We start from the raw sequence: 229327 nt of genomic DNA, 5'->3' as shown, positions 1-229327 counted from the left end.
CCTGGAGGACCGGCACCGGGCGAACGGACTACTGCGGGACGTGCGCGACCCGGCGACGGAGCTCGGGGCCGCCGCGTCCGCCGAGGACCGGCGGTGGGCCTCGCTGTTCCTGCTGACGCATACCCTGCCGTTCCAGGAGATGCTGGACGGGCTCGCGCCGGAGCCGGACGTCACCGCCATCTTCGACTTGATGACGCGGCAGGGGCCGGAGGGCATTGCCGCCTTCACCGCCGAGATCGGGGAGCTGCTGGACGAGGCTGTGGAGCTGCCGCTGCCGCCGGAACTCCTCGGTGATCTGCGGCGGATGCGTGACCTCCGTGCCACTCCCTCGCCCGAGGGGTTCGCCGACATGCTCAACGGCTTCCTACCCGACGACGGCCATCCGGCCACGGAGCACGTGCGGCAGATGGTGAACCGGATGATGACCGGAATGTCCGGGGGCCGGGACGGGGAAGCGGACGGTGGGGGCGGGCGCGGGGCGCACGGAACCGGTACCACGAGCACGCCCGGGGCAGAGTCCACCGGAGATGACTCCGTCAGCGCCACCGTCCCGCCAGGACCGCCAGGACCGCCCGGCCCGGAGGAGGTCCGCCGGCTCCTCGCGGCGATGCAGGCCGTCAACACGACGTCCGTGGACTTCGTGGACCACGTGGGCGGCGGCGACCCGGCCGCCCTCAACCAGCAGCTCGGACGGCTGCGCAGCGCGCTGGACGAGCTGCCGGCTGACATGAGGGGCCGGGACGCGCTCGAGGGGCTGATGGGCCTGCTGCTCGCGGTGAGCGACGGCGCCGGCGGCACTCTCCAGGACCAGGCCGTCGGCTTCGAGCAGACCCACGCGATCACCGACTACCTGCGGCGCAAGGCGGGCAGCGACTCGATCCCGTTCGCCGACGCCTTCCCCGTGGCCGCCGACGCGCTCGCCCTGATGACCGACATCCGCGTCGCAGGCCAGAACCACGACGCGGACCGGCTCGGGAAGCTGGTGGCCCGCGCCGAGGCCCTCGTCGACGGCGTTCCCGACGACCACGACCTCCGCTCGTTCGCCCTGCTGTGCCGCGGCATGGCCGGCGCCGCGCTCGGCCGGTTCACCCTGGACGAGGAGCTGCTCCTGCGCAGCCTCACGGACATCGAGGAGGCCAAGGAGGCCGCGCAGCACAGCAGGATCCCGTTCCCGTTCGCGGAGCCGGACGACATGTTCCCGGACATCTCGACGCTCCGAAGCTACCTGACTGATGACACGACGGGCCTCCCGGAGCGGGAGGTACCACCACCGGACGCGCCTGCCGACCGGCTGCACACCGCCGCCAACCACCTCGGAATGCGCTTCGGCCTCACCCGCGACCCGGAGGACCTCGCAGCCGCCATCACCACGCTGGAACGGCTCCGCGAGCACATCCGGCAGGGCAGGGCGCCGCGCGTCGCCGCCGAGTCCCTGTGGTCGCTCTCCGAGCTCTACCGGGCTCGCTGGCGCCTGGGGCCGAACGAGGCGGATGCCGAGGCCTCCGTCGAGACGGCGACCGAGGCGCTGACCACCCTCGCCGCCGACGTCCTCCTCCAGCAGGGTGCCGAGCACCGACTGACGACCGCGCGCAACGGCGCCTCCCTCGGAGTGCGGGCCGCGCTGTGGGCAGCCATGCAGGGGCGGCCCGACCACGCGGTCGCCGCACTGGAGCTGGGCCGGGCTCTTGTCCTCCAGACGGCCGCCACCTCCCGGGCGGTACCCGACCTCTTGGAGGAGCGCGGGCACCCCGAACTCGCCGCTGCCTGGCGGGAGTCCGTCGTCGACGCCGACGGCGGACCGCCCCGCGAACTCCCGAGCATGCTCCGCCGGCAAGCCCTGGAGGCACTCGGCTACCGCAAGCGGGGCGGCCTGCTCGGCACCCCCGATCCGCGGGAGCTGGCGGAGGGGGTGGGCGCGGCGGGCGCGGACGCCCTCGTCTACCTGGTTCCCGGCCCCGGCGGCGACGCCCCCGGCATGGTGCTGGCGGTGGGGCCCGAGATCGGCATCCGCATGGGCGCGCTGCCGACCCTCGCCGAGGAGAGCAGCGGCCCGCTGGAGCGGTACCTGGACGCCGTCAGGGCCCGGTCGGCGGCGCCCCGGGACGCCGCGGTGGCGAAGGACTGGGAGGAGGCCCTCTCCGACCTGTGCGACTGGGCGTACGAGACCATCGCCCACGTCCTCGCCGGGCTGGCGGACCACCTCCCCGGGGACCCGGCCGAACGCCGTACCCCCCGGATCGTCCTGGTTCCCTGCGGCCGTCTCGGGATCGTCCCCTGGCACGCGGCGCGCTTCCCCGCCGGCTCCCCGCACGCCTACGTCTGCGAGGAGCTGGTGATCAGTTACGCCGCCTCCGGGAGCCAATTGCTGCGGGCCGCTAGGCGCGCGCCGCGCGACCCGGTCTCGGCTCCCGCCATGGTGGCCGACCCGACGTTCGATCTGACCTACGCCGAGCTGGAGATCCTGGAGCTGCGCGAGGCCTTCTACCCGGGGGCGAGGCTGTACGGCGGTTTCGCCGACCTGCCGGTCCGCTCGGTGCCCACGGGCACCCCAGCGCAGTTGCTGTCCCTCCTCGCACAGGACCACTCGGTGGTTCATCTCGCCACGCACGGCATGGCGGCCGTCCGGCCGACGGAGTCCGCGCTGTATCTGGCTCATCCCGAGATCGAGGGCGAGAGTGAACCGCTTTCCGTGATCCAGCTCCTCGACCGGCCGCAGCCCGCCGGGCAGGAGCCGTCGGACGGGCCGCTGATCGTGCTGAGTGCCTGCGAGACCGACCTGAGCACCCGCGACCACGACGAGGCGCTGACCCTCACCACCGCGTTCGTCTCGGGCGGCGCCCGGGATGTCGTGGGGTCGCGCTGGACCACCCAGGACAGCGCCTCGATGCTGCTCATGGTGGTCTTCCACTATCACCTGCGGGCCGGGCTCGCTCCCGTGGACGCGTTGCGGGCCGCCCAGTTGTGGATGCTCGATCCGGACCGACAGGACCCGGGCTGTCTGAGCGACCGGCTGCGGCGGGATGTCCGGCGCGCCGACCTCGGCCAGCCCGCCGCCTGGGCCGCGTTCATCCACCAGGGCCACCCCGGCCGAGGGAAGGAGACCGTATGACACCCGACGAGGACGACGGGACCAGGGTGCTCGCCCTGATCGAGGAGCACCACGACAGCCTGCGCGCCCTGCTGACCGAGGAGCAGTACGAGCTCCTGCTGGTGCGGCTGCGGGCGCTCGCCGAGACCCCGGCGGAGATTTCCGTGGAGGTCCGCCGGGCCTTCCAGCTGGTCCGGCGCTGCTTGGTGGACCTGCCGTACGACCATCCGGTCCGGCAGGCGGTGGACTCCGTCCGGCTCGTCGCGACGGCGACCGATGTGCAGCCGATGGTGCTGCGCACGGCCGACCTCCTGGCCCGGCTCGCGGCCGGCCCGCCGCTCTCCGCACGGGAGCCGGAACCCGGTGCGGTACCCGGTGCCGCCGCCGGACTCCCCGCGCCGCGCGAGCAGGAGCCCTCCGCCCCACCGGTGTGTCTGCTCACCACCGAGCAGATCATCGCCGCCGCCGAGCGCCGACTGCTCGGCGCGCCCACGCTGTCGGCCGGCGAGGTCCGGACCCGGTACGGCGGTTCCGCGCCACCGCCCGAGCTGATCCGGCTGGCGGATCCCGACCGCGGCGACCGCTACCCGGAGTTCCAGTTCCGCCCCGGTGACGGGGCGCCGTACGACGTCGTCCTGGAGGTCAACCGCGTGTTGCTCGCGCACGAGGACCCGTGGGGGGCCGCCGACTGGTGGCTCAGTGGCAACACCTGGCTGGGGGGTGGTCCGCCCGCGGGCCTGCTCGGCGTCCGGCCGGACCGCGACCTCGTGGGTGCCGCCATCGCCCTGGTGGAGGGGGAGTGATGCACGAGATCACCGTGTCGCCCTCCGCGTACCGCTTCCAGCCGCACTGGGAGGTGCTGCCCGCCGGCACCCAGCTGTGGCGGGCGCATCCGTCCCGGTTCGCCGCCGTCCAGTTCCGGCCCTACGACCAGGAGGACCGGGCGCCCGGCCGCTTCCACAGCACGGCGGAGGATCCGTACCCCTGTCTCTACGCCGCGGACGGCCCGGAGACCGCACTCGCCGAGACGCTGCTGCGGTCGATCGCCTTCGACCGGACGACCGGAACGCGGTTCGTGCCCAAGAGGGCCGTGACGGGCAGGTCGTTGACGGTGCTCCAGACCCGGCACGAGCTGCGGCTGGTCTCGTTGCGCACGGGAGCGGCGCTCGCCGCCGTCTGCCAGGACAACCGCCTGCTGGAGAACGAGGGGCCCGAGCACTATCGGGGCACCCGCGACTGGGCCCGCGAGATCCGGACACAGGTCCCCGGGGCCCAGGGCATGATCTGGGACTCCAAGCGCAACCCCTCCGGGCGCGTCCTCGTGCTCTTCGGCGACCGGCTCGCGGGCGGCCCCGCCGACCCGTACGGCCGGGACGAATCGGATGGCTCGGACGGGTCGGACGGCCCGGGGGGATCGCTGGAACACCTGGCGTACCGCGGCATTCCCGATCTCGGTTCCGAGGCCGGGGTCAAGGAGGTCAACCAGCTGCTACGGCCTCTGCGTTCGGCCATCGACGACCGGATCCGCCGCTGACCCGCCCCGCCTTCCCGCCGCCGCTTGCCACCGGGTGAAACGTGCTGCCATCGTGTCCGCATGGCAGCACCACCACCCCTTGACCATGCGTCACTTCTGGGGGACTTACAGGCGGTTCGGCGGGCGGGACTTCTCCGGCTGCGCGACCGCGACCTGCCCGCCCTGGAGACGGCGGCCTCGCTCCTCGACTCGGCCCGCAACCGCGAGGGCGCCGTCGAGGCCCTGCTCCGGCGCGCGGTGGCACGGCTCGACGCGGGCACGCTGCGGACGGCCGCCGAATACACCCTGGGCCTGGCCCAGGGCACCCGGGACTGGCCCGCGTCCTCCCGCCGGTCCCGGTCCGCCGAGGTGTACCGGGTGAGCGAGGAACGTTTCCGCAAGCACCACGAGGTCATGGTGCTGGGGCAGGTGGCCGAGCACATCCTCGCGCTGGTCGAATCGGGAGGCGAGGGGGCGCCGGACGACGCGCCGGAGGACGACTGGACCAGCGCGAGCCACCGGTCCGTGGACGTCCGGGCGGGCGGGCGGCCGGTCCGTCTCACCCTCCACGTCCACCCGGTCGACCTGCTGCGGAACGTGGACGTGGTGGTATCCCCCGCCAACACCTACTTCGCGTTGCCGGAGCCCTACAAGTCGTCCGTCTCCGCGTCGCTGCGCCGGACCGCCTCCGTGCGCGGAGTGACCGGCGACCTGCTGGACGACCCTGTCCACGACGAACTGCGCGACTGGGCGCTGAAGAACGGGACTGCGGGCCGCCCGGTGCTGCCCGGCACGATCGCGGCCACCGGACCGGGCGCCCTCGCGGAGCAGGGCGTACGGAGGATCTACCACGCGGCGGCCGCCGTCCCCCGGGCCGGCACCAACGACTACGACGTCCTGCCCGCCGACCTCACCCGGGCCGCCTCGCGCGTCTTCGCACTGTTGGCGGAGGAGTGCGAGCGGTTCGCCCCGCCGCTGCGGTCGGTCTGCTTCCCGCTGATCGGCTCGGGTCGCGGCGGACTTCCGTACCGGGCGAGCGCGGCCGCCCTGTGGGCCGCCGTGGAGGCCGAGTTGGCCCGCGGGGCGGACTGGGACGTGCACTTCGTGGTCCGGTCCGCGGCGGCGGCCCGGACGCTGGAACGGCTCACGGCCGGATCCCGCCCGGCACGCGACCGATCGGCGCCCGGCCGAGCTGTTTGACTGGAGGAGCGGACCCGGCCTCGAAGGCCGCGGGGGCGCCCTCGGGGAGCGAACCGCCGTTCAAAACAGCCATCTTGACGATGTGACCATTCCGACGATACGGGGAAACGCAGGTGCCGAGATCACATAACGTGGTCACATGACCGCGAGGATGATCGAGTGGGGGGACGGCCGCACGGGTCGCACGGTGACCTGGCCCACCCCGGACACGTACGTGCTGGTGGACGGAGTCCTGCTGCGCACCGAGGCCGAGCCACCGGGACTGCCGCCGGGCACCGCCGTCACGGTGCGCCACGTCCCCGGACGGCGGCTGCCGGTGTCCCGGCCCGACGACGATGTGGAGCGGGCCTCGTGAGCGTCCACGGCATGGAGTTCGGAACCGGTTACGAGGAGCGGCAGCCAGTCCTCCTGCTCCTCGACACCTCGGCGTCCATGGGGCGCCCGGAGGGGAACCCTCGCATCGACCAGCTGAACGAGGCGCTGGAGCGCTGGTTCGACGGGGTGCGTGCGCAGGAACGGCTGCGCACCCGGGTGGAGATCTGTCTCATCGCCTTCGACTCGGCGGTGCGCGTCCACGACCCCGACCGGGGCCGCCTGGTACCGGTCGAGGAGGCCGACCGGGCGCGGCTCTTCGTCCCGGTCGACGGCGTGAACCCGCCACGGCTGACCGCGCAGGGCCTGACCCGGCTGACCGATGCCGTGGAGATGGCGCTCGACCTCGCGAGTGCCCGCTACCGCGCCCTCCAGGCGGAGCGGATCCCGGTCCGGCGCCCGTTCCTGTGGGTCCTGACGGACGGCGCGCCGAGCGACACGGAGGGCCGTCCGCTGGACTCGGCGGCGCTGGCCGCCACCGCGGGACGGGTGCGCCGGGGCGAGGCGGCGGGCGAGTGGGTCTTCCAGGTCATCGGCGTGCACGGCGCCGATCTGCCCATGCTCCGGGTACTGGCGCCGAAGGCCACGTCCCCGCTGGAGAACCTCGACTTCGGACGGATCCTCGACCTCCTCTTCCAGAGCACCGACGACAGCAGCCCCGACCAGGACGCGGACCTCATCCACCAGCAGGTCGAGGACCGGGCGGCCCGACTGGCCCGGATGGACCGGCTGGAAAGGGGACTCCAGTGATCATCGCGGGCGCCTCCGTCCAGGGCACCGCCCATCTGGCCGCCGCGCAGGGCTGCCAGGACGCCTTCAAGGCAGCCGACCTGGGCAGCGTGGCGGTCCTGGCGGTCTCCGACGGAGCGGGCAGCCGCGACCGCAGTGCCCTTGGCGCCCACATGGCCGTCGACGCTGCCTGCCGGCTGCTCGCCGAGGACGTCCCAGCGGTGGACGCGGCCCCGGAGGAGTGGACCCGGTGGACCGGCGCGCGCGGGCGGCAGATCGCCGAGGAGTACCTGCGGATGGTATCGGGGGTGCTGGGCCAGGACGCCGCGGGAGACTCCGGCGCCCTGGCGGCCACGCTCACCGCGGCGGTCGTCGCACCGCCCTGGACGGCGTTCGTCTCGACGGGAGACGGCTTCGGCGCCCTCCTCACCCGCGACGGCCGCTGCCACCTGGTGCTGCCGCCAGCCGCGCCCGGCCGCTTTCTCTCCTCCCCCGGAGCCGCCCTCGGCGTCCGCACCTTCACCGTCTGGGAGCCCGAGCTCGGCGGCGTGGTCCTGTCCACCGACGGCTGCGCCACCCTGAGCCTGGACCACCCCTCGGTGCACGGCCTTCCGGCGGAGGCGGGCCCCCTTCCGGCCGAAGGCTTCTTCCTCGGCCTGGCCTCCGTCCTCCGGGAGAACCGCGGGGACGCCGAGCCGATCCGGCGGCTCCTCTCCGGGCCGGAGGCCGGCCGTACCGGTGACGACCTGACCATCCTCTGCGCCTTGGTCGAAGGCGGGTGGCCGTGGGTCTGAGGGTGGTGTCCGGCAGCGGGCACACATGGCAGCTCGCCGAACAGATCGGCAGCGGCTCGGAGGGGTTCGTGTACGGCGTCGAGGACGCCCGCCCCCTGGTGGCGAAGCTGGTCCCGGATCCGCCCGACCCCGAGGCGTACCGGCGACGCGTGGCCCGTCTGGTGCGGCAGCGCCGCGAACCGCGCACGGTCGGCCTGCTCTCCGGCACGCCCGTCCGGCTGGCCTGGCCGCTGGTCCCGGTCCGCACGGCGGGCGGCTCCCCCGCCGAACGGGTCGACGGCTATCTGATGTCCGACATGCGCCACGGCTACCAGCCGCTCGGCCATCTGCTCACCGCCTCGGCCCGCCGTGCCCTGCTGCCCCGGGCGACCTGGGCGACCGCGCTGCGCGCGGCCGCCTCGCTCGCCGGGCTGCTGGCCGAACTGCACACCGAGGGCTATGTGGTGGGCGATCTCAAGCCCGACAACCTGTGGGTCGACACGACCGGCCGGGTGGGCATGGCGGACATCGACTCCCTGCAGTTCACCGACGGCCGCGAGGTGTTCCCCAGCCGCATGCGTACCCCCGGCTACACGGCACCCGAGCGGATGGGCGTCCCCGCCGGCACCGCGCCGGACACCAGCTCCGACGAATTCGCCCTGGCGGTCCTGGTCCACCAGCTCCTCATGTCGGGCCTGCACCCCTTCGCCGGTCACCCGGCGGACGGGTCCGACTACCTGTCGTACGACGACAACGTCTTGCACGGCCGCTGCCGGCTCGTCGACCGCGGATCAGTGCTGCTGCCCCGTTCCGTGCCTCCCGCCGACCTGCTGCCACGACGGCTCACGGAGCTGTCGCGCGCGGCGTTCGCACCCGTCGGCCCACGGCCGACGACGGGCGCGTGGGCCGCGGCGCTCGCCGCCGAGCTGGCGCCCGGCCGGCTGCGGACCTGCCGGGTGAACGCCCGTCACGTCCACACCGTGGAACGGCCGTGGTGCCCGTGGTGCGACCAGGGCGGCCAGGGTGCCGACAGCTATCCCCCGCACCAGGAGGAGGAGTCATGACGTCCGTCCTCTCCGTCGCCCGCTGCCTCGATCGCTGCACGGTCCTCGGCCCCGGCACCCGCGCGGTCGTCTGGGTACAGGGCTGCCCGTTGCGCTGCCAGGGCTGCGTGGCTGCGGAGACCCTGCCGTTCGAGGGGGGCACCGCCCGCCCGGTCCCCGAGCTCGCCGACTGGCTGTGCGGGCTGACCGACGTCGAGGGCGTCACCTTCTCCGGCGGCGAGCCGTTCAGCCAGGCCGGGGCCCTGGCGGAACTCCTCGACGCGGTACGGGAACGGCGCCCGGAATTCGGCGCGATGGCGTACTCCGGCTTTCGCCACGAGGCGCTGCGGCGCGGCGGCCCGGACCAGCTCGCCCTGCTGGACCGCCTCGACCTGCTGGTCGACGGGCCGTACGTGGCGGCCCGCCACGCGGGCCTGCGCTGGCGGGGCTCGGACAACCAGCGGTTGATCGCACTCACAGGCCGCTACGCGGAGGTCCTGGCGGCCGGACCGGACACGACCTCGGGGATCGAACTCTCGGTGGAGGCCGACGGCTCGCTCTCCTGGGCAGGGGTTCCACCGGTCCCCGGGTTCCGGAAAGGGCTCGAAGAGCAGCTCGCGGCGCGAGGGTTCGTGCTGCACACCGAAGCACGGAGGGAACGATGAGCGGTTCACCGAAGTACAGCACCGTCCGCGTCAGCGCCCAGTACGCTCGGCGAGAGGCCGAGGAGCGTCGGCGCCGGGCCGAGGAACGCCGGGGCAGGGAGCTCCGGCGGGCCGCGGAGCGCGCCCGCCTCGCCCAGGAGGCCGCCGCCCGCCGGGAGCGCGCCCGCGCCGAGGCGGAGCGCCGCCAGGCCGAGGCGGCCCGCAAGGAGGCCGAGCTGGCGGCCCGGCGGGCGGCCGAGCAGGACGCGCACGTGGCCCGGGTGCGGGCCGATCGGGCGCGGGCCGACGAACGCGGCCTCGAGGAGGTGCGGGAGCTGATCGACCGGGCCGGCCGGTCCGGCGCGCTCGCCGACGCCGGTGGGCTGGAGACCCGGTGGGCGGAGCTGCGGAACAGGGTGGCCCGCGGGGACACGCTCGGGAACGCGGTGGAGGAGCTGCGGGGACGGGTCGTGGCGGCGGCCCCGGCGGCGGAGGACCGCGGGATGGACCCGCGGGGATCCTGGCCGACCTGGAGCGGCGGCTCGCCGGGACCGGCCCAGACGGTCCCGCCCTTGACGCGGACGGACACCGGCGCTGCGCCGAACTGCTGGACCAGCTGCACGCGGCGGCCTCCCCGGACCGGCGGGTCCGCTTCGAGGCCCTGCTCGGGACGGTCGAGCACGCCGTCGCCCGCCACGCGGAGACGCTGACGCGGGCGCGGGAGCAGGAGGCGCGGCAGGCCGACGCGGCGCGGGCACGCGACGTGGCGGAACGGGAACGGGCCGAGACGGAGCGGGTACGAGCGGAGGCGGAGCGGGATCGGGCCGAGGCGGAACGGGCGGCCGTGGACCAGATCCTCGCCGAGGCCGCCGGACGGCTCGCCGTCGTCCGCGACGCGGCCGATGGCGTGGTGGGCACTGCCGCCGACCTCGGCGCCCCCGGGCTCGCCGACGAGATCGGTGACGCCGTGCACGCCGTCACCGACGCGCTGGCCCGGCGGTCCGCCGCCGAGGCCCTGGAGGCCGTGGCCTCGCTGGAGGACCGGCTTCCCGCGGCCGAAGGCAGGCTCGACGAACTGGAACTGACCTACCAGCGGCGCCGGGACCTGGTGGAGGCGCTCCGGGACGCCATGACCGAGGAGGGCTTCGCCTTCGAGGGCGGCGAGGACGAGGGCGGCAGCTTCCGCCTCCACTTCACGCGGCCGACCGGGGCCGTCTACGAGACCACGGTCTCCACCGGCGCCGACGGGGAGCCGGTCCTTGTCTACCGGGTCGCGGGCGAGCCGGACGTGGCCGTGCACGCCACCCGGGGCGAGACGGTCTGCGACACCACCGAGGCCCTTCTGGAAAGGGTGCACGAGACCCTGGGCGACGACGGAGGCTTCGTGCCGGGCGAGCTCACCTGGGACGGGAAACCACCGGGCCGGCGCGCCGAGCCGCTGCCGCGGGGAACCGCCTGGAGGTGGACGAACCTGTGAGCCACGTCCCCTTCACCAAGGACGAGGACGGCTCGGGGCCCGTCATCGCCGACGGCATGATGCCCCTGTGGGCGGTGTCGCTCGGCTGGGAGCTGCGCCGCGGCCGCCAGGTGATCGTCGACGGCCGGATCCGGGACCGCTGGTGGTTCGAGGACCGGCCCGCCTCCTTCCAGGAGCTGGTCGCCGGGGTGCTCGAAGCACGTGGCGCCGATGTCGTGGGCTGGTGGGACCCGGTCGCGGGCCTCACCTTCCCGCTGCCGGGCCACGCGGAGCGGTACGCCCGGCTGGCGGCGAACCGGCCCCGTACCGGAGACCGGAGCGGTACGGCGGACCGGCCCGGAGCGCCCGCCGCCGCGGCGGCCGCGGACGACCGGGAGGCCGGCCCGCGGGGCCGGCGGGGCGCCGCGCGCGAGCAGGACCGGGCGGGTCTGCTCGCCCCGCGGTCGGCGGGCCCGCCGCGGTCCTTCGAGGACGTGGTCGCCACCGTCCACCGGATCGCCGCCACCCCCGATGCCGCCACCGCCTTCGTCTTCCAGGACGTCGACCACCACCTCCGGCCCGACCGGCCGGAGTCGAGCGACGGCTATCTCCGGCTGCGCGCCGCGATGACGCACGCGGTGACGCCCCGGTCGGCCCTGACGGGCCGCCGTCCGCACGCCCGCAACGCCGTCCTGTGCGCGGTGGGCGACGTCGGCAGGCTGCCCGGCTGGTTCCACCTGGAGGACCCCAGGATCGCCACGCTGCACGTCGGGCCGCCGGACCCCAGCGAGCGCCGCCTCTGGCTGACCTGGACGCGGGGGGAGTTCAACGGGGCCGCGGACGCCACGCGCCATGACATCGAGTCCCTGGTCGGCGCCACGGACGGCATGTCCGGCTGGGACATCGACGCGCTCGCCCGGACCTCGTGGCTGCGTGACGCGCCGCTGCGCAAACCGGACAAGCTCCTGGAACTGCACCGGCTCAACGTGAGTGTCGACCCGTGGACCCAGCTGGACCGGGAGACGGTCGCCGGTGCGGCCGGGGTCTTGGGGGAACGGGTGATCGGCCAGTCCAAGGCGGTCGACGCGGTGGCCGCCGCTCTCCAGTCCGCCTTCGTCGGGGTCGACTTCGGCGGCTCCGGCACGGCCCGGCCCCGGGGCGCGTTCTTCTTCGTCGGGCCCACCGGTGTCGGCAAGACCGAACTCGCCAAGGCCGTGGCCGAGTTGATGTTCGGCGACCAGAGCGCCTACGCCCGCTTCGACATGAGCGAGTACCAGCAGGAGCACGCAGCCGAGCGGCTGGCGGGTGCGCCTCCCGGCTACGTCGGCCATGAGCAGGGCGGCGAGCTGACCCGCCGGGTGCAGGAACGCCCGTTCAGCGTCCTGCTCTTCGACGAGATCGAGAAGGCCCATCCCCACGTGCTGGACAAGTTCCTCCAGATCCTGGAGGACGGCCGGCTCACCGACGGGCGGGGGCAGACCGCGTACTTCTCCCAGTGCCTGATCATCTTCACCTCCAATACGGGCGCGGAGGCGGTCCAGAGCCTGCTGTCCGACAGCGGCGACGACGTGCCCTACGCCACCCTGGAGGCGCATTTCACGGCCGCCGTGGAGGAGAAGTTCCGGTCGATCGGCCGGCCGGAGATCTACGGGCGCCTCAAGCCGGGCGTGGCCGTCTTCGACATGCTGCGCCGCGAGCACATCGTGAAGATCGCCGAGCGGCTGCTGGGGCAGCTCGCCGAATCCGTGCGCGAGCGCCATCAGGTCGAGCTGATCCCGGACACGGAGAGCCTGCACCCGTGGATCACCGGCCGCATGAGCGATCCGGAGCGGCAGGCGTACGGCGGACGGCAGATCCGCAACGAACTGGAGCGGTTCCGGGCGGCCGTGGTCGCCCGTTTCCTGGCCCACCGCCCGGCTCCGGGCGACCGGATCCGACTCGGCGTCGACGACGCCGGCACACCGTGGACCAGAAGTGAGGAAGGGGAGGGCTGACCACATGCTCGGCATCACCATCGGCCACCGCGTCGCCCGTCACGGCCGACTCGGCCCGGACGGACGTCCGACGGTGACGGTGACGGATCTGGCCGGAACGGGGGCGGCGCCCGGGGAGAACGGCGGCGGCGCCGACCCGGCCGCCGCCCTCGCCACGTCCCTCGGCGACGTCACGGGCGAAGAGGCGGTCCTCGGCATGCCCGCGTCCGCCGACCGCGCCGACGAGGCCCGACTGCGCCAGGCCGCCGAGGACGCCGGCCTGCGCGTCAGCAGGATCGTCCCGGAGCCGGTCGCGGTGGCCCTGCACTACGGCGCCATCGACGAAGGCGTCCACCGCACGGTGCTCGTGGCCGACCAGACGGCGGCGGCCGTGGACCTGACGACCCTCGCCATCCGACCGGACCTGACCGTCCGGGTCGTCACCACCCGTACCGCCCCGCTGGCCGGTGACGCCGCCCTCGCCGCGATCTCCGGGGAACTGCGCGCATCCGAGCCAGACGCAGTCCTGCTCTCGGGCGGCCTGTACGCGGCGCCCGAGCAACGCGCGGCCGTCGAGAACCTCCCGGAGGCCCAGGGGCTGACGGTCCGCTGCGTCGACCCCGAAGCGGCGGCCGTAGGCGGCCTGCTGCTCCTGAAGGACTTCGGACTCCTGCGCGTCGTCGCGGACCGGACGCCTGTGACGGCTCCGACCGTCCCGCTCCTGGAGGACCCGGAACCGCGCCTGGAGGCCGTCCTCCCGCGCGACCCCGACCCCCGGGCGGTCCCCGCCCGGGACGTCCCGGGCGGCGCCGGAGCGGAAGCGCGTACGGCACGGCAGTCCGGCACCGACGAGCCCTCGGCGGCCCGCGGCGAACCGGCCGACCCCGGCGTCCCCCGCGTCCCGACGGCCCCGGCACGACCCGAATCCCACCGGCGCCGGGCCGAGGACGGTCCCGGCCCCGCCCCGGCGCACACACCCCGGCCGGCGCCGGATCACGAACCGTACAACCCGGTGCGGGAGCGCACGCCGGCGCACGACCCCGTACCCGCCCCCGACCTCCCGCCGGAGCCGGGCCCGTGGACGGAAACCGGTCCGTCCGGCGCCACCGCCCCCGTCCAGCGTTCCGTCCCCGTGCCCCAGCTCCAGGCCGTCCGCCGGGACGACCACCTCCTCGTGCTCTGGGCCTGGCCCGACTCCGCGCTCACCGCCCGCGTCCGCTGGCGCCGCGAGGGCGCCATGGCAGGCGGCGACGGGCCCCGGGACGGTGACGTGCTCTGCCGGCGCCGGGTGTACGAACACGACGGGGGTCTGGATCTCCCGGTCGGCCGGGGCGCGGTCACCCTGACCGTCGAGGCCCTGGTCTCCGATCCCGTCGCCGACACCGAGGGGGCCGCCACCCTGCGGATCCCGGCCGAACCCCCCATCGTCGACTACGAGCCCTCGCTGCGCCGCCGCCTCACCGGCGCTCGTACGGCGAGCGTCACCTTCACCGCCCGGAGCGGCTGCGAGCTCCCCGCCCTCCGGATCGTCCACGGTCTCGGCCGCTACCGTCCCTCCAACACCGCCGAGGGCACCGTCCTCCTGGAGGTCCCGGCCCAGCGGATCACCGCCGGTGTCCCGATCGTCGTGGAGTTCCCCTTCCCCAGCACCAAGGGCCCCTCCTGGCTCGTCTGCTTCCCGGTGGACGGCCCGGAGCCCGATCGCGCCCCCGAAACCGACCTGCGCCCCACGGCGCTGCACCGGCTGCGAGTGACCTGATGGCCAAGCGACTCACCTGCCCCTACTGCTACGAGATCTTCGCCCCGCGCGAGGTGCGGTTCCGCTGCAACAGCCGGCTCAGCCGCACCCGCAAGCAGTGCCAGCGCCGCCGCGACCCGGTCCTCGACGAGCGCTTCGGGCGGCGTCCCAGCCATGACGTGGGGCCGGACTTCGCCGCCGACGGGCGTCGGCTGACGGCGGTCTGCCCGGACTGCGACGGGGAGACGACGTACCGCATCTGCCCGGTCTGCCACGTCGAACTTCCGGTGCAGTTCGGCATGGTGGAGAACCGGCTGATCGCGATGGTCGGCGCGCGTTCCTCCGGTAAGACGATCTACATGACCGTGCTGCTGCACGAGATGCGCAACCAGATCGGGGAGGCCTACGGGGCGTCGCTCATGGGCCTGGACGACGCCACCATGCGCCGCTACAGCTCCGAGTACGAGGACCGCCTCTACCGCGACCGGCAGATGTTCCCACCCACCCAGACGGCCACCACGAACGCCAACCGGGTCGAGCCGCTGGTGTTCCGGTTCGGACTGCGCCGCAGGACCCTGTTCGGCGAGCGCCCCCAGCACAGTGTGCTCTCGTTCTTCGACACGGCGGGCGAGGATTTCAACAGCCGTGAGAGCGTCGAGCTCAACACCCGGTACCTCGCCAACGCCGACGGCATCATCCTGCTCCTGGATCCCCTCCAGATGCCGGGGGCTCGGGACGGCGCGGCTCCGGGCACGGCGCTGCCCGGAACGGACGGCATCGACCCGCCGCTCAACGTCCTCAGCCGGGTAAGCAGCATGCTGCTGGCCGCTCGGAGCGGCAGGGCGGGGCGGCCCGGCAGACAGGGGGCGGCCGGGAAGATCGACACCCCGATGGCGGTGGTCTTCTCCAAGATGGACGCCTTCTGGCACCTGATGGAGAACGGCAGCCCGCTGCGGGCTCACGCCCCGGCGCGCGGCCGCTTCGACGTCGACGACAGCCTGAGCGTGCACGAGGAGGTGCGCCAGCTCCTCAGGGAGTGGGACGGCGTGCCCATCGACCAGTCCCTGGAGAACACGTTCAGCCGCTACCGCTACTTCGGCGTCTCCGCGCTGGGGCGCAGCGCCACGGCCGAGGCGCGCGTCGCCGACACCGGCATCCAGCCCTACCGGGTCGCCGATCCACTGCTGTGGCTCCTGAGCGAGTTCGGTTCGGTGCCGAAGGCGGGACGGGGATGAGCAGCTTCCAGCAGCTCTACTACACCTCGTGCGAGCACGGGCTCAGCGGGTCGTCCGGGTTCCAGTTCAACGCGGTGAGCGAGCAGGTGTCGGCGGAGACCCGGCAGCGGGTGGAAGGGCTGGCCGGGTACGAACCCCCGCGCGCCCTGGCCGAGTCGGACTCCCCCGAGCTGCTGGCCCGGTGTCCGGTGAACCTCTGCCACGCCCCCGGCCCGCGGAGCGGTGCCACCACGCTGTGCGTCCGGTACGTCGGTCGGGACTCGGCCCGCCGGTTCGGCAACTACTTCGCCCACGCCCTGCACACCGAGGACGCGGCCGCGCCGGCCGACGACCACCCGCTCGCGATCGAGCTGTGGGACTCGCCGCTCTGGACGTCCCAGGTCTCCGGATCCACCGACATCCCCGAGCTGCCCGGGCCCCTGCCCCGGGGCCCGCTCTCCCCCCGCACGGTCCGCGCCTTCCTCCACGCGCACCCGCACGCCGCACAGCTCCCCGCCCTGCTGGCGGCGGTCTTCGCGGCGCTCGACGACGACGGGTCGGTGGTGGTGATCGACGGCACCACCGACCGGATCGCCCACTGGTTCGCTGCGGTCTCCTACCTGCTGCCGCCGCAGCTCGCCCGGAATCTCTCCTTCGCCACCTATCTGCTGCGCCCCGCCCGCAGCAGGCTGCATCTGATCGGGACCGTGCCCGAGGCGCAGGCCGCCTTCGGCCCCGACGACCAGAAGTCGTTCACGGTCTTCGACTTCCCCGCCGGCCGGTTCCCCGAGGTGGTGCCCACGCACCACCTGGTACGCCTGCTGACCAGGATCGGGGTCGGCTCGGCCCGCTCCGTGTGGTCCTGGGCCGCCGACTACACGCACGGCGCGGAGCGGACGCAGGGCGACTGGCACGCCCCGGTAGCGGCGGCCGCGGCGTCGGGCGGCACGGAGCTGGCCGAGGCCGACGTCCGCGCACTGATCGACTGGCTGCCCGGCGCCGGTCACCTCGGCCCGCACGGGGCTTCCGTGGCCGCGGACATCCACCACGAGCACCGGAACCTGGACGACGGACAGCTCGCGGTGCTGAGCGCGGCCGCCGCCGCGGGCGGCGACACGGCCCTGCACCAGGAACTGGAAGGCAGGCTCCACCAGTCCCGGATCCGCGCCTACGTCACCGGTGCGAAGGACGCGCGGGGGCCGGTGCCGCTCACCCAACCCGCCGAGCGGGAACAGGCCACCTCCCTGTGGCAGCGGCTGCTCGGCGAGGCTGTCGACACCCGTCAGCGGGTGCGGCTGCTGCTGTGGGCGGCGGGGGCGCGGCTCACGCCGCCGCCGGAGCTGCTGGCGTCCCTGTGCCTGGACGTGGCGCGCACGCTCCTGGGCCTCTCCGGTGCGGGCCCCGAGCTGCGCGAGGAGGTCGCTCGCCTGGTCCACGCCCTGCCCGGGTTCAGGACGGCGCTGACCACGGCCGTCCAGGACGTGCTGACCGAGCGGGGCGGCCAGGAACAGCTGTTCGCCCAGTTCCCGGCCCAGCTGCTGAGCGAATCGGACCTCGGCGAACAGCCCCGGCTGCTCGAGCACTTCTGGCGGGCCCAGGCCGAGCGGGAGCCCGCCCGCACGGTGCATCTCCTCTTCAAGATCCTCCAGGTGCGCCGCGCGGCCTCGCCCGACGCCGAACTGCTGCGGGCCCTGTGGCGGCGCCCCTCGCCGTCCTGGACGCACGAAGAGGCGATGGAGATCGCCCGTCGGCTGCCCCTGGACGAACCCGTGGACGAGGCGGTCGGCGACTGGTTCGACCGCGCCGTGAAGCAGGACGTGCCCGACGAGGAAGCTCTCTGAGCCTGTCTGCGGCTGTGCGAGATGCTCGCCGCACCCGGCCGGGCCGGGTGGCTGCGGGTGGTCACCCGGGAGTGCGTGGAGACCACGCTGCGGCTGGACACGGCCCTGCGCGAGGCCGACGAGGCCACGGCCCTCGCCCGGGCCTTCCTGATCCCGCAGATCCAGGCCTGGTCGGCCCCCCGCGCTCTGAAGCGCCACAAGCTCGTCCCGGCGCTGCTGAAGGTGCCCGCCGACCCGGCCCGGCTGCGCACCGACCTCGACGCGTTCGACTTCTCGCTCGCCGACCGGTATCTGCGCGCCCTCCACTCGGCCGTGCTCGCCTCGGTGACCGTCGACGACGTGCTGCTCAGCCATGTCACCGGGGTGGTCTCCGTCAGCCTGGAGCGAAACCGCCTCCCGCGGGCCCACCTGGACCTGATCGAGACCCTGCACCTGCACACCGCCCACCACTGGCGGTCCGAGGACCTCGCCCGTCTGGCCCGCGCACTGCGCCCGTACAACACCCGGGTCGCCGACCTCTACGAGCAGTACGCCGAGGACCGCCTGGGCCTCGTGAAGAAGTGGGGCCGCAAGCTGACCCTGCGGCGGCCCTCGGACGAACCCCGACCGGAAGGGGGCTGAGCCTCCGATGAGCGACATCCTGATCTTCGTCCTGGTCCCCGCGGTCTACCTGGCGCTGCTCGGCCTGTACCTGTCCGTCGCCCCGGTCATCGCGGTGCTGCGGGGCCTCGCCCTCGTCATGGAGCTGACCTGGCGGTACCTGCGGGTGGTCGACGGGGTACTGCGTCTGCGCACCCCCGAGTACGTGGTCCTCCCGCCGTACCTTCCCAGCGTCGAACGCGCCCACCGCAACTACTTCTTCGGCCCCGCCACCCGCGACCTGCGCCAGATCCTCACCCTGGGCCGCCGCACATACCTCCGTACCGTCGGGGACACCTTCCGCCGAGTGACCACCGGCCAGTTCACCGCGCCCACCCACCACCGGGCCTTCACAGTCCCGTACGGCCTGACGCTCTATCTGGGGCTCGCCGCGGGGGCCGTCGCCGCGGTCCCGGTCCTCGCCCTGCTCCTCGCCCTGCACGCGCTCGCCGTGGCACTGGCGGCGGCGGGAGCGCGGCTGATCGCCGGCATCCTGCGCGCCGCCGATCGCACGGTGATGATCGCTCGGGGGCTGCCGCGGGGGATGCTGTGCCCAAGCTGCTTCGAGCGCGTCCCCTACCCCGCGTACGACTGCCCGCAGGCGTCCTGCCGCCGTCGGCACACCGATATCCGGCCGGGGACCTTCGGCCTCTTCCGGCGCCGGTGCGCCTGCGGCACGCGGATGCCGACGCTCCTGCTGCTCATGAGCCGTGACACCCGTCTGAGCGGCTTCTGCGTGCACGTGAGCTGCGGGAAGCCGATGAACCCGGACGCCGGGCACATGCCCGAGCTGATCCTGCCGCTGATCGGCGGCCGCGCCGCCGGCAAGACCCAGCTCATGGCCGCCATGGTGAAGTCCCTGGAGAACACCGCGGAGAACGGCGGTCCGGCGATCCGGCTCGCGGATGCGGAATCGACAGCCACCCAGCTCGTCCTGAACGAGGTCCTGGAGATCCAGGGCAACACCCGGCCCACCCAGAAGGCGCTGCCCCGGGCGCACTCCTTCGTGCTCGGCAGCGGCCGCGCCGAGCGGCTGGTGCACGTCTTCGACACGGCCGGCGAGCGGTTCGTGAACCGGGAGGAGACCGATGCGCTGCGCTACGTCCGGGAGGCCGGAACCTTCGTCTTCGTGCTCGACCCGATGGCCGTCGACGCCTTCTGGACGCGCCTTGACCCGGCGGGCCCGAAGGTGGACCGCTCGCTGGCTTCCACGGTCGATCCTGAGGAGGTCTTCTCGCGCTCGGTGCAGACCGTCCGCACCATGGGAACCCGTCTGGACCGAGCCCGCCTCGCCGTCGCCATCAGCAAGCGGGACCTGCTCGCCGACCAGTCCGGTCTCCAGCCCGAGCGCCCGGACGACAGCGAGACCGCCCGGGAGTGGCTGTGCGAACGGCTGGGACTGAGGAACCTGGCGAAGACGATGGATCTCGAGTTCGGCGAGGTCCGGTTCTTCTGCACGGCGGCGGTGGCGGACGGGAAGGGCCAGGTGGACCCCAGCGTCGCGGAATTCGTCGACTGGTGTCTGCGCGGGTAACGGAAAGGGTCCCTGCTCTCGGCGTAGCACGAACGCCGGCGCAGCGCTCCGCGAGCCGGGCTCCGCGTCGACGTCTCGGCGGAGAGGCAGAAGGCCGCGCTCTCACCCCGCTCCTGATGTGCAGGTCATCGTGGCACCTTGCAGCTGATATCGGCGGGCCGTCCTTCCAGCCGGATCATCAACGCTGTCGGGCATTACGTCCAGACCGTCCACCGGTGCCAAAGGAGGGCTGCGGCTGTGCCGACGGAGACCAGGAAGTGACCAGGCTTGCGTTCGTAGCGACGTTGTAGTCGGCGGAAGCCGGCGGCCGGGGAAGGTCCACTCAGCGACGCCGGGCAAGCCGCTGACCGGACACGTCAGGCGCGGAGCTCGGGTCGGTGCGGTCACCCCGCAGGCACGAGACCGCCGAGATCGCACGAGCAATGGCGGAGCGTGGCTCAAGCCGGTCTTCCTCGGCAGTTGGTTGTCTCGGTTGCTCCCCCTCGACTCCGCCAGGCATACCGACTGCCAGGTGCCCAGTTCCAGGTGGCCCGCGATCACCGGGAGGGTTGCATGTGGGGGGATGAGGGCCGGCACCACGTGGTCGCGGCCGTGGCCGGGGGTGCCGTGGCGGTGCTGCCAGCGGTCGTCGGCGGGGAGCAGGGTGTGGAGGGCCGACAGGAGGTCGGCGTCGCTGCCGGCGCCGGTTTCCAGGATGGCGATTCCGGCGGTGGCGTGCGGGACGAAGAGATTGAGCAGGCCGTCGCGGCCGGCCGCCGCGCGGGCGAGGAACTGTTCGCAGTCCGGGGTGAGGTCGGTGACGGTCTCCGTGGAGCCCGTGGTGAGGTGGAGGACGGTGGTGGTGAAGGCAGCAGACATGGGGAACATCCTGCCGTCATCGGCGGGCGGAGCAGTTAACCGTGTGGGGGCGCTGCGCGTCGGAGGGAGGGGGCGGCCGCTTCGGTGGAGGGTGGGGAAGTTCCTCGGGTGCTCCGTAGTTGGTAGAAGCGTGAACGATTTTGAGGTGCGGTCGGTGGACGTCGTGGTGATCGGGGCCGGTCAGGCGGGGTTGTCCGCCGCCTACCATCTGCGGCGCGGCGGGCTGGAGCCGGACCGCGACTTCGTCGTCCTGGACCATGCGCCGGCGCCCGGCGGCGCATGGCAGTTCCGGTGGCCGTCGCTGACGTACGGCAAGGTGCACGGGATGCACTCCCTGCCGGGGATGGAGCTGACCGGGGCGGATGCCGAGCGGCCCTCGTCGGAGGTGATCGGCGCGTACTTCGACCGGTACGAGCGGGCCTTCGGGCTGCGCGTGCACCGGCCGGTGGACGTGGACGCCGTGCGTGAGGGCGACGGGGGCCGGCTGCTCGTCGAGACCTCCGAGGGGCTGTACGCCACGCGCGCGCTGATCAACGCGACGGGGACCTGGGACCGGCCGTTCTGGCCGCGCTATCGGGGCCAGGAGACGTTCCGGGGCCGGCAACTGCACACGTCCGGCTACCCCGGTCCGGGCGCGTTCGCCGGGCAGCGCGTGGTCGTCGTCGGCGGCGGGGCCTCCGGTACGCAGCATCTGATGGAGATCGCCGAGGTGGCGGCGGAGACACACTGGGTGACACGCCGGCCGCCCGTGTTCCGGGAGGGGCCGTTCGGGGAGGACCAGGGCCGGGCCGCTGTGGCGATGGTGGAGGAGCGGGTCCGTCGCGGGCTGCCGCCGCAGAGCGTGGTGAGCGTGACCGGGCTGCCCGTCAACGACGCGATCCGCCGGGCCCGCGAGTCGGGGGTGCTCGACCGGCTGCCGATGTTCGACCGGATCACGCCCAGGGGCGTGGCCTGGGACGACGGGCGCGTCGTCGAGGCCGACGTCATCCTCTGGGCCACCGGCTTCCGCGCTGCCATCGACCATCTGGCCCCGCTCCGGCTGCGTGAGCGCGGCGGTGGTATTCGCGTCGAGGGCACGAGGGCGGTGCGTGATCCGCGTATCCATCTCGTCGGCTACGGGCCCTCCGCCAGCACCATCGGTGCCAACCGCGCCGGCCGGTCCGCCGTGCGGGCGGTTCTGGAGCTGCTGGGGCGCGGGCGCGGGGAGGCCGTGGGGGACTCGGGCGCGTCCGGCGCTGCCCCGGCCGCCGAGGAGCCCGTGTTCGTCTAGAGGCCGGAGGGCGGGGCGGCCCGTGCGGGCCGGTCAGCCGGCCATCGGGGCCATCTCCGTGTCCCGGCGGACCAGCGCCGCGTACCGGCCGTCCAGTCGGAGCAGTTCCTCGTGGGTACCGCGCTCCGCCGTGCGGCCGCCGTCGAGGACGACGATCTGGTCGGCGTCGCGGACGGTGGAGAGCCGGTGGGCGATGGTGATCGTGGTGCGTCCGGCGGACAGGGAGTCGATCGCGGCCTGGACGGCATGTTCGGTGCGGGTGTCCAGCGCGCTGGTGGCCTCGTCCAGGATCAGCACCGGCGGGTCGCGCAGGATGGTGCGCGCGATGGCCAGGCGCTGCTTCTCGCCGCCCGAGAAGCGGTATCCGCGCTCCCCCACGAGGGTGTCGTAGCCGTCGGGCAGGGAGGCGATGTGGTCGTGGATCTGGGCCGCGCGGGCTGCGGCCTCGATCTCCTCGTCGGTGGCGTCGGGCTTGGCGAAGCGCAGGTTCTCGGCGACCGAGGCGTGGAAGAGGTAGGTCTCCTGCGAGACGACGCCGACGGCACGGGCCAGGGTGTCGAAGTCCAGGTCGCGCACATCGACCCCGTCGAGGGTGACCCGGCCGCCGGTGACGTCGTACAGGCGGGGCACGAGATAGCTGAGGGTGGACTTGCCGGAGCCGGTGGGGCCGACGACGGCCAGTGCGGCGCCGGCGGGCACGGTCACATCGACGTCGCCGAGGGTGGGGCCGCTCTGCTCGTCGTAGCTGAAGTCGACGTGCTCGAAGCGGACCTCGCCGCGGATCTTGTCCAGGTGGACCGGGTTCTCCGGCTCCGTGATGTCCACGGTGAGGTCGAGGTACTCGAAGATCCGCTGGAAGAGCGCGAGGGACGTCTGCATCTGTACGCCGGTCGAGAGCAGGCTGACGGCCGGGCGGAAGAGGCCCTGCTGGAGCGAGACGAAGGCGACGAGGGTGCCGATCGAGACGGCGGGGCCGCCGGACTGCAGGGCCATGCCGGCGGCCCAGTAGATGACTGCGGGCATGGCGGCCATGACGATGCCGATCGTGGACATCCGCCACCGTCCGGCCATGCTGGAGCGGACTTCGAGGTCGACCAGCCGCTCGGACTCCTCGGCGAAGCCGCGGGTCAGCGAGTCGGAACGGCCCATCGTGCGGCCGAGGAGGATGCCGCTGACGGACAGCGACTCGGTGACGGTGGCGGCCATGGCGGCCATCTGCTTCTGGCGCTGGGTGGTGATCTTCTTGCGTTCACGGCCGACACGGCGGCTGATCCAGACGAAGACCGGCAGCAGGAGCAGCGAGACGACGGTCAGCCGCCAGTCGAGCGCGAGCATCGCGACGACGGTGGCGACGACGGCGGTGAGGTTGGAGACGAGGGAGGTCGCCGTCGAGGTGACGGTGGCCTGCATGCCGCCGATGTCGTTGGCGATCCGGGACTGGACCTCGCCGGTGCGGGTCCGGGTGAAGAAGGCGAGCGGCATCCGCTGGAGCTGCGCGTAGACCGCGGTGCGCAGGTCGTGCATGACGCGCTGGCCGACCGTCGTGGAGATGAGGGTCTGCGGAACACCGAAGACGCTGTTCATCACGGCGGTGAGGATCATGCCGAGGGCGAGCAGCGAGAGCAGTCCGGTGCGCCCCTGCGGGATGGCGGTGTCCAGGATTTCGCGCAGCAGGAACGGCGAGGCGACCGACACCAGCGACGAGGCGCCGACGAGCAGTCCGACCACCGCGAGGCGGCCGCGGTACGGGCGGAACAGGCGCAGGATGCGGCGCACGTCGGCGGGCGGCTGACTGCCGTCCCGGGGCGGGGGTGTCCACGTGGGTGCGTCGGGTTTCATGGGCTCCTTCGTCGGGCGTGCGACAACGGGGCGTCGGGGCGCGGCCGCAACGGCGGCACACCCGGCGCGGGGTGCGGGCAGGGCCGTCCGGAGGCGGTAACCGCGTCCTCGACGGTCGAGCCGAAAGAGAGCATAGCTCATTGTTACCTCTATTCACAATGAGCGGAGTCCTGATACGGTTGTGCCATGGACTCCCCCGACCCCGACGGCCTGCTCGCCGAACAACTGCTGCGGCTGACGCGGCGGCTCCACCGCATCCAGAGCCGCCAGCTGGAGCCGATCGGCATCACGCCCGCGCAGTTCCGGCTGCTGCGCACCGTCGCGCATTACGAGGGCCCGCCCCGGATGGCGGATCTCGCCAAGCGCCTCGACGTGGTCCCCCGCGCCGTCACCACCCTGGTGGACGCGCTGGAGGCCGGTGGCCGGGTCCGCCGCGTCCCCGATCCGGCCAGCCGCAGGGTGGTCCGGATCGAGATCACGGACGAGGGCGTCGCCACGCTGCGCTCGCTGCGCGACGCGCGCCGGGCGGCCGCAGAGGAGATCCTGGCTCCATTGACCGCCGACCAGCGCGAGGAGCTCGGCGGCCTGCTGACCGCGCTGGTCAACGGGATGCCGGAGCGCCGCTGCTGACCTGGAACGGGACGCGGCGACGGGCCGCCGGACCGCGAAACCGCCGAGGAGGAGCCACCATGCCGCTGCTGGAGCCGGACCCCGACACGCTGCGCCCCGCCGCGGTGCGCCCGCCCTCCCACGACCGCGTCCCCGAGGAGCGGGCCGGGGGCACGCCGGAGCCGCTGCGCTCCGAGCTGACCGCCCTGCTCGGCGCCGAGAAGGTGCTCTGGAAGGTCTCCGACCTGGTGAAGTACGCCTCCGACGCCAGCCCGTACCGCTTCGTGCCCCAGGTGGTGGTCGTCCCGGAGGACATCGACGACATCTCCGCGATCCTGTCGTACGCGCACGGCAGGGGGCGCGGTGTCGTCTTCCGCGCCGCCGGTACGAGCCTCAACGGCCAGGCGCAGGGCGAGGACATCCTGGTGGACGTCCGGCGGAACTGGGCGGGCGTCGAGGTCCTGGCGGACGGCGCCCGGGCCCGTATCCGGCCGGGGACGACGGTCGTCCGGGCCAACGCCGCCCTCGCCCGGTACGGCAGGCTGCTGGGCCCCGACCCGGCCAGTGCCATCGCCTGCACGATCGGCGGCGTCGTCGCCAACAACGCCTCGGGCATGACCGCGGGCACCACCCGCAATTCGTACCGCACCGTCTCCTCGCTCACCTTCGTGCTGCCCAGCGGGACCGTGGTGGACACCGGCGATCCGGCGGCCGACGAGGAGCTGGCCCGCGCCGAGCCGCGGCTGTGCGAAGGGCTGCTGGCGCTCAAGGCCGAGATCGAGGCGGATGCCGCGCTCACCGCCCGCATCCGGGCCAAGTACGAGATCAAGAACACCAACGGCTATCGGCTGGACGCGTTTCTGGACGGTTCGACCCCGGTGGAGATCCTGCGCGGTCTCATGGTCGGCTCCGAGGGGACCTTCGGCTTCATCTCCGAGGTCGTCTTCGACACCCTGCCGCTGGACCGCCGGATCTCCACCGCGCTGCTGTTCTTCCCCTCGCTGACCGCCGCCGCGGCCGCCGTGCCGCTGTTCAACGAGGCGGGTGCCCTGGCCGTCGAGCTGATGGACGGCAACACCCTGCGCGCCTCGGTCAGTGTGCGGGGCGTGCCCTCCGACTGGGCCGGGCTGCCGAAGGAGACCACGGCGCTGCTGGTGGAGTTCCGCGCCCCCGACGAGGCCGGCCAGGAGGCGTACGAGCGGGCGGCGGCCGAGGTGGTACGGCGGCTGGAGCTGGTCCGGCCGGTGACCTCGGTGACCAACGAGTTCACCCGTGACGCGGCCACGATCTCCGGCTACTGGACGGCCCGCAAGGCGTTCGTCACCGCGGTCGGCGGCTCCCGCCCCTCGGGCACGACGCTGATCACGGAGGACTTCGCCGTCCCCCCGTCCCGGCTGGCGGACGCCTGCGAGGCGCTGCTCGCGCTCCAGGCGGAACACGGCTTCGACGCCGCCGTCGCCGGCCACGCCGCGCACGGCAATCTGCACTTCCTGCTGGCGTTCGACGCGGCGCGCCCGTCCGACGTCGAGCGCTACGCCGCCTTCATGGCGGACTTCTGCCGGCTGACGGTGGAGCGGTTCGACGGATCGCTCAAGGCGGAACACGCCACCGGCCGCAACATCGCTCCCTTCCTGGAGTTGGAATGGGGCCCGCGCGCCACCGAGCTGATGTGGCGCACCAAGCAGGTCATCGACCCGGACGGGGTCCTGGCCCCGAGGATCGTCCTGGACCGCGATCCGAAGGCCCATCTGCGCGGGCTGAAGACCATTCCGAAGGTGGAGCCGGTCGCGGACCCGTGCATCGAGTGCGGCTTCTGCGAACCGACCTGCCCCAGCCACGATCTGACGACCTCGCCGCGCCAGCGCATCGTGCTGCGCCGGGAGATGATGCGCCAGCCCGTCGATTCCACCGTCGAGACGAACCTCCTCGACTCCTACGGCTACGACGCCGTGGACACCTGCGCCGGTGACTCCACCTGCAAGCTGGCCTGCCCGGTCGGCATCGACACCGGCGCCATGATGAAGGGCTTCCGCCATCAGCGGCACTCGCCGCGCGAGGAGCGGATCGCCGCGCTCGCCGCCCGGCACTTCGGCGCGGCGGAGACGGCGGCACGGCTGGCGGTGGCCGCGGCGAGCAGGATCGACGACCGGCTGCTCCAGGGGGGCACCCGGCTCGCCCGCCGGGCGGTACGCCCGGACCTCGTCCCGGAGTGGCTGCCGGAGATCCCCGGCGCCGCCTCCCGGAAGCTGCCGCCGACGCGCAGGACGGGGGCGAGCGCCGTCTACTACCCGGCTTGTGTGAACCGTATCTTCGGCAGCCCGGACGGGTATCGCGGCCCGTCGCTGCCGCAGGCGGTGGTCGCCGTGTCGGCCCGGGCGGGAAGGCCCGTATGGATTCCGGACGACGTCAACGGCACCTGCTGCGCCACCATCTGGCACTCCAAGGGCTACGACGCCGGTAACGCCGTCATGGCCAACCGGATCGTGGAGGCCGCCTGGGGCTGGACCGGCGGCGGGAAGTTGCCGCTGGTGGTGGACGCCTCGTCGTGCACGCTGGGCATCGCCCAGGAGGTGGTCCCGTATCTCACCGAGGAGAACCGGGAACTGCACGGCGAGCTGACCATCACCGATTCCCTGGTCTGGGCGGCGGACGAACTGCTTCCTGAGCTGACGGTGCTGCGGACGAGGGGTTCGGCCGTGCTGCATCCGACCTGTTCGATGGAGCATCTCGCCGATGTGGACCGGTTGCACGCGGTGGCGGCGGCCTGCGCGGACGAGGCGGTGATCCCGGACGACGCCGCGTGCTGCGGCTTCGCGGGCGACCGCGGCATGCTGCACAAGGAGCTGACCGCCTCCGCGACGGCGAAGGAGGCCGCCGAGGTGCGGTCCCGCGCGTACGAGGCGTATCTCTCGGCCAACCGGATGTGCGAGATCGGCATGGACCGGGCGACGGGCCGTTCGTACCACTCGGCGCTGATGGAACTGGAGTGGGCGACACGCCCCGGCCCCGCCTGAGCGGAACCGGAGTGCGGCGGGCCGGACCCATGCCGTCAGATACGCAAGCTCGCGGCCGTCAGGCGCGCAAGCTCGCGCGGTCGCCCATGACCACGACCGGGTGCTGCTTCGGGTCCAGGGTGCGCAGCAGCTTCTCCATGGCCTCCTTGGACACGCTCACGCAGGCCGAGGTGCCGCTGCCGTGGTCCATGTGGAGCCAGATGCTGCCGCCCTTGGTCTGGCCCTGGGGGCGCGTCGGGTCGTTGGGGGGCGTGCCCTTGACGCGGTTGTAGTCGATCGCGATGACGTAGTCGAAGTCGTGCCAGTGGGTCTTGGGCCAGTAGTGCGGGGCCTGGATCGAGGGCGTCCGCGTGTAGGGGAGGCGGGCGCCGGGGTCGGCGAGCACGCCGCCGGCGTCGCTGAGGGTGAAGACGCCCACCGGGCTGCGCTTGTCGTTCTCGTGGTGGTCGGCCGTCCAGCCCTTCTTGCCGTTGTGGCCCTTCCAGCCCGCGACTTTGTCCCAGGTGGAGCGCGATTTGGTGTAGAGCACGACGGTGGAGTCCGCGGAGTTCTTTCCGGCGCCGTAGACGGCGACGACCTGGCGGGAGTCGGCCGGGATCTGCGACTGGAGCCGGTCTCCGACGTCGGGGATGCGCTTGAGGCCGGTGGTCGGGGGCTCGGCGTGGCCCTTCGAGGCGTGTCCCTGCGCGGCGGCGGACCGCTTGGCGGCGCCGCTCTTCTTCGCGCCGTCGTTCCCGTCGCCCCCGCAGGACGTCAGGGTCGTGAGCAGGACACCACAGGCGGCCGCCGAGGCCACCACTCGTACCGCACCGGCTATACGCATCCGTCCATGCTCGCACCCGGTGCGGGGCCTGCCCGCCCGTGCCCGGCCCGCCCCGTGAAAGCGTGCCGAATCTTTACCCGCCCGGGCGGACAACGGTCCGCAGGCCGGACGGCCGGGGACCGTATGCACGCGCATCCGCATAAAACCGTTTGCCGGTTCCCCGGTGGCGGGCGAAGCTGGCACGGTTTGGTTCCCCCGCCTGCGTCCCCCCGCAGGTGACGGACCGCTGTCCCGGCGCGCGCTCGGCGCCTCGGCGGGCCCGGTCCTTCCGATCCCTTGGGATGTCATGCACATTCGCGATCTTCCGTATCCGGACCCCGGCGATCCCGACGTCCGTTCGGGCCCCCGCTTCCTGCTCTGGCTCGGCCGCAATCAGCTGGGCGGCCAGGTCAAGGCGTTGCTGTGGGGGCTGCTGCACCAGTGCTCGATCGCGGGGTACCCGCTCGCGGTGGGCCTCGCCGTCCAGGCGGTCGTCGACCGGTCCGGGAGCCGGCTCGCGCTGGCGGGTGCGCTGACCGCGCTGCTGGGTGTGGTGACGGCGGTGAGCGACGCCATGGTCCACCGGAGCGCCGTCACCAACTGGATCACCGCGGCCGCGCGGGTCCAGCAGCTGCTCGCCCGCAAGACCGCGGAGCTGGGTTCGCTGCTGACGCGCAGGGTCGCGGCGGGCGAGGTGGTCGCGGTGTCGACCGGTGACGTGGAGAAGATCGGCTGGTTCGTGGAGTCCCTCTCCCGCTTCATCGCCGCCGCGACCGTGCTCGTCGTCATCAGCGTGGGGCTCGTCGTCTATCTGCCGTCGCTGGGCGTCCTCGTGGCGATCGCCATGCCGTTCCTCGCCCTGTCCGTCCTGCCGCTGCTGCCGCGCGCCACCCGGCGGGCCGACGTGCAGCGGGAGAAGGGCGGCCGGGCCACCGAGCTCGCCTCGGACACCGTGGCCGGGCTGCGGGTCCTGCGCGGTATCGGCGGCGAGGAGCTGTTCCTGAAGCGGTACCGGCGGGCCTCGCAGGAGGTTCGGGTGGCGGCGGTGCACAGCGCCCGGATGTGGTCGCTGATCTCCGCCGTGCAGGTGCTGCTGCCGGGGCTGCTGCTGCTCGCCCTGGTCGTCCACGGCGCCGCGCTGGCCCGTGACGGCAGGATCGGGGTCGGCGAGCTGGTCACGGTGTACAGCGCGGTCACCCTGATGCTGTTTCCTCTGCGGCACTTCGAAGAGATCGCGATGGCCTACTCCTTCTCCCGTCCCTCGGCGCAGCGCGCGGTGCGTGTGCTGGGGCTGAGCCGCACCGCCCGGCCGGCCACCGTCACCACCGCCCCGTCCGGCGATCTGTACGACCCGGTCACCGGCCTGCTGGCCCCGCAGGGCCGGCTCACCGCCGTGGTGTGCGGCGACCCGGACGAGGCGGGCCGGCTGGCGGACCGGCTCGGCGGCCACGCCCTGCCCGGCGAGACCGGGTCCGCGGCCGGGGACGGCAACGCGGACGGCAACGGCAACGGGGACAGCGACGGCACCGACGCCCCGCCCTCCGTCCTGCTGGGCGGCGTGGCCCTGGACGAGGTGGAGCGGTCCGTGGCGCGGGCCGCCGTGCTGGTCCAGGACAAGGACCCGGTGCTGCTCTCCGGCACCCTGCGCGAACTGCTCGACGTGCCCTCGTCCGGGCGGGTGGCGGCCGGTGAGGCGCTGTCCGCCGCGCAGTGCGACGACGTACTGGCCGCGCTGGCCCAGGCGTCGCCGGACCCGGACTGCGAGCCGATGGACACCCGGATCACCGAACGCGGCCGGTCCCTGTCCGGCGGCCAGCGCCAGCGGCTCGCCCTGGCCCGGTCGCTGCTGGCGGACCCGGACGTCCTCGTCCTCGACGAGCCCACCTCCGCGGTCGACTCGCACACCGAGGCCCGCGTCGCGGCGGGCGTCAGGGAGCTGCGCGCGAACCGTACGACCGTCGCGTTCTCCTCCTCGCCGCTGCTGCTGGACCTGGCGGACCGGGTGGCGCTGGTGCACGACGGCACGGTCGTCGCGGTCGGCACGCACCGCGAGCTGCTGCGCACCGAGGAGCGGTACCGGGCCGTCGTGGCCCGCGACACCGACGACGAGAAGGAGCCCGACGCCGCACCCGAGCGGAGCGAGGGCGTAAGCACCGAACAGGAAGTCGAGGAACGGGCATGAGCGGCGTCGCCCCACCGCCCCGGAGCCAACCGGCCCGCAGCCAACCGGCCCAGCAGCAGCCGGAAGAGAATCCGTCGGCCCCCACCGGCTACGCTCCCCATCCGCCCGTCCACCAGCCCCCCGCCTACGATCCGGCGGCCCCCGAGACCGCCACCACCCTGCCGGTCGCCGGGCCCATGACCGTACGGGCGTACGTCCTGGAGCTGATGCGGCGCCACCGCGGGCCGTTCATCGTGGTGACGCTGCTCAACACGCTGGCGGTGACGGCGTCCATCGTGGGCCCGTACCTGCTGGGCGGCGTCGTCGAGGACCTGTCCGACGGGGTCTCCGACCTGCATCTGGAGCGCACCGCCGCCGTGTTCGCGCTGGCGCTCGTCGTGCAGACGGTGGCCACCCGGACGATGCGGCTGCGCAGCGCCATGCTGGGCGAGGAGATGCTCGCCGATCTGCGCGAGGACTTCCTCGTGCGGTCGGTGCGGCTGCCGCCGGGCGTGCTGGAGCGGGCGGGCACGGGCGATCTGCTGTCCCGGATCACCACGGACATCGACCGGCTCGCCAACGCGATGCGCGAGGCCGTGCCGCAGCTGACGATCGGCGTGGTGTGGGTGGGGCTGCTCGTGGCCGCCCTCACGATCACCGCTCCCCCGCTGGCCCTCGCGGTGCTCGTCGCGCTGCCGCTGCTGCTGATCGGCTGCCGCTGGTACTTCCGCCGGGCTCCCTCGGCGTACCGCTCGGAGGCCGCCGGTTACGCGGCCGTCGCGGCGATGCTGGCGGAGACCGTGGACGCGGGGCGGACCGTGGAGGCGCACCGGCTGGGGGCGCGCCGGGTCGGTCTTTCGGACCTGCGTGTCCGGCAGTGGACCGCGTGGGAGCGGTACACGATGTTCCTGCGCACGGTGCTCTTCCCGGTCATCAACGTCACGTACGCGACGATCGTCGGCGCGGTCCTGCTGCTGGGCGGCTGGTTCGTCATCGAGGGCTGGCTCACGGTGGGGCAGCTGACCATGGGCGCGCTGCTCGCGCAGATGATGGTGGACCCGATCGGTCTGATCCTGCGCTGGTACGACGAGTTGCAGGTGGCGCAGGTGTCGCTGGCGCGGCTGGTGGGCGTGCGGGAGATCGAGCCGGACGCGGGGGACGCCTCGGTGTCCCCGGACGGCCGGGACGTACGGGCGGACGAGGTGCGCTTCGGGTACGTGGACGGGGTCGACGTGCTGCACAAGGTGTCGCTGGACGTCGCGCCGGGTACGCGCCTGGCGCTGGTCGGGCCGTCCGGTGCGGGCAAGTCGACGCTGGGCCGGCTGCTGGCGGGGATCTACGCCCCGCGCGCCGGTGAGGTGACGCTCGGCGGTGCGCGGCTGTCGCGGATGGCGACGGAGCGGGTGCGGTCGCATGTGGCGCTGGTCAACCAGGAGCACCATGTGTTCGTCGGCTCGTTGCGAGACAACCTGCTGCTGGCGCGGGCGGACGCCGGGGACGCGGAGCTGTGGGCGTCGCTGGCGGCGGTGGACGCGGACGGCTGGGCGCGGGCGCTGGCGGACGGGCTCGACTCGGAGGTCGGGTCCGGGGGGCTGGTGGTCACTCCGGCGCAGGCCCAGCAGATCGCGCTGGCCCGGCTGGTGCTGGCCGATCCGCACACGCTGGTCCTGGACGAGGCGACGTCGCTGCTCGATCCGCGGGCGGCCCGGAACCTGGAGCGGTCGCTGGCCCGGGTGCTGGACGGCCGTACGGTGGTGGCGATCGCCCACCGGCTGCACACGGCGCACGACGCGGACGTGATCGCCGTGGTCGAGCAGGGCCGGATCAGCGAGCTGGGCAGCCATGACGAGCTGGTGGCGGCGGACGGGGCGTACGCGGCGCTCTGGCGCTCCTGGCACGGCTGACGGGGTTCCGGCGGCGGGGCCGGTTGGTGCGCCGGCCTGCGGACAGCCTGGCCGCCGTCCGCGCGGCCGGGCCGTCCGGGAGCGGGCCTTCCGGGAGCGGGCCTTCCGGGAGCGGGTCAGATGACGTTCAGGGCGGCGGCCGCGCCGACTCCCCCGAGGATCATGAAGACCGGCATCAGCACCTTGATCTCGACCCAGCTGCCGGCCTTGAAGCGCATGGCCTTCGGCGGCCCGATCGGGTACCAGCGCTTGCGGCCGAGCGGGATGGGCCACAGGATCGGGCAGCCGGAGACGGTCAGCGCGTCGCCGATGTCGTGGACGAGGGCGCCGAGCACGATGGGCAGCCCCAGCCACAGGTATTCCTGGCCCGGGGCGCTGAACAGCCAGTCCGCGCCGTTGCCCGGCTTGTCGAGGAAGCCGGCGAGAATCCAGGCGCTGGTGGCCCCGAGCAGCCACACCAGGACGTCGCTGGAGACGCGGGCGGCCCGCCACAGCAGCCCCTCGACGGCGAGGACGAGGTGGACGAAGAGGATGGCGAGGACCGCCCAGCGGCCTCCGGTGATCGCCAGGGCGGAGGCGCCGCCGCCGATCAGGACGGCCCACACCCAGGTGTGGGTGAGGGTGCGGTGGCCGCCGTTGCGGTGGGAGTCGCCGCGCATGCGGGTGGCCTTGTAGACGGCGTGCGAGAGCTTGTCGACGATCTCGCAGAGGGCGCGCGAGACGGGTCCGAAGGCGCGGGAGATGGTCGCTGACTTGTGGTCGAGGTCGGGGGCGAGAGCCGCGCCCGCGGTGATGAGCGCGCCGACGACGAGGACGGGCCAGGGCATGGTGTGGCCCGCGGCGGCCGCCGCGGCGCCCACCCCCAGCCAGGCCGCCGCTCCTGACAGTGAGTGTGCCGGTCCCATCATGGCTGTCGAGCCCCCCGTTACGTGTCGCCGAGCGCGCCCGCCGGTGCCGGCCGCACGGTGCGGCCACTGCCGTTGCGGTGCGGCCGAGTTGAGAGGGCAGCGTATCGTCCGTGATCTTCCGGCCGCCGTCCGGTTCCCTCATCGGGGCGGAAGGCAGGCAAGATGGGGGCGTGACCCTTATCGATCAGCTCCCCCCGACCGACGATCCCGACGCTCTCTTCGAGGCTTTCTCGTCCTGGACCGAGACGCAGGGGATCACCCTCTATCCCGCTCAGGAGGAGGCGCTGATCGAGGTGGTGTCCGGGGCCAACGTGATCCTGTCGACGCCGACCGGTTCCGGGAAGAGCCTGGTCGCGGCGGGTGCGCATTTCACGGCGCTGGCGCAGGACAAGGTCACCTTCTACACCGCGCCGATCAAGGCGCTGGTGTCGGAGAAGTTCTTCGACCTGTGCAAGCTGTTCGGTACGGAGAACGTGGGCATGCTGACCGGGGACGCCTCGGTCAACGCCGACGCCCCGGTGATCTGCTGCACCGCCGAGGTGCTGGCCTCGATCGCGCTGCGTGACGGGAAGTACGCGGACATCGGCCAGGTGGTGATGGACGAGTTCCACTTCTACGCGGAGCCGGACCGCGGCTGGGCCTGGCAGATCCCGCTGCTCGAACTCCCGCAGGCGCAGTTCGTCCTGATGTCGGCGACGCTCGGCGACGTCCGGATGTTCGAGGAGGATCTGACGCGGCGCACCGGCCGTCCGACGTCGGTGATCCGGTCGGCGACGCGTCCGGTGCCGCTGAGTTACGAGTACCGGCTGACGCCGATCACGGAGACGCTGACCGAGCTGCTGGAGACCCGGCAGTCGCCGGTGTACATCGTGCACTTCACGCAGGCGGCGGCGGTGGAGCGGGCGCAGTCGCTGATGAGCATCAACATGTGCACCAAGGAGGAGAAGGAGCGGATCGCCGATCTGATCGGCAACTTCCGTTTCACCACCAAGTTCGGCCAGAACCTCTCGCGCTATGTGCGGCACGGCATCGGGGTGCACCACGCGGGGATGCTGCCCAAGTACCGCAGGCTGGTGGAGAAACTGGCGCAGGCGGGGCTGCTGAAGGTGATCTGCGGGACGGACACGCTGGGCGTCGGTGTCAACGTGCCGATCCGCACGGTGCTGTTCACCGCGCTCACCAAGTACGACGGCACGCGGGTGCGGACGCTGCGGGCGCGCGAGTTCCACCAGATCGCGGGCCGGGCCGGGCGGGCGGGCTTCGACACGGCGGGCTTCGTCGTCGCGCAGGCCCCCGAGCACGTCATCGAGAACGAGAAGGCGGTCCGGAAGGCCGGTGACGACCCGAAGAAGAAGCGGAAGGTCGTCCGCAAGAAGGCCCCCGAGGGCTTCGTGGCCTGGTCGGAGAGCACGTTCGACAAGCTGATCCAGTCCGATCCGGAGCCGCTGACCTCGCGTTTCCGGGTGACGCACACGATGCTGCTGTCCGTGATCGCCCGGCCGGGCAACGCCTTCGAGGCGATGCGGCGGCTGCTGGAGGACAACCACGAGCCGCGCCGGGCGCAGCTGCGGCACATCCGCCGGGCCATCGCGATCTACCGGTCACTGCTGGACGGCGGTGTGGTGGAGCGGCTGGACGAGCCGGACGCGGAGGGCCGCATCGTGCGGCTGACCGTGGATCTCCAGCAGGACTTCGCGCTGAACCAGCCGCTGTCCACGTTCGCGCTGGCCGCGTTCGAGCTGCTGGACCAGGACTCGCCGTCGTACGCGCTGGACATGGTCTCGGTGGTGGAGTCGACGCTGGACGATCCGCGCCAGATCCTGGCCGCGCAGCAGAACAAGGCGCGCGGTGAGGCGGTCGGGCAGATGAAGGCCGACGGCATCGAGTACGAGGAGCGGATGGAGCTGCTCCAGGAGGTGACGTACCCGAAGCCGCTGAGCGAGCTGCTGTGGCACGCGTACGACGTCTACCGGCGCAGCCACCCGTGGGTGGGTGACCATCCGGTGTCGCCGAAGTCGGTGATCCGGGACATGTACGAACGGGCGATGACGTTCACGGAGTTCACCTCGAACTACGAGCTGGCGCGGACCGAGGGCATCGTCCTGCGGTATCTGGCGAGCGCGTACAAGGCGCTGGAGCACACGATTCCGGACGACCTCAAGTCGGAGGATCTGGAGGATCTGATCGCCTGGCTGGGCGAGATGGTCCGTCAGGTGGACTCCAGTCTGCTGGACGAGTGGGAGCAGCTGGCCAATCCGGAGGTGGAGACGGCCGAGCAGGCGCAGGAGCGGGCGGACGAGGTCAAGCCGGTCACGGCGAACGCCCGCGCGTTCCGGGTGCTGGTGCGCAACGCGATGTTCCGCCGGGTGGAGCTGGCCGCGCTGGACCGGGTCCGGGAGCTGGGCGAGCTGGACGCCGACGCGGGCTGGGACGAGGACGCGTGGGGCGAGGCGATGGACGCGTACTGGGACGAGTACGAGGAGCTGGGCACCGGCCCCGACGCGCGCGGCCCGAAGCTGCTGAAGATCGACGAGGACGCGCGGCACGGGGTGTGGCGGGTGCGGCAGACGTTCGCCGATCCGAACGGCGACCACGACTGGGGCATCAGCGCGGAGGTGGACCTCGCCGCGTCCGACGAGGAGGGCCGGGCGGTCGTGCGGGTCACGTCCGTGGGCCAGTTGTGAGCGCGGGGAACGACGGCATGGCGAATCCGGCCGAGCGCCTGGTCGATCTGCTCGACCTGGAGCGGATCGAGGTGAACATCTTCCGGGGCCGCAGCCCCGACGAGTCCTTGCAGCGGGTCTTCGGCGGCCAGGTGGCGGGGCAGGCGCTGGTGGCGGCGGGCCGCACCACGGACGGGGACCGGCCGGTGCACTCGCTGCACGCGTACTTCCTGCGGCCGGGGCGTCCCGGTGTGCCGATCGTGTACGACGTGGAGCGGGTCCGGGACGGCAGGTCGTTCACGACGCGCCGGGTGACGGCGGTGCAGCAGGGCCGGACGATCTTCAATCTGACGGCGTCGTTCCACCGGCCGGAGGAGGCGGGGTTCGAGCACCAGTTGCCGCCGGCCCGTGCGGTGCCGGACCCGGAGGAGCTGCCGACGGTCGCCGAGGAGGTGCGCGAGCATCTGGGCGGGCTGCCGGAGGCGCTGGAGCGGATGGCGCGGCGCCAGCCGTTCGACATCCGCTATGTGGACCGGCTGCGCTGGACGCGCGAGGAGATCGAGGACGCGGACCCGCGCAGCGCGGTGTGGATGCGTGCGGTGGGGCCGCTGGGCGACGATCCGCTGGTGCACACGTGCGCGCTGACGTACGCGAGTGACATGACGTTGCTGGACGCGGTCCGCATCCCGGTGGAGCCGCTGTGGGGGCCGCGCGGCTACGACCTTGCCTCGCTGGATCACGCGATGTGGTTCCACCGGCCGTTCCGGGCCGACGAGTGGTTCCTGTACGACCAGGAGTCGCCGGTCGCGACGGGCGGGCGGGGGCTGGCGCGCGGCCGGATCTACGACCGGGCGGGGAATCTGCTGGTGTCGGTGGTACAGGAGGGCCTGTTCCGGCGGTTGGGCGGCACCCCGTCCGCGTGACGGACCGGCGTCGTCCCGCCGGTGGCGGCTGACTACTGTTCGACTTCCCGGTCATCACAACGGAGGAGCGCGCAGGTGGCCACCACCCTGAAGGTGAGTCCCGTCGCCACGGGGAAGAAGGCGTGGAAGCGGGTGGCGGCGCGGTCTGCGGCCTCGCCCTTCAGCCATGTCGTCCACATCAGGGAGCAGCCGGCGGACCCGCCGCGCGTGCTGGCCCATCTGGAGCGGGAGCTGCCGCCGGGCGGCGTACCGGCCTACCTCGCCGCCCGCAAAACCGGGGCCCGCTCCTTCGTGCTGTGGGCGGACGCGCGGCGCCGTGCCCGGCTGGCGACGGTGGTCACGGTCTCGGCGGGTGACGGGGTGTCCTCGTACCAGGTGCTGGGCGGTCACGGCGAGGTCCTCGGCACGGTCGTACGGGAGAAGGCGTGCGCGGGCCGGGGGCTGCGGACCCGCTGGACGGTCACCCAGACGGGCTGCCCGGAGGCCGTGGGGTTCAAGGGCCGGATCTTCTGGTGGTACGTGTGGTGGCCGCTGTTCCCGCTGTGGGCGGCGCTCGGGGTGGCCTGCGTGGTGGGAGGCGGCGGGGACGTGCCGCGCGGGCCCCGGCGCATCCTCTGGCGGGCCGGCGGCGAGACGCCGCTGGAGTTCCGGGCGGACGGCGAGGTCGTCGTGCACGCGCGGTGGGCGGACCAGCGTCTGGCGGCCGCCCTCAGTGCCCTGGTCCTGTCGTTCGACAGCTGGCTGGGCATGCCCTGGGACAACCGGCCCGAGTGAGGCACGCGCTGGTCCGTCCGGGCGATCCCTCCGGGTGAGTACGCCGGTCGGGGCGAGCCCTGGCGGGCGTGGGGCTCGGGGGCGCGGAAGGTGGTCGCGCGCGTTGCGTGCGGGCCCCGTCCGGCGTCCGGGTGCGCGGCTGAGGAGGCGGGTCGATGACGGCGGATCAGGTGTACGCGGGCCTCGGGCTGATCGTGGTCCTCGCGGTCGGTTCGCAGCTGCTGGCGAGCCGGCTGCGGGTGCCGGCGCTGCTCGTGCTGCTGCCCGCGGGGTTCATCGCCGGGGCGGTCACCGACGACGTCGATCCGCAGCTGCTGCTCGGCTCCGCCTTCTCGCCGCTGGTGTCGCTCGCGGTGGCGGTGATCCTTTACGACGCCGGGCTCGGGCTGGACCTGAAGCGGCTCAGGGGCCACAACCGGCGGGTGGTGATCCGGCTGCTGTGGCTGGGGGTGCTGCTGACGGTGGTGTCGGCCGCGCTGTTCGCCGTGCCGGTGCTGGACATGTCGGCGCAGTCGGCGGTCATGCTGGCCGCGATCCTCGTGGTGTCCGGCCCGACCGTGGTGGGGCCGCTGCTCTCCTTCGTACGGCCCACCGAGCGGCTGCGGCGCATCCTCGTCTGGGAGGGTTCGCTGATCGACCCGGTCGGCGGGATTCTGGGCGCACTCGTCTTCCACGGGGTCCTCGCGGGCAACCGGCCGGGGTTCGGCGACGGGCTCGTCCACTTCCTGGCGAGCGCGGTGCTGGGGGTGGCGGCGGGGGCGGCAGGGGCGGCGGTGCTGTGGCTGCTGCTGGGGCGGGCGCGGCTCAGCGAGGAGCTGGCGACGTCGGCGCAACTGGCCGCCGTGATCGGGGTGGCCGCCGGCTGCGACGCGCTGCGCGACGACACGGGGCTGATCGCGGCCGTGGTCATGGGGATGGCCATGGCGAACCTGCCGGGTCTGGACCTGCCGGCGCGCCGGCCGTTCTTCGAGACGCTGGTCTCGCTGATCATCGGGCTGCTGTTCGTCTCCATCTCGGCGACGGTGACCCCGGCGTCGCTGCGGCATGTGGTGCTGCCGTCGCTGGCGCTGGTCGCCCTGCTGGTGCTGGTGACCCGGCCGCTGGTCGCGCATCTGGCCGCGATGGGCACCGATGTGCCGGGCCGGGAGAGATGGTTCATCGGCTGGATGGCGCCGCGCGGCATCGTCGCCGCGGCCACCGCCTCCACGTTCTCCACCGAACTCGCCGACCACCATGTCGCCGGGGCCGAACGCATCCTGCCCGCCACCTTCGTGGTGATCGTGGCGACCGTGATGCTCTACGGGCTGACGGCGTTCCCGGTGGCGCGGCGGCTCGGGGTGCTGCGGCCCGCCCGGTCCCGGCCGCTGCTGGTGGGCGGGGCGCCCTGGGTGGTGGACGCGGCGTGCGCCCTGCGGGCGGCCGGGCTCGACGTGCTGATGTGGGCGGGCGCGGACGAGGAGCGGGCGCGGATCGAGGCGGCCGGTCTCTCGCTGGCCCCCGGTGAGCTGTTCGCCTCGGCGACCGGCGCGGGCGCCGAGCTGGAGGGGATCACCTCGGTGCTGCTGCTCACCGGCGAGGACGACTTCAACGCGCTGGCGTCGGTGACGCTGCGGGAGAGCGTCGAGGGGACGGTCGGCCGGCTGGCCCCGCCGTCCGCGAGCCACGGTGTGCTGGCCCCGTACACCGGGGGCGACGCGCTGTTCGGGCCGGGGCTCACCCGGGCGGACATCGACGCGAAGTACGAGGCCGGGGCGCGGGTGGTGACGCGGACGGCGGACGGTCCGCTGCCGGCGGACGAGCGGGTGCTGTTCGTGGTGGGCGCGGAGGGCCGGCTGGAGGTGGTGACGGACGGCGGTCGCCCGGAGCCGGTTCCGGGCGACACACTCGTGGTGCTGCGGGAGGCGTGAGGCGCCCCGGCGGTCTCAGACCCTCGCCGGGCGGTCCGGGCTCGAGCAGAGCGCCCAGATGATGAAGACGTCGATGGCGATGAGCACGACGGACCAGAGCGGGTAGTACGGCAGCCACAGGAAGTTGGCGAGGGCGCCGAGCCCCGCCAGGATCACACCCACCACCCGCGCCCACAGGGCCCCGCTGAACAGGGCGCAGCCGGCCAGGACGATGACGATGCCGACGATGAGGTGGATCCAGCCCCAGCCGGTCAGGTTGAACTGGAAGACGTAGTTGCGCGTGGCGACGAAGACGTCGTCCTCGGCGATGGCCGCGATGCCCTGGAAGATCGCCATAGCGCCGCCGAAGATCATCAGGACCGCGGCGAACACGGTCCAGCCCGTGCGGGCGGGGTGGTGTGATCCGTCGGTGCCGGGTGCCGCCGCTGGTGCGCTGCCGGTGCTGGCCATTGCGGGCCTCCTTCGCTGGCACGGCCGCCCGGCGGAAGCAGGTGCGGAGCCGGGCATTCCGTTTCTAGCGTGGCACGGGCGGGCGGGTCCGGCAGCACGGCGGGCAGGGGGCCGGTTGGAGGCCCCGCCTCCTGGGGCCCGGCGTTATGATCACGAACCCGTGGAAGGACCGCCCCATGACCGAGATCGTCCCGGTGTCCGGCCCCGAGCTGGTCACCTATGCCGATGAGCTGGCCGCGCTGCTGGTGGAGACCGTGGCCTGCGGATCGTCCGTGGGCTTCCTCGCTTCCCTGGACCGGGACTCCGCCGCCGAGTGGTGGCGCGGGCGGGCGGCCGCCGTGGAGGCGGGCGGGCTGCGGGTGTGGCTCGCCCGTGACGGGGAACGCGTCGCGGGCACGATCGGCCTGGTCCCCTCGCCGCTGCCCAACGCCCGCCATCGCGCGGAGGTGGCCAAGCTGATGGTCCGTCCCTCGGCGCGCGGCCGGGGCCTGGGCCGGGCGCTGCTGGCCGCGGTCGAGCACGCGGCGGCGGACGACGGCATCACGCTGCTGGTCCTGGACACCGAGAGCGGCAGTCCGGCGGAGCGGCTGTACCGCGCGGCGGGCTGGACCCGGTGCGGTTCGGTCCCGGACTACGCGTCCGACCCGGCCGGGGTCCTGAAACCGACGACCTTCTACTACAAGGCGGTCGGCGTCGTCCCGGAGGGCCTCGGGGGGTGAGAATGACGCGGGAAGACACCGACGAGGAGACACCGATGACGCTGTACGACATCCCGCTGCACACCCTCACCGGCGAGCCGACCACCCTGGGCGCCTACCGCGACCGGGCGGTGCTGGTGGTGAACGTCGCCTCCAAGTGCGGGCTGACCCCGCAGTACGCCGGTCTGGAACGGCTCCAGAAGGAGTACGGGGACCGCGGTCTGACCGTGCTCGGCGTGCCCTGCAACCAGTTCGGCGGCCAGGAGCCGGGCAGCGCGGAGGAGATCGGCACCTTCTGCTCGGCGACGTACGGGGTGACCTTCCCGATGCTGGAGAAGACCGAGGTCAACGGCGCGGGCCGGCACCCCCTGTACACCGAGCTGACCCGCCTCGCGGACGCCGCGGGCGAGGCCGGGGACGTCCAGTGGAACTTCGAGAAGTTCCTGCTCTCGCCGGCGGGCGAGCCGGTCGCCCGGTTCCGCCCCCGCACGGAACCGGACGCCCCGGAGCTGCTGGCCGCGATCGAGGCCCAGCTGCCCGCCTGAGCGGCGCGGCCGGGCCCCGGCCCGGTCAGCGGATCGGCAGGCCGGAGAGGGTACGGGCGATGACCAGGCGCTGGATCTCGCTCGTGCCCTCGAAGATGGTGTAGATCGCGGCGTCCCGGTGCATGCGCTCGACCGGGTACTCCCGCGTGTAGCCGTTGCCGCCGAGGATCTGGATGGCCTGCGCGGTGACCTTCTTGGCGGTCTCGCTCGCGTACAGCTTGGACATGGAGCCCTCGGCCGACTCGAACGGCTTGCCCGTGGTGGCCATCCAGGAGGCGCGCCAGACCAGCAGCCGCGCCGCGTCGATCTGTGTGCGCATGTCGGCGAGCTGGAAGGCGACGCCCTGGTTGTCGATGATGGGGCGGCCGAACTGGGTCCGCGTCCTCGCGTAGTCCAGCGCCACCTCGTACGCCGCGCGGGCGGTGCCGACGGCCATGGCCCCCACGGCCGGGCGGGACGCCTCGAAGGTGGCCATCGCCGCGTTCTTCACGCGCTCGCCGCCCGACGCGGCGCGCTCGCGGGCACGGGCGAGGCGCTGGTCGAGCTTCTCCTTGCCGCCGAGCAGGCAGTGACCCGGTACGCGCACGTCCTCCAGGACGACCTCGGCGGTGTGCGAGGCGCGGATGCCGTGCTTCTTGAACTTCTGGCCCTGGGAGAGGCCGGGGGTGTCCGGCGGGACGATGAACGAGGCGTGGCCCTTGGAGCCCAGCTCCGGGTCGACGACCGCGACGACCACATGGACGTTGGCGATGCCGCCGTTGGTCGCCCAGGTCTTGGTGCCGTTGAGCACCCACTCGTCCTTGGCCTCGTCGTAGACGGCGCGGGTGCGCATCGAGGCGACGTCGGAGCCGGCGTCGGGCTCGGAGGAGCAGAACGCGGCGACCTTCACGTCGTCGGCGTCGCCGTACATCTGCGGAATCCAGGTGCCTATCTGCTCCTCGGTGCCGTTGGCGAGGACGCCCACGGCCGCCAGGCCCGTACCGACGATCGACAGGGCGATGCCGGCGTCGCCCCAGAACAGTTCCTCCATCGCCATGGGGATGCCGAAGCCCGTAGGATCGAAGAACTGCTGGGCGTAGAAGTCGAGGGAGTAGATCCCGACCTTCGCCGCCTCCTGGATGACGGGCCAGGGCGTCTCCTCACGCTCGTCCCACTCCGCGGCGGCCGGCCGGATCACGTCCGCGGCGAAACCGTGGAGCCAGTCACGGACCTGCTTCTGGTCGTCGTTGAGCTCGAGCGTGAACTCGGCCATGTTCCCCTCCACGGTGCTGCCTCGAAACGCGTCGTTACTTGCGGTAACAACAGTCTGTTACCGGTAAGTAGCCTCTGTCAACCACATGAGACGCCACCCGCGCCGCGCCGGACGGGGTGTTACGTTGCGCAGGCACGACGGACAGGCACGGTCAGGGGTGGGAGAGACGACATGGAGACCACACGACAGGCCGAGCGCCAGCGGACCACGGCCGCACGCCGCCGTCGGGAGCTGCTGGAGGCAGCCGACCGCGTGGTGCTCAGGGACGGCCCCGGCGCCTCGATGAACGCGATCGCCGCCGCGGCGGGCATCACCAAGCCGATCCTCTACCGGCACTTCGGCGACAAGGGCGGGCTCTACCGCGCCCTCGCCAAACGGCACACCGACGCCCTGCTGAGCGCCCTGCGCGCCGCGCTCGACGCCCCCGCCGACCGGCGCGCCCGGGTCGAGTCCACGCTCGACACCTATCTCGCGGCGATCGAGGCCCGCCCCCAGGTCTACCGCTTCCTCATGCACCCGTCCGACGACGCGGCCCCCTCGTCCGAGCAGGGCTTCGACGTGGGCCGGCACTCCGCGCCGCTGCTGCGCCGCCTCGGCGAGGAGCTGGCCGCGGTCATCGCGGAGCGCGTGGACCTCGGCCCGGACAGCGAGGCCATGGCCCGGATCTGGGGCCACGGGATCGTCGGCATGATGCACGCGGCGGGCGACTGGTGGCTCGGCGAGCGCCCGTGCTCGCGGGAGCAGCTGGTGCGCAGCCTCGCCGATCTGCTCTGGGGCAGGCTGGCCGCCGCGAGCGACCGGGCGGACGGCCCCGGCTTCTGATCCGGCCGGTCAGCCCGTGCGGCTCCACGGCGCCCGGCGGGCCGCGCGCAGCACGCGGGCGCGGCGCAGGCCGGTCAGCCGGTCGGTGTAGACCTGTCCGTCGAGGTGGTCGCACTCGTGCTGGAGGCAGCGGGCGAAGAAGCCGGTGCCGTCGATCCGGACCGGCTCACCGGTCACCGTGACGCCCTCGACCACCGCGTGGTCGAAGCGCGGGGTGCCCGCCTCCAGGCCCGGCAGCGAGAGGCAGCCCTCGGAACCGCGCACGGTGACCCCGTCCGCCGCCACCAGGACCGGGTTGACCACATGGCCGAGGTGGCGCACGTCCTCGTCGTCGGGGCAGTCGTAGACGAACACCCGCGAGGGCACCCCGATCTGGTTGGCGGCCAGCCCGACGCCCCGCGCCTCGTACATCGTGGCGAACATGTCCTCGACGAGCCGGGCGAGCGGGGGCCCGAACTCCGTGACCGGTTCGCAGGCCGCGTGCAGGACCGGGTCGCCGAGCAGGCTCATGGGGCGGACGATTCCGGAGCTGCCGGGGATCGGGCGGTTGCGCATGGCGGTCATCGTACGTTCCGACCGGAGGCAGCGGGGACGCCCGCGCCACCGTGCCCGCGCCCGCGGCGACGCCTCCCGCCGCCGCGGCCCGCACCGGGATTTCCCGGCCGGACGGTGCCGCGGTGCGGTCATCGCGCCGGACATCGATAGGCTGGGCGGCGGACCGATGCAAGGAGGATCTAGGACGATGGCAGGCAACACGGAGCCGTTGTCGCCGCGGGCCAGGCTGGCCGTGACGGCGGGCAAGGCCGCTGCGGCGGTGTCGCGGGCTGCCGGGCGGGGCAGCGGATCGGTGATCGGCGGCCGGGTGGCGCTCAAGCTCGACCCCGACCTGCTCGGGCGGCTGGCGCAGCACCTGGACGTGATCCTCGTGTCGGCGACGAATGGCAAGACCACCACCACCCGGCTGATCGCGGAGGCGCTGCGGGCCGCGGGCCCGGTCGTGTCGAACGCGCTCGGCGCCAACATGCCCGCCGGGATCACCTCGGCGCTGGCCGGCGGCTCGGACGCGCAGTACGGCGTGATCGAGGTGGACGAGAAGTACCTGGCCGGGGTCGCCCGTGACACGACGCCCAAGGTGATCGCGCTGCTCAACCTCTCGCGCGACCAGCTGGACCGGGCCGCCGAGACGCGGATGCTCGCCGAGAAGTGGCGCGAGGGCCTGTCCGGCTCCAAGGCCGTGATCGTCGCCAACGCCGACGACCCGCTGATCGTCTGGGCGGCCTCCTCCTCCCCCAACGTGGTGTGGGTCGCGGCCGGCCAGGCGTGGAAGGACGACGCCTGGTCCTGCCCGTCCTGCGGCGGCGTCATGCAGCGCCCCGGCGACGACTGGTTCTGCGGCGAGTGCGGTTTCCGCCGGCCGCCGCCGAGCTGGGTCCTGCACGGCGACTACGTCCTCGACCCGCACGGTTCGGCGTGGCCGATCCACCTCCAGCTGCCGGGCCGGGCCAACAAGGCCAACGCCACCAGCTCGGCGGCCGTCGCCGCCGTGTTCGGCGTGCCGCCCCAGGTGGCGCTGGAGCGGATGTACCAGGTGCAGGCCGTCGCGGGCCGCTACGACGTGGTGAGCTTCCTGGGCCGGGAGCTGCGGCTGCTGCTGGCGAAGAACCCGGCGGGCTGGCTGGAGACGTTCTCGCTGATCGATCCGCCGCCCACGCCGGTGATCCTCTCCGTGAACGCGCGGGGCGCGGACGGCACGGACACCTCGTGGCTCTGGGACGTGGACTACACCCAGCTCGCGGGCCACCCGATCTTCGTGCTCGGCGACCGCAAGCTGGACCTCGCGGTCCGTCTGGAGGTGGCCGGACTCGACTTCCGGGTCTGCGAGAACCTCGACGAGGCCGTCCAGCAGGCGCCGCCCGGGCGCATCGAGGTCATCGCCAACTACACCGCCTTCCAGGATCTGCGCCGTCGTGTCGGCAACTGACCCGGGCACCGGAGCCCTCCGGAGAGGACGAAGCATGAGCAACAACAGCCTTCGGCTGGTGTGGGTCTACCCGGACCTGCTGAGCACCTACGGCGACCAGGGCAACGCCCTGGTGGTGGAGCGCCGGGCCCGCCAGCGCGGCCTGGACGTGTCGCGGGTCGACGTGCGCAGCGACCAGCCGGTGCCCACGTCGGGCGACATCTATCTGATCGGCGGCGGCGAGGACCGGCCGCAGCGGCTCGCGGCGGAGCGGCTGCGCCGCGACGGCGGGCTCAGCCGGGCCGCGTCCAACGGCGCGATCATCTTCTCGGTCTGCGCGGGCTACCAGATCCTCGGCCACGAGTTCATCAACGACCTCGGCGAGCGCGAGCAGGGCCTGGGGCTGCTGGACGTGGTCTCGACGCGCGGCGAGGGCGCGCGGTGCGTGGGCGACGTCCTCGCGGACATCGACCCGCAGCTCGGGCTGCCGCCGCTCACCGGGTTCGAGAACCACCAGGGCGTCACGCACCTCGGGCAGACCGCACGCCCGTTCGCGCGGGTGCGGTTCGGCCGGGGCAACGGCACCGGCGACGGCACCGAGGGCGCGTACAACGACACCGTGTTCGGCACCTACATGCACGGGCCCGTGATGGCGCGCAACCCCATGATCGCGGACCTGCTGCTCAAGCTGGCCCTCGACGTCAACGCCCTGCCGCCGACCGACGACCGGTGGTACGAGGCGCTGCGCGCGGAGCGTGTCGCGGCAGCGACGCAGCCCGCCTGACCTGCGGTTTCACCCGCGTTCCGATGAGTTGGCAACGGCTCAGTTGAGCGGCGTCCAGCAGGCGGACGCCCGGTTCGGTCCCCCCACCCTGCGCCGGTAGGGTGGCGGGGATCTCCCACCGGACGACGTGGTCCGGTCGTCGGCCCACGTTGCAAAGGTTCTCCGGGCAATGCGAATTGGTGTGCTCACCTCCGGCGGCGACTGCCCCGGCCTCAACGCCGTCATCCGGTCCGTCGTCCACCGTGCTGTGGTCGACCACGGCGACGAGGTCATCGGCTTCAACGACGGGTGGCGGGGCCTCCTGGAGTGCGACTACCGCAAGCTCGACCTGGACGCGGTGGGCGGCATCCTCGCCCGCGGCGGCACGATCCTCGGCTCCTCCCGGGTCCAGCCGGCGCATCTGCGCGGCGGCGTCGAGACGGCCCGCGGCCATGTCCGCGACCTGGGGCTCGACGCGATCATCCCGATCGGCGGCGAGGGCACCCTCAAGGCGGCGAACCTGCTCTCCGAGGCGGGGCTGCCGATCGTCGGCGTGCCGAAGACCATCGACAACGACATAGCCTCCACCGACGTCACCTTCGGCTTCGACACGGCCGTCGGCGTCGCCACCGAGGCTCTGGACCGGCTGAAGACCACCGCCGAGTCGCACCAGCGGGTCATGATCGTCGAGGTGATGGGCCGGCACACCGGCTGGATCGCCCTGCACTCGGGCATGGCGGCCGGCGCGCACGCCATCGTCGTCCCGGAGCGCCCCTTCGACATCGACGAGCTGACCGAGGTGGTGGGCCGCCGGTTCTCGGCCGGCAAGAAGTTCGCCATAGTCGTGGTCGCCGAGGGCGCGAAGCCGCGCGAGGGCTCCATGGAGTTCGAGTCGGGCGCCAAGGACGTCTACGGCCACGAGCGGTTCACGGGCGTGGCGACCCGGCTCTCCGTCGAGCTGGAGGAGCGCCTGGGCAAGGAGGCCCGCCCGGTGATCCTCGGGCACGTCCAGCGCGGCGGCACGCCGACCGCGTACGACAGGGTCCTGGCGACCCGGTTCGGCTGGCACGCGGTGGAGGCGGCGCACCGGGGCGACTTCGGCATGATGACGGCGCTGCGCGGTACGGAGATCACCCTGGTGCCCCTGGCGCACGCGGTGGAGACGCTGAAGACCGTGCCCGCCGACCGGTACGCCGAGGTGGACTGCGTGCTCTGAGCGCGACACCCCGTTTCGAGACCGCCCCCGGCCGCAACCGCGGCCGGGGGCGGTTCTACTCTGGTCGGGACAACCGGCACGAAACAGGGACGTCCCGGCGTTCCCATCGGGAGTGAACAGATGGATCACAGCGGGCACGGCATGAACATGGATCTGCCGCCGTTCACGCTGGGCCGCGGCCTCCAGTTCTCCGCGGACCCGTTCTTCCTGACCGGCTGCGTCCTGGCCGTGCTCCTGTACGGGTACGCGGTGCTGCGGCTGCGCAGACGCGGTGACGCGTGGCCGGTGGGCCGCACGGTCCTGTTCATGATCGGGGTGCTGACCATCGCGCTGGTGATGTGCACCGGGCTGAACGACTACGGCATGGTCATGTTCAGCGTGCACATGGTGCAGCACATGGTGATCAGCATGCTGTCGCCGATCCTGCTGCTGCTGGGCGCGCCCGTGACGCTGGCGCTGCGCGCCCTGCCGGTCGCGCAGCGCGGCAGGAAGGGGCCGCGCGAGCTGCTGCTGATGCTGCTGCACAGCCGGTACATGAAGGTCGTCACGCATCCGGCGTTCACGATCCCGCTGTTCATCGCCAGCCTCTACGGCCTGTACTTCACCCCGCTGTTCGACTTCCTGATGGGTTCGACGGTCGGGCACCTGGCGATGATGGTCCACTTCCTGGCGGTCGGCCTGTTCTTCTTCTGGCCGATCATGGGCATCGATCCGGGCCCGCACCGGCCCGGTTATGTGATGCGGATGCTGGAGCTGTTCGCCGGTATGCCGTTCCACGCCTTCTTCGGGATCGCCCTCATGATGGCGTCCTCGCCGATGGTCGAGGTGTACAGGAATCCTCCGGCGTCGCTCGGCATCGACGCGCTGTCCGACCAGAGCGCGGCGGGCGGCATCGCCTGGGCGTTCAGCGAGATCCCCTCGGTGCTGGTGCTGGTGGCCCTGGTGTTCCAGTGGTACCGCTCCGAGCAGCGGACGGCGAAGCGCTCGGACCGGGCGGCGGAGCGCGACGGGGACCAGGAGCTGCAGGCGTACAACGCGTATCTCGCGTCCTTGCAGGCGCGCGGACAGTAGCGGCGGACCCCTCTTCCGGGTGACGATGGCATCCACGGCCGCGCGGCCGACGAGGAGGGTGCGCGCATGTCCGGATCGACGAAGACGATGGGGATGCTCACCGCCGGTGCCCTGGTGGCGGTGACCGCCTACACGGTGGCACTGGGAAGCAACGGCTGGCTCTGGTTCGGCTGGGTGCTCCTGGGCCTGATCACGATCGGCATGGCGGCGACACGCGAGACGTGAGGGCCAGCGGCCCGGCGCGGACGCCGACTACCGCTCCGGCCGATCGGCGAGCCGGTCCAGTTCCTCCGTGATCGCCGCGCGCAGGGCGTCGTGCCGGGGCCCGAGCGCATGGCTCGCGTCGCTCCACCGCTCACGCGGGTAGAGCCATACGGGCCTGCCCACCAGCTCGGCCGGCTCCCAGTCGAAGCGCGGCCACACGTGCGCGTGGAGGAACGGGTCGGTGTTCCCGAGGATCTCCAGGTTGACGCGCCGGAAGGCGGGGTCGAGCCGCCCGCAGACACGCTCGACGGCCTCCCCGAGCTTGTCCATGTCCGCCAGGAAGGCCGACCGCCTGCCCCTGGGGAGGTCGGAGAGGCGCTGTGCGGCGGGGTCGTCCGCCAGGAGTATCGCGTATCCCGGCAGGAACTGGACGTCGCCGATCACGGCGAACCCGGCGGCCAGCCGTCGCAGCACCGTCGGGTTCTCGCCCCGGAGCGCGCTGCCGATCCGGTCCTGCCGCCATGTCTCGGTCATGGGCGAGGACTCTACGCCGCCGCGCGCCGGCAACTTCTGACGGCTGGCGGCTGGAGCGCTCCCATTCAGCCGCCCGCGCTCCGCGTGCGCACGGGCGCCGCGATGTCGCACCGAAGTGAACCGGCGTATACGGCGACCGGGTCGCCGGGCCCCTCGGCGGACGGTCCGGCCGTGCCCCGGACGGGGTTCCGGGAGGCGCTACGGGGCCCGCGCGGGGCCCGGCGCACCGGGACACGCATACTTGACGCGTACACGATCGCGTACGGCGACGACACGTGCGAACGCCGCACTCCGGGCCGTACGACCACCGCCTCACACGCCACACCCGCCACTCCCCGTAGCCACCGACACACGGACCACCCGCAGCCTCGCACGGGTCACACCCTGCCGCTTCGCCGCCGCCCGAGCGGCAGTCGGGGGCCGCGCACCCCTCACGTCACGTGACCATGCGTACGCACCCACCGGGCCGCTCCGGCGGCCCCGCGCATGCAATCGCGAACGCTTCGGGCGAGGGCCGCACACCCCGCCGGCACGGCCGCTCCGCACCGCCCCGGCCGCTCGTTACCGGGTCGTCAACAACGCTGCGCCACATGTCCGTTCGACGTATGGCCGCGTTCACACCCCCGTAAGCCAGTTGCGCTTCAACCCTTGACAGGTGCCTGTCGCCACGCCACCTTGGGAGCGCTCCCACAATCAAGACTTGCACACTCCATCCCCTCCCTTCTCCCCCAACGCCGTTCAGCAGCAAGGGTGTTACGGGACGCAGCCGCGCACCCCGTGAGTGCCCCGCCGCACGGCAGAGGAAGGCACTTGTCATGAGCTTGGTGAAGCGTTGCAGACCCCGCCGCACCGGGGCGCTCCCCGTCCTCCTGGCCGGCACCCTCGCCCTTGCCGTCACCGGCCTGGCGGGCGGCCCCGCGTCCGCCGCGCCGGAGGACACCCTCCACGACCTCGCCACCGCCCAGGGCAGGTACTTCGGCTCCGCGACCGACAACCCGGAACTCCCCGACGCCGCCTACGCGGCCGAGCTCGGCTCCGAGTTCGGGCAGATCACGCCGGGCAACTCCATGAAGTGGGACACCGTCGAGCCCGTCCGGGGGCAGTTCGACTTCACCAAGGGCGACGTCGTCACCGACTTCGCCGCGCAGCACGGCCAGACCGTGCGCGGGCACACCCTGGTCTGGCACAGCCAGCTGCCCGGCTGGGTGAGCGCCCTGCCGTCCACGCAGGTGGAGACGGCCATGACCGACCACATCACCGCGGAGGCCACCCACTACCGCGGCAAGGTCTCGGCCTGGGACGTGGTGAACGAGCCGTTCGACGAGGACGGGACCTTCCGCACCAGCCCGTTCTACAACGCGATGGGCAAGGACTTCATCGCCAAGGCCCTGCGCGCGGCGCACGCCGCCGACCCGGACGCCAAGCTCTACATCAACGACTACAACATCGAGGGCAAGGGCGCGAAGAGCGACGCCATGTACGACCTCGTGAGCGAGCTGCTCGACGAGGGTGTGCCGCTCGACGGGGTCGGGATGCAGGCCCACCTGGCGATCCAGTACGGCTTCCCGTACCAGATGCGGGCGAACATGCAGCGGTTCGCCGACCTCGGGCTCGACGTGGCCGTCACCGAGCTCGATGTACGCATGCAGCTCCCGGCCGACGCCACCAAGCTCGCCACCCAGTCCTCCTACTACGCGCAGGTGGTCGACGCCTGTCTGGCCGTGCGGCGCTGCGTCGGGATCACCGTCTGGGACTACACCGACAAGTACTCCTGGGTGCCGAGCACCTTCCCCGGCGAGGGCGCGGCCAACCTGTACGACGACGACCTGGCGCCGAAGCCCGCCTACGCCGCCGTGCGCACCGCCCTGGGCGAGGAGGACGGGGGCGGCGACGACGGAGGGGGTGACGACGGCTCCACGCCCGGCACGCTGAAGGTCCAGTACCGCGCAAACGACAACGCCGCGGGCGACAACCAGATCAAGCCGGGTCTCCAACTCGTGAACACCGGCACCGCCCCGGTCGGCCTGCCGGCCGTCACCGTCCGCTACTGGTTCTCCGGCGAGAACGGGGCCTCCACGTACGGCAGTTGGTGTGACTGGTCGCCGATCAACTGCTCCACGATCACCCAGCGCGTGGTCGCCGCGAGCAACCCGAAGGCCGGCGCGGACCACTACCTGGAGGTCGGCTTCGCGAGCGGCAGCCTGGCCGCCGGCGCCTCGACCGGTGAGATGCAGCTGCGCCTGAGCAAGACGGACTGGTCGAACTTCGACGAGTCGGACGACTACAGCCACGCCACCGGCACCTCGTACGCGGACGCCTCGAAGATCACCGTGTACGTGGACGGCGACCTGGTCTGGGGCATCGAGCCCTGACCGCCCGGGGGCCCCGCTCACCCTTCCCCCACCGGCCCCCGCTCCCCCGCTCCACCCTCCGCGCCGCATCACCGTCCCCACCGCTTCCCCCCTCCCCTCCTCCCCTCCCCCATCGACGACACCCGCCACTGGAGGATTTGTGTCGATATCACGTAGAACGTTCAGCAGCGCCCTCGGCGGCAGCATGCTGGCCCTCGGTCTGGCGCAGGGCACCGCGGTCGCCGGGCCCGCCTCGGCACAGGCCGGCACCGGCTCCGGTTCGCGGTCGGCCGCCGCCGCGGGCGACGACCCGTACACCCAGGCCTTCCTCACCCAGTACGGCAAGATCAAGGACGCCGCGAACGGCTACTTCAGCCCCGACGGCCTCCCGTACCACTCGGTCGAGACGCTGATGGTCGAGGCGCCGGACCACGGCCACCAGACCACGTCGGAGGCCGTCAGCTTCTGGATGTGGCTGGAGGCGGCGTACGGCCGGGTGACGGGTGACTGGGCGCCGTTCAACGCGGCCTGGGCGGTGGCGGAGAAGACCATCATCCCGCAGCACGCCGACCAGTCGACCAGCGACTCGTACAACCCCTCGGCGCCCGCGACCTTCGCGGCCGAACACCCGCTGCCGAGCGGCTACCCCTCCGCCATGAACGGCAACGTCCCGGTGGGCAGCGACCCGCTCTCGGCCGAACTCGCCTCGTCCTACGGGACGATGGACGTCTACGGCATGCACTGGCTGATGGACCTGGACAACATCTACGGCTACGGCAACAAGCCGGGCACCGGTGGCCAGTCCGGTCCGGGCGCCGGCGCCTCCTTCATCAACACCTACCAGCGCGGCGCGCAGGAGTCGGTGTGGGAGACCGTGCCGCAGCCGACCACCGACCTCTTCAAGTACGGCGGCCCCAACGGGTATCTCGACCTGTTCGTCGGGGACTCCAGCTACGCCAAGCAGTGGAAGTACACCAACGCGCCGGACGCCGACGCCCGCGCGGTGCAGGCTGCCTACTGGGCGTACCGCTGGGCCTCGGAGCAGGGCAAGGAGAGCCAGGTCGCGGCCTCGGTGGCGAAGGCAGCCAAGATGGGCGACTACCTGCGCTACGCCATGTTCGACAAGTACTTCAAGCGGATCGGCGACTGCACCGACCCGAACTCGTGCCCGGCCGCCTCCGGCCGCGACTCCCAGCACTACCTGCTCTCCTGGTACTACGCCTGGGGCGGGGCGGCCGCGGGCAGCGGCGGCGGCTGGGCCTGGCGCATCGGTGACAGCGCCTCGCACCAGGGCTACCAGAACCCGCTCGCCGCCTGGGCGCTGTCCAACGTGCCCTCGCTCACCCCCAAGTCGGCGACGGCCCGGTCGGACTGGTCCAAGAGCCTGACCCGGCAGCTGGAGTTCCTGACCTGGCTCCAGTCCAGCGAGGGCGCGCTCGCGGGCGGCTGCACCAACAGCTGGGAGGGCAGCTACAGCGCGCCCCCGGCCGGCACGCCCACCTTCTACGGGATGGCGTACGACTGGCAGCCGGTCTACCACGACCCGGCGAGCAACAACTGGTTCGGCTTCCAGGCCTGGGGCATGGAGCGCGTCGCCGCGTACTACTACGTGACCGGCAACGCGGCCGCCGAGGCCGTCCTGTCGAAGTGGGTCGCCTGGGCGTCCAGTGAGACGACCATCGGCGCCGACGGCAGCTTCCGCTTCCCGTCCACCCTGAACTGGACGGGTGAGCCGGACACCTGGAACGCCTCCTCGCCCGGTGACAACGCCGGTCTGCACGTATCGGTGGTGGACTACGCCAACGACGTCGGCGTGGGCGCCGCGTACGTCAAGACGCTCACCTACTACGCCGCCAAGTCGGGTGACGAGGACGCGGCGGCGCTGGCGAAGGCGCTGCTCGACGCGATGGCGCTGAACACCACGGACAAGGGCATCTCGGTGCCGGAGACCCGGCTGGACTACAACCGGTTCGACGACGAGGTGTACATCCCGTCCGGCTGGTCGGGCACCATGCCCAACGGCGACCCGGTCCGGCCAGGTTCGACCTTCATCTCCATCCGCAGCTGGTACAAGGACGACCCGGACTGGCCGAAGGTGCAGGCGTACCTGGACGGCGGGGACGCGCCCGTCTTCACGTACCACCGCTTCTGGGCGCAGGCGGCGCTCGCGCTGGCCTTCGCGATCTACGCGGAGCTGCTGGTGGAGGGCGGCGGCGGTGAGCCGGGCGGCGACACCGAGCCGCCGACCGCGCCGGGCGGCCTCACGGTGACCGCGACGACCAAGGACAGCGTGTCGCTCTCCTGGTCGGCGTCCACCGACAACATCGGCGTGACCGGCTACGACGTGTACCGCAACGGTGTGCTCGCGGGCAACGCCACCGGGCGCACGTTCACCGACTCCGGCCTCGCCGCCGGCACCGAGTACACCTACGCGGTGGCGGCGCGGGACGCGGGCGGCAACACCTCGGCGCTGTCGGACGCGGTGCCGGCCACCACGAAGACGGGCGGCTCGACCGGCACCGGCGCGGTGAAGGTGCAGTACAAGAACAACGACTCCTCCGCGACCGACAACCAGATCCGGATGGGCCTCCAGGTCGTGAACACCGGCAGCGCGCCGGTCGACCTGTCCACGGTGAAGGTCCGGTACTGGTTCACCGCCGACGGCGGACCGAGCACCTTCGGCACCTACTGCGACTACGCCGCGCTCGGCTCGTCCAACATCTCGCACACGGTGGTCGCCGTCTCCGGTTCGAAGACGGGCGCCGACCGCTACCTGGAGGTCGGGTTCACCGGCGGCGCGGGCACGCTGGCCGCCGGCGCCTCCACCGGTGAGATCCAACTGCGCCTCAACAAGAGCGACTGGTCCAACTTCAACGAGGCCGACGACTACAGCCGCTCGACCAACACCTCGTACGCCGACTCCACGAAGGTCGGCGCCTATGTCGCCGGCTCGCTGGCCTGGGGCGTCGAGCCGTAGCCGTACCCCCTGACCGGCCGGGCGGCCGGTCACCCACCACTCCCGATGGCGGGCCCGACACCGACCCCGCAGAGCCCGCCATCGGGCAGCACCCCCCAGAAACCGTCCGCGGGAATCCTCCGCGGGCGTACGAGAGGAGCACGGAGCCGCAATGAGTACCAGAGGCACCATCAAGCAAGGGCTACGCCGGAGGCTCGCCGCAGTCTCCGCGATGGCCATGGGCGCCGCCCTGGCGGTCGCCCTCCCCGCCACCGCCGACGCGGCCGTGGCGCGGGTGGACAACCCGTATGTGGGCGCCCAGGCGTACGTGAACCCGGACTGGTCCGCCAGGGCGGCGGCCGAGCCGGGCGGTGCGGCCATCGCCGACACCCCGGCCTTCGTCTGGATGGACCGCATCGCGGCCATCGGTGGCACGCCGGGCGCGCGGAGCCTGCGTGACCACCTGGACACCGCGCTCGACCAGGGTGCGAACCTGTTCCAGGTCGTCATCTACGACCTGCCGGGACGCGACTGCGCCGCGCTGGCGTCCAACGGCGAGCTCGGCCCCACGGAGCTCGGCCGGTACAAGACCGAATACATCGACCCCATTGCCGAGATCCTCGCCGACCCGGCGTACGCCGGCTTGCGCATTGTCACCATCATCGAGCCCGACTCGCTGCCCAACCTCGTCACCAACGCCGGCGGCACGGCCGGTTCGACCGACGCCTGCGCGACGATGAAGGCGAACGGCAACTACGAGAAGGGTGTCGGCTACGCCCTGCACACCCTGGGTGCCATTCCCAACGTGTACAACTACGTGGACGCCGCCCACCACGGCTGGCTGGGCTGGGACAGCAACATGGCGCCGGCCGCGGCCGAGTTCAAGAAGGCGGCCACCTCCGAGGGGGCCACCGTCGACGACGTGGCCGGCTTCATCGTGAACACGGCCAACTACTCGGCTCTCAAGGAGCCGAACTTCAAGATCAGCGACTCGGTGAACGGCACCACGGTGCGCCAGTCGAAGTGGGTCGACTGGAACTACTACGCCGATGAGCTGACGTTCGCCCAGGCGCTGCGCACCATGCTGGTGAGCGAGGGCTTCAACTCGAACATCGGCATGCTGATCGACACCGCCCGCAACGGCTGGGGCGGCCCCGACCGGCCCACCTCGGCGGGCCCGCTGACCAGTGTGGACGCCTACGTGGACGGCGGCCGTGTGGACCGGCGCATCCACGCCGGCAACTGGTGCAACCAGAGCGGTGCCGGCATCGGTGAGCGGCCCACCACCGCCCCCGAGCCCGGTATCGACGCCTACGTGTGGGCGAAGCCTCCGGGGGAGTCGGACGGCAGCAGCCAGCCCGAGGACAACGACGAGGGCAAGGGTTTCGACCGGATGTGCGACCCCACGTACACCGGTAACGGCCGCAACGGCAACAGCATGTCCGGCGCGCTGCCCAACTCCCCCGTCGCGGGTCACTGGTTCTCCGCGCAGTTCCAGGAGCTGCTCCGCAACGCCTACCCGCCCATCGACGGCGACGACGACGGCGGCAACAACGGCGGTGGCGACGACGACACCCAGGCGCCGACCGCGCCGACGGGCCTGACGTCCACGGCGAAGACCAGCTCCAGCGTCTCGCTGTCCTGGACCGCGTCCAGCGACGACACCGCGGTGACCGGCTACGACGTGTACCGGGGCAGCACCAAGGTGGGCTCGACCACCACGACCTCGTACACCGACACGGATCTGTCGGCCTCGACCGCCTACAGCTACACGGTCAAGGCACGGGACGCGGCCGGTAACGTCTCGGCGGCCTCCTCCGCCCTGTCCGTCACCACCTCCGCGGGTGGCGGCACCGGGACGGGCGCCCTGAAGGTCCAGTACAAGAACAACGACTCCTCCGCGACCGACAACCAGATCCGGATGGGTCTCCAGCTGGTCAACACCGGCAGCACGGCGGTGGACCTGTCCACGGTCAAGCTGCGCTACTGGTTCACCCCGGAGTCCGGCTCCGCCACCTTCGGCACCTCCTGCGACTGGGCGGTCATGGGCTGCGGGAAGCTGAGCCTGGCGGTGAAGCAGAACGGTTCGGCGGCCGGTGCCAGCCACTACCTGGAGGTCTCCTTCGGCAGCGGCACCCTCGCGGCCGGCGCCTCCACCGGCGAGATGCAGCTGCGTCTCAACAAGAGCGACTGGTCCAACTTCAACGAGGCGGACGACTACAGCCGCTCGACGGCCACCAGCTACGCGGACTCGTCGAAGATCGGCGCGTACGTGGGCGGTGCGCTCACCTGGGGCACCGCGCCCTGAGCGGTGACCGGATGATCCGGTGACCCGTCCGGCCCCGCCACCCCCGTGGCGGGGCCGGACTTCTTTCCGCACACCGAGCCTCATCACGCACAAATGAGCGACGGGTTTTTGTTATGGTCACCGGCCGGGCCGCATCTCCCAGGTGTGCGTGAAGCCAGAACAGGACTCCGGAAGAGTGAGCACGGCATGGGCCAGGACCGCGAACGGGCGTTGATCGAGGCGGCGCGGGCCGGGGACCCCGGCGCCAGGGACCAGCTCGTCACGTCCTGTCTGCCGCTGCTCTACAACGTCGTCGGGCGTGCGCTCAACGGCCACGCGGACGTGGACGACGTGGTGCAGGAGACGGTCCTGCGGATGCTGCGGGCGCTGCCCGGCCTGCGCGATCCGGCGAGCTTCCGCTCCTGGCTGGTGGCCATCGCGATGAACGAGATACGCGGGCACTGGCGGGACCGGCAGACCGCCGCGATACCCGTGGAGCCCCTGGCCGGCGGGCAGGACAGGGTCGATCCGGGCGCCGACTTCGTGGACGTGACCATTCTCCGGCTCGGCCTGTCCGGGCAGCGCCGCCAGGTCGCCGAGGCGACCCGCTGGGTGGACGAGGACGACCGGGCGCTGCTGTCGCTGTGGTGGCTGGAGGCGGCCGGCGAGCTGAGCCGGGCCGAGGTGGCCGCCGCGCTGCACCTCTCCCCCGAGCACACGGCGGTCCGGGTGCAGCGGATGAAGGCCCAGCTGGACACCGCGCGGGTGGTGGTGGGCGCGCTGGGCGCGCGGCCCCGGTGCGTGCTGCTCGACGACATGCTGGCCGGGTGGGACGGGGCTCCGTCGCCGCTGTGGCGCAAGCGCATCGCCCGGCACGCCCGCGGCTGCACCGTCTGCTCGGGGTTCGGTACGGGTCTGGTGCCGGCCGAGGGGCTGCTGGTGGGGCTGGCGCTGGTGCCGCTCGCGGGCGTGGCCGCCGCCGGCCGGTCGCCGCGCCTGACGGAGACCGGCGCCGCCACGCCCCTGGCCGCGTCCGCCCGGCCGGGCCGGGCCGCGCTGCGCCGGACGCAGGCCCGGCGCCGGCGGCGCAACGCCGTGGTGGCGTCGGTCCTGGCGGTGGGCGTGCTGGGCGCCGGGGGCGCGGCCGTGCATCTGTCGACGGGCGACGACGGGGACGCGGAGGTGTCCGTGGCCGCCGCCCCCGAGTCCTCCGCCCCGGCCGCGACCTCGGCGACCGCCGAGGCGTCCGCCACGGCGGTGCCCTCCCCCTCCGCCTCGCCGTCCGCCCGCGCGAGCGCGAGCCCGAGCGCCACGAAGGCGGAGCCGAAGGCGTCACCGAAGAAGTCCGCCCCCGCGAGCAGGCGCCCCTCGGCGACGGCGTCCGCCCCGGCGAACCGGCCGCCGGCCCCGGACCGCTCCTCGCCCGGCCCCGCATCGGAGGCGGAGCAGGTCCTGGCCCTGGTCAACACCGAACGGGCCAGGGAGGGCTGTGGCCCGGTCACCGGCAACGCGCAGCTGACGACCGCCGCGCAGCGGCACTCCGAGGACATGGCCGCGCGGGACTACTTCTCGCACACCTCGCAGGACGGTTCGGGTCCGGGCGACCGGATCACCGCGACCGGGTACCGGTGGAGCACCTACGGGGAGAACATAGCCAAGGGCCAGCGCACACCCGCCGCCGTGATGGACTCCTGGATGAACAGCCCCGGCCACCGCGCGAACATCCTGAACTGCTCGTTCAAGGAACTGGGCGTGGGTGTGGAGGACAGCCCCGGCGGCATCGTGTGGACCCAGGACTTCGGCACGGGCCGGTGACGCGCGGACGGGCCCCCGGGTTCCCGGATCGCCGACGCCGAGAGCGGATTCGCGAGCGGTGAACGCCCCTGGTCCGCCGGGGCGGCCGCGCCTAGCGTGCCTGGCATGACCAACAGGGGACACGCGTGGGTGCTGGGAGCGACGGGACAGATGGGGCGCGCCGCGGTGCGCGCGCTCGCGGCGGACGGCTGGAAGGTGACGGCGGCGTCGCGCGGCGGGGGCCGCGTCGAGGGGTGGGACGGCGGGGTGCGGACGGTCGCCCTGGACCGTGACGAGGAGGGCGCGCTCGCGGCGGCGCTCGGTCCGGGCTGCGATGTGCTGGTGGACCTGGTGGCGTACGGGAGGCCGCACGCCCGGCAGCTGACCGGCCTCGCGGACCGGATCGGATCGGCGGTGGTCGTGTCCAGCGGGGCGGTGTACGCGGACGAGCGGGGCCGCAGTTTCGATACGCAGGGCGAGCCGGACGGGGCGCCCCGCTATCCGCTGCCGATCCCGGAGTCGCTGAGCACGGTGGAGCCGGGCGACGACACCTATGCGACGCGCAAGATCCGCCTGGAGCGCGATCTGCTCGCGGCCGGTGACACCCTCCCGGTCACGCTGCTGCGGGCGGGCGCGGTGCACGGACCGCATTGCCGCACCCCGCGCGAGCTGTACTTCGTCAAGCGGGCGCTGGACGGCCGGCCCCGGCGGGTGCTGGCGTACGGTGGGGCCTCGCGCTTCCATCCGCTGCACACGTCGAACGCGGCCGAGCTGATCCGGCTGGCCGCCGCCCGGCCCGGCTCGCGCGTGCTGAACGCCGCCGATCCGCAGGCGCCGACGGTCGCGGAGATCGGGGAGGCGGTGGACGCGGTGCTGGGCCGGTCCACGGAGACGGTGCTGGTCGCGGGCGCCCCGCCCGCGGAGGGCGTCGGCGCGACGCCCTGGAGCGCGCCGCACTCCATCGTCTACGACATGTCGGCCGCCGCACGGGAACTCGGCTACCGCCCGGTGACGGACTACGCCGACTCGCTGCCGGAGACCGTCGACTGGCTGGCCTCCCGCCTGTCGGACCGCGCCTGGCAGGACGCTTTCCCGGCGATGCTGCGCACGTACGGCACGGTGCTGTTCGACTACGAGGCGGAGGACGCCTGGCTGGCGGAACACGACCGCAGGCCGTGACCGGGCCGGGCGCCGCGGGCGCGGGCGACACGCCCGGTGGGTGCGATGGGATTTCTCGCTCGATCGGCGTAGGCGTTCCCTCGTGCGAGCGACGGGCCGATTTGCGTTCCGTTGATGCGCGCCGGGCGGCTTCCCTCGCGACAGCGCTGGTACGGGCACGGCCGCGGACGGGCGCGGGAGCGCGGGGAGGGGGGCCGCCCACCTGAACGGTCGATTCGGGGCGATATTCACATATGGCTGTTTCACCTCGGAAATCGGGCACGAGGTGCGTCAAGATCCCTGGGACGACAAGCCCCCGCCACCGCGGCGGGGCGGTCCGGGCGGACGCCGAGTCCTGCCGCCGTCCGGATGCCTGGTCGACAGGAGTGGATCGGCAGGAGTGGAGGACCCGAGCATCACGGGACCGCCGGAGCACACCGGTTGTCCCTCGGGGTGAAGCCGCCGCGCGCGGCCGGGCGACTTCGCCAGCCCGAACCCGACAGGCCATCCTTCACAGGCGGCTGACGAAGGGTTGCGCATGAGTGCGCAGGTTCATGTCCCGTCCCTGCTCGCCCGGGCCACCACGGCCTCGGTCATGACTCTCGCCGCGGTCGGCGGCACGCTGCTGGTCCCCGGTGCCGCCTCCGAGGCGCAGGCGGCCGGCCACGCCGCGAAGGCGCTGAAGGTCGCCGCGTCGAAGAAGGGAGCGCCCTACCGGTGGGGCGCGACCGGGCCCAACAGCTTCGACTGTTCCGGGCTGACGCTCTATTCGTTCGAGAAGGCCGGCAAGAAGCTCCCCCGCACGGCCCAGCAGCAGTACAACCGCACCAGGCACATCACGGCGTCCGAGCGGCAGCGGGGCGACCTGGTCTTCTTCCATTCCGGGCGCAGCGTCTACCACGTGGGCATCTACGCCGGGAGCGGGAAGATCTGGCACTCGCCGAAGACCGGGGCCGTGGTCCGGCTGGAGAAGATCTGGACCCGGAGCGTGTACTACGGGCGGGTCGCCTGACGGGGGCCCGCGGGCCGGGCGCGTACGGCGTCGGGGCCGGCCGGGGCGTGCCACGGCAGCGTCACCCAGACGGTCTTGCCGCCGTCGTCGGTGGGGGTGACCGTCACCCGGCCGCCGTACTCCTTGGCCAGCGCGCGGACGATGACCATGCCGCGTCCGTTGTCCTGCTGGACGGCGGCGGGCAGCCGCTGGGGCCTGCGGGGGTGACTGTCCGTCACCCCGAGGCTCAGCAGTTCCTCGCGCTCCAGCAGCAGGTCGACGGTGAAGGTCGGGGACTGCCCGAAGGTGTGCAGCACGGCGTTGGTGGCCAGTTCCGAGAGGATGAGGCGGAGCGCGTCGGCGGCCTCCGCGTCCTCGGGCAGGCCCCAGTCCGTGAGTACGCGGGCCACGTACCGGCGGGCCGCGGAGACCGATACCGGCTCGCTCGGCAGAGTGACACGTGCTTCCTGATGGTCTGCCATGGCGAGCCGTCCCTTTCCCACCCGGTACCGGTCCGGCGAGCGGACCGGTTGTGCTTCGCGCCAGATTGCCACCGATGCTGCCCTCCGTGGTGGCGATCCACCAAGATATGCATATATCTGTAACTCAAACCGGTGAACTCTCCCCGCCCGTCCCCGCGCGGGCGCGACACTGTCCCCTCGTCAGACAGCGGGAGGGAGCGTCCAGATGCAGCACGGTCCAGCGGTTCGGCGCCGCAAGCTCGGGGAGGAGCTGCGGAGTCTGCGGCACGCGTCGGGGCTCACGAGCCGGGAGGCCGCGCACCTGCTCGGCTGGCACCAGTCGAAGGTGAGCAGGATCGAGACAGGTGTCAGCGGGGTGCGGCCGGATGACGTGATCCGGCTGCTGGACGCGTACGGGATGGACGATCCCCAGCTGCGCGAGGTGCTGGGCGCGCTGGCCGGTTCGGCGGGCGGGGGCGGCGCCGGCTGGTGGCACGCGTACCGGGGTCTCATCCCGCCGCAGTACCGCGACTTCATCAGTCTGGAGTCGCAGGCGCGCACCGCCCGCACGCTGGAGACCACGGTGGTTCCGGGCCTGCTCCAGACCGCCGACTACGCCCGCGCGGTGACCCGGGCCTCCCTGGACGGGCTGCCGTCCGGCCAGCTGGACTCGCTGGTCGAGGTGCGGCTGACCCGGCAGGGGGTGCTGAGCAGCGACCCGCCGCTGCGGCTGAGCGCGGTGCTCGACGAGGCGGTGCTGCGCCGGGAGGTGGGTGGCCGAAGAGTGATGCGCCAGCAGCTGCGCCATCTCGCCCGGGTGGCCCAACTGCCCCATGTGGAACTCCAGTTACTTCCGTTCGCGGTCGGCGGCTATGTCAGCCTCACCAGCCCTTTCGTTATTTTCTCCTTTCCGACCGCTTCTGACCTTGACGTGGTCGTTCTTGACCACTTGACGAGTAGCCTCTATCTGGAACGGAAAGAAGACCTTGCGGCGTACAGCGCGGCCTTCCGCACCCTTCAGGCCCACGCGCTGTCGCCGGAGCACACGCTGGACCTGATCGCCGCGATCGACCGCGACGATCGGTGACCCCCCACCGCCCGGAGGAACCGTCATGTCCGATCGCCCCGCACAGCAAGCGTTACGGTGGCGGCGCAGCAGCCGCAGCACGGGTATGAACAACTGCGTGGAGACCGCCCCGTTCGAGGACGGGCGGCTGCTCGCCGTACGCGACTCCAAGGATGTGTCGCTCACCCCGCTGGAGTTCTCCCCCACGGCCTGGACGTCCTTCGTCTCCGGTCTGCGGCGCTGAGGCGCCCGCCGCCCCGGACCCGCGGCCCGGTCCGCCGGCTCAGCTCGCCGGGGCGGTCCGCCGCACCGTCGCCACCGCCTGCCCGATCTGCTCGTCCGTCAGGTCGGCGCGGGCGGTGAGCCGCAGCCGCGAGATGCCGTCCGGGACCGAAGGCGGCCGGAAGCAGCCGACCGCCAGCCCCGCCGTCCGGCAGTCGGCGGCCCAGCGGACCGCCGCGTCCGGCGACGGCGCCCGCACCGAGACCACCGCCGCGTCGGGGCGCACCGCGGTCAGCCCGGCCGCCGTCAGCCCCTCGTACAGCGCGGTGGCGACCGTACGGGCCCGCAGCGCGCGTTCCGGTTCGCGGCGCAGCAGCCGCAGCGCGCCCAGCGCCGCGCCCACCGCCGCCGGGGCGAGCCCGGTGTCGAAGATGAACGTCCGCGCGGTGTTGACGAGGTGGTCGATGACGCGGGCCGGGCCGAGGACCGCGCCGCCCTGGCTGCCCAGCGACTTGGACAGGGTGAGCGTCGCGACGACTCCCCCGCCGCCCGCGATCCCCGCCGCGTCGAGCGCTCCGCGTCCGCCCTCGCCGAGCACCCCGAGACCGTGCGCGTCGTCCACCAGGAGCGCCGCGTTCTCCGCCCGGCAGACGGCGGCCAGCGCGGCGAGCGGCGCGGCGTCGCCGTCCACGGAGAAGACCGAGTCGGTGACGGCCAGCCGCCGGCCCTCGTGCCCGCACAGCGACTTGCGGACGGCCTCCGGGTCGGCGTGCGGGACGACGACGGTCGCCGCCCGCGAGAGCCGGCAGCCGTCCACGATGGAGGCGTGGTTGCCCGCGTCCGAGGCGATGAGGCCGTCGCGCCCGGTGAGCGCGGTGAGGGCCGCGAGGTTGGCGGCGTAACCGGAGGAGAGCACGAGGGCCGCCTCGAATCCGCAGAACGCGGCGAGTTCGCGTTCGAGTTCCGCGTGAAGGGCGGTCGAGCCCGTCACGAGGCGGGAGCCGGTCGATCCGCCGCCCCAGCGCAGGGCCGCGTCCGCCGCCGCCGCGGTCACCTCGGGGTGCCGGGTCAGGCCGAGGTAGTCGTTGCTCGCGAGGTCCAGCGGCCCGGTGCCGGCGCTCCGGGGCCGCAGCCTGCGGACCAGCCCCGCGTCCGCGCGACGGCGCGCCTCGTCGTCGATCCAGTCGAACGGGGTGGCGGGCATGGAGTGACCCCTCTTGTAGGCAGCCCACAGACCCTAACCGGGGTCACACCGGGGCACGGTGTGGTGATGCACACACCCCGCGTGAGCTCCGTTGTCCGGTTCCTCCTTGGCTCGGGGCGGTGCGGTGCGTCAGGATCGACGCCATGGACCTCCTGAACACGCTGGTGGACAAGGGGCTGCGGCGCGAGCTGCCGACCCGTGAAGAAGCGCTCGCCGTACTGGCGACCCCGGACGACGAACTGCTCGATGTGGTGGCGGCGGCCGGCAGGGTGCGCCGTCAGTGGTTCGGGCGGCGGGTGAAGCTGAACTATCTGGTCAATCTGAAATCGGGGCTCTGTCCCGAGGACTGCTCGTACTGCTCGCAGCGGCTCGGCTCCAAGGCCGAGATCCTCAAGTACACCTGGCTCAAGCCCGAGGACGCCTCGAAGGCGGCGGCGGCCGGGGTGGCGGGCGGCGCCAAGCGCGTCTGCCTGGTGGCCAGCGGCCGGGGCCCCACCGACCGGGACGTGGACCGGGTCTCGAAGACCATCGAGGCCATCAAGGACCAGAACGAGGGCGTCGAGGTGTGCGCCTGCCTGGGGCTGCTCTCGCAGGGGCAGGCCGAGCGGCTGCGTTCGGCGGGCGCCGACGCGTACAACCACAACCTCAACACGTCCGAGGGGACGTACGGGGAGATCACGACCACCCACACCTACGCGGACCGGGTGGACACGGTGCACCAGGCGCAGGCCGCCGGGCTCTCCGCGTGCTCGGGGCTGATCGCGGGCATGGGCGAGAGCGACGAGGACCTCGTCGATGTGGTCTTCTCGCTGCGCGAGCTGGACCCGGACTCGGTGCCGGTCAACTTCCTGATCCCGTTCGAGGGGACGCCGCTCGCCAAGGAGTGGAACCTGACGCCGCAGCGCTGTCTGCGCATCCTGGCGATGGTCCGGTTCGTCTGCCCCGACGTGGAGGTACGGCTCGCGGGCGGGCGCGAGGTCCATCTGCGCTCGATGCAGCCGCTCGCCCTGCACCTGGTGAACTCGATCTTCCTCGGCGACTATCTGACCAGCGAGGGCCAGGCCGGTCAGGCCGACCTGGACATGATCGCGGACGCCGGTTTCGAGGTGGAAGGGACGGGTACGACGACGCTCCCCGGGCACCGCGCGAACCCGGCGGCCGGCTGCGGCTCGCACGCGGGCGGCTGCGGCTCGGAGCCGGAGAGCTGCGGTACGCACACCGGGAGCGGCTGCGGGCCGTGCGGCGAAACCGCGGACGGTCCGGAGGCCGAGGTCGCGTCCGCCGCTGCCGCCGCCGCCGAGCCGACGGAGACTCCGGTTCCGGGCGCCCGTACGGATCTGGTGGCGGTACGCCGCCGCGGCGCGGGGACGGATCTCGCCCCCAATGCCTGAGCCGCTCTCCCCCGCCGTGCTCCGGGACCTGGACCGGGCGCACGTCTGGCATCCGTACGGGCCCATGCCGGGCCGGCAGGAGCCGCTGGTCGTGGAGTCCGCGTCCGGGGTCCGGCTGCGGCTCGCCGAACCCGCCCACGGCCACGACGAGTTGGTGGACGGCATGTCCTCCTGGTGGTCGGCCGTGCACGGCTACAACCACCCGGTGCTCAACGAGGCGGCGCGCGGTCAGCTGGACCGGATGAGCCATGTGATGTTCGGCGGGCTCACGCACGAGCCCGCCGTCCGGCTCGCGGCCCGGCTGGTGGAGATCACCCCGGAGCCGCTGCGCCACGTCTTCCTCTCCGATTCCGGTTCGGTGTCGGTCGAGGTCGCCGTGAAGATGTGCCTCCAGTACTGGCGCTCGGCCGGGCAGCCCGCCAAGCAGCGGCTGCTGACCTGGCGCGGCGGCTACCACGGCGACACCTGGCAGCCCATGTCGGTGTGCGACCCGGAGGGCGGGATGCACGAGCTGTGGTCGGGCGCCCTGCCCCGCCAGGTCTTCGCCGACGAGCCGCCCGCCGGCTACGACGCCGAGCCCGACCCCGCGTACGCGGCGCATCTGCGCGAACTGATCGAGCGGCACGCCGGCGAACTGGCCGCCGTGATCGTGGAACCGGTCGTGCAGGGGGCGGGCGGCATGCGCTTCCACTCCCCCGGCTATCTGCGGGTGCTGCGCGAGGCGTGCGACGCGTACGGGGTCCTGCTCGTGTTCGACGAGATCGCCACCGGCTTCGGCCGTACGGGACAGCTGTTCGCGGCCGACCACGCCGGGGTCTCCCCGGATGTGATGTGCGTGGGCAAGGCGCTGACCGGCGGCTACCTCACGATGGCGGCGACGCTGTGCACGAGCGAGGTCGCCGACGGGATCTCGCGCGGCGAGGTGCCCGTGCTCGCTCACGGACCGACGTTCATGGGCAACCCGCTCGCCTCGGCGGTGGCCTGCGCCTCCATCGACCTGCTGCTCGGCCAGGACTGGCGGCAGGAGGTGAAACGCGTGGAGGCGGGCCTGCGCGCGGGCCTGGCGGCGGCGCGCGAGCTGCCCGGCGTCCGCGATGTGCGGGTGCTCGGCGCCATCGGCGTGGTCCAGCTGGACCATGAGGTGGACATGGCGGCGGCGACCTCGGCGGCGGTCCGGGAAGGGGTGTGGCTGCGGCCGTTCCGCGACCTCGTCTACACCATGCCGCCGTACGTGACGGGGGACGACGACGTGGCACGGATCTGCCGCGCGGTGTGCGCGGCGGCACGGGAGGGCTGAGGCATGCGCGTTCTGGTGGTGACCGGGACCGGCACGGAGATCGGCAAGACGATCGTGACGGCGGCCGTGGCGGCCGCCGCCGCGCCCCGCCGCGTCGCCGTCCTCAAACCGGCCCAGACCGGCCTGGAGCCGGGCGAACCCGGAGACGCGGCCGAGGTGGCGCGGCTCGCGGGCGGTCATGTGACCGCGGTCGAACTGGCCCGGTTCCCGGAACCGTTGGCGCCCGCGACGGCGGCCAGGCGCGCCGGGATGCGACCGGTGCGCCCGTACGAGATCGCGGAGGCGGTGGAGAAGCTGGCCACCGAGCACGACCTGGTCCTCGTGGAGGGCGCGGGCGGGCTGCTCGTACGGTTCGACGACGAGGGCGCGACCCTGGCGGACGCGGCCCGGCTGCTGGAGGCGCCGGTCCTGGTGGTCGCCCCGGCCGGGCTGGGCACGCTCAACTCCACGGCCCTGACGGCGGAGGCGCTGCGGGCGCGCGGGCTGAGCTGTCCGGGCGTGGTCATCGGCAGCATGCCGGCCGCGCCCGATCTGGCGGCGCGCTGCAATGTGACGGACCTGCCGGTGGCGGCGGGCGCGCCGCTGCTCGGCGTGGTGCCGGAGGGCGCGGGGTCGCTCGCGCCCGGGGAGTTCCGCGCGCGGGCGGCGGACTGGCTGGCCCGGCCGCTGGGCGGCCGCCGGCCGTAGGGCCTTCGCCGGGACCGGCCGGGTGGGGCGGTCGTCGCGGGTCGCCGCACGTCGCCGCACGTCGTCGCCGAAATATTCGGTACCCCGGCCTCCCGCTGGTCGAACACGTGGTCATAATTCCTGCTCAGGTAGCCGAAGTCACCGTAGGCGGCCACGTTCTGGTGCCACTGTGCGCCAACCGACCAGATCCCGCGACGACTCATGGAGTGACATTGAGTGCGACGACGTTCCGTTCCCGTATCACCGCCCGGCTCGGACGCGGCTACCTGGCGCGCATCCAGAAGCACGGACTCGGCTCCTCCACCATGCGGCTGCTGCCCGACCAGCTGCTGATGCCGTTGCGCAGGGACGGGCTGGACCCGGTGCGGCGGCTCGCGCACGCCCGGGCGAGCGCGCCGGTGCGCAGGGTGGCCCTGCCGTTCGGCATGGACGCCTGGGTGGTCACGGGGTACGAGGAGTCGAAGGCGGTGCTCGGCCGCGCCGAGGGGTTCAGCACCGACTTCGCCCATCTGGCGGGCAACGCGGGCATAGTCGCCGAGCACAGCCCCGGTGGTCTCGGCTTCAGCGACCCGCCGGTGCACACCCGGCTGCGCCGCATCCTGACCCCGGAGTTCACCATGCGCCGGCTGCGCCGGCTGACGCCCAGGATCGACGCCATCGTCGCGGAGCGGCTCGACGCCATGGCCGCGGCGCCGGGGCCGGTGGACCTGGTGCACTCCTTCGCGCTGCCCGTGCCGTCGCTGACGATCTGCGAGCTGCTCGGGGTGCCCTACGAGGACCGCGACGACTTCCAGAAGCTGGCCATGGACCGCTTCGACCTGTTCGCCGGGACGACCGCGCCGTTCGGCGCGATGTCCGCGTCGCTCGACTACTTCCGGGGCGTCGTCCGGGCGCAGCGGCGCGACCCCGGCGACGGGCTGCTGGGGATGATCGTGCGGGAGCACGGCGACAGCGTGGACGACGAGGAGCTGGCGGGCCTGGCCGACGGGGTGCTCACCGGTGGGTTCGAGACGACGGCCAGCACGATCGCGCTGGGCGCGCTGGTGCTGCTGCGCAATCCGGAGGTGGCGGCGCGGCTGCGGACGGACGACGGGCTCGCGGGCCCCTTCGTGGAGGAGGTGCTGCGCTATCTCTCGGCCGTGCAGATGGCTTTTCCCCGGTTCGCCCGCGAGGACATCGAGATCGCCGGGGTGACGATCCCGCGCGGCGACATGGTGCTGTGCTCGCTGAGCGGCGCCAACCGCGATCCGGCGTACGTCACGGACGACGGGCGGTTCGACGTGGACCGGGTCACCCCGGCCGGGCACCTGGCCTTCGGCTACGGCATCCACCGCTGCATCGGCGCGGAGCTGGCCCGGATGGAGCTGCGTGCCGCCTTCCCGGCGCTGGTCGGGCACTTTCCGGCCATGCGGCTCGCGGTCCCGCCGCAGGATCTGGCGTTCCGCAAGCTGTCGATCGTGTACGGCATCGACGGCCTGCCCGTCCACCTGCGCTGAACCGCCCGTACGCACCGGCCGGCGCCCGAACGTGCGCCCCGGCCCGCACCAGCCCGTACACCTCGGCCCGCACCGGCCCGTACGCCCGGCCGGTCGGGAATCCGCTCGCTCGACGGTGCGCTTCTCTGATTGGCTCCGGCCATGAACGATCTCGCCGTACGGCCCGCCGCCCTGCCCGACATCGATGCCGTCCTGCGGTTCTGGCGCACGTCCGCCGAGGGGACGAGCGTCAGCGACGACCACGACGGGGTGGCCCGGCTGGTCGCCCGCGACGCCGGGGCGCTGCTGCTCGCGGAACGGGACGGCACGCTGGTCGGGACCGTGATCGCCGGGTTCGACGGCTGGCGGTGCTCCCTGTACCGGCTGGCCGTGCATCCGGACCACCGCCGCCGGGGCATCGCGACCGCGCTGCTGGACGCGGCGGAGCGGCACTTCGCCGAGGTGGGCGGGCGGCGGGTGGACGCCATGGTCCTGGAGCGGAACGAGCGCGCGCACCACACCTGGGGGGCGGCCGGATACCGGCGGCAGGACCAGTGGCGTCGGTGGGTGAAGCCGCTCCGGGAGGGAACAGGGGCGGAGTGACCACGTCCGCACGGCACTTTGCCGATCCTTTACTATAGGGATTCAGCCCCGCCCCTCCGACGAAAGGTGTGAGCGTCCGCCCATGGGCGAGCCTCCCAGTTGCCGAAGCCGCCGAGATCGCGCGGTCCGCCAGTCCCTGCCCGATCATGGGACGGAGGTGAACCGATGACCGAAGTGCTTCTGCTGCTCGTTGCGGTACTGCTCTCCCTCGCCTGCGGCGCCTTCGTCGCGGCGGAGTTCTCGCTGACCACGGTCGAGCGCGGCCAGCTGGAAACGGCCGTCGAGCGGGGCGAGCGCGGCGCGGCCAGCGCCATGAAGGCCGTGCGCGGGCTCACCTTCCAGCTCTCCGGGGCGCAACTCGGCATCACCGTCACCAACCTGGTCGTCGGCATGCTCTCCGAGCCGTCCATCGCCAAGCTCATCCGCGGCCCGGTGGAGGCCGTCGGGCTGTCGCCGGGCGTCGCGTCGTCCGTGGCGCTCGTCATCGGTACGGCCCTGTCCACGGTGTTCCTGATGGTTGTCGGCGAGCTGGTCCCGAAGAACTGGGCCATCTCCTCGCCGCTGGCCGTGGCGAAGGCCGTCGCCACCCCGCAGCGGATCTTCACGGCCGTCTTCCGGCCCTTCATCAGCCACCTCAACAACACCGCCAACCACATCGTGCGCCGCTTCGGTCTGGAGCCCGCCGAGGAGCTGGCCTCGGCCCGCAGCCCGCAGGAGCTGGTCGCGCTCGCCCGGCACTCCGCCCGCGAGGGCGCGCTGGAGGCGGACACCGCGGAGCTGTTCGTCCGTACCCTCAATCTGCCGGAGCTGACCGCGGAGAACGTGATGACCCCGCGCGTCCAGGTCACCGCGCTGGAGGTCGGCGCGACCGCGGAGGACGTCGCCAACGCCACCCGGGCCACCGGCCTCTCCCGCTTCCCCGTCTACCGCAACAACCTCGACACCGTCGTCGGCGTCGCCCACATCAAGGACGTCCTGGCGATCCCCGCCGACGAGCGCCCCCGCAAGCGGGTGTCCGAGATGCTGCGCGAGCCGGTGCTCGTGCCCGAGACGCTGACCGTGGACCGGCTGCTGGACCGGCTGTCCGGCAAGCTCGCCATGGCCGTCGTCATCGACGAGTACGGCGGCACGGCGGGCGTCGTGACCCTTGAGGACATCGTCGAGGAGGTCGTCGGCGAGGTGCGCGACGAGCACGACCCGCACGAGACGCCGGACCTCGCGCCGGCCGGTGAGGACGCCGACGGGCGCGTCCTGTGGTCGGCGGACGGCGCCGCCCGCATGGATCAGCTGGAGCGGATCGGGCTGCGTGTGCCGGACGGCCCCTACGAGACCCTGGCCGGTCTGGTCGCCACGGAGGTCGGCCGCATCCCGGCCGTGGGCGACTCCATCGAACTGGCCGGCTGGCGGATCGACGTGGTGGACGCCTCCGGGCGCCGCGCCGCCCGCGCCCTGCTGCACGCCCCGGTGACCGGTTCCCACCAGCCGTCGGAGGACGAGCGATGACCGCCGTACAGCTCTTCATCGGTCTGCTGACGCTGGTCGTGAACGCGTTCTTCGTCGGTGCCGAGTTCGCCCTGATCTCGGTGCGCCGCAGCCAGATCGAACCGCAGGCCGAACAGGGCAACCGGCGGGCGCGCAGCGTCATCTGGGGCCTGGAACACGTCTCGGCGCTGCTCGCGGCGGCGCAGCTGGGCATCACGCTGTGCACCCTGGTCCTCGGCATCGTCGCCGAGCCGGCCATCGCGCATCTGCTGGAGCCCGTCTTCGACGCGGTGGGCGTGCCGCACGGGCTGGTCCATCCGATCTCGTTCGTGATCGCGCTGTCGGTGGCGACCTATCTGCACATGCTGCTGGGCGAGATGGTCCCGAAGAACATCGCGCTGGCCGAACCGGTGCGCTCCGCGCTGCTGCTGGGCCCCCCGCTGGTGGCGCTGGCCAGGGCGCTGCGTCCGGTGATCTTCACGATCAACGCCTTCGCCAACGGGCTGCTGAAGCTGTTGCGGGTGGAGACGAAGGACGAGGTGGCGGCGACGTTCTCGGACGACGAGCTGGCCCGTCTGGTGAAGGACGCCGGTGACGCCGGGCTGGTCGACGACCGGGCGGCGGAGCGGCTGCACCACGCCCTGGAGCTGGGCCGGCGGCCGGTACGCGACGTGGTGCTGCCGGTGGACCGGGTGATGTACATCCGGGTCGGCGCGACGCCGGAGGAGCTGGAGCGGCTGTCGTACGAGACGGGCTTCTCGCGCTTCCCGGTGATGGACGCCGAGCAGCGCATCCTCGGCTACCTCCATGTGAAGGACGCCCTGGACGTGACCCCGCGCGACATGCCGTTCCCGGTGTCCTCGATGCGGCCGATCGCCCGCGTCCGGGCGGCGACCCCGCTGGACGACGTACTGACGGCGCTGCGCCGCAGCCGTACGCACCTGGCGGCGGTGCTCGACGAGGACGACCGGCTGGCCGGCCTGGTCACGATGGAGGACGTCCTCCGGGAGCTGGTGGGGCGCCCGCAGAGCCGCTGACCGGGGGTGGCTCCGGGCCCCGTCCCGGAGCCACCGCTCGCCCGGCGGGGGCGTCCGGCACCGCGATACGATCGCAGCGCCATGGAATTCAATGCCTCCTACACCAGTCTCGTCGCGGTCGGCGACTCGTTCACCGAGGGCATGTCGGACCTGCTGCCCGACGGCTCGTACCGGGGCTGGGCCGATGTCCTCGCCGCCCGGCTGGCCGCCCGCACGCCCGGCTTCCGCTACGCCAACCTCGCGGTGCGCGGCAAGCTCATCGGCCAGATCGTGGACGAGCAGGTGGAGGCGGCGGCGGCCATGCGGGCCGATGTGGTGACCCTGGTCGGCGGTCTCAACGACACCCTGCGCCCCAAGTGCGACATGGGCATGGTGCGCGGCCGGCTGGAGGAGGCGGTGGAGCGGCTGGCGCCGTCGTGCGGGCGGCTGGTGCTGATGCGCAGCCCCGGCCGCAACGGCCCGGTGATGGAGCGCTTCCGGCCCCGCATGGAGAAGCTGTTCGCCCTGATCGACGAGCTGGCCGCCCGGCACGACGCGGTGGTCGTCGATCTGTACGGCGCCCCGGTGCTGGGCGACCCGCGCCTGTGGGACGTGGACCGGCTGCATCTGACCGCCGAGGGGCACCGCCGGGTGGCCGAGGCGGTCTGGCAGGCGCTGGGGCTGCCGGCCGAGAGCGACTGGCGGGCCCCGCTGCCCGCCGCCGTCCCGCCGCGCTGGGCCGCCCGGCGGGCGGCGGACGTGCGGTTCGCCCGGCAGCATCTGCTCCCCTGGATCGGCAGGCGGCTCACCGGGCGCTCCTCGGGCGACGGGCGGGCCGGGGCGCAGTTCAACGCCGAGCTGGGACGGGCCTTCTGGGTCACCCCGCAGGAGGACGGCCGGGAGGCCCCGGTCGGCGCGTGGCGGCGGGTGGAGAGCGACGGGCGGGACGCGGGCGACCGGCCGCGTTCGTAGCAACCCACAAACCGGACCGGTGCGCTGAGCTGCACGAACCGCCAGTAGAATCAGGACACGTGACTGCTGTGTCTGCGAAGCCTCGCATCCCCAATGTCCTGGCCGGCCGCTACGCCTCCACGGAGCTGGCCGTCCTCTGGTCCCCCGAGCAGAAGGTGAAGCTGGAACGCCGGCTGTGGCTGGCGGTGCTGCGCGCCCAGAAGGACCTCGGGATCGAGGTGCCCGACGCCGCTCTCGCCGACTACGAGCGCGTCCTCGACCAGGTCGACCTGGCCTCGATCGCCGAGCGCGAGAAGGTCACCCGGCACGACGTGAAGGCCCGGATCGAGGAGTTCAACGCCCTCGCCGGCCATGAGCACGTCCACAAGGGCATGACCTCGCGCGACCTCACCGAGAACGTCGAGCAGCTGCAGATCCGGCTCTCGCTGGAGCTGATGCGCGACCGGACCGTGGCCGTCCTGGCCCGTCTGGGCAAGCTGGCCGCCGAGTACCGCGAGCTGGTCGTCGCCGGCCGCTCGCACAACGTCGCCGCCCAGGCCACCACCCTCGGCAAGCGCTTCGCGACCGCGGCCGACGAGCTGCTGGTGGCGTACGGCCGCCTGGAGGACCTGCTGGGCCGCTACCCGCTGCGCGGCATCAAGGGCCCCGTCGGCACGGCGCAGGACATGCTCGACCTGCTCGGCGGGGACGCCGGGAAGCTGGCCGAGCTGGAGGAGCGCATCGCCGCCCACCTCGGCTTCGGGCACGCCTTCACGTCGGTCGGCCAGGTCTACCCCCGCTCGCTCGACTACGACGTGGTGACGGCGCTGGTCCAGCTGGCCGCGGCGCCCTCCTCGGTGGCGAAGACGATCCGGCTGATGGCCGGGCACGAGCTGGTGACCGAGGGCTTCAAGCCGGGCCAGGTCGGCTCCTCGGCGATGCCGCACAAGATGAACACCCGCTCCTGCGAGCGCGTCAACGGCCTGATGGTCATCCTGCGCGGCTACGCCTCGATGACCGGCGAGCTGGCCGGCGACCAGTGGAACGAGGGCGACGTCTCCTGCTCCGTGGTCCGCCGGGTGGCCCTGCCGGACGCGTTCTTCGCGTTCGACGGGCTGGTCGAGACGTTCCTGACGGTGCTGGACGAGTTCGGCGCGTTCCCGGCCGTGGTGGCCCGCGAGCTGGACCGCTACCTCCCGTTCCTCGCCACGACCAAGGTCCTGATGGGCGCGGTCCGCGCGGGCGTCGGCCGCGAGGTCGCCCACGAGGCCATCAAGGAGAACGCCGTCGCCTCCGCCCTGGCCATGCGCGAGCAGGGCACGGAGCGCAACGAGCTGCTGGACAAGCTCGCCGCCGACGGGCGCATCCCGCTGGACCGCGCCCAGCTGGACGAGCTGATGGCCGACAAGCTGTCCTTCACCGGCGCCGCGGGCGACCAGGTCACCGCGCTGGTGGCCCGGATCGAGAAGATCACCGGGCAGCACCCCGAGGCGGCCGGCTACACGCCGGGCTCCATCCTCTGACGGCACCGGCCACCGCTGCCGACGGATGACCCCCGAAGAGCTCCGGGCCGCCCGCGACCGCGTCGTCCCCGACGTGGTCGCGGGCGGCCTGCGCGTGCTGTTCTGCGGCATCAACCCGAGCCTGACGACGGCCGCCACGGGGCACCACTTCGCGTTCCCCGGCAACCGCTTCTGGCCCGTGCTCCATCTGTCGGGCTTCACACCGCGCCGGCTGCTCCCCGCCGAGCAGGCCGAACTGCTCGACCACGGCCTCGGCATCACCAACGTCGTCGCCAGGGCCACCGCGCGGGCCGACGAGCTGTCCGCCGAGGAGTTCCGGGAGGGCGGCCGGATTCTCACCGCCAAGGTGGAGCGGCTGCGCCCGCGCTGGCTGGCCGTCGTGGGCGTCACCGCGTACCGCACGGCGTTCGGCGACCGCCGGGCCCGCATCGGCCCCCAGGAGCGGACGATCGGCGGGGCCCGGGTCTGGGCGCTGCCCAACCCCAGCGGCCTCAACGCCCACTGGACCGCGCACACCATGGCCGAGGAGTACGGCCGGCTGCGCGCCGCCGTGGAGGACGGCCACGCCTAGGGCGCGTTGCCGCCCTTCAGGGCGGGTCCGTCTCCGTCACCACGACGCTCAGCTCGCAGCCGGAGCCGCCCTCCTCCAGACAGAGCGCCAGGGCTATCCAGCGCTCCCCGACCTGCCACAGGCGCAGGAACTCGCAGCCCGCGACGACGTCCGCCCAGGGCTCGGGTATCTCCTCACCGGACACCATCCGCTCCCGGGCGCCGAACAGGCTCACCAGCATCGGTTCGCCCCAGCGGCTTCCGAGCAGCGTCACCAGCGCCTCGTGGTCCGCGACGCACTGGGCGCGGTGCTCCAGCCGGTCCGCCTCGTCGTCGTCCCGGCCTTCGCCCCAGGCGTCCTCCGGGTGGAGGTAGGCCATGTGGTAGCCCGGACCGCTGACCCCTGAACCCGCCCGGACCCGCTCCACGGGGAACGCACGGGCGCGCATCCCGTCGATGAGCCGGAGGTGATGTGCGGTGGTCATGCCGTCAGTAAACCGTCCCGCACTGACAATCGACGCCCCGCTCCGCACTTTGAGACGATTTCAGCCATCTCGTTCCCGGCCTGCGACCGCCAGTTGACCCGTCGCCCCTCGCCGTCCGGCGCCAACTGGCGGACCCGCTCGGGCAGATGCCGCCGACCGGTGGTTCCGGGGCCGCGAGCGCCGGTAACGACCGGTCGAGACCTTTGGATACAGGTTCGCATCCTGCGGTCGCCCTCCCCCTGAGCAGCGAGTACCATCCGCCTGACATGCGCACTAGCTGGGAGGACACACCGTGGGCCGGCTGACCGGTGGGGACCCGTCGCTGCTGCGACGGATCAATTCCGCGGTGGTACTGCATGCCCTCCGGGGCGCGTCCTCCTCGACGCTCACGGACCTGGCACGGCTCACGGGCCTGTCCCGGCCGACGGTCGAGGGTGTCATGGAAGGGCTTTTCGAGGCGGGTCTGGTCGTCGAGTCCGCCCCGGACGGGGCCGAAACCCGCCGCCAGGGCCGTCCGGCCCGCCGTTTCCGGTTCCGGGCCGAGGCCGGGTACCTGCTGGGCATCGAGATCGGCCCGCACCGCGTGTCCGCGCTGCTGTCGGGCCTGGACGGCCGGATCATCGGCGCCGGCTCCCGCGAGGTGTCGGAGACCGCGGACGCCGACGACCGCCTGGAGCGGGTCCGGGCCGTGGTCGCCGACGTGCTGCGCCGTACGGGCGTGGTGCGCAGCAGCCTGCGGGCCGTGGGCGTGGGCAGTCCGGGGATCGTGGAGGCCGACGGGACGGTACGGCTGGGCACCGCGCTGCCGGGCTGGACGGGCCTGCCGCTGGGCGAGCGCCTGGGGCGCTCCTTCCGCTGCCCGGTCCTCGTGGAGAACGACGCCAACGCCGCCGCCGTCGCCGAGCACTGGAAGGGCGCGGCGATCGAGTCCGACGACATCGTGTTCGTGCTGGCCGGGCTGAGTCCGGGGGCGGGCTCGCTGATCGGCGGCCGGCTGCACCGGGGGTTCGGCGGCGCGGCCGGGGAGATCGGCGCGCTGCACCTGCTGGGCCGCGATGTGACGCCGGAGCATCTGCTCTCCACGACGGACACCCCGCTGGACCCGCTGGACGAGCACGCGGTCGCCGCCGTCTTCGCGAAGGCCCGGCACGGCGACGAGCTGGCGCAGGCGGCGGTGCAGCGGTTCATCCAGCGCCTGGTGCACGACGTGGCGGCGCTGGTCCTCGCGCTCGACCCGGAGCTGGTGGTGGTCGGGGGCTGGGCGGCCGGTCTGGACGGCGTACTGGACCCCCTGCGCAGCGAACTGGCCCGGTACTGCCTGCGGCCCCCCAGGGTGGCCCTGTCGCTGCTCGGAGAGGCCGCCGTGGCGACCGGCGCGCTGCGGCTCGCGCTGGACCACGTGGAGGAGGAGCTGTTCGCGATCGAGGGAACGGTGACGGCCCGCCGCTGAACGCGACGGGCCGTGGGGTGCGGTTCGGGGCCGTACGGGCGGTGCGCCCGCCGCGGGCCCCGGTTCAGGATGCCTGGCGCTCCTCGGCGGGGTGGCTGATCTCCAGGTCGCCCGAGTCCCCGAAGGTGAGCCGGCAGGTGTCGGCCCGGTACGTGGCGACGGAGACGGCCGCGGTGCCGCCGGCGGCGAGGTAGCGCGTGGTCACCACGAGGACGGGGGCGCCGGGGAGGCGGTCCAGCTCCCTGGCGTCGTCGGCGCGGGCGGAGCCCAGCTCGACGGACCGGTCCTGGCCGTCGAGGGCGAGCCGGTGCAGTTCGCGGACGACGTTGCGGGCGCGGGCGGCGCCGGAGGGCGCGTCTATGCCGGACAGCTCGGGCACCGACGAGGCCGGTACGTAGAGCAGTTCGGCGGCGACCACTTGGCCGTGGCTGGTACGGATGCGGCGCACGACGTGCAGCGGCTCCTCGCCGCCCACGTTGAGCGTCGCGGCCACGGCGGCGGGTCCGGGAGCGCTCTCGCAGTCGACCGGCTGCCATGCCTCGCCGGTGCCGCCCTCGCTCCAGTCGTGGCGGGCGGTGGAGACGGCCACGCCGACGCGCGGCGGGGCGACGGTGGTTCCGACGCCCCGGCGGCGCTGGAGCCGGCCTTCGAGTTCGAGCTGCTCCAGGGCCTGGCGGAGCGTCGCCCGCGCGACGCCGAACCGGGCGGCGAGCTCGCGCTCGTTGGGAAGGATCTCCCCCACGGAGAAGTCCGAGTCGAGTGCCTCACCGAGCACGGTCTTCAGATGCCAGTACTTCGGCTCCTGCACCGTTTCCAGCTGCGTGGTCCCCACCCTGTCCTCCGCAATCGCCCGGCGGCTATTCCGCGACGTTATTTATTAAAGGTCCCTGTCTTAACGTTGAGACCTTAAGACGGTGCTTCCCCTTGGTCAAGACCAATCCTGCGCCCCGAAAGCTGTGAATCGGTGCTCCGCAGTACAGCGTTCACAGGACGTTCGCGGTCCGGGCGGCCGCGCGCAGCACAAAACCCCACGTCGGAGGGGTGACGTGGGGCTGTGGAACAATTTCTACCGGACTCGCCCGAATCAGCCATACCGGCCGAAAGTAGCCTGGCTGCCGAGCGGCCAGCCGACTTTTGCGAACGTCCTGAACCGATCGCTACGGAGCGGTGGTTGCGACGGGCTCGCGATCCGGCCGCCGCCCGTCGGCGACGTCCCCCGCCCCGGCGGCCGGGGGCACCGCGCCGCGCCGTCCGAGCACACCCGACCCGATCGCCACGCCGAGGCCGACGAGGCAGGAGCCGGCCGCCTGTCCGAGACCGTACGAGCCGGTGCCGACCAGCGGGGCGGTGAGCGCGGCGGAGACCGGGATGAGCCCGGAGAACAGGGTGGCCCGCTCGGCGCCGATGCGCTGGACGCCCATGTACCAGCAGACGAAGCCGATGACGGTCACGACGGCCGCCTGCCACAGCAGCGCGAGCGTCTCCGCGCCGGTGGGCACCCGCAGGAAGCCGGAGCCGTCCAGCACCAGTCCGAGCACCGCCGACTCGGCCGCCGCGATCACGCACACCGCGGCGGACAGCAGCTTGGGACCCAGCGGGCGCAGCACCGGTACGGCGAGGACGGCGAAGCCCACCTCGCCCGCCAGGGCGCCGACCGAGCAGAGGATTCCGGCCAGGTCGGTGCGGCCCCAGCCCTGGACCGTGAAGGCGCCCGCGGCGACCAGGGCGGCGGCGTACAGCACGGGGCGGGCGGGCCGGCGTCCGTCGAGCAGGGGGACGAGCACCGCGACGACGATCGGCGCGCAGCCCACGAAGACGCCCGGAACGGCGGGCTCCGCGGAGCGTTCGGCGGTCAGGACCGCGAGGTTGAAGCCGACCATGCCGATGGCGGCGAGCAGCGCGAGCCGCCCCCACTGGCGCCCGGTGAGCAGGCGCAGGGTGGCGAGGGGGCGCGGTTCGCCGACCCGGCCGACCAGGGGCAGCAGGAGCAGCGCCGCCAGGCCGTAGCGCAGTGCCTGGCCGCCCGCGTAGGGGTAGTCGCCGAGGACGCTGTTGGCGGTGAAGGAGGCGCCGACGAGGACGCAGGCGAAGGCGGCCGGGAGGGCGCCGCGCAGGGAGGTCGCGTTCATGACTCCGACGTTAGGGAGCGCGGTGGTTCGGTTTAAGGTCCACTTCCATGACAGCTTCGGGGACCAATCCGCCGTCCGTGTCCGCCGCTTGGGAGTTGCTGCTGCCGGTGGCGTCGGCTCCGGCGCGCGGCCGGGGCCGGGCGCTGCGGTCGGCGCTGCGCGAGGCGGTGCGCTCGGGCCGGCTGGCGCCGGGGACGCGGCTGCCGTCCAGCCGTGAGCTGGCCGCCGACCTGGGCGTCTCGCGCGGTCTGGTGACGGAGGCGTACGAGCAGCTGACGGCCGAGAGCTATCTGCGCAGCGGGCGGGGCGCGGGGACCTGGGTGAGCGGGTCGGCGCGGGCGGCCGCGGGCGGTGCGCGGGACCTGGCGCCGCGCGCCCGCACCGTGCGCGTCGACTTCCGGCCGGGTACGCCCGATCTCTCGCTGTTCCCGCGCAGCGCCTGGGCCGCCGCCCACCGTTCGGCGCTGGCCCGGCTGCCGCACGGCGCCCTCGGCTACCCGGACCCGCGCGGGCTGCCGGAGCTGCGGGAGGCGCTGGCCGCGCTGCTGACGCGGCGGCGCGGGGTGGTGGCCGATCCCGAACGGCTGCTGGTGTGTTCGGGGGTGGCGCAGGCGACGACGCTCCTCGGGTTCGTGCTGCACGGGCGCGGGGTTCGCACGGTGGGCGTCGAGGACCCCGGCAGTCCGGAGCACACGGCGCTCTTCGCCTCGGCGGGCGTGGCGACGGCCCCGGTCCCGCTCGACGACGAGGGTCTGGCGATGGAGGCGCTGGCGCGCTCCGGGGTGCGGGCCGTGGTGACGACCCCGGCGCATCAGTTCCCGACCGGGGTGGCCTACTCCGCGGCGCGGCGCAGCCGGCTCCTGGAGTGGGCGCGGGAGACGGACGGGCTGGTGGTCGAGGACGACTACGACGGCGACTTCCGCTACGACCGCGCCCCGGTGGGCGCCCTGCAGGGCCTCGATCCGGAACACGTCGCCTACACCGGTTCGGTGAGCAAGTCCCTGGCGCCCGGTCTGCGGCTCGGCTGGCTGATCGCGCCGGCCTCGATGACCGCCGAACTGGTGGACCGCAAGCGGACGATGGACCTGGGCAATCCGGCCCTCGACCAGGCGGTGCTCGCCGACTTCGTGACCGGCGGGGGCTACGACCGCCAGCTGAGGCGCTGTCAGCGCGCGTACCGCGAGCGCCGGGACGTGCTGACGCGGGCGCTGGCCGCGCACTTCCCCGGCTCGGAGGTGAGCGGGGTCGCGGCGGGCCTGCACGCCATCGCGCGGCTGCCCGAACGCTGGGGTCCCGAGGAGGAGTTCGCGGAGCGCGCGGCCGGGGCCGGGATCGCGGTGCGGCTGCTGCGCACATACGGAACGGACGGGTCCGGGGACGGCTGCGTGCGGCTGGTCCTCGGTTACGCGCACCTGGCGCCGGCGGACATCGTCCGTGGTGTGCGGGCGCTCGCCGAATGCGGCCCGAAGCCCCTGTGACCTGCGGCGGGGGCCGATTGTCAGTGGCGGGATCTACGGTTTTTCCCATGACCCGAACCGTGCAGGCCCTGGCCTATTCACGTCCCTCCGCCCTGGCGTCCTCCCAGGCCGGACAGTTGCTCGGCCTGGAGACGGCCGGCGGCTCCACCCCGCGTGGCCTGGAGCCCCATCCCCGGTTCTTCGAGGGCTTCCTGGCCTCGCCGCAGATAGCGGCGCGGGGGCTGCTCGCCGTGGCGGACGTCGCCGCCGCCCGCTACTACCAGCGGACGCTGCTGTCGTCGCTGGACCCGGTGGTGACGGGCAACGGGGACCGGCTGCGCTTCGAGTCGTTCTCCGGGTGCTGCGGGGTGTACGCGCGGCTGGACGTGCTGAGCGAGGGTCTGGAGGGCGCCCGGACGGACCACGGCACCACCAATGTGGATGTGAACAATCCGCTGCGGGAGGCGCTGTCCCGGATGGGTGGCGACGAGCCGCTGCATCTGCGGGTGGGTCCGCAGGAGATGGCGGTCACCACGACGGCCGGATCGGTGGTGGAGAAGAAGGTGCCGCTGCCGGACCGCTGGCTGCGGGGTTTCGCCGAGGCGCAGGTGGTCTCCGCCACCTTCGATCTGCGGGCCGAGCTCTCGGCGACCGAGGCCGTCCGGTTCCTGAGATCGCTGCCCCGGTCCTCGGGGAACGCCTCGCGGGGTGCGCAGTGGGTGGTGCCGGCCGGGCGGACGCTGCGGCCGACGACCCGTCCGGTGTCCGGCGCGGTGTGTCTTCCGGGCCCGCAGCGGCTGGCCACCTTGCAGCGGGTCCTGCGGTACGCGTCGGCGCTGCGGGTGTACGGGCCGGTGGCGGACGGCGCGGCGACGGCGAGCGCGTGGGAGGTGGTGCTGCCGGGCATGCGGCTCACGCTGACGCTGTCGCCGGACGCCTCGCGGGGGTTCTCCGGTGAGGGAGGGGTGCTGGAGGCGCTCGCCACGGACGACGCGGCGGCCGACGCCGAGCTGATCTCGGTGCTGCTGGCGTGGGAGCCGCGCATCGAGCCGGATGTGCTGGCCGAGCAGTCGGGCCTTCCGGCGGAGCGGGTGCGGGCCGCGCTGGTCCGGCTGGGTACGGCGGGCCGGGTGGGGTATGACCTGGCGGACGCCGCGTACTTCCACCGTGAGCTGCCGTACGACGCGGACCGGGCCGAGCGGCACAATCCGCGGCTGGTGGCGGCGCGCCGGCTGGCCCGGGAGGGCGCGGTGGAGCTGGACGGCGAGGTGGCGGCGGTGCGCTCGGGCGACCGGCGCTACCAGGTCCGTGAACGGGCGGGGGCGCTGAGCTGCACCTGCCAGTGGTGGGCGGACTACCGGGGCCGCCGGGGGCCGTGCAAGCACGCCCTGGCCGTCCGGATGGTCCGGCGTGGTGCGACGGTCGCCGGGGGTGTCCGATGAGCACGCTGCTCGACGCGGTGCGCGAGGGCCGCCTGGACGACGTCCCGGCGCTGGTGGCCCGGCTCGACCGGCGCGAACGCAAGGCGGCGCTGGACGAGTTGAAGGAGCTGCGCAAGGAGGCTCGGGGGTGGGCGTGGGACGCGCGCACCCGTGTCCGCAAGGCGGTCGTGGTGGCCGGTGCGGGCTGCCACACCGGGGCGGCGGGCTGCGCGACCTGGCTCGGCGCCCGGGAGATGCGCGACTGGACGCACTCGCCGTACCCGTGGGTGCTCCAGGTCCTCGCCGACCGGGACCCGGCGTGGCTGGCCGATCTCGCCGGACGGCTGGCCGCGCGCGCTGTGGAGACCGAGGCCGAGTACCGGCTGGTCGTGGAGCTGGCCCGCCGGGCGGAGTGCCCGTTGCCGGTCACGGACGGCATGGTGCAGATGTGGGCCGAGCTGGTCAGCGGCTCCCGCTGGCAGTGGAAGCGCCGTGTGCCGCTGGTGGAGGTCCTGCGGAAGGAGGACGACCTGCGGGGCCTGGTCGCGCATCTGCTGACGATGCCGGAACTGCCGTCGTCGGTGGCGTGGGTGGACAGCGCCTCCCCCGGCGACTACTGGCCGGCCGCGCTGGGCACGCTGGCGGCGGAGGGTCGGCTCGACCGGGGCGCCCTGCTCGACGCGTGCGTCGCTCGGCTGCTGCGCGGCGGCGGGAAGCCCACGGATCTGCGCTTCTGTCTGCTGGTGGTGCGCGGTCTCGAACCCACCCCCGAGGAGGAGGCGGCGCGGGTCGCCGACTGGACGGCGCTGGCGGCGGACGGTCCCTCGACGGTGGCCGGTCACGCCCAGGAGGTGCTGGGCCGGCTGCACGCGCAGGGCGCGCTGTCCGTGCGGCAGCTGGCCGAGGTGTCCGGAGCGGTGCTCTTCCGCACCGAGAAGAAGCTGGTGCGCGCCCAGCTGATCCAGCTGGGCAAGGTGCTGCGCCGCGAGGCCTCGGCGGCGGACGAGCTGCTGCCGGTGATCGCCGACGCCTTCGGACATCCGGACACCGACGCGCAGGAGCGCGCGCTCAAGCTGGTGGCCCGCGTGCTGCCCGCCGCGTCGCCGGAGGTCCGGGAGGAGGTGGCGGGGATGGCCGCGCAGCTGGCGCCCGTGCACCGGCAGGCGGCGCTCGCCGTCTTCGGGGACCTGCTGGAGGACGAACCGGCGGTGCCGTACGAGGAGATCCTGCCGCCGCCGCCCGTCCCGCGCCCCCTCGGCCCGCCGCACGGCTCGGTCGCCGAGCTGGCCGAGGAGGTGACGGCCGTTCTGATCAGCCCGGACCAGGAGGACATCACCGCGTTCGAGCGGGCCCTGGACGGCCTCGTCCGGTACGCCCACCAGGGGACGCGGGAGCTGGTCGAGGCCCTGGAGCCCGCGCTCGCCGGACTGTGGTGGGCCACCACCCCCAAGGGGGAGGTCGAGTGGCGGATGTCCCGCGACGGCGGCAGCCTGCACACCGTCGCGGCGTCCCTGCTCGACCGGTTCCCCATGAAGGTCGTGCACGATGCGCGCGCCCACCGGAGCGGGACGGCCAAGTGCTGCCACGAAGCGCTCAACGGCATCATGTCGGCCCGGATGTGGGAGGCGGCCGCCGAGCTGCGGTCGGGCCGGCTGCCGTATCTGCTGGCCACCCCGACCTGGCACACCGGGTCCATCGACGCGGCGGAACTGGTCGAGCGGCTGCGCGGCTACCGGGCGCTGGGGGTCCGGGCCGCCCCGGTGGACTTCGCCCAGGCGCTCCTGCGGGTGCGGCGCGCGGACGCGGAGGAGGCCGCGCGCGGGGCGGACGAGCTGGGCACCGAGGAGGGCGACCGGCTGGCGGCCTGGCTCCGGGCGGACGAGCCGGTGGCGTCCGTGGTGCCCCGCCATGTGGACACGGACGTCCAGGTCGGCCGCGACTGGCTGCGGCAGACGGTGATCAGGGCGCGCCGCGCGCTGCTCGCCACCAGGGACAACCCGCTCGTCCGGCAGAAGTTCCCGCCGGCGTTCCACTGGCTCGGGAGCGCGCACTCCCCGCGCGACAAGGACTGCTACTGCTGGGTCGCGGAGTCCCCGCACTGGGTCGCCACCCTGCCGGAGGACGGCGAGAGCCTCGCGGCCTGGCTGCTGCCCTCCGTCGCGGCGTGCGTCCAGGAGGACCGGGGCCACACCTGGCTGCTGCCCACGCTCGCCGAGACCGGCGGTCCGGCGGCCGACGCGATCCATCTCGCCGTGGCGTACGGGCTCGGCGCCCGGCAGGCGGAGGACCGGCTCTCGACGGTGGACGCCCTGCTGGTGCTGGCGGGGCGGGGGCAGCTGGACGCCGGGCTGCTCGGCCGTGAGCTGGCCGTGCTGATCGAGCAGGAGTCGGTGAAGCCGAACCGGCTGGCGGACGCGGTCCGGACGGCGGCGGAGACCGGGGCGTACGGGACGGTGCTGTCCGTGCTGGTGCCGGTGCTGCCCGCGCTGCTGGGCCGGGAGCGGGCGCCCCGGGGGCTGAGCGATCTGCTCGCGGTGGCGGCCGAGTGCGCGGAGCGCTCCGGACCGCCGGCCACCGGCGCCGTACCGGGTGTGGCCGCGACGGCCGCGCGCGGTGGCACGACGCAGCTGGTGCGGCAGGCGATACGTCTGGAGGCCGCGTGCCGGGCGGCGGAAGGTCTGCCGCTCGGTTAACCCACCGGTCACAGAGCGTTGGTGATGAGGCAACACGTCACGGTCACAGTGGGTTCATGACCGATACGACGTCCGCGAAGAACGCCCGCCGCCGGGGGCCGACCGTGACGGCCGTGTTCCGCGCCTGGTGGGCCAGGCGCGTCGGCTACGGCCACGCCCCGCCGCCGTCACCGCCCCCGGGGGCCGCGTCCGCCGGCCCGGACACGGACCCGGGGGGCCAGGACATGAGCCCCGGGGAGACCGTGCTGTGGCGGATGCGGACCACCGTGCGGGACGCTCCGGGCAGTCTGGCCGCCCTGTGCACGGTGCTGGCGGGCCACGGGATCGACATCCTCGCGCTCCAGACGCATCCGCTGGCGCGGGGCACCGTGGACGAGTTCCTGCTGCGGGTGCCCGCCTCGCTGCCGGCCCGGGAGCTGAGCCGGGCGGTGGCCGCCGCCGGGGGCACCTCCACCTGGACCGAACGGGCCGACGCCCACGATCTGGTGGACGCCCCGACCCGGGTGCTCGGCCTCGCCACCCGTACCGCCCTGGACGGCGCCGAACTTCCCCTGGCGCTGCGCCAGTTGCTCGGCCGCTGCTCGATCCGCTCGCTGCCCGCCGTATCGGTGACCGGACGCGCCACCGGGCAGTCCGCGCCGGTCGAAGGGGTGCTGGAGGAGACGGTGATGCGGCTGCGCGACCCCTCGGGCGGGGTGATCACGGTGGAGCGGCCCGCTCTCCCGTTCACACCGACCGAGTTCGCGCGGGCCCGTGCGCTGGTGGAGCTGGACGCGCGGCTCGGGCCCCGGACACCTCGCGGCCGGCAGGTGCTCACCCTGCCGGAGGGCAACGAGATCACCGTGCGCCGGGCGGACCGTGCCGACCTCGACGCGGCCGCGGCGATGCACGGGCGCTGCTCCGAGCAGACCCTGCGGCGGCGCTACCACGGCCCGGTCCGGGACGCGGACCGCTATCTGGACCATCTGCTGAACCCGCGCTTCGGCCGCACCCTGGCGGCGCGGACGGCGTCGGGGCGGCTGGTCGCCCTCGGGCATCTGCTGTGGGACGGCGACGAGACCGAGGTGGCGCTGCTCGTGGAGGACGCGTGGCAGCGGCGCGGCATCGGCTCCGAGCTGCTGGCCCGGCTCGTGGCGATGGCGGCCGAGGACGGCTGCGAGAGCGTCTACGCCGTGACGCAGGCGTCGAACACCGGCATGGTCGCCGCCATGCGCGCGCTCTCGCTGCCGCTCGACTACCAGCTGGAGGAGGGCACCCTGGTGATCACCGCGCGCCCGTCCCCGGCCCCGGCGCGCTCCCTGCCGCCGCTGCCGTACGAGCAGGCCGAGCGCTGACGGCGGGGCGGGCGGCGTCCGCGCCGTCCAGGGCCCGGTCGAGGTCGGCCCAGAGGTCGTCGGCGTCCTCCAGGCCGACCGACATGCGCAGCAGCCGGTCGCCGACGCCGGCGGCGTGCCGGTCGCCCTCCGCCACGATGCGGTGGCTGATGGAGGCCGGGTGCTGGATGAGGGTGTCCACGCTGCCGAGGCTGACGGCCGGCGTGATCAGCCGTACCCCGGCGATGACCCGGTGCGGGTCGCCGGCGACCTCGAAGGAGACCATCGCGCCGCCGATCTTCGGGTAGTGGACGCGTTCGATCCGCGGGTCGGCGGTGAGCCTGCGGGCCAGTTCGGCGGCGGTCGCGGACGCGGCCCGGACCCGTACCGGCAGGGTGGACAGGCCGCGCAGCAGCAGATAGCCGGCCATCGGGTGCAGCACGCCGCCGGTGGCGAACCGGACCCGGCGCAGCACCGCGGCGAACTCCTCGTCGCAGGCGACGACCCCGCCCATCACGTCGCCGTGGCCGCCCAGGTACTTCGTGGCGCTGTGCAGCACGATCCGCGCGCCGTGCTCGACGGGGCGCTGGAGGACGGGGGTGGCGAAGGTGTTGTCGACCAGCAGCGGGACCGCGCCGCAGGAGTGGGCGACGGCCCGGATGTCCACCTCGGCGAGCGTCGGGTTGGCGGGGGTCTCCACGATGACCAGGGCGGTGTCGGGCCGGATGGCCTCGGCGATGCCGGCCGGGTCCGTCCAGGTCACCTCGGTGCCGAGGAGCCCGGCGCCCAGCAGATGGTCGCTGCATCCGTACAGCGGGCGGACGGCCACCACATGGCGCAGTCCCTCGCCGGCGCGGGCCAGCAGGACGGCGGTGAGCGCGGCCATGCCGCTGGCGAACGACACCGCGCTCTCGGTGCCCTCCAGGCGGGCCAGGGCCGTTTCGAAGCGGGCGTTCGTCGGGTTGTCGAGCCGGGCGTAGACGGGCGGGCCGTCCGGGCGGGCCCCGGTGGTGGCGAAGGCGTCGATCCGCTCGGCCTCGGCGCGGGAGTCGTACGAGGGGTAGGTGGTCGACAGGTCGATCGGTGCGGCGTGCAGGCCGCCGGCCGCGAGGTCGTCGCGTCCGGCGTGCACGGCTTCGGTGGCGAGGGCCCTGGACGGGGTTGTCGTCGCGGGCTGCGGCACGGAGTCGGTGTCCATGCCCGCACTCTGAACGCTGACCGGGTCAAGGGGCCGAATCCCCGTGCTACGTTCGGCGAATGACTGAATCCGTCGCTCTCGACACGGTCGATCTGCACATTCTGCGGCTGTTGCAGAACGACGCCCGGACCACGTACCGGGAGCTGGCGGCCGAGGTGGGCGTCGCGCCGTCGACGTGTCTGGACCGGGTGACCCGGCTGCGCCGTACGGGCGTGATCCTCGGGCACCAGCTGCGGCTGGACCCCGCCCGGCTGGGCCGGGGTCTGGAGGCGCTGCTCTCCGTACAGGTGCGGCCGCACCGCCGGGAGCTGATCGGGCCGTTCGTGGAGCGGATCAGGTCACTGCCGGAGTCGCGGGCGCTGTTCCATCTGACCGGGCCCGACGACTATCTGGTGCATGTGGCGGTGGCGGACACGGCGGATCTCCAGCGGCTGGTGCTGGACGAGTTCACCTCGCGGCGCGAGGTGGCGCGGGTGGAGACGCGGCTGATCTTCCAGCAGTGGGAGTGCGGTCCGCTGCTTCCGCCGGTGCCGGGGGCGGGGTCCGGGCCGCTGCCGGGACAGGTCCGTTCCACCGATTAGATGGTGACGCGGGGCCCCTCATCGTATGAGGATGTCGGTATGCCAGACTCTTCCAGCAGCGCGCTGCCGCGCCAGATCGCCGACGCCTACGTCGACGCATTCATCGAACTCGACCCGATCTCCGGTACCTATCTCGGTGTCGCGGCAAGCTCGCGCCGTCTTCCCGACTTCTCCCCCGCCGGCCAGGAGCGGCTGGCCGCGCTGGCCCGTGACACGCTCGCGCGCCTCGACCGCGCGGAGGCGCTGCCCGGTGCCGCCGACGACGCCGAACGCCGCTGCGGCCGGCTGCTGCGGGAGCGCCTGACGGCCGAACTCGCCGTCCACGAGGCCGACGAGGGGCTGCGGGCCGTCTCCAACATGCACTCCCCGGCGCACTCGGTGCGGGACGTGTTCACGGTGACGCCCACCGAGACGGACGAGGACTGGGCGGCCGTCGCCGAGCGGCTGCGGGCGGTCCCGGCCGCGCTCGCCGGCTACCGCGAGTCCCTGGCGCTGGGTCTGGAACGCGAGCTGTACGGCAGCCCGCGCGCCGCGGCCACGTTCATCGACCAGCTCGACGAGTGGGTCGGGGACGGGACGAAGGGCTTCTTCCAGGACTTCGCCGCCGCCGGCCCGGACGCCCTGCGCGACGAACTGGACGCGGCGGCCGCGCAGGCCGCCGGCGCCCTGGACGAGCTGCGGCGCTGGATGCGCGAGGTGTACGCGCCCGCGATCGGCGACGCGTCCGACACGGTGGGCCGGGAGCGCTACGCCCGCTGGTCGCGCTACTTCAACGGCACCGACCTCGACCTGGACGAGGCGTACGCGTACGGCTGGTCCGAGTACCACCGGCTGCTGGCCGAGATGCGCACCGAGGCCGAGAAGGTGCTGCCGGGGGCGGGCCCCTGGGAGGCGCTGGCCCACCTCGATGTGCACGGCAAGCACATCGAGGGCGTGGACGAGGTCCAGGCGTGGCTCCAGGGCCTGATGGACGAGGCGATCGACGCGCTGGACGGCACGCACTTCGAACTGGCCGAGCGGGTCCGCCGGGTGGAGTCCCGGATCGCCCCGCCCGGCGGTGCCGCCGCCCCGTACTACACGGGCCCGTCCGAGGACTTCTCGCGGCCCGGCCGCACCTGGCTGCCGACCATGGGCGAGACCCGCTTCCCGGTGTACGACCTGGTGTCCACCTGGTACCACGAGGGCGTGCCCGGCCATCACCTCCAGCTCGCCCAGTGGGTGCACGTGGCGGACAGCCTGTCGCGCTACCAGGCGTCCATCGGGATCGTCAGCGCCAACGCCGAGGGCTGGGCGCTGTACGCGGAGCGGCTGATGGACGAGCTGGGCTTCCTGCCCGACGCGGAGCGCCGGCTCGGCTATCTGGACGCGCAGATGATGCGCGCCTGCCGGGTGATCGTGGACATCGGCATGCACCTGGGTCTGGAGATCCCGGCCGATTCGCCGTTCCACCCCGGTGAGCGGTGGACGCCGGACCTGGCCCAGGAGTTCTTCGGCAACCACAGCGGCCGTCCCGCGGACTTCGTGGAGAGCGAGCTGACCCGCTATCTGTCGATGCCGGGCCAGGCGATCGGCTACAAGCTCGGTGAGCGGGCCTGGCTGCTGGGCCGGGAGAACGCCCGCGCGGCGCACGGCGACGCCTTCGACCTCAAGGCGTGGCACATGGCGGCCCTGTCCCAGGGCCCGCTGGGTCTGGACGACCTGGTGGACGAGCTGTCGAAGCTCTGACACACCGGCGGCCCGGTCCCGGACACCCCCGGGGCCGGGCCGTCGTCAGCAGCCGCAGTCGGCGGTGCCGGCCGGCGCGGTGAGCGGGTCGGCCGTACGCCGCGCGCCGCCCTGCCGGGTCTCGTACGGGAATCCCTCGCGCGCCCAGTACTCGAAGCCGCCCAGCATCTCCTTGACCCGGTAGCCGAGCAGGGCCAGGGCGAGGGCGGCGCGGGTGGCGCCGTTGCAGCCGGGCCCCCAGCAGTACGTGACGACCGGCACGGCCGGGTCGAGGAGCCGGGGGGCCCGCTCGGCGACGAGCGCCGTCGGCAGATGCACCGCGCCCGGGATGTGCCCCTGGTCCCAGGACTCGGCGGACCGGGAGTCGAGCAGGACGAATCCGGGGTCGCCGTCTGCGGCGAGGGCGGCCGCCACGTCCGAGACGTCGGTGTGGAAGGCGAGCGAGGCACCGAAGTGGGCGACGGCGTCGGCCGGGGCGGCGGGCGGAACGTTCAGGACGGGGTGGGCGGCGGTGGCGCCGGGCTGGGAGGTCATGACAGAAAATCTACGAGCGGCACACCCGGCCCGGAAGGCGAGATCCCCGGCACCACTCTTGATCCGCCGGGGATTCCACGGTTCGCTGTCCGGATGAACGACTATTCCCCGGACGCCACGGACTGGCGCATTCTCGATGTCCTCCAGCGCGAGGGCCGCGCCTCGTACGCGGAGCTGGCGCGGGCGGTGGCGATGTCGCCGAGCGCCGTCACCGAGCGGGTCCGCCGGCTGGAGGAGGCCGGGGTGATCAGCGGCTACGCGGCGGTGGTCGATCCGGAACGGCTCGGGCTGCCGATCCTCGCCTTCGTACGGCTGCGGTACCCGAACGGCAACTACAAGCCGTTCCACGACCTGCTGGCGACCACGCCGGAGATCGTGGAGGCCCATCACGTCACCGGTGACGACTGCTTCGTGCTCAAGGTGACGGCCCGTTCCATGAGCCATCTGGAGACCGTGTCCGGGAAGATCGGCGCCCTCGGCTCCGTCACCACCAGCGTCGTCTACTCCTCGCCGCTGCCCGGCCGCCCGATCAGTCGCTGAGCCCCTCCGCGCGCAGCCGCACGGCCGACCCGTGCCGCTCCTTCACCACTTCGAGCTGGGCGGGGATACGGCGGCGCAGGTCGGCGACATGGCTGACGATGCCGACGCTGCGGTCCCGTTCGCGCAGCGAGTCGAGGACGTCCAGCACCTCGTCCAGCGTCTGGTCGTCGAGGCTGCCGAACCCCTCGTCGATGAAGAGGGTGTCCAGCCGTACGCCGCCGGCCTCGTCGGTGACGACGTCGGCGAGGCCCAGCGCCAGGGCGAGCGAGGCGAAGAACGTCTCGCCGCCGGAGAGCGTGGCCGTGTCGCGCTCGCGGCCCGTCCAGGCGTCGATGACGTGCAGGCCGAGCCCGGCCCGGCGGCCGCCGGTGCGGGCGTCGGAGTGCACGAGCTGGTAGCGGCCCGAGGACATGCGCCGCAGCCGGGCGGTGGCCGCCGCGGCGACCTGCTCAAGGCGGGCGGCCAGCACATACGACTCCAGGCGCATCTTGCGCGCGTTGTCCGCCGAGGTCCCGGCGGTCAGCGCGGCGAGCCGGGCGACGCGTTCGTACTCCTCGCGGACCGGACCCAGCGCGCGCACCCCGTGCGCCACGCGCTGCGAGAGCCTGCCGAGTTCGGCGCAGCGTTCCCGCGCGGCGTCGAGCCCGGCGGCGGCCTCGCGCAGCGCGCGCTCGGCCCGGTCGCACGCCTCGCGCGCCGCGTCCGGGGCGGCGGGCGGACGGGCGGCGGCGTCCCGGTCGGCGGTGTCCGCGAGCCGGTCGGCGACGGCCGCCCCCTCGGCCTGCCAGCCGTCGACGCGGTGCTGGAGCGTACGCTGCGCGGCGTCGTCGAGCAGCGTCGCCGCGGCGGCCTCCGGGGTGTCGAACCCGGCCCGGAACGCGGCGTCCGCGAGCCGGGCGTCGGCCTCCTTGAGCCGGGCGGCGGCGTTCTCCTCCTCGCGCACCGCACCGGCCGCGTCCACCAGCAGGGCGACCCGGCGCTGGAGGAGGGCGGCGTGCTCGGCGACGCTCGCGTGTCCGCCGCGCGCACGCTCCAGCACCTCGTCGACGCCGGTCTGCTCACGGTCCAGCGACTCGCGCCGCGAGGTCCGCGCGGCGGCCCGCTGTTCCACGCCCTGCCGCTGCTCCAGCCGCCGCCGCTGCTCCGCCTCGGCCCCGGCCAGCGCCTCGCGGGCGACGTGCGCCCCGGCGGCGGTCCGGTAGGCGCGCGCGTGCCGGTCGGCGAGGCCGTCCACGAGCGCGGCGAGGGCGGCGACGGTGGGCGCGGGCCCGCCGGCCGTGCCGGGTCCGCCGTCCGCCGTTTCGGTGTCCGGCTCCCCGGCCGCCTCCGCGCAGGCGGTCTCGTGGCGTTCGCGTACCAGTGCCAGGGCCTGCTGCGCCGCGGCGCGGGCCTTCTCCGCCTCGCGGTGGGCGCGTTCGGCGGCCTCCTCGGCCGCGCGGTCCACCTGGCCGTCGCCGGGGCGGGCCGGGGCGGGATGGTCCGTCGCGCCGCAGACCGCGCAGGGCGCGCCTTCGGTGAGCTGCGCTGCGAGTTCGGCGGCGATGCCGCGCAGCCGGCGCTCACGCAGGTCGAGCCGGTGTTCCTGGGCACCCACGGCGTGTTCGCGGGCGGCGGTCAGGGCCCGCTCGGCGGCGGTCACCCCGGCGGCCAGCTCGTCGCGGCGGCGGGCCGCGTCCAGGCGGCGGCGGGCCGGGTCGAGGCGGCGGGCCAGCAGTTCGGTACGGGTCGCCGCCTCCAGGGCCGCGTCCAGGCGGGCCCCGAGGTCCTGGCGGGTGGCCTCCCAGCCGGCGAGCCAGTCCTCCGTGTCGCGGGCGAGGTCGTCGTCGGCGCGGGCCTGCCGTTCCAGGGCGGCGCGCTCGTCGTGGATCTCGGCGGCGCGCCGCTCGGCGCGCCGGGCGGATTCGAGCCCGCCCAGCTCCTCGCGGAGCCGCCGTTCCAGGGCCGCCAGCTGCTCGGCGCCCGCGTCGGCCAGGTTCCCGGGCAGCCGGGTCCGGGCGTGGTCGCGGTCCTCGCGCGCCCGCCGGTACGCCCGCTCCGCCGCTTCGCGCAGCTCCAGGGCGGGGGCGACGAGGTCGGCCTTGCGGGCGCGCGCGAGGCGTTCGCGGGCCTCCTCGTGCGCGGCGCGGCCGGCCTCCAGGGCGTCGGCCCGCCGCCGGGTCTCGGCGTACCGCTGCTGGAGCGCGGCGAGTTCCCGTTCGGCGTCCAGGGCGCGGCGGGCCCCGGCGTGCCGTCCCTCGGCGGTGGCGAGGACCGACGCGGCGATGTCGAGCCGTTCGCGGGCGGCGCTGCGGGCGGTGGCGGCCCAGGTCAGGACGGCGTCGGCGAGGCCGGGGTCGCCGGGCCGGACCTCGGGCAGCGGGCACTCGCGGGCGGCGGGGCCGGCCGCCTGGGCGATGCGCTGGGCGAGCGCGAGGATCTGGTCGTCACCGGCCTTGACCTGTGCCTCGGCCGTCCGGCGCAGTTCGGCGAGGTGTTCCTCCACGGCGGCGAAGCGCCGGGTGTCGAAGAGCCGGCCGAGGAGCCGGCCGCGGGCCTCGGCGTCGGCGCGCAGGAAGCGGGCGAAGTCGCCCTGGGGCAGCAGGACCACCTGGCAGAACTGCTCGCGGCTCATGCCGAGGAGCTGGGTGATCTCCTCGCCGATCTCCTGGTGCGACTTGCTCAGCGCGCGCCAGCCGTGCTCGGGGTGGTATTCGCGGAGCCGGCTCTGCGCCTTTTCCGTGGTGTGGCCGCTGCCGCGCTTCTTGGGGCGGGTGCGGGCGGGGCCGCGGGTGATCTCCAGGCGGCGCCCGCCGACGGTGAGGTCGAGCCGGACCTCGGTGGGCAGGTCCGCCGGGGCGTGGTCGCTGCGCAGGGAGGTGCCGGGGCTCTGCCGGGCGCCGGGGACGGCTCCGTACAGGGCGTAGCAGACGGCGTCCAGGACGGAGGTCTTGCCTGCGCCGGTCGGCCCGTGGAGCAGGAAGAGGCCGGCGGCGCAGAGCGCGTCGAAGTCGATCTCCTGCGTGGTGCCGAAGGGGCCGAACGCGGTGATGCGCAGGGTGTGGAGCTTCACCGGTTCACCTCGCGGACGCCGTCCTCCACGCGTACGTGGTCGAAGGCGCCGCGCAGCACCGCCCGTTCCCGCTCGTCGGTTCCGCAGCCGCCCCGGACGTGGGCCACGAAGTCCTCCGCGATGCTCTGGTCGTCGCGTCCGCGCAGCCGGCGGGCGTACGAGGTCTCGGGGTCGTCGGGCGCCCGGTCGGGTTCGAAGACGAGGCCCAGGGTGTGCGGGAAGCGTTCGGCGAGGCGGGCCATGGGCTCGGCGGGGCGGACCGGGTCGGTGAGGGTGGCCTCCACCCAGGCGTCCTCGTGGCGGTCGAGGGCCGGGTCGTCCAGGAGTGCGTCGAGGCGGCCCCGGATGCGGGCGAGGCGGCGGGGCACCGGGCAGTCGACGCGTTCGCCGGTGACGGTGCCGGAGGCGTCCAGGTCGATGAGCCACATGGTCTTGCGGTGGGTGGCCTCGGAGAAGGAGTAGGCGAGCGGGGAGCCGGAGTAGCGGACCCGGTCGGTGACGGACTGGCAGCCGTGGAGGTGGCCGAGGGCCACGTAGTCGACGCCGTCGAAGACGCCCGCGGGCACGGCGGCGACGCCGCCCACGGTGATGTCGCGTTCGCTGTCGCTGGCCTCGCCGCCGGCGACGAAGGCGTGGGCGAGGACGACGGAGCGGGTGGTGGCGGGGCGCCCGGCAAGGTCGGCACGGACGCGGTCCATGGCGGCGGTGAGCACGGCCTCGTGGCCGGCCCGTCCGGCCTTGAGGACGTCCTTGGCCAGGGCGGGTTCCAGATAGGGGAGCCCGTAGAACGCCACGTCCCCGTGGGCGTCGGGGAGCACGACGGGCGTGCCGCAGTGCGCGGGGTCGGTGCGCAGATGGATGCCGGCCCGGCCGATGAGTCCGGCGCCGACGCCGAGCCGGCGGGCCGAGTCGTGGTTGCCGGAGATCATCACCGTGGGCACCCCGGCGTCGGCCAGGCGGTGCAGGGCGTCGTCGAAGAGCCGTACCGCGCTGAGCGGGGGGACCGCGCGGTCGTAGACGTCGCCGGCCACGACGACGGCGTCGACCTCGTGCTCGCGGACCGTGTCCACCAGGTGGTCGAGGTAGGCGGCCTGGGCGTCGAGCAGGGAGACCCGGTGGAACGACCGGCCCAGGTGCCAGTCCGATGTGTGCAGAATCCTCAAGACCCGGCTCCGGTCCGCATCGTTCGCTTCCTCCGCCCCTGTGCCCTCACGCCCCCAGTGTCCCATCACGCCGGGGGCGCGCGGTCCGCGTCAGGCGTCGTCGTACGCCTCGCCGCCCAGTTCCATCCGGGCCTCGCCGGCCGTGGCGTCGGCCAGCCAGCGGCGGAAGTCCTCCACCTCGGCGTCCGGCAGCCCGATCTCGATCGTCACCTCGGCCGCGTACCGGACCTCGCGTACGGTCCGCCCGGTGGCCCGCAGTTCGTTCTCCAGCCTGCCCGCCCGCTGGTGGCCGACCGTGACAGTAGCGAGCCGGAAGCGGCGGCGGGTGCGGGTGCCGAGGGCATCGAGGGCTTCGCCGACCACTCCCCCGTACGCCCGGATCAGACCGCCGGCTCCGAGTTTCACGCCGCCGTAGTAGCGGGTGACAACGGCGACGGCGTAGCAGACCTCGCGGCGCGTCAGCATCTGGAGCATGGGGACTCCGGCGGTGCCGCCGGGCTCGCCGTCGTCGCTGGCCTTCTGCACGGAGGCGTCGGCGCCGATCACGTACGCGTAGCAGTTGTGGGTGGCGGTCGGATGCTCCCTGCGGACGCGGGCGACGAACTCCTGCGCCTCCTCCTCGGTGGCCGCGGGGGCGAGCGCGCAGATGAAGCGGGACCGGTTGATCTCGCTCTCGTGCACGCCCGCGCGGGCGACGGTCCGGTACTCCTCCTGCATGCCGCCACCCTATGCGTACTGCGGGAATGGCCGGGACGGACGGCCGGTTGTGCGGTGCATGGACGCAGCGGCGGAGACGATCCGCAGGATTCTGGAAGACACCGGCGACACCTGGGCCGTGGTGGGGCTGTCGAACAACCGGGCGCGCGCGGCCTACGGGGTGGCCGAGGTCCTCCGGCGCTTCGGCAAGCGGGTGGTGCCGGTGCATCCGAAGGCCGAGGCGGTGCACGGCGAGCAGGGGTACGCCTCGCTGGCGGAGATCCCGTTCCCGGTGGACGTGGTGGACGTCTTCGTCAACAACGACCTGGCGGGCGCGGTGGCCGACGAGGCGGTCGCGGCCGGCGCCCGCGCGGTCTGGTTCCAGCTCGGCGTGGTGGACGAGCAGGCGTACGAGCGGACGCGGGCGGCGGGCCTGGACATGGTGATGGACCGCTGCCCCGCCATCGAGATCCCCCGGCTCGGCTAGGAGGCGTCCGGGGCACGGACGCCCAGGCCCTCGACGACCTCGGCGCCGGGCAGGGCGGCGAGCGCCTTGCCGGTCACGATGAGTTTGCCCCGGCGTGAGCCGCTGCCGATCAGGACCCATTCCTCGTCCACGACGGCGGAGTCGATGAGCAGCGGCCAGCCGGCCGGAAGTCCGACGGGGGTGATGCCGCCGTACTCCATGCCGGTCTCGCCGACCGCCGTGTCCATCGAGGCGAAGCGCGCCTTGCGCAGGCCGAGGTGCTTGCGGGCGACGCCGTTGACGTCGACGCGGGAGTGCGACAGGACGAGGCAGGCGGCGAAGGTGACGTCGGCGCCGCGCCTGCCGGAGAGGACGACGCAGTTCGCCGAGTGGTCGAGCAGTTCGGCGCCGTGGTGGGCGACGAAGGCGGCGGTGTCGGCGATCTCCGGGTCGGTGTCCACGTGCAGCACCTGATCGGGGGCGATGCCTCCCCAGCCCGCGCCGACCGCGGCGGCCACGGGGGCGGTGAGCAGGTCCCGGCGGTCGGTGGCGGGGAGGGCGTTGTCGAAGGAGCCGAGGGGTGCGCGCATGCGCGTCACGCTAACAGCGGAGCCCGGCGGCGCGGCGGGCGTCTCATCCGACGGGCGGGATGCTGACGGCCATGCCGAGTTCGACGATGTCCTCGCCGTCGTTGCGGTAGGCGTGCGGGTGGTGTGCCGCGAAGGTGGCGGAGGTGCCGGCGGGCACGGCGTACGGGGTGTCGTCGACGACCAGGGTGAGGGTGCCGGTGGTGACGTGGAGGAGTTCGACGGTGCCCTCGGGGTGCGGGTCGGAGCGGCTGCCCTCGCCGGGCATCAGCCGCCAGGACCAGAGTTCGAGGGGTCCGCGCGCCTCCGTGCCGACCAGCAGGGTGGTGCTGCTGCCGGCCTCGGTGGACCAGAGGCGCACGGCCTGGTCGGCGGGGACCAGGCGGACGTGGGAGCCCTGTTCGTGGTCGAGCAGGGTGGTGATGCTGACGCCGAGCGCGTCGGCGAGCTTGACCGTGGTGCCGACGCTCGGGTTGGTGCGGGCCTGCTCGATCTGGATGATCATGCCCCGGCTGACTCCGGCGCGGGCGGCCAGCGTGTCCAGGGTGAAGCCGCGCTCACCGCGCCAGCGCTTGAGATTGCGCGCGAGGGACTGGGTCAGCTGATCGAGATCGGTCACGTTGCGTCCAATATCTTCTCTGGCGTGGTCGATCATTCTGCACCACGGTGGGCCGTGCCCACCCGCCGGAGCCGGTACGGGAAGCGCGGCGGTTCAGCTCTCTTCGAGCTCCGCCACCGCCAGCAGCTGTTCCGGGGTCACGCCCTCGGGGATCGGCACCGGGGCCGGTGTCCGCAGGGGCGGTTGCCAGCCCTTGTCCGGATGCCAGCTGCGTACGACGCGGGCGGGCGCGCCCGCCACGACCGCGCGGTCGGGCACCTCGCCGCGGACGACGGCGCCGGCGGCGACGACCACGTTGCGCCCGATCCGGGCGCCGGGCAGGATCACCGCGCCGGTCCCGATCCAGCAGCCGGGGCCGATGGAGACGGGCTCCATCCGGGGCCACTGCTTGCCGACCGGCTGGTGCGGGTCGTCGTAGCTGTGGTTGGTCGAGGTGATGTAGACGTACGGCCCGCAGTACGTGTCCGCGCCTATGGTCACCGTCGTGTCGGCGACGACATGGCTGCCGCGCCCGAGCACGACTCCGTTGCCCAGGGTGAGGATCGGCTCGGGGCCGAGGTCCAGGTCGGGCATCAGCCCCGCGGTCAGCGTGACCTGTTCGCCGATGACGCAGTGGTCGCCCAGTTCGATCCACGGCTCGCCGAACACGGTGCCCTGCGGGAAGGCCAGCCGGGTGCCCGCGCCGATCCGGCCGAACCGCAGCCCGCCGGGGTGTTCGGCGGTGACCGCGCCCGCGTCCCTCGCCCAGCGCCAGCAGCGGTGGACGGCCCCGGACAGGGCGCGCCGCCGCCAGGCGGTCAGGGTGGCGAGGGTGTTCCGGTGGGTGGGCACGGGCTCACGGTAGTCCGCGCCTCCGGGGCGGGCGCGCGCTACGGCCTGTGATCTTCACCCCAACGGCCCGGTGGTCCGGCCGGGCGTCGCATACGGTGTGCCCGAGCCACGGCACCGGGACACGGAGGAGCGCGCGATGGCGGAGCAGGCGTTGGTCATGGCCCTGGGCGGCAAGGAGCCGCGCATCGACGCGGACGCGTTCACGGCGCCGACCTCGGTGGCGATCGGCGACATCACGATGGCCGCGGGCTCCAGCCTCTGGTACCAGGCGGTGCTGCGGGCGGACTGCGGTCCGATCGTGATCGGCGCGGACTCCAACATCCAGGACAACTGCAGCGTGCACGTCGATCCCGGCTTCGCGGTGACGGTCGGCGAGCGGGTGTCGGTGGGGCACAACGCGGTCCTGCACGGCTGCACCGTCGAGGACGACGTCCTGATCGGCATGGGGGCGACCGTCCTCAACGGCGCGCACATCGGCGCGGGTTCGCTGATCGCGGCGCAGGCCCTCGTGCCGCAGGGGATGCGGGTGCCGCCGGGCTCGCTGGTGGCGGGCGTCCCTGCCCGGGTGAAGCGGCCGCTCACCGAGGAGGAGCTGGCGGGCGTGCGCTTCAACGCGGTGGGTTACGTGGAGCTGGCCAGGGCGCACCGCGAGGCGTGCGGCGGCTGAGGCGGGCGGCCGGGTCGAACGGCGGCAGGGTCGAACGGCGGCCGGTTCAGTCGGCGGCCGGGGCCGGTTCGGCGGTGGTCGCACAGTGGGCGGCGGCCTTCTTGGCGCGGTTCTTGAGGATCAGCATCGAGGAGAGGCCGATCAGGACGGCGATGCCCAGGCCCAGGTAGGAGAACCGCTTGAGCCAGGCCTCGGCGACGACGCCCACGGAGTAGATGACGGCCGTGGTGCCGCCCGCCCAGGTGATCCCGCCGAGCACGTTGGCGACGAGGAACTTCCAGTACGGCATGTGCAGCACACCGGCCAGCGGTCCGGCGAAGATGCGCAGCAGGGCGACGAAGCGGCCGAAGAACACGGCCCACATGCCCCACTTCTGGAAGGAGCGCTCGGCCAGGGCGATCTGGCTTTCGCCGAAGTGCCGGGGGAACTTTCCGCCGAGCCAGGCCAGCAGTGGGCGGCCGCCCTTGCGGCCGATGGCGTAGCCGATCGAGTCGCCGATCACCGCGCCCGCGGTGGCGCAGGCGCCCAGAATCCAGGGGTTGACGCCGTCGTGACCGGCGGCCAGGAGCGCCGCGCTGACCAGGACGATCTCACCGGGCAACGGGATGCCGAGGCTCTCCAGTCCGATGACGACGCCCACCAGGAGGTAGACGCTGATCGCGGGGACGGTCTCCAGCCACTCCTGGATGTGCAACGCCGTTTCCTCCGTAGTGATCCCGGTTCGTCCGCCGGGCGGCCCACACGGGCCCGGCGCACGGCGGGCAGCCTACCCTTCGCGCCGCCGGGGCCGACAGCGCGAAGGGCCGCCCGGCACCGGTGCGGTGCGGGGCGGCCCTCGGGGTGTCCGACAAATCCCTGCGGCGTACGGGTCAGGAGTGGGGGCGCAGCGTCCAGATCACCGTCATCTCGCCGGTCACCGCACCGTCCGCGCGCCGGATCTCCACCGTGACGGGGAACTCGGGGCGTTCGCCCGCATCGAGTTCGGCGACGACCTCGGCGGCGGGGCGGCCGAGGGTGGCGGTCGCGGTGACCTCGCCCATGGCCAGCTTCTTGTAGCCGATCTCGGCGCGCACCGCGAGCGGCACGGCGCGGGAGAGCTGGTCGCCGAACGCGGCGATGACGATGGCGCCGCTCGCGGACTCGGCCAGCGTGAACATGGCTCCGGCGTGGGGTCCGCCGACGTGGTTGTGGTAGTCGGGCTGGTCCGGCATGCGAATCACCGCGCGCTCGGCGGTGCTCTCCAGGAATTCCAGGTTGAGGGTGCGGACCATCGGCACGGTCGCGGCGAGCATCTCGCCGGCGGTCATCTGTTCAGCGCTCATGGAGCTGATGTTACTCACGGGTAGGAGGCTTTGGCCATGCCTTCGCGGCCGGTTCCCGGCACCGGTCCCCGTCTCCTTCACCGTTCGCACACAGGGGCGGACGTGGCACGCCGCGCGGGGCCCCTCTATCGTTACTGGCCATGTGGCCAGGACAGCAGCCGCCCGGGGGCGAGCAGAACCCGCAGGACCAGAACCAGAACCCGTACCAGCAGCCGGGGTACCAGCAGCCGAATCCCTATCAGCAGCCGGGATATCAGCAGCAGGGCCAGCCGGGGCAGCAGCCCGGTTACGGCTACCCGCAGCAGGGCGCGCCGGGGGGTTACGGACAGCTCAACCCGTACCAGCAGCCGACGGCTCCGCAGTACGCGGTGCCCGGCCCGCCCGGCCCCGCGCAGCCGGGCAACGACAAGAAGAAGACGACGATCATCGCCATCGTCGCGGCGACCGCGGTCGTGGTGGCCGCCGGGGTCACCGGCTTCCTCGTGCTGAACAAGGACGACGACAAGGACGGCAAGAACGTCGCGGGCAGCGGCAAGACGTCCGCGTCCGCCAAGCCGTCCGAGCCCGCCGCGTCCGCCTCGCCCGAGGAGAACCCGCGGGGCGGCGAGGACGCCAAGCCGCAGATTCCGGGCTGGAAGGTCGTGACCAACCCCAAGTGGGGCACGCAGTTCGACGTTCCGGGCGACTGGGAGGTGTCCTCGCCGAGCACGCTGTCCTACTTCGAGGACGAGAAGAAGGACGACGGCTCGCCGCTCATCGGCTTCACCGGCCCGGCGGACCTCAAGCAGGAGTGGTGCACGGACGACGCCGACAAGGACGGCACCAAGGACAAGTACAGCCTGGCCGGGGCCGGCACCCGGGGCGCCCAGGGCGCGACGGACGCCGATGTGAACGCCCGGAACGAGGCCGGCACCTGGGCCTGGGCCGCGTTCGCGCAGCACATGCCCAAGAAGAGCATCAAGATCAGCAAGCCCAAGCAGTACACCACCAAGTCGGGCCTGACCGGCAGCCTGGTCACCGCCACCGCGCCCAACGTCAAGAAGCGCTCCAAGTGCACCACCGACGGCAAGACCTACGCCTTCACGTTCAAGAACAGCAAGGGCGAGTTCTCCTCCTGGGTGCTGTACGCCGCGGCGGGCGTCGACGACGAGCTGCCGAACGCGACCATCGAGAAGATCCTGAGCACGGTGCGCATCGTGCCGGCCACCGAGACCGGGGCCGAGTCCTGAGCCGGGTCCTGAGCCGGGTCCTGAGCCGGGTCCGACAACTCGGTTGCGTGGCGGGGGCGGGACCGCGATAGTCCCTGGGTGACCGACGCAGCCTCCCCCGCTCCCCGCTCCGCCCGGCCCGTTCCGGCGAGCCGCAACTACCGGCTGCTGACCGCCGCCTCGATCATCACCGGCCTGGGTACCCACGGCGCGCTGATCGCGGCGGCGTTCGCGGTTCTCCAGGCGGGCGGCAGCGGCGGTGACGTCGGTCTCGTCGCCGCCGCCCGGACCGTGCCGCTGGTCCTCTTCCTGCTGATCGGCGGGGCGATAGCGGACCGGATACCCCGGCACCGGGTGATGGTCGCGGCCAACGCCCTCAACTGCGTCTCGCAGGGCCTGTTCGCCCTGCTGGTCCTGGCGGGCGACCCGCGGCTGTGGCAGATGATGGTGCTCACCGCGCTGTGCGGCACCGGTCAGGCCTTCTTCAGCCCCGCCGCCGAGGGCATGCTGATGTCCAGCGTCAGCGGCGAGCAGGCGAGCCGCGCCTTCGCCCTCTTCCGGATGTCCACCCAGGGCGCCGCGATCGGCGGCGCGGCCCTGGGCGGTGCCATGATCGCGGCCATGGACCCCGGCTGGGTGCTCGCCGTGGACGCCGCCGCCTTCGCCGTCGCCGGTGCCCTGCGCGCCTTCCTCGACGTCAGCCACGTCCCGGAGCGGGCCCCCGGCGGCGGGCTGCTCGCGGACCTGCGGGACGGCTGGAAGGAGTTCACCGGCCGCCCCTGGCTGTGGGCCATCGTCGCGCAGTTCTCCGTCGTCGTCGCCGCGGTCGGCGCCGCCGAGGCCGTCTACGGGCCGCTGGTCGCCCGCGACTCGCTGGGCGGCGCCCGGCCCTGGGGCTTCGCGCTCGCCGCGTTCGGCGCCGGCAACCTGGCCGGGGCGCTGCTGATGATGCGGTGGAAGCCGCGCCGGCTGCTGCTGGCCGGCACGCTCTGCGTCTTTCCGCTGGCCCTGCCGTCGGCCGGGCTCGCCGTGCCCCTGTCCGCCACCTGGCTGTGCGTGGTGATGTTCGCCAGCGGTACGGCGATCGAGGTGTTCGGCGTCTCCTGGATGACGGCGATGCACCAGGAGATCCCCGAGGAGAAGCTGTCGCGCGTCGCGGCCTACGACTGGTTCGGCTCGGTCGCCATGGTGCCGGTCGCCACCGCCCTGGCCGGACCCGTCGAGTCCCTGGTCGGGCGCGGCACGGCGCTGTGGGGCTGCTCCGCGCTGATCGTGCTCGTCACCGCGGCGGTGCTGTTCGTGCCGGACGTACGCAATCTGACCCGCCGGACCGCGTCCGTCGAGGTGGCCGCCGCCCCGCCCGCGCCGCCCGCGTCAGCCGATCCGGAAGGCGCCCTCGGGCGGCTCGGGTGAGGCCACCGCGTCCTCGTCGCCCACCGGCCGGGCCCCCTTCATGAACGCGGCCAGCGCCACGCCGTGCTCGACCCGCGCCGCGAAGGCGTCGGCCGCGCACCGCCGGGCCAGGGCCGCCGTGTCCAGCGGGGCTCGGGAGGCGACGAGGACGACGTTGCCGAAGCGCCGGCCGCGCAGCACGCCCGGCTCCGCGATCAGCGCCAGCTCGTCGAAGACGGCCGCGAAGGTCGCCAGCTGCGAGCGCAGGAAGCCGAAGGGCGGCCCGTCCGCCAGGTTGGCGGCGTAGACGCCGTCCGGGCGCAGCGCACGGGCCGCCGCGCGGGCGTAGGGCACGGAGGTGAGGTGGGCGGGCACCCGTGAGCCGCCGAAGACGTCCGCGACGAGCAGGTCGAGGGAGCCGGGGGCGGTCTCCTCCAGCCGGGCGCGGGCGTCCGCCGCGTGCACGGTGACCCCGCTGTCCGCGGGCAGCGGCAGGTGTTCGGCGACCAGTTCGAGCAGGGCCCGGTCGGCGTCCGCCACGTCCTGCCGGGAGCCGGGGCGGGTGGCCGCGACGTAGCGGGGCAGGGTGAGCCCGCCGCCGCCCAGGTGCAGGACGTCCAGCGGTTCGCCCGGGGCCGCCGCGCAGTCAACGACATGGCCGAGCCGCCGGGCGTACTCGAACTCCAGGTGCTCCGGCGCGTCCAGGTCGACGTACGACTGGGGTGCGCCGTCGACGGTGAGCAGCCAGGCCCGTTCGCGGTCCACGTCGGGGAGCAGCCGGGCGGTGCCGTGGTCGACGGCGCGGATGACGGGGATGGGCTCGTTCACTCCCCCATTGTGCGGGGCCCGCCTCCCCCGGAGTGCTCGGGGGAGGCGGGCCGTGGTGCGCGGCGGCGGCTCAGAGCAGCTCCGAGACGGTGCCCGCGCCGACTGTGCGGCCGCCCTCGCGGATCGCGAAGCCGAGGCCGGGCTCCAGCGGGATGTCCCGGCCCAGCTCGACGGTCAGGGTGACCGTCTCGCCGGGGCGGGCGATGCCCGCCTCGCCGAGGTCCACGTCGCCGACCACGTCGGCGGTGCGGATGTAGAACTGCGGCCGGTATCCGGTGGCGACCGGGGTGGTGCGGCCGCCCTCGCGCCCCGACAGGACGTACACCCGCGCGGTGAAGCGCCGGCTCGGGGTGACGCTGCCCGGCGCCGCGACGACATGGCCGCGGCGCACCCGGTCGCGCTCGATGCCGCGCAGCAGCAGCGCGACGTTGTCGCCGGCCTCGGCGGACTCCATCGGCTTGCCGAAGGTCTCCAGGCCGGTGACGACGGTCTCGGTGTCGGCGCCGAGCACGGCGACCCGGTCGCCGACCCGGACGGTGCCGCGCTCCACGGCGCCGGTGACGACGGTGCCCCGGCCGGTGATGGTCAGAACGTTCTCCACCGGCAGCAGGAACGGCGCGTCGGTGTAGCGGACCGGCGTCGGCACATAGGTGTCCACGGCGTCGAGCAGCGCCTCCACGGCCCCCGTCCAGCGCGGGTCGCCCTCCAGCGCCCGCAGGCCGGAGACGCGTACGACGGGCGCCGCGTCGCCTCCGTAGCCGTGCGCGGTGAGCAGTTCGCGCACCTCCAGCTCGACGAGGTCGGTGAGTTCGGGGTCACCGGCGTCCGCCTTGTTGAGCGCGACGACGATGTGGTCGACGCCCACCTGGCGGGCGAGCAGCACGTGCTCGGCGGTCTGCGGCATGATCCCGTCGAGCGCGGAGACGACGAGGATCGCGCCGTCGAGCTGGGCGGCCCCGGTGACCATGTTCTTGATGTAGTCGGCGTGGCCGGGCATGTCGATGTGCGCGTAGTGCCGGGTGTCGGTCTCGTACTCGACGTGCGAGATGTTGATGGTGATGCCGCGCCGGGCCTCCTCGGGGGCCCGGTCGATGCGGTCGAAGGGCACGAAGGAGCCGGTGCCGCGGTCGCTGAGCACCTTGGTGATGGCGGCGGTCAGGGTCGTCTTGCCGTGGTCGACGTGGCCCATGGTGCCGATGTTGAGGTGGGGCTTGGTCCGCACGTATGCCGTCTTGGGCATGGTGGATTCCTTGGGATGCGAAGCTGAGGTGGGACCCCGTGGTCCGGCCGACCCTCCCCTCGCGGGGTCCGCCGGACAGACAGTCGGGGGAGGGTCAGCTTCGGGCGCCGCCGAGGGGCGCCGCGGCAGCGGCGACCGCTGCTTCGAGGGCGTTCACGGCAGCCTTCGGCGCGTCCGCGACTGCGGACGGCGCTGCGGGCAAGGCGTACCGGAACATGCCCCGATCATCGCGGACGGCCGGCCGCCGCGTCGAACGAATTACGGCGGGCGGTACGGGGATTGGGCGCGGGCCGCCCGGCGGGTCCCGGTGGATCGGGCGGGGCGCGTTGCGGCGATCACCCACGTTTGTCGGTTACTCTCCCCGAATGCTCGACGCCGTCCCCGCCACCCGGCCCTCCCCCGGCCTCGCCGTGCGCTGCACGCGGGTGCTGCTCTCGCCGTGGTCCCGGTTCTCGCTGCTGGTCGCCGTGCTGGTGGCCGCGGCGACGGCGATGCTGCTGCTGGAGCCGCAGCGGCTGGTGACGTCCGGCCGGATCGGGGAGCTGAGCGGCGGTGCCACCGCGGTGGTGCTGTTCGGTCTCGCGTACGGGGTCTGCACGGTGGCGTTCGTGCCGCGTCCGCTGCTGAACCTCGCGGCGGGTGCGCTGTTCGGCGCGCAGGCGGGTCTCGCGGCGGCCCTCGGCGGCACGGTGCTGGGCGCGGGGATCTCGTTCCTGCTGGGCCGGGTCCTGGGCCAGGACGCGTTGCGCACGCTGGTGCGGGGGCGCTGGCTGCGGGCGGCGGACGGGCAGCTGAGCCGGCACGGCTTCCGCTCGATGCTGGCGCTGCGGCTGTTCCCCGGTGTGCCGTTCGCCGCCGTCAACTACTGCGCGGCCGTCTCCCGCATGAGCTATCCGGCGTTCCTGGTGGCGACCGGACTGGGGTCGATCCCGAACACGGCCGCGTATGTCGTGGCGGGCAGTGAGGCGTCGTCGCCGACCTCGCCGGCGTTCCTCGCGGCGATGGGGTTCATCGTGCTTACGGGGGCCGGTGCGATGGTCGTCGCCTGGCGGCGCCGCCACCGGCTGAGCGGCTGAGCGGCTGAGCGGCTGCCGGGCGACGGGCCGGGGCGCGCGGGGGTTGTCGCCGGCTGTTCATCCGGGGGCGATACGCTGCCCGCGACCGACTGACGGAACCGGGCCCGGCACGGCCCTGTCCGCGTACGACCCCAATCCGCATGCCGCCGGGCGCCCGACGCCGCCGGCCGCTGCATGAGTACTCCGGGATGGCCCAAGCCCCATGAGCTGGTTCGAATCGTTCGTCCTCGGCCTCGTCCAGGGACTGACCGAGTTCCTGCCGATCTCCTCCAGCGCGCATCTGCGGCTGACCGCCGCGTTCGCCGACTGGCAAGACCCGGGCGCGGCCTTCACCGCGATCACCCAGATCGGCACGGAGGCCGCGGTCCTCATCTACTTCCGCAAGGACATCGCCCGGATCGTCTCGGCGTGGTTCAGGTCGCTGACGGACCGTTCGATGCGTGGTGACCACGACGCCAAGATGGGCTGGCTGGTCATCGTGGGCTCGATTCCGATCGGTGTGCTCGGGCTGACCTTCCAGGACCAGATCGAGGGCCCGTTCCGGGATCTGCGGCTGATCGCCACCACGCTGATCGGGATGGGCATCGTCCTGGGTATCGCGGACCGGCTGGCCGCGCGCGACGAGAAGGGCGGCAGGCACCGGGCCGGCAAGGAGCGCAAGACCCTGCGCGAACTGGGTGTCAAGGACGGCCTGATCTACGGCTTCTGCCAGGCGATGGCCCTGGTTCCGGGCGTCTCGCGGTCCGGCGCCACGATCAGCGGCGGTCTGCTGATGGGCTACACCCGCGAGGCGGCGGCGCGCTACTCGTTCCTGCTGGCGGTCCCCGCGGTGCTCGCCTCGGGCGTCTTCGAGCTGAAGGACGCGGGCGAGGGGCACGTCGCCTGGGGGCCGACGATCTTCGCGACGTTCATCGCCTTCGGCGTGGGCTACGCGGTCATCGCGTGGTTCATGAAGTTCATCACGACCAAGTCCTTCATGCCGTTCGTGATCTACCGGATCATCCTCGGGATCCTGCTGTTTGTGCTGGTGGGGGCGGGTGTACTGAATCCTCACGCGGGCGAATCCGGCGGCTGACAGGGCCGCCGCGCGGGGTCCCGATCCAGCATTTCCGTGCACCTGAACTCAGCATCGCGCCATGATCATCTCCCACTATTCTCCCAGTCGTCTCCCACTGGGGAGAGAAAATGCACCCTCTTAGGGCGTGTGCGTCCGCAAAGTAGGGGATGACGCGGAAGGGCCCGCACGCCCGTGCGACCCTTCCGCGCAGAGGGTGGAGCGGGTCAGCTGGGGTTCATGTCCGGCCCGGATGAGTGAGTCCGATGTTCTCAGAGGCGGGGTCCCGCCGGTAATGCTCCAGGATTGAACGCTAAGGAATGATCTTGAGGGTCGGCCGAGATACGACCGAAAGGGATGGCAGGACCACCGCCCGTGCCTGAACCGGCGTTCGCCGAGCAAGACGCGTACGACCCCAGTTCACTCCGACAGTGTGTCGCCTTCGCGCCAGGTCGTCGCCGAGGCCGAGCCCGGCGAGTTGCTGCGCGGCGTCGGGGACGGTCTGGCGGCGCGGTGGGTGCTTGGCAAGCCACACGCGCAGTGCCTCGGTGACGGCCGCCTCGATGGTGGTGTTGTGGACCGCAGTCGTGAGGCTGAGCTGTTGCTGGAGGCTCTTCGGGATCGTGGTTGTGAGGTCCGCCTCGGGTTCCCAGCGCCCGCGAGCCGTGCGCGGAGACGGTCGTTGAGGGCTTTGGAGGAGATCACTATCGTGCCCACCGCACAGAGACCTTGCTCCTCCCACGGCAGCGTCCTCGGGGCCGACGGGCAGCTGCACTATGCCGCCTGCGGAGAAAGTCCCGAGCAGTAGACTTGATCTTCATGAGTGCCACGTCACGACGAGTCCCTGGGGAAATGGCCCTGGGGCCGTTGATGCGCTGCTACGGGTATCGCTTCACTCGGGCCGGAACAGTCAAGGGAGCTGAGCCATCTGGCGATCCCGCAGACGTTGCGGCAGCTCACCGCGAGGGGTGGCCGGTGCATGAGCGCGAACAGTGGGCTGCGCCTGAGATCGTCGAGCGTGCCGTCTCAGCGGCCGCGGTGCTGAATGAGGATACGGTGCTCCCGGCGTTCGTCGCCGGGTTGGGGTCCGCCCCGCGCGGGCGGCAGACGGTGATCTCATACGGATGGGCGCGCTTCCTCAGCACGGCGCCGCAAGACGAAGAAGGTGTCCCTGATTGCGGTCTGAAGCCGGTGTCCGAGGTCGACGTCACAGAAGTGCTGCTGCGTCTCGCACTCGGCTGGGCGTGGAACGAGATGCCGGAGGACTATCTGCCGGACCTGGAAGCCGCCGCAGCAGAAGGGCTGCCTCGGCCGGAAGAGGACGACCGCGAACGGATGCGTGCGTTGCTCGGTCTCATCCGCTCAGCGCCGACGGGGATGAGACCGAGCGAGCTGGAGAAGGAGGTCGCGCGGGCGAAGATCGTGCCCGGTACTGACAAGTATCAGCGGTACGGCATCCTCATCGGACTTGCCGAGATCGGGGTGCTTCCCAGCCCAGCCCTGCCGCCGATGTGGGACCGATTCATCCCCACCGCCGAGAGGCACGCCGCATCCCGCAGGCTACGCGGCGCGCCACGCTCGGACATCACGATGCCACTCGCAGGATGGCGTGGAGGCATCGACGAACAACGAGCCTCATGGCTGCTGGACACATGAGAGCCGCATGACGCCGCCAGGAACGTCGTGAGCACTAGTACTTCAGCAGGATTTTGGTGTCTGACCTGGTCTTTCGCCGGGTGGCGGGAGTGTAGCGGTATGTCGGTGGCCAGGACTCTTCCGACCTCGTGGCGGGCGGCGGGCTGCTTGTTCTTGCGGCCGGGCGGCCGGCCCGGTCCGGGGTGGGTGGGTTTCGGTGCTTGTGCTGGTGAGGGGGTCTTCGTGTGGAGGTTCCGGAACCCGCGCCGGACGCGGGCGGGGGTGAGCTTGTTCGGTTCCGCCGGCTTCTCCCAGGGGTGGCGGAGGTCTGCGACGAGCGGGCGGGCCAGGCGGAGCTGGGTGTGCGCGGCGATCACGACCCAGGTCCAGCGGTCGGCGGCCGCCAAGTCGCGCAGGCGGGGTCGGGTCCAGCCGAGGGTCTGCTTGAGCAGGCGGAAGGTGTGCTCGATGTCGAAGCGGCGGAGGAAGGATTGCCAGCATCGGTCGACGCCGGCCGGGGCAGCGCCGGTGCGTGACCACCAGAGCCAGACTGGGCGGTTCACCCCTCCGCTGGGCAGCTTCTCGACGGCGAGGCGGATCACAGTGCCTTCGAGGAGCGGCAGTTCGTCGTCGTGGTCCAGCCAGGCCGCGCGGCGGGTCAGCCTCGGGTGGAGCCGGTCCCAGGCCCGGGCCACGGCGGTGCCGTAGCGGCGGGTGGCGGTGGTGGTCACCGCCTGCTCGTCGCCCCAGGTGGCGGGGTCCCCGAAGACGAACCCGCCGCCGTGTTTGGGCGGCCGGCCTCCGGCCGGGTGGGCCGCGTTCCACTCGGCGCGGGTCGGCGCATCACCCGGTCCGAGCGGAGCCGGCCGAGGACCTGCACCGGTAGGTCGCCGAGCAGGTGGGCGATGCGCGGTGCGTCGTAGCCGGCGTCCATCACCACCAGGACCCCCGGATCACCGGCCTTCCAGCGCCCCGCCGCGATCAGCCGCACCACCACGTCGCGGAGCGGTCCGGGCAGGTCCCGGCGTCCGGCCGCAGCCACGGCGAGACGTCCACCGCGAGCACCAGGCGGCCGTCGGCGGCGCGCGGCAGAAACAGGCCGGCCAGCTCGGTCCGCAGCCGTTCGACGTCGAGGCGACCCCGGTTCAGCGCGCCGTACAGGGCTCCGTGGCCGCGCCGGTGCTCGGGAGCCAGCGCCGGCCCGACCAGGGTCTTCACCGGCCCGTCAGCACACAGCACCGCGTCGGTCAGCTCGAACAGCGCGTCGCGCCGCCCGGTCAGGCAGCCGTAGAAGACCCCCCGGAAGCGTGGCAGTTCCGCGAACGGCTCGCCCCGAACACCCTGTTCCACCACAATCACCAGCACGGCCTTCGCGTCAAGTCCTGCAACCCTTAGTCGAGTTCAGGATCACGCGAAGGCCATGCCCACGCCCCGGAGACACCCGAACGAGTGATCACCGGGCCTGCTTGTTCGAAACCGGGCGTTGAACGGCAAGCTTCAGGCCTCAATGGTCACTTTGACCAGCGTGTCGTCGCGGTCGAACCGAACGGCGGGCCAGTAGCCGTCCAGCATGTGCCCGCCGCAGGAGTCGGTGAGGTGCAGGAGCACGTCGCCATTGCTCTCGGCCACGATCGTGTCCAGCAGCAGGTCGTCATGGGCCTCGGCAAGGTCCTCCGCGGTTGCAGCCCCCTGACTGAAGGCGTGTACGACCGCTTCGACGGCTCGTCGTTTCAGGTCTCCCCGCCACTCGACCACCTGGCGGAGCCGGGGCAGCAAACGCCGTACCTCCGTCGGGTCGATCGTGTCGATCAGGAACGCCACGCGCCGGCCGTCCAGTTCGCAGGTCGAGGTATAGAACGGACCGACTTCTGGCTGACCACCGGCGTAGCTGTGCACCGTGCGCGTGAATACGCCAAGCGCATCGTCCATGATCTCTTGGTCCGCCCCGGAGGCACCGCCGGAGGTGCCGGGAAACTCAGCCATGCGGGCCACTGTAGGCCCAACCGACCTCGGTCGTAGGTGTGTCAGTACGAGCGTCCGGCCAGGGTCCAGCCACGAGGGGACGTCGACGGTGAGCACCAGGCGGTCCCGGGTCCGCTTGTTCGGAGCCAGACGTTAAACGACAAAACGACAAGGTGAAAGAGCGTTTTGTCCTGGAGGGAGTGTTTGGTAACGCAGCGCTGCCGTGGATGATTGCGGGGTGTTGGTTCGAGTAGAAGCGGTGGGACAGGTCGCCGATGGGCGCGCGACGGTTCGGGTGCGCTCGGAGGTGGGTGCCGCTGCGGCGTTCTGGTGCGGCGGTCCGACGGGAGTGGGCCGCGAACATCATGTGGAGTGGACTGTTGAAGAGGACGTGGCCTGGGGCGGCAACGCTCGACCGGCCACTTCATTGTCTCCCGGGGTGGATGAGGAGGAAGGCGGTCGGATCGTCTTTCGGGGGCGGCTGGGCCTGACGGGCGATGGCGGAGCCATGCTGGAAGTAGCTGGAACCCATATCCTGTTCGACCTCGCCGACCCGCCGCCGTCGACTGCTGTCGATGGAACGTGGGTCGAGATCAGTGTGGATCGAAACAGCGTCAGCCTGTGGCCCTACCTGCTGTGATTCACAGGAGCACGACGCTGCCGCCGTTCAGCTGTCGCGCCAGTTGCGGGTTGATTCGCGGGTGAGTCTGCGGCTCATGAGGTCGATCATCGCTATGTTAATCATGGCTTCGGAGCGGTGTGGGTGGGTTTCGTAGTCGCGGGCGAGGCGGCGGTGGTGCATGAGCCAGCCGAACGTCCGCTCGACGACCCAGCGCCGCGGAATCACCTTGAAGCCCTTCTGGGCGGGGTCGCGGCGGATGACTTCGACGTCGATGCCGAGGCGGGCGCCGTGGTCGATGGCCTTGGTGCGGTAGCCGCTGTCGGCCCACGCCTTCGTGACGCGAGGGTGGCCTTCGGCAATGTCCGAGAGCAGGCGGATTCCGCCGACGTTATCGGAGACACTGGCAGCGGTGACCAGCACGGCCAGAAGAAGGCCGACGGTGTCGACGCCGATGTGCCGTTTGCGGCCCGCGATCTTCTTGCCCGCGTCGATGCCCTGGCCGGCCGCGGGCACGTTGGCCGAGGTCTTGATGCTCTGGGCGTCGAGGATGCAGGCGCTGGGCTCGGCGTCTCGACCCTCGGCCTTCCGGACCAGCCGCCGCAGGAGTCCGTTGAGCTGGTCGAAGACGCCGTCTCCACGCGGCGGCCGCGAGCTACCTGACCGGGCCGGTCACCAACCTCTTCCCACACCTTCTCCGTCACGCCTGCGCGACCCACAACTATGAGCGCGGCATGACGCTGTGGGAGGTCCAGCGCGTTTTGGGCCACCACTGGGCCACCACGACTCTTCGGTACATGGCGACTGCACAGGCCGACCCCGAGCATGCCAATGTGGCAGCGAGCTCGCGGGCGGCCCAGCGCCTGGTGATGGACAAGGGGAACCTACGGTGAAGTGGAATCTGAGGATGGTGGCCGCTCAGCGGGACCTGTGGCGTCCCACCGAGTTGCTGGAGGCGTTCAAGACGGTCGGATTCACGCCATCGCTGAGCAAGGTCGCCGCGATGTGGAGCGGCACACCGGTCACGGTGCGGCTCGACGATCTGGACAAGATCTGTACGGTGCTGAACTGCACGGTGGGTGATCTGCTCCAGGCCGAGCCCCTGGAGGCCGCTGCGGGAGAGAGCGAAGCCCTGCCGAAGGCCGTCGGAGCCGAAGGCTCCGACGGGGGTCCTGTACGGCCGACGCCTCGTCGACAGGGCAGCCGTCGCACACTGCCGCCGAACTGACAGATGCGGGCAAGCTCTCATCCCGCTCAGTGCCCAGACTGTAGGGGCTGGGGGGGCGCTCGGCCTGACTGTGTGCCAGGGGTGCGCGGAATGGCGGAAGAACATCCTGAGCAGGGCGTATGTCTGCGCTGCCGTCACACGGGATACCTTAACTCCGACCGTCTGTGCCGGGCATGCCTGCACGCTGTTCGGCTCGACGCCGACGCCGCGTGGGTCACTGACCCGGACGGCGCCGGCCCGCGAAGCCGCCAGCTGATGTTCCTCTACTACGGCCTCGCCCCCACCTACGCCCAACCCCTGAAGAAGTACGACAGGCGCAGCGGCCGCACTGGCGTCGACCAGCGCGAGCGGCTCCACTGGGTGGAGCACATACGCGCGGCCGCGGCCCCGACGCGGGACGACCCGGCGGTCCTCCCGCCCGCTGCCCCGGGGCAGCTACCGCTCTTCCCGGTCCGCCGGATGCTGTCCATCGATGTCTGCCGTCGCATTCTGCAGAGGCCGCTTGCCGGCTACGGCGAGGTCGTCGAGCACACCGCTGCGTTCGCAGCGGACACCGGCATCAGCAAACCCATGCAGCGCAAGCTGCACGAGATGCTGCGCCTCGCGCTCGCCGTGCGCGACGCCGACGGCGACGACCTCGTCGATGAGCTGGTGCTTGACGACATCCCCAACTACGGCCGGTCCGTCCGGGCGATCCTTCTGCGGGCGGAGATGCTCAGGCTCCTGCCAGAGCCGCGCGAACCCGAGCGCCCCCAGCGCCCACGGACGTCACGGACCACGCGCCGCGTCTGGGCGCCCCGGGCGATGACACCGAGGTCCTGCAAGCAGTGCGGCTCTTGATTCGCAGCGAAGATAGAGGCCACCTGCGAGCTGCTCATCCTTCGCCCGGACGAGAGGAAACAGCACTGCTTCCACGGGAGCGTGCGACCGCTGCCGCCGCGTCGGCCTGCCGCTCGCCGACGGACACTGTCGCGGATGCCGATGGCACGTAGCCATCCACGGTCCAGGGGACATCACCCGGTGCGGGACGCAGTTGTGGCTCGGTGCACCGGTCCCAGCACCTACAAGCCTGCGTCACTCGCAGTTGCTCCCGCCTGCTTCACGCCGGCCTGTCTCCGAGCACCTGATGAGCCCTGGGCAGGAGAGGCTGTTCGAGCTGCGGCGAGACTGGAGCTCGGTGGTCGAGCTGGAACGGCAGGATCTGCCGACGCCCACGGACTCGGCCCAACTGCTGCTCGCCGACCTCGACAGCGTAATGAAACGGGAGATGCGGTCCAAGTTCGTTGCCACCAACACCCGGCGCACCCTGACCGTCTTGGTGTCCTGGCTCGGGGCCGACGCCCCGCTGCTGGAGTCCGACATCCGGGCCCTGGTCGACAACCGTCCCCTGCAGTTCAGCGGGCGGCGGGTCACACAGTTCCTGGAAACCCGCGGCTTGCTGATCCCGGATACCGAGTTTCGCCGGGATGCACAGCAGAAGCGCTTGGAGGCCGAGCTCGCCGTGCTGCCCGCGACGATCGCACAGGAACTCTCAGTCTGGATCAAGGCCGTGCGCGGCGAGGGCAAGTGGAAACACACCGGCCGCACCTATCGGAGCATCGCCCGCTACTGGCATGTCCTCAGCCCGATCCTCAACAGGTGGCTCGCGGACGGCATCGAGAGCCTGCGCGAGATCACTCAGGACGACATCAAGCGGGCCATCGCCACCCGTAAGGGGACGCCGGCCCGCTCGATCCACATCGTCCTTCGAAACGTCTTCCGGGCCCTTCGGCAGGAGGGCGTGATCTTCCGCGATCCAACCCGCGGCCTCGTCTTCGCAGGGATCAACAAGCCCCCGCCTTCCGTGCCCTCAGACCGGCTGGCCGGCATCCTCAGCCACGCGCAGAACGACTTCCAACGCTTCGTGATGGTGCTGGTCTGCGTCCACGCGCTCAGCGGCACCGACATGCGCCACCTGCTACTCACCGACCTCGACCTGTCCCATGAGCGCCTCATCGTCCGGCGCCCCGGCAAACGCCACATCATCTACCTGGACGAACTCACCTACCGTTGCGCCTCCGCGTGGCTCCGTGAACGTCACGGCCGCTGGCCGGTGACCACCAACCCGCATCTGCTGATCAACCGCTGGACTGCAGTAGACACCACCCACTCGCCCATCGGCACCACGTTCACCAACATCTTCCGGCCCACCGGGCTCACGATGCCGACACTGCGGCAAGACCGAATCCGCGATGAGGCATTCGAGGTCGACGGCCCGCTCCACCTGATGCGCCTGTTCGGTATCTCCTCGCACACCGCCATGCGGTACATCACCGCGGCCCACCCGGAACGCACAGCGAAACTACCCCGATGATGGCGAGCAACGGCCACCAACCCGTACACCGTGGGCCTAGGATTCAGAAGTCGCGTACACCTGACCGTCCTGCCCCGCAGGCCGGTCAGGTGAGGTCCACCGGCAGCGGACGTGCGTGGCGAGGATCCGCAGCGCACGTCCGCTGCGCCGTCACGGCCTCCCTCGTCGACTCCGGGCCCGCGTCAACGGAGCAGCGCTATCACCTTGGCGAAGGTGTCGAGCGCCGACTCCTGCACGGTGACGTAGTCGAACCCGAACCGTGCCCGACGGGCGATGAGTTGATCGGCGAGCTGTTCCGGACTCCCGATCAGCACGGCGGGTAGTTCACCGACCTGTTCGGGGCTCAGCGTGCCCCGCAGGAACCGGGAGTAGTCCTCCCGAGCGGCCGCGCGGTCATCCGTCACCTGAGTGCGCAGCACGATGATGTTTCGATGCACGGTGTCCCGGTCGGATGCGCGTAGTTCCGCATCGACCAATGCCACCCAGTCGTCCATCTGCCGATCGGTGAGGAACTGCATCCCCCGACCCTGCGGGTCGAATCCGGTGCCGGCGAATGACACGGTGTCGGCGTGCCTGGCGGCCAGTCTCAGTACCCGGTCACCGTTTCCGCTCTGCGTCGGCGAGGACCACGGCCGACGGCGTCTGTACACGGTGGAGCCGGAAGGCGACCGTCCCGAGCCGGTCGAGCTGTCAGGATCCGTGGGGTCCGTCACCGTCACGGCGGCCGAGGCATTGGTCGTACAGTCCCGAGTGGACCTGCCCCCCGAAGTGGTCGCCGTGGACCTGGCCGGACCCCCCGCGCGTACCCTGCTGACCCCGGCGGCCGCCGCCCGGCCGACCGGACGCATGGAACGAATCAGCCATCGCGCTGAGGACGGCACGACGTGGCACAGCTGGCTGTGCCTGCCTGCCGACGAACTGGCCGAGCCGCTGCCGGTACTCGTCTGGTGCCATGGCGGCTCCTTGTTGAGCTGGATCGACTGGTCGTGGCGGTGGAATCCGTGGCCGTTCGTCGCGGAGGGCCATGCTGTGCTGATGCCTGATCCTCCCCTGTCCATGGGGTACGGACAGGAGACGGTCGAACGGGGCTGGGGCCGGTGGAGTTCGGAGGTGGCCTCGGTCGCCGCCGAACAGGTCCGCGCGGCGCTCCGGCGGCCCGACCTGGATGCACGGCGCGTCGCCGCGATGGGCGGCAGCTTCGGCGGTTACCTCGCCCTGGCCTTGGCCACCCGGTTGCCCGAGATCCGACTCGTCGCCAGTCACGCCGGCTGGTCGGACTTCGCCGCCGTGGCCCGGGCCAGCGATCTGCACTGGCACTGGCTTCGGGAGTACGGGCCGGTCGAGGAGTCCGAGGCATACCGCAGGGAGAGCCTGGCACTGGACGGCATCGATCCGGGAGTCACCGTGCTGCTCTCGCACGGCTGCGCGGACCAGCACGTCCCGGTCGGCGAGGCCCGGGCCATGTACCGGGCACTGGACACCAGGAAGGTCGACGCACGGCTCATGCTGCTTCCCGACGAAGGTCACAGCATCGAGCGTGCGGCCAACGTGACCGCCTGGTACGACTGGGTCCGCGCGGCCTGCGCGGAGGTGCTCGCGGCATGACGACCACCACGACCGCGCTCACCCCGCGGATCAGCCTCGGCCGCGAGCACTGGCTCCCGACGACCCCGTCCGACGCGACCACCGCGGGCGGCACTTCGCTGCGGATCCGCACCCTGGAGGCGACCGCGGAACTGGCCGGCGCGGTACTCGACCGATGCGGCATCACCCGGATCGCCGACGTGACCGACCTGGACGTGCTCGGCATCCCGGTGTTCAACAGTTGCCGTCCCTACGCCGCACCCGGCCTCAACACGGTCACCAGTGGCAAGGGCACGACCGCGACGGCCGCACGGGTCTCGGCGATGATGGAGGCGATCGAACGCACCTGGTGCGAGCCCCGGGCCGCCGAACCGCCGCTCCGCGCGAGCTACGCCGAACTCGTCGCGGCCGGCCGGCCGACGCTCGACCCCCGGCGGCTGATCCTCCGGCGGGGCCACCGCTGGACCGAGCGGCAGCCGCTGTCCTGGTGGCCGGCGCGCGAGTTGCGCTCCGACACCGAGGTACTCATCCCCGCGCTGGCGGTGTTCACCCCGTTTCCGGACGAGTACGGGATGTTCTCCTCGAACACCATCGGCCTGGCCTCGGGCAACAGCCCGCGCGAGGCACTGCTGCACGGCCTGCTGGAACTTGTCGAGCACGACTGCACCGCGTTCGGCGAGACGCTGCGGGGCGGCCACCGGATCAGTTCGGGCACGTTGCCGGCCGAGGCGCAGGAACTCGTCGCCCGGTTCGAAGAGGCCGGAATTCAGGTACAGGTCTTCGCCTACGTCAACGAGATCGGCATACCGACCGTCTTCGTCACGACCGACGACACGCACTCGGAGGACGGCCTCCTGATCAACGGCGGCGCCGGCTGTCATCCCGACCCCACCGTAGCGCTCAGCCGAGCACTCACCGAAGCCGCGCAGTCCCGACTGAACGTGATCTCGGGAGCTCGCGAGGACCTCAACGGCCAGGTACACCGCCGACACGCCTCCTACGAAGCGATGCGCAAGATGCTGCACGCCTGGAGCGCCGGCCGCTCCGAGCTGAACTTCGGCGAGCTGCCGCACAACACCACCGGCAGGGTGGAGGGAGACCTCCGACTGGTTCTCGACGGACTCGGGACGGCCGGATTGGACCTCGTGTTCGCCACCGAACTCGCACCGCCCGACCTGCCGTTCTCCGTGACCCAAGTCATCGTGCCCGGCATCGAGAACCACCACAACGACCCGGCCCGGCTCGGCACCAGACTGCACGCCGCGATGGTCAGGACCGGCTTGGCGAGGTCCCCGCGATGACCCGCACCAGCGTGATCCTGTTCACCGGCCCCTCCCTGCGCCCCGCCGACCTGGTCGATCTGCGGGCACTCGCCACGAGGACAGGGCACGACCTGGACGTGCGGCCCCCGGTGCGCCGCCTCGACCTGGTCGAGGTGGTCGACGCCGGCGGCACCGACCGGGTGCTGATCCTGGACGGCGAGTTCGGCCAGAACCTCGCGGTGAGCATCACCGAGATCCGCTCGGTGCTGGTCTCCGGGCAGCCCCTCGCGGGCGCCTCGTCGATGGGCGCGCTCCGGGCCGTCGAGTGCCGGACTCTGGGCATGACGGGCAGCGGCTGGGTGTACGAGCAGTACCTGTCCGGCGCCATCGAGTCCGACGGAGACGTGGCCCTCCTGTACGACCCGGAGGATTACTCCCCCGTGACCGTGCCGTTGGCGAACGTCCGCTGGTTGCTGAGCCGAACGGAGCTGTCCGCCGAAGACGCCCGAAGCGCCCTCCGCGCGGCTCACGGCCTGCACTTCCGGGACCGGCGGCCTTCCCTCCTGCTCCGGCGGTGGAAAGATCGGCTGCCAGCCGCCGTAGTCGAGGTCCTCGAACCGGAACTGGCCGATGATCGCCGGGACACCTGGGACCGCAAGCGGCTCGACGCGCTCGAAGCGGTACGCACCGTACTCGGAGAGGAGAACTGACATGAGCGTCCTTGACGCGCTCGGCGACCCGGCCTGGTTCACCGACGATTGGCCCGCCACGCCCTACCACCGGGTGGGCAGTGCCTCCGAGTTGCGGACCACAATGACCTGGTCGGCGCTGGACACGATCCTCAACGACCAGGGACTGCAGGCTCCGGCGTTCCGGATGGCCCGTAACCACCAGTTGGTACCGGCGGAGCGGGTGCCCCGGCCGGAACGGCACACGTCGCAGGCCGTCCAGGGGCTGGCCGACCCGGTCCGGATCGGCGCTGAGCTGGCCGACGGGGCGACGCTCGTACTCCAGGGGTTGCAGCGGTTCTGGCCACCGTTGGCGGACACCTGCCGGCGCCTGGCGGCCGACATCGGGCATCCGGTGTTCGTCAACGCCTACCTGACACCTCGCGCGGAGCAGGGCTTCGGCGCCCACCACGACCCCTACCACGCCTGGCTGACCCAGGTGTCGGGCAGCAAGTCGTGGCGACTGTGGGCGCCGGACCACGACCCGGCGAAGGATCCGGCCGACTTGGAGGTGGTCCTGGCGGAGGGTGACGTGCTCTGGATACCTCGGGGGTGGTGGCACAGCGGGAGCAGCGGCTCGGAGCCAAGCCTGCACCTGACCTTCACCGTCTGGGCCACGAAGCTGGATGCCGTGCTGCGCGCCCTGCTGGCCGAGGTTCTGCGTGATCCCGGGCTAGCCCCAATGCCGGTGACTTTAGGTTGTTGCTGGTGGGACGGTGGTGATGGTCGCTGGGGCTGGTGGTGGCCAGTTGCGGTGTTCGGCCCGCTTGAGGGGCCAGTTGGACATCTTGCGTTTGATCACGCGGGGGCAGGTCCGGTGGCGGCGGGCGGGCAGGAGTCGTTCGGTGATCTCAGCCAGGGTGCGGGTCAGTGCCCGTGCGAGTCTGCCGGGGGGAAAACGCCGCCTGGGCCGGGACCTGGCGGCGCACGATTCGCAGGGACCGGGTGAACGACACGCGGTCCGGGTCGAGACCGTGGTCGAGGGCGGCCTGGTGCATCAGCTGCCGGATGGCGTGATGGACGAGGAGGAAGCCGTAGATCTCCTGTTCCACGCCCCACGGGTACTTCGAGCGCAGGACGAGCTTCGGGCCTCTCTGGTGGGTTTTGATCTCGTCCAGCGTGGTCTCGATCTCCCAGCGCTGGGCGTAGAGCGCGGCGAGGTCCCGGGCGGGTGCCTGCTCGGGGTCGAGCAGGGTGGTCAGCAGGCGGTAGACGGTGGTGTCGCCGCTGCGTGCGAGGGTGTACTCGATCACGCGGACCGTCACGGGGTTGCGGCGGCTCCTGCGGTCCCGTTCGGCATGAACGGTGCTGAGGTAGGAGCCGTCGGCGAGGACCTGCACGACGGGCAGGGCCGCGCTCTTGCGCATCCGCCACAGCAGGTCGGCGCCACTGGCCCGGGCGGCCTGCCACAGCTCGAATCCGTAAAAGCCCCGGTCGGCCAGCAGCAGCATCTCTTCTCCGAGCTGGGTGAACAGCTGCCGCGACAGCGCCTGCTCGCTCGCCGACAACGGCCCCACGGCTGTGCCGAACACCGCGTGGGTGCCGCACTCGGCCAGCGCCACCACCCTGGCCTGCGGGAACGCACCCACCCCGCGACCCGAACCCGGACGGCCGAAGAAGTCGTCGTTCGCCGCGGTGTCCGCCAGGTCCAAGGTGGTGCCGTCCACGGCCATCAGACGCCACCGCCGATACCAGGCGCCGGCCGTCTCCGGCACGGCCACCGGACGGCACACCCGCGCGAACAGCTCCTTCAGCGGCTCGACACCCAAACGCCGGCGCGCCCGCCCGATCGCGGCGGTCGTCGGCACACGCCACGACCGCCGCCCGCCCTCCAGCCCCTCGCCCAGCAGTCGCGCAACCTCTTCATAGGGCTGGCCGAAGAACAGACACATCGCCAACACGAAGTACACAACCACCCGGGCGGGCAGCAGCCGACTGCGCTGCTCGGCCCGCCCGGTCCCGGCGATCACCTCGTCGACCAACTGCGGCGGAAACGCACGCGTCAACACCCCGATCGCGATCCGATCCGACAAACGCTCACCCGCAGGCAACTTGACCTGCCCCACCCTCGCCACACCACAACCAACGACCCATGGACGCCAAAGTCACCGGCATTGGGGCTAGCCCGGGAACTACCCCCGGGCGCGTTCCGGGACGGTACGCGCACCGAGGCCACGGTGGCCGATGCGACGGGAGAAATCGCCGACATGATCGCCAAGCTGCCCCCGGAGACGGTCACGACCCGGGTGGTCGCTGCGCGGCTGGATCAGTTCGACCCGCTACCCGCCCGTCCGGTGTCGTCGGTGATCGGCGAGGACCGGGCTGTGCGGTTCCACGCCCATCCGGAGGGGGTCCTACACTCGGACGGAGTCCGGTTGCGAACGGCCGACCGGCTGATCACCCTGGGGCCCGGCCAGGAAGCCCTATGGCGTGCCGTGTCGGGCCGGACCGGCAGCTTCACCCTGACCGAGCTGGACACAGACCAGGCACTGCTCGACCTCCTGGTCGACGCCAGGCTGGTTTGTGCCGCACCCTGCCCGGGACGCTGACCCATGGACAAATTCGACGTCAAAGGGCTCGCCGAGACCGCCGAGCGCCTCGTGGCCGCGAAGGTCGAGCGGCAGGGTGGCATCTCCACCTATCACGACCACCACATCCGAGGTGCGGTGACCGAGGCCCGGCGCACCGGCCGGTCCAACGAACTGACCGTGTACCTCACGCTGCTGACAGGGGACCGGTACCGGGATCCGCTGCCGCGCCTCGATCGATCCGACCGGGACGTGCTCGCGGCCCTCGCATTCCCGGTCCAACACTTCGTCGCCACCCAGGGCGTCACCGATCACCTCATGTGGGCCGGTCGGCCTCTGTACACGACAGCGTTCGACCTGGCCGCTTATCCGATGCTGATCGCCGAGCTGGTCCCGGGCACGATCATCGAACTCGGCTCCGGCAGCGGCGGGAGCGCGCTCTGGCTGGCCGACGTCGCAGCGTCGCACGGCCAGCGACCGGAAATCATCTCGATCGATCGCACACCGGTGGACCTGGCGGACGACCGGGTGCAATTCCGGACCGGGGACGTCGGACGTCTCGACGAGGTCCTCGCCGACTCCGATGACCTACCCAGGCCCTGGCTGGTGATCGAGGACGCCCACGCACACGTCCGGGCCGTGCTCGACTTCTTCGATGCCCGGCTGACCTCCGGCGACTACCTCTTGATCGAGGACAGCCTGGCCAAGAGGGCCACCCTCCGCGAGTTCCTCCGCAGCAGTCCGCACCGATACCAGCTCGACACCCGATATCTGGACCTGTTCGGCGAGAACTCGAGCTGCGCGATCGACTCGATCCTGCGGCGGGTGTAGGGCGCGCCAACATGTGCGCCCTCCCCTGGCCCGACCATCTCATCCCATGCACCGCGACAAGGACCGACCCATGCACACCAGTACCGCGATCCGCTTGATCGAGCCCGCCGACGCCGCCCCGATCGCCGCCCACCGGATGCGGGACGTCGAGGCCTTCCGACGGTGGGAACCGGCACAACCCGCCGACTTCTTCACCCCGGAGGGCCAGGCAGAGCGGATCGACGGCCTGCTCGCCGGACACCGGGCCGGCACCGTCTGGCCGGGTGTGGTGCTTGCCGGCGACCGAGTGATCGGCCAGGTCACCGTCGGAGGCATCCTGCCGCATCCGCACCTGCGCCGCGGCTCCGTCGGATACTGGATCGCCAGTGTCGCCCAGAACCAAGGGCACGCCGGACGCGCCGTCGGCCACGTGCTGCGCGTCATGACGGACGAACTCGGCCTGCACCGCGCCGAGGCCTCCACCAACCTGGAGAACCTGCCATCGCAACGGGTGCTGCGCCGCAACGGATTCAGCCCGTACGGCGTCTCCCACTCCTCGATCCTCCTCGACGGGAGCTGGCGGGACGGCCTGCTGTGGGAACGGATCCTCGGCGACTGAGGGCGGGCGGCACGCAAACGGTGTGCAGGCAAGGCCCCACCTCTTCGCCGTGGCACTGCGCCAAGCCGGTGCCCTGCCGCAAGCGGACGCAGCAGCGGCCGCCCGCGCCCTTGAATCCGCATCACCGGACACTGTCGTACACAACCCCTTCACGCACCACGAGAGTCCACTCTGCCTCGCCGTACTCGACCTCACCGCGCACTGACACCGCGAGCGGTGCCCAATGCCGACCTCGGCAAACAGGGCGACGATAAGGGGCCGATCAGCGGGCCGAGCGCGACAACTGCATCGGCCGCATCGCCAGCGCCCTTAACTTCGTTGAGTACCACCACGGCCTGGAAGCAGCTCGGACGCACCGACATCAAGATCGCTCCGCCTGGGCAGGTCGCCGAAGGCATGCACTCCGTCGTTGTCCAGGCCGTCGAACCCAGGGCTACCGAGCCCGGTGAGCACGCCGCCACCGCAGTATCCGAGCCCAACCCCGCAAGCGTGGTACAGCTGCCAAAGTAATCCGCAAGGACACGGAACCCGTACCTCCACCCGCTCAAACCGTGAGCCCGAGTGCGGGTTCCGCCCGTCCCAAGCTCAGGAATCCAGGAACCCGCGCGCTATCTTCTGCCAGGCGGCGAAGTATCCGTAGACGGTTTCCCACGGGGCGAAGTCGTGTGGCAGGTACCTCCACGGGATCCCGGTCCGGTCGACGTAGAGGATGGCGTCCATGATCCGGCGCAGGTCGTGTTCGGGTGGCCGCCCGATGTCCAGGCCCTTCCCTCTGCGTTCTGCTCGCCAGGCGCTCAGGGGTGGTTCGAGCAGTTCCCAACGGGCATCGGACACGTCACTGGGGTACGGTCGCTGTCGGCGAGGCATGTTTCCGTAGTACCGATGGCAGCCGTCCCAACACAGGGCGCAAACAGGCGTGACCGGGGGCGTGTTGGGATCAGACAGGAGCGAAGGGACCGAACGGATCCTCGAAGGCTGTCACTCGCCCCATCTGCCACAACAAGCGTCTACCGCCTCAGTCGGCCCGAAGTGGCCTGCCACCTGAACTGCAACGAAGCACCCCTGTCGGGACAGAACGCTCTTTGAGCTTGTTGTTTAACCAGCTCCTCGGGTTTGGTAGCGACGTTGTGGTCGATCGGTCGCTGGTACACCTCGCCAGCGTCACAGGGCAGCGCCCGCGCTACGGCCAAAAATCGGTTTGCCATCACCGGGCACCGGTCCGAGAATCCCGGGGTGAACACCTCGCAGGGCGCCACGCGCCGACTCCGCACCGCTGTCACCACCGCGAACCCCTGTGAGGACCGCCACAATGACCTACACCATCCGCGAGTTCACCGCTGCCGATGAGCGCTCCTGGCTCCGCTGCCGCGTGCTCTCCTTCCTGAGCACCCCCTACTTCGACGACGTCCTGCCTGCCAAGCCGGTCGCCGCCGCGCCGCGCCCCGGGCTCGACCTGGTCGCCGTCAGCCCGGACGGCACCGTTGTGGGCATCATGGACACCACCATTGAGGGCGATCTGGCCACCATCGACACCGTCGCCGTCCACCCGGATCACCAGCGCCACGGACTCGGCAGCCGTCTGCTGAATCACACCCGTGCCCGCGTCCGGGCCCTGGGTCTGTCCACCCTCGACGCCTGGACCCGCGACGACCCGGACACCCTGGCCTGGTACCGCGCCGTCGGCTTCACCGAGAGTGATCACTACCTGCACGTCTATGCCGACTACCGCGACGACCGTGACGAGCCCGACCGGGCCATCGGCTCCCGCCGCCCCGGCATGCGCCCCATGAGCTCGTTCTCGCATGCCACCCTGGATCAGCAGGACGTACTCCAAGCCGAGTTCACCCGCGTCCATGTCTGCCGGCGCTTCTCCATGACCACGCGAGCTGCTGGTTGAACGCCCGCCTCAGAAGAGCCAGTTGAGTGTCGGACGACTGCTCACGCTGGTGTGACAGCGGTGCGGCCTTGGTGTGATCATGTGCGACGTCGAGACGCTGTTGATCATTCCAAGGCCGCGAGGGTGAGTCTGCTGCACGACGCTGTCCGCGCCGAGTCTCTTACCGTGCTGTCCCGGTTCCGGACCGACTTCTACGACTGCCTGACCGCCCGCGCGGACGCGTTGTTCGAGCTGGCCGACGCCGTGCTGTGCACGGACGGGCCGGTGCGGTCGCTGGTGGACCTCGCTCTGGCGCCCGAGCACCGCCGGGGTCACGGTTCCCTCTACGCCGGTCTGAACCGTGGCGGGCTCGATGTCGGCCGGCTGCGGCGGGTTCTGGCCGGGGTGCCGCTGCCGCGGGCGGCCGGCGGGCAGCTGGTCCTGGCGGTCGACGTCTCGCCGTGGCTGCGGCCCGATGCCGGCACGGTACCGGACCGCTCGTTCTGCCACACCTACGGCCGCGGCAACGCCAAGCACCAGATGATGCCCGGCTGGCCGTACTCGGTCGTCGTCGCGCTGGAGACAGGCCGCACCTCCTGGTCCGCCCTCCTGGACGCGGTCCGGCTCGCCCCCGGCGCGGACCTTGCCGCGGTCACCGCCCGCCAGGTCCGCGAGGTGGTCGAACGGCTCATCGCCGCAGGCCAGTGGACCGAGGGCGATCCCGAGATCCTGATCGTGCTGGACGCCGGATACGACGCCCCGCGCATCGCACACCTGCTGTCCGGCCAGCCGGTGGAGGTCCTGGGCCGGACCCGGTCGGACCGGGTGATGCGCCGCCCGGCACCCTCGCGGGAGGAGTTCTTCCAGGCCCACCCAAAGGGCGGCCGGATGCCCAAGCACGGCGGGGAGTTCGTCTTCGGCGACCCCGCCACCTGGGGCGAGGAACAGGCCGTCACGTTCACCGACACCCGCCTCTACGGCAAGGCCACGGCGCGGGCCTGGGACCGGCTGCACCCCAGGCTGACCCAGCGGGCCGCCTGGCTGGACCACGAGGGCCCGCTGCCGGTCATCGAGGGAACGGTCATCCGCCTGGCCGTCGAACACCTGCCGTCCGGCGGGGTGAACAAGCCCGTCTGGCTGTGGTGGTCGCGCACCGGCGCCACCGAAGCCGACGTTGACCGCTGCTGGCAGGCGTTCCTCCGACGCTTCGACATCGAGCACACCTTCCGCATGCTCAAGCAGACCCTCGGCTGGACCCAGCCCCGACTGCGCGACTCCGCCGCCGCCGACCGCTGGACCTGGCTGATCATCGCGGCCCACACCCAACTCCGCCTCGCCCGGTCCCTCGCCACCGACCTCCGGCGACCGTGGGAGAAGCCGGCGCCCCCGCACAAACTCACCCCCGCCCGCGTCCGGCGCGGGTTCCGGAACCTCCGCACGACGACCGGTTCGCCAGCCGGTGCACCGAAACCCACCCGCCCTGGCCCCGGACGCCCACCCGGATCGAAGAACCGCCGACCTGCACCCCGCCACGACGTGGGACGAGTCCTCGCCGGCAGCGAGCCATACCAGCGACCGGCCCACCACAAGGTCGGCACCAAACCCCGACGAACGAGTTAAACGACAAGTTGAGTGCCTGTTTTCGAAGTCCTGACTGCCCGAGGCGGGCATTTCGCGTGAAGTGGGTGTCTGTGCGTGTCCTCGTGGGTGACTGATCGTTTTGGCTAAGGGCTGTCCCCGTGAGGTGGCCTCATCTTCTTCGAATTCTCTGGAGGAACCATGTCTATGCGATGGGCTACGAAGGCTTCGCGGCCTGTGAACCGGTTCGTGCTCTGCGCGGTGGCGGCGGGGGTGGCCACGCTCAGTGGAATCGGCCCGGCTTCCGCGGCGTCGGAGGATGTCCGGGTGACGTACGAGAGCTCCATCAGTACCAATAGCGGCAACGCGTACGAGGTGGAGATCACGGCTACGGTCACCCGGATCGGCGATCACTACGAACTGAAGGGCAAGGTGAAGTCGACGTGCATCCACTCGACGGGGCCGGACCAGAAGTGGGGGCTGGCCTTCGGGTCCAGCGCGGAAAGCTGGCGGTATGAGGAAGGCGCCTGCGGCGATCGACGGACGACGTACGAGGACATCAACGTGAGCGGTCCTCTGCTCCCGGACGGGCGTGTCTACCTGCAGGCCGGTGCCTTTGGTGGAAATGGTTTCGGCAGTTGGGGCTGGGGAACCAAGCGGAGCGTCTGGGTGTGACCGCGGCCGTCCCAGCTGACGGTATCGGGCTCTCCCGCGATTGAGTTCGCGGCAGGCTGGGCCGGTGGTTCGGCGGTAGGTGGTTCAGCGGCTCGTGGGGCGGGTGGGTACCTGTGTAGGCGAACGCGCCCGCCAGTTGTGCGCAACCGCAGCCCGGGCCACTGTGGCACGGCGAACCCGCGCGCCGCGAGCAGCGCCTGCGCCTTCACCACCGCGCGGCCGATGGTCTATGTCCTGTCGCAGTTCATCTGGCGGGTAGAGGGCTGCTGACGTGCCGGCGTGCCATATTCGTCTGAGAACGTTGCCTCGTGGCGTTCTCAGACGACATGGCTTTTACGGAAGACTGGACGGTAAGAATGTCAGCGCAGCCGTCCTGCTCGTCGGCCAGGGTGCCCTTGGTCGTCCGGAGACAGTGCCGTGGTTGGTGGTGGTGCTTCCTCAGGCAGCAGGCTCCAGCCGAAGTGCACCGTGAGGAACGTGGCGATCTCATCCGCATCGCCCCGAGCATCACCCAGTGCCGCACATCCGCTTGCCGCAGCTTTACAAGAACAAGGCCGCTCCGCGCGGGACCGTGACCTGTGATCACCTTCCTCGTTACGGAAGCGTTCAACCTGCGCAGAATGAGGAGTTGTCGAAGTGCTTGTGCGTATGAAGGCTGCCCTGGCCATGGCAGTGGGTGTCACCGCGTTGGCGGCGGTCCCGGCCAGCGCGGTGACGTTCCCGGACGACGGAACCGCCTTCCGTATCCAGCTCAGGGACGACCCGTCGCTCTGCCTGGCGATCGAGTCACGCAGTACCGGACAGAAGACCGGCAAGCTTCTGGTCACGCGGCCCTGTGACGAGCAGGCCACGGCACAGCGGTTCACCTACCAAGCGGACCGGGGCTACATCCACAACGCCTCCGTGCCCGACGATCAGTGCCTCACTGGTTTCCCGGCAGGATTGCGCACCGGATTCGGGATGGGACCTTGCTCGTTTCGGCCGAACCATCCGCTGCTTCCCCGGAAGTTCGTGGCGACGCCCGACCCGCATCTGTTCGTCACCTCGACTCCCAAGTCTGGGGAGAAGCCCCTCTCAGGGTGCGTGGCCACAGGGCGGGAAGGAACCCCTGCGGTACTCCAGGGCTGCACGGACGGCGAATGGCTCGACTTCGAGCTCGTACCCGCGAAGCAGTAGGAACTCCGGGCGCCGTCCCGTGAGCTGGTGGAGTTGCTCCTCGGCTCAGTGCGCTCGGTCCGGGCGCTGGCAGAGGCTCTCGACTTGACGTTTCGGCACCCCACTCCGTTGAGTTCTTCTCTTACCGGCGCCCCGTGTCGGGCGGTGGGTGGTCGCACTTCGCCGAGTTGAATACGGGTCACCCCCTGGTCCGGGTCGTGTCTCTCGTCGTGGTGTCGCTGATCACCAATGCCCTTCGGATTCACGCATGTTCGTCCAGGCATGTCTCAGCCCGTCGGCCGGGGGCCGGTGGCGAGGGGCAGCCCTCAGCCTGTACGCCGCCCTCTGGCAGCTCACCGACGGCGCGCTCCAAGGTGGCGACCCAGATCGCGGCGCGCCGCTCCAGGCATTCGTAGGTGTACGTGCCGCGTCGGTGTGTCATCGTCAGGCGTGGCAGCCCGGCGTACGGGGTGGTGGGGCCGGCGAGATCCAGAGCGGCGCCGGCGAGGCGGCCTTCCAGGAGCGCTGACCGCAGTGCGCCAGGATCTACCAACTCGTCGGCGGAGACGTTGATGAGGATGGCGCCGGATTTCATCGCGTGAAACCGATCGCGGTTCATGAGGTGGCGGGTGGAGGGGGTGAGCGGTGCCGAGAGGAAGACGACGTCGGCGTCGGCGAGCATCCGTCCGAGCGAGACCGGCGTCGCCCCGTCGAGGTGTCGGGCGCTGGGGTTGACGTAGAGCACGCGCATGCCGAAGCCCATGGCGATGCGGGCGATACGGGTTCCGATGTCACCGAGGCCGACGATTCCCGCGGTGCGTCCGGCGAGATCGAATCCTGCGGAGGGTGGTGCCTGGGCGGTCCGGCCGTGGGCGGCGGCGTCGGCTTCGCAGATGTGCCGGGCGGTTGCCAGCAGTAGCGCGAAGGCGTGTTCGGCGACAGAGGGGCCGGTGTAGCCGGGGGTGTTGTGTACGGCGATGCCTCGCCGGTGGCAGTGGTCCAGGTCGATGTAGTCGGTCGCTGTGCTGGTGGCGATGACAAGGCGCAGGGCCGGCATCCGGGAGAGCGCGGTGGCGCCGAGTTCCTGGTGCGTGGTGACCAGGACGGTGACGTCTTCGAGGGGCGGGTTCTCGTCGGGGCAGCGGTCGAGTGCGCCGGGCCACCAGGTGGGGTTCACCAGTTCTCCGACCCGGGACCGCCAGGGCTCGGGAACCCGTTCCGGTGCGACGAGCAGGAGGCAGCGCGGGGTGGTCCGGTGGCCTGTCACGGGCGTGTGCCGTCGGGGTGTTGCGGTGCGGCGACGTTGATCGCGTGGAGTCGCTGCCACAGGATGGAGCGCGCCAGTGGTTTCATCCGTCCCAGCCAGTCCTGCTGGGTGATCTGGCTCGGCCAGCGCCGGTACAGGAAGGTCGGCTCCGGGCTGTAGGCGCCCGGGTGGGTGGCGTTCACCGTCACGAGCGGCACGATGGTCTCCGAATACGGCACGGCCATCCAGCCTCCGACCGAGCGCAGGACGTCGGTTCTGATGGTCAGTCCGGCTCCGTGGATTTCGACTTCCCCTGATTTCAGGAGCAGTTCGGCCAGCAGGTTCTCGCGGACCAGGCCGGCGGGGACGGAGGTGGAGACCGGGGTGCGGTCGATCTGGCGTCGGGGCATCAGGAGCCGCCAGCATTCGCCTGCCGCCCATGCCGCCTGGGGGTGCTGGTCCAGGAGCTCCAGGGGCACGGCCAGTCCCCGGGGCATCAGGATGTCGTCGGAGTCCAGGACTCTGACGAGGGTTCCGCGCGCTCGTTCGAGGGCGAGGTTGCGGCTCGTGGCGATTCCGAGCAGTGCGCCGTGTGCGGCGTAGACGATGCGGGGGTCGTCGGGCAGCCGTTCACGCAGCGCCGGGGTCTCGCCGTCCTCCTGGATGAGCCATTCCCATTCCCATGGTCCCAGGTCCTCCTGAAGGGCCAGGCTCTCGTACGCCTCCAGGAGGTAGTCGGCATGGTCGATGGTAGGCGCAAGCGCGGCTGTGACGATGCTCAGCAACGGCATGGTCGTGACGGTCCTTCCCGGACAGTGCGGCGCGGGCGGTGGATCAGCGGCCGGGCTGCGGTTGCTCGGCCATGATTTCCCGCAGCGGAACGTCGGCGTCCTGGGGCCGGTGGAATCCCTCCAGACCTGTGCCCGCGCCGAGGAGTTGACGCAACGCTGGAGAGAGCCGGGCCAGCCGGGCGTCATCCAGGGCGATCTCGTCACGGGGTCGGATCCACCGGTAGGCGTAGGCGTAGAAGAGTGCCTTGCGGGTGAGTCCGGAGTGGTTGGGTCCCCTGGCGTGACGGATGCGGGGGTCCATGATCACAGCGGACCCGGCAGGGACGAGGACGGGGACGGCCTCGGGCGACTCTTGGGCCGGGTCCTCGGGCAGGTTCACCGAGTCGCGCAGGTGGCTGCCCGGGATCACCCGGAGACTGCCGCGGTCGGGTGAGGTGACGTCGGTGAGGAAGTAGGCGACCTTCAGCGACAGCAGGGGGGTGGGCGGCGGCAGTCCTTGGGTGGCGCTCGCCATGTCCTGATGCCAGTAGTAGGCGAAGGGGGCGTGGCCCGGTGCGGGCGGGTTCACGTCAAGGTGAGAGTGGTACATGAAGATGTTCCATCCCAGGGCCGCGCACACCACGGCGAGGGTGGACTTCAGTGCCACCGGTTCCAGGAGGTCCGGGTCGAGGTCGGGCAGTCCGAACAGTTGGACGTCGCCGTCGCCCGGTGCGGGCTCCGGATTCCCGGACACCCGGTCCAGTGCGGCCGTCAGCCGGGCCACCTGGCCGGCGTCCATCGCATCCGGTATGACGACGTAGCCGTCCTCGGCGAGCCGCTGCACCTGTTTCGCTGTTTCGGTGATCATTCGCCTGCTCTCGTTCCGCAGATAGGAGCTGTGTGGTCCGTCTTGCGATGCGTACCATGCTCGGAATCCCGGGGAAAGTGAAGATCGAGAGGGACCGTAGCAACGCTCCTTGCGGAGCGTCAAGAAGGCCGCGAGATGCAAATCCGGCCAGTCTGGCGGCATTTCCCTGGACTTGGTATTCATGGCGCACTCAGTATCGGAGGTGGATACGTTGACGACCAGTACTTGGGCCTACCGAATGGTGGCCCCTCGATCATTCAGGAAGACCACCGAATCCCGGCCCTCGCGAATCGATCCGGGCGAGATCGAGGTGGAGCTCCTGGCCGCCGGAATATGCGGCAGCGACCTGCCGAAATTCGCTGCGGGCGGGCCGCCGGGGGGCGGGGCACCGTCCGGGTTCCCGATGCACGAGTGCGTGGGCCGGGTCGCACGCGCGGGACGGGACAGCTCTGCGACAGGCCGGCTGGCCCTGGCCCTTCCGCCCGGGGACCGCGGGCTGCGCGGACACTTCACGGCACCGGCTGGAGAATACCTGCTGCTGGACGAGCAGTGGTCGGACAGTTCCCGGTGGCCGGCGGCAACCCTGGTGCAGCCGCTGGCCACTGTGCTGTTCGGGGCCGACCGGTTGCGCGATGTGCGAGGGCGTGAGGTCGTCGTGCTCGGATGCGGGCCCGTCGGACTGCTTCACAGCCTGGTCGCGCGAGCGCGCGGGGCGCGCCGGGTCGTGGGTGTGGATCCCAGGCCGGTCACCGATTCGCCAGAGGATTTCGGGCTTGACGCGATCGTGCGCCACGCCGGTGAACTGCCGTCCTCGTGCGCTGACCTCTGTATTGAAGCGGTGGGGCACCAGGACCGCACGATGGCGGCGGCGGTTCGGCTGACCAGGACCGACGGCGAGATCATGGCGTTCGGTGTGCCCGACCCGTCGGCCGTGTACCGCGTGCCGTTCGAGGTGTTCTTCCGTAAGCGGCTGACGTTGCGGGCGGCTGCGGGGACGCCGTGGACACCGTACCTGGAGCGCGCGGAGGCGTTCGCGCTGCGCCACACCGCGGCCATGACCGCGCTGGTCTCTCATGTGCTGCCCATGTCGCAGGTCCAGCGCGCGTTCGAGTTGGCCTCCGGGCCGGCGCCGCACCGCCGCAAGGTGGTATTGGTCAGCGGGTGACACAGGGCATGCGCCTGTTTGCGGAGCGTGGGTATCTCGCCAATTCGCGCCGGCCGGCCCCAACGGCCGCGCCGCTGCCCGGTTCCCCGGCGACCAGCAAGGACGCGGCTGCCCGGGTCTGTTCCGGCGGATTCCCACTTCCGGATCTTGTCTTGTTGTCGGCGCAGTGCGCAGAGGGCGTTCTTCACGTGGCGCATGAGGCTGCGTATGTTGTCTCCTTGTCCGGAATCCGGAGGGCCGCGTTCTCCGGGGAATTTCTCCTGTTTCCCCCGGGCCGGGATTCGGTCCTCTATTCCGCATGCCTACGTTCATGAATTCGGCAAGGTCGTGACGCACGGTGCGCGGCGATTGCAGGAAGGGATACATGAGTCGGAAAACGCCGGGTGCGGAAATGCTTCGTGCCCTTGGTATGGCTGACGGCGATGACCGCGGGCCGGCGGAATCGACAGCGACGTTCGAGGACGGTGCGGATTTCCGTATCGAGGTCCCGGTCGTCAACAGCTTGGAAACGCTGTCGGCACTGGTGCGCAGGGCTCGCCTGCACCGGATTCGGGTCAACCGGGTCACCGAAACCCTCGGGTTGTTCCGGCACACCCGCCGGGAGATATCGGACTATCTCGCCCTGGCCCGGGACGAGGGGCTGACTCCGGTGTTCTCCGTCGGCCCGCGGGCGACCTACGACACCAGCGCGAGCCGGCTCTCGCCGCAGGGCAGTTACATCGGATACCGGCTGCGCGGCATGGATCAGATCCGCAACGCGCTGGACGATGTCCTGCGCGGCATCGACCTGGGCTGCCGGCAGTTCGTGGTCTACGACGAGGGTCTGCTCCGTGTTCTGTCGCTCGCCCGCTCGCGTGGGCAGATTCCCGCGGATGTCCGATTCAAGGCGTCGGCGCACATGGGGTGTGCCAATCCGGTCAGCGCCTCGCTTCTCGCGGAACTCGGTGCGGACAGCATCAACCCGGTACGCGACCTGCCGTTGGCCGCGATGGCGGCGATCCGGCAGCTGGTCGATGTCCCGCTCGACCTGCACACCGACAATCCGCCCGCCTCCGGCGGGTTCATCCGCACCTTCGAAGCCGCGGACATCGTCCGTGTCGCCCGTCCGGTCCATCTCAAGACCGGCAACTCGGCGCTCGCCCGGCACGGCCAGACGACCGACGCGGTCGACGGGGAGCGGATGGCCGACCAGGCCGCGATCGTCTCGGAGATGCTGGAACGCTTCGCGCCGGAGCTGCGCCAGAGCCCCCAGGCATCCACCGGGCGGACACCCGAGGCCGGGCTCCCGGATCTTGTCGCCGGTACGGCCCCGGCGGCCATGGCGTTGACGGCCGCGAGTCCCGAGCGCACCGGGCGGGGAGCGCGGTGAACGGCCCTGCGGGCGCCCACCGGGCCGATGTCCTGTTTCCCACCCTGCTCGGCAATCCCACCGCGCTGAGCGCACAGGGCGCGTGGATCGACTGTGACGACGGGCGCCGTTACCTCGACGCGGTCGCGGGACCGGGAGTCCATGCCCTGGGCCACGGACATCCGCGGATCACGGAGGCGATCAGCCGGCAGAGCCGGCGCCTGACCCACTCCAGTTTCCTGCTCAACGAGCCCGTGGTGGAACTCGCCCGTCGGCTGGTGGAACTCGCCGGGCCGCCCTTCAGCCGGGTCTTCTTCGCCAACAGCGGCGGCGAGGCCGTGGAAACCGCGGTGAAGGCCGCCAAGAAGTACTCCGCGCGCCGGGGCCGTTACGGGAACTCGCTGGTGGCGCTGGAGAACGGCTATCACGGCCGTTCCGGCATCTCCCTGGCCCTGACCGGGATGAGTCTGTACAAACGGGGCCTGCCAGGGTTCAGCCTCTACCCGGGAGTCGTCCACGTCGCGGTACCCGGCGCGGGTGAGGACAGTACGGACCTCGGTCGCACTCTTGACGCGCGCCTCCAGGACGGCCTGGTCGCGGTCGTCGCGGAGCCGGTGCTGGGGGTGGGCGGGGCCATCACGCCGTCGGCGGATTTCCTGCGGGCGCTGCGTACGTTGTGCGACGAACGCGGGGCGTTGCTCGTCTTCGACGAAGTCTTCACGGGCTTCGGCCGTACCGGCAGCATGTTCGCCTTTCAGCACAGCGGCGTCGTGCCGGACATCCTCGTGGTGGGCAAGGCGCTCGGCGGCGGTCTGCCCGTCGGCGCGGTCATCGCCGGCGAGGAGATCGGCACCTGCTGGGAGCCGGTCGAGCACTCCACGACGTTCGGCGGCAATGTCGCCCTGACCGCCGCTGTCGGTCTCGCCGTCCTCGATGAGATCACCGAGGCGAAACTGCCCGAGGCAGCGGCCTCGGCCGGCCGGCGCCTGCTCGACGACCTCACCACAGCCGCCCGCGGCAACCCTGCCGTACGTGACGTCCGGGGAAGGGGACTGCTGTTGGGCGTCGAGTGCGCGGACCGTCGGCGTGCCGGTGCCTTGATGGCAGCTCTGCGTACGGCGGGCGTACTCACGTCGGGAGGCGGGCAGGACCGCACCACCGTCCGCCTCACCCCGCCCTTGAACATCACGGCCTCCGAAACCGGGCTGCTGAGCGAGGCGGCTTGCTCGGCGCTGGCGGAGGTGGCCGGATGAGCGCCCACTCCGGCACGGCCGGTCAGGTGAGGGCCGCCAGGTCCGCGGCCCGCGATGCCGCGCGCCTGGGGCCCGAGGCCAAAGGGCGCTTCCTGCACCGCCTGGCCGACACCGTCACCGCACAACTGCCCGCGATCCGGGAGGCCAACGACGAGGACGTACGCACCGCCGGCCGGTCGGCCTCCCGGGTCCCGCTGCGCACAGCCCGTCTGGAACGCATTGTCGAGGGCCTGCGGTGGCTCGCCGAGAGCCCCGACCCGATCGGGCAGGTGAGCGCGGCCAGGCCGCAGCCCAACGGATTGCTCGTCGGCTGTATGCGCGTGCCGCTGGGTGTCGTCGCCGCTGTCTACGAAGCCCGCCCGGAGATCACCCTGGAGATGTCCGCTATGGCGGTCAAGAGCGGCAACGCGGCCGTTCTGCGCGGTGGACGTGAATCCCTGCGCACCAACAGAGCCCTGGCCGATCTCGTACGCGGCTGCCTGGCCGCCGAGAGCATCAGCCCTGACACCGTCCAGTATCTGGCGGACAGCGGGCGGGGTGCGGTCTGGGAGCTGCTGACCGGCCCCGAGCGGCTCGACCTGGTGGTGGTGCGAGGCGGTGACGCCCTGGTGGAGGAAGCACGCCGCCGCTCCCCCTACCCCATCCTCGCCTCCGGCGCCGGCAACTGCCACATCTACCTGGACGCCCATGCCGACCCCGCCATGGCGACCGACATCGTGCTCAACGCCAAGCTCTCCGCACCCGCCATGTGCAACGCGGTGGAGACCGTTCTGGTCCACCAGGAGCTGGCCGGTGCATACCTGCCCGCGCTTCTGCACGACCTGCACGCGGCCGGCGTCGAGGTCCGCGGCTGTCCCGTCACGTGCGCCGCCGGCCAGCCGGTGACCGCGGCGGTCGAGCAGGACTGGGCCGAGGAGTACCTGGACCTGCGTCTGGCGGTACGTGTCGTCCCCGGCCTGTCGGCGGCCGTGGACCACATCACCACCTACGGGTCCGGGCACTCCGAGGCGATCGTGACCAGCCATCACGACCACGCCCTGCGCTTCCAGCGGGAGGTCGACGCGGCGGCGGTGTACGTGAACGCCTCGACGCGGTTCACCTATGGCTACGAGTTCGGCCTGGGGCCCATGCTCGGAATCTCCACGCAGAAACTGCATGCCCGCGGCCCGGTCGGGGTACACGGCCTGACCTCGCAGAAGTACGTCGTCACCGGTTCGGGCCAGGTGAGGCAGAGCCCATGAGTCAGGACCTGCCGACACCGCTGCCCGACGCGATCGCGCTGATCCGCGAGGGTCGCCCGCTGGTGCACCTGATCACCAACATCGTCTCCATGGCGGCCTGCGCCCAGGCGGTGAACTCGCTCGACGCCAGCACTCTGTTCGCCCACGACCCGCACGAGGCTCTGGAAGCCGCGCTGGCCGCGCAGGCGGTCGTGCTCAACGTCGGGACCTCCGTCCCCGGCATGGCCCGAACCGTTCTGCGGGTGGCGAACGGCTGCCGTGACGCGGGCATCCCCGTCGTGCTCGACCCGGTCGGGGTCCGGGCCACGGCGCACCGCCGCAACCTGGTCCGGGACCTCATCGGCACCGGGGGCATCACCGCAGTGTCCGGCAACGCCGCCGAGGCCGCGTTCCTGGCAGGCATCGAGGCCACCTCCCGCGGCGCCGACTCCCGGTCCACAGCCGTTCCCCCCGCCGAGATCGCCACCGCCGCAGCCGCCGCCACCGGCACGGTCGTCGCGCTCTCGGGCACCATCGACTACGTCGCGACCAGCGCCTCCCTCACGGCTGTCGACAACGGCCACGCGGTGATGGGCCGCGTCGTCGGTACCGGAAGCTCCCGCTCCGCCGTTCTCGGCGCCTTCCTCGCCGTCGCCCCCGGACAACCGCTGCGCGCCGTCCTCACCGGTGTCTGCGCCTACGGCGTGGCCGGCGAACAGGCCGCCGCCCGCACGGACGGCCCCGGCTACTTCCTGCCCGAGCTGTACAACGCCCTGGCCGCCCTGACCGACCAGGACGTCACGGCACACGCCCGGATCGGGACCACTCCCACCCGCGTCTGAGGAGACATCCGTGACCTGGACCGACTGGATGCCCGAGCTCCACCGCATCACCGACCCCGCCCTGCGCAAACTCGCCGTCGAAGTACTCACCGAAGCCGCCGGGCGCGGCGGATGGCAGCATCCGGACCGCCTTGCCTACGTCGAGGAGACCGCCGCGGGCGGCCCACCGGTGGTCCGCGACGGCGTGACCCTGATACAACACCTGCGGCTGGTGGCGGCAGCCGCGGCCGGCATGGCAGAGCACTGCAACGAGATCGTCGACGCCCGGGTGAACGTCGACCACGTGCTCACCGGTGCCCTGCTCCACGACGTCGGCCTGTTCGCCATGCTCCACCCCACCGACCAGGGACCGGCACTGCGCGGCCCGCTTCTGCTGCGCCATCCCTTCGTCGGCGCCCGCCTGGCCGCCGACATGGGTATGGACGAGAGCGTCGTGCACATCATCGCGACGCACTCCGTCGAAGGGGAATCCACCGTGCGCACGCCCGAGTCGGCGCTGGTGCACTGGGCGGACTGGGGCACCTACGACGTGATGCGCGCGGCCCACTTCCCCTGGGCTCCCCAGGAACGCGCGTTCTACTACTACCCGGCCGGCGAGAGGACCCCCCGCCCATGAGGGCCCTGATCGTCCACGACCACGGGGGCCCGCCCCTTCGTCATCTGCTGCCTTGCTGGCTGGCCCGTGCCCGTACCGCCGTGTACCTGCCGCGTCCGGAACGGATCAGCGCCGCCGACCGCGCGTACCTCGACGAGCTGGGCGTGCCGGTAGTTGGTGATGAGACGCCGCCGGCGCACCGACGGGGTCCGGAGGACCATCCACCCATCGCCCGGGCGGCGCGGGCGTACGGCGCCGACGCGCTGAGCACCGCGAGTGAGCCCTACGCGCTGGCCGTGGCGCGTGCGGCGCAGGAACTCGGGCTGCGCGGAGCCTCTTCCATGGGAGCCGCACAGGCCCGGGACAAGCTGCTGATGCGCGATGCCTTGCGGCGTGCGGGATTCGTCTCCCCCCGCCACCGTGCTGTCACCGGGCCGGACGACATCGTGGCAGCACTCTCCGATTTCGGCGGGCCGCTGCTCCTCAAACCACGCCGCGGCATGTCCGCGGTCGGCATCCAGCCGGTCACGCGGCCCCAGGACGCGGCCCGTGCCTACCGCGAGGCCCTCGACTCCTTCGGCGGCTTCGACGCGATCGCCGCCGGCCGTGAGGACTTCCTCGTCGAGGAACTGCTGGTGGGCGACGCGTCGGCATGGTACGAGTGCGCCGGGCTGAGCGACCAGGTGTGCGTCGAGGGAATCGTCGTCGAAGGGCGCTACACTCCCACCGCCATCACCGACGTCACTCCCAAGGTGCCACCGTTCACCCAGAGCGGCCACCTGTCCCCGACATCGCTGCCCCCCGCAGCGCAGCAACGGGTACTGGACGCGGCACGACGTACCGTGGCCGCGCTGGAGCTGTCCACCTGTGCCACGCATGTGGAGCTCAAGCTCATGCCCGACGGCACCTGCGCGGTGATCGAGGTCGCGGCACGTTTCCCGGGGCGCACCATCGTGGCGCAGTGCGACCACGCCTACGCCACCGACCTCGGGGGTGCGCTCGCCGACGCGCTGCTGCACGGTCAGGACACCGTGCAACCTCTCTCAACGGAACGGGTCCCGTCCCGCGCGGCGGCCACCGTCCACCTGTATCCCAGCGAGTACCTGCGACGGCTGCCGGACCGCCGGCGTGGCGGCCCCTCGCCCGCGTACGCGGGGCTGGAACCGCTCGCCGGCCTTCTCGGCCCCGGCATCCGCGTGGCCGGCTTCCGGGAACGCCCGCACGGCTGGCCCGTCTCGGCACACGGGCACGAACAGTCGCACTGGCTCGTACAACTCCATCTGGAAAGCGACTCCCTCCCCCGCCTGCGGAACGCGGTCGCCCGGGTACGCGCCGGCTTCCGCCCGCGACAGACAGCCGACGCCGAACAGCCCGCCACGGCCGATACGACACCGGTCCACCTGGAAGGAAAGAACCGAGCATGCCGGCCATAAGGGAGCTCAACGGCTTCGTAGCCGAGGTCACCGGCCTGAGCAGCCGTCCGCACACAGGAGAAGACGCCTGGGCGGTACGCCGGGCGGTGCGGGACTACGGAGTGGTCGTGCTGCGCGATCTGTCTCCGACACCTGGCGAGCAGATCGCGCTGACCCGGCTGATCGGCGAGCCCGAACCGGTGTGGGACATCCTCAACCGTCATCCCGACCATCCACAGGTCCAGCTCATCAGCAGCGACGGGCGCACCCGTGCGGTGGGAGCCGACCTGTGGCACTCCGACCGCTCCTTCCAGGCCACTCCCACCCGCCACACCATGCTGCACGGCCACCATCTTCCGAGTGACACCGGCGACACCCTGTTCGCGGACATGGCCGCCGCGTACGCCGCGCTGCCGCCCTCCTGGAAGGGACCGCTCGACGGCGCCTTCGGCTTACACCGTTACGACCGGCTGGCATCCCTGCGTGCGCAGGCCCACGGCACGGACCTGGAGCAGCGGTACGAGGAGCGGTTCCCGCCCGTGCTGCACCCCGTCGTCCGCGCCCACCCCGAAACCGGCCGCGCCGCCCTGTATGTCAACGAACTGTGCCTGGACCGGATCGAGGACGCGGAGGGCAGACCTGTCGGCATATCCGTCGAGGCGTTGCACGCGCACGCGGCGGCCGAATGCCGGGTCTACCGCCACCGGTGGCTTCCCGGTGATGTGGTGATCTGGGACAACGCCCTGGTCCTGCACCGGGCGACCGCCCTCGCACCGGGACAGCGACGGGTTCTGCACCGCAGCACCACGACAGGCGGCCGTCCGCTCCCCGCCAAGGCGCCCGTTCGTCAGACCTGACCGTCCACCGAAAGGGAAAACACCTCCGTGATCATTTGTGGTCTGAAGCTCACGCACGACGGCTCGGTGGCGCTGCTCGACGACGGCGCTGTCGTCTTCAGCGTCGAGATGGAGAAGCTCGGCAACAACCCCCGCTACAGCACGGTCACCGACCTGCGGATCGTCCCCCGGCTGCTGTCCGACTTCGGCTACAAGCTCACGGACGTCGACGAGTGGGTGATCGACGGCTGGAACGGCCGGGAATCCGGCAGCATCACCCTGGCCAACTTCGGCGAACCGGTCGAACTGCCAGTGGCTCCCTACCGCGAGAGCGGCCCGGAGGACAGCCTGCTGCGGCCGGGGCACCGCGGCGTGTTCTCCATCGGGAGCGAGGACCGGGCGTACACCAGCTACACCCATGCCACCGGGCATCTCGCAGCCGCGTACTGCACCAGCCCCTTCGCCGTCGACGGGGAGCCGTCCTTCGTCCTCGTATGGGACGGCGGCATGTTCCCCCGCCTCTACCACGTCGACCCGGGCAAGGGCATCGAGAACGGCGGCGAGATCTTCCCGGTCGTCGGCGGCTTCTACGCGACCGCCGCCCATCACTTCGGCCCGTACCGCAGGAAGGACGAACCGCGCAGGGTCGTCGACCTCTCGGTGGCCGGAAAGCTCATGGCCTACATCGGGCTCGGACAGCCCCGGCCCGAGATCACCGCCGTCCTCGCCGACGTCTTCCGCCAGCGGTTCGAGGGCGAGACCCGGACCGCCGAGGACTACCGCGCCGAAGTAGGAGGCTGGGGCATCCCCTTCGACCCCTCCCTGCGCCACCTGCACGCGTTCTACCGGGAGGTGCGCGAACGGCTGGACGGCACGGGCGCCCTTGACGTGGACGTCCTCGCCTCGGTGCACCAGTTCCTCCAGGACCTACTGCTGGACCGCCTCACCACGAGGATCTGGGAGTGGAAGGGAGCCGGCCCCTGGAACCTCTGCTTCGTCGGCGGCTGCGCCCTGAACATCAAGTGGAACAGTGCGCTGCGGGCACACCCGATGATCCGGGCCATGTGGGTACCGCCGTTTCCCAACGACTCCGGCTCGGCCATCGGCACCGCCGCGGCGCACCTCATCGCCCGCTCAGGGATCAGGCCGGTCGGCTGGCACACCCGGCTGGGCCCGGAGACCGGCCCGGCTCCCGAAGCACCGGCGGGCTGGCAGGCATCACCGTGCTCCCCGGAAGAGCTCGCCCGCCACCTGCATCGCACGGGCCGGCCCGTCGTCGTACTGAACGGCAGGGCCGAACTGGGGCCCCGCGCGCTCGGCGGCCGCAGCATCCTCGCCCCGGCGACCGACGCGGCGATGAAGGACCTCCTCAACCGCGTCAAACAGCGGGAGCCGTTCCGGCCGGTCGCCCCCATATGTCTCACCGAACACGCACCAGAGATCTTCGACCCTGGCACCCCCGACCCTCATATGCTCTTCGACCACACGGTCCGCGACGCGTGGGCCGACCGTATCCCGGCGATCCTGCACGTCGACGGAACCGCCCGTCTGCAGACCGTGAGCCGCGACGACGACCCCGTCCTGGAAACCGTGCTGCGCGAATACCACCGGCTGAGCGGCATCCCGGTGCTGTGCAACACCAGCGCCAACCACAACGGCCGGGGCTTCTTCCCCGATGTCGCCTCCGCCATCGCCTGGGACCAGCTCGACGCGGTGTGGAGCCAGAGCACCCTCTACCTCCGCCGACCCGTCGAGGACGGGACACCCGGCAACGGGCTGTCCGAGGACCGGGAGACACTCGCCGGAACGTTCCGCAGCACGAGCGTCGCCGACGCGTACGCCAGGCGAGTCCCCTACCCCGCAGCGGTCGACGACATCCTGCTGGAGCTTCTCGGCGGGGAGCCCCGTCGCGTACTCGACCTCGGGAGCGGTCCGGGCACGCTGGCCCGCAGGCTCGCGCCGAAGGTCGACAACGTCGACGCGGTCGACCCCTCCCCTGCGATGATCGCGGCAGGCCGCAGCGCACCCGGCGGCGATCACCCGGCGATCAGCTGGCACTGCCGCACCGCGGAGGAGTTCACCCCCACCGTCACTTACGGCCTGGTCGTTGCCGCGAAGTCCCTCCACTGGATGGACTGCGAGAGCCTGCTGCCCCGGCTGTGGTCCTGGCTCAGCCCAGGAGGTGTCCTCGCCGTCGTCAGAAGCCGAAGGATCGTGCCCTGGCGCGCGGCCGAGCGACAGTTCCTCTCCGGCTACGCCCGCTCGCGACCGCGCGCGGACATCGTCGAACAGGTCCAGCGCCAAGGTCTGTTCCGGCGCATCGACGAACGGTTGACCGAGGGTGTGACAGTCCGCCAGAGCGTGGACGACTACATCACCTCCTTCCACTCCATGGAAGCGTTCCGGACCGAGGACCTCGGCCCCGAACGTACCCGCGTCTTCCGCAGCCGATTCCACGAACTCCTCACCCCCCACGCCGAGGGCGGCGAACTGTCCTTCACCGTGATGGGCTGGGTCACCTGGGGGCGGGGGTGAGCCAGGCGCACGGAGGTACGGCACAACGGCTCGTGCCGTCACCGGTGTTTCTGCTGTCGACGATGCGGTCGGGATCCACCCTGCTGCGGTGCGTCCTCGGCAGCCACTCGGCCGTGCACGCGCCCCACGAACTCCACCTGGGACAAGTACACGTCAGCACAGGCGCCAGTGCGGACCTGGCCCTGCAGGTCGCCGGCCTGGATCCGCAGGAACTCAGATTCCTGACGTGGGACCGCTGGCTCCACCGAGAACTGTCCCGCAGCGGCAAGAGCGTCCTGGTCGAGAAGACCCCCAGCAACGTCAGAATCTGGAAGGACATCGCCACCTGCTGGCCCGAAGCACGCTACATCTTCCTCATCCGGCACCCGGCACACATCGCCGCCTCCCTCCAGGCGGCGGGATACGACAACCCCACCTCCGTCGTCACCGCCTCCGCCACCCTCCTGGAACAGGCACGGGCCGAACTGCCCGGCCCGACCGTGCGATACGAGGACCTGACGGCACATCCCGAAGACGTGACAGAGGAGCTCTGCAAGCACCTCGGCCTCCAGTGGGAACCCCGGATGCTGGACTACGGACGCCAGAACCACGGCCCCTTCATCCCCGTCATCGGCGACTGGAGCGAGCGCATCCACTCCGGCCGCATCCAACCGTCGCGGCCGCTGCCCGACGAGGCGGACATCGATGAGGACCTGAGAACCCTGTGCGCAGTCTGGGGATACTGACCAGCCTCCGAACCGGAGCCACGGTCCGTGGCAGGTGCCGCGCGGTGAGCTCACTCAGTCCCACCAAATGGCATCATGATCACTTCCAATCGCGGGCGACGTCCCGAACCCCACCGGGCGCCCACTCCACAGAGTGCCGAATCCTCGGAGTCGGGTGTTGTCCCTTCTTCCCGCCGGCGGTGATGACGAGCCGGGCGGCGATGCCGCGCAGGCTCATCTCCTGCTCGCGCAGGTGGAGGGCCATGGAGTGCATGGCGTCGTCGACGACGCCGGCGCCGCCGATGGTCTTGCCGCGTTTGCGGGCGGACTCGTGGCCTTCGAGGGTGCGGTCGCGGATGTACCCGCGTTCCATGCCGGACATGGCTGCCAGCACGGTGAGGACGATGCCGGAGGGGTCGTGCGAGCCCTGGAGTTCTCCGGTGAGGAATGCCAGCCCGACATCGCACGCCTTGAGTTCCTCGGCGAGCACGGCCAGTTCGATGCCGCGGCCGAGCCGCTTGTGCTCGTGGACGACGAGGGTCACGCGGACGCCGGAGGAACGGATCTCCCCGGCGAGCGTCACGGCGGCCTCCAGCTCGGGACGTTTGGCAGCGCGGGCCGAGATCTTATCCGCGAAGACACGGTTCACCTCCGACTCCGCCATGGCGTCGAACTGCGCGTCCAGAGACTGCCGGGCTGTGAACGCGCGGCGGTACCCCAGGCGTACGTGGCCGACTGGCTCGGCGCCGGTGTCCACCGGCCGAGGCAGCTCGGTCCAGGCCGAGCCGGGCTTGCGCACCGCAGGAGTCGGCACGTTCAGCACCTTGGCGAGCTGGGGCACAAGGCGGAAGCGGGCGGTGTGGTATTGGACGGCGACCTTGCCCCTACCGGTGTGGCAGGGCGAGCCCGGCGGGACGGCGCAGGTCGACATCGGGCAGGTGTGCGCTTCGACGCGCTTGAAGTCGTCGCTCATGATCCGGAATCGGTTCATGAGGGTGTTTCAGGCATCCAGTCGTTTGCAACAACCCATGAAACATGGAAAGTCCAGCGCCACCGGCGGCGGGGACGGTGATTCATATGTGGTCACCTATGAAACGCGGCTTGTGTGCTCTATCGGCTGGATTGACATCTTCCGCTGACGGCCCGTCGGGCGGAAATACCGTTGCAAAGTGGCGAGATGATCCATAGCTTCTATCGTCGTCTCGGGATTCGAAGGGTGCGCCCGATGTGGCTCCGGCCGTTGCTCCCGGTGCTTGTCATACGGCAACCGGCCCGAACAGGTTCACCATATCCTGTTGGAGGGCCATCACATCTGTCACCGTATGCAGGCCCCGGCCAGGGATGGGTTCCCCACCTCGCGGCCCGTCCACGTGTGCCGCCGCAACGGCTCTGACCTGGTGGGCCGGGTCGGGCAGATAGGTGAGGCCGGTGACGCGGAATCGGGCGCGGGCTGCGGGCCGCGCGGCCTCGCGGCCCGACAGATCGGCCATGGTGGGCGGCTGGCTGAACGTGCCCTCGTAGAACTCGATCTCGGGCTCCTCGTTGCAGCCCCATATCTTCCACACGTAGGCGGCGTGGAAACGCCCGCCGAACTCGATGGAAAGAACGTCACCCGCACGCAGGAACGTGAGGGAGCGGGGAGTGATCGGCTTACGTGCCAGCGGCGTGGGTGCCGTGGAGAGGAACTTCTTGATGTCCTCCGACTGCCTTTCAAAGGCATCGGAGAGCACGACATCACGATTGAGGTCGTCGACCGCCCTGATCGCCTGCGCGGTGACGTCCTCGTCGTGGAAGCCGTACTTGTGCAACACCGTGGCGAGCGCTACCCGGACCATGTTCTTCGCTGAGGGACGCACGTCGTCGCAGTTGAGCAGGCAACTCCAACGGGCGAGCACGGGGGTGATCACCTGGCGGGCGAGTTCCTCGTGCGTTGCCGGCGGGGCCAGCATCTGAACCTGGATCCACCGCGCGATAGTGGGTCTGTGGACGAGGAAATAAGAAGAGGTGCCTGCTGACCTGGGATGATGGGAGTTCCTAGGCTCTCATCAGTCCCACGAAGCAAGGCACCTCGTAAGTGAAAGTCTTCCACAGTCCGGCGGCGCTGTTCGCCGCGTTCGACGACCCCGACCTGATCGCGCATGCCGGGCTCATCCCCACGATCCGGCTGGCCGAGCGGTGCGGCCTGCCCGCCCTGGTGGCCGAGAAGGTGAAGCTCACCGGCGCCAAGAACGGTGCCGGGACGGCCGCCGACGCGAAGGCGCTGTCGATCGTGGGCGGGATGGTGGCCGGGGCGGACAGCATCGATGACCTGGATGTGCTGCGTCATGGTGGGCTGGCCCGGTTGTTCGGCGGGGTGCGTGCCCCGTCCACGCTGGGCACGTTCCTGCGCGCGTTCACCTGGGGGCACGTACGCCAACTGGAGTCCGCCGCCCGGGCGTTCACGTGCAATCTCGCCGCGCACACCGGCCTGGTCCCCACCGCGGACGAGGTGGTGTTCGTCGACATCGACTCCAAGGTCAAGCAGGTCTACGGCCCGGCCAAGCAGGGCGCCTCCTTCGGCTACACCAAACAGCGCGGCCTGCACTTCCAGATCGTCACCGTCAAGACGGGCACCTGCGCGCCGGTGATCGTGGCCACCAGGCTGCGCAAGGGCTCGGCGGGTTCCGGCAAGGGTGCGGCAAGTCTGCTGCGCGAGGCCCTTGCGGTGGTGCGGGCGATGGGCATCACCGCACAGATCATCGTCCGCGCCGACTCCGCGTACTTCTCCCACAAGGTCGTCGACGTCTGCCGCAAGGCCGGCGCACGGTTCTCGCTCGCGGTCGCGGTCAGGAAGAAGATCCGCGAGGCCATCGCCACCGTTCCCGAGGACGCCTGGACACCGATCAAGTACGCCGCCGCCGTCTGGGACGCCGACGAGGAACGCTGGATCTCCGACGCGGAGATCGCCGAGGTCCCCTTCACCGCGTTCACCAGCAAGAAGAAGGCGTTCCACACCACCGCCCGGCTGATCGTGCGCCGGGTGAAGCGCCTGAACCCCAAGAGCGTGCCCGAGGGGCAGGCCCAGCTCTTCGGCGTCTGGCGTCACCACGTCATCTTCACCGACAGCCCCTTCGTCCTGGCCCAGGCCGAACCCATGCACCGCGAACACGCCGTCATCGAGCAGGTCTTCGCCGACCTGGAAAACTCCGCGCTCGCCCACCTGCCGTCGGGGAAGTTCACCGCGAACGCCGCCTGGCTCACCCTCGCAGCCACCGCCTACAACCTCACCCGCGCCAGCGGCCACCTCGCCTCCGCCTTCCACGCCAGGGCGAGGACCGGCACCATCCGACGCCACCTGATCAACATCCCCGCCCGGATCGCCACCGGCGCCCGCCGCGTCACCCTCCACCTGCCCGAACGCTGGCGCCGGGCCGACGACTTCACCGACCTGTGGACAGCCACCGGCCAGCGCATGCTCACCTGAACCACACGCTCGACCTGACCGCCCACGACCTGGAAGAACCTCGGAGACCCCGCACCGGACGGCCACCCGGCCCATCGCGCTGCCCGCACCCCGAAAGATCACCCCGAGCCCGCCCGATACCGAAGATCAGAATTCACGCGGTGGATCGAGGCTGAAAGTGCGCCCAGCGTGCAACGTCCTCGTCCAGAGCCCGGACATGCCCCCCTGCAGCCAGCTTGTCCAGTACTTGCTGATGCTTCACGCCGCTCCCCGCTCCACACAGTCCAAGAGCGTCCAGGATACGCACCGCCCCCGCCCCAACGGACCAGCTGCCTTCTTCGGCTCTCCGGGCATGGATGTGGGTCATCCTGTGCGGCTTGCGGGGGCGGCTGGGCGGGGTCGCGGAGAACGCAAAGCAGGCCGCGCTCGGCGGTCTGCTGACGGCTGCTGTCGCCGAGCGCCCGTGCGGCCAACTGCTGGGCGCGGGCGGTCCCGGCGACGCCGTAGCATCAGGAAGGCCACGGCCGCAGGGAGGCGTCGACGCTGCGGGCGCGGACCGGGCACGGGGTGATGAATCCGGGCCACCAGGGCGAGTTGTTGTCGCCCTGCTGCCACTGGTCGGTCCATGCGCAGATGCGGGCGATCGCCTCGTGTGCCCCGGGGACCTTCTGCTCGCCGAGCACGGCCAGGGACAACAGCGCCAAGCCGGCGCCGATGCCGTGCGCGAGACCGAATCCCCCCGCCGCGCCCCCGAACAGCAGGCCGCCTGAGCCGCGTTGCGCGACCAGCACGCCGCTATCATGCCCAGAAGAGGTGACGGGACGTGACGGATCAGGAGGCCGGTCGGGGCCGTGGCAGTACGGCGGCGGCGCGTGAGGCGTACGCCGAGACGTGGAGCCGTGAACGTTACGGCAAGGGGTGGGCCGGGCGTGTCTACGCCCCGCACTGGGAGAACTGGCTGTACGAGCGCCACTCCAGGGACGAACTGGCCGGGTGGGCACGGCGATCGGACCTGTTCCGGTACTGCCGCGCCCACGGCGGGCACATCGACGACGGGGACGATCTGCGGGTGGCGATCCGGATCGGGACCGAGGCCGACCTGGTGGCGGCCCTCGGCGTACTCGGCATCCGCCCGGTGCACGTGCCTGAGGACGCCCCCCGGCCGGTCCCCGGAGTATCCTACTCCGCCGCCCGGTTCCGCGCCTTCCCCGATCGGATCACCGCCTTCCCGCACCTGGCGCAACCGGGTTGGGTGCGTGTCGCCGGCCAGAGGGTGTGGGTCCACGCGCGCGCCGGGCAGCTAGAACTCCGACTCTTCGACGCCTACGAGGTCACCGAGGCGCAGGTCGCGGCGGCGGAGGCGGTCGAGCCGCTGCTCGGCGCCCAGGGTCTCGGGGATTGCCTGATCGACCCCCCGGAAGACAGCCCGCACTGCCTGTGCCCGCGGTTCTACCCCGGCCTGTGGCCCACGCGCTGATCCGCCGGCCCGGGCCCCCACGGCGGGCGGCGGGGACCGGACCTGTACGCTCGGCAGCATGGCGGGTCCTCAAAGCTGGTCCAGGCTCGCGGGTGGAAATCCCGTCCGGGTAGACACGAGCCCGTACACCCAGCACGGTTGTCCGATGATCGTGCTCGCTTTCATCAAGCCGACCTGCGGCCCCTGCCCGGTCCGGGAGTTGTGCACCACCAGCCGCCGGGGCTTCCGTCAGCTCACCTTGAACCCCCGCCCACTGACCGAGGCCCTGCGAACCGCCCGCGCCGAACAGACAGGCCGGGACTCGCAGGACACATACGCCCTACGCTCCGGCGTCGAGGGCACCATCCGTCAGGCCCTCGCCGTCACCGACAGCCGCCGGGCCCGCTACCGCCGGGGACCTGGAGCTGGCCATTCCCAAGCTGCGGGCCGACCTTCTTCCCCCGCCTGCTGGAACGCCGGCGCCGCATCGACCAGGCCCTCTACGCGGGCTGACTGAAGCGTTCCGACTCCTGTGCCGGTGCCGTGCTGGCCGGTGACCGGTCGGCTCGAGGTCGCCCTGACCACCGGCATGTTCCACGGCCTCGTCGAATCCACCAACACCAAGACCCGCCTGATCATCCGCCGCGGCTTCGGCTTCCACACCGCCGACGCCATCATCGCCCTCGTCATGCTCACACCCTCGCCGGCAACAAACCCACCCTCCCCGGCCGCCAACACCGGACAGAATGACCCACACATACAGCAGGAGAACCGTTCCTATTCAGTGAGCAGGAGTGAGTCCTGGACCCATTCCTGTTCGCTGCGGACATCCCGAACGGTTTTGGGTGTCCTGGCTTCCCGCGTTCTCGTCGCGTCCGGCGGCACGGATCGTGTCCGTGGTCCGATGACGCGGGGGCGGGGTTCCTCACGCCCTGGGGCACCCGGTGCGGTCTGGACGGTCCGATGCCCCGCACGATCACTCCGGTCGTGCGGGGGCGGTGTCGTCCTTCCCCAAGCTCTCAGCTTCGTTCGAGCAGGGGATGCCCCATCCCGGATCGAGTGTCCGAGGGCGCGTCGCCCGATCGCGATGCCGGCGGCATCGTGACGGGACATTGTGCGGTGGGGTGTGGTCAGTGGCTTCTGCCAGTGCTGCCCACCCCACATCGAGGTGTAGGCCGGGTCGACCGCGATGATCGCGAGACCGTGTTCGGCCGCCATGGAGACAAGGCGGGCCTTGAGCCTGCCGGTCGGCAGGCCGGAGATCAACTGCCGGAAACGCTTCCTGCGCCCGTGCTTCTCCTGCGTCTTCTCCGCCCCGAAGTCCAGGTCCTCGATGGCGATCGCGGTGACGCCGGACCGTGTGGCCCAGTGCAGGAGGCGGGTGAGCGCGTGGCGGACCTGCGCGTCACGATGCCCTGCCGATCCGCTGAGGTCGTAGGGGAAGCGGCGGGGGTTGCCGACCGGGTTGCCATGGAGGTCGAGGCGGTAGGCGGCGAAGTGATCGGCATTGGTGTCCACCCCGATCACACCCCCGGCCCTGGCCGCCTCCAACGTGACCGTCTGCACCACCGGTCGTTGCCAGGAGGCGGTCACGTACCAGCGCCCCCGCCCGGTGTCGTAGTGGATTCGGTAGGCCACAGCACGGTTGCCCTCGACACGGTCGGCCCACTCCGCACCCCAGTGCGCGAAGGCGACCCTGGAAGTGAGGGTGTAGCGGCCATGCTTGCTGTTGGCCAGGTGAGCCAAGGGGGCGGGGAGCTTGATGCTGACCCGGCCCTGCGGAGTGACGCGGATCGTCTCGTTCCCGTACCGCTTGCCCGACTCGCCGTCCGCCGCCAGGAACCACCGCTCCGCCTCCCACCGCTCCCGCCACTCCTCCTCGCTCAGCCCGGCCTCGGCGAGATGATGGCGCGTGTTCAACAGACGCTTCCCACCACGCACGACCCGTACCCGCCCCGACCGCCAGTCCGCGACAGCGGCAGCGTGCCGGTCCTCCAAAGCTTTGAGACGGCGGGACTTCTGGAACCACTCACCCCGGGACCGGTAGCCACCCGCCGCACGCCTCGTGCCCTTCGACCCGACCGGGAGCGACAACCGGTGCCGCAAGGTCCTGATCCCGGCCTCCAAGGAGCGGATATGGGCGGCAAGGCACCGCCTCGCCAGCGCTTCCTAATGCTGTTGTCAAACGGCCGCAGTCGCTGAGGGTGTGACTTGATAGCACCGTCGGTCACGGATCAGGGCCCACAGGACGTTGACGCGTCGGCGGGCGAGGGCGAGCACGGCTTGGACGTGCTTCTTCCCCTCGGCGCGTTTGCGGTCGTAGAACTTCCGCGAGTTCGGGTCGTAGCGGACGCTGACCAGCGCGGAGGTGTAGAAGACGCGCTGGAGTCTTCGGTGGTAATTGAGCGGCCGGTGGAGGTTGCCACTGACCTTGCCCGAGTCGCGAGGGGCGGGGGCGACGCCGGCGAAGGCCGCCAGGGCGTCCGGGGAGCCGAAGTCGTCCAGGCTGCCGCCGATAGCGGCGAGGAACTCGGCACCGAGCACGGTGCCGATGCCCGGGACGCTCTGGACTATGTCGGCGAGTTCGTGCTCGCGAAACCGGCCCTCGATGAGCTTGTCCATCTCGGAGATCTGCTCGTTGAGGGCCATCACCTCCTCGGCCAGGGTGTGGACCAGCTTGGCGGTGGTCTTCTCCCCGGGGACGGCGGTGTGCTGTCGCTCGGCGGCCTCAACTGCTGTTTCGGCCAAGGCTCTTGCGTTGCGGACCTTGCGGTTGGCCAGCCATTTGGTCAGCCGCGCGGTCCCGGCGCGGCGGATCGCGGCCGGAGCCTGGCAGCCCGTCAGCAGCCTGAGCGGGCCGGTGTTGGTCACGTCCAAGGCACGCTCAAGGGCCGGGAACATGCTCAGCAGGGTGCCGCGCAGCCGGTTCACCACGCGGGTGCGGTCTTCGACCAGGTCGGCACGGCGTCCGGTCAGCAGCTTGAGTTCGATGGCGGCTTCGTCACCGGGGCGGATGGGCCGCAGGTCACGACGCATCCGGGCCTGGTCGGCGATCACGTAGGCGTCGCGGGCGTCGGTCTTGCCCTCGCCGCGGTAGCCGTCGGATGCCCGGTTCACCAGACGGCCGGGGATGTAAAGGACTTCCTGGCCGTGGTTGATCAGCAGAGCCAGCAGCAGCGCGGGCTCCCCGCCGGTCATATCGATGGCCCAGGTCACCTGGCGGCCGTCGGCCAGGTCGAGGACGTCACCGATCAACTTCAGCAGCTCGGGCTCATCGTTGGCGACCCGCCGCGACAGCAGGGTCTTGCCCCCGGCGTCCAGCGCGAGGCCGTGATGATGGCCCTTGCCACTGTCGATCCCCGCCCATATCCGGCTCATCGTGCTCCTGACGTACGTGTGCGTGCTGTTCGTACCACGGACGACCTCGCCGGCATTGCTCTACACAGCGACTTGTTCGCACTTCCTAATCGGCGGCCGAGTCGTCGTGGGGCGCCGGGCGGCGAAGCGATGGTAGCCACGAAACGGCAGCCCACTGATAGCCACACCCAGCACCCCTGGGCGACCCAACCCTACGAATGGCTCGATCAACCCGATCAAGAAGGTAGAGCCCACTGATCATGCGACGCCTTCGTGATCGCCCCCGCGATCCGCGACGACGACACCCCCGTCAACCCACGCTTACGCACAGCCCACGACTCAGCATCGTGGTCCAAGCCATCCGCGCACCGGGCCTTCAGATCCCACGACGCCAGCCCACCCTGATACGCGCCGACAGCCCGCAGCACCCGCTCGTCCTGCCCGGTGAGGTGCTTGAGACGGCCCCGCACCGCCACCCCCGACGGCCCAGCCACCACGAACGACGCCGCCACCTCCCGCACATCGCCCACCAACACACCCCGCCCACGACCGGCCACCACACCACCCAGCACAACGAGCAACCCCCCACAAGGTCACCCATCCGACCCCGGAACCCGCATTCCCCCCACACCCCCACCACTCACCCCCAAGCACTACAGCTCACTCATACGCGCTCAGCCCACAGCAGTTCAGAACCCCCTTTCGCAGGCACGCACCTCTGTCGGACGGGTCTCTCCGCCGTCTTCCGTTGCCCGCATCTTCTCGCCGCGAGGTCGGGCCGACCCTACGGGTTCGGGGCCGATCGCCGCTCTACAGCCCGGCGGCAGCATCGTCGGCCGTGATGGTCCGCAGCGGCCGGTGTCCTTGGTCATCGAGCTGGGCGAGTTCGTGCTTCTAGTCCCGTACTTCGCGGGTCGTTGATTCGTATGGTGTGACCGGTCTGGGAGTGTCCCGGGCCGGTCGTATGGCGTTGGTCCGGATGTGTCGATGACTTCCCGGTCCCCGCGGCCACGATCTGAGCGTCAGCGCCTTGAAGTGGTGGTGACGTCCGTGGTGGAGAAGCGTCTGGGCGCTCTGCCTGTCGCTGCCGAGTTTCTGCGCCGGCTGGACGTCGCGGGGATCGTCGACGAAGTGTGTCCAGGCGGTGCGAGCGCCCATCTGACGCACGGGCAGGTCATCGAGGCACTGGTGGCCAACCGGCTGACCTCGCCCGCACCACTGGTGCGCGTCGGGGACTGGGCGAGGACCTGGGCGGTGGAGGAGGTCTTCGGTATCACGCCGGACCTCCTCAATGATGACCGCCTGGCCCGCGCCCTGGACGCGATCGCTCCGAAGCTGGAGGTCATCGCGGGCACGGTCGGCGCTCGGGCGATCACCGAGTTCGGGATCGATGTCTCGCGGCTGCACTGGGACATGACCAGCATGTCCGTCCATGGCGCTTTCCCTGCCGAGGAGCAGGACGAGCGGTACCCGCTCATCGCCTGCAACGGGCATCCAAAGGACCGGCGCGTGGATCTGAAACAGATCCAGTCCGGGCTCGCGGTCTCGGCCGACGGCGGTATCCCCGTCCACTCCCGGGTCTTCGACGGCGCCGCGGCCGAGGTCAGCCAGGTCGTCGGGGCGATGAAAGACCTGCGGTCGATGGCCGGCACCCACGAGTTTCTGATGGTCGCCGACTCCAAACTGGTGTCCTACTCCAACATCACCGCCCTGCTTGAGGCCGGTGTGGAGTTCATCGCGCCCGTCCCGGCCGCGCAGATCAAGGACGAGGTCTACGCGGTCCTGGATCCCCAGCAGGCGCAGGCCGTCGACTGGGTGCCCGGGCGGGACGAGAGGAAACCGGAGACGGAACGGGAGACCTACCGAGTCCTGGAGGACATTCACACGCTGACCGGGCGCCGCAAAAGCGACCCGTCGCTGACGGTGCGCCGGATCCTGGTGCATTCCACCGCCGTCGCGGCCGGCCAGCGGGCGGCCCGGGCCAAGCGACTGGCCAAGGCCGCCGAAGACCTCGACAAGCTCGCCGGTGCGGCAGGCGGACGGCACTACAAGACCCGGGAGAAGATCGTCGCCCGGATCGGCGTCGTCACCGCCAAGCGCCGTGTCACCTCCTGCCTGCGCTGGCAGATCACCGCCGACGAGCAGGGCACCCCGGGCCTCACCTGGCACTTCGACCAGGACGTGCTGGAAGCCGAAGCCGCCGTTGACGGCTGGTGGGCGCTGATCACCAGCGTCCCGGCCGAGAAGGCCGGACCCGCCCACGTCCTGATTCAGTACAAGGGCCAGGGCACCGTCGAGCGGCGCTACCACGACTTCAAGGGCCCCCTCGCGGTCGCACCGGTCTTCGTGCAGCACAACCGGCGCGTCGCCGCGCTCATCCAGGTCATCTGCCTGGCCCTGCTCGTCTTCTGTCTGATTGAGCGGCAGGTCAGACGCGCTCTGGGCCCCGACGAGACCATGGCCGGCCTCTACCCGGACAACCGACGGGTCCGCCCTACCGGCCGCATGATCCTCTACCACCTCGGCGAACTCACCCTCCGGATCGGAAACGTCACCGACCCGCCAACCGTCCAGATCAACCGCGGCGTCCAACTCCACCTCCTCGACCTCCTCGACACCGACATCGGACAAACCCGCTGGCCACAGACCTGAAACGGTCACCCGCGAAGTACGGGTCTAGTCGACGGTGATGGAGCCGTAGTAGTTGACCACCGAGCTGCGGGCCAGGGAGATATGCGCCAGGACCTCGGCGTCCACCTCGCGGCCCGCTTCGCGCAGTTCGCCCACGGCCAGGCCCATGTACTCGGTGTGCCAGCAGACGACCGAGTTCGTCACGACGGTCAGGCACCATGCCTGCTCGTTCTGCTGCTCGGGCTGGCGGCGGGTGACCTTGCCCTCGCGGGCGTAGTGAAGCTGGCGGCGCAGGGCGTGCAGCGACTCGCCCTTATTCAGCTGGCGGGCGATCTTGCGCCGGTAGCCCTCGTCGGAGAGGTACTTCGCCGCGTAGATCGTCCTCCTGATGGCCCCGTACCCCTTGAGCGCGGCGGCCAGCGCATTCTGCCGGGAGGAGGCGGAGAGTTTGCCGACGATCAGGGATGCGGTGGCGTGCCCGTACTTCACTGACCCTGCGAGACGGAGCAGGTCGTCCCAGTGGTCGGCGACCAGGCCAAGGTTGGCCTTCTTCGTCAGTAGCGGTCCTGCTTTCGGGAACCGCTCCTCAGTAGTCGGCCTTGGCGCCCATCCGGTACTGCGTGATCTTGCCCAGGTCGCGGATGCGCGGGGAGAGCTGTTTGCCGACCAGGTCGAACAGGCCGAAGTTGACCAGGGTGATTATGTGGACAAGTCAAGGTGGCTCTCCTCCAGGGTGTCGGTGGGGTCTTCGAGCGGCTGGCCGAGGTCGTTCAGGAGCTTCTCGATACGGCCGACGGTGCAGTGGTGTCGCTCGACTTCGCGCGCCCAGCCGTGGTTGGCGGCGTCGGTGGCGAGGGCGTTCTCGCCCTTGCGTCGCGCCCGTAGCCGTGGCGCGTAGACCGGGGTCGTGACGAACTTCGCGCAGGTCAGGTAGAGATCGCACTCGCAGGGTCCCTCGGCGGGGAGCCGCAGGCAGTGCCCGAGTTCGAGTTCGGTCTTGAAGAAGTTCGTCTTCAGCCAGTCGACGGCTTCCTCTGGCAGAGCGCCTGACTTCAGTTCCTCGGAGGCGGGGCCGGCGATGTTGGCGCCGGGTTCGAGGACGGCCTTGTAGTCGCGGAGGACTTCCTGGTCGTTGATCTGCGCATAGACGAGGGCCATGGACACGCTGGAGTGTCCGAGGACCTTCATGATCGTGTGGAGCTTGGCGCCTCGCTCAGCCAGCTGAGTGCCCACGGAATGACGGAAGCGGTGGGCGGTGACGGTGCCGCGGCCGGTGCCGCCACGTCCGCCGGGACGGACCAGCCCGACGGCCCTGCAGGCTGCCTGGATCGGGGTGTCGAACAGGTAGTACGTCGACAGCAGCTTGCCGTGCTGCATGAAGAGGTAGCGCACCGGTTGCCCGGTCAGCTCGTCGGTGAAGGGGCGTTCGCGGCCCTGCCTGCGCAGGTCGATGACCTTCTGGAGGGCGTCCGCCGCGTCGTCGTGCCGGGGCACGACGCGTTCCTTGTAGGTCTTGCTGGCGGGCAGCCGCAGCCGGGCGGTGCCGTCCGGGTAGCGATCCAGGCAGTCGAGGGGCAGGCGGCGGATCTCGTCCCGGCGGGCTCCGGACCAACGGGCGACCAGCAGGGCAGCGCGCTGGAAGGGGCAGGCGATGGTGTCGATCACGGGCATCAACCGGTCCAGCTCGTCGTCCGGGATGAAGCGGGGGACCTTGATCGGTGATTTCGGTGAGTCGCCGGGACCGATGAGGCTGTGCCCGGGGACGTCGTCCCACTGCCACACCGCGGTGTCACGGAAGAACTGGCCCAGGCCGGAGGCCCGCTGAATCCGCGAGACGACTCCGAGGGGCTTCCCGGTCCGCTCGGTTGGTTCCTCGGCGATGTGCTGGAGCCAGGCGAGGCAGTGCTCGCGGGTGACATCGGCGAACGTGACGATCTCGGGGTGGTGTTCGCCGAGCCAGTCGCCGAAGCGGCGAACCGCGAGTTCCAGCTTGTCCACTGTCACCGGGCGGTCGGTCAGTCTGCGGGCCGCGAGCCACTTCTCGGCGACGGCCTGCATCCGCGGTGGCAGCACCAGTGGCGGTTTCCACGAGGGCATCAGCTTGCGGGGGTGGGTGGACACCTGGCCGCGGTGGAAGAGCACGACCTGCAGCTGGTGGAGGTGGGTGACCCAGTTCTTGGCGGCGCCCTCCAGATAGCGCTGCCTCGACGGGTAGAAGCGTTCCAGGTCCGGGTGGTCGGCGAAGAACCGGATGGCCTGCAAGGCCTCGGCGATGTGGTCTTCGGTGATTGCGGCGACGTCGAAGACGCCGGTGTGAAGAGCGATGCGGCTGACGGACCAGTGCATGGCTTGACGTGCGGAGTTCGGGTTGAACCCCAAGCCGATCGCGTCGTCGACGAGCTCCTTTGCGCCCAGGTCAATGCCCAGAGCGGCGGCCAGCTCGACGATGGCGAGCTGTCCGGGGGCGAACAGCCACGGGTAGTCGAACGTCGTGTAGCCACGCAGTCCGAGATAGACCAGGTAGGTGCGGGCCCGGAAGGACACCGGATGGGACGGACGGTGGAAGGGCTCGCCGTGCAGCCGGCCGACCCGTTCGACCAGCGGGGCGCCGAACCAGCCGGCGAGCTTGGGCCACCGGTCGATGAACTGGCGCCGGAACCGCAGCTTCTGAAGCTGGTACTGCCGGTTGCCGCCCTGACCTTGGACGTAGGAGCGCCATTCCTCGTCGGGGCAGTGCCGTCGGGGACGCCGCTGCTGAGGAATGGCCCCGGGACTGGCCAGCATCGCGGCTGTGGAAACGCCTTTCGACCTCACTGCGCCCCCTGCGTCGGTGCGTCGTTCCTGACGAGGGCGCGGTTGTACTCGGCGACGACGGCCGGATCGGAGACCCGGGTGTAAATACGAGTCGATTCGGGCGAGGTGTGACCAAGGCGTTTCTGCAGCGTGAGCTCCCTCATCCCGCCCTCCCACATGCGTGTGGCGTGGGTGTGACGCAGGGCGTGCGGGGTCACCCACGGCTCGCGAACCCCGGCCCGGGTGCAGGCACGGGCAAACATCCGCACCAGCCCGTCGTAGCCGAGTGGTTCCAGCCTCCGAGCGCCATGGCCGCCGATGAGGAACACCAGCGGGCTCTCCGCATCGATGGGCCGGTCGCCCATCACGTAGGCGCTGACCGTGGCCAGGGCCTCGGGCTCGTGAAGGTCGACCACGCGCTCGTAACGGGACTTCGACCGTGCGCCCTTCGGATGGTCGTCGCGGTGACGGACCACGACGCGCCGGCGGCCGTAGGCGATGTCCTCCAGGTGCAGCCCGAGGGCTTCCCTGGGACGCAGGCCGCCCTGGAGCATCAGCAACACCAGTGCCCGGTCGCGTGTTGACCGCAGCTCGGCGAGCAGGGCCTCGACCTGGGCATCGTCCAGAGGCCGGGGCAGAGCCTGGACGGTCTTGACCCGGACCGCGCGGCGCACTGGCCGCTGGCGGCTGGCCCTGCCCATGAACGGGCGGTGGCGCTCGGAGACCCGCTGCAGGGCGGGGTCCGGGCGCTTCTCAATCGGGTTCGCCCGGTCCAGCAGGCCAGCAAGGATGGCGTACTCGTAGAAGGAGGACACCGCCGCCAGGATCCGGTTCACCGTGGTCGCTGCGAGCTTCGTGGCCGGACCGTCCGCGTCGGCCGTAGCGACGGTGAGCACCATGCGCTGCCGCGGGCGGCGAGAGGGGACCGTGCGCAGGTACTCCAGCAGCGGAATCGCATGCGGTGGAGCGAACACATCCCAGGTCAGACCGCGCTCGCCGAAGAACCGCCACAGGTGCCGAAGGTCGTACGCGTACGACACGAGGGTGTTCGGCGAGCAGTTCCTCGCACCGAGGAAGCGCAGGAACCCCGAGACGACTTCGATCGGCTCGCCCGTGTCGTCGAGCAGTTCGACCCGATGCGAGCCGTCCTCGCGACGATGGTGCAGGACCCGCACAGCCACCTCCGGAACGGCCCCGTCTGACGGCACATCTGGCCGCCCATCCGGGCTAACGGGGCATGAGGTGTCCAGGTAACAACATCGCCATGCGTGTCGGTGGCGTGCTCGGTGATCGGCAGGTCGGTGGCGTTGCCCAGAATCTCGTCCAGTACGTAGTGGGTCTCGCGGTGCGTGGCCACGATGACCTTCGTGCCGAACGTGGAGTGCTGGCCGGAGACGTGGGTGTAGGTGGAGATGCCCTCCGAGACGAAATACTTGTTCAGGTGCCGGGCGGTGATCAACCTTCCGCGTGTGGGGAACCGCTGCCCGTCCGAAGAGGACAGCGTGCCGGAGCCGAACATGGCCGTCACCGGCAGCTTGTGGTGGTAGTTGACCAGGCAGATGTTCGCCTCGCGCAGCGTCTCCTCACGGATGTACCACTCCGCCGTCCACGCCAGCACGTCGTACGGGATGCCGCACGAGGCGGCCATCCCGTGCAACCCCAGATTCGTGGAGAGCCCGATCAGGCAGGCGATCAGATTCCTTTTGAACTGCGGGGAACGGGCCTGCTTGCCGCCGGCGTGGACAAAACAGTCCAGGAAACCGGTGTGCTGGTCCATCTCCACCAGCAGCGAGGCGATCGACACGTTCGGCAGCATCCGCTCCAACTCCGCATGCAGGTCCTCGGCCTCGGACGGAATGTCCTCCGCCGTCAGAGGGGAGATGACCAGCTCCCCGTCATCGTTCAGCCGGACCGGCCCGTCACCGCGCCCCAGGACCTCCTCCAGGTCGGTGAGAGCCTCATCCAGTTCGTCCATCACCAGCGGCAGCACCTGCGAGACGTCCGGGCTCTTGCCCACCAGACGGCAGAACTCTCTGCGGTGCGTCTCCCACTGGGCGGGCTTGAACAGGTAGGCGGCGGGGTTGTCGTAACGGCGCGAGCCCGGCACGAACACACCCCCGCTGAGCAGGCCGTCGCGCAGCGCGAGCAGCGTGCACAGCTCCCACTAGGGCGCGTATTTGGTCGTGATCAAGCGGCTCTGGTGAGGTCCTTGATCCAGATCATCGCGCCACGAAGGTGGAGGCCGGCGAGGTAGCTCTCCGGGGTCTTGTCATAGCGTGTGGCGATGCCCCGCCATGCCTTCAGCTTGTTGATCAGGCGCTCGACGGTGTTCCGGTCCTTGTAGAGTTCGGCATCATGGCTGACGGGCCTGCCGCCCTTGCCGCCCTTCTTCCTGCGGCTGGCGGCTTGGTCGATTTTCTCCGGGATGACGGCCTTGATGTGGCGTTTGCGCAGGTGGTTGCGGTTTCCCCTGGACGAGTAGGCCTTATCCCCGGCGACCGCGTCGGGCCGGGTGCGAGGGCGTCCGACCGGTCCGGGGACCCGGACCTTCCGCAGCACGGTGATGAACTGCGGGCTGTCGGCGGCCTGGCCCTCGGTCAGGACGAACGCCACGGGGCGGCACCTGCGCTCCCCGGCGACGTGGACCTTGCTGGTCTGCCCGCCTCTGGAGCGTCCGAGCAGGGCGGCTTTCAAACGGAGCTTTCGGCGGCGTCGGATGCGTCGCCGTTCTTCCCGTCCCGGGTCGTCCTGCCCGTCCTGTTCCTGCGGGCCGCCCCCTTTTACCGGGCCTTCTCCGCTTCGTCAGCGGCTTTCTCCAGGGCCGCCATGGCATCGGGCTCCAGGTGCATCCCGGCGGCGTCATGGTGGGCCCGGACGGTGGTGGAGTCCACGCTGACCAGGGACAAGTCCACCTCGCCCCGCTTGGCGGCTTCCGCGATCGCGCCCTCCAGCAGGGCTTCGAAGACGCCGGCGTCCCTCCACTGCCGGAAACGGTTGTGGACGGCCGACCAGGAACCGAACTCCCGGGGAATCTCGCGCCACTGGCTGCCGGTCCTGAAGTGCCAGATCACGCCCTCGAACTGCTGGCGCAGCCGTTCGGGGTAGGGGCCGTACTCGCCGATCGGCAAGTACGGCTCGATGAACTCCCACTCACTGTCGGTCAGTTGCACACGGGTCACGCACCACGGTCTACCGGATCAGGGGCAACCACGAGGGCGAAACCCGCAAATTGATCACGACCGAATACGCGCCCTAGTGCCGGTAGGCGGTCGCGTTCCCCTTGGCCGCGGCCTCGTCGAGGTAGCCCTGCCACCGGGTCGGCACGAACAGCTTCGGTGCGTTGCCGGGTACGTTGCGGGCGCCGGTGGCGTTCAGCTCCCGCAGGATCTCCAGGGCCTCGATCAGCGGCTTCGCCTCAGTGCCACCCTTGAACCGCACCGCCTCCAGCACCTTCGGCGCGAACTGCCGTATGTCGGTGTAGGAGCCGGTCAGCAGCGCCAGGTGCCCGTGGTCCTTGGGCAGCCGCGCGGTGGCCCCGGCATGCGCGGCCCGCAGCCGGGACATGCCGATCTTCCCGCGCAGCAGCGTCCCCACCGCCTCGTCCGGGAAACCGGCATCGGCCAGCACCGGGAGGATCTCGTCCAGCAGGGCGAGCCGGCCCTCGGAGAGCTTGGCCCGCTCGGCAAGCACCTCGCGCAGCTTGATCCGGGCGCGGGACTCCGAGCCGGACAGAGTCTGGTCGAAGAGCTGGACGACGGAGTCGAGGACGTCAACGGAGGACTGAGCGAGCAGGTTCAGCAGGATCGGATCGCGCCGGTTGGGCTCGCGCCGCACCAGGGCCTGCGTGGTCAGACGGCGCCCGATCTGGGCCAGGTAGCGGCGCCGCTCGGCGGGCAGCGGCGACATGTCCAGGCTGTCCGCGCCAAGGCCGCGCAGGAACCTCAGCTTCTCGACCTCGCCGCCCACGCTCGCCGGCGACGCCTGCACCGGCCCGGTCACAGCCAGTACAGCCGCGAGGACTTGAGCTCCGGGTCGACGACCAGAAGCCCGTCCAGACCCTGCGCACGCTCGGGGTAGAGCAGGTGAGCCACGCGGGCGTGGGTCTCCCGCTCGGCGGCCTCGCGGGCGGTGGCAACCTTCTCCAGCAGCGAGACCACACCCGGCCGGATCACCTTCGCCGAGCGCAGGTACTCACAGCCCAGCCGGAACAGCAGACTCGGGGAGTCGTGCTCCATCGCGCGAGCCAGCAGGAACTCATCCAGCTCCTTGAGCTCGATGGCCTTCGCCGGCTTCCACCCCAGATACCCGGCGATCTCCTTCAGATGATCCGTACGCGTCTGATCGTGCTCCCCGTAGACCGCCAGATCAGCGACCCCGAGCCCGAGCCGGCGGGCCAGACGACCGACCGCCGCAGGCGGAGCGGCGGGCACCTCGTCGGGGACGAAGTCCAGCCAGGGCAGAACGGACAACTGCACAACGGCGCCGAGCACGTTCTGTGACCGGCGGAACTTCCGCAGAAACACCTCGTCGGCCGGGGTGAGGGTGAAGTACCGGATCAGCTCGTCCCTGCCGATCGCCGGGAAGGACCGTAAACCGTCCAGTTCCTCGTCCGAGAACACCCGCGTGGCCATCGGCCCTCCCACCCCACTCGATCAACATAGACGGGACCACCGGTAACCGGACAGTTGGTGCGGACAGACGAAAATCCCCGAACTCCCGTCAGCAGAACGAGGGTTGCACTACTCTCCAACGCCCGTGAGGCGGGCAGGTCCCTAATCGCGCAGGTTCGCCATGGTCGGGTCGGCCTTGATCCGCTTCGAACTCCGTTCCGCGCCAAGCACCGCAGCCGACAGCTCGTCCGGCCACTCCTCGGGCTCGACCATCATCTGCTGCCCGACGGTGAGCACGGACATCAGCAGCCCCTTGGCGACCTGCTGCTGGAGCGCCTCGCGAATCCGGCCCTCCCGCGGCGTGATGTCCGCGGCCTTCCGTACCGCCCTCGCAGTCCCGGGCCAGATACGGGTGAGCCGGAGCGGACAGCGCCATCATCAGGTTCATCGCCTCGTGCGCGAGCCCGTCGCAGATCCGGTTCCACGTCTCCCGCGTCGTAGCCGCCCTCCTTGTAGTCGTCGATCGCGAGGGTGGCCCCCTCCATCAGCTCCCTCACCTTCGGGGCGACCTCGCCCAGGAGCTTCTGGATCTGCTCGTCACTCAGGTCGTTCAGCGGCGGCTCGTCGGCACTCAGCATGGCCGCGACGCTACCGAGCCACCCATGGTCACCGCGCCGTTTCCCCGAGATCAGCCCAGATCAGGGGCTGCCGCACGGCTTAACGTTGTTTTTTCGGCGAAAACTACTGGGACCCCGCTGACCGCGAACGCCGACTTGCCGCGGGTCACCCCGTAGTCGGTGCACACGATCGCTGCGGTGGCCGAGAACGACGCCTGCTTGCCACCGTTCGCGCCGAAGCCCCTGGGCTCCAGAGTCAGCGTGACCTGCTTGGTGACGTCCCTGATCGCCAGGTCGTCGTCCACCCCCGCAGACCGGCACGAGTACAGGTCCGGCCCGGCAGACAGGCTCGGGCTTGGCCCGGCGTGCCCGGCTACGCTTGCGCGCATGCGCTACACCGACATGCTCGAAGAGGTACGCCGCGCGGCAGCTGCCGCGGCCGCCGGAACGCGGTCGGCGCTCGCCCGCGAGACCCTGGGCAGGCTGCTGGCCGACCCCGAGGTGGACCGGGCGGCGGCCGACGACCTGGACGATGCCGCTCGGGCGGCCCTGCACGACCTGCGGATCCGGGTGTCGGCCGGGCCCAGGGTCGTTCGCGAGTCAACCGCGTCCGGGGCGTTCACAGCGTCCGGAGCGACCGAAGAAGCCACCCCCACGGCCGACAGTGCCGCCGCCGAAGCTGACGCAACAGCTCGGCTGCTGGCGACCGTTGACGCCGGCACCCTCGCGGACGGCGACATGGGCGCGGAACTGCTGGCAGCGCTGGAGGCCGCCGAGGCGTGGCGCGCGTACCTCGGTGAGGCCGCAGACCGTCACCTCGTGGATATCGCCAGGATCAGCCTGGCCGCCGCCGACTTCAGGCATCCGGCGCCGACAAGCGACATGCTCTCCTCGCCCGAGGTCGCGGCCGAATTCCAGCGCATCCAGGCAGCGTTGGCGCCGTAGCACCGAGCGCATGCGGGGCGACCGCTCCTCCACTCGCCACTCAAAAGGAAAGCCTGGCAGCCATCGCCTCGGCGAACCGCGTGGCACCGGTCTTGGCGAACGGCAGGCTGAGCGAGGGTTCGCACAACTCCGACTCTGCTGCGCAATTCAGCGGGCGCCCACGCATCGTGTCTCCGGGGACTCGGCCGCGCCCAGTCGGCCTGCTTCCGCGACGCGCTCGCGGGGTCGGATCGGCATGAAGCCGCCCCGTTGGGTAATTGCCTAAGGGCTGTCCCGTAAATGATCTCTGAGCCGCCTTGGGCGTGGTTGGCCGTTGTGCGGGCCGTGCGTCTATCCGGCGAGGGCGAGGTTGTGCATCCGGGCAATGCCGAGCATGGCGTGGTGGACTCCGTCGCCTTTGAGGCGGCAGTCGCGGAGGATCTTCCAGGTCTTCATGCGCGCGAAGACGTGCTCGACGCGGGCGCGGACCTGCTTGTGGGACTTGTTGTGTGCTTCCTTCCAGTCCGGAAGGTCTTCGCCCTTGCGTCGGCGGTGGGGCATGACGAGCCCGGTGCCGGGATAGCCGCCGTCGGCGATCGTGAGTGTTCTGCCGACGGCGGCTTTGGCGCCGGATTCCTCCCATGCCTTGCAGTCGTTGCGGTTTCCGGCAAGCGGCCGGCCCACCACGACGACCAGGCGGGTGTCGGCGTCGATGACGACCTGATGGTTGGTCGAGTACCGGTAATTCTTGGACTGCTCCGCCACCGTGTGGTCCCGGGTGGGGACCAGGGTGCCGTCCACGATGAGGACGGTGTCCTTGGCGAACCGCTTGCGGGGCTGGAGCGCGAGCATCGGCCCGAGGTGGTCGATGATGCGGTCCGCTGCCGACTTGGACACCCCGAAGAGCGGGGCGAGCTGGCGCATCGTCAAGTTTGTGCGCCAGTACGCCGCGACCAGCAGAGCCCGGTCCTCCAGCGGGAGGCTCCACGGCCGGCCCCTGCGGACCGCATCCGCACCCTCGCGCCGCAGTACGGTCACCAGCTTGCCGAACAGGCGAGGGCTCAGCCCGGTGAACGGGGCTATCCAGGACGGCTCCGACGCCGTGATCACACCAGCCACCGCAAGATCATCTCACCCGTGACCAGCAGTTACGGGACAACCCTTAGCCTCGCCGTTTCGGTTGAGATGAGGCCGGAAGCAGGGAGGAAAAACGAACGTGCCTTCTGAGCTGGGACGATGAACCTTGTCGAGGGGTTTTGTCAGTCCAAGCGGAAGGCACTTTCTGCGTGCAGGGTATCGAGAGCACAAGCTGCGCGATCGACTCGATCCTCCGGCGGGCGTAGGGTGCGGCGGCGCGGGCACCCTCGCTTAGGCTGGCCGTCTCATCGACGCACCGCGACGAGGATCAGCCCATGCGCAGCAGCACCAGAATCCGTCTGATAGAGCCCACCGACGCCGCCCCGATTGCCGCGCATCGAGTGCGGGGCTTCGAGGCTTTCCGGCCGTGGGAACCGGCCCAGCCGGCCGACTTCTTCACCCCGGCGGGCCAGGCGGAGCGGATCGACAGCCTGCTGGCCGGATACCGGGCCGGCACGGTCTGGCCGGGCGTAGTACTCGCCGACGACCAGGTGATCGGGCAGATCACCGTCGGGGGCATCCTGCCGCAGCCGCACCTGCGCCGCGGCTCCGTCGGATACTGGATCGCCAGCATCGCCCAGAATCAAGGGCACGCCGGGCACGCCGTCGGGCTTGTACTCCGGGTGATGACGGACGAACTCGGGCTGCATCGCGCCGAGGCGTCCACCAATCTGGAAAATCTGCCGTCGCAGCGGGTACTGCGCCGCAACGGGTTCAGCCCGTACGGCGTCGCGCACTCCTCGATCTTTCTCGACGGGAGCTGGCGGGACGGGCTGCTGTGGGAGCGGATCCTCGGCGACTAACCGCGCCGGTTTCGGTTGAGATGAAGCCGGAAGCGGGGAGGAAATACGAAAGTTCCTTCTGAGCTGGGACGATGAACCTTGTCGAGGGGTTCTGTCGGTCCAAGCGGAAGGCACTTCCTGCGTGCAGGGTATCGGTTCTCGTCCCAAGCTCCACGTCTCCACTGACGGTTCGGGGGTCGTCGGGCACGCGGGCGCACGTTTGCTGGCGGATCTTGCCGATGCCACCGGTCTGACCACCGCCTACTCCACTGCGCTCAGGCCGCTGCGACCGCGTGGCACCGGGCACGATCCAGGTCGGACCGCCACCGATCTCGCGGTGATGCTCGCCGACGGCGGTGAGGCGATAGCGGATCTGGCCGTGCTGCGGGACCAGGGCGAGGTATTCGGACCGGTCGCCTCCACACCTACCGCCTGGCGGTTGCTCGACGACACCGACGGGGCAGTACTCGCTTCGCTGCGAGCGGCCCGCGCCTCAGCCCGGGAAGTCGCCTGGATGCAGGCCGCCGAGACAGGCCCGGGCATGCCCGCCGTCCAGGCCGGCGGACGTGAACTTCCCGGCCTGGTCCTGGACCTCGACGCCACGCTGGTCACCTCCCACTCGGAAAAGGAACAGGCCGCGCCCACTTACAAAGGCGGCTTCGGCTTCCATCCACTGCTGTGTTTCCTCGCGAACACCGGCGAGGCCATGTCCGGCCGACTGCGGCCCGGCAACTCCGGAGCCAACACCGCCGCCGACCACATCGCGGTGCTGGACGACGCCCTCGCACAGATCCCCGACGCTCACCGGTACGGCACTCAGATCCTGGTCCGCGCCGACAGCGCCGGATCCGCAAAAGCCTTCCTCACCCACATCCGGACCTTGCGCGAGCACGGGTTGAACCTGCGGTTCTCGGTCGGATACGCCATCACCGAGCCACTCCGTCGCGCAATCCGCTCACTGCCCGAAGCTCTCTGGCATCCCGCCCTGGACCAGAACGGGACACTGCGCGACGGCACCGAGGTCGCCGAACTGACCGGCATGGTCGACCTCGCCGGTTACCCGGTCGGCACCCGCGTCATCGTGCGGCGCGAACGACCGCACCCCGGCGCCCAACTGTCCCTGTTCGATCACGACGAGGGCCTGCGACACCAGGTGTTTCTCACCGATACCCCTTACTCCGGCGGCGGCTCCGCACAGTTCCTTGAGGTCCGCCACCGCGGACACGCCACCGTCGAGGACCACATCCGGTGCGGCAAGAACACTGGCTTCGGCCGCTTCCCCTCCCGCCATTTCGACGTCAACGCCACCTGGCTCGAACTCAGCCTCACGGCGATCGATCTCCTCGCCTGGGCCCGCGTCCTCCTGCTGGATGGCGAACTCGCCGCCGCCGAACCCAAGAAACTTCGCTACCGGCTGCTGCACGTTGCCGCCCGCCTCACCCGCGGCGGACGCCGCCTCCGCCTGCGGATTCGGCGACCTGGCCCTGGAGACACGAACTGGCCACGGCTTTCCACCGCCTTGCCGCACTGCCCCGACCAGTTGACTGACCTGCGGCCCCCCGCCCGCCCACGATCCGAAGGACCCGGAGAACCCGACCATTGCGCCGGGACTCCACCATGCCCAGGCAACAGAATCGCCTCGACCACCCAACAGTCGGTGACCAACGCAGCCGCCTCAGCCCAACCGAAACGGCGAGGTTAGAGTCTTCCGGTCGGCGCCTGCCGCTTCTCAACGGCCAGTCCTTGACCTCGCTGCAACTACCCATCTGCGAGGCTTCCGATGACGAGGCATCACCAGGGGTTCACGTTGTTCACCCTGTCGGCCTTCCCCGTGACCTGTAGCTCCCGGATGGAACGGGAGCCCTTGGGCCTGGAGACCTGAGCTTCGCACCCCGCCGTTACCAGCGACGCACGTCAGGCCGGGGACAGATCCTCGAACACTGATCCGTAACTACACCTTCGGCATCAGCCGAACCTCCTTCGATGAAGCTCACTCAACTCGTGCGACTTTCGTGTCGCACCCCCGGCTCGGAGTACTACGACGGCTCCGCCCCATCCCGGCCCGATCGGCCGACGATGGGCCCAGCCTCGAACACCGCTGGACGCGTTGTCTGAGGTCAGGACCGGGACGGTTCCCGTGTTCACTCGTTGTTCGATCGACGGAGGAGAAGCCCGGCTATACCCCCGCGGCCTCGCCACGGCTACCCCGCAGCACTTCGCCATGGCCTCCCCGAACGGCCTGTAGCCACCGTCCGAGAAGTTCCCCGCCCCAGGTACAAGGCGGGGACACACCGATTCCAGCCCACATCCACCAGGTTCGAGCTGGCGTCGAGTAAGGGGGCGTCAGCACCGGTTCCTCGCGTACTCCTTTCCGTCTTGCTTGCCGGACCCGCACCATCTGGCAGTGCTGGCACGTCCCGGCTTTGTCAGGGCCGCTTGCCACCCTCCCCGGCACCTCCCGGGTCGGGCTGCCCCCAGCTTCAACCGCCCTGCTGCGACAGGACGGTGGTGGTTTTGCACCTCCACTCGAACAACGTGCGCTCGACAGGCTGGCACCGCCAGTCCGGCGGCCTTGTCGACGTTGACCGCCGCGTTGATGTCGCGATCGAGGACGGACCCGCACGCCCCGCACGCCCAGGTGCGGACATGGAGGGGCTTGGGCCCGTCCTTGACGCCGCACACGCAGCAGACCTGTGAGGTCGGCTCGAACCGCCCGATGCGGTGAAAGGACCGGCCGAACTTCGCGGCCTTGTACTCCAGCATCGCGACGAGCGCAGACCATCCGGCGTCGTGGACGGATTTGGCCAGGCGTGTACGGGCAAGTCCCCCGACCGCCAGGTCCTCCACAGCAGTCGCTTGGTTCTCGCGAATGATCCGTGTGGAGAGCCGGTGGTGGAACTCGCGCCGCGCGTCGGACACCTGCGCGTGAGCACGGGCGACCTTGACGCGAGCCTTGGTCCTGTTGTTCGACCCCCTGGCCTTGCGGCTGAGGTTCCGCTACGCCCTCTTCAGCCGCCTCTCGGCCCGGCGCAGGAAGCGCGGGCTTGCGATCTTCGTGCCGTCGGAAAGGATCGCGAAGTGCGACAGGCCCAGGTCGATGCCGACCACGGCATCCGTCTCCGCATCCTGGCGAGGTCGGTCGCCGGGTCGGCCACGTCGCCGATCTTCGGCAGGCGCAGCTTCCCGCCCGGCGTGATCCTCCACCCGGCGTTCGCGGTGAAGCGGATCGCCTGCCGGTTGTCCTTGCGGGACTTGAACCGGGGTACGCCCATGCGCGGGCGCTTGCCCTTGAGGCCGTCGAAGAAGTTCCGGTACGCAGTGGTCCAGCTCTCCAAGCTGGTCAACTCCCTCAAGGGAGTCTCCGCCCGGCTGCTGCGCAAGGAATCCGACAGTCACGTCCGCCGGCACCTGTGGAGTGGACACTTCTGGTCCGGCTCGTACTTCGCCGGCAGCTGCGGCGGCGCACCGCTGACCGTCGTCAAGCAGTACATCGAGAACCAGAAGCAGCCCATCTGACCGTCACCCCGAAGCCGCAGCGAACTCCGCCGCTTCGCGGCCCCGGGCCAAGGATGCGTCTCACCCCCGCCCTGAAGGATGGAGCACTGGCCGAGATCAAGAGGTAGATGAGATCGGTCTCGCCCTCCAGGTCGATCGCATCGAGGTAGGGCTGCAGCATCAACTGGCTGCCCTCACCGCCCAGCTCCTGCTCCGCCTGGTCTCCGGCCGCACACGCGGGCCGCTTTCCTCACCGGCCGCGAGGAGACCAGCCGGGCCCGTCTCTCGTACCGCCGGGCGGAGGAGATCTTCAAGGAGTCCACCCGGCTGCTGGCCAACCCGCTCGCCGCACCCGGGGACATCGATGACCTTGAGGGGTGGACACTGCACCGGCTGAGACATGGCGCGTTGACACACGACACCGAAGGCGGTACGTCCACGCCAATGCTGTTGGCCCGCTCCCGGCACGCTTCCGTGCGTTCCCTGGAACGCTACGCTCGCCCCGGAGTCGACGCGGTCGCCCGGCACGTCGCCGGGCGTGACCCCGCAGCCCGCCGCAACGCGCCCCGTTGACCGCGAACCCGGTAAGGAGGATGGCCCGCATGGATTTCCGACCGGTTGAGCGCGTCTCAGGAGCGTTTCAGCAGTCGCTGTCTGCCGAGGAGTTCGAAGCTGGGGATGGCGGTGTGGCTCACGGTGCCGGTGCGGGCCGGAAGTGCCGGTGCGGTTCGTGGTGCCGGTTCAGCACTGCACGGTGAGCCGGGCCCGGTCGAAGCGCCGGGCCGCGAGGTCCTCCGGGCGGATCAGCCAGTAGAGGGCGCGGTCGTCGCCGTACGACGTCTCTGTGGCCGCGTCGATCTCGAACTGGGCGAGCAGCAGCCAGCGTTGGGCCTCCTCGTCGTGGAACCGGTCGCCCCAGGAGTGGGTGTCGCCCAGGTCCGGATACGTCACCTCGTACTCCACCGGGCCCTGGATGGGCAGGGCGTGGCCGCCGAACTGGTGCCCGATGTGTCCGCGGAGGCGATTGAAGGCACGGAGGAAGGGCCTGAGCTCGGCGGGGGCCCTGCGAGGGTCGGGCCAGTCGCCGCCGTCGCCTGTGTCACCGAGCAAGGCGGCCCGGACCGGGGGCAGTCCCAGGTCGGGCGCGCTCTGCTCGGGCTCCGCAACGAGTCCCACGCGCGGCTGGGCGCGCAGTTGGGGCGGCGTCGGGGCGGGGGAAACAGGTGTGCCGTGCGGGATGTGCAGCACCCGCTGCCCCATCTGGCCTTCGGGCGTGTCGAGCGAGACGAAGGCGTCGCTGTCGGCCTGGCCGTCGAAAGCGAAGAAGAGCAGCGCGCCGCCCCGGGGAAACGGTTCCACCAGCGCCTCGCGGGGCAGCGCCGCGCAGTCCACGGAGGCGACGAAGGACAGGGGCCCGTGCGGCGGCCACTCCGGCCATGCGACATCGGCCGGAAGGTCCGGGACCCCGCCGAGGACCGCCACGGCCTCCTCGCCGTCTACGGCCCGGCGGAGGCGGGCGGAGGGTCTGAGCAGGGCCGTCCAGCGCGAGGCGAGTGCCTCGGGCAGATGGTCGGCTGCGAGGCTGGAGTACCGGTCTTCGATCATCGGAGGAGCGTACCTCCGGCTGCTCGGGATCGGAGCAATCGCGGCGACGTCCGGGTAGGACAGGCGCCCGGCGGCCTGCGCCTCGCGACGGAAGGCCGCGCTTCCCGCACCGGAACCCCCTGCCGTGGACATCCTCGACCGTGCCATCCCGCTCACTCAGCACCCCACCGCACGGTTCCTTCTCGACCTGCGCCAGGCCCGCGTGCCGGCCGTCCTCGACAAAAGCGGCCGGTGCCGCCGCGCGTTGGAAGGAATCCCCCGGCCCTGACCGCGAGGCGAAGCTGGACCGGATCGAGGAGGTCCTTCGCCGCTTCCCCGGCCGGGTTTTCGCCTTCGACGAGTTCGGCCCGCTCGGCATCCGGCCCACCCCAGGCTCGTGCTGGGCCGAACGGAAACATCCCGACCGGGTGCCCGCCACCTACCACCGCGCTCACGGGGTGTGTTACTTCCACGGCTGCTACTCGGTCGGCGACGACCGTCTGTGGGGCGTCAACCGCCGCCGCAAGGGTGTCGCGAACACGCTGGCCGCGCTGAAGCCGGTCCGCGCCGCCCGTCCCGACGGCGCCCCGATCTACGTGATCCTGGACAACCTGTCCGCCCACAAGGGCGCCGGCATCCGCCGCTGGGCGAAAAAGCACAAGGCCGAGTTGTGCTTCACCCCGACCTACGCCTTGTGGGCCAACCCGATCAAGGCGCACTTCGGACCTCTGCGGCAGTTCACCATCGCCAACTCGAACTATCCCAACCACACGGTACAGACCCGGGCACCGCACGCCTACCTACGCCGGCGCAACTCCAACACCCGCCACCCCGACATACTCGCCGCACAACGCCGAGAACGCACCCACATCCGCGGTGAGAAAGGCATCCGCTGGGGAGGGCGGCCCATCCTCAAGGCCGTGACCTGAGCCCGCCCGCGCATGCGGCACACCGCACACGCTTCCCGGATCACCGCCTCGGGCGGCGGCCATCGCCGTCGAGGGCTTCAGCGAGTTCGACACGCAACTGGTTACGGGTGCGCACCAGAATCCGCCCGAGCATGTTCTTGCCGTTCCCGGTCCTGCCCCGACCCCAGTAGTGATCGGTGGTGGTGTCTTCGACGATCTCTTCGCCGCCTGTGGACAGCAGAATGTCACGGATATCGGCATGCGTGCGGAACTTGGCTACCACCGCACGTCGCATCACGTCGTCCTTGACCCGCTCCCAGTCCCTCCGCAGAGGCTTGGACGAGTCACGGCCCAACTCCGCTGCCCGCAGCGGCGTACGCGCACGCCGGACGAGATCCGCGTGACGAGTGCCCTTGAACTTCTGCGCCTGGAAGTAGTGCTCCGAGGTCGGCCACCAGACCCCGTCGAGGTCGAAGCCGTGATCGGAGAAGTTCGAGAAACACCCATAAGGGACTTCATCGGCGCCATAGAAGTAAATCGCCATACGAGCCTCACGGGTGTTCCGGAAAACCGCACCGTGTCAGGCATGCCCCAGCCGCCGCAACCAGATTTCTTCGCCAGGCCCGGCCCTTCAGTGCACCAGCGCCCCGGCGACCCTTCCCGGCCACAGCACTAGCTCCGTACTTCGCGGGTGGCTGGTTCGGGGGTGCCGGGAGTGTCCGTTGGGGTCGTGGCCGCGTTGGGCGGGGTGTGACGAAGTCTTCCCGGTCCCTGCGGCCACGGACGGTGCGTCCTCGCATGGAGTGCGTGGTCAGCGCCGTGGTGGAGAAGCGTCTGGGCGCTCTGCCTGTCGCTGCCGAGTTTCCGCGCCGGCTGGATCGGGGCCCTTGTACTGGTTCCCCGGAAGACCGTCCAGGCAGGGAGCTGGATCGTGTTTCGTAGCGGGCCGCACCGATCACGGAGTGGCGATGTGGTTGGGTGCGGCGTGGTCCCTTGTGACGGGTGAAGTTCGAGAGAATGCTTGACGGATACAATCGGCGCTGTGTCCTCTGTCCTGCCGTTCTTGAGAACTGGTGCCCCATCGGTACTGCTCGCACCAGCGGTGTCTGGCCAGCTCGTGGAGCGCCTCGGGTTCCAGCCCTACCAGCCGTTGCCGGGTTCCGACCCGGCCACGGACGGCTGGCCCGTCGGCACGATGCTGGACCCCGGCCATGTGACCTACCGGCTCTCTGACGGGGCTGTCGAGATCGGTGACCGCGACGGCGTACTCCGGTGGCCCGCACCTGCCGAGCGGACCTGGCGAGTGATCGCCCGGTCGCCCCTGCGGCGGTGGATCAACTTCGTCGGCATCGACGGCTACGACGGCGAACCTGTCGACCACGGTTTACTCCTCTCCGCGGCGCGGGCTGGTCGTGTCGTCGCCGGTTTCGTCAGCCCGGTGGCGGGGCCCTGAACCGAGGCAGTGAACCATCCGTCGCCGCGATGGCGGACGAACAAGCCGATACAGCTGCTGTCAGACATCCCGTGCCGTAGCGGTGTCAAACTGCGGCTGGGAGGGTCCCATGGTGTGACCAGGCGGTAGCCTCGTCGTAGAGGGTGCGGGTCCTGATGCAACCGTGGAGGATGCCGACGAGGCGGTTGCCGAACTGGCGCGGGGCGGGGTTGTAGTCCAGGGCCCGGGCTCGTTGCTTGTCGTAGTAGCGGCGAGCGCCGGGCGAGATCTGCAGCGAGCAGAACGCCTGACGTTGCAGGGCGTCCACGAGCCGGTTGTTGCGGACGAAGCGGGCCTGGACGCTGTGTGTCCTGCCGGAAGCCGTCTCGGGCGGCGGTCCCGGTGCGGTCCCGTTCGGGCCGGCCGGGGCCCGCGTGTCGTGCACGGCCCCGGGCCGGGGCTCAGATAGTGAGGTGCTGCTTGGTGCCGGAGCCTTCGGCAGTCGTCTTCGGGGTGATGCCGTGCTGCTCGTCTTCGGGGCGGCCTTTCTTGGGCAGGAGGAAGGTGATCGCGAAGAAGACCACCAGTAGGCATGCCTGGACGATCAGCGCGCGGTGGAAGCCGCCGGTGAAGTCACCGGTCTTGGCCTGGGCGAAGAACACCGAGCCGAAGACCGCGACGCCGATGGAGCCGCCGACGGCCTGGACCGCCGACAGGACCCCGGAGGCGGAGCCGATCTCGTCGTCGTCGACCGCGGCCAGGATGAAGCTGAACAGGGCGGCGATCACCATGCCGGCGCCGATGCCCGACACCGCCACGCCGGGAGCGATGTCCCAGATCGAGAACGAGGCGGCGTCGAGGCCGTCGAGCTCGAACCACAGCACGGCTGCGCCGGCCAGCTGGACCAGCGGTCCGATCTGGAGCACCTTGCGGCCGATCCTGTCGGCGAGGAACGCGCCGCTGATGGCGCCGCCGATCGCGGTTCCCACCGCGAGGGGCAGGTTGCCCAGTCCCGCGTTTCCGGCGGTGAAGTGCTGGCCGATCTGGAGGAACAGGGTCAGCACGAGCTGGGTGCCGATGAGCCCGCCGAAGAACAGGGCGATGCCTCCGAGGCCGACGGTGAAGGCGGGCTTGCGCAGCAGGCCCGGGGTCACCAGTGGCTCGCGGCCCGCGGCGGCCGTGCGGCGCTGCTGGAGGGCGAAGAGGGCGAACCCGATCGCCGAGGCGGCCATGGACAGCCACGTCCACAGCGGCCAGCCGTTCTCCTGGCCCTGGTTGAGCGGCAGCACCAGCAGGGCGCAGGACGCCACGACCAGGGCGGCGCCGGTCATGTCGACCCGGACCGTGCGGTCGCCCGCCTTCTTCGGCACGAATTTCGCGGCGACGATCAGTGCCGCGATGCCGATGGGCAGGTTGATCAGGAAGACCGAGCGCCAGCCCAGGCCGAAGAAGTCGCCCTCGATGAGGAAGCCGCCCAGGACCGGGCCGATGATGCCGCCCAGGCCGAGGACGGGGCCGAAGATCGCGAAGACCTTGGTGAGCTCGGGGCCGGAGAAGTTCTCGCGCAGCAGGCCCAGGCCCTGGGGCAGCAGCATCGCTCCGGCGGTGCCCTGCAGCAGGCGGAAGGCGATCAGCGACTCGATGTTCGGCGCGATAGCGCACAGCAGCGAGGCAGTGGTGAAGGCCGCGAGTCCGATCAGGAACATCCGGCGCCGGCCGTAACGGTCGCCGAGCCGCCCGCCGAGCGCCAGGCCGGCGCCCAGGGTGAGGGCGTAGCCGCCGATCACCCACTGCAGCCCGACCGAGCCGGCGCCAAGAGATCTCTCCAGGTCCGGTCCGGCGACGTTGACGATCGAGGCGTCCAGGAGGTCCATGATCTCCGCGACGATCATCACCGCGAGGATCAGCCAGCGCCACCGGTAGGGCTCGGTCGTCTCCTCGGGGGTGGGGGACGGGTCACGCATTCCAGATACCTCCATGGTGAAGTAATTCCATTATGAAGGTAAAGTGGTGGCGGTAGGTTGTCAAAGCGGATGACCGTGCGGACCGTGTGACAGGAGAGAAGGGCGGAGGCGTGGAGGAAGCAGTGCGTGACGGGGTCGCAGAGCAGCGTGAGCGGCTGATGGAATCGCTGAGGATCTACGGCGGCCACTACGCCGAGCTCAGCCGGCGCTTCGCCGCCTGGCTGGGCCTGCACTCCACGGACGCGACCGCAGTCCTGCAGATCGCCGCCGCCGAGGAGCGCGGCACCCCCCTGTCGCCGGCGCGGCTGAGCGAGCGGATCTCCCTGTCCACCGGCGCCACCACCGCGCTGCTGAACCGCCTCGAAGCGGCGGGGCACATCACCCGCGCCCGCGAGCACTCCGACCGGCGCATCGTCACGCTGCGCAGCGGCGGGCACATCCAGGAGAGGGCGGACGAGTTCTTCGGCCCGCTCGCCCACCGCCTCGACGCCGCGATGTCGCCCTACCCGCCCCAGTTCCTCGAACAGGTCGAAGCGTTCATGGCCGACCTGAACACCACCATGGACAGCCACCTCACGGAACAGAACGCAGTGACACCGCACTCCCCCCGCACTCCCTGATGGACGAACTCCCTGACCGGCTCGCCGGCCCCGACCACCGGCGTCGGCCGCTGACTCGGCGTCGCCCCGGCCCTGTTCACCCGGCCGTGGCGGGGCACCCGGGGTGGTCGAGGTCGCACGCCGCAGCTTCGACCACCCTGAAGCGTGTGCCGCTACTGTCCGGTTCCGGCCTGGTCCTGCGGGTCGAGCTTGGCGAAGTCGACGTCCAGGTGCTGCTCGTACGCCTCCGGCGCCAAGTCGAGCTCGTGGGTGGAGTACTCGCCGAATCGCATGATCTTCTCGGTCAAGTAGGGCGAGACTGAGACCTCCGCCAGGTCCTCCGGCTCGACCTTCCAGCCCTCGGCCTGCAGCTCGCGCACCGCCTGGGCGATGTCCAGGATGTTGTGGAAGATCAGGCAGTTCCTGAGCAGGGCGTTGAACTTGACCGCCTTCCCCTGCTCGACCGGGTCGTTGTCGGTGATGACGCCCCGGTTGCCGAAGCGCACCCAGTCGCTGAAGCCGTTGAACGCCTCGATACCTTGTTGGTCGCGGCCGTCACCCGGCCGCGCAGCGGCGCGTCCGAGAGATAGCGCAGCATTCCGTGGAATCTGTATTGTCAACTCAGCACTCCTCGAACGCGGCCCAAGCGCCGTCGAGGAAGGGGGCCTGGATGCCTGTCTGCTGCTCGGCCCATCGGAAGGCTGCCTCGGCCCTGTCCATCACCAAGGCCGCGTAGGCGCTGTCAAGGAGATCAGTCTCGTTCGTGAGATCTGTCCTGCCCTGCGCTTCGAGGGCCTGTCGAAGCGACTTCCTGGACCTCTCGTCTCCGTGGAGGAGGTAGTTGCGCCACGCGTCAAGCTCGTTGAAGAACCTCCGGTGCTCACTTGGAAGGCCGAACTTGTTATTACGTCCGAGTTCGCGGGCGGCGTTGCGAAGCCCGCCCCATCGGTCGATCCATGTGCCGCTCGGCCTGACGCCGGCCTGGAGAAAGACCCAGTTGACGTATGCCTCGCCAGCCCCCTGGGCCAGGACCAGCGTTGCGATCACGGCATCTTTCTCGCGCTGCCTGCGTTCGATTCCGGAACGGCCTTCCGCCTGCTCCTGATCCGCTTCTCCCACGAACCGCCGAGCGGCGATTGCGCGTGCCTTGGCCTGCCGGAAGAGGACCTGACTGCCGTTGTAACCATGCGTCATGCCCGTCATCGTCGCAGTCCACATTGTCCGGGATCCATGGCCTGGGTGGTGACGTCCAGGATCGGCAGTAGCGTCGACGGCGGACGGCTCCGTGGGCGCACCTGCCGGCCGCGCCCCAGGGCCTCCCGCTGCCCCCTGGCATCAGCCGCCCGTATCCCGCCGCACCACCGAGGAGTCCCCGTGTCCACACCCGCCGCTCTGCCCCTCGACCTCCTCCTCGCCGGGGGCACCGTCGTCGACGGCACCGGCGCCGCCCCGGTCCGCGCCGATGTGGGCGTACGGGGCGGACGCATCGTGCATGTCGGGCCAACGCCCCCGTCGATGGCCGCCGGCGCCGCCCGCGTCAGCGACGTCACGGGGCTCACCGTCACCCCCGGCTTCATCGACCTGCACTCGCACGCCGACTTCACCGTGCTGGACACCCCCGACGCCGAGGCATGCCTGCGCCAGGGTGTGACCACGCTGGTCACCGGCAACTGCGGCCTGTCGACCTTCCCCTACCCGGACGCCGCGGTCGGAACGCCTGGCCAGTGGAGGGACCTCGCGGGCTTCGGCGCCGCCGTCGCCGCCGCGAGGCCGGCCGTCAGCATCGCTCCCCTGGTCGGCCACGGAGCACTACGCGCGGCCGTCCTCGGCGACGAACGCCGCACGGCCACCGACGAGGAACTCGCCACGATGCGAGCCCTGCTCGCCACGGCGGCGGAACAGGGAGCCCAGGGCCTGTCCACCGGGCTGATCTACGCGCCCGGCTCCTTCGCGGACCCGCGCGAGATCGTGGACCTGGCGACCGAGACCGCCGCCCACGGGCTGCTGTACGCCACCCACATGAGGGATGAAGGCGACGCCCTGCTGGAGGCCGTGGGCGAGGCACTCACCGTGGGAGGGGCCAGCGGGGTACGCCTCCAGGTGTCCCACCTCAAGGCGATGGGCCCCGCCAACCACGGCAAGGTGAAGGCCGCGCTCGCACTTATCGACGAGGCCGCGGCGGACGGCGTGGACGTGGCCTGCGACGTGTACCCCTACACCGCCTCCTCGACCCGGCTGACCTCCCGGCTCCCCCAGTGGGCCATGGACGGCGGATCCGGCGCCCTGCTGGAGCGCCTGGCCGCCCCGGAGGCCCGGAAGCGAATCCTCGCCGACGTGCGCCGCAACGTGGGCCGTACCTTCCTGCCCGAAGGGGTGATCATCGCGCAGGTGCTGCCCGGCCCGTACAGCGACCGGGCCGGCGACAGCATCGCGGACATCGCCCGGGACGAGAACGTCGAGCCCGCAGAGGCCGTCCTGCGGGTGCTGGCCGCCCACTCCGGAGAAGCGCTGCTCGTGAACCACGCGATGGCCGAAGACGACGTCGGCACCGTCCTGCGGTACCCGGGCAGCTGCGTGGCCAGCGACGGCTGGGTACTGCACGCTCCGGGGGACGGGCATCCGCACCCAAGGAACTTCGGCACCTTCGCCCGGGTCGTCGGACGGTATGTACGCGACCGCCGGATCCTCGAACTCGCCGAGGCCGTCCGCAAGATGACCTCGCTCCCCGCCTCACGCCTGGACCTGCCGGATCGCGGAACACTCGCCCCCGGCCAGGTCGCCGACATCGCCGTGCTGGACCCCGCGCGTGTCAGCGACACGTCCACCTTCAACTCCCCCTGGCAGTACGCGGTCGGCGTACGGGACGTGTACGTGGCCGGCGAACCGGTCCTCGCCGACGGCCGCGCCACGGAACTCCGCCCCGGCCGGATGCTGCTCCGCACCCCCGGGCTCCCGGCCTGAACCGAGGCCGACGTGCTGCTCGGACCGCCGCCGGGGGGTGCGGTCCGAGCAGCACGCCGAGGTGACCGCCCTCGCCCCACGGCACCTCGGGTGCCGGGCGGCACCCGAAGGACACCGTACGGTGGGCCGCCCGTAGATCCGGAGCACCGCCCTGTCCCGTTCAGTGGCCGGTGACCACCTTCACCAGCACCACGCCCAGGCCGATCACCGCGTTCGCGACTCCCGCCACGCTCGACAGCAGCACGCCGTCGCCCATCCGCCGTCCGCCGGCGAAGCCCCACCCGGCCAGCGAGCAGACGTCCACGCCGACGGCGATCCACAGCGCGGTGGACAGGCCGACGGCTCCGGCCGCCGACAGCGCGACCATCAGCAGCGGGCCCACCGCGCAGGACAGCAGCGGACTGCTGACGAACGCGAGGTGCCTCAGGTCACGGCGTACGGGCATGCGTCTGTGGATCACGCGGTGGGCCTGGGTGTCGGCGACCAGAGTCGCCAGCCACAGGCCCACCGCCGTCCCGGTGATGTAGAGCGCCGCTGTCCGGTGCCGGGTGTGCGCGTTCTGCGCCATGCCGACGACCACGGCCAGCATGGTGATCGCCGCGTAGATCCGTTCCTTGAGGCGCTCGCTCAGGGCTTCGAGCACCAGGGCGGAGGACTCCCGCTCACCGGACGGCGAGGACCCCGCGTCATCGAGATCGCTCATGCCTGGACCTTACGGTCCTGGACCGGACGCGGGGTCGCACGACGCGCGTGGCATCCGGGTGCGTCGCGGGTCCGGCACGCCGGTGAGCGGGTCGCTGCCGGACTCACCGGTGTCCGGCCGGTCCGCCGGCGAGCCTCGGGTCAGGCTTGGGGCGTCCAGACCTTGGGCCAGTCGAGGCCGCGCAGCTTGGCGTCCAGGCCGCCGTCGCTGTACATGACCGTTCCGACGCAGTAGGCGGACTTGGCGGACAGCAGGAAGAGCACGAGTTCCGCGACCTCTTCCGGGGTGCCCGCGCGGCCCGCCGGGATGGACGCGAGGAACGTCTCGATACCGGCGGCGATCTGGGGGTCCTTCCGGCCGGCCTGGGTCATCGGGGTGTCGATGAAGCCCGGTGCGATGGCGTTGAGGCGGATGCCGTCCTTGATGTAGTCGGCGGCCCGGGTGCGGGTGTAGTAGGCGACGGCGGCCTTGGTGGCCGGGTAGGTGAGGACACCGCCGTCGTCGGTCAGCGAGTCGGCGAGGGCGCGCGCCGCCTCTTCGCCGCCCGCCAGGCATGCCTCGGCCAGCTTCGGGTTCCAGCCGGGCTGGGTGGTGATGGAGTTGGAGGAGGCGAGGACCACGGAGGATTCCCCCGCGGCGGCCAGCGAAGGGCGCAGCTGTTCCAGCAGTCCGATGGCTCCGAAGTAGTTGACGGAGACCAGCAGGCTCGCGGGGCGCCCGGCGCCGCCGGAGATTCCGGCGAATGGTACGAATCCGTCGAGCCGCCCGCCGGTGAGGCGGGTGACCTCGACCGCCGCGGCAGCCCTGCCCTCGGGGGTGCCGAGGTCGGCCTCCACGTCGGTGCCGCGCAGGTCGACGCCGATGACGCGGTGTCCTTGCTCGGTGAGCAGGGAGGCGATGGATGCGCCCATGCCGGAGGCGGCTCCGGTGACGGCGATGGTTCCCATGACGGTGTTCTCCAGGTGGTTCGGTGCGGGGGTAGGGGTTGAGGGGTGCGGTAAAGGAGCCGCCCGGCGTCCCCGGAACGGGGCGCCGGGCGGAACGGGTCCCCGGACGTCTGACGGCCAGCCGTGTGGAGGCGGATCTCACACCGCCTGGCTGGGCGGCTCCTGCTGTCCTGCGTCGGGGGAGCCCGGCGTGTGGGGCTAGCGGAGTTTGATCGCTCCGCCGTCGGCCATGACGGTCTGTCCGGTCATGTACTGTGCGTCGTCGCTCGCGAGGAAGGCGACGATCGGGGCGACGTCCCGGTCGGGGTCGCCGAAGCGGCCCAGGGGCACCTTGGCGGCGGACTCGGCGTACTGTTCGGGCCGTGCCTCGGCCCAGGCTGCCACGCCCGCGGTCAGGGCCATGGGGCAGACGACGTTGACGCGGATGTTGTGCGGGGCCCATTCGTTGGCGACGACGCGGCTCAGGCCGCGGATGGCTTCCTTGGTGGCGGCGTAGGAGGCCTGGTTGGGCTGGCCGTCGAGGCCGGCGCCGGAGGCGAAGTTGATGACCGTGGCGTTGCCGGTCTTCTTCAGTTCGGGCAGGGCGGCGAGCATGAAGTTGCGGGTGGCGTAGAGGCTGGTGTCCATGGCGAGGTTCCAGTCGTCGTCCGTCTGTTCCTCGAAGGGCTTCTGGCGGGACACGCTGGCGTTGTTGACCAGGACGTCGAGTTTTCCGTACCGCTCGGCCGCCAGAGCCACCGCTTCGTCGGCGACCGCGCGGTCGGAGACGTCGCCGCGCAGGAAGGCGACCGCGTCGCCGAGCTCGCGGGCGAGGGCCTCTCCTGCGTCCTGCTGCAGGTCGACGACGACGACCCGGGCGCCGCGGGCGACGAACTGTTTCGTGATGGCGCCGCCGATGCCGGAGGCTCCTCCGGTGACGATGGCCGACTTCCCCTGCAGGGTGAGGGAACTCATGGGCTGCTTCCTTTCAGCGGGTGCCTGCGGTGCAGGCTGTCGGGGCGGTGGCCCCTGGTGTGAGTGGCGAGGCGGGCCGGCCGGGCCCGAAGGGGGCCGTGCGGTCGTGCCGCCGCCTCGCCGGTGCCGGCCCAGGGCTGGGCGGCGGGTCAGTGGGTGCGGGCGGGTTCCGGAGTGTCCGCCGGGGCGGGCACGGTGTTCTGCGGGGCGGTGGAGTGTCGCAGCCGCGGGATCGCGAGGGTGAGGAGGAGGCCGAGGGCCGCGGCGAGCATCGCCACGACGTAGGTCATGCGGAAGCCGTGTTCGCTCGGTACGGAGGCCGGGCCGAGCTGCATGGTCATGTTCGCGAGCATCGCGGCCATCACCGCGCTCGACACGGACGTTCCGATCGACCGCATGAGCGCGTTGACACCGTTGGCGGACGCCGTCTCGGTCACGGGCACGGCGCCCATGATCAGGGCCGGCATCGCGGCGTAGGCGATGCCCACACCGGCGCTGACGATCATCGACATGACGATGATCTGCCACACCTCGGACATCAGGAGCAGCCCGGCACCGTAGCCGGCGCCGATCACCGCGACACCGATCAGCAGCGAGACCCGGGCACCGTGCCGCGCGGTGATCCGGGCGGAGACGGGTGACAGGGCCATCATGATCAGTCCGCCCGGGGCGAGCGCCAGGCCCGCCGCGAGGGTGGACTGTCCGAGCCCGTACCCCGTGGCCTCGGGCGACTGGAGCAGTTGCGGAAGGGTCAGGGACATCGCGTACATGGCGAAGCCGACCAGGATCGAGGCGAGGTTGGTGAACAGCACCGGGCGCCGGACGGTGACCCGCAGGTCCACCAGCGGCTGTGGGGCGCGCAGCTCGTACCAGCCCCAGAGCACCATCACCGCCAGGCCGCCGGCAAACAGGCCGAGGGTGGTGCCGCTGGTCCAGCCCCAGTCGCCGCCCTTGGTGACGGGCAGCAGCAGGAGCACCAGGCCGGCGGCCAGACCGGCGGCGCCGGGCGTGTCGAAGCGGCCGGGCGACTGGTTCGGGGATTCACGCAGCAGGGCTGCCACGAGGGCGAGGCAGATCGCTCCGAGGCCGGCGGCGAGCCAGAACAGCACGTGCCAGTGGGCGTACTGGACGATGGCGGCCGCGACCGGCAGTCCTATCGCGCCGCCCACACCGAGGGTGGCGCTGACCAGCGAGACGGCGCCGCCGACGCGGTCGGCGGGCAGTTCGTCACGCAGGATGCTGATGCCGACCGGGATGACACCGGTGGCCAGCCCCTGCAGCACCCGCCCCGCGATCACCGGGACCAGGCTGTCGGACACGGCGCAGATCACGGAACCGGCGATGAGCGAGAGCAGGCTCGCGATGAGAATCCTGCGCTTGCCGTACATGTCCCCCAGACGCCCCGCGATGGGGGTGATCACGGCCGCGGCGAGAAGGGTGGCGGTGATCACCCAGGACGCGTTGGACGGTCCTGTGTCCAGCAGCTGGGGCAGCTTCGGGATGATCGGCACGACGAGGGTCTGCATGAGCGACACCACGACGCCGCTCATCGCGATCACCGCGGTGACCGCTCCCGGTCCCGCGGTGCGGATGGACTTGGCTGACAACGGACTCTGCTCCTCGGTCGGACGAACGCCTGTGAGGCGTTGCGGACGCGAACCGCGCCACATATGCATCTTACACATCATGTGTAAGATGCATATAATGATGAGGTGCCTCCGGGCGGAGCGCGCGATGATGAAGCTGTCGACCAGAGGGAAGGAACGGGGTGGCGATGAAGGCGCGGGAAGACCGGGTGAGCGACATGGAGCGGGAGGTGACCCTGCTGTCGCGGCACTTCGTCGCCCTGCGCGGCCCCCGCGCGGGTCAGAGCCTGGACCGCTCGGCCTACGTCCTGCTCACCCGCCTGGAGACCGGCGACGGCCTCACGCTCAAAGAGCTGACAAACGCCTTCCAGGCGGACGCCTCCACCATCAACCGCCAGGTGAGCGCCATGCTCCGCGAGGGCCTCGTGGAGCGCATCCCCGACCCCGCCGGCGGCGTGGCCCGCAGGATCCGGCCCACCGCCCTGGGGCTGGAGCGCCTGGAGGCTGACCGGGCCGTCAGCCGCGCGGGCACCGCCCGCCTGGCCGAGACGGCAGGATGGAGCGGCGAACGAGTCGACGAGTTCGTCACCCTCCTGGCCGAGTTCAACCAGAGCGCCGAGCGCCTCGAACGGCTCGGGCGGACACGCTCCGCCACGGATTAGCCCGCCCTTCGGGCGACTCGCGTCCGCACGCGGTCGGCGCGATCATCGCAAAGGGGATCCCGTTCCCTGCAGCGAAAGGACACGCCATGCCGGTCTGCACGACGCGAGACGGTGTCGAGATCTTCTACAAGGACTGGGGCCAGGGGCGCCCGGTGGTCTTCATCCACGGCTGGCCGCTCAGCGGCGACGCCTGGCAGGACCAGCTCAAGGCGGTCGCCGACGCCGGCTACCGCGGCATCGCACACGACCGGCGCGGCCACGGCCGCTCCACCCCCGTCTACGACGGGTACGACTTCGACACCTTCGCCGACGACCTGAACGACCTGATCACGGACCTGGACCTGCGGGACGTCACCCTCGTGGCCCACTCCATGGGCGGCGGGGAACTGGCCCGCTACATCGGCCGCCACGGTACCGGGCGGATCCGCTCCGCGGTCCTGCTCTCCGCGATCCCCCCGCTGATGCTGCAAGGCCCGGACAACCCGGAAGGCGTCCCGCAGTCCGTCTTCGACGACATCAAGGCCGGGATCGTCAAGGAACGCTCCCAGTTCTGGAAGGACACCTCGGTCGGCTTCTTCTCCGCCGACCGCGACGGCAACAAGGTCACCCAGGGCAACAAGGACGCCTTCTGGTACATGGCCATGACCCAGACCATCGAGGGCGGCGTCGACTGCGTCGACGCCTTCGGCTCCACGGACTTCCACGAGGACCTCAAGAAGTTCGACATCCCCACCCTCGTCGTCCACGGCGACGACGACCAAGTGGTCCCGATCGACGCGACCGGCCGCAAGTCCGCCACTCTCATCGCCGACGCCGAACTCAAGGTCTACAAGGGCGGCTCGCACGGCATCGCCCTGGTACCGGGCGACAAGGAACGCTTCAATCAGGACCTGCTGGACTTCCTGAAGAAGTAGCACGCAACCGGCCGGACCGGACGGAACGCCACCGAGCAGCACCCGGAAGTCACCGATGCCCGTCAGGAGGGGGCCCCTGCCGTCAGGCCGAGGCCCCCCTCCCGTGCGGCACCGCGAAGCGGCAGTCGACCGCATGACCGCGACACCAGCCGCCTCACCATGACTGTCGCTCCCGACAAGAAGCAAGAGCCTGAGCCGCACGCGCAACCACTCTCACAAACGGTCCTTTGCGCGAGCACGATCAGAATCGGGCCGTCAGGTCCCCGCCCGACCCTGATTCGCTCTCGGAACCCGTTCTCGCTCAAAAGCGGGTCGGACCCCCTTCTGAGACTTGCATTGTCCGAAAATCCGGGCCCATGACGGACCCTCAGCAGCCCTCACCAACCGACCGGTCGGACGCCGACGACGTCGAACAGCACGCCTGTCCGAAGTGCGACGCCCAGCCCGGCTCACCCTGCCGCTCGCGCGGCGGCGCGGTCGCCTCCGCCTACCACACCCGCCGCTTCACCATGGTGCCCCGGCTGAAGAAGGCACTGCGGGTGCCCACCCCGGCCGACCGCGGCCCGGGCCGTCCGTGGCGCCCGGGCACCCCGCCGCCGGCACCGATCGACCCGGACCTGCCGAGCGCGGACATCCGCATCGGGTACGCACGCTGCTCGACCCTCGGGCAGGAACTCGACTCCCAGCTCGACGCCCTGAGCAAACACGGTATCCCCAGGGACAAGATCTTCAGCGAGAAGATCAGCACCCGAGTGCGAGTCCGCCCGAAGTTCGAGGAGGCGCTGCGGACGGCGCGGGAGGTCAAGGCGCACGCCCCGCACTGCCGGGTCATCTTCACCGTCTACGAGATGAAGCGCCTCGGCCGCGACGCCGCCGAGCTCACCGCGCTCGCCGACCACCTCACCGCCCACGGCCTGGTCCTGGAGATGCTCGCCGGGCCCCTGCCCGGCATCTACGACCCGACCGGCCCGGGGAAGCTGCTGTTCGCGTTCTTCGCGGCGATGGCGGAGACCGAGCGGGAGAACATCCGCGAGTCGACGCTGGAGGGGCTCGACACCGCGGCCCGCAAGGGCAAGCACGGCGGCCGGCCGCCGGTCATCACCGACGACATGCTCCACACCGTGCTGCGACGCCGGGCGAACGGGGAGTCGGTCGAGCAGATCCGGCCCGACCTGATCATCCCCACCGGCAAGCGCAAGGGACAGAGCCCCTCGGTGGCCAGCATCTACCGGGCGCTCGCCGAGCACGCCAAGCGCGAGGCGTACCCCGAAGCCGTCGAGACCGCGCACGCCGACTTCGCCGCCCTGAAGGCCGGGGATGTTCCCGGGCCTCGCGGTACGAGCGAGGTGCCGCAGATGCCGGGGCCGTCCAGTGATCCAGGCCCCGCACCGACGGACTCGGCTCAGAGGCTGCGCAGATAGGTGGGGTGGGGTGCCCGGGCAGCGAGGCGGGCACAGGTACCCGCAATCATGGAGTTGTGACGTTCTGTGATCACTGGGGGACCTATGCCCGTGCTGCCATCATGGCTGACCGACCCGCTCTGGGACCAATTCGCGGTGCTGCTGCCTGAGCACCCGACGGTCGATCCGTCCCACCCGCTCGGTTGCCACCGGCCCCGCATCAGCGACCGGATCGTGTTCGACAAGTTGCTGCAGCTACTGCGGTTCGGCTGCTCCTACCAGGTGGTCGCCGACACGAGCTGCTCGGCGACCACCATCCGCAACCGCCGCGACGAGTGGATCTGGCTGGGCCTGTTCGCTCGGCTCAAGCAGATCGCGCTGGAATCCTACGACCGGATCGTCGGGCTCGTGCTTGACCAGATCGCCATCGACGGCTCCATCACCAAAGCCCCGGCGGTGGTGAGGCAGCCGGCCGCTCACCGGTCGACCGCGGGAAACAGGGCCTGAAACGCTCGGGCATGACAGATGGTTACGGAATCCCGCTCGGCAGGGTCCTGGCCGGTGCGAACCGCCACGACTCCCCGCTGCTCGCCCCGACCCTGGACCTGCTGGACGACCTCGGGCCGCTGCCCGACGACATCACCGTCCACCTGGACGCCGGCTATGACTCGGACAAGACCCGCACCGAGCTCACCGCCTGCGGCCTGCACGGCCGCATCGCGCACAAGGGAGAGAAGGCGCCCATCCAGGCCGGTCGGCGGTGGCATGTCGAGCGCGCCCACTCCTGGCAGAACGCTTTCCACCGCCTCGCCCGCTGCTACGAGCGCCGCACGACTGTCATCAACGCCTTCTTCGACCTCGCAGACACGATAATCACCGTCCGTAGCCTGATCCGACAAGCCTGGATCACCCACCGCTGGGACGACCGCCCGAAGCGACGATGAGTGCCACCTATCTACGCGGGCGCGGCGTGTACCCCAACGTCGCTCTATTAGATGGCCGTCGCCATGTCTTTGAGTGTCGGTGACGTCGTTTCCTGCGGGGCGAGTTGCAGGGGTCTCGGCTTCGCCCGCGGCTTGCGTGGTCGTCGTTCTTCGGGGAAGAGCGAGAGGCTGATCGTGTGGGTGACCTTGGTGGTGGCGGGCTCGTCCGGTTTGAGGGTGCGGTATCCGGTGGTGCTGCGTTTGGTGGCGCGGGGTGCGGCACGTCCGGGGCGGGGACGGACGGCCTCGCGGGTCAGGTCGGCCTGGATGTCACGGATCCTGGCGGCCAGTTGCCGAGGGGGGAAAGTCCGCGCCGACGGAACGTCGGGCGGCGGCGAGGGTGTTCTTGAAGCTGATGTGCGAGACGGGGAGGTTCGCGTGGTGGGCGGCGTCCACGGCCAGGTCGTGTACGGCCTGGTAGACGCAGAGCATGGCCCACAGTTCCTGCTCGACCATGGCGGGACTGTTGGACCGGAGGGTCGCGGTGCGTCCTCCCCGCTGTTCGATCTTGATGTGCTTGAAGATCGTCTCGCTGGTCCAGCGGGCGGTGTACAGCTCTGCCAGCTCTGCGGCGGGTGCCGCCTCGGGGTCCAGGAGCGTGGTGATCAGGCAGAACAGCTCCGAGGTCTCCTCACTGTCGCCGTCCGCGCCGATCGTGGTGGTGACCACGGTGTACTCCACGGCGCGCACGGTGATCCGGGCGCCGCGCGGCCCGTTCAGGCGGGTGAGGAAGGTGCCGTCGGCCAGAACCTCATGCGGCCGCAGGGTGAAGGAATCCGAGACCCGCCACAGGAGTTCGGCCCCGGTGACCGCGGCTGCCCGCCACAGCTCATAGGCTGGAAAGCCCCGGTCGGCCATCAACAGGATGCCTTCCCGCAGGTGCACCAGGAGGCGGGCGGCCAAGGTGCGCTCGCCGACGGCGAAGGAGTCGAAGACCGCACCGATCAACGCCTTCGTGCCGCACTCCACCAGCGCGAGGAGCCTCACCTGCGGGTACGGTCCAGGCCGATTTCCGTTGGAGGCACGGGTGTAGGCGGCAGCGTTCGCCTCGCTGTCAGGAACGTCCAGCAGTGTGCCGTCCATGGAGGTCAGCCGCAGCCCGCGCCAGAAAGCCCCCGGCGTGGCCGCAGTGCCGGTGCAACCGGCGACCCGGTCGAAGAGCAGTCGCAGCGGCCCCGCACCCAGCCGGGCCCGCGCCGTTGTCAGAGACCCCGTGCGCGCCGGACGCCACACCTCCCGCGCCCGGCGCGGCCAGTGCTCCACCAACTCCCGCAGCACCAGGCCGTATCCGTCACCGCTGAACAGCCACATCGTCAGGACGAAATACACCATCAGCCGGGCCGGCAACGACCGGGTCCGCTCCTCGCGCGCCCCCGCCTCATCGACCACGAAGTCGACCAGCTCGGGCGTGAACGTACGCGACAGCACCCCCATCCGGACCCGCTCCGGGTACGTCTCACCAACTATGTGATCTCTCGGCACAAGACCGAGACTCTACGCGATCATGAACTAAGCGAGCGACGTTGGCGTGTACCCCGGCAGCCGTATCCGGCGTGAATAGACGGGTCGAGTGCCTTCCGCGGGGGCGGGCTCTTCATAACACTCGAGAAGTAGGTCGCCGCACAGGTCGCCCAGCTCGTCCGGCGCCTCCTCCAGCAAGGCGTGGGCCCACGCCTCGAGGGACGCGTTCTTCAGCGCATCGTTCGGAACCTGACGGACAGACTCGGGACCCATCGCCTTCCACTCTGACGAACCGCCTTCACGGAACAGCAGCCGCCACCAATACGGCTGCCAGTAGGGCCTCTTCAACGAGAACCAACCCCCCAGTTTTGTTTCGTCGCAAACGGCGGCCGCTCGGTCGAGGCACCGCCATGCCTGGTGACGCTTCCATCGATCGACGATAGTTCCAGTACCTGGAGTGTCAAGCCCTGGGTTTTGTGGACGGTGGGATAGCTGGGTTTCAGGGGGTCAGTGAGGCGCCGGTCGTTGCGTAGAGCGCCTCGTACTCGGCGGGTGGGATGTGGCCGAGCTCGCCGTGGTGTCTTCGCTGGTTGAACCAGTCGATGTACTCGGCGACGGCGATCTCGACGTCGTTGATGCCGGTCCAGGGGCCCTTGCTGCGGATCAGCTCGGCCTTGAACAGGCTGTTGAACGCTTCGGCGAGGTCGGTGTAGAGGGAGGTGGCGACCTGCCAGCCGACGACCATGCGGGAGTACACGTCGATGACGAAGGCGGCGTACACCCAGCCGGAGATGGTGCGGATGTAGGTGATGTCGGCGACCCACAGCTGGTTCGGGGTGTCGGCGGTGAACTGGCGGTTGACCAGGTCGCGGGGCCGGTCGGTCTCGGGAGCGGGCCGGGTGGTGCGCGGGCCCTTGGCCCGGGACACCCCGCGCAGGCCGTCGGCGCGCATCAGCCGTTCGACGGTGCAGCGGGCCACTGTCCACTCGCCTCTCAGGAGTCGCGGCGTGGACCTTGCGTGCGCCGTAGACGCCGTAGTTCTCGCGGTGGATCACGCGCATCTCCTCGGTGAGGCGCTGGTCGCGGACGCTGCGGGACGATTCGGGGCGTGCGTGGGCGGCGTAGTAGGTGCTCGGCGCGATCTCGGCGTCGGTGCCCGCGAGGGCTGCGCAGATCGGCTGGACGCCGAACTCCTCTTTGTGCTGGTCGATGTAGGCGACCTTCAGCGCAGTGGACGGTCCAGCTCCGCCGCGAAGAAACTCGCCGCGGACTTCAGGATCGCGTTGGCCACCGTAGCTCCCTGACCTCGCGTTCCAGCTCTGCGAGCCGGGCCACATCTGCGCTCGTGGCGCCGGGCACGCCGGCCTCGTCGGTCTCGGCCCTCTTGACCCAGGTCCGCAGGGCCCCGGGGTGCACATCGAGCTGGTCGGCAATCCGCTTCACCGCACCGGTCCGCGCGGCCGGGTCCTTGCGGGCCTCAACCGCCATCCGGGTCGCGCGCTCACGCAGTTCGTCGGAGTACTTACGGGGAGCAGCCATGGCCGGCATCCTTCCGGGTCTTCAATGTCTCCATCAAACCCGGGGCGGTTCAGTGTTCCTAGACAGCTCCCACCACACCGGAGGTCTTCGCCGTGTTCAAGACCAGACCAGTGTCAACAACGCTCGTGATCAATAAATCTAGGGCGTGTATCGAGTCGTGATCAATTTGCGGGATGCGCCTTCGCGGCGGGGCCTGATCCGATAGATCGTCATGCGTGACGCGACTGCAACTGACGGGCCCGGAGTGGGAGTTCATCGAGCCGTACCTGCCGATCGGCGAGTACGGTCCGTACCCCGAGCGGCTGCGGCAGCAGTTCGAGGGCGTGATCTGGCGGTTCAGGACGGGCGGGCAGTGGCGGGAGATGCCGAAAGAGTTCGGCTCCTGGTCGACCGTCCGCAACCGCTTCCGGCAGTGGCGTGACGCCGGCGTGTTCGGGGACCTGCTGGAAGGCGTGATCTCGGAAGCCGCGAAGCGGGGTGAGGTGGACCTGTTGCTGGTCAGCGTGGACTCCACCACTGCCCGGGCCCACCACGACGCGGCCGCGACGCACCTTGATGACGAGGTCCTCACCGCCTTGGAGAAGGCCGCTGCCGAGGAGGAGAAGGCCAGGTCGAAGGGGGCCGCTCGAAGTACAAAGCGGACAGGACGCCGAAACCGATCCCGCGCGGGAAGAACGGCGACGTGCCCGACGGCGGCACAGACTCCGCCTGAAGGCCGCCCTCCTCGGACGTCCCAGGGGCGGACAGACCAGCAAGGTCCACCTCGCCGCCGACCGGAAATGCCGCCCGCCGGCAATCGTCCAGACCGCAGGGCAGGCCGCCGACGGCCCGCAGTTCATCCCCGTACTCAAGAAGGTCCGGGTCCGCGTGCCCGTCCGACGTCCCCGTACCCGGCCGGGCGCGATCGCCGGGGACAATGAGCCGTTTCCAACCTGACGGGTGGTTGGGCCGGCAGCCCCGGCGGCGGGCATGAAGAAAGCTCCTGGTAGACGGGTTCACGACCAAGATCACCAGTCTGCCAGGAGCTTTCGCGTGCTTGTCTACCCGTCCGGCATCGATCTGTCCAGCCGCGTGCTGCGGCATCTCTCCGGTGTTCTCGCTGGTCACCGCCGTCGGATCGGTTCGCGCTGGCGTCGCCTGAGCTGCGGCCGCCAGGCCCTGCTCGTCCTGGCCCACCTGCGGTGCGGCGACACCTACGCCCGTCTCGCCGCAGGCTTCCGCATCGGAATCGCCACGGCCTACCGCTACATACGCGAGGCCGTCGATCTCCTGGCCGCCCTCGCGCCCACGCTGGAGCAAGCCATGACGACCGTGCGGAAGAAGGCGTACGTGATCCTGGACGGCACCGTGCTGCCGATCGACCGCATCGCCGCAAACCGCCCGTACTACTCGGGGAAGAAGAAGCACCATGGGATGAACGTGCAGGTCCTCGCGGATCCAGCCGGCCGTCTGATCTGGGTCTCGGACGCGCTACCCGGAGCCGTGCACGATCTGACCGCGGCCCGGACCCACGGCATCCCCGCCGCCCTCGCTGCCGACGCCACCAAGTGCTGGGCGGACAAGGCGTACCAAAGCGCAGGTCCTGCGGTCCGTGTCCCGTTCCGGGGCAAGAATCTGCGCGGCTGGCGGCGGCGTCACAACCGCGATCACGCCAAGATCCGCAGCCTCGGCGAACGCGCTATGGCCACCCTCAAATGCTGGCGGCTCCTGCGGAAGCTCCGCTGCAGCACCACCCGGATCACCGCCGTCGTCCGAGCCGTCGTCGCCCTCGAACTCGCTACCTGATCAAGATGGAAAAGGCTCAATGCCTACCCGTCCTGCGGCAACCGTGTCTACCTGTGCAAACGCCAGATCAAGGCGGTCATCCCGGAAAAGAAGGACCAGACCACCAACCGGAAGAAGAAGGGCAGCGGGGGCGAACGGCCCGTGGGCCACGACACCGACCTCTACAAGGAGAGGAACACCGCCGCGCGCCTGATCAACAAGCTGAAAGCCTGGAGAGGCATCGCCACCCGCTACAACATGACCCCCGAGAGCTACCTCGCCGGCCTGCACCTCCGCGCCTCCATGATCTGGATCAAAGACCTCACGCGGACCACTGGCTGGGCATGACCGATATGCGCGCTCAGGTTAGGCCGGTCTGTTCAACATCAGCCACAGGGCCGCCTCGATGTTCTCTCGAACGAAGTCGATTTCCTCCGCCGCGATCAGGTCACGCATGCGGGGGACCTCGCGGCTGGCACCCGGCAGACTGAACACCGCGCAGCCGGCGGCGTTGCGAATGTCCCAGTCCCCGTCCTGCTCGGCCAGCCGGATCAGGGCGTTCCGTACATCAGCGGCAAGCTCGTCGCCGAGCATGGGCACGATCTCCAGCAACCGGATCGCCTCGATCCGCACCAGGTCTTCTTCGCCTGGGTCAGCGGCCACGGCCAGCAGGAACGGCGTCACCTGTGGGGCATCGCCCTGAGCAGGCACGAACAGGCGCAGGGCCGCAGCTCGTGAGTCTGCCGAAAGCCTCGGGTGGCCATCGACCAGGGCCTGCGCCTCTGTCGAAGAAGGCACCCCGCCATGCTAGCCGGGGCGGAGACTCGGGAGAACCCACGGGAAGTCGTAGATCTCTTCACCAGAGGCCGGCAAGTTCTACAGATTGATCAGGACTCGATACGCGTCTTAGCGCACCCGCCGCTTCACCATGGTGCCCCGGTTGAAGAAGGCGCTGCGGGTACCGACCCCGGCCAACTGCGGCCCGGGCGGCCCGCTGTCGGCACCGATCGACCCGGACCTGCCGAGCGCGGACATCCGCATCGGGTACGCGCGCTGCTCGACCCTCGGGCAGGAACTCGACTCCCAGCTCGACGCGCTCACAGGGCACGGCATCCCCCGCGACAAGATCTTCAGTGAGAAGATCAGCACCCGTGTCCGGGTCCGCCCCCGGTTCGAGGAGGCGCTGCGGACGGCGCGGGAGGTCAAGGAACACGCCCCGCACTGCCGGGTCATCTTCACCGTCTACGAGATGAAGCGCCTCGGCCGCGACGCCGCCGAGCATGCCAAGCGCGAGGCATACCCTGATGGCCGGTTCGAGGCTCATGTCAACCTCAAACCATAAAAGAACAAGCTTATGATCGAGACGTGGATGGTGAACTGAGGTTCCGCAAAGCACTGATGCAGGCCGACCGCGGTGATGGCGAGGCCGCGAAGACTACCTTGCGTGACCTGATGGACCGCCTTGAGGCTTCTTCACTGAAAGTGCGAACTTTGGTCGTTCTCGGTGACTTGCTGGCCTCTGACGGTGACCACACTGCGGCTCGGCCCGTACTATGCGAGGCCGTCGGCTTGGCCGAGTCACTGGACGAAGCCGATGACCTGGTGGACTACGAGGTGAACCGGGCTTGGACCTGTTTCAGAAGTGACGACAGCGAACTCGTTGTTGGCGGATCCGATATGTGAACGGCGTCTCGTGGCAGCCGCGGGCAGGTTCAGTGAGCCCTTTCCAACCTCTCGCGCGGGCTGGGTTGTTGGCCTGACAGACGGATGAAGCCCCTGGTAGATGGGCTTTCGACCAAGAGAACCGTCTCCACCAAAAGCTTCGCATGCTTGTCTACCCGTCCGGCGTTGACGTGCCCAGCTCTGCCCTACGCTTTCTCGCCGCGCGCCTGAAGGAACACCGACGTGCTATCGGGACCCGATGGCGGCGCCTGAGCGCGGGCCGACAGGCCCTGCTCACCCTCGCCCACCTCCGCAACGGCCAGCCCTACGCCCAGTTCGCGGCCGGTTTCGGGATCGGCACTACCACTGTCTACCGGCTACATCACCGAGGCCGTCGAACTCCTGGCCGCACTCGCCCCCACGCTCGCCGAAGCAGTACGGGCCGCATCGATGAAGGCGTACCTGCTCCTGGACGGGACACTTCTGCCGATCGACCGGATCGCCGCCGACCGGCCCTTCCACTCGGGCAAACACAAGAAGCACGGCATGAACGTGCAGGTCATAGCCGACCCGAGGGGCCGGCAGCTGTGGGCTTCACCGGCCCTGGCCGGAGCGGTGCACGATACACGGGCCGCACGCGAGCACGGCGTCATCGATGCTCTTGCCCAGGCCGGCATCACCTGCTGAGCAGACAAGGGCTACCAGAGCGCAGGCGGGACGGTACGTCACCCTTTTCGAGACCGGTGGAAGACGATGCCCATCGGCCAGCAGGCCGTCAACCGGTCTCGGGCCAAGATCCGGGCACTGGTCGAACAAGCCATCGCCACCCTCAAGTTCTGGCGGCTCCTCCGCGAACTCCGCTGTTCAACGACCCGGATCACGAACGTCGTCCAAGCCGTCCTCACCCTCCAACTGGCCGGCTCGGACTGAGGCAGTTACCGAGCTCGTATGATCTCGCGGTGAGGATCTGGACAGAGCACCCTGCCAAGGCGGACGTCGAAACTGTCGTTCGCCGCTACTTCAGCCTGCTCCGAGCCGGGAGGATCCCTGATGCCGAACAGCTCATCGATCACCACCCGGTCCATCATGTGCTCAAGTCGCTGTGGACCGGGTCCGTCGAAGCAAGCCCCGATGGGGACGAGGCGAGCGGAAGCCCTCCTGCCGACGGGTGGGAGCAGGATCTGTCTTGGCTTGGCGAACTGAATCTCGCGGATTTCCACTGGGGCCGCACCGGCAGCCATGGCTACGTTGAGATCACCTACCACGCGCAGATCATCGAGGTGACATTGGGCTTTCGGGTCAGGCCCACCGACACTGGCTGGGTCATCACGGGGCCGGCCACGTACTGGTAGGACACGCGAACGAGCAGCACGATCCAGGTGTCGACGCAATCCGCCCGCTGGCGGACCATGACACGCTGTCGATCAAGGAACCGGCAAGCCCGAGCACCCCCCACGCCGGCCCCGTGACCTGCAACCTCAGGTTGGAAAGGGCTCAGTGTTGGGCGACAATCATCGGGTGACTGAAGCCAGCGTGGTGCATGTTTTCCTCTCGCGCGGCCGGTTCGCCTCGTTCGTCGACATCCGCGACTACGTCGATGCCGGGTGGTCGGAGAACGGGGATACCGAGCCATCCGTCTTTATGGGAGAGGCCGGGATCATCGAGCTCGAACCGATGTGCATCGAAGCCATCCACGCCCGGGACGACGGTCACCTCGCGCCGGTCGTCCCCGAGGTACTCCTTCGAGGGGCCTCGTACGCTGACCAGTGGCTGTCACAAGTGGAGTCGACCGAGCCGGCCGACGCCGCGATCTGCGTCTTCGCTCCCAACGTGGTCACCACCCCGCACGGCACCGCTCTGCACTACCTCGGCCGGTTCACCTACCGCGCCTGAAGGCCTCCCGCTGCAGGTTGTCACAGCCACTCATTGATGGCCGCGACCAGCACGGTTGCCTCGTAGCGGACGGCGAGTTGGTCGTATCTGGTTGCCACCGCGCAGTGGCGCTTGAGGTGATTGATCCCGCACTCCACCGCATGGCGCTCTTTGTAGTCAGCTGCTGACGCGCATCAGCCCAGGCGATTTTCAAGAGAGCAGATCCTCACGGTTCTCGCCGACACCGGCACTCCGATGCGGGCCCGCGACATCCGCGAGGCCCTCGACCTGCCGATCCTGCCGAAGAACACCGAGGGCATCCGATCCAAGCTGAAACGTCTGGTGACCCGCGGCATCCTCACCGAGCCCGAGCCCGGATTGTTCACTCAGCCCCGCCCCTGAGCACCAGCCCACCCCACCCCACCGAGCAGAGCACCTCACCCAGACCTCACCGCGAATCGGGCATCACGGTGCGAACCATACTCTGACAGCGGCTGTCGTCCCGTCTCCCCGACGGCCACGGCAACGTGAAAGATCTGATCATTTAGCTCGATCGTGGGTGATCGGCCCGGTTCACAGAACGGATGGTTCCGCAGCCTGGATGATCTTGGGCGTTGCCTTCGCCCGGGTCGCATTCCGTCCCCGGGTGTCTTTCGCCGACTCTGGAGCATCCGTGCGACACCCTGTCTCCCGCCCGCGCCTGCGCGCCCTGACCGTGGGGCTCGCGCTGGCCGCGTCCGCCCTCCTGCCCTCCGGTTCTGCCGGTGCGGCCGACCAGTACGAATGGGCCGCGCTGGGCGACTCGTACACCGCCGGCGTCTTCGTCGGCGACCCGCTGCCCGCGCTGGGTGACGCCTCCCGTGACGGCTGCGACCGCACCAGCGGCGCCTACCCCAGCCTGGTCCAGACGGAGCTTGACGAGTTCCCGCCGGGCAAGTACGTCCACCTGACCAATGTCAGCTGCGGCGCGGCCGTCATCACGGACATCGCCACCACCAAGCAGAAGCCGATCAGCCCGGTCGAGCAGCCCGAGGCCGGCTGGCCGGCGGTGGACACGCAGATCAAGCGGGCCGGTCTGAACGACCGGACCGACGTCGTCACCATCGGCGTCGGCGGCAACAGCCTGCCCTTCGGCGGCATGCTCCTCAAGTGTCTCGAAGAGGGCGCCAAGCTCTCCGGCTCCTGCCGCGAGCACTACACCAACCCCCCGGAGGGCGAGGAGAGCATCGAGCAGAAGCTCGACCGGGTCCAGGAGGAGTACGTCCAGATGCTGGCCGAGGTCCATACTGCCGCGCCCAACGCCAAGGTGATCACCGTCGGCTACCCGGCCGTCCTGCCGGAGGACGCCAGCGCCTGCAACCGTCTCGCCCTCACCGAACTCGGCCTCATCAAGCACGCCGACGTCGACTGGCTCCGCGACGACGTGCTGAAGCAGCTGAACAGCACGATCCAGCGCGTCTCCAACTTCTTCGGCGACCAGTACGTCGACATCTACTCCTCCAGCGTCGGCCACGACGCCTGCCAGCCCGCCGACGAGAAGTGGGTCGAGGGCCTCTGCGGCGATGCCGGGGACTACTGGCCCGCCGCGATCGGCAAGCTGAACTGCGGCGTCGTCGACAAGCGCGCCACCCTGGTCCACCCCAACGCGGCGGGCCACGAGAACGTCGCGAACCACGTCGAGCGAGCCATCCGCATCGCCCTCCTCGAACGCTGACCGAACCCGACACCGGAGCCCCGGGACCAACGCGGAAGCGCGGCCCGGGGCTATGCCGTCTCTCCTGTGGCTCTGTGCGTGTGAGTAGTTGGGGTACAAGAAATCCCGGTGAGAACGATCTTGCTGGTGTTCCCCTACCCCTGCCGGGGCTCGGACGTGCTGGGTTCGGGAGCGGTCTCGTCCTCTTCGGGTTCGGGCCAGAGGTCGACGGGACCGTGTTCTCCGGGTCCGGCGGCGCCAAGGACTCCGGGGCCCTTCCAGCGGTGGGGCGACATGGGGATCACTGGTCGTCTCCGTTCCGGGACTGCGCGAGCAGCTGGGCCACCACGTCGCCGGTGCCGCCCTGAGCCTGGCGGGTCAGGTCGTCCAGCACGGTGTCGCCGCCGAGGACCTGTGCGGTGAGCCGTTCCATCAGCTCCGGGTCGGCGCCGCTGCCGGGGCCGGTGATGCGGGCGCGGACCTGGCGGCGGGGGCCGATGACCTGCGCGTCGTCCGACACGGTGGCTTCCTCGGCCTCGGCGAGCGCCCGGTACAGCGAGGCGACCGAGGGGTTCTTGCCCGCGTTCTTCCCGGTCCTGATGGTCAGCTTCTTCGCGACCTCGGGGACGGGGACGCCCTTGTCCTTGAGCGCGCGGGCGAAGAGAAGGGAGTCGTCGTCGATGACCTTCGGTCGCCCGCCGTGGTTGCCCTTGGCGGCGGCCGTGACCTGGCCTTCCAGGGTCTTCTCCCGGATGTAGTTGCACTCGATCTGGGCGGCGGCCGCGAGGACGCGAAGAACATCGCCCCCATGCCATTGGGATCGTAGACGCCGGTGAGCGGTCCGGTGAGCAGTTCGAGCTGGACGCCGGCGCCCTGGAGCTGGCCGGACAGCGTCATCAGCTCGGCGGCGTTGCAGGCGAGGCGCTTGAGCTCGTGGACGGTGAGGATGACCTCCTGGTCGGGGGCGGCCTCCCGGATGTCGTACGCGAGCTTGAGCGCCTCTTCCAGCTTCGGCCGGGTCTTGACCTGGGTGCTGATCTTCTCGGAGAAGACCCGCTTGCACTTGGCGCGGGCGAGCACGTCGAGCTGGCCGGCGAGTTCCTGCTGCGCGGCCGAGCAGCGGGCGTACTCGATCCCGATCGGCTTCGCGGCCGGCTCCGCAGGGGTGGCCTCGACGGGCGGGCCCGGCTTCCACGGCCGCCCGGGCTCGCGGTCCTCGGGGACGGGGATCTCCAGTTCCTCGCGGAGCGCGGAGACGAGGATGAAGCGCGGGATGTGGGTGTTGTGACGACGCTTCCATCGCTTGAGGCGGCGGCCACGAAAGGGCACCCGGACAGGCCCGCCGGCTCCCTGGTACGCCTTGATGCTCGGGCTTCGGTCCGGCGGTCTCCAAGACCGCCATCCGGAAGATGAGTGAGACGGTGTGGTCCTGGAGGCTGCACCGCCACACCTCTCTCTCCGAGCAGGACCTCGTACGTTGGCTCAACCCGATCGTGTCGGGGTGGATGAACTACTACGGCCGCTTCTACCGGTCGGAGCTGTATCCGCTGCTCAGGCGCATCAACGTCTACCTGGTGCGCTGGATGAGGAAGAAGTACAGACGGCTGAGGACCTTCACCAAAGCGCACGTGGCCTGGAAGCGCACGACCCGCCAGTACCCAACGTCGCTCGCTTAGTTCATGATCGCGTAGAGTCTCGGTCTTGTGCCGAGAGATCACATAGTTGGTGAGACGTACCCGGAGCGGGTCCGGATGGGGGTGCTGTCGCGTACGTTCACGCCCGAGCTGGTCGACTTCGTGGTCGATGAGGCGGGGGCGCGCGAGGAGCGGACCCGGTCGTTGCCGGCCCGGCTGATGGTGTATTTCGTCCTGACGATGTGGCTGTTCAGCGGTGACGGATACGGCCTGGTGCTGCGGGAGTTGGTGGAGCACTGGCCGCGCCGGGCGCGGGAGGTGTGGCGTCCGGCGCGCACGGGGTCTCTGACAACGGCGCGGGCCCGGCTGGGTGCGGGGCCGCTGCGACTGCTCTTCGACCGGGTCGCCGGTTGCACCGGCACTGCGGCCACGCCGGGGGCTTTCTGGCGCGGGCTGCGGCTGACCTCCATGGACGGCACACTGCTGGACGTTCCTGACAGCGAGGCGAACGCTGCCGCCTACACCCGTGCCTCCAACGGAAATCGGCCTGGACCGTACCCGCAGGTGAGGCTCCTCGCGCTGGTGGAGTGCGGCACGAAGGCGTTGATCGGTGCGGTCTTCGACTCCTTCGCCGTCGGCGAGCGCACCTTGGCCGCCCGCCTCCTGGTGCACCTGCGGGAAGGCATCCTGTTGATGGCCGACCGGGGCTTTCCAGCCTATGAGCTGTGGCGGGCAGCCGCGGTCACCGGGGCCGAACTCCTGTGGCGGGTCTCGGATTCCTTCACCCTGCGGCCGCATGAGGTTCTGGCCGACGGCACCTTCCTCACCCGCCTGAACGGGCCGCGCGGCGCCCGGATCACCGTGCGCGCCGTGGAGTACACCGTGGTCACCACCACGATCGGCGCGGACGGCGACAGTGAGGAGACCTCGGAGCTGTTCTGCCTGATCACCACGCTCCTGGACCCCGAGGCGGCACCCGCCGCAGAGCTGGCAGAGCTGTACACCGCCCGCTGGACCAGCGAGACGATCTTCAAGCACATCAAGATCGAACAGCGGGGAGGACGCACCGCGACCCTCCGGTCCAACAGTCCCGCCATGGTCGAGCAGGAACTGTGGGCCATGCTCTGCGTCTACCAGGCCGTACACGACCTGGCCGTGGACGCCGCCCACCACGCGAACCTCCCCGTCTCGCACATCAGCTTCAAGAACACCCTCGCCGCCGCCCGACGTTCCGTCGGCGCGGACTTTCCCCCCTCGGCAACTGGCCGCCAGGATCCGTGACATCCAGGCCGACCTGACCCGCGAGGCCGTCCGTCCCCGCCCCGGACGTGCCGCACCCCGCGCCACCAAACGCAGCACCACCGGATACCGCACCCTCAAACCGGACGAGCCCGCCACCACCAAGGTCACCCACACGATCAGCCTCTCGCTCTTCCCCGAAGAACGACGACCACGCAAGCCGCGGGCGAAGCCGAGACCCCTGCAACTCGCCCCGCAGGAAACGACGTCACCGACACTCAAAGACATGGCGACGGCCATCTAATAGAGCGACGTTGGGCCTGAACCAGTAACAACTAAGATAGATGGAATGCCTCAATCCCCCATGAACGCCCGTCGGTACGGTGTCATAGAGGAATCAGAGGTGCGTAAGTGGGGCTACCATCCGCCTTCTGATCCTGAGTCTTCTGATCCTGAGTCTGATTCTCTGGATCGCAAGAATTCCGAGGAGGAATTTAAGCCAACTCCCAGGTCTATTGAGGCATACACGGGGAGGGCGCCTGATGAGGATTTGAGTAACGAAAGGATCCCATCCAAGAAAGGTTGCTTGGGGCAGGCGCAGAGGGAAATTTTTGGGGAAAGGGAAGAAGGATCAAAATGGAGGGAACTGCTGAAGTATCATTCTCGATCCTTCCTCGATGCGAGTCGAGATTCCAATGTCATCAAGGCGATGGCTCGATGGAAAACCTGCATGGAAGGTCTTGGATACAAGTATGCTGATATTTGGGAAGCGAATAATGATCCCAGATGGCAGGTGAGTGAGGCTAGCGCTACGGAAATATCGACTGCAATAAATGATGTGCAATGCAAGGGGAAGTCTCGCATTGCCGAAATTCTGCTATCTGTGGAGACCGAGCTTCAGTCGGATTACATTCGAAAAAATGCGGCAGAATTCTCCAAGATCAAACTCGATCTTGTGAAGGCCTATGAGAATTCACTTGACGTGGTGAGAACTTCCGATCTGCGCGCTGACGAGTGAAGATCACTGGTATGCCTCGTGGTGAAGTTTGCCAGGGCCATGGCCAACGTCGCTCTATTAGATGGCCGTCGCCATGTCTTTGAGTGTCGGTGACGTCGTTTCCTGCGGGGCGAGTTGCAGGGGTCTCGGCTTCGCCCGCGGCTTGCGTGGTCGTCGTTCTTCGGGGAAGAGCGAGAGGCTGATCGTGTGGGTGACCTTGGTGGTGGCGGGCTCGTCCGGTTTGAGGGTGCGGTATCCGGTGGTGCTGCGTTTGGTGGCGCGGGGTGCGGCACGTCCGGGGCGGGGACGGACGGCCTCGCGGGTCAGGTCGGCCTGGATGTCACGGATCCTGGCGGCCAGTTGCCGAGGGGGGAAAGTCCGCGCCGACGGAACGTCGGGCGGCGGCGAGGGTGTTCTTGAAGCTGATGTGCGAGACGGGGAGGTTCGCGTGGTGGGCGGCGTCCACGGCCAGGTCGTGTACGGCCTGGTAGACGCAGAGCATGGCCCACAGTTCCTGCTCGACCATGGCGGGACTGTTGGACCGGAGGGTCGCGGTGCGTCCTCCCCGCTGTTCGATCTTGATGTGCTTGAAGATCGTCTCGCTGGTCCAGCGGGCGGTGTACAGCTCTGCCAGCTCTGCGGCGGGTGCCGCCTCGGGGTCCAGGAGCGTGGTGATCAGGCAGAACAGCTCCGAGGTCTCCTCACTGTCGCCGTCCGCGCCGATCGTGGTGGTGACCACGGTGTACTCCACGGCGCGCACGGTGATCCGGGCGCCGCGCGGCCCGTTCAGGCGGGTGAGGAAGGTGCCGTCGGCCAGAACCTCATGCGGCCGCAGGGTGAAGGAATCCGAGACCCGCCACAGGAGTTCGGCCCCGGTGACCGCGGCTGCCCGCCACAGCTCATAGGCTGGAAAGCCCCGGTCGGCCATCAACAGGATGCCTTCCCGCAGGTGCACCAGGAGGCGGGCGGCCAAGGTGCGCTCGCCGACGGCGAAGGAGTCGAAGACCGCACCGATCAACGCCTTCGTGCCGCACTCCACCAGCGCGAGGAGCCTCACCTGCGGGTACGGTCCAGGCCGATTTCCGTTGGAGGCACGGGTGTAGGCGGCAGCGTTCGCCTCGCTGTCAGGAACGTCCAGCAGCGTGCCGTCCATGGAGGTCAGCCGCAGCCCGCGCCAGAAAGCCCCCGGCGTGGCCGCAGTGCCGGTGCAACCGGCGACCCGGTCGAAGAGCAGTCGCAGCGGCCCCGCACCCAGCCGGGCCCGCGCCGTTGTCAGAGACCCCGTGCGCGCCGGACGCCACACCTCCCGCGCCCGGCGCGGCCAGTGCTCCACCAACTCCCGCAGCACCAGGCCGTATCCGTCACCGCTGAACAGCCACATCGTCAGGACGAAATACACCATCAGCCGGGCCGGCAACGACCGGGTCCGCTCCTCGCGCGCCCCCGCCTCATCGACCACGAAGTCGACCAGCTCGGGCGTGAACGTACGCGACAGCACCCCCATCCGGACCCGCTCCGGGTACGTCTCACCAACTATGTGATCTCTCGGCACAAGACCGAGACTCTACGCGATCATGAACTAAGCGAGCGACGTTGCGCCAGTACCCGCGCTTCTTCGCGCATTGGCGATGGGCCCCGGAGTTCTGATGGCAAGGTTGAGAAGAGCCCGGTGACGGGAGACTGTCACGCCGGGATCTGTGGGAGCCCGGAGGTGAGACCCCTCCGGGCCACCCGACCGTCCTTCTGTCAGTCCAACTGGCCATCTCGCGCGGGAGGTTGGAAAGGGCTCAGTAATGTTCGATGTCGAGATCGGTCATCTCGTCGAGTACGCGCCGCCATTCCTTGGCGTACTGCTCCAGTTGTTCGCGTCGCATGATCAGGTCGAAGCAATACCCCGGCGTACTGGCGTCGTACCTGCGCTGCGCCTCCCTCCCCTGTGCGGCGACACCGTCGCGGTCGAGTCCCATCGCCTTCTCCTGCACGTTTTTTCGGATCACCTCATCGGATTCAAACATTCTTCTCCTCAATTCAACGGACGGTCTCGCCGGGCCAGCGCGTTCACTGCGTCACTGCAGCGACGCATTGGACAGTATGTGACGCAGGAGAACCAGAACAACATCGAATCGAGTCGCCGTCTAGCAAGTTTGCGACGTGAACCGTCACGCGACGACTTTCCTGGGCGGACGGTTTCTCGACTTGGCTAAGTAGTCGCGGGTCAAGCAGGACCTTCCGTACGCCGCGTCGGCACGGACAGTCCCCCTCTGCCCCCTGGAGCAGCCCCGTGAACTGCGAAAACACTGGGAAAGGTGACTCCGCGTGCGCACCCTGGCCACTCTCGGCATCTCATGGGGCCGGTTGTTGGCGTCGGGAATCTGCCAGAAGATGGTGCCCGTTCCTGCTGGACTAGAGGTCGCACTCTCCATGTGATGCCCCAATTCAGGACGGAATTCATGTCCACAGCAACCACCCCTTCTGTCCAATCTCCCGCATCGCCGGGCCGCTCGCCTTTCACTTCCTGGCTAGCCGTCATTTCGGTAATGCTGGGGATCTTCTCCATCGTCACGACAGAAATTCTTCCGATCGGCCTTCTTACGTCGATCGGATCGAGTTTCACCATTTCGGACGGAATGGCTGGTCTCATGATGACCATGCCAGGATTCCTCGCCGCGATCTCGGCCCCTGTGATCACGGTGGCCACAGGACGTATCGACCGGCGGGTCATGCTGGGCGTGTTCATCCTTCTGCTGGCACTGGCCAACTTCGTTGCCGCCGCCGCGTCGAGCTACTGGCTGGTCCTGATCTCCCGTGTCATGGTGGGCATCACCATCGGCGGCTTCTGGTCCATCGGGGCCGGACTCGCCGGTCAGCTGGTTCCCGCGAAGTCCGTGGGCCGCGCGACCTCGGTGATCTTCTCCGCCGTACCGCTCGGTTCTGTACTCGGAGTACCACTGGGCACGTTCATTGGCGACATCGCGGGCTGGCGGACAGCATTCCTCGTCATGGGTGGCTTCACGCTGGCCGTCCTCGTGTTGCTCCTTGCAGTCGTCCCGCCCCTCCCTTCCGACCAGGCGACGCGCCTCGATGTCCTCGGTGGCATGCTCCGAAGCGTCAACACCCGCTTCGCCTTGGTCATGACCTTCCTCGTCGTGCTCGCCCACTTCGGCACGTACACGTACGTCACCCCCTTCCTGGAGCAGGTGACCCACGTCAGTTCGGGTCTCATTACGATCTACCTGCTCATCTACGGTGCGGCCGGCATCGCCGGCAACTTCCTCGGCGGATCCTCGGTGGGTCGCTATCCGCGGTCCACCTTCGCCGCGGCGGCGGCCCTAATCGCCGCCGCGACCCTGCTCCTGCCTGTCCTGGGACAGTCGGACGCTGGCGCGGTAGCGCTGCTGGTTGTCTGGGGCGTCGCCTACGGTGCCGTCCCGGTGTGCTCCCAGACGTGGTTCTCCAAGGCCGCCCCTGACTCCCCAGAGGCGTCCTCTGTCCTCTTCACCGCCTCCTTCCAGGCCACCATCTCCATCGGGGCCCTGGTCGGAGGGGTCGTCCTCGACCGCTCCTCTCCTTCCACCGTGATGATGCTGGGCGGGCTGGCGGCCGCCCTGATGGCCCTCGTGGCCTGGGCCCACTGGGCGGGGAGGTTCACATGGCCGAAGTCCTCCTAGCCACACCGTGACAGGGGCGGCCCTCCGCCGCGGTCACCTGCCCCACCGCTTTCCCTCTCGCCCGGTCACCCCGCACCAGCGGGCCGGCCCGGCGAGAGGTGCCTCCACTTCCCTTTCTCGGACCACCTCGATGAGCCAGGTGCTCACGATCGCCTACCTAAGGGCTGTCCCGTAATCCCCGGCGGGCGCACGACGACAGCTACGGCACCTCGCTGCGTTGTCGGAACGTCCGAATACGTCCAGTATGCGAACGCCCCTCCGCCTTGCGATGCACCGCATCTGACGCCGCGCGCTGATCCACCGGGGATTACGGGACAGCCCTTAAGGAGAACGTCGCTTATGTGCGGCATTGCGGGCTGGATAGATTTCGGGCGCGATCTCACCCAGGAGCGCGCCATCGTCGACGCCATGACCCAGACAATGGCGTGTCGCGGTCCCGACGCCGACGGCGTGTGGCTCGGTCAGCACGCCGCCATCGGTCACCGGCGTCTCTCCGTCATTGATTTGGCGGGCGGGCGTCAGCCGATGACTGCCGAGCAGGACGGGCGCACGCTGGCGGTGCTGACCTTCAGCGGTGAGATTTACAACTACCGCGAGCTGCGTGCGGACCTGATCTCCCGCGGACACCGCTTCCGTACCGAGAGCGACACCGAGGTGGTCCTCCGGGGGTACGTGGAGTGGGGCGAGGGCGTCGTCGACAAGCTCAACGGCATGTTCGCCTTCGGTATCTGGGACGTCCAGAGCCAGGAGCTGCTCCTGGTGCGTGACCGGATGGGCGTCAAGCCGTTGTACTACTATCCCACGGCGAACGGCGTCCTGTTCGGCTCGGAGCCCAAGGTCATCCTCGCCCACCCGGACATCCCGCGGCGGGTGAACGCGAACGGCCTGCGCGAACTCCTCGACATGGTGAAGACCCCCGAGCACGCCATCTTCACCGGGATGTACGAGATCCGTCCAGGTCACACGGTCCGCGTCCGTCGCCAGGGGCTCGTCAAGCGCCGCTACTGGGCGCTCGAGGCCAAGGAGCACACGGACTCCCTGGAGACGACCATCGAGACGGTCCGCAGACTCCTCGACGACACCGTCAGCCGGCAGCTGATCTCCGACGTCCCACTGTGCAGCCTCCTGTCCGGCGGACTGGACTCCTCCGCGGTGACCGCGCTGGCGGCCAAGGCACTGGCCGCCCAGGGAGGCGGACCGGTGCGCTCGTTCTCGGTCGACTTCGTCGGCGCCGCAGAGAACTTCGTCCCGGACCCCCTGCGGAGCACCCCGGACACCCCGTTCGTCCGCGATCTGGCCCAGCACGTGGCGGCCGAGCACAGGGAAATCCTGCTCAACAGCGACGACCTGAGCGACCCCGGCGTCCGGGCCGCAGTCCTCGCCGCCACCGACCTGCCACCCATGTGGTATGGCGACCTGTGGCCTTCCCTGTACCTGCTCTTCAAGGCAGTGCGGGAGCGGTCCACCGTGGCCCTGTCCGGCGAGTCGGCGGACGAACTCTTCGGCGGGTACAGCTGGTTCCACGATCCCGAGGTCCTCACGGCCGAGACGTTCCCCTGGCTCACCTCGACGCCCGGCCCTTTCTACGACGGGACGCCGCTGTTCGACAGCGGGCTGCTGGGCAAGCTCGACATCCCCGGCTACCGACGGTCGAGCTACGGCGACGCCATCGCCGAAGTGCCGGTCCTCCCGGGCGAGATGGGCCTGGAGAAGCGGATGAGAGAGATCAGCTACCTCAACCTGACCCGCTTCCTCAACACTCTCCTCGACCGCAAGGACCGCATGAGCATGGCCGTCGGGCTGGAGGTCCGCGTCCCGTTCTGCGACCACCGCCTCGTGGAGTACGTGTTCAACGCACCCTGGGCCATGAAGACGTTCGACGGCCGGGAGAAGAGCCTGCTGCGCGCGGCCACCCGCGACGTGCTGCCCGAGTCGATCGTGAAGCGTGTGAAGGCACCGTACCCGAGCACGCAGGACTCCGGATACGAGAAGAAGCTCCGCGACCGGCTCGCAGAGGTGCTGAGCGGTGGTGACGCGCCGATCCTGTCGCTCCTCGACAAGGACCGCGTCCGCGGCCGGCTCGACGGCGGCATCAGCACGGCCAGCACCCAGATCACGCGGATCGACCTCGAGGTTCCGCTCTGGTTCAACGCCTGGCTGGAGTCCTACGACGTCACGATCGACCTGTAGGAACGGTCCCCGCACAGCCGTGCGTTCCGGCCGGGACGCACGGTACCCGCTCTCCCGGTGGCCTCCGGAATCCCCCGTCGGGGGCCACCGGGCTTCTTCGCGCCGGCGGGGAACAGCACGTCGGCACAGTGAGCCGGGGACGGCTCCGCACGTGATCCAAGGTATCCGGCTCCGATCACCCGGAAGGGAACCATGATGGCCGCTGCGGGATCGTCCCGTCCGACTGTGCGACTCGCTTCGCCACCGGACTTCCGTCCCGACGAGGTGGCCGAAATGGTCGCCCGTCTGGGGAGGCTCTTCGGCCGACTGCGGACCCTGGACCTGGCGGGCGTCGAGCCGGCCCCGGTCTTCCGGGCGACGACCGACTGCTCCCCCGCGCCCCCGGGAGCCTTCGATGCAGCCCTTTGAGCTCACCGTCGAGGACGCGGCGGCGGCCGTGACGGCCCGCACCCTGTCCCCCGTGGAACTCGTCGACTCCGTCCTGGACCAGTGCGACGCCGTCGAGGACCGGCTCCACGCCTACGTCACCGTCGTGGCGGACCGTGCGCGACGGGCCGCGCGGCAGGCGGAGAGGGAGATCCGCGAGGGCGTCCACCGTGGGCCACTCCACGGCATTCCGTACGGCCTCAAGGACCTCATCGACGTCTCTGGGATACCCACCACGGCCAGTTCGCGCGCGTGGGCGGGACGGATGCCCGGCGAGGACAGCACGGTGGCCGCGCGGCTCACGGACGCCGGCGCGATCCTGATCGGCAAGACCCACACCCACGAGTTCGCCTACGGACTGCTCACTCCGCAGACGGCCAATCCGTGGCACGAGGACGCCGTCGCCGGAGGCTCCAGCGGCGGCTCGGCGGTGGCCGTGGCGGCCGGGACCGCGCTGTTCGCGCTGGGGACGGACACCGGAGGGTCGATCCGCATTCCGGCCGCGCTCAACGGGACTGTCGGCCTGAAGCCCACCTACGGCCTGGTCTCCCGCCGCGGGGTGGCGCCCCTGTCGTGGTCCCTGGACCACGTCGGCCCCCTCACCCGGACCGTGCGGGACGCCGCCCTCGTGCTGCGCGCCCTGGCCGGCCACGACTCGTCGGACCCCGCCAGCGTCTCCGCTCCGACGGACCTGGCCTCGTCGTCCCCGGCGGACGTGCGCGGGCTGCGCGTCGGCGTGCCCGGCACCTACTACTTTGACCGCGTCGATCCGGAGGTGGAGGTGGCCATCCGCGCGACGATCGACTGGCTGCGGGAACTCGGCGCGACGGTGATGCCCGTGGACCTGCCGCTCGTCGAGTACGTCGAGGCGACGCAGTGGGGCCTGATGGCCCCCGAGGCCTCGGCGGTCCACGAGGAGACCCTGCGCGCGACACCCCACCTCTATGGCCCGGACATCCGGCTGCTTCTGGAGGCGGGACACCACGTGTCCGCCCTGGACTACCTGCGCGCCCAGCGCACCCGGTCCCTCATCAGCCGCGCGTGGGGCCGGCTCTTTGCCGACATCGATGTGCTCGTCGCCCCCACCTCCCCCATCACGGCGGCGCGGCGCGGGCAGGAGACCGTGCGGTGGCCGGACGGCGTCACCGAGACGGTCACCGACGCCTACGTCCGGCTCTCCTCGCCCGCCAACATCACCGGATTCCCCGCCCTCTCCCTCCCGGTGGGCAGGAACTCAGCCGGTCTCCCCATCGGCGCGCAGCTGATCGCCGCCCCGTTCGCGGAGTCCGTCCTCTTCCGGGTTGGAACCGCACGGCGGCGCTGCTCCCCGCTCCGGCCTTCTTCCTGGGCGGCGTCATCGCGCCGTCGGCTTCGGCGGCCGCCGCGGGAGCCCCCTGACCTGTGCGGAAAGGGACGGGGGGCTTCCACTGCAACTTCGACGACATCGCAAGCCTGGTGTCGGCCGACCTCGACCCGATACTCAAGCTGACGTGCACCACTCCGCCGAAGCAGCTCGTCCATGGACCACGTCGTCCGGATCCACACCGGGATGATCACCGGCCTCCGGCTCGTCGGACCACGGGCCGAGTGAGAGGTCCGGTCGCTCGACTATGCTGACACCAGCGTTGCGCCCGTGTCCGCGATCCGGGATGAGGGCCCCCGACCTCTTCGAGGCGCCTGGAGGAAGCCGTGACCGCCGAACTCCCCGACTGGATGATCCCGCCCAGGATCAGCGGCTGGGAAGCCGATGACCTCGACCGCCTCGCCCAGGCACCGCGGCACACCGAACTCATCGACGGAGCCCTGATCTTCATGATGTCGCCGCAGCGGTCCTGGCACGCCCGGCTGGTGGAGAACCTGACCTTCGCCCTGCGCCAGGCCGCCCCCGTCGGGTTCGACGCCGAGCGTGAGATGACCGTCCGGCTCGACAAGAAGAGCCGCCCCGAGCCGGACATCCTGATCACGACCGCCCCGTACGACCCCGACCGGACCTGGTACGCGCCCGAGGACGTCGCCCTGGTCATCGAGGTCGTCTCGGAGGAGTCGGCGGACCGCGACCGGTCCCTGAAGCCCTTCAAGTACGCACAGGCCAGGATCCCCCACTTCTGGCGCGTCGAGGACGAGACCGGCGCCCCCACCGTCCACACCTACGAACTCGACGTCATGACCAGCACCTACGTGGCCACCGGCATCCACCGCAACCAGTTGAAGGTATCCGTCCCCATCCCCCTCGACATCGACCTCGACAGCCTCGTGCCCTGACCGCCCCTCGCAACCGCTTGTTGTAGCCGGACTGGCCGGGTACGCAGGGGAGCATGCCGCGGAAGTCCGCCGCGACACGGCGCAGTCGGCGCCGCTCGGAGGTGTAGCCGAGGAGCGCCGACCTTACGGCGCGGGTGAGCAGTTCGGAGTCACTGAGCGTGGGTGCAGTCCCGACCGCCGGGCGCCACGGGGCAAGTTCCGGCGAAGCCTGCAACGTGTCGTAGGTCCGGACGTAGAGTGCCGTTGCGAGGGTGTTCAGGTCGTCCGTCACAGACTGACCTGGGACGCCCTCGCCCCACGTCCGCAGGCGCACCGGATCAGCTGACCGGCTGAGCCTGGGGATGGGCCTCGTGCCAGGCGTCCCAGATGTCGCTGCGGAGTCAGCCTCGCGGTGGCACGTCCATCCCCTGGTCCTTGGCCCACCGCCGCACCTCGGCCACCGGCGGTGTCGGCGCGGATTGTGAGGGCTCCGGTCGGTGGCGCGCGGGGACAACGGGCTGGGCGGGCGACTGGAGCAGGGTCTCGGGGGTCGTGGCGGTGAATCCGCGGCTTTCGAGGATGCGGCTCACGCTTGTGGTGCATGCGTTCCAGCCAGGGCACGTCCGCGTCGAGGTAGTCGCGGGCCTCGACGTGGGGCTTCTTCGTCTCGGTGTTGCGCATGATCCGGCCGACCTGCTGAATCACCCGTCCCTTGAAGGAAACCGGGCTGGTGAGGAACAGGGTGTCGAGCCTGGGGGCGTCGAATCCTTCGCCGGCCAGCTTGCCGATGGCCAGCGGCACCGGCGGGGTGGTCATTTCATCGGCCACGCGGGTGCGGACCCGGGCTCGCTCGGTCGGCGGCATACCGCCGTGCAGGAGCAGCGGTTCGATGCTGTGCGCGGCAAGGTACGTGGCGAGTTGGTGGAGGTGTTCGACTCGGTTGCTCAGGGCCAGGCTGCACCGTCCGCGCCGAGAGGCGTCGGCGATGTCGGCGGCGATCTGGGTGTTGCAATCGCAGTTCGCGGCGAGTTCGCTGTAGATCGCCTGGAAAGAGGCGCCGTCGTTGCCCGGCTCGTCGGTGGTGAACGAGGTGGGGTGGACGATGAGGTGCCTGGCGAACGCGCTGGCGTCGGCGATCTCGTGTCGGATGGGTCCGCACTGCATGGTGATCAGCGGATCCATCTGGTCCGCCCGGTGGGGGGGTGGCCGACAGGCCGATCCATCGAGGGGCGCGGGCTTCGCGGATCGCGGCCTCGGCCCCCCGGGCGCCCACGGCGTGGCACTCGTCGACGACCACCAGACGGTAGCCGTCCAGCAGGCCGTCGGGGGCGTCGCGGTGGCTGAGTGTCTGCAGCATGATCAGGTCGACCACGTGGCCGCGGGGGTCCTTACCCGCGCCCAGGGAAGCGACGCGGCCGTCGCCGAGATCGAGGAACGTGGCCAGACGGTCCTGCCACTGCGACAGCAGCTCGGAGCGGTTGACGATGATCGCGGTGGGCGTCTTGTGGTGGGCGATCAGCGCGCAGGCCATCACGGTCTTGCCCGAGCCCGGCGGCGCCACGAGCACTCCGCTGCTGTGACCGTTGACCGCGTCGACCGCGCGGGCTTGCGCTTCGGTCAGCTCGCCGGTGAAGAATGCGCTGATCAGCGCGGCGTCCGCAAGCTCGCTGGTGATCGTGAGTGTGCCGCCGGCGGCGGCGATGAGCTGGGCCGCTTCGTCGCGCAGGCCGCGCGGCAGCCGGATCCAGTCCGGGTCGGTGGCGTCGAAGGAGCAGACCACGCGCGGGGTGTCCCAGGTGGAGTACCGCTGGCTCTGGCGGCGGTAGAACTCCGGGTTGTGGAACGACGCCGTGTGCTTGAGTGCGGCAAGCAAGGCTGCCGGCAGGCCCTTGGTGGAGATCGCGAGCATCGCCTCGACGGCCCCTGCCGCCCAAGCCCCAGCGCGCGCCGCCGGGGCTTGGGCGGCAGGACCGGCGCGGTCGCTGACGGGCCCGCCTTGACCTCGCCGAGCTTGTCGACAAGCGCCTCGACCTGAGCCGAGGAGAGCCGCTCCACCTGGGACAGCTGCGAGAACTGGTCGGGGTGGGGCTCCCAGGTCTGCGGGTCGCAGAACACCGTGGTGCCCTTGAGGCGGGAGACCCCCTGGAGCGGGAGCCCGATCAGGTTGCCGAACCGGGCGTTGCCCTTGGCGTTCGTCGGCAGCAGGTCCCGGGCAGGGAAGAGTCGGTCGTAGCTGGACAACGTCATCTGCCCGCAGACGTCGATCGCCCGGCGCAACAGCGCCATCCCAAGTGTGCGGGCGGTGACCGCGGGGATGGGGCGGTGAAGAAGGTTCACACGTGCGCGCCCGTGCCGGAACGGGAGACCTCCACCAGGGCGGGGATGCCGGCGTCGTGGCAGGCGGCGGCGTAGGCGGACGCGTCGCCGCGCCAGTCGCTGCCCTCCTTGCCGTCGAAGTCGACTGCAAGGAGGCGGCAGGTGTCGTCAGCCAGCAGCGGGTACAGCCCCAGGTGAGTCTCCCAGGCACCGGGCTCGGGGCGGGAGAGGTGGTTGTAGACGGCCCGGTCCGTCAGCGGCCGGAACACCCGCTCGGCCTCGGCCTTGTTCTTGGCGAACGGGTTGTCCTCGGCGGGGCTCCAGCCCGTCCGGCCCGACTTCGCGCCCACCCACCGGGTGGCGTAGACGTCCTCGCGGCCGGCGAACAGCGCCCGGAACAGGGCGATCTTCGCCTCCGTCCCGGAGGACGCGTCCGCGTACGGCAGACCGTGGCCGCCTTCCGTGATGACGGGTGGGGGAGGCTCGGGGACCGGAGCCAGCGCCCGTGGCGCGTCGGGTGCGGGAACTCCCAGCCGGGTGCGCAGACGCCGATTCTCGGCTCGCACCTCGGCGAGCTCCGCGCGTGGTTCGACGTTCTCTTCGAGCGCCACATCGAGGCGGATGCGCAGTTCGGCCAGGTCGTTACTGTCGTACCAGTCCTCCACCCCTCCATGATCCGGATTCGTGTCCGTGGAGAGGTCGTTTTCGCGTAGATTCCCACGAGGTGATCGAGCCGATGGCCTACCCGTCCGGCGCCGGTCCGCCGGCCGCCCAGGCTTGCACGGCCGCTAGGTACCGGGACGCGGCGGCATCCGCGTCCCGGGTGCGGACTGCCGGTTCCAGGCGCGCGAACCGCGGGGCTTGTCTGTCCCCTTTCAGCCGCTTGGCCGGGGCCATTTCTCCCGCAGCCACGCGAGGTCGGTCTCGGTGCGGATGCGGGCCGCTTGCTCACGGGTGAACACCGCGTTCGTCTTGGTCAGGACCAGGGTGTAGGGGCGTCCCTGACGCCGGGTGGTGTGGGACACGGGCAGGCCGGCCAGATCGATACGGCTGTGGATGTGGCGGCGCCGGTCCTTCGCGAGCGGCCAATCCATGACCCGACGGGTGCGGGAAGTGAGGAAGGCGTCGAGGTCGGGGCAGAGGCCGCAGCCGGACCGGCAGGTGCCGGCGGGGGTGAGTGACCAGTCGTCCGCCGCGCGTACGGGGCGGGTGACGGCCGCGGTGAGCCGGGCCTCGCAGTGGTCGGCGAGCGTCTGGAAGGCGTGGGCCGCGGGTGCCCCGTCTCGTACGGTCGTCGGTCGGCGGGCCATGGTACGCAAGGCCGGGAGCAGGCATTCCAGGGCGGTGTCCGGCAGGGCGCGCAGCGCGGTGACGATCGTGCCGGCGGTTTTCGGGTCGCACGCCTGCAGGACGCGGGCCAAGGGAGCTCCCAGCCGTTCCATGCCCTCGCGGCCCACGTCGAGCCAGCCGGTGAGCTGCTGCTCGGCCGCTTGCCAGACGCCCTCGACCAGCGGTGCCGCCACCGCGTCTCCGTCACCGTCAGCGGTCCGCAGCGCGGCACAGAGGCCGGGCAGAGCCTCGAGCCACGCTGCGCGATCCGCCCCGGTGTACGCGGCGACCGGGCCGAACCAGCTGCCGACGGCCCCGCGCGACCACGTCCGCCCGTACCGTGCGGCCGCTGCCGCGAGATCGGGTACGTGTCGCTCGCCCAGGGTCTCCACCCCGAAGGGCGCAAGGAGCATCGCGGCGGTGTCCGCTTCCTCCAGTCCCACAGCGACGTGCAGGGCGGCAGTGAAGAGTGGAGCGGCCGCTTCGCCCGAACCGCGATGCTTCCAGAACGGGGCGAGCGACCGGGCGAGCGTACGCGCCAGCTCCAACTCCCCGGTGTCCAGGTGGCCCTGGATCTCTCGCAGGGCTCCCTCGGAGCCGGCCTCGGCGCGTGCCGCGAACGAGCGTTGCCGGGGCCAGAGCACCACTGCGGTCCGCCGGTACCAGCGGTCCAGGGTGTTGCCGTAGTTGCCCATGTAGCCCTCGTACTCGGACTGGTAGGGCGTGAGGTCCTTGTTCTCGGTGGTGGCGCACACCTCGGCGTAAGAGACGGGCAGGGAGATCTGCTCACCGTCGGCGCGGGTCCACCAGTCGAGGGTGATCTCGTCGTCGATCAGGTCGCCCAGCTCGTAGTCGGAGAAGTCGCCGCTGCGGCGGCGCTCGGCCCCGGGCTCCCCGTCGGGGTCGAGGAGGCACTCACCCTCGCATTCCTCGTCCTCGCAGCCGTCGAAGTGCTCGACATCGCCGTAGTAGTCGTAGCGGTCGTGGGGCGGTACGGCGTCCCAAGTCTCTTTCACCTCGGCCAATGCGAGAACCGCCTCGCAGCCTGCCTGCCCGGCGGCCTGGCGGAGCCGGGTGGCACGCGTGGCGTCGGCACCCTTGAGGCGGTCCCAGTCCAGGCCACGCTGGGTGTACTCGTGGTCGAGGAGGTACACGAGGCGGTTCGGGGGCGCCGTTTTCTGGCGGCCGTAGGCGTAGCGCTCTTCGGCCGGCTCGGTGAAGTGTTCGGTCAGGCAGTGGGCCAGGTCGGCGACCGGGCCGTCGTCGTCCCCGCCGGCCGGGCGGGTGCGTTCGGCGAGGAGGTTCATGGTGAGGGTGACGCGGTAGCCGGACTTGACGGGCTTGACCTCGTGAAGGCAGTCCGCGTAGAAGGCAGCGAAGGTCAGCTTCTCCCGGGATGCCTGGTAGACGACGCTCCGGCCGGCGTGCGAGACAACGAGTTCACCGCCGGTGTGGTACGAGGGCAGCGAGACCACCAGGGTGCCCACCATGGAGTCGTCCTTCTCGGAGTCCTGGTGCGGCAGGAAGAACTGGCCCTTGCCGTAGACGAGCAGCGCGTGCGGTTCGGCCCGCAGGACGGTGGTGGGCGGCAGACCGAGCCCGGTACGGACGCCGTCGAGGACGCCGCTCAGGGTGCGGTCCCAGTCGGGGCCGCCCAGGGTGATCCGGTCCGGAGTGATCTCCCAGGTGTCGCGCACGCTGGTGTCGGCCAGGGTCTGCTCACCGCGGCCGAAGCGGGCCTGCCGGGCCTGCGCGATCAGCTTCTTGGTGACCGGAGCACGCAACGGCAGGGGCAGCACCCCGACGCCGTCGACCTCGATCCGCAGCGCGCGGGCGGACATCTCGATGCGGGTACTGAAGTCCCCGCATCGCTCCGAGGCGTCAAGCAGCTTCGCCAGTTGCTTTCGTGCTCCGTGTCCCATGGTGTTTCGTTCCCCTGGTCGGCAGCGTGCCGTTCCATCTGTTCCGGCAACCCTAGCGCTGCTGGAAGTCCCTGTTCTCAGATGGCAGAACAGCCTTGACATCCGAGGCACCCGCGCAGGTTCAGGGAAGGCCCGGGACGGTGAGGCGTTCAGCGGGGTGATCAAGGGGGCGGTTCTGTTCCCTGTGGCGATCGGCCTCAGCCGGATCTTAGGCGGTACCCGATCCCGGTGCCTACGCGCGGGGATGTCGTACGGCGAGCTCTACGAGCGGCCGCGCCAACGCGCAGCCCGGCTTGCGGCGGCCGGAATCGCGGATCGCGGATCGCGGATCGCCAAGGACGACTGACGGGCGCCGCTCGCCACCAGTCGTGCGAGCCGCACCTCTGGCCGGCTGCTCACGTCATCGTCCGTCGCGCCGTTCCGGTCCGTAGGGGCTCCATCCCTTGAGGTACGGCTTCAGTTCCGCCGGCGTGGGCTCACGCGTGTGCGGCATTCCTGGAAGCCGGGTCAATGGGTCGATCGACCCCACGTACCCCCTTGCTCACCGCAACCAACGCCGGGCCGAGTCCAAAGCCGCCTCGCCCACAGCACCGTCCAGCTCGCCGATACGACGTTCCAATGCCGTGCAGTACGCGCTGAGGGCAGCGGCCTCTTCGCGAAGCACCTCAGCGAGTTGAACGGATCTGCCACGGGAGGGAAGCTCCGGGGCGCTCCTGGTTGAGGTCTCCCGGCCGTCAGGCGCGCAGCAGGGTGACGGTGCGCCCGGAGGGCGTGGTCTGTTGCGAGAAAGCGGTGCGCTCGTGGACCGGAGCTGCCTGCGGGCGGGTATCGAAGAGGACGAGGGTGCCCGTGGACAGCTCCATGCGGTCCAGGTAGTCGCCCAACTGTGCCAGCCCCTCGGCGAGGGGGTCGGTGCGGCCCTGGCGCCACACCTTCAGCTCAGCACCGTCGTCTTCCCGGTCTGCCGTGGCGCGTGCACCACGAAGTACTGGCCCTGCTCGATGTACCCGCGGGCCCTGGGCAGCCGCTCCTGGGCCGGCACCATGTAGTGACGCGTGGGGACGCACGGCCCGGCCGTATTGAAGTAGCGCATACCTCGCACGCCGGCCGACGGCACCGACAACCTGAGACGACCGTGCACCCGACCACCCGCCACACCGCCCCGTACGGGCACGAGTGCCGGAGCAGCGGTGCCCCGGTGCGGAGATCACCCGGCGGGCAGACGCAGAAACGCGGCCAGCGCCCGCTGGGGTGCGGTGACCGCTGGGGCGCCTCCGGCGACCGCCAGGGCATGCGGGTCACCACGGCACAGCTCTTCACGTGCCGATCAGATCATCCGGGGCACCGTTGTCGTCCCAGTCGGCCTCATGCATCCTGCCCTTGCCGAGAATCTCATCCGGGCTGGTGAGCGACCGGGGCGCGCACTGCGGCCAGTGCCTTGTCGGACAGTTTGGCCGCAGGTCAGGGGCCGGTTCCCCGCGACCACAAACGCGGGAAGCGGCTGTACCTGCTTCGTCACGGCGGCAAGGAGTGGCTGGACGAAGAACGACAGAGTCTCATCACTGTGGGGACCCGCATGGGCCGCGAGGTCGCCGGCGTGGAAGGTCTCCACTCGCACCTCGCCCTGGCCAGAGAGCAGGAGATTGCCGATTCGCTGCGAACCAGGTGGCTGCGCTTCGCGGCCGGCGAGAGAGAGCACTGGAAGGCGCCATCTCCCACCGCCCTACTGTTCGATCTTGAAAAATGATGGAAAACAGCAGGTCAAAGCCGCTCAGGACACGTCGACATAGTTTCGTTCATGAAGTTCATCACGACCAAGTCCTTCATGCCGTTCGTGATCTACCGGATCATCCTCGGCGTGGTGATCTTCGCCCTGGTGGGCACCGACACGCTCAGCCCGCACGCGGGCGAGTCGGGCGGCTGACCCCGCGGCCCGCCGCCCCGGTCACGGCCGGGACGGCGGGCTCGGGTGTCCGTGGGAACGCGGGTACGGGGGCATGCCGGTACGGGGCGGGGTTCAGATCTCCGTGTCGCCGGGGCCCTCGGCGCCGAACTGCTCGGCGCGCAGGGCGAGGTCCTGGAGCACGTCCGCCGACGTCACGTCGGTCTGCCCGGAGTCGTGCACCTGGGCCAGCATGGCGAACGCCAGGGTGAACGCCCCGACGAGCTGTTCCACCGCGCCGCCGACCTCGCGACCGACAACCACCACCACGTCCTCGACGGTGGCGTCCTCCGGGATCGAGATCCTCGGCATCGTCTCGTTGAGAAGGGCGGTGACCACGGTCGAATCGGTGTCGGCGTCGTCGCGGTCGGGATTCTCCTCCAGCAGCCGGCGCATCTCGCCCGCCTCGGTCAGGATGCCGACCACGCGCTTCACGACTTCGCTCTGCTCCATTCCGCGAGCATAGGCGCCGAAGGCCCCGCCCACCGGCACAACGGCGTACCGGAGCACACCGTGCCCCGGCCCGGACGGCCGCCCCCGCCTCGGCACCCCGGTACGCGGGGCCGTAGCGTACGGAGCAGGTCGGATCGGCGAGAGGAACCCATGAGCGGCACCGAGCTTCCCGTGATCGCGGCGGTCGACGGCTCCACGCACAGTCTGGAGGCCCTGGACTGGGCGGCCCGCGAGGCCGTCGCACGCGCCCTGCCCCTGCTGATCGTGCATGTGCGGCAGCTCGACCGGCGCGCCGACCAGGCCGCGCAGGAGCGGGAGGCGGGTGAGCTGCTGGCCTCGGCGGTGCGCCGGGCCGACCGGATCGCGCCGGGGCTGCGGCCCACCACGCTGGCCCCGCTCGACTTCCCCGCCGCCGCGCTGGTCTCGCTGAGCCGGGACGCCTCGCTGGTGGTACTCGGTTCGCGGGGGCTCGGCGGGTTCCGGTCCCTGATGCTCGGGTCCAACAGCCTGGCGACGGCGTCGATGGCGAAGTGCCCGGTGGTGATCGTGCACGGCGGCCGGGACGGCGAGGAGCCCGGCGGCGGCCCGGACGAGGTCTTCCCGGACATCGTCGCCGGGGTGGCGGCCGACGAGAGCAGCGAAGGGGTGCTGGACTTCGCGTTCGAGACGGCGGCGGCGCATCCCGGCGCCCGGCTGCGGATCGTGCACGGCTGGACGATGTTCTCCTCGATGCTGTCCGGCGGGCCCGTGTTCGACCGGAACGCGGCGGCGGACGCGGCCGAACGCTCGCTGGCGGAGCTGACCGCCGGCCGGCGGGCCGCGTACCCGCAGGTCGAGGTCATGAAGGAGCCGGTCAACGGCTCCGCGACCCGCACCCTGGTCACCGCGTCCGCCACCGCCGCGCTGACGGTCGTCGGGCGGCGGCGGGGCGGCGAGTCGCTCGGGCTCGGGCTGTCGCCGGTCGCGCACACGACGCTGACGCACGCGATGGGTCCGGTGGCCGTCGTCCCCTGCTGACGGCCGGCCCGTGCCCGCTGCCCCACACTGGGCACAGGAGCGGGACCGGACGGCGGACGGACCGGTCGGCGGGCGGGCTTGTCGGCGGGCTGGCTTGTCGGCGGGCGGAACGAGGAGGCGCGGCATGGGGTCGTGGGCCGGTTGGCGCGAGCGGGGCGCGGGGCTGCTCGACCGGAGGGCGGGGCGCGCCGCCGCCGCGCTGTCGGCCGGGGCGCTGCCGGCGCTCGCCTTTCCGGCGCCCTCGCTGTGGTGGTTCGCCTACGTCTGCCTGGTGCCGCTCCTGCTGCTGGTCCGGTCCGCCGGTTCGGGGCGGGCGGCGGCGCGCGACGCGTGGCTGGGCGGCACCGGGTACATGATCGCGGTGCACCACTGGCTGATGCCGAGCCTGCATGTGTTCATCGTGGTCCTCGCGGCGCTCCTCGGTCTGCTGTGGGCGCCGTGGGGGGTGCTGGTGGGCCGGCTGCTGCGGGGTCCGGTGACCGGGTGGCGGGCGGTGGCGGCCGTGGTCCTGGTGCCCTGCGGCTGGCTGATGATCGAGCTGGTCAGGTCCTGGGAGGCGCTGGGCGGGCCGTGGGGGCTGCTGGGGGCGAGCCAGTGGCAGGTGGCACCGGCGCTGCGGCTGGCCTCGGTGGGTGGGGTGTGGCTGGTGAGCCTGCTGGTGGTGGCGGTGAACACCGCGCTGACCGTGCTGCTGGTGCACTCCGCCGCCCGGCTCGCGGCCGCCGTGTCACTGCTGGTGGGGGCGGTGCTGGTCGGTGCCGCCTGGATGTGGGCGCCGCAGCCCGAACGGGCGGGGACGGCGAGAGTCGCGGTCGTGCAGCCGGGGATCGTGGCGGGTCCGGACAGCGTGCGGCGCAGGTTCGCCCTCGGCGAGGAACTGACGCGGTCGCTCGCGGGGCGGGACGTGGACCTGGTGGTGTGGGGCGAGAGCAGTGTCGGCGTCGATCCGGCCCGGCGGACCGGCACGGCGGACCGGCTGGCGGCGCTGTCGCGGGCGGTGGGCGCGGATCTCCTGGTGAACGTGGACGCCCGGCAGACCGATGCGGCGGGCCGGACCGGGATCTTCAAGCGGGCGGTGCTGGTGGGGCCGCAGGGACTCACCGGGGACCGGTACGACAAGATGCGGCTGGTGCCGTTCGGTGAGTACGTCCCGGCCCGTTCGGCGCTGGGCTGGGCGACCTCGATGGGCCGGGCGGCGGGCGAGGACCGGCTGCGCGGCACCGCTCCGGTCACGATGCGGGTGCCCGGCGCGGACGGGCTGCGCATCGGCCCGCTGGTCTGCTTCGAGTCCGCGTTCCCCGACATGAGCCGGCGGCTGGTCTGGGACGGGGCCGCGCTGCTGGTCGCCCAGTCCTCCACCTCGTCGTTCCAGCACAGCTGGGCCCCGGAGCAGCACGCCTCGCTGGGGGCGCTGCGGGCGGCGGAGAGCGGCCGGCCGATGGTGCACGCCACGCTGACGGGGGTCAGCGCGGTGTACGGGCCGCGCGGTGAGGCGGTCGGGCCCGCGCTCGGCACGGACACCAGCGGCACCGCCGTGTACGGGGTGCCGCTGGCGCGGGGCACGACGCTGTACGTCCGCCTGGGCGACTGGCCGGTGTACGGGGCGCTGGCGGCCCTGGCCCTCTTCTGCGCGGCGGAGGGCGTACGGGCCGCGCGCACCCGGCGGCGCGCCCGTCCGGCGGCCTGCGAGGGGGCCTAGACCGGACCCGCAAGGTCGTCCCCGCCCGGACCCCGGGCCCTACGCCGCGTCCGGGTCCCCGGGCCCTACGCCGCGTTCAGGTCGCGCAGGACGCGTTCGCAGAGTTCGTGGGTCTCCAGGGCGTCGCGGGCGCTCGGCGAACGGCCGTCGCGCACGGCGTCCAGGAACCCCAGCACCGCCTGCTCGATACCGCGCTGACGGGCCACCGGCACCCAGTCGCCGCGCCGGCGCAGGCTGGGCTGCCCCTTGTGGTCGACGACCTCCGCGAGGTTGAGCACCTCGCGCTTGGAGTCCTGACCGGACACCTCCAGGCGCTCCTCGGTGGAGCCGCTGAGCCGGTTCATCGCGCCGATGGCGGTGAAGCCGTCGCCGGAGAGCTGGAGCACGACGTGGTGCAGCAGGCCATCCACGATCCGGCCGCTGACCACGGTGTGCTCGACGGGTCCGGGCACCAGGAAGCGCAGCGTGTCCACGACGTGGATGAAGTCGTCCAGCACCATGATCCGGGGGTTCTCCGGCAGCCCGACCCGGTTCTTCTGCATCAGGATCAGATCGCGCGGGTGCTCCGCGCACTGGGCGTAGCCCGGCGCCAGCCGGCGGTTGAACCCGACGGCGAGCCCGGTGCCGCGCGCCTCGGCCAGTTCCACCAGCCGGGTCGACTCCTCCAGCGTGTACGCGAGCGGCTTGTCCACGTACGTGGGGACGCCCGCTTCGAGCAGCCGGCCGACGATCTCCGGGTGGGCGGCGGTCGCGGCGTGCACGAACGCGGCGTCGAGGCCCTGGGCGAGGAGGGAGTCCAGGTCCTGGTGGCAGTGGTCCGCCGGGATGCGGTGCGCGGCGGCGACGGCGGCCAGGGTGGCCGGGTTGCGGGTCTGCAGATGCGGTTCGATGCCCGGCAGGGTTCCGAGAACCGGCAGGTACGCCTTCTGTGCGATGTCCCCGAGCCCGATGCAGCCGACCTTCACAGGGTGTTCCTCTCGCTGGTCAGCGCCGTGTGCCGGGCGCCTCCGTCGTCGTTCCGGCAGCATACGTGCCGCCCGGCGGCCGCCAGTCGGCGATCCCGTCGAAGGTGCGCAGGAGGAGGCCGGGCCCGAGGCGGGAGACCGTGGCCATGAGGAGGTCGCGGGCGGCGACGGCGGGGGCGCCGGTGAGACTCATGAGCCGGGCGACGCGGTCGGCCTTGCGGACGACGGCGGTGGTGCGCGGCAGCCGGTCGGCGGTGTACGCGGCGAGGCCCGCGCCCATGTCCTGGCCGGGGGTCATGTGGTGGGCGAGGACGACGGCGTCCTCGATGGCCTGGTTGCCGCCCTGGCCGAGGGTGGGGGCCATGGCGTGGGCGGAGTCCCCGACGAGGACGGTGCGGCCCCGGTGGAAGGCGGGCAGGGGCCGGGCCATGCGGTACACGTCGTTGCGCAGGATCTCCTGCGGTGCGGTGGCGGCGATGATCTGCGGGACCGGGTCGTGCCAGTCGCCGAAGCGGCGCAGGAGTTCCGCCTGCTCGTCGTCGGCCTGTGCTCCGGCGGGCGAGACGGCGGCCGCGTAGGCGTAGATGCGGCCGTCCTTGAGCGGCTGGGTGCCCCACAGGGCGCCGCGCCCCCAGGTCTCGTGCGGCGCGAACGGGCGGTCCGGGGCCGGGACGACGGCGCGCCAGGCGGTGAAGCCGGCGTAGGAGGGGCCGGGGGCGTCCGGGAGGAGCGCGGTCCGCACGGCGGAGTGGATGCCGTCGGCGCCGACGACGAGTTCGGCCTCGACCGTCCCGTCCGGCGTGCCGACGACGGCGGGGGCGCCGCCCGCCGTACCGGGGTCGATCAGCCGGGCCGGGCAGCCGGTGCGCACTGCGGACGCGGGGAGCCGGGCGGCGACGCGGTCGATGAGGACGGACCGGTGGACGAGGACGAGCGGGCCGCCGAACCGCTGGGCGGCGGCGGTGGCGTCGGTGCGCGAGAGCCAGCGGCCGGACGGCGCGCGCATTCCGCCCTCGCCCTGCCAGGCGGCCAGGGACCTGATCTCGTCGCCGAGGCCGATGACGTCGAGCGCGCGCTGGGCGTTGGGGGCGAGGCCGATGCCGGCGCCGACCGGCTCCAGGGCGTCCGCGCGTTCCAGCACGGTGACCCGCCAGCCCGACCGGTGCAGGGCCACGGCGGCGGTGAGGCCGCCGATTCCGCTGCCGATGACGACCGCACGGGGCATGACCATGGCTTTCCCTCCGCCGCAACTACATCTGTAGTGACCCGGCCAAACTTACTACACCTGTAGTGACGACGGTAGGTTGCTCCCATGACCGCACGTCCCACCGGCGCCGACCGGGCCGATCTGATCGCCGACGCCGCGCTCGCCCTGCTCGCGGAGCGCGGCATGCGGGGGCTGACCCATCGCGCGGTCGACGAACGGGCCGGGCTGCCGCAGGGCTCCACGTCCAACCACGCCCGCACCCGGCAGTCCCTGCTGGAGGCGGCGGTGCGGCGGCTGGCGGAGCGGGAGGCCCGGGTCCTCGTCCCGGGCACGCTCCCGGCGGGCGACGGCACGGGCGAGGTGGGGGGCGACGGCAGGGGCGAGTTGGTGGCGGCGCTCGCCCGCGCTCTGCACCGCTATCTGACGCACCACCGCGAACTGCTCGTCTGCCGGTACGAACTGGCCCTGGAGGCCACCCGGCGCCCCGAGCTGCGGGCGTTCTTCGACGCGACGGGCCTGCGCTTCCGGGCGCCGCTGGTGGCGCTGATGACGGCGGCCGGTTCCCCGGAGCCGGAGCGGCACGCGCTGTCCGTGGTCGCCTGGTGCGAGGGGCTGATGTTCTCCTGCGCGGCCGGCTCCTACCACCGCTCCGTACCGGGCGAGGCGGAGCTGCGCACCGGTTTCGACGAGCTGCTGCGCGGCATGCTGGGGCACTGACCCGCCCCGGCACGGCTCCGGCGGTCCGCACGGCTCCGGCTGTCCGCACGGCGCCGACCCGTCCGCATCGCACCGGCCGGCGTCACTCGTGCGGGCCAATTGGGGCGCGGAGCCGCACCGGCGGGGCCCGGGCGCCGCAGAGTTGATCACGTGCAGCGAACCCGAACCCTCGTGACACTCCTGGCCGGTCTCGCGCTCGCGACCCTGTCGGGGTGCGTGTCCGTCCAGCCGCAGCCGGCCGCCCCGCCCCGCCCGGAGACCGGCCGGCCCGCCCATCAGCTGGCGCCGCAGACCGCCGGACCGCCGGTCCACGACACGCTGGAGGCGGTACCGAAGGCGAAGCGCTCCTCCGCCGCGACCGCGCCGTCCGCCGCGCACCGCCCGGCGGCGCCCCCGGCCGTGCGGCCCGCCGGGCCGCGCCTGCCGCAGGGGGGCGCCGTCCCGGTGCGCCCGCGACCGCGCCTCACCGTTCCGGCGGCGCCCGCCCCGGCCCTGCCCGCGCCGGGCGGCGGCAGCGGGGTGTGCGCGCTCGGACGGGGGTACGGGCACTGGCCCGCCGGCAGCCCGCAGTCCCGGATCTGCGACCGCGCCTACGGCCGGTGACGGGGCGCGGGCACCGGCCCCCGGAGCGCGCCGCCGTACGTATGGGCGCTCACCACTCCCGCAGCCGCCGTTCCAGCCGGTCGATCTCCGCCCGCACGCCTCCCCCGTAACCGTCGTCCGTGCCGTCGTCGGCGAGCACCGCCGAGGCCGCCCGCGCCCGCTCCAGATGGTCCCGGGCGGCCGCCGGGCGGCGGAGCTTCACATAGTCGGCGGCGAGACTGAGGTGCAGCGACGGATAGAAGGCCCGTACCGCCTGCCCGTCCGGCAGCGCCCGAGCGGCGGTGAGGGCCCGCAGGTCCCAGGCCAGTTCGTCGGCCGGGTCGTCCTGCGTATCGGCCAGGTAGTGCGCCAGGGTGCAGCGGTGCAGGGCGTCGCCCTCGTCGCCGAGATCGGACCAGAGCGCGGCAAAGCGGTTGCGGGCCTCCTCCCGGTCACCGCCGTGCAGCAGCATGACCGCCTGGCCGATCCTGGTCGTGAAGAGATCCTCCGCCGTCTCCCGCCGCTCCGTCACCACAGCCTCCCTCGCACCCGTCCGCCCGCGTCCGGCGGCCGGTCCGGCTTCCGACGCTAGCCGCCGGGGCGGGCGGGCGCGGGGAGGCTCGGGGCTCAGCCGAGGTCGGGGATGCGCCAGTCGATGGGCTGGTGGCCCTGGCTCGCGACGGCCTCGTTTATCTGGGTGAAGGGACGGGAGCCGAAGAACTTCTTCGCGGACAGCGGCGAGGGGTGCGCCCCCTTCACCACGACATGGCGCTCGGTGTCGATCAGGGGGAGCTTCTTCTGCGCGTAATTGCCCCACAGCACGAAGACCGCCGGGTCGGGGCGCTCGGCCACGGCCCGGATGACGGCGTCGGTGACCTTCTCCCAGCCCTTGCCCTTGTGCGAGTTGGCCTCGCCGGCACGGACGGTCAGCACCGCGTTGAGCAGGAGGACGCCCTGCTGGGCCCACGGCATGAGGTAGCCGTTGTCCGGGACGGGCAGGCCCAGCTCCTCCTTCATCTCCTTGTAGATGTTGCGCAGGGAGGGCGGGGTCTTCACTCCGGGCCGCACGGAGAAGCACAGGCCGTGGCCCTGGCCCTCGCCGTGGTACGGGTCCTGGCCGAGGACCAGCACCTTCACCTGGTCGAACGGGGTCGCTTCCAGGGCCGCGAACACCTGCTCCCGGGGCGGGTAGACCGGTCCGGCGGACCGCTCCTCCTCGACGAACTCGGTGAGCTCCTTGAAGTAGGGCTTCTGCAGCTCTTCGCCGAGGACGCCGCGCCAGGACTCGGGCAGCAGGTCGGTGTCGGTCACGTGAACAACCTCCGGTAAGCAATCCGTTCTTGATCCCAGAACCTACCGGGCGCCACTGACAACGCAGTGCGCGAGCGGGAATCCACCGGCCCGCCCGCTCCTACCAGCTGGCCTTGCGGTACAGCTCCCACATCTGCATGACGGTCTGCGGGTCGAGGGCGCGCTCGCCGCCGCCGATGTCCTCGCCGGCGGCCACGTACAGCTTGCCCTGCCACAGCGGCAGCAGCCGCACGTCCTCCGCCAGGATCTCCTGGGCCCGCTCGAACTCCTGGCCGACGGCGCCACGGTCGCTCTGCTTGCGGGTCTGCGGCAGCAGCTGCCCGGTGATCTCGTCCTGGAGGTACGGGGTGCCCGTGACGCTGTTCTTGCCGATGAACGGGGCGATGAAGTTGTCCGGGTCCGGGAAGTCCGGGAACCAGCCACGCCCGAAGACCGGGAACTCCCCCCGGTTGAAGCCGTCCTGGAAGGTCTTCCAGGGCCGGCTCTTCAGCGTGATGCGGAACAGCCCGGATGCCTCCAGCTGGCGCTTCAGCTCGTCGAACTCGGGCGCCGTGGACGATCCGTAGCGGTCGGTGGTGTACCAGAAGGTCATGGCGACCGGGGTGGTGATGTCCGCCTCGGCCAGGATGCGGCGGGCCTTCTCCTTGCTGGGGTCGCCGAAGGTGTCGAAGAAGACGGTGGTGTGCCCGGCGATGCCCTTGGGGACCATCGAGTACAGCGGTTCGGCCGTGCCCCGGTAGACCTTGGCGACGAGCGCGTCCCGGTCCACGAGCTGGGCTATCGCCCGCCGTACGGCCGGTTTCCCGGCGGCGGGGTCGTCCGGGTTGAAGACCAGGAAGCGGATGTCGGCGCCGACCGATTCGACGATCTGGAGGTCGTCCTTGCCGCTCTTGTCCTCGATGTCGACGACGTCCGCTGCGGACAGGCCGCGGTAGGTGGCGTCGATCTCGTTCTTCTTGAGGGCCTCGACCATGGCCCCGGACTCCTTGAAGTACCGGATGGTCACGGCGTCGTTCTTGCGGTCGGCGAACCCCTTGTAGTCGGGGTTCCTGACCAGTTCGGAGCGGTTGCCCTGCCGGTAGGCGTCCAGCAGATAGGGGCCGGAGCCGGTGACCTTGCCGTCGGCGCGGAGCTTGTTCTTCGAGTACGCGCTCGGCGCGACCAGGGACATGGCCGGGGTGGCCAGCACGAACGGGAAGGTGGCGTCGGGCTTCTTCAGGTTGAAGATGACGACGTCGTCGCCCTTGGTCTCCACCCGGTCGAGCGAGCCCAGCATGCCCACGGGGCCGCCCTTGACGCCGATCCGCGAGATCCGGTCGATGGAGTACTTGACGGCGTCGGCGTCGAGCTTGTCGCCGTTGGAGAACTTCAGCCCCTTGCGCAGCCGGCAGCGGTAGGCGGTGCTGGTGTGATCGGTGAACCGGCACTCCTCGGCCGCGTCCGGCTGGGGCTTCGTACTGCCGGTGGGAAAGCTGACCAGGGTCTGGAACACGTTGCGCATCAGCTCCCAGGAGCCGTCCCACGCCGCCGCCGGGTCCAGCGTCGAGGGCTCGCTCGTCGTCCCGACGACGAGCTTCTGATCCACGTCCGACGCGTCGCCGGGCAGCAGCCCGCAACCGGCCAGCAAGGACAGGGACGCAAGGGCCGCAGCGGCCTGCAGTCGGGCCCGGTAGAACACGTGCACGCTCCTCGATCAGCCTTGGGTCGGCAGACCATACCGCAGCGCCCCGCCGGGTCAATCCGCAGGCCCGGCAGGGCGCTTGAGGCATTCGTGGCCATATCGGCCCAGGGTGTGTCAGCCCACTCCGGCGTTGAGGAAGATCCCTCCGTCGACCACGAGGGTCTGGCCCGTGATCCAGTCGGACTGGCTGGACGTGAGGAAGGCGGCGGCGCCGCCGATGTCCTCCGGAACGCCCAGCCGGCCCAGCGGGTAGGAGGCGGCGGCCTCCGCCTCGCGGCCCTCGTACAGCGCCTGCGCGAACCGGGTCTTGACGACGGCGGGCGCGATCGAGTTGACCCGGACGACCGGCGCGAACTCGTGCGCCAGCTGGAGGGTCAGGTTGACCATGGCCGCCTTGCTCATCCCGTACGCGCCGATGAAGGGGGAGGCGGAGACACCGGCGATCGAGGCGATGTTGACGATCGCCCCGCCGTTCTCCTTCTGCCACGCCTTCCAGGTCTGCTGGGCGAAGCCGAGCGCCGAGACCACGTTCGTCTCGAAGACCTTGCGGGCGACGTTCAGATCGAGTTCGGCGATCGGCCCGAAGACGGGATTGGTGCCGGCGTTGTTGACCAGGAAGTCCACCCGGCCGAACGCCTCCATGGTGCGGGCGACGGCCACCGCCTGGTGGGCCTCGTCGTGCGCCTTGCCGGCCACGCCGATCACCCGGTCCGCACCGAGCGCCTCGACGGCCTCCCGGAGTGCGCCCTCGTTGCGCCCGGTGATGCACACCCGGTCGCCACGCTCGACGAACGCCTGCGCGATGCCGTAGCCGATGCCCCGGCTCGCGCCGGTGACCAGCGCGACCTTGCCGCTGTCCTGCACAGTCATGATGTACGCAGCCCTTCGGGTCAGTTGAGCGGTCCGCCGGCGACGTACATGACCTGGCCGGAGACGAAGCCGGCGGCGTCACCCGTGAAGAAGGCGATGGCGTTGGCGATGTCGTCCGGGACTCCGACGCGCTGGACCGGGATCTGGGTGGCGGCGGCGGCCTGGAACTCCTCGAAGCCCATGCCGACGCGCGCGGCGGTCTGCGCGGTCATCTCGGTGACGATGAAGCCGGGCGCGACGGCGTTGGCGGTGATGCCGAACTTGCCGAGTTCCTTGGCGAGGGTCTTCGTGAAGCCCTGGAGGCCCGCCTTGACCGCCGCGTAGTTGGCCTGGCCGCGGTTGCCGAGCGCCGAGGAGGAGGACAGCGACACGATGCGGCCCCACTTGGCGTCCACCATGTGCTTCTGGACGGCCTTGGCCATCAGGAACGCGCCCTTGAGGTGCACGTTCATCACGGTGTCCCAGTCGGACTCGCTCATCTTGAAGAGCAGGTTGTCGCGGAGCACGCCCGCGTTGTTGACGAGGATCGTGGGGGCGCCGAGCTCGGCGGCGACCCGCGCCACGGCGGCTTCCACCTGGGCGCCGTCCGACACGTCGCAGCCCACCGCGAGCGCCGTGCCCCCGGCGGCGGTGATCTTCTCGACGGTGTCCTTGCAAGCCGCCTCGTCCAGGTCGAGGACGGCGACCGCACGGCCCTCGGCCGCCAGCCGTACGGCGGTGGCGGCGCCGATGCCGCGGGCCGCTCCGGTCACGATGGCTACGCGCTGCTCGCTGGTCGACATGCTTGGCTCTCCTCGCCCTTGGATAGCGGCTCAGCGGACGCCGGGCGCTTCCGGGGGAACCGGCCCGGCGGCTGAGCAACCGCTTAGTACCTTCAGCATTCGAGACGCTAGAAGCCCTGGCACCCGGTGTCAACGGCACACGGGCGCAGCGGCGCATGTCACACCCCGGCGGGCCGCCGTCACGCGGTGCCCGGTCGCCGGCCCGGCGACCGGGCACCCGGCTCAGCGGACCAGCAGATCGAGGAGCCGCTCCACCTCGGCCTCGGGGTCGGCGGTCAGCCCGCTGTGCACCGGTCCGGGCTGTACGACGGTGGAGCGGGGCGCGATGAGCCAGCGGAAGCGGCGCCCGGCGTCGTCCCCGGCGGCCTGGCCCGCGTCCGTACCGCCGAGGCAGACGCCCTCGACGGCGCGCAGCGCGGCGCGGACCCCGGTGACGTCGGCGCCGGGGTCGAGCGCCTTGAGCTTCACCTCGTCCAGTGCGGTGCGGGCGGCGACGAAGCTGCGGGCGCGGCAGTAGACGACCACGCCGGCGTTGAAGCACTCCCCGCGCTGGACGCGGGGCACGACGCGCAGCAGCGCGTACTCGAAGACATCGCGCCGGCTCATGCCGGGCCTCCCTTGCCGTCGTCCTGGCGGGGGCGCGGGGCCAGGCGTTCGGTGATCCAGCCGGGGGCCTGCGAGGGCTTGTCGGGGGTGGGCGCGTCCATGACGATCCGCTCGTGGATGGTGGCGGCCCGCGCGAGCAGCGCGTCGGCGTAGGCCCGGCGCAGCTGGTCCGTCGAGTCGAAGCCCGGCTCGTCCACCAGCCACTCGTCGGGGACGTCGGCGGTGACCTCGGCGAGCAGTTCAGACGTGATCTGCGGCGCGAGTTCGGCGGCGGCCGACGCGATGTCGGGGCGGAAGGGGGCGAGCGCGTGGTCGGAGGCGTTGTAGGGCTTGGCGGCGGATGCCTGGGCGCCGGGCCAGTTGTGGTGCCAGATCATGGTGGCGCCGTGGTCGATGAGCCAGAGGTCGCCGTGCCAGACGAGCATGTTGGGGTTGCGCCAGGAGCGGTCGACGTTGTTGATCAGCGCGTCGAACCAGACGACCCGGCCGGCCTCGCGCGGGTCCACCTCGTAGGCGAGGGCGTCGAAGCCGAGCGAGCCGGGCAGGAAGTCCATCCCGAGGTTGAGCCCGCCGCTGGCCTTGAGCAGCTCCTGCACTTCCTGGTCCGGCTCGGCAAGTCCGATGACGGGGTCGAGCTGGATCTGGACCAGCTCGGGCACACGCAGCCCGAGCCGCCGGCCGAGCTGCCCGCAGATGACTTCGGCGACGAGGGTCTTGCGCCCCTGGCCGGCGCCGGTGAACTTCATGACGTACGTACCGAGATCGTCGGCCTCGACGATCCCGGGGAGCGATCCACCCTCCCGCAGGGGCGTGACATAGCGGGTCGCTACGACCTCTTGCAACACTTTCCCAGGCCACCCATCTCTTCAACCTTGCAATCCACGGAAGACGTCTCCGGAGCGTAGAGGCCGGGAACACAGGTCAACAGCGCTGGGGAGAATCTGGGGAGTTTCGGCTAGCAAGCTGATACCCCGCGCTCCCCAAGCAGACCGTCGATGGTGCCGCGCCCCTTGCTGCCGGCCTCCGGCATGAAGTGAGCATAGTAACCGAGAGTGATCGCAGGCGAGGAGTGTCCGAGCCACCGAGCCAGGGTCACGACGGACTCTCCGGCTTCCAACATGATCGAGGCGTAGGTGTGCCGAAGCACATGGAAGCCGTCCTTCGGAGCCGCCGCCCACTGCCCGGCTTTCGCCCCCTCGGCGCGCGGCGGGATGACGCCCGCCTTGGCCAAGGCGGGCTTCCAGGTGTAGGTGTTCCATGTGTTCACCGCGACAGCGTTGCCGAAGCGCGTGGTGAGCAGCAGGGAGAACTTCTTCCTCTCCCCCTCCGGCTTGCCCCACGGCAGCTCTACTTCTACCGGCGGGAACGCTTCGATGTGACGCTTGAGTTCCTCGGCTACCGAAGGGGGCAGATCCACCGTGCGGATCTTCTTCCCCTTCGGCAAGGCGAAGTACAGCCTTCCGTGAATCGCCTGCACTTGGCGCCGAACGTGCAGCAGGCCGCGCCCGTGGTCGATGTCCTCGGGACTGAGCCCGAAGACCTCCCCCTGGCGGAGTCCGCACCCCAGGCCGACTACGACGGCGATCCTGTTCCGCTCACTGATGGCATCGCGGACGCGCAGTGCCGTGTCCATCGGCCACGCGTCGCGCCGCTCCCGTGGCGACTTGGGCCACCGCACGGATTTCGCGTGCATCGGGTTGCGCGCGAGGCGCTTGTCGTCGACGGCCGCTTCCAGGATGGAGGAAAGCTCGGACAGGATGCCGCGCTGGTAGTCGACTGACGAGACTGTCGACTCCAACTTGGTTATGAACGCGCGCAGATCCGTTGCAGCGATGCTCCTGAGCGGAAGCTGGCCCAGGTGCGGGACAATATGGAGACGCCACCTACGCTCCTGACTGTCCTGGGTTTTCGGAGCACCGCCTCGCCCTGGTGCCCAGTGCGTCGCGATGTAGTCGGCCAGCGTGATGGACCCGTCGCGCGGGTCTACGAACTCGCCTCGCTCCTCGTCCGTGGCCGCGCGGCGAAGCCACGCCTTGGCATCCTCCAGCACCTCAAAGGATCGGTCTCGCACCCCAGGTATGCCAGCGACCTTGTACCGCTTGCCTTTACCGTAGCGAGCGGTCTTCTCCCTTCTCCCGGTGACCGGATCCTTCTTCTTCTTGAGCCACCGATCCTCGATATAGCCGGCCAAACAAGTCTCCTTTCAAGAGGGTACGAACGCGTCCGACAACATTCGATGCGTCAAGCACCGGGGTTCCCACGTCGCTGCGGAGCCGCGCTGAGTGGGTTCAAAGCAGGGTTGGAGCGAGAGTCCGCTCGTTCCTGGTCATGAATCCAGGCGTCGAGGGCCGTCCGCCGATACATGACGCGACCACGAGGACCCATGCGAAAGCTCGGCGGGCCCTGCCGTCGATGCCGCCAGACATAGAGGGTGTGCGGTGATATGCCGAGGTACGCGGCGGCATCCTTTACGTTGAGAAAGCAGGCGCGGCCCGCGCTGGCGGGGTCAGGCACAGCTGAGGGAGCGAGCAGCGATCGAGTAGGCATGGAGCGCTTCCTGTGAGAGACGAAAGAGAACGGGCACGGGCAGCCCACGTCCACTACGGCTCCACCGCCAAGCACAGCCGGATGCGAACACCTGAATGGTCCTGACGATCGCCGGTTTGGCTAACCGGCGATCGTCGGCTATGTTGCGCGCGCCCCGTCGATGAGGTCGCAGTACCTCGGATGGGTTTCCGTCAATAAGCCAACCGGTACGAGCTCAGGGCCGGTGAGGCACCGTCTGCAACGAGCACCAGCGAACCGTCAGCTACTAGCCTCGATCTTTCGTGACGGTCCGTCGGTTCCTCCGGCGGGCCGTTTCGGCTGTTCGGGCGGGTGGCGGGCAGGCTGATGGCCCGGCTGTCGCGTCGGGTGGGCGCCGGGTTCCACGGCTCCGGTCGGGGTGGTGCTGCTCGCAGGGGCGGGGACGTGCTGGTCAGCCGGGGTTCGGGAGAGCTTCGAGTCGGGCGATGGCGTCGGTGATCAGGTCGGTCCAGGGCCAGTGGCCTGCGAATCTCAGGTGTCGGCGGCGGGCGGTGGTGACGAGCTGAGCGGCGGCGGAAAACAGTCGGAGCCTCAGCCGCCGGGGCTCCCACCTGCGGGTTTGCCCGGTGAGGGCGAGCATGGGCATCCAGGCCAGCAGGTCGAGGGCGATTTGGACG

General features: G+C 71.1%; 199 protein-coding genes and 22 pseudogenes (2 of these 221 running past the window's edge). 132 read left to right on the top strand and 89 right to left on the bottom strand.

Translation table 11 applies throughout. The features are described 5' to 3' along the window. From DNK56_RS15805 to DNK56_RS15735, 16 genes and pseudogenes are all read left to right on the top strand, one after another. A protein-coding gene (locus tag DNK56_RS15805; RefSeq protein ID WP_111334493.1) for a CHAT domain-containing protein crosses the window boundary here: on the top strand, window positions 1-3109 show its 3' portion. It extends 248 nt beyond the left edge of the window; 3109 of the gene's 3357 nt are visible here — the last part of the coding sequence; its start codon lies beyond the left edge, outside the window; it ends in the stop codon at window positions 3107-3109. Then, window positions 3106-3891, top strand: coding sequence for a hypothetical protein (locus tag DNK56_RS15800; protein ID WP_111334491.1), 786 nt, complete (start codon window positions 3106-3108; stop codon window positions 3889-3891). Before DNK56_RS15805 ends, DNK56_RS15800 begins: the two co-directional genes overlap by 4 nt. Continuing rightward, entirely contained in the window at window positions 3891-4622 is a 732-nt protein-coding gene (locus tag DNK56_RS15795; RefSeq protein WP_111334489.1) for an RES family NAD+ phosphorylase, read from the top strand. The genes DNK56_RS15800 and DNK56_RS15795 overlap by 1 nt, the downstream gene beginning before the upstream one ends. A 60-nt stretch (window positions 4623-4682) precedes the next feature. After that, the gene (locus tag DNK56_RS15790) at window positions 4683-5801 is read left to right on the top strand and encodes a hypothetical protein (protein ID WP_111334487.1); all 1119 of its coding nucleotides are present in this window, start codon (window positions 4683-4685) and stop codon (window positions 5799-5801) included. Window positions 5802-5940: 139 nt separating this feature from the next. After that, a complete protein-coding gene (locus DNK56_RS15785) occupies window positions 5941-6156 on the top strand; it encodes an NfeD family protein (protein ID WP_241989895.1) in 216 nt (71 codons plus the stop codon). A gap of 11 nt (window positions 6157-6167) precedes the next feature. Beyond that, window positions 6168-6923 carry a vWA domain-containing protein gene (locus tag DNK56_RS15780; RefSeq protein WP_241989894.1) on the top strand — a complete coding sequence of 252 codons (756 nt, stop codon included), beginning with the start codon at window positions 6168-6170 and terminating at the stop codon, window positions 6921-6923. Then, window positions 6920-7696, top strand: coding sequence for a protein phosphatase 2C domain-containing protein (locus DNK56_RS15775; RefSeq protein ID WP_111334483.1), 777 nt, complete (start codon window positions 6920-6922; stop codon window positions 7694-7696). Before DNK56_RS15780 ends, DNK56_RS15775 begins: the two co-directional genes overlap by 4 nt. Then, window positions 7687-8739 carry a protein kinase domain-containing protein gene (locus DNK56_RS15770; protein WP_241989893.1) on the top strand — a complete coding sequence of 351 codons (1053 nt, stop codon included), beginning with the start codon at window positions 7687-7689 and terminating at the stop codon, window positions 8737-8739. Before DNK56_RS15775 ends, DNK56_RS15770 begins: the two co-directional genes overlap by 10 nt. Continuing rightward, window positions 8736-9383 (top strand): 4Fe-4S single cluster domain-containing protein, encoded by a 648-nt coding sequence (locus tag DNK56_RS15765; protein ID WP_111334479.1) that lies wholly within the window; start codon window positions 8736-8738, stop codon window positions 9381-9383. The genes DNK56_RS15770 and DNK56_RS15765 overlap by 4 nt, the downstream gene beginning before the upstream one ends. After that, window positions 9380-10072 (top strand): hypothetical protein, encoded by a 693-nt coding sequence (locus DNK56_RS35995; protein WP_241989892.1) that lies wholly within the window; start codon window positions 9380-9382, stop codon window positions 10070-10072. The genes DNK56_RS15765 and DNK56_RS35995 overlap by 4 nt, the downstream gene beginning before the upstream one ends. A gap of 53 nt (window positions 10073-10125) precedes the next feature. Continuing rightward, entirely contained in the window at window positions 10126-10839 is a 714-nt protein-coding gene (locus DNK56_RS35990) for a hypothetical protein (RefSeq protein WP_241989891.1), read from the top strand. Beyond that, the gene (locus DNK56_RS15755; protein WP_241989890.1) at window positions 10836-12812 is read left to right on the top strand and encodes an AAA family ATPase; all 1977 of its coding nucleotides are present in this window, start codon (window positions 10836-10838) and stop codon (window positions 12810-12812) included. Before DNK56_RS35990 ends, DNK56_RS15755 begins: the two co-directional genes overlap by 4 nt. A gap of 4 nt (window positions 12813-12816) precedes the next feature. Further along, window positions 12817-14550 (top strand): Hsp70 family protein, encoded by a 1734-nt coding sequence (locus DNK56_RS15750; protein WP_111334477.1) that lies wholly within the window; start codon window positions 12817-12819, stop codon window positions 14548-14550. Beyond that, on the top strand, window positions 14550-15764 hold the full coding sequence (locus DNK56_RS15745; protein ID WP_111334475.1) for a TRAFAC clade GTPase domain-containing protein: 1215 nt from the start codon (window positions 14550-14552) through the stop codon (window positions 15762-15764). Before DNK56_RS15750 ends, DNK56_RS15745 begins: the two co-directional genes overlap by 1 nt. Then, window positions 15761-18205: pseudogene (locus tag DNK56_RS15740) on the top strand (GTPase-associated protein 1-related protein). Before DNK56_RS15745 ends, DNK56_RS15740 begins: the two are co-directional and overlap by 4 nt. A 7-nt stretch (window positions 18206-18212) precedes the next feature. Beyond that, window positions 18213-19757 carry a TRAFAC clade GTPase domain-containing protein gene (locus DNK56_RS15735; protein WP_111334473.1) on the top strand — a complete coding sequence of 515 codons (1545 nt, stop codon included), beginning with the start codon at window positions 18213-18215 and terminating at the stop codon, window positions 19755-19757. A 456-nt stretch (window positions 19758-20213) separates the two neighbouring features. Here DNK56_RS15735 and DNK56_RS15730 read toward each other — a convergent pair. Then, window positions 20214-20615, bottom strand: a pseudogene (locus tag DNK56_RS15730) (YjbQ family protein); the annotation flags it as partial. A 145-nt stretch (window positions 20616-20760) separates the two neighbouring features. Here DNK56_RS15730 and DNK56_RS15725 point away from each other — a divergent pair. Further along, the gene (locus tag DNK56_RS15725; protein ID WP_111334471.1) at window positions 20761-21885 is read left to right on the top strand and encodes an NAD(P)-binding domain-containing protein; all 1125 of its coding nucleotides are present in this window, start codon (window positions 20761-20763) and stop codon (window positions 21883-21885) included. A gap of 33 nt (window positions 21886-21918) precedes the next feature. On the opposite strand, the gene DNK56_RS15720 is transcribed toward DNK56_RS15725, so the two are convergent. Next, a complete protein-coding gene (locus tag DNK56_RS15720; protein ID WP_111334469.1) occupies window positions 21919-23724 on the bottom strand; it encodes an ABC transporter ATP-binding protein in 1806 nt (601 codons plus the stop codon). A gap of 186 nt (window positions 23725-23910) precedes the next feature. Here DNK56_RS15720 and DNK56_RS15715 point away from each other — a divergent pair, with 186 nt between their 5' ends. Both DNK56_RS15715 and DNK56_RS15710 read left to right on the top strand, forming a co-directional pair. Beyond that, a complete protein-coding gene (locus DNK56_RS15715) occupies window positions 23911-24354 on the top strand; it encodes a MarR family winged helix-turn-helix transcriptional regulator (protein WP_111334467.1) in 444 nt (147 codons plus the stop codon). A gap of 59 nt (window positions 24355-24413) precedes the next feature. Beyond that, a complete protein-coding gene (locus DNK56_RS15710) occupies window positions 24414-27347 on the top strand; it encodes an FAD-binding and (Fe-S)-binding domain-containing protein (RefSeq protein ID WP_111334465.1) in 2934 nt (977 codons plus the stop codon). A gap of 58 nt (window positions 27348-27405) precedes the next feature. Here DNK56_RS15710 and DNK56_RS15705 read toward each other — a convergent pair whose 3' ends face one another. Continuing rightward, window positions 27406-28146, bottom strand: a complete 741-nt coding sequence (locus DNK56_RS15705) for a L,D-transpeptidase family protein (protein ID WP_111334463.1) — start codon at window positions 28144-28146, stop codon at window positions 27406-27408. A gap of 310 nt (window positions 28147-28456) precedes the next feature. Between DNK56_RS15705 and DNK56_RS15700 the strand changes: the two genes are divergently transcribed. After that, window positions 28457-30331 carry an ABC transporter transmembrane domain-containing protein gene (locus DNK56_RS15700; protein WP_111334461.1) on the top strand — a complete coding sequence of 625 codons (1875 nt, stop codon included), beginning with the start codon at window positions 28457-28459 and terminating at the stop codon, window positions 30329-30331. Continuing rightward, the gene (locus DNK56_RS15695) at window positions 30328-32214 is read left to right on the top strand and encodes an ABC transporter ATP-binding protein (RefSeq protein WP_241989887.1); all 1887 of its coding nucleotides are present in this window, start codon (window positions 30328-30330) and stop codon (window positions 32212-32214) included. The genes DNK56_RS15700 and DNK56_RS15695 overlap by 4 nt, the downstream gene beginning before the upstream one ends. Window positions 32215-32330: 116 nt before the next feature. Here the strand turns inward: DNK56_RS15695 and DNK56_RS15690 are convergent, their stop codons facing one another. Then, window positions 32331-33122, bottom strand: a complete 792-nt coding sequence (locus DNK56_RS15690) for a metal-dependent hydrolase (protein WP_111334459.1) — start codon at window positions 33120-33122, stop codon at window positions 32331-32333. Between the two features lie 170 nt (window positions 33123-33292). Here DNK56_RS15690 and DNK56_RS15685 point away from each other — a divergent pair, with 170 nt between their 5' ends. From DNK56_RS15685 to DNK56_RS15670, 4 genes are all read left to right on the top strand, one after another. Then, window positions 33293-35806, top strand: a complete 2514-nt coding sequence (locus DNK56_RS15685) for a DEAD/DEAH box helicase (protein WP_111334457.1) — start codon at window positions 33293-33295, stop codon at window positions 35804-35806. A gap of 17 nt (window positions 35807-35823) precedes the next feature. Next, on the top strand, window positions 35824-36708 hold the full coding sequence (locus tag DNK56_RS15680; protein WP_111334455.1) for an acyl-CoA thioesterase: 885 nt from the start codon (window positions 35824-35826) through the stop codon (window positions 36706-36708). A 75-nt stretch (window positions 36709-36783) separates the two neighbouring features. Then, a complete protein-coding gene (locus DNK56_RS15675; protein ID WP_111334453.1) occupies window positions 36784-37482 on the top strand; it encodes a hypothetical protein in 699 nt (232 codons plus the stop codon). 155 nt (window positions 37483-37637) lie between these two features. Then, window positions 37638-39389, top strand: coding sequence for a cation:proton antiporter (locus tag DNK56_RS15670; RefSeq protein WP_111334451.1), 1752 nt, complete (start codon window positions 37638-37640; stop codon window positions 39387-39389). Window positions 39390-39404: 15 nt separating this feature from the next. Here DNK56_RS15670 and DNK56_RS15665 read toward each other — a convergent pair whose 3' ends face one another. Next, complete coding sequence (locus DNK56_RS15665; protein ID WP_111334449.1) at window positions 39405-39839, bottom strand: DUF7144 family membrane protein; 435 nt, start codon at window positions 39837-39839, stop codon at window positions 39405-39407. 176 nt (window positions 39840-40015) lie between these two features. Between DNK56_RS15665 and DNK56_RS15660 the strand changes: the two genes are divergently transcribed. Both DNK56_RS15660 and DNK56_RS15655 read left to right on the top strand, forming a co-directional pair. Then, window positions 40016-40558, top strand: a complete 543-nt coding sequence (locus DNK56_RS15660) for a GNAT family N-acetyltransferase (protein WP_111335850.1) — start codon at window positions 40016-40018, stop codon at window positions 40556-40558. 35 nt (window positions 40559-40593) lie between these two features. Next, a complete protein-coding gene (locus tag DNK56_RS15655; RefSeq protein ID WP_111335847.1) occupies window positions 40594-41082 on the top strand; it encodes a glutathione peroxidase in 489 nt (162 codons plus the stop codon). 25 nt (window positions 41083-41107) lie between these two features. On the opposite strand, the gene DNK56_RS15650 is transcribed toward DNK56_RS15655, so the two are convergent. Further along, window positions 41108-42334, bottom strand: coding sequence for an acyl-CoA dehydrogenase family protein (locus DNK56_RS15650; RefSeq protein ID WP_111334447.1), 1227 nt, complete (start codon window positions 42332-42334; stop codon window positions 41108-41110). 171 nt (window positions 42335-42505) lie between these two features. On the opposite strand from DNK56_RS15650, the gene DNK56_RS15645 reads away from it, so the two are divergent. After that, window positions 42506-43156 (top strand): TetR family transcriptional regulator, encoded by a 651-nt coding sequence (locus DNK56_RS15645; RefSeq protein ID WP_111334445.1) that lies wholly within the window; start codon window positions 42506-42508, stop codon window positions 43154-43156. 9 nt (window positions 43157-43165) lie between these two features. Here DNK56_RS15645 and def read toward each other — a convergent pair whose 3' ends face one another. After that, on the bottom strand, window positions 43166-43720 hold the full coding sequence (gene def / locus DNK56_RS15640) for a peptide deformylase (RefSeq protein WP_111334443.1): 555 nt from the start codon (window positions 43718-43720) through the stop codon (window positions 43166-43168). A gap of 178 nt (window positions 43721-43898) precedes the next feature. Between def and DNK56_RS15635 the strand changes: the two genes are divergently transcribed. From DNK56_RS15635 to DNK56_RS35395, 5 genes are all read left to right on the top strand, one after another. After that, entirely contained in the window at window positions 43899-45137 is a 1239-nt protein-coding gene (locus tag DNK56_RS15635) for a Mur ligase family protein (protein ID WP_111334441.1), read from the top strand. Window positions 45138-45171: 34 nt separating this feature from the next. After that, complete coding sequence (locus tag DNK56_RS15630; RefSeq protein ID WP_111334439.1) at window positions 45172-45900, top strand: type 1 glutamine amidotransferase; 729 nt, start codon at window positions 45172-45174, stop codon at window positions 45898-45900. A 169-nt stretch (window positions 45901-46069) separates the two neighbouring features. Then, window positions 46070-47095 carry a 6-phosphofructokinase gene (locus tag DNK56_RS15625; protein WP_111334437.1) on the top strand — a complete coding sequence of 342 codons (1026 nt, stop codon included), beginning with the start codon at window positions 46070-46072 and terminating at the stop codon, window positions 47093-47095. A 120-nt stretch (window positions 47096-47215) separates the two neighbouring features. After that, complete coding sequence (locus DNK56_RS15620) at window positions 47216-48166, top strand: cytochrome c oxidase assembly protein (protein WP_111334435.1); 951 nt, start codon at window positions 47216-47218, stop codon at window positions 48164-48166. Window positions 48167-48232: 66 nt separating this feature from the next. Further along, the gene (locus DNK56_RS35395; RefSeq protein WP_018522815.1) at window positions 48233-48391 is read left to right on the top strand and encodes a hypothetical protein; all 159 of its coding nucleotides are present in this window, start codon (window positions 48233-48235) and stop codon (window positions 48389-48391) included. Window positions 48392-48418: 27 nt separating this feature from the next. Here DNK56_RS35395 and DNK56_RS15615 read toward each other — a convergent pair whose 3' ends face one another. Then, on the bottom strand, window positions 48419-48904 hold the full coding sequence (locus DNK56_RS15615; RefSeq protein WP_111334433.1) for a diadenosine tetraphosphate hydrolase: 486 nt from the start codon (window positions 48902-48904) through the stop codon (window positions 48419-48421). An 815-nt stretch (window positions 48905-49719) separates the two neighbouring features. On the opposite strand from DNK56_RS15615, the gene DNK56_RS15610 reads away from it, so the two are divergent. From DNK56_RS15610 to DNK56_RS15585, 6 genes are all read left to right on the top strand, one after another. Then, window positions 49720-51276: an endo-1,4-beta-xylanase gene (locus DNK56_RS15610; protein ID WP_241989886.1), complete on the top strand. Its 1557-nt coding sequence runs from the start codon at window positions 49720-49722 to the stop codon at window positions 51274-51276. Window positions 51277-51460: 184 nt separating this feature from the next. Continuing rightward, entirely contained in the window at window positions 51461-54232 is a 2772-nt protein-coding gene (locus DNK56_RS15605; RefSeq protein ID WP_111334431.1) for a glycoside hydrolase family 48 protein, read from the top strand. A 151-nt stretch (window positions 54233-54383) separates the two neighbouring features. After that, entirely contained in the window at window positions 54384-56519 is a 2136-nt protein-coding gene (locus tag DNK56_RS15600) for a glycoside hydrolase family 6 protein (protein ID WP_241989885.1), read from the top strand. A gap of 186 nt (window positions 56520-56705) precedes the next feature. Continuing rightward, window positions 56706-58313 carry a sigma-70 family RNA polymerase sigma factor gene (locus DNK56_RS15595; protein WP_111334429.1) on the top strand — a complete coding sequence of 536 codons (1608 nt, stop codon included), beginning with the start codon at window positions 56706-56708 and terminating at the stop codon, window positions 58311-58313. A 105-nt stretch (window positions 58314-58418) separates the two neighbouring features. After that, window positions 58419-59471 (top strand): NAD-dependent epimerase/dehydratase family protein, encoded by a 1053-nt coding sequence (locus tag DNK56_RS15590; protein WP_111334427.1) that lies wholly within the window; start codon window positions 58419-58421, stop codon window positions 59469-59471. A gap of 517 nt (window positions 59472-59988) precedes the next feature. Beyond that, complete coding sequence (locus tag DNK56_RS15585) at window positions 59989-60462, top strand: C40 family peptidase (RefSeq protein WP_111334425.1); 474 nt, start codon at window positions 59989-59991, stop codon at window positions 60460-60462. Here the strand turns inward: DNK56_RS15585 and DNK56_RS15580 are convergent. Beyond that, window positions 60444-60923, bottom strand: a complete 480-nt coding sequence (locus tag DNK56_RS15580) for an ATP-binding protein (RefSeq protein ID WP_111334423.1) — start codon at window positions 60921-60923, stop codon at window positions 60444-60446. The genes DNK56_RS15585 and DNK56_RS15580 overlap by 19 nt on opposite strands. Window positions 60924-61128: 205 nt before the next feature. Here DNK56_RS15580 and DNK56_RS15575 point away from each other — a divergent pair, with 205 nt between their 5' ends. Then, window positions 61129-61989, top strand: coding sequence for a helix-turn-helix domain-containing protein (locus DNK56_RS15575; protein ID WP_111334421.1), 861 nt, complete (start codon window positions 61129-61131; stop codon window positions 61987-61989). A 25-nt stretch (window positions 61990-62014) separates the two neighbouring features. Next, window positions 62015-62212, top strand: a complete 198-nt coding sequence (locus DNK56_RS15570) for a DUF397 domain-containing protein (RefSeq protein WP_111334419.1) — start codon at window positions 62015-62017, stop codon at window positions 62210-62212. 39 nt (window positions 62213-62251) lie between these two features. Here the strand turns inward: DNK56_RS15570 and DNK56_RS15565 are convergent, their stop codons facing one another. Next, on the bottom strand, window positions 62252-63394 hold the full coding sequence (locus DNK56_RS15565) for an 8-amino-7-oxononanoate synthase (RefSeq protein ID WP_111334417.1): 1143 nt from the start codon (window positions 63392-63394) through the stop codon (window positions 62252-62254). Window positions 63395-63537: 143 nt separating this feature from the next. Between DNK56_RS15565 and bioB the strand changes: the two genes are divergently transcribed. The 10 genes from bioB to mug all read left to right on the top strand — a co-directional run bounded on the left by bioB (window position 63538) and on the right by mug (window position 74390). After that, complete coding sequence (gene bioB, locus DNK56_RS15560) at window positions 63538-64785, top strand: biotin synthase BioB (RefSeq protein ID WP_111334415.1); 1248 nt, start codon at window positions 63538-63540, stop codon at window positions 64783-64785. Beyond that, window positions 64778-66082: an adenosylmethionine--8-amino-7-oxononanoate transaminase gene (locus tag DNK56_RS15555; RefSeq protein ID WP_111334413.1), complete on the top strand. Its 1305-nt coding sequence runs from the start codon at window positions 64778-64780 to the stop codon at window positions 66080-66082. Before bioB ends, DNK56_RS15555 begins: the two co-directional genes overlap by 8 nt. Before the next feature lie 3 nt (window positions 66083-66085). After that, a complete protein-coding gene (gene bioD / locus DNK56_RS15550; RefSeq protein ID WP_111334411.1) occupies window positions 66086-66769 on the top strand; it encodes a dethiobiotin synthase in 684 nt (227 codons plus the stop codon). Window positions 66770-66981: 212 nt separating this feature from the next. Further along, window positions 66982-68265 (top strand): cytochrome P450, encoded by a 1284-nt coding sequence (locus DNK56_RS15545; protein WP_111334409.1) that lies wholly within the window; start codon window positions 66982-66984, stop codon window positions 68263-68265. 141 nt (window positions 68266-68406) lie between these two features. Then, complete coding sequence (locus tag DNK56_RS15540) at window positions 68407-68847, top strand: GNAT family N-acetyltransferase (protein ID WP_111334407.1); 441 nt, start codon at window positions 68407-68409, stop codon at window positions 68845-68847. 165 nt (window positions 68848-69012) lie between these two features. Further along, window positions 69013-70350 carry a hemolysin family protein gene (locus tag DNK56_RS15535; protein ID WP_111334405.1) on the top strand — a complete coding sequence of 446 codons (1338 nt, stop codon included), beginning with the start codon at window positions 69013-69015 and terminating at the stop codon, window positions 70348-70350. Continuing rightward, window positions 70347-71366 (top strand): hemolysin family protein, encoded by a 1020-nt coding sequence (locus tag DNK56_RS15530; RefSeq protein ID WP_111334403.1) that lies wholly within the window; start codon window positions 70347-70349, stop codon window positions 71364-71366. Before DNK56_RS15535 ends, DNK56_RS15530 begins: the two co-directional genes overlap by 4 nt. Window positions 71367-71447: 81 nt before the next feature. Next, window positions 71448-72317, top strand: coding sequence for an SGNH/GDSL hydrolase family protein (locus DNK56_RS15525; protein WP_111334401.1), 870 nt, complete (start codon window positions 71448-71450; stop codon window positions 72315-72317). 59 nt (window positions 72318-72376) lie between these two features. Then, entirely contained in the window at window positions 72377-73819 is a 1443-nt protein-coding gene (gene purB, locus DNK56_RS15520) for an adenylosuccinate lyase (RefSeq protein ID WP_199563746.1), read from the top strand. Window positions 73820-73844: 25 nt separating this feature from the next. Further along, window positions 73845-74390, top strand: a complete 546-nt coding sequence (gene mug / locus DNK56_RS15515; protein ID WP_111334397.1) for a G/U mismatch-specific DNA glycosylase — start codon at window positions 73845-73847, stop codon at window positions 74388-74390. A gap of 16 nt (window positions 74391-74406) precedes the next feature. Here the strand turns inward: mug and DNK56_RS15510 are convergent, their stop codons facing one another. Beyond that, on the bottom strand, window positions 74407-74853 hold the full coding sequence (locus DNK56_RS15510; protein ID WP_111334395.1) for a hypothetical protein: 447 nt from the start codon (window positions 74851-74853) through the stop codon (window positions 74407-74409). Between the two features lie 292 nt (window positions 74854-75145). On the opposite strand from DNK56_RS15510, the gene DNK56_RS15505 reads away from it, so the two are divergent. Continuing rightward, on the top strand, window positions 75146-76303 hold the full coding sequence (locus DNK56_RS15505; RefSeq protein WP_111334393.1) for an ROK family protein: 1158 nt from the start codon (window positions 75146-75148) through the stop codon (window positions 76301-76303). Window positions 76304-76367: 64 nt separating this feature from the next. Here DNK56_RS15505 and DNK56_RS15500 read toward each other — a convergent pair whose 3' ends face one another. Together DNK56_RS15500 and DNK56_RS15495 are read right to left on the bottom strand one after the other, a co-directional pair. Beyond that, window positions 76368-77135, bottom strand: coding sequence for a GntR family transcriptional regulator (locus tag DNK56_RS15500; RefSeq protein WP_111334391.1), 768 nt, complete (start codon window positions 77133-77135; stop codon window positions 76368-76370). A 325-nt stretch (window positions 77136-77460) separates the two neighbouring features. Beyond that, on the bottom strand, window positions 77461-78432 hold the full coding sequence (locus DNK56_RS15495; RefSeq protein ID WP_241989884.1) for a DMT family transporter: 972 nt from the start codon (window positions 78430-78432) through the stop codon (window positions 77461-77463). A gap of 47 nt (window positions 78433-78479) precedes the next feature. Between DNK56_RS15495 and pdxR the strand changes: the two genes are divergently transcribed. The 4 genes from pdxR to DNK56_RS15475 are packed head-to-tail and all read left to right on the top strand — an operon-like array spanning window position 78480 to window position 85337. Further along, window positions 78480-79910, top strand: coding sequence for a MocR-like pyridoxine biosynthesis transcription factor PdxR (gene pdxR / locus DNK56_RS15490; RefSeq protein ID WP_199563747.1), 1431 nt, complete (start codon window positions 78480-78482; stop codon window positions 79908-79910). A 47-nt stretch (window positions 79911-79957) separates the two neighbouring features. Then, entirely contained in the window at window positions 79958-81331 is a 1374-nt protein-coding gene (locus tag DNK56_RS15485; protein ID WP_199563748.1) for an SWIM zinc finger family protein, read from the top strand. Next, window positions 81328-84003, top strand: coding sequence for a DUF7824 domain-containing protein (locus DNK56_RS15480; protein WP_111334387.1), 2676 nt, complete (start codon window positions 81328-81330; stop codon window positions 84001-84003). Before DNK56_RS15485 ends, DNK56_RS15480 begins: the two co-directional genes overlap by 4 nt. Before the next feature lie 56 nt (window positions 84004-84059). Continuing rightward, the gene (locus DNK56_RS15475) at window positions 84060-85337 is read left to right on the top strand and encodes a GNAT family N-acetyltransferase (protein ID WP_111334385.1); all 1278 of its coding nucleotides are present in this window, start codon (window positions 84060-84062) and stop codon (window positions 85335-85337) included. Here the strand turns inward: DNK56_RS15475 and DNK56_RS15470 are convergent. Next, on the bottom strand, window positions 85267-86514 hold the full coding sequence (locus DNK56_RS15470) for a trans-sulfuration enzyme family protein (RefSeq protein WP_111334383.1): 1248 nt from the start codon (window positions 86512-86514) through the stop codon (window positions 85267-85269). The two genes, DNK56_RS15475 and DNK56_RS15470, sit on opposite strands and share 71 nt — an antisense overlap. Before the next feature lie 59 nt (window positions 86515-86573). Here DNK56_RS15470 and DNK56_RS15465 point away from each other — a divergent pair, with 59 nt between their 5' ends. Together DNK56_RS15465 and DNK56_RS15460 are read left to right on the top strand one after the other, a co-directional pair. Further along, on the top strand, window positions 86574-87095 hold the full coding sequence (locus tag DNK56_RS15465) for an Lrp/AsnC family transcriptional regulator (RefSeq protein WP_111334381.1): 522 nt from the start codon (window positions 86574-86576) through the stop codon (window positions 87093-87095). Between the two features lie 39 nt (window positions 87096-87134). Next, window positions 87135-88820 (top strand): DUF885 domain-containing protein, encoded by a 1686-nt coding sequence (locus DNK56_RS15460; protein ID WP_111334379.1) that lies wholly within the window; start codon window positions 87135-87137, stop codon window positions 88818-88820. A 45-nt stretch (window positions 88821-88865) separates the two neighbouring features. Here DNK56_RS15460 and DNK56_RS15455 read toward each other — a convergent pair whose 3' ends face one another. Then, on the bottom strand, window positions 88866-89354 hold the full coding sequence (locus tag DNK56_RS15455) for a rhodanese-like domain-containing protein (protein WP_111334377.1): 489 nt from the start codon (window positions 89352-89354) through the stop codon (window positions 88866-88868). A 93-nt stretch (window positions 89355-89447) separates the two neighbouring features. On the opposite strand from DNK56_RS15455, the gene DNK56_RS15450 reads away from it, so the two are divergent. Then, complete coding sequence (locus tag DNK56_RS15450) at window positions 89448-89894, top strand: Lrp/AsnC family transcriptional regulator (protein WP_111334375.1); 447 nt, start codon at window positions 89448-89450, stop codon at window positions 89892-89894. Here DNK56_RS15450 and DNK56_RS15445 read toward each other — a convergent pair. The 3 genes from DNK56_RS15445 to DNK56_RS15435 all read right to left on the bottom strand — a co-directional run bounded on the left by DNK56_RS15445 (window position 89884) and on the right by DNK56_RS15435 (window position 94823). Continuing rightward, complete coding sequence (locus DNK56_RS15445) at window positions 89884-92943, bottom strand: AAA family ATPase (RefSeq protein WP_111334373.1); 3060 nt, start codon at window positions 92941-92943, stop codon at window positions 89884-89886. The two genes, DNK56_RS15450 and DNK56_RS15445, sit on opposite strands and share 11 nt — an antisense overlap. Continuing rightward, the gene (locus tag DNK56_RS15440) at window positions 92940-94106 is read right to left on the bottom strand and encodes an exonuclease SbcCD subunit D (protein ID WP_111334371.1); all 1167 of its coding nucleotides are present in this window, start codon (window positions 94104-94106) and stop codon (window positions 92940-92942) included. The genes DNK56_RS15445 and DNK56_RS15440 overlap by 4 nt, the downstream gene beginning before the upstream one ends. 90 nt (window positions 94107-94196) lie before the next feature. Next, window positions 94197-94823: a YigZ family protein gene (locus DNK56_RS15435; RefSeq protein WP_111334369.1), complete on the bottom strand. Its 627-nt coding sequence runs from the start codon at window positions 94821-94823 to the stop codon at window positions 94197-94199. Window positions 94824-94881: 58 nt separating this feature from the next. On the opposite strand from DNK56_RS15435, the gene DNK56_RS15430 reads away from it, so the two are divergent. Further along, window positions 94882-95289, top strand: a complete 408-nt coding sequence (locus tag DNK56_RS15430) for a CoA-binding protein (protein ID WP_111334367.1) — start codon at window positions 94882-94884, stop codon at window positions 95287-95289. On the opposite strand, the gene DNK56_RS15425 is transcribed toward DNK56_RS15430, so the two are convergent. From DNK56_RS15425 to DNK56_RS15415, 3 genes are all read right to left on the bottom strand, one after another. Further along, complete coding sequence (locus DNK56_RS15425; RefSeq protein WP_111335837.1) at window positions 95286-95858, bottom strand: YbaK/EbsC family protein; 573 nt, start codon at window positions 95856-95858, stop codon at window positions 95286-95288. The two genes, DNK56_RS15430 and DNK56_RS15425, sit on opposite strands and share 4 nt — an antisense overlap. A gap of 43 nt (window positions 95859-95901) precedes the next feature. Then, entirely contained in the window at window positions 95902-96474 is a 573-nt protein-coding gene (locus DNK56_RS15420) for a helix-turn-helix domain-containing protein (RefSeq protein WP_111334365.1), read from the bottom strand. A gap of 93 nt (window positions 96475-96567) precedes the next feature. Further along, window positions 96568-97305 (bottom strand): acyltransferase, encoded by a 738-nt coding sequence (locus tag DNK56_RS15415; RefSeq protein ID WP_111334363.1) that lies wholly within the window; start codon window positions 97303-97305, stop codon window positions 96568-96570. A gap of 136 nt (window positions 97306-97441) precedes the next feature. Between DNK56_RS15415 and DNK56_RS15410 the strand changes: the two genes are divergently transcribed. Beyond that, complete coding sequence (locus DNK56_RS15410) at window positions 97442-97972, top strand: gamma carbonic anhydrase family protein (protein WP_111334361.1); 531 nt, start codon at window positions 97442-97444, stop codon at window positions 97970-97972. A 46-nt stretch (window positions 97973-98018) separates the two neighbouring features. Here DNK56_RS15410 and DNK56_RS15405 read toward each other — a convergent pair whose 3' ends face one another. Together DNK56_RS15405 and DNK56_RS15400 are read right to left on the bottom strand one after the other, a co-directional pair. After that, window positions 98019-98666: a DedA family protein gene (locus DNK56_RS15405; RefSeq protein ID WP_111334359.1), complete on the bottom strand. Its 648-nt coding sequence runs from the start codon at window positions 98664-98666 to the stop codon at window positions 98019-98021. Between the two features lie 175 nt (window positions 98667-98841). Next, on the bottom strand, window positions 98842-99279 hold the full coding sequence (locus DNK56_RS15400; protein WP_111334357.1) for a DUF4442 domain-containing protein: 438 nt from the start codon (window positions 99277-99279) through the stop codon (window positions 98842-98844). Window positions 99280-99434: 155 nt separating this feature from the next. On the opposite strand from DNK56_RS15400, the gene DNK56_RS15395 reads away from it, so the two are divergent. Together DNK56_RS15395 and DNK56_RS15390 are read left to right on the top strand one after the other, a co-directional pair. Further along, window positions 99435-100523 carry a hypothetical protein gene (locus tag DNK56_RS15395; RefSeq protein WP_111334355.1) on the top strand — a complete coding sequence of 363 codons (1089 nt, stop codon included), beginning with the start codon at window positions 99435-99437 and terminating at the stop codon, window positions 100521-100523. Between the two features lie 78 nt (window positions 100524-100601). Next, window positions 100602-101915 carry an MFS transporter gene (locus DNK56_RS15390; protein ID WP_111334353.1) on the top strand — a complete coding sequence of 438 codons (1314 nt, stop codon included), beginning with the start codon at window positions 100602-100604 and terminating at the stop codon, window positions 101913-101915. Here DNK56_RS15390 and DNK56_RS15385 read toward each other — a convergent pair. Further along, window positions 101877-102722: a spermidine synthase gene (locus DNK56_RS15385; RefSeq protein ID WP_111334351.1), complete on the bottom strand. Its 846-nt coding sequence runs from the start codon at window positions 102720-102722 to the stop codon at window positions 101877-101879. The genes DNK56_RS15390 and DNK56_RS15385 overlap by 39 nt on opposite strands. Window positions 102723-102792: 70 nt before the next feature. Then, window positions 102793-103962 (bottom strand): elongation factor Tu, encoded by a 1170-nt coding sequence (gene tuf, locus DNK56_RS15380; protein ID WP_111334349.1) that lies wholly within the window; start codon window positions 103960-103962, stop codon window positions 102793-102795. 365 nt (window positions 103963-104327) lie between these two features. Between tuf and DNK56_RS15375 the strand changes: the two genes are divergently transcribed. The 3 genes from DNK56_RS15375 to DNK56_RS15360 all read left to right on the top strand — a co-directional run bounded on the left by DNK56_RS15375 (window position 104328) and on the right by DNK56_RS15360 (window position 107748). Further along, complete coding sequence (locus DNK56_RS15375; protein WP_111334347.1) at window positions 104328-105038, top strand: TVP38/TMEM64 family protein; 711 nt, start codon at window positions 104328-104330, stop codon at window positions 105036-105038. Window positions 105039-105240: 202 nt separating this feature from the next. After that, on the top strand, window positions 105241-106113 hold the full coding sequence (locus DNK56_RS15370; RefSeq protein WP_111334345.1) for an undecaprenyl-diphosphate phosphatase: 873 nt from the start codon (window positions 105241-105243) through the stop codon (window positions 106111-106113). 954 nt (window positions 106114-107067) lie between these two features. Continuing rightward, complete coding sequence (locus tag DNK56_RS15360; RefSeq protein ID WP_199563860.1) at window positions 107068-107748, top strand: hypothetical protein; 681 nt, start codon at window positions 107068-107070, stop codon at window positions 107746-107748. 110 nt (window positions 107749-107858) lie between these two features. On the opposite strand, the pseudogene DNK56_RS15355 reads toward DNK56_RS15360, so the two are convergent. Together DNK56_RS15355 and DNK56_RS15350 are read right to left on the bottom strand one after the other, a co-directional pair. After that, window positions 107859-109086 (bottom strand): annotated as a pseudogene (locus DNK56_RS15355) (transposase); the annotation flags it as partial. 138 nt (window positions 109087-109224) lie between these two features. Then, complete coding sequence (locus DNK56_RS15350) at window positions 109225-109710, bottom strand: hypothetical protein (protein ID WP_111334341.1); 486 nt, start codon at window positions 109708-109710, stop codon at window positions 109225-109227. A 238-nt stretch (window positions 109711-109948) separates the two neighbouring features. Between DNK56_RS15350 and DNK56_RS15345 the strand changes: the two genes are divergently transcribed. Then, entirely contained in the window at window positions 109949-110329 is a 381-nt protein-coding gene (locus DNK56_RS15345; protein WP_241989883.1) for a hypothetical protein, read from the top strand. Between the two features lie 27 nt (window positions 110330-110356). Here DNK56_RS15345 and DNK56_RS15340 read toward each other — a convergent pair. Next, window positions 110357-110944: pseudogene (locus tag DNK56_RS15340) on the bottom strand (IS5 family transposase); the annotation flags it as partial. Here DNK56_RS15340 and DNK56_RS15335 point away from each other — a divergent pair. The 4 genes and pseudogenes from DNK56_RS15335 to DNK56_RS35980 all read left to right on the top strand — a co-directional run. After that, window positions 110935-111201 (top strand): annotated as a pseudogene (locus DNK56_RS15335) (tyrosine-type recombinase/integrase); the annotation flags it as partial. The pseudogenes DNK56_RS15340 and DNK56_RS15335 overlap by 10 nt on opposite strands. Next, window positions 111198-111536: a helix-turn-helix domain-containing protein gene (locus DNK56_RS15330; protein WP_199563749.1), complete on the top strand. Its 339-nt coding sequence runs from the start codon at window positions 111198-111200 to the stop codon at window positions 111534-111536. The pseudogene DNK56_RS15335 and the gene DNK56_RS15330, both read left to right, overlap by 4 nt. A 255-nt stretch (window positions 111537-111791) precedes the next feature. Further along, window positions 111792-112376, top strand: a complete 585-nt coding sequence (locus DNK56_RS15325; RefSeq protein WP_111334336.1) for a hypothetical protein — start codon at window positions 111792-111794, stop codon at window positions 112374-112376. Window positions 112377-112713: 337 nt separating this feature from the next. Further along, window positions 112714-113889, top strand: a complete 1176-nt coding sequence (locus DNK56_RS35980) for a hypothetical protein (protein WP_111334334.1) — start codon at window positions 112714-112716, stop codon at window positions 113887-113889. 182 nt (window positions 113890-114071) lie between these two features. On the opposite strand, the gene DNK56_RS15315 is transcribed toward DNK56_RS35980, so the two are convergent. After that, the gene (locus DNK56_RS15315; protein WP_158558507.1) at window positions 114072-114407 is read right to left on the bottom strand and encodes a hypothetical protein; all 336 of its coding nucleotides are present in this window, start codon (window positions 114405-114407) and stop codon (window positions 114072-114074) included. A 181-nt stretch (window positions 114408-114588) separates the two neighbouring features. On the opposite strand from DNK56_RS15315, the gene DNK56_RS15310 reads away from it, so the two are divergent. The 4 genes from DNK56_RS15310 to DNK56_RS15295 are packed head-to-tail and all read left to right on the top strand — an operon-like array spanning window position 114589 to window position 118412. After that, window positions 114589-115494, top strand: coding sequence for an alpha/beta hydrolase family protein (locus DNK56_RS15310; RefSeq protein WP_158564897.1), 906 nt, complete (start codon window positions 114589-114591; stop codon window positions 115492-115494). Next, complete coding sequence (locus DNK56_RS15305) at window positions 115491-116774, top strand: YcaO-like family protein (protein ID WP_111334328.1); 1284 nt, start codon at window positions 115491-115493, stop codon at window positions 116772-116774. Before DNK56_RS15310 ends, DNK56_RS15305 begins: the two co-directional genes overlap by 4 nt. Then, the gene (locus DNK56_RS15300; protein ID WP_111334326.1) at window positions 116771-117445 is read left to right on the top strand and encodes a TfuA-like protein; all 675 of its coding nucleotides are present in this window, start codon (window positions 116771-116773) and stop codon (window positions 117443-117445) included. The genes DNK56_RS15305 and DNK56_RS15300 overlap by 4 nt, the downstream gene beginning before the upstream one ends. A gap of 1 nt (window position 117446) precedes the next feature. Then, window positions 117447-118412: a JmjC domain-containing protein gene (locus tag DNK56_RS15295; protein ID WP_158558509.1), complete on the top strand. Its 966-nt coding sequence runs from the start codon at window positions 117447-117449 to the stop codon at window positions 118410-118412. On the opposite strand, the gene DNK56_RS15290 is transcribed toward DNK56_RS15295, so the two are convergent. Then, window positions 118315-119538, bottom strand: a complete 1224-nt coding sequence (locus DNK56_RS15290) for an IS4 family transposase (protein ID WP_111334322.1) — start codon at window positions 119536-119538, stop codon at window positions 118315-118317. The two genes, DNK56_RS15295 and DNK56_RS15290, sit on opposite strands and share 98 nt — an antisense overlap. A 102-nt stretch (window positions 119539-119640) precedes the next feature. On the opposite strand from DNK56_RS15290, the gene DNK56_RS15285 reads away from it, so the two are divergent. The 3 genes from DNK56_RS15285 (at window position 119641) to DNK56_RS15275 (ending at window position 121420) form a co-directional block, all read left to right on the top strand. Next, window positions 119641-120012, top strand: coding sequence for a hypothetical protein (locus DNK56_RS15285; protein ID WP_111334320.1), 372 nt, complete (start codon window positions 119641-119643; stop codon window positions 120010-120012). Between the two features lie 3 nt (window positions 120013-120015). Next, window positions 120016-120822, top strand: a complete 807-nt coding sequence (locus DNK56_RS15280) for a CmcI family methyltransferase (RefSeq protein WP_111334318.1) — start codon at window positions 120016-120018, stop codon at window positions 120820-120822. Window positions 120823-120892: 70 nt separating this feature from the next. Beyond that, window positions 120893-121420, top strand: coding sequence for a GNAT family N-acetyltransferase (locus DNK56_RS15275; protein ID WP_111334316.1), 528 nt, complete (start codon window positions 120893-120895; stop codon window positions 121418-121420). Between the two features lie 618 nt (window positions 121421-122038). Here DNK56_RS15275 and DNK56_RS15270 read toward each other — a convergent pair. Next, window positions 122039-122287: pseudogene (locus tag DNK56_RS15270) on the bottom strand (transposase); the annotation flags it as partial. 442 nt (window positions 122288-122729) lie between these two features. Here DNK56_RS15270 and DNK56_RS15265 point away from each other — a divergent pair. From DNK56_RS15265 to DNK56_RS15250, 4 genes are all read left to right on the top strand, one after another. Beyond that, window positions 122730-123317, top strand: a complete 588-nt coding sequence (locus DNK56_RS15265; protein ID WP_111334314.1) for a GNAT family N-acetyltransferase — start codon at window positions 122730-122732, stop codon at window positions 123315-123317. A 123-nt stretch (window positions 123318-123440) separates the two neighbouring features. Next, a complete protein-coding gene (locus DNK56_RS15260) occupies window positions 123441-124916 on the top strand; it encodes an NF041680 family putative transposase (RefSeq protein WP_241989882.1) in 1476 nt (491 codons plus the stop codon). Between the two features lie 195 nt (window positions 124917-125111). Then, window positions 125112-125549 carry a hypothetical protein gene (locus tag DNK56_RS15255; protein WP_111415621.1) on the top strand — a complete coding sequence of 146 codons (438 nt, stop codon included), beginning with the start codon at window positions 125112-125114 and terminating at the stop codon, window positions 125547-125549. A 648-nt stretch (window positions 125550-126197) separates the two neighbouring features. Further along, the gene (locus DNK56_RS15250) at window positions 126198-126725 is read left to right on the top strand and encodes an RICIN domain-containing protein (protein ID WP_146610468.1); all 528 of its coding nucleotides are present in this window, start codon (window positions 126198-126200) and stop codon (window positions 126723-126725) included. 241 nt (window positions 126726-126966) lie between these two features. Here the strand turns inward: DNK56_RS15250 and DNK56_RS35000 are convergent, their stop codons facing one another. The 3 genes from DNK56_RS35000 to DNK56_RS15235 all read right to left on the bottom strand — a co-directional run bounded on the left by DNK56_RS35000 (window position 126967) and on the right by DNK56_RS15235 (window position 129588). Beyond that, window positions 126967-127881 (bottom strand): 2-hydroxyacid dehydrogenase, encoded by a 915-nt coding sequence (locus tag DNK56_RS35000; protein ID WP_158558510.1) that lies wholly within the window; start codon window positions 127879-127881, stop codon window positions 126967-126969. Window positions 127882-127967: 86 nt separating this feature from the next. Next, a complete protein-coding gene (locus tag DNK56_RS15240) occupies window positions 127968-128741 on the bottom strand; it encodes a glycosyltransferase family 2 protein (protein WP_158558511.1) in 774 nt (257 codons plus the stop codon). 43 nt (window positions 128742-128784) lie between these two features. Further along, window positions 128785-129588 (bottom strand): phytanoyl-CoA dioxygenase family protein, encoded by an 804-nt coding sequence (locus tag DNK56_RS15235; RefSeq protein ID WP_158558512.1) that lies wholly within the window; start codon window positions 129586-129588, stop codon window positions 128785-128787. A 211-nt stretch (window positions 129589-129799) separates the two neighbouring features. On the opposite strand from DNK56_RS15235, the gene DNK56_RS15230 reads away from it, so the two are divergent. The 10 genes from DNK56_RS15230 (at window position 129800) to DNK56_RS15185 (ending at window position 141519) form a co-directional block, all read left to right on the top strand. After that, the gene (locus DNK56_RS15230) at window positions 129800-130753 is read left to right on the top strand and encodes a zinc-binding dehydrogenase (RefSeq protein WP_146610470.1); all 954 of its coding nucleotides are present in this window, start codon (window positions 129800-129802) and stop codon (window positions 130751-130753) included. A gap of 337 nt (window positions 130754-131090) precedes the next feature. Then, a complete protein-coding gene (locus tag DNK56_RS15225; RefSeq protein ID WP_199563750.1) occupies window positions 131091-132122 on the top strand; it encodes a peptidase in 1032 nt (343 codons plus the stop codon). Continuing rightward, a complete protein-coding gene (locus tag DNK56_RS15220) occupies window positions 132119-133354 on the top strand; it encodes an aspartate aminotransferase family protein (RefSeq protein ID WP_158558513.1) in 1236 nt (411 codons plus the stop codon). The genes DNK56_RS15225 and DNK56_RS15220 overlap by 4 nt, the downstream gene beginning before the upstream one ends. Next, complete coding sequence (locus tag DNK56_RS15215) at window positions 133351-134595, top strand: glutamate-5-semialdehyde dehydrogenase (RefSeq protein WP_111334302.1); 1245 nt, start codon at window positions 133351-133353, stop codon at window positions 134593-134595. The genes DNK56_RS15220 and DNK56_RS15215 overlap by 4 nt, the downstream gene beginning before the upstream one ends. After that, window positions 134592-135416 carry a hydroxyethylthiazole kinase gene (gene thiM / locus DNK56_RS15210; RefSeq protein ID WP_111334300.1) on the top strand — a complete coding sequence of 275 codons (825 nt, stop codon included), beginning with the start codon at window positions 134592-134594 and terminating at the stop codon, window positions 135414-135416. Before DNK56_RS15215 ends, thiM begins: the two co-directional genes overlap by 4 nt. Before the next feature lie 10 nt (window positions 135417-135426). Beyond that, entirely contained in the window at window positions 135427-136032 is a 606-nt protein-coding gene (locus DNK56_RS15205; protein WP_111334298.1) for an HD domain-containing protein, read from the top strand. Beyond that, window positions 136029-137444, top strand: a complete 1416-nt coding sequence (locus tag DNK56_RS15200; protein ID WP_111334296.1) for an ATP-grasp domain-containing protein — start codon at window positions 136029-136031, stop codon at window positions 137442-137444. Before DNK56_RS15205 ends, DNK56_RS15200 begins: the two co-directional genes overlap by 4 nt. Further along, complete coding sequence (locus DNK56_RS15195) at window positions 137432-138280, top strand: TauD/TfdA dioxygenase family protein (protein WP_111334294.1); 849 nt, start codon at window positions 137432-137434, stop codon at window positions 138278-138280. Before DNK56_RS15200 ends, DNK56_RS15195 begins: the two co-directional genes overlap by 13 nt. Window positions 138281-138307: 27 nt before the next feature. Then, window positions 138308-140794, top strand: coding sequence for a carbamoyltransferase N-terminal domain-containing protein (locus tag DNK56_RS15190; RefSeq protein WP_111334291.1), 2487 nt, complete (start codon window positions 138308-138310; stop codon window positions 140792-140794). Then, complete coding sequence (locus DNK56_RS15185; RefSeq protein ID WP_274578624.1) at window positions 140791-141519, top strand: sulfotransferase family protein; 729 nt, start codon at window positions 140791-140793, stop codon at window positions 141517-141519. The genes DNK56_RS15190 and DNK56_RS15185 overlap by 4 nt, the downstream gene beginning before the upstream one ends. Before the next feature lie 79 nt (window positions 141520-141598). Here the strand turns inward: DNK56_RS15185 and DNK56_RS15180 are convergent, their stop codons facing one another. Both DNK56_RS15180 and DNK56_RS15175 read right to left on the bottom strand, forming a co-directional pair. Beyond that, the gene (locus DNK56_RS15180) at window positions 141599-142489 is read right to left on the bottom strand and encodes a recombinase family protein (protein WP_241989881.1); all 891 of its coding nucleotides are present in this window, start codon (window positions 142487-142489) and stop codon (window positions 141599-141601) included. Between the two features lie 265 nt (window positions 142490-142754). Beyond that, window positions 142755-143447: a hypothetical protein gene (locus tag DNK56_RS15175; RefSeq protein ID WP_111334289.1), complete on the bottom strand. Its 693-nt coding sequence runs from the start codon at window positions 143445-143447 to the stop codon at window positions 142755-142757. A gap of 125 nt (window positions 143448-143572) precedes the next feature. Here DNK56_RS15175 and DNK56_RS15170 point away from each other — a divergent pair, with 125 nt between their 5' ends. After that, entirely contained in the window at window positions 143573-144961 is a 1389-nt protein-coding gene (locus tag DNK56_RS15170; protein ID WP_111334287.1) for an IS1380 family transposase, read from the top strand. 488 nt (window positions 144962-145449) lie between these two features. Here DNK56_RS15170 and DNK56_RS15165 read toward each other — a convergent pair whose 3' ends face one another. Then, complete coding sequence (locus DNK56_RS15165) at window positions 145450-145731, bottom strand: hypothetical protein (protein ID WP_111334285.1); 282 nt, start codon at window positions 145729-145731, stop codon at window positions 145450-145452. Between the two features lie 32 nt (window positions 145732-145763). Between DNK56_RS15165 and DNK56_RS15160 the strand changes: the two genes are divergently transcribed. Next, entirely contained in the window at window positions 145764-146417 is a 654-nt protein-coding gene (locus DNK56_RS15160) for a hypothetical protein (RefSeq protein ID WP_111334283.1), read from the top strand. Window positions 146418-146475: 58 nt separating this feature from the next. Further along, the gene (locus DNK56_RS15155; protein ID WP_111334281.1) at window positions 146476-146913 is read left to right on the top strand and encodes a transposase; all 438 of its coding nucleotides are present in this window, start codon (window positions 146476-146478) and stop codon (window positions 146911-146913) included. Between the two features lie 260 nt (window positions 146914-147173). Here DNK56_RS15155 and DNK56_RS15150 read toward each other — a convergent pair. The 3 genes and pseudogenes from DNK56_RS15150 to DNK56_RS35975 form a co-directional block, all read right to left on the bottom strand. Further along, window positions 147174-148562, bottom strand: a pseudogene (locus DNK56_RS15150) (IS200/IS605 family accessory protein TnpB-related protein); the annotation flags it as partial. 15 nt (window positions 148563-148577) lie between these two features. Continuing rightward, a complete protein-coding gene (locus DNK56_RS15145; protein WP_111329880.1) occupies window positions 148578-149774 on the bottom strand; it encodes an IS110 family transposase in 1197 nt (398 codons plus the stop codon). Window positions 149775-149998: 224 nt separating this feature from the next. Next, window positions 149999-150283 (bottom strand): annotated as a pseudogene (locus tag DNK56_RS35975) (IS200/IS605 family accessory protein TnpB-related protein); the annotation flags it as partial. Window positions 150284-150803: 520 nt separating this feature from the next. Here DNK56_RS35975 and DNK56_RS35970 point away from each other — a divergent pair. Next, window positions 150804-152405 carry an IS1634 family transposase gene (locus DNK56_RS35970; protein WP_241989879.1) on the top strand — a complete coding sequence of 534 codons (1602 nt, stop codon included), beginning with the start codon at window positions 150804-150806 and terminating at the stop codon, window positions 152403-152405. A gap of 24 nt (window positions 152406-152429) precedes the next feature. Here DNK56_RS35970 and DNK56_RS15130 read toward each other — a convergent pair. The 10 genes and pseudogenes from DNK56_RS15130 to DNK56_RS15090 all read right to left on the bottom strand — a co-directional run. After that, a pseudogene (locus DNK56_RS15130) lies at window positions 152430-152972 on the bottom strand (Tn3 family transposase); the annotation flags it as partial. Then, window positions 152971-153078, bottom strand: coding sequence for a Tn3 family transposase (locus DNK56_RS36740; protein WP_446750467.1), 108 nt, complete (start codon window positions 153076-153078; stop codon window positions 152971-152973). The pseudogene DNK56_RS15130 and the gene DNK56_RS36740, both read right to left, overlap by 2 nt. A gap of 5 nt (window positions 153079-153083) precedes the next feature. After that, window positions 153084-155168: a tyrosine-type recombinase/integrase gene (locus DNK56_RS15125; RefSeq protein WP_111334277.1), complete on the bottom strand. Its 2085-nt coding sequence runs from the start codon at window positions 155166-155168 to the stop codon at window positions 153084-153086. Between the two features lie 26 nt (window positions 155169-155194). Further along, window positions 155195-156259, bottom strand: coding sequence for a tyrosine-type recombinase/integrase (locus tag DNK56_RS15120; protein WP_241989967.1), 1065 nt, complete (start codon window positions 156257-156259; stop codon window positions 155195-155197). Next, window positions 156160-157284 carry a Tn3 family transposase gene (locus DNK56_RS35965; RefSeq protein ID WP_111415622.1) on the bottom strand — a complete coding sequence of 375 codons (1125 nt, stop codon included), beginning with the start codon at window positions 157282-157284 and terminating at the stop codon, window positions 156160-156162. The genes DNK56_RS15120 and DNK56_RS35965 overlap by 100 nt, the downstream gene beginning before the upstream one ends. 80 nt (window positions 157285-157364) lie before the next feature. Beyond that, window positions 157365-158356: pseudogene (locus DNK56_RS15110) on the bottom strand (IS5 family transposase). A gap of 73 nt (window positions 158357-158429) precedes the next feature. Beyond that, complete coding sequence (locus DNK56_RS34995) at window positions 158430-159176, bottom strand: hypothetical protein (RefSeq protein ID WP_158558514.1); 747 nt, start codon at window positions 159174-159176, stop codon at window positions 158430-158432. Then, on the bottom strand, window positions 159173-159808 hold the full coding sequence (locus tag DNK56_RS15095; RefSeq protein WP_111334265.1) for a DUF4158 domain-containing protein: 636 nt from the start codon (window positions 159806-159808) through the stop codon (window positions 159173-159175). The genes DNK56_RS34995 and DNK56_RS15095 overlap by 4 nt, the downstream gene beginning before the upstream one ends. Before the next feature lie 141 nt (window positions 159809-159949). Continuing rightward, a complete protein-coding gene (locus tag DNK56_RS34990; protein ID WP_158558515.1) occupies window positions 159950-160090 on the bottom strand; it encodes a hypothetical protein in 141 nt (46 codons plus the stop codon). Window positions 160091-160475: 385 nt separating this feature from the next. Next, entirely contained in the window at window positions 160476-160709 is a 234-nt protein-coding gene (locus DNK56_RS15090) for a YceI family protein (RefSeq protein ID WP_158558516.1), read from the bottom strand. Window positions 160710-160791: 82 nt separating this feature from the next. Here DNK56_RS15090 and DNK56_RS34985 point away from each other — a divergent pair, with 82 nt between their 5' ends. Beyond that, entirely contained in the window at window positions 160792-161349 is a 558-nt protein-coding gene (locus DNK56_RS34985) for a hypothetical protein (protein ID WP_111334261.1), read from the top strand. Between the two features lie 330 nt (window positions 161350-161679). On the opposite strand, the gene DNK56_RS15080 is transcribed toward DNK56_RS34985, so the two are convergent. Next, complete coding sequence (locus DNK56_RS15080) at window positions 161680-162447, bottom strand: transposase (protein ID WP_111334259.1); 768 nt, start codon at window positions 162445-162447, stop codon at window positions 161680-161682. A gap of 293 nt (window positions 162448-162740) precedes the next feature. Here DNK56_RS15080 and DNK56_RS15075 point away from each other — a divergent pair, with 293 nt between their 5' ends. Both DNK56_RS15075 and DNK56_RS15070 read left to right on the top strand, forming a co-directional pair. Next, on the top strand, window positions 162741-163268 hold the full coding sequence (locus DNK56_RS15075; protein WP_111334257.1) for a GNAT family N-acetyltransferase: 528 nt from the start codon (window positions 162741-162743) through the stop codon (window positions 163266-163268). 91 nt (window positions 163269-163359) lie between these two features. Further along, a pseudogene (locus DNK56_RS15070) lies at window positions 163360-164795 on the top strand (IS1380 family transposase). Window positions 164796-165779: 984 nt separating this feature from the next. On the opposite strand, the pseudogene DNK56_RS15055 reads toward DNK56_RS15070, so the two are convergent. Beyond that, window positions 165780-166585, bottom strand: a pseudogene (locus DNK56_RS15055) (RNA-guided endonuclease InsQ/TnpB family protein); the annotation flags it as partial. Between DNK56_RS15055 and tnpA the strand changes: the two are divergent. Continuing rightward, a pseudogene (gene tnpA / locus DNK56_RS15050) lies at window positions 166569-166763 on the top strand (IS200/IS605 family transposase); the annotation flags it as partial. The pseudogenes DNK56_RS15055 and tnpA sit on opposite strands and share 17 nt — an antisense overlap. A gap of 720 nt (window positions 166764-167483) precedes the next feature. Here tnpA and DNK56_RS15040 read toward each other — a convergent pair. Then, entirely contained in the window at window positions 167484-168347 is an 864-nt protein-coding gene (locus tag DNK56_RS15040; protein WP_158558517.1) for a DUF1963 domain-containing protein, read from the bottom strand. Between the two features lie 245 nt (window positions 168348-168592). Here DNK56_RS15040 and DNK56_RS15035 point away from each other — a divergent pair. After that, a pseudogene (locus tag DNK56_RS15035) lies at window positions 168593-169255 on the top strand (transposase); the annotation flags it as partial. 40 nt (window positions 169256-169295) lie between these two features. Here the strand turns inward: DNK56_RS15035 and DNK56_RS15030 are convergent. After that, a complete protein-coding gene (locus DNK56_RS15030) occupies window positions 169296-169778 on the bottom strand; it encodes an NADAR family protein (RefSeq protein ID WP_111334253.1) in 483 nt (160 codons plus the stop codon). Window positions 169779-170336: 558 nt separating this feature from the next. Here DNK56_RS15030 and DNK56_RS15025 point away from each other — a divergent pair. After that, on the top strand, window positions 170337-170687 hold the full coding sequence (locus DNK56_RS15025; protein WP_146610473.1) for a hypothetical protein: 351 nt from the start codon (window positions 170337-170339) through the stop codon (window positions 170685-170687). A gap of 85 nt (window positions 170688-170772) precedes the next feature. Here the strand turns inward: DNK56_RS15025 and DNK56_RS15020 are convergent, their stop codons facing one another. Together DNK56_RS15020 and DNK56_RS15015 are read right to left on the bottom strand one after the other, a co-directional pair. Next, a complete protein-coding gene (locus DNK56_RS15020) occupies window positions 170773-171111 on the bottom strand; it encodes a hypothetical protein (protein WP_199563751.1) in 339 nt (112 codons plus the stop codon). 16 nt (window positions 171112-171127) lie between these two features. After that, entirely contained in the window at window positions 171128-172630 is a 1503-nt protein-coding gene (locus tag DNK56_RS15015; RefSeq protein ID WP_111334249.1) for an MFS transporter, read from the bottom strand. A 158-nt stretch (window positions 172631-172788) separates the two neighbouring features. Between DNK56_RS15015 and DNK56_RS15010 the strand changes: the two genes are divergently transcribed. Next, window positions 172789-173250, top strand: a complete 462-nt coding sequence (locus tag DNK56_RS15010; RefSeq protein WP_446750466.1) for a MarR family winged helix-turn-helix transcriptional regulator — start codon at window positions 172789-172791, stop codon at window positions 173248-173250. A gap of 152 nt (window positions 173251-173402) precedes the next feature. Here the strand turns inward: DNK56_RS15010 and DNK56_RS15005 are convergent, their stop codons facing one another. Together DNK56_RS15005 and DNK56_RS15000 are read right to left on the bottom strand one after the other, a co-directional pair. Continuing rightward, on the bottom strand, window positions 173403-173849 hold the full coding sequence (locus DNK56_RS15005; protein ID WP_111334245.1) for a Tn3 family transposase: 447 nt from the start codon (window positions 173847-173849) through the stop codon (window positions 173403-173405). Between the two features lies 1 nt (window position 173850). Continuing rightward, window positions 173851-174423 carry a hypothetical protein gene (locus DNK56_RS15000; protein ID WP_146610474.1) on the bottom strand — a complete coding sequence of 191 codons (573 nt, stop codon included), beginning with the start codon at window positions 174421-174423 and terminating at the stop codon, window positions 173851-173853. Window positions 174424-174603: 180 nt separating this feature from the next. On the opposite strand from DNK56_RS15000, the gene DNK56_RS14995 reads away from it, so the two are divergent. Next, window positions 174604-176190, top strand: coding sequence for an N-acyl-D-amino-acid deacylase family protein (locus DNK56_RS14995; protein WP_241989878.1), 1587 nt, complete (start codon window positions 174604-174606; stop codon window positions 176188-176190). Between the two features lie 160 nt (window positions 176191-176350). Here DNK56_RS14995 and DNK56_RS14990 read toward each other — a convergent pair whose 3' ends face one another. The 4 genes from DNK56_RS14990 to DNK56_RS14975 all read right to left on the bottom strand — a co-directional run bounded on the left by DNK56_RS14990 (window position 176351) and on the right by DNK56_RS14975 (window position 180401). Next, window positions 176351-176893, bottom strand: a complete 543-nt coding sequence (locus DNK56_RS14990; RefSeq protein WP_111334239.1) for a hypothetical protein — start codon at window positions 176891-176893, stop codon at window positions 176351-176353. A gap of 140 nt (window positions 176894-177033) precedes the next feature. Then, window positions 177034-177840, bottom strand: a complete 807-nt coding sequence (locus tag DNK56_RS14985) for an SDR family oxidoreductase (RefSeq protein ID WP_111334237.1) — start codon at window positions 177838-177840, stop codon at window positions 177034-177036. Between the two features lie 198 nt (window positions 177841-178038). Continuing rightward, on the bottom strand, window positions 178039-178794 hold the full coding sequence (locus tag DNK56_RS14980; protein ID WP_111334235.1) for an SDR family NAD(P)-dependent oxidoreductase: 756 nt from the start codon (window positions 178792-178794) through the stop codon (window positions 178039-178041). A gap of 149 nt (window positions 178795-178943) precedes the next feature. Continuing rightward, a complete protein-coding gene (locus DNK56_RS14975; protein WP_446750461.1) occupies window positions 178944-180401 on the bottom strand; it encodes an MFS transporter in 1458 nt (485 codons plus the stop codon). Between the two features lie 167 nt (window positions 180402-180568). Here DNK56_RS14975 and DNK56_RS14970 point away from each other — a divergent pair, with 167 nt between their 5' ends. The 4 genes and pseudogenes from DNK56_RS14970 (at window position 180569) to DNK56_RS14955 (ending at window position 184300) form a co-directional block, all read left to right on the top strand. Beyond that, window positions 180569-181042 carry a MarR family winged helix-turn-helix transcriptional regulator gene (locus DNK56_RS14970; RefSeq protein WP_111334231.1) on the top strand — a complete coding sequence of 158 codons (474 nt, stop codon included), beginning with the start codon at window positions 180569-180571 and terminating at the stop codon, window positions 181040-181042. Between the two features lie 86 nt (window positions 181043-181128). Further along, complete coding sequence (locus DNK56_RS14965) at window positions 181129-181956, top strand: alpha/beta fold hydrolase (RefSeq protein ID WP_111334229.1); 828 nt, start codon at window positions 181129-181131, stop codon at window positions 181954-181956. A gap of 356 nt (window positions 181957-182312) precedes the next feature. After that, window positions 182313-183377: a recombinase family protein gene (locus DNK56_RS14960; RefSeq protein WP_241989877.1), complete on the top strand. Its 1065-nt coding sequence runs from the start codon at window positions 182313-182315 to the stop codon at window positions 183375-183377. A gap of 84 nt (window positions 183378-183461) precedes the next feature. After that, window positions 183462-184300 (top strand): annotated as a pseudogene (locus DNK56_RS14955) (IS5 family transposase). A gap of 309 nt (window positions 184301-184609) precedes the next feature. Here DNK56_RS14955 and DNK56_RS14950 read toward each other — a convergent pair. Beyond that, window positions 184610-185773, bottom strand: coding sequence for an IS4 family transposase (locus DNK56_RS14950; protein ID WP_111329449.1), 1164 nt, complete (start codon window positions 185771-185773; stop codon window positions 184610-184612). A gap of 526 nt (window positions 185774-186299) precedes the next feature. Then, window positions 186300-187348: pseudogene (locus tag DNK56_RS14940) on the bottom strand (IS3 family transposase). A gap of 206 nt (window positions 187349-187554) precedes the next feature. Here DNK56_RS14940 and DNK56_RS14935 point away from each other — a divergent pair. From DNK56_RS14935 to DNK56_RS14925, 3 genes and pseudogenes are all read left to right on the top strand, one after another. Then, window positions 187555-188254: pseudogene (locus DNK56_RS14935) on the top strand (transposase); the annotation flags it as partial. Between the two features lie 117 nt (window positions 188255-188371). Then, window positions 188372-189124, top strand: a complete 753-nt coding sequence (locus DNK56_RS14930) for a transposase family protein (protein ID WP_111330039.1) — start codon at window positions 188372-188374, stop codon at window positions 189122-189124. 21 nt (window positions 189125-189145) lie between these two features. Beyond that, window positions 189146-189451: pseudogene (locus DNK56_RS14925) on the top strand (IS5/IS1182 family transposase); the annotation flags it as partial. An 18-nt stretch (window positions 189452-189469) separates the two neighbouring features. On the opposite strand, the gene DNK56_RS14920 reads toward DNK56_RS14925, so the two are convergent. After that, complete coding sequence (locus DNK56_RS14920) at window positions 189470-189901, bottom strand: hypothetical protein (protein WP_146610475.1); 432 nt, start codon at window positions 189899-189901, stop codon at window positions 189470-189472. A 142-nt stretch (window positions 189902-190043) separates the two neighbouring features. Here DNK56_RS14920 and DNK56_RS35960 point away from each other — a divergent pair, with 142 nt between their 5' ends. The 7 genes and pseudogenes from DNK56_RS35960 (at window position 190044) to DNK56_RS14885 (ending at window position 194351) form a co-directional block, all read left to right on the top strand. After that, window positions 190044-190445, top strand: coding sequence for a recombinase family protein (locus DNK56_RS35960; RefSeq protein WP_241989876.1), 402 nt, complete (start codon window positions 190044-190046; stop codon window positions 190443-190445). 23 nt (window positions 190446-190468) lie between these two features. Next, complete coding sequence (locus tag DNK56_RS14910) at window positions 190469-190786, top strand: hypothetical protein (protein WP_146610476.1); 318 nt, start codon at window positions 190469-190471, stop codon at window positions 190784-190786. A 143-nt stretch (window positions 190787-190929) separates the two neighbouring features. Next, window positions 190930-191695 (top strand): annotated as a pseudogene (locus tag DNK56_RS14905) (IS5 family transposase). A 29-nt stretch (window positions 191696-191724) separates the two neighbouring features. Further along, on the top strand, window positions 191725-192117 hold the full coding sequence (locus tag DNK56_RS14900; protein ID WP_111334219.1) for a hypothetical protein: 393 nt from the start codon (window positions 191725-191727) through the stop codon (window positions 192115-192117). 166 nt (window positions 192118-192283) lie between these two features. Continuing rightward, on the top strand, window positions 192284-192658 hold the full coding sequence (locus DNK56_RS14895; RefSeq protein ID WP_146610477.1) for a hypothetical protein: 375 nt from the start codon (window positions 192284-192286) through the stop codon (window positions 192656-192658). A 234-nt stretch (window positions 192659-192892) separates the two neighbouring features. Then, complete coding sequence (locus tag DNK56_RS35365) at window positions 192893-193039, top strand: hypothetical protein (protein ID WP_199563753.1); 147 nt, start codon at window positions 192893-192895, stop codon at window positions 193037-193039. 271 nt (window positions 193040-193310) lie between these two features. Beyond that, window positions 193311-194351: an SGNH/GDSL hydrolase family protein gene (locus tag DNK56_RS14885; RefSeq protein ID WP_241989875.1), complete on the top strand. Its 1041-nt coding sequence runs from the start codon at window positions 193311-193313 to the stop codon at window positions 194349-194351. 280 nt (window positions 194352-194631) lie between these two features. On the opposite strand, the gene DNK56_RS35360 is transcribed toward DNK56_RS14885, so the two are convergent. Further along, complete coding sequence (locus DNK56_RS35360) at window positions 194632-194850, bottom strand: hypothetical protein (protein WP_199563754.1); 219 nt, start codon at window positions 194848-194850, stop codon at window positions 194632-194634. Between the two features lie 83 nt (window positions 194851-194933). Next, window positions 194934-195659, bottom strand: a complete 726-nt coding sequence (locus DNK56_RS35955) for a recombinase family protein (RefSeq protein ID WP_241989874.1) — start codon at window positions 195657-195659, stop codon at window positions 194934-194936. A gap of 80 nt (window positions 195660-195739) precedes the next feature. Between DNK56_RS35955 and DNK56_RS14870 the strand changes: the two genes are divergently transcribed. The 3 genes from DNK56_RS14870 to DNK56_RS34715 all read left to right on the top strand — a co-directional run bounded on the left by DNK56_RS14870 (window position 195740) and on the right by DNK56_RS34715 (window position 198221). Further along, on the top strand, window positions 195740-196006 hold the full coding sequence (locus DNK56_RS14870; RefSeq protein ID WP_111334213.1) for a group II intron maturase-specific domain-containing protein: 267 nt from the start codon (window positions 195740-195742) through the stop codon (window positions 196004-196006). 75 nt (window positions 196007-196081) lie between these two features. Further along, window positions 196082-197245, top strand: a complete 1164-nt coding sequence (locus DNK56_RS14865) for an IS4 family transposase (RefSeq protein WP_111329449.1) — start codon at window positions 196082-196084, stop codon at window positions 197243-197245. 361 nt (window positions 197246-197606) lie between these two features. Next, window positions 197607-198221, top strand: coding sequence for a hypothetical protein (locus DNK56_RS34715; protein WP_146610478.1), 615 nt, complete (start codon window positions 197607-197609; stop codon window positions 198219-198221). A gap of 319 nt (window positions 198222-198540) precedes the next feature. On the opposite strand, the gene DNK56_RS14860 is transcribed toward DNK56_RS34715, so the two are convergent. Further along, window positions 198541-199704, bottom strand: coding sequence for an IS4 family transposase (locus tag DNK56_RS14860; protein ID WP_111329449.1), 1164 nt, complete (start codon window positions 199702-199704; stop codon window positions 198541-198543). A gap of 283 nt (window positions 199705-199987) precedes the next feature. After that, on the bottom strand, window positions 199988-200215 hold the full coding sequence (locus DNK56_RS14855) for a hypothetical protein (RefSeq protein WP_111334211.1): 228 nt from the start codon (window positions 200213-200215) through the stop codon (window positions 199988-199990). A gap of 435 nt (window positions 200216-200650) precedes the next feature. Between DNK56_RS14855 and DNK56_RS14850 the strand changes: the two genes are divergently transcribed. From DNK56_RS14850 to DNK56_RS14835, 5 genes are all read left to right on the top strand, one after another. Next, entirely contained in the window at window positions 200651-201868 is a 1218-nt protein-coding gene (locus tag DNK56_RS14850; protein ID WP_111335817.1) for an MFS transporter, read from the top strand. A gap of 339 nt (window positions 201869-202207) precedes the next feature. Continuing rightward, the gene (gene asnB, locus DNK56_RS14845; RefSeq protein WP_111334209.1) at window positions 202208-204058 is read left to right on the top strand and encodes an asparagine synthase (glutamine-hydrolyzing); all 1851 of its coding nucleotides are present in this window, start codon (window positions 202208-202210) and stop codon (window positions 204056-204058) included. Window positions 204059-204331: 273 nt separating this feature from the next. Continuing rightward, a complete protein-coding gene (locus tag DNK56_RS36460) occupies window positions 204332-204466 on the top strand; it encodes a hypothetical protein (RefSeq protein WP_274543568.1) in 135 nt (44 codons plus the stop codon). Beyond that, window positions 204453-205973 carry an amidase gene (locus tag DNK56_RS14840; protein ID WP_111334207.1) on the top strand — a complete coding sequence of 507 codons (1521 nt, stop codon included), beginning with the start codon at window positions 204453-204455 and terminating at the stop codon, window positions 205971-205973. Before DNK56_RS36460 ends, DNK56_RS14840 begins: the two co-directional genes overlap by 14 nt. 224 nt (window positions 205974-206197) lie before the next feature. Then, window positions 206198-206746: a Uma2 family endonuclease gene (locus tag DNK56_RS14835; RefSeq protein WP_111335814.1), complete on the top strand. Its 549-nt coding sequence runs from the start codon at window positions 206198-206200 to the stop codon at window positions 206744-206746. 1 nt (window position 206747) lies between these two features. Here DNK56_RS14835 and DNK56_RS36735 read toward each other — a convergent pair. From DNK56_RS36735 to DNK56_RS14800, 7 genes and pseudogenes are all read right to left on the bottom strand, one after another. Continuing rightward, window positions 206748-207017, bottom strand: a pseudogene (locus tag DNK56_RS36735) (IS982 family transposase); the annotation flags it as partial. Continuing rightward, window positions 207014-207889 (bottom strand): DEAD/DEAH box helicase, encoded by an 876-nt coding sequence (locus DNK56_RS36730; protein ID WP_446750465.1) that lies wholly within the window; start codon window positions 207887-207889, stop codon window positions 207014-207016. The gene DNK56_RS36730 and the pseudogene DNK56_RS36735, both read right to left, overlap by 4 nt. Before the next feature lie 43 nt (window positions 207890-207932). Further along, window positions 207933-208346: pseudogene (locus tag DNK56_RS36725) on the bottom strand (DEAD/DEAH box helicase); the annotation flags it as partial. Between the two features lie 23 nt (window positions 208347-208369). After that, window positions 208370-209062, bottom strand: coding sequence for a TOTE conflict system archaeo-eukaryotic primase domain-containing protein (locus DNK56_RS36720; RefSeq protein WP_446750423.1), 693 nt, complete (start codon window positions 209060-209062; stop codon window positions 208370-208372). Then, a complete protein-coding gene (locus DNK56_RS14815; RefSeq protein ID WP_111334203.1) occupies window positions 209059-209706 on the bottom strand; it encodes a TOTE conflict system archaeo-eukaryotic primase domain-containing protein in 648 nt (215 codons plus the stop codon). Before DNK56_RS14815 ends, DNK56_RS36720 begins: the two co-directional genes overlap by 4 nt. Window positions 209707-209916: 210 nt before the next feature. Continuing rightward, on the bottom strand, window positions 209917-212292 hold the full coding sequence (locus DNK56_RS14810; RefSeq protein WP_111334201.1) for a 2OG-Fe(II) oxygenase: 2376 nt from the start codon (window positions 212290-212292) through the stop codon (window positions 209917-209919). 734 nt (window positions 212293-213026) lie between these two features. After that, a complete protein-coding gene (locus tag DNK56_RS14800; RefSeq protein ID WP_241989873.1) occupies window positions 213027-213224 on the bottom strand; it encodes a hypothetical protein in 198 nt (65 codons plus the stop codon). A gap of 644 nt (window positions 213225-213868) precedes the next feature. On the opposite strand from DNK56_RS14800, the gene DNK56_RS34975 reads away from it, so the two are divergent. Further along, window positions 213869-214039, top strand: a complete 171-nt coding sequence (locus tag DNK56_RS34975; protein WP_158558518.1) for a hypothetical protein — start codon at window positions 213869-213871, stop codon at window positions 214037-214039. 39 nt (window positions 214040-214078) lie between these two features. After that, window positions 214079-214216: pseudogene (locus DNK56_RS14790) on the top strand (undecaprenyl-diphosphatase); the annotation flags it as partial. Window positions 214217-214309: 93 nt separating this feature from the next. Here DNK56_RS14790 and DNK56_RS14785 read toward each other — a convergent pair. Beyond that, the gene (locus tag DNK56_RS14785) at window positions 214310-214687 is read right to left on the bottom strand and encodes a hypothetical protein (protein WP_111334193.1); all 378 of its coding nucleotides are present in this window, start codon (window positions 214685-214687) and stop codon (window positions 214310-214312) included. A 150-nt stretch (window positions 214688-214837) separates the two neighbouring features. Here DNK56_RS14785 and DNK56_RS14780 point away from each other — a divergent pair, with 150 nt between their 5' ends. After that, complete coding sequence (locus DNK56_RS14780) at window positions 214838-215704, top strand: universal stress protein (protein WP_111334191.1); 867 nt, start codon at window positions 214838-214840, stop codon at window positions 215702-215704. A gap of 124 nt (window positions 215705-215828) precedes the next feature. After that, entirely contained in the window at window positions 215829-217403 is a 1575-nt protein-coding gene (gene lnt / locus DNK56_RS14775; RefSeq protein ID WP_111334189.1) for an apolipoprotein N-acyltransferase, read from the top strand. Between the two features lie 65 nt (window positions 217404-217468). Here the strand turns inward: lnt and DNK56_RS14770 are convergent, their stop codons facing one another. Both DNK56_RS14770 and DNK56_RS14765 read right to left on the bottom strand, forming a co-directional pair. Further along, window positions 217469-218368 (bottom strand): Gfo/Idh/MocA family protein, encoded by a 900-nt coding sequence (locus DNK56_RS14770; protein WP_111334187.1) that lies wholly within the window; start codon window positions 218366-218368, stop codon window positions 217469-217471. Between the two features lie 19 nt (window positions 218369-218387). Further along, window positions 218388-219599: an FAD-dependent monooxygenase gene (locus DNK56_RS14765; protein WP_111334185.1), complete on the bottom strand. Its 1212-nt coding sequence runs from the start codon at window positions 219597-219599 to the stop codon at window positions 218388-218390. 81 nt (window positions 219600-219680) lie between these two features. Here DNK56_RS14765 and DNK56_RS14760 point away from each other — a divergent pair, with 81 nt between their 5' ends. Both DNK56_RS14760 and DNK56_RS14755 read left to right on the top strand, forming a co-directional pair. Then, window positions 219681-220292 (top strand): TetR/AcrR family transcriptional regulator, encoded by a 612-nt coding sequence (locus DNK56_RS14760; RefSeq protein WP_111334183.1) that lies wholly within the window; start codon window positions 219681-219683, stop codon window positions 220290-220292. A 150-nt stretch (window positions 220293-220442) separates the two neighbouring features. Then, a complete protein-coding gene (locus DNK56_RS14755; RefSeq protein WP_342211056.1) occupies window positions 220443-220895 on the top strand; it encodes a hypothetical protein in 453 nt (150 codons plus the stop codon). Between the two features lie 49 nt (window positions 220896-220944). Here the strand turns inward: DNK56_RS14755 and DNK56_RS14750 are convergent, their stop codons facing one another. From DNK56_RS14750 to DNK56_RS14705, 10 genes are all read right to left on the bottom strand, one after another. Next, the gene (locus DNK56_RS14750; protein WP_111334179.1) at window positions 220945-221406 is read right to left on the bottom strand and encodes a hypothetical protein; all 462 of its coding nucleotides are present in this window, start codon (window positions 221404-221406) and stop codon (window positions 220945-220947) included. A 95-nt stretch (window positions 221407-221501) separates the two neighbouring features. Next, the gene (locus tag DNK56_RS14745; protein WP_111334177.1) at window positions 221502-222185 is read right to left on the bottom strand and encodes a uracil-DNA glycosylase; all 684 of its coding nucleotides are present in this window, start codon (window positions 222183-222185) and stop codon (window positions 221502-221504) included. A 100-nt stretch (window positions 222186-222285) separates the two neighbouring features. Further along, the gene (locus DNK56_RS14740; RefSeq protein ID WP_111334175.1) at window positions 222286-223863 is read right to left on the bottom strand and encodes an ABC transporter substrate-binding protein; all 1578 of its coding nucleotides are present in this window, start codon (window positions 223861-223863) and stop codon (window positions 222286-222288) included. A 117-nt stretch (window positions 223864-223980) separates the two neighbouring features. Further along, complete coding sequence (locus DNK56_RS14735) at window positions 223981-224736, bottom strand: SDR family oxidoreductase (protein WP_111334173.1); 756 nt, start codon at window positions 224734-224736, stop codon at window positions 223981-223983. A 20-nt stretch (window positions 224737-224756) separates the two neighbouring features. Next, window positions 224757-225518, bottom strand: coding sequence for a 3-oxoacyl-ACP reductase FabG (gene fabG / locus DNK56_RS14730; RefSeq protein ID WP_111334171.1), 762 nt, complete (start codon window positions 225516-225518; stop codon window positions 224757-224759). 222 nt (window positions 225519-225740) lie between these two features. Further along, on the bottom strand, window positions 225741-226124 hold the full coding sequence (locus DNK56_RS14725) for a DUF3037 domain-containing protein (protein ID WP_111334169.1): 384 nt from the start codon (window positions 226122-226124) through the stop codon (window positions 225741-225743). Continuing rightward, window positions 226121-226969: a HipA family kinase gene (locus tag DNK56_RS14720; protein WP_111334167.1), complete on the bottom strand. Its 849-nt coding sequence runs from the start codon at window positions 226967-226969 to the stop codon at window positions 226121-226123. The genes DNK56_RS14725 and DNK56_RS14720 overlap by 4 nt, the downstream gene beginning before the upstream one ends. 110 nt (window positions 226970-227079) lie before the next feature. Next, window positions 227080-228315 (bottom strand): tyrosine-type recombinase/integrase, encoded by a 1236-nt coding sequence (locus tag DNK56_RS14715; RefSeq protein ID WP_446750424.1) that lies wholly within the window; start codon window positions 228313-228315, stop codon window positions 227080-227082. Between the two features lie 50 nt (window positions 228316-228365). Next, window positions 228366-228671 carry a helix-turn-helix transcriptional regulator gene (locus tag DNK56_RS14710; protein ID WP_078657388.1) on the bottom strand — a complete coding sequence of 102 codons (306 nt, stop codon included), beginning with the start codon at window positions 228669-228671 and terminating at the stop codon, window positions 228366-228368. A 430-nt stretch (window positions 228672-229101) separates the two neighbouring features. Next, a protein-coding gene (locus tag DNK56_RS14705; RefSeq protein WP_111334165.1) for an IS1380 family transposase crosses the window boundary here: on the bottom strand, window positions 229102-229327 show its 3' end. The gene runs 1151 nt beyond the window's last position; only the last 226 of its 1377 coding nucleotides appear in the window; its start codon lies off the right edge, out of view; the stop codon is at window positions 229102-229104.

Origin of the sequence: Streptomyces sp. AC1-42W, assembly GCF_003248355.1 — a bacterium.
Lineage (GTDB): Bacteria > Actinomycetota > Actinomycetes > Streptomycetales > Streptomycetaceae > Streptomyces.
This window is presented reverse-complemented; position numbering and strand designations above follow the sequence as displayed.

Coding starts and splice junctions, on each gene's coding strand:
- DNK56_RS35395 (WP_018522815.1), top strand. CDS start 48,233: ATGTCCGGATCGACGAAGACGATGGGGATGCTCACCGCCGGTGCCCTG.
- DNK56_RS15030 (WP_111334253.1), bottom strand. CDS start 169,778: ATGGCGATTTACTTCTATGGCGCCGATGAAGTCCCTTATGGGTGTTTC.
- lnt (WP_111334189.1), top strand. CDS start 215,829: ATGGGGTCGTGGGCCGGTTGGCGCGAGCGGGGCGCGGGGCTGCTCGAC.
- DNK56_RS15455 (WP_111334377.1), bottom strand. CDS start 89,354: ATGACCTCCCAGCCCGGCGCCACCGCCGCCCACCCCGTCCTGAACGTT.
- DNK56_RS34985 (WP_111334261.1), top strand. CDS start 160,792: ATGCGCTACACCGACATGCTCGAAGAGGTACGCCGCGCGGCAGCTGCC.
- thiM (WP_111334300.1), top strand. CDS start 134,592: ATGAGTCAGGACCTGCCGACACCGCTGCCCGACGCGATCGCGCTGATC.
- DNK56_RS14970 (WP_111334231.1), top strand. CDS start 180,569: ATGAAGGCGCGGGAAGACCGGGTGAGCGACATGGAGCGGGAGGTGACC.
- DNK56_RS15525 (WP_111334401.1), top strand. CDS start 71,448: ATGGAATTCAATGCCTCCTACACCAGTCTCGTCGCGGTCGGCGACTCG.
- DNK56_RS15450 (WP_111334375.1), top strand. CDS start 89,448: ATGAACGACTATTCCCCGGACGCCACGGACTGGCGCATTCTCGATGTC.
- DNK56_RS15575 (WP_111334421.1), top strand. CDS start 61,129: ATGCAGCACGGTCCAGCGGTTCGGCGCCGCAAGCTCGGGGAGGAGCTG.
- DNK56_RS36730 (WP_446750465.1), bottom strand. CDS start 207,889: ATGCAGTGCGGACCCATCCGACACGAGATCGCCGACGCCAGCGCGTTC.
- DNK56_RS15715 (WP_111334467.1), top strand. CDS start 23,911: ATGGACTCCCCCGACCCCGACGGCCTGCTCGCCGAACAACTGCTGCGG.
- DNK56_RS15315 (WP_158558507.1), bottom strand. CDS start 114,407: ATGCAGTTCCTCACCGATCGGCAGATGGACGACTGGGTGGCATTGGTC.
- DNK56_RS15475 (WP_111334385.1), top strand. CDS start 84,060: ATGACCGATACGACGTCCGCGAAGAACGCCCGCCGCCGGGGGCCGACC.
- DNK56_RS15695 (WP_241989887.1), top strand. CDS start 30,328: ATGAGCGGCGTCGCCCCACCGCCCCGGAGCCAACCGGCCCGCAGCCAA.
- DNK56_RS15600 (WP_241989885.1), top strand. CDS start 54,384: ATGAGTACCAGAGGCACCATCAAGCAAGGGCTACGCCGGAGGCTCGCC.
- DNK56_RS15750 (WP_111334477.1), top strand. CDS start 12,817: ATGCTCGGCATCACCATCGGCCACCGCGTCGCCCGTCACGGCCGACTC.
- DNK56_RS15410 (WP_111334361.1), top strand. CDS start 97,442: ATGGCGGAGCAGGCGTTGGTCATGGCCCTGGGCGGCAAGGAGCCGCGC.
- DNK56_RS15625 (WP_111334437.1), top strand. CDS start 46,070: ATGCGAATTGGTGTGCTCACCTCCGGCGGCGACTGCCCCGGCCTCAAC.
- DNK56_RS14950 (WP_111329449.1), bottom strand. CDS start 185,773: ATGGGGGTGCTGTCGCGTACGTTCACGCCCGAGCTGGTCGACTTCGTG.
- DNK56_RS14960 (WP_241989877.1), top strand. CDS start 182,313: ATGACGGACCCTCAGCAGCCCTCACCAACCGACCGGTCGGACGCCGAC.
- DNK56_RS15785 (WP_241989895.1), top strand. CDS start 5,941: ATGACCGCGAGGATGATCGAGTGGGGGGACGGCCGCACGGGTCGCACG.
- DNK56_RS15665 (WP_111334449.1), bottom strand. CDS start 39,839: ATGGCCAGCACCGGCAGCGCACCAGCGGCGGCACCCGGCACCGACGGA.
- DNK56_RS15540 (WP_111334407.1), top strand. CDS start 68,407: ATGAACGATCTCGCCGTACGGCCCGCCGCCCTGCCCGACATCGATGCC.
- DNK56_RS15460 (WP_111334379.1), top strand. CDS start 87,135: ATGCCAGACTCTTCCAGCAGCGCGCTGCCGCGCCAGATCGCCGACGCC.
- DNK56_RS15155 (WP_111334281.1), top strand. CDS start 146,476: ATGGCGGGTCCTCAAAGCTGGTCCAGGCTCGCGGGTGGAAATCCCGTC.
- DNK56_RS34990 (WP_158558515.1), bottom strand. CDS start 160,090: ATGTCCGTGCTCACCGTCGGGCAGCAGATGATGGTCGAGCCCGAGGAG.
- DNK56_RS15765 (WP_111334479.1), top strand. CDS start 8,736: ATGACGTCCGTCCTCTCCGTCGCCCGCTGCCTCGATCGCTGCACGGTC.
- DNK56_RS15240 (WP_158558511.1), bottom strand. CDS start 128,741: ATGCCGTTGCTGAGCATCGTCACAGCCGCGCTTGCGCCTACCATCGAC.
- DNK56_RS15645 (WP_111334445.1), top strand. CDS start 42,506: ATGGAGACCACACGACAGGCCGAGCGCCAGCGGACCACGGCCGCACGC.
- DNK56_RS15535 (WP_111334405.1), top strand. CDS start 69,013: ATGACCGAAGTGCTTCTGCTGCTCGTTGCGGTACTGCTCTCCCTCGCC.
- DNK56_RS15655 (WP_111335847.1), top strand. CDS start 40,594: ATGACGCTGTACGACATCCCGCTGCACACCCTCACCGGCGAGCCGACC.
- DNK56_RS15690 (WP_111334459.1), bottom strand. CDS start 33,122: ATGATGGGACCGGCACACTCACTGTCAGGAGCGGCGGCCTGGCTGGGG.
- DNK56_RS14850 (WP_111335817.1), top strand. CDS start 200,651: ATGTCCACAGCAACCACCCCTTCTGTCCAATCTCCCGCATCGCCGGGC.
- DNK56_RS14735 (WP_111334173.1), bottom strand. CDS start 224,736: ATGACTGTGCAGGACAGCGGCAAGGTCGCGCTGGTCACCGGCGCGAGC.
- DNK56_RS15480 (WP_111334387.1), top strand. CDS start 81,328: ATGAGCACGCTGCTCGACGCGGTGCGCGAGGGCCGCCTGGACGACGTC.
- DNK56_RS15465 (WP_111334381.1), top strand. CDS start 86,574: ATGACTGAATCCGTCGCTCTCGACACGGTCGATCTGCACATTCTGCGG.
- DNK56_RS15615 (WP_111334433.1), bottom strand. CDS start 48,904: ATGACCGAGACATGGCGGCAGGACCGGATCGGCAGCGCGCTCCGGGGC.
- DNK56_RS14865 (WP_111329449.1), top strand. CDS start 196,082: ATGGGGGTGCTGTCGCGTACGTTCACGCCCGAGCTGGTCGACTTCGTG.
- DNK56_RS15470 (WP_111334383.1), bottom strand. CDS start 86,514: ATGGACACCGACTCCGTGCCGCAGCCCGCGACGACAACCCCGTCCAGG.
- DNK56_RS14810 (WP_111334201.1), bottom strand. CDS start 212,292: ATGGGACACGGAGCACGAAAGCAACTGGCGAAGCTGCTTGACGCCTCG.
- DNK56_RS15660 (WP_111335850.1), top strand. CDS start 40,016: ATGACCGAGATCGTCCCGGTGTCCGGCCCCGAGCTGGTCACCTATGCC.
- DNK56_RS15635 (WP_111334441.1), top strand. CDS start 43,899: ATGGCAGGCAACACGGAGCCGTTGTCGCCGCGGGCCAGGCTGGCCGTG.
- DNK56_RS14785 (WP_111334193.1), bottom strand. CDS start 214,687: ATGGAGCAGAGCGAAGTCGTGAAGCGCGTGGTCGGCATCCTGACCGAG.
- DNK56_RS15175 (WP_111334289.1), bottom strand. CDS start 143,447: ATGCTGGCCCCGCCGGCAACGCACGAGGAACTCGCCCGCCAGGTGATC.
- mug (WP_111334397.1), top strand. CDS start 73,845: ATGACCCCCGAAGAGCTCCGGGCCGCCCGCGACCGCGTCGTCCCCGAC.
- DNK56_RS15510 (WP_111334395.1), bottom strand. CDS start 74,853: ATGACCACCGCACATCACCTCCGGCTCATCGACGGGATGCGCGCCCGT.
- DNK56_RS15350 (WP_111334341.1), bottom strand. CDS start 109,710: ATGGCTGAGTTTCCCGGCACCTCCGGCGGTGCCTCCGGGGCGGACCAA.
- DNK56_RS14860 (WP_111329449.1), bottom strand. CDS start 199,704: ATGGGGGTGCTGTCGCGTACGTTCACGCCCGAGCTGGTCGACTTCGTG.
- DNK56_RS15180 (WP_241989881.1), bottom strand. CDS start 142,489: ATGAACCGATTCCGGATCATGAGCGACGACTTCAAGCGCGTCGAAGCG.
- DNK56_RS15720 (WP_111334469.1), bottom strand. CDS start 23,724: ATGAAACCCGACGCACCCACGTGGACACCCCCGCCCCGGGACGGCAGT.
- DNK56_RS15795 (WP_111334489.1), top strand. CDS start 3,891: ATGCACGAGATCACCGTGTCGCCCTCCGCGTACCGCTTCCAGCCGCAC.
- bioD (WP_111334411.1), top strand. CDS start 66,086: ATGCGCGTTCTGGTGGTGACCGGGACCGGCACGGAGATCGGCAAGACG.
- DNK56_RS15800 (WP_111334491.1), top strand. CDS start 3,106: ATGACACCCGACGAGGACGACGGGACCAGGGTGCTCGCCCTGATCGAG.
- DNK56_RS14990 (WP_111334239.1), bottom strand. CDS start 176,893: ATGAGCGATCTCGATGACGCGGGGTCCTCGCCGTCCGGTGAGCGGGAG.
- DNK56_RS15425 (WP_111335837.1), bottom strand. CDS start 95,858: ATGCGCGCACCCCTCGGCTCCTTCGACAACGCCCTCCCCGCCACCGAC.
- DNK56_RS15010 (WP_446750466.1), top strand. CDS start 172,789: ATGGAATCGCTGAGGATCTACGGCGGCCACTACGCCGAGCTCAGCCGG.
- DNK56_RS15250 (WP_146610468.1), top strand. CDS start 126,198: ATGAAGGCTGCCCTGGCCATGGCAGTGGGTGTCACCGCGTTGGCGGCG.
- DNK56_RS15580 (WP_111334423.1), bottom strand. CDS start 60,923: ATGGCAGACCATCAGGAAGCACGTGTCACTCTGCCGAGCGAGCCGGTA.
- DNK56_RS35995 (WP_241989892.1), top strand. CDS start 9,380: ATGAGCGGTTCACCGAAGTACAGCACCGTCCGCGTCAGCGCCCAGTAC.
- DNK56_RS15610 (WP_241989886.1), top strand. CDS start 49,720: ATGAGCTTGGTGAAGCGTTGCAGACCCCGCCGCACCGGGGCGCTCCCC.
- DNK56_RS15370 (WP_111334345.1), top strand. CDS start 105,241: ATGAGCTGGTTCGAATCGTTCGTCCTCGGCCTCGTCCAGGGACTGACC.
- DNK56_RS14760 (WP_111334183.1), top strand. CDS start 219,681: ATGACCGCACGTCCCACCGGCGCCGACCGGGCCGATCTGATCGCCGAC.
- DNK56_RS15400 (WP_111334357.1), bottom strand. CDS start 99,279: ATGACCGCCGGCGAGATGCTCGCCGCGACCGTGCCGATGGTCCGCACC.
- DNK56_RS15585 (WP_111334425.1), top strand. CDS start 59,989: ATGAGTGCGCAGGTTCATGTCCCGTCCCTGCTCGCCCGGGCCACCACG.
- DNK56_RS15680 (WP_111334455.1), top strand. CDS start 35,824: ATGGCGAATCCGGCCGAGCGCCTGGTCGATCTGCTCGACCTGGAGCGG.
- DNK56_RS15430 (WP_111334367.1), top strand. CDS start 94,882: ATGGACGCAGCGGCGGAGACGATCCGCAGGATTCTGGAAGACACCGGC.
- DNK56_RS14870 (WP_111334213.1), top strand. CDS start 195,740: ATGAGTGAGACGGTGTGGTCCTGGAGGCTGCACCGCCACACCTCTCTC.
- DNK56_RS15300 (WP_111334326.1), top strand. CDS start 116,771: ATGACCCGCACCAGCGTGATCCTGTTCACCGGCCCCTCCCTGCGCCCC.
- DNK56_RS15630 (WP_111334439.1), top strand. CDS start 45,172: ATGAGCAACAACAGCCTTCGGCTGGTGTGGGTCTACCCGGACCTGCTG.
- DNK56_RS15000 (WP_146610474.1), bottom strand. CDS start 174,423: ATGACGCATGGTTACAACGGCAGTCAGGTCCTCTTCCGGCAGGCCAAG.
- DNK56_RS14965 (WP_111334229.1), top strand. CDS start 181,129: ATGCCGGTCTGCACGACGCGAGACGGTGTCGAGATCTTCTACAAGGAC.
- DNK56_RS14980 (WP_111334235.1), bottom strand. CDS start 178,794: ATGAGTTCCCTCACCCTGCAGGGGAAGTCGGCCATCGTCACCGGAGGA.
- fabG (WP_111334171.1), bottom strand. CDS start 225,518: ATGTCGACCAGCGAGCAGCGCGTAGCCATCGTGACCGGAGCGGCCCGC.
- DNK56_RS15215 (WP_111334302.1), top strand. CDS start 133,351: ATGAGCGCCCACTCCGGCACGGCCGGTCAGGTGAGGGCCGCCAGGTCC.
- DNK56_RS15325 (WP_111334336.1), top strand. CDS start 111,792: ATGTTCCTCTACTACGGCCTCGCCCCCACCTACGCCCAACCCCTGAAG.
- DNK56_RS15295 (WP_158558509.1), top strand. CDS start 117,447: ATGAGCGTCCTTGACGCGCTCGGCGACCCGGCCTGGTTCACCGACGAT.
- DNK56_RS15485 (WP_199563748.1), top strand. CDS start 79,958: ATGACCCGAACCGTGCAGGCCCTGGCCTATTCACGTCCCTCCGCCCTG.
- DNK56_RS15040 (WP_158558517.1), bottom strand. CDS start 168,347: ATGATCGAAGACCGGTACTCCAGCCTCGCAGCCGACCATCTGCCCGAG.
- DNK56_RS15305 (WP_111334328.1), top strand. CDS start 115,491: ATGACGACCACCACGACCGCGCTCACCCCGCGGATCAGCCTCGGCCGC.
- DNK56_RS35365 (WP_199563753.1), top strand. CDS start 192,893: ATGCGGGCCCGCGACATCCGCGAGGCCCTCGACCTGCCGATCCTGCCG.
- DNK56_RS36460 (WP_274543568.1), top strand. CDS start 204,332: ATGGTCGCCCGTCTGGGGAGGCTCTTCGGCCGACTGCGGACCCTGGAC.
- DNK56_RS15075 (WP_111334257.1), top strand. CDS start 162,741: ATGCGCAGCAGCACCAGAATCCGTCTGATAGAGCCCACCGACGCCGCC.
- DNK56_RS15565 (WP_111334417.1), bottom strand. CDS start 63,394: ATGCCCGCCACCCCGTTCGACTGGATCGACGACGAGGCGCGCCGTCGC.
- DNK56_RS15530 (WP_111334403.1), top strand. CDS start 70,347: ATGACCGCCGTACAGCTCTTCATCGGTCTGCTGACGCTGGTCGTGAAC.
- DNK56_RS15735 (WP_111334473.1), top strand. CDS start 18,213: ATGAGCGACATCCTGATCTTCGTCCTGGTCCCCGCGGTCTACCTGGCG.
- DNK56_RS15435 (WP_111334369.1), bottom strand. CDS start 94,823: ATGCAGGAGGAGTACCGGACCGTCGCCCGCGCGGGCGTGCACGAGAGC.
- DNK56_RS15780 (WP_241989894.1), top strand. CDS start 6,168: ATGGAGTTCGGAACCGGTTACGAGGAGCGGCAGCCAGTCCTCCTGCTC.
- DNK56_RS14780 (WP_111334191.1), top strand. CDS start 214,838: ATGAGCGGCACCGAGCTTCCCGTGATCGCGGCGGTCGACGGCTCCACG.
- pdxR (WP_199563747.1), top strand. CDS start 78,480: ATGACAGCTTCGGGGACCAATCCGCCGTCCGTGTCCGCCGCTTGGGAG.
- DNK56_RS14835 (WP_111335814.1), top strand. CDS start 206,198: ATGATCCCGCCCAGGATCAGCGGCTGGGAAGCCGATGACCTCGACCGC.
- DNK56_RS15200 (WP_111334296.1), top strand. CDS start 136,029: ATGAGGGCCCTGATCGTCCACGACCACGGGGGCCCGCCCCTTCGTCAT.
- DNK56_RS15145 (WP_111329880.1), bottom strand. CDS start 149,774: ATGAGCCGGATATGGGCGGGGATCGACAGTGGCAAGGGCCATCATCAC.
- DNK56_RS14855 (WP_111334211.1), bottom strand. CDS start 200,215: ATGTTTGAATCCGATGAGGTGATCCGAAAAAACGTGCAGGAGAAGGCG.
- DNK56_RS14985 (WP_111334237.1), bottom strand. CDS start 177,840: ATGGGAACCATCGCCGTCACCGGAGCCGCCTCCGGCATGGGCGCATCC.
- DNK56_RS15495 (WP_241989884.1), bottom strand. CDS start 78,432: ATGAACGCGACCTCCCTGCGCGGCGCCCTCCCGGCCGCCTTCGCCTGC.
- DNK56_RS15235 (WP_158558512.1), bottom strand. CDS start 129,588: ATGATCACCGAAACAGCGAAACAGGTGCAGCGGCTCGCCGAGGACGGC.
- DNK56_RS15595 (WP_111334429.1), top strand. CDS start 56,706: ATGGGCCAGGACCGCGAACGGGCGTTGATCGAGGCGGCGCGGGCCGGG.
- DNK56_RS15375 (WP_111334347.1), top strand. CDS start 104,328: ATGCTCGACGCCGTCCCCGCCACCCGGCCCTCCCCCGGCCTCGCCGTG.
- DNK56_RS15590 (WP_111334427.1), top strand. CDS start 58,419: ATGACCAACAGGGGACACGCGTGGGTGCTGGGAGCGACGGGACAGATG.
- DNK56_RS14725 (WP_111334169.1), bottom strand. CDS start 226,124: ATGAGCCGGCGCGATGTCTTCGAGTACGCGCTGCTGCGCGTCGTGCCC.
- DNK56_RS15555 (WP_111334413.1), top strand. CDS start 64,778: ATGCCTGAGCCGCTCTCCCCCGCCGTGCTCCGGGACCTGGACCGGGCG.
- DNK56_RS15700 (WP_111334461.1), top strand. CDS start 28,457: ATGCACATTCGCGATCTTCCGTATCCGGACCCCGGCGATCCCGACGTC.
- DNK56_RS15790 (WP_111334487.1), top strand. CDS start 4,683: ATGGCAGCACCACCACCCCTTGACCATGCGTCACTTCTGGGGGACTTA.
- DNK56_RS15745 (WP_111334475.1), top strand. CDS start 14,550: ATGGCCAAGCGACTCACCTGCCCCTACTGCTACGAGATCTTCGCCCCG.
- DNK56_RS15275 (WP_111334316.1), top strand. CDS start 120,893: ATGCACACCAGTACCGCGATCCGCTTGATCGAGCCCGCCGACGCCGCC.
- DNK56_RS15125 (WP_111334277.1), bottom strand. CDS start 155,168: ATGCTGGCCAGTCCCGGGGCCATTCCTCAGCAGCGGCGTCCCCGACGG.
- DNK56_RS15395 (WP_111334355.1), top strand. CDS start 99,435: ATGTGGCCAGGACAGCAGCCGCCCGGGGGCGAGCAGAACCCGCAGGAC.
- DNK56_RS15620 (WP_111334435.1), top strand. CDS start 47,216: ATGGATCACAGCGGGCACGGCATGAACATGGATCTGCCGCCGTTCACG.
- DNK56_RS15570 (WP_111334419.1), top strand. CDS start 62,015: ATGTCCGATCGCCCCGCACAGCAAGCGTTACGGTGGCGGCGCAGCAGC.
- DNK56_RS15280 (WP_111334318.1), top strand. CDS start 120,016: ATGGACAAATTCGACGTCAAAGGGCTCGCCGAGACCGCCGAGCGCCTC.
- DNK56_RS15095 (WP_111334265.1), bottom strand. CDS start 159,808: ATGGCCACGCGGGTGTTCTCGGACGAGGAACTGGACGGTTTACGGTCC.
- DNK56_RS15195 (WP_111334294.1), top strand. CDS start 137,432: ATGCCGGCCATAAGGGAGCTCAACGGCTTCGTAGCCGAGGTCACCGGC.
- DNK56_RS15710 (WP_111334465.1), top strand. CDS start 24,414: ATGCCGCTGCTGGAGCCGGACCCCGACACGCTGCGCCCCGCCGCGGTG.
- DNK56_RS15670 (WP_111334451.1), top strand. CDS start 37,638: ATGACGGCGGATCAGGTGTACGCGGGCCTCGGGCTGATCGTGGTCCTC.
- DNK56_RS14710 (WP_078657388.1), bottom strand. CDS start 228,671: ATGCCTACTCGATCGCTGCTCGCTCCCTCAGCTGTGCCTGACCCCGCC.
- DNK56_RS15650 (WP_111334447.1), bottom strand. CDS start 42,334: ATGGCCGAGTTCACGCTCGAGCTCAACGACGACCAGAAGCAGGTCCGT.
- asnB (WP_111334209.1), top strand. CDS start 202,208: ATGTGCGGCATTGCGGGCTGGATAGATTTCGGGCGCGATCTCACCCAG.
- DNK56_RS15015 (WP_111334249.1), bottom strand. CDS start 172,630: ATGCGTGACCCGTCCCCCACCCCCGAGGAGACGACCGAGCCCTACCGG.
- DNK56_RS14765 (WP_111334185.1), bottom strand. CDS start 219,599: ATGGTCATGCCCCGTGCGGTCGTCATCGGCAGCGGAATCGGCGGCCTC.
- DNK56_RS15265 (WP_111334314.1), top strand. CDS start 122,730: ATGACCTACACCATCCGCGAGTTCACCGCTGCCGATGAGCGCTCCTGG.
- tuf (WP_111334349.1), bottom strand. CDS start 103,962: ATGCCCAAGACGGCATACGTGCGGACCAAGCCCCACCTCAACATCGGC.
- DNK56_RS14840 (WP_111334207.1), top strand. CDS start 204,453: ATGCAGCCCTTTGAGCTCACCGTCGAGGACGCGGCGGCGGCCGTGACG.
- DNK56_RS15605 (WP_111334431.1), top strand. CDS start 51,461: ATGCTGGCCCTCGGTCTGGCGCAGGGCACCGCGGTCGCCGGGCCCGCC.
- DNK56_RS34975 (WP_158558518.1), top strand. CDS start 213,869: ATGGGCCGCGAGGTCGCCGGCGTGGAAGGTCTCCACTCGCACCTCGCC.
- def (WP_111334443.1), bottom strand. CDS start 43,720: ATGACCGCCATGCGCAACCGCCCGATCCCCGGCAGCTCCGGAATCGTC.
- bioB (WP_111334415.1), top strand. CDS start 63,538: ATGGACCTCCTGAACACGCTGGTGGACAAGGGGCTGCGGCGCGAGCTG.